Origin of the sequence: uncultured Aquimarina sp. (genome assembly GCF_947492965.1) — a bacterium.
Lineage (GTDB): Bacteria > Bacteroidota > Bacteroidia > Flavobacteriales > Flavobacteriaceae > Aquimarina.
Genome location: NZ_CANLOZ010000004.1, coordinates 57,672 through 288,357 on the forward strand (window position 1 = coordinate 57,672; position 230,686 = coordinate 288,357).

Here is a 230,686-nt window from a genome sequence, read left to right on the forward strand (position 1 = left end):
CGAATTCATTTGATGCAACCAAAGAATCTCCGATTGTTTTTATTTTTGATCCAGGAGCAGAAGGAAAAAGAGGTATTCAACCTTTTATTGAAGCTGCAGAAAACTATGGATATATCTTGGTTTGTTCTAATCATACCAGAAACGGCCCGTATGATAGAAATTTTGATATTACCAATCGTTTGTTTGATTTCATGTTTGCCAATTTTAAGATCAAACAAAATGAAATATACTTATCAGGATTTTCCGGAGGTTCCCGTTTGGCTTCTGCTATTGCTGTATTAACCAATCAAATTGCTGGCGTAGTGGGATGTGGTGCAGGGTTTTCATTAGAGTCTTCACATTTACCTAGTACTCAAAATTTTTCGTATGCCGGTGTTTGTGGAGATCGCGATATGAACTATCAGGAAATGATACGAGCAAAAGGATATTTATTACAGTTAAATTTCTCTAACACATTAATTACCTACGATGGGAATCATAGTTGGACCCCTTCAAAACAAATTCTCAGGGCTTTTGATTGGTTAGAAATTCAGGCACATTTAAAAGGAATAAAGAAAAAAGAAGCTCCCGAAATTTATAAAAGCTATCAAAAGATATACGGAGAGGCTCAGGAATTCGAAAAAAAAGGAGATTTATTATATGCTATTGAAAATTATGAACGAGCGCTGATTACCTTTAACTCATTTTACAATTTAGATAGCGTTTCGAACAAACTAAAAGCAATTCATAAAAGTAAAGCGTACAAAAATAAACTTAAATCAGTATCCAAAGCATTTAATAAGGAAACTACCTTAACGAAAAAGTTTACGACACGTCTTTTTGAGGATTATAAAAATCCAAATAACATAGAATTCTCTTGGTGGGAAAAAGAATTAGGGAAACTAAAAAAGTTAGATGAGGATGATGATCCCGAAATGAAAAAAATGTTGGAGAGATTGAGATTTCAGATTTTTGCAGTTGCGTATTCTATGAATAATCCAAATTTATACCAATCTAATACGAAGCAAAAGGAGTTAGCGGATAAAATCAGAGGATTGATTTATCCAAAAAAGTGAGGATTAGAAATTATAAAGTCATCATCCAATGATGCTGTAACTTTTTGAATTTCTTTACTTCTTTTCTTAAAAGTCGAACAAAGTCTTTTCCATTACTATGAGAACGTTCCAGTCGTTCACAGTTTTTGTATAGTTTGTTTGTTAGGTTTTCTAAAAGGTTAGCATGTTTTAGACGATCATCCTGGAAAACTTGATTTTCAACATCTATAATTCTAGGAACCAAAGAATCAGAATCTTTTACGATATCACCAGTAAAGTAAATAAACGGATTTTCATTACCGTTTTTTTCTAAGGGAGCTAAATCATAAGCCAAATATTTAGAAACACTTTTAGATAGTATAAGTATTTCCAAAGCTTTTTGGTATAGAATTATATTTTTGGGGCGTCTCTCCATTCTACTATCAAAATTAAGTGTATTTACAAGGATATTGCTTTTTAGTTTAAAGCATAATGGTTATTTTGCTTTAAAAATTAAAGTTTTTCATTTAGAAAATTTAAAATCATAATGGACGATACAAATTGGAAAATTCTACAGCTATTACAAGAGAATGCTAGATTGTCAAATGCAGAGATCGGAAGAAATGTAGGATTAAGTTCTCCTGCAGTTGCAGAGCGAATAAAAAAAATGGAAGACTTAGGAATTATAGAAGGATATACTACCAAAGTTTCCTATGCTAAAACTGGTTATCAATTAAAAGCAATTATAACAATCAGAGCCTTTATGGGACGCCTTAAACCTTTTTTGTCAAAGATATCAGAATTCAAAGAAGTCCTTAATTGTTATAGAATAACTGGTAATGAAAATATCATTATGGAAGTAGTGTTGGAAGATCAGGTTCATCTTCAAGGGTTTATTGATAGATTGATTACATATGGTGAAGCCAAAACACATATTATTCTATCAAATGTGGTTGAAAACAATCCTATTCTGAACAGAAAGGACGATAAATAGATTAAATCTTATCTTTAAGACGTTATGTATGTCACTTTAGAATATTATGTTACAGCCATTGTATGTTTGATTACAGCTTTTGTAATTCAAAGGATTTATCAAAAAGAAAAGTTCAAAAATCAATCTTCTATTTCCATCATTGGTATTAAATGGTTCGGTTTGGCAATATTCCTTTGGGGTTTTGGAGCCCTGATTAATATATCATTAATAGAAGTATCTCATATAAGTCCAACACATAAACTTGTCATTTATGTAGGAGTTCTAATTTCTTTGGCAAATTCATTAAGTATTCTACTTTCATTACCATCCATAGAGCATCACAAGAAACGCAATATAGTGGTTCGATTAGTTCAGCGTTTTTCCGAAAAAGAATTTGTCACTTTGTTTAGTGGAATATTAATAATGATTGCCTTTGTATTTATAGTAACCTCTTACAGTAATACAGAGATTAGTAATAATTTTATTTGGCTTATTGATATTCCTATTTCTTTAATTGTTGCTTTTGCATTGTTAAATGAGCTTAATAAAGCTTTCGCAAATCGTAATATGAAGTTTATGGTAGTACCGTGCTTTTTACTTTTCGTTTTGATCGTTATAGCGGTTACGCAAAGAATCATTCCTCAGGATAAAGCATTAGAACTTCTAGACCAGAAATTTTGGAGTTTGCTAGGAGTTATAACAGGATTGTCATTTAAGTTTCTATTTATATTGCTATTTTCTATTTTGTTATACAGTTGGAAGTTTCTTTCTGAAAAAGAATTAAAGCAAAATGAAGTAGAGTTACTTAATAAAGAAAAAGAGATTTTACTAAAAGAACAGCAGAAGTTGGTATTGGCTAATGAAAGTCATTTAGATACTATTGCAAGATTACAAGAACGTATAAAAGAGAGTGAACTTAAAATAAATTCTTTAAAGGAATCAACAAAAATTACGTTGTCCGATCGACAAAAAGAGGTTTTAGGAAACTTGGGTGTATGTGGTGAAAGTAAATCTTATACCGAAATTGCCGAAGCTATGAATATTAGTTTGGATGGTTTTCAAACCCATATTTATCAGATTAAAAAAGTACTTAAAATTAGTGGGGCAGATGGGAAAGAACAACTTATTGCTTTTGCTAAAGCAAACCAACTTTTACAATATGCCAGTTTAGATAATGATACTAGTGATTAAGTATGTGCTTAAGTACTTATAATAGCTAATTTGATCAATGCGTAATCTTTTCTCATAGATAGTTTTATTCAATCTTCGTCCGAAATCAAAAAATCGGTCAGATGAAAAAAATTATAACGGGATGTCTTTGTTTTCTAGGATACGTAAAGGGAACAGCGCAAGAAATACAGTCTTTTGATCAAAAGATTAATTCAGGATTTAAAAATATGACAGATTGGTTTGTGGATGCAATTTTTGCTGAAATTCCAATCACATCGCAGGTAGGTATTCCTTGGGTGTTAGTTGTACTTTTACTGGGTGCCTCATATTTTACCATTTACTTTAAGGGAATCAACTTTAGAAGTTTTTGGACTTCTATTCAAATCATAAGAGGAAAATATGATGCACTTGAAGATTCAGAAACATTACAAGTCTCGGAATCTGTTCAAACCACAAATGGAGATCAACCAGATACAGCAACGGTAGAAGGAGAAATTGGTGAGGTAAGTCATTTTCAGGCATTAACAGCTGCTTTATCAGCTACCGTAGGATTAGGTAATATTGCAGGTGTAGCTATTGCATTATCTATCGGTGGAGCAGGAGCTACTTTTTGGATGATATTAGTAGGTTTTTTAGGAATGGCATCCAAGTTTGTAGAATGTACGTTAGGAGTAGCTTATAGGGAAGTTACAGAAGACGGAACAGTTTATGGTGGTCCAATGTATTATCTAAGTAAAGGTCTTAGAGAAAAAGGATTTTCTAAATTAGGAAAGATACTAGCAGTAATATTTGCAATTATGTGCGTTGGTGGTTCTTTTGGTGGAGGAAATATGTTTCAAGCCAACCAAGCTTTTAAGTTGTTCGAACATGTAACTGGAGGAGAAAACAGTTTCTTTTATGGAAAAGGATGGCTTTTCGGTTTAATCATGGCAATTTTAGTAGCCATTGTAATTATAGGAGGAATTAAGAAAATTGCCAGAGTAACAGACAAGATTGTACCTGCAATGGTTGTAGTCTATGTACTCGCTGTTATTACAATAATAGTAATCAATTATCAGATAGTTCCAGAAGCTTTCATATCCATTATTGATGGTGCTTTTAGCGCAAAAGGGATAGCTGGTGGAATGGTTGGAGTTATGATACAAGGATTTAGACGAGCTGCTTTTTCTAATGAAGCAGGTATTGGATCCGCATCCATTGCTCATGCAGCGGTGAAAACAAAATATGCGGCAAGCGAAGGATTAGTAGCTTTACTAGAACCATTTATCGATACAGTCGTGATTTGTACAATGACTGCATTGGTTTTAATTATAACTGGTCAAATTAATGTTGGAGCCGAAATATCTGATGAGCAAGGTGTTCTACTAACAGCAAATGCGTTGGAAAGTGGTATTTCATGGTTTCCTTATTTGCTAAGTTTTGCAGTCATACTCTTCGCTTTTTCATCAATGATTTCTTGGTCGTATTATGGTTATCAAGCTTGGTCCTATTTATTTGGAAGAAAAAAATATGTGGCTTATATCTACAAAACTATATTTTGTATTTGTGTAATTATTGGTTCTGCGGCTAGTCTAACTGCTGTAACCGATTTTTCGGATGCCATGATTTTTTCGATGTTAGTACCTAATATAATAGGATTATTTATGCTAACTCCAAAAGTAGCAACTGAATTAAAGAAGTATAAAAATGCAATTGCTAATAGTAATTAATTAGGTCAATATTTTCTAAATTTTGGCACAAGGTTTGATGTATTATAAGTGTGTAAAATTTATCAAAATCTTGTGTGAGGACATTGGTTCTTAGAACCAAAGAGAGTACGGGAAAAGGATAGGAAAAACGCTCGAGCAAAACTCTGAGCGTTTTTTTATTTAATTTTTCTATTTTAGATATTTCAAAAACCTAACTATGGAAAAACTACAGGAATATTTTGAAATAGCAATTGATAAAGTTGTTTTTTTTGCTCCCAAAATTATTGCGGCTGCTTTAGTGTTTTGGATCGGTTTTAAACTTATTAAAAAACTACTTAAGTTATTAGACAAAACACTGGAGAAGACAGGAATTTCGGATACTATGCGTCCTTTTTTGTTGTCTATTATCTCGGTAATCTTAAAAATAGCTGTTGTTTTTGCTATTGTCACCATTTTAGGAGTAGATCTGTCAGGATTATTAGCGATTCTGGCTGCAGTTGGATTTGCAATCGGAATGTCTTTACAGGGTAGTTTAGGAAATTTTGCTTCCGGAATATTAATTATGTTCTTAAAACCTTATGAGGCGGGAGATTGGATACAGGTAGGAGATTCATTTGGAAAAGTGCAAGAAATAGGTATTTTTAGCACTATTGTAGTAACACCAGGAGATAAAGTTTTAATTATTCCAAATGCTAAAATAACAGACGATGTAGTTGCTAACTATTCTAAAAGGGGAGTTGTACGATTAGAAATTACTGTGACCATGCCTTATAACGAAGATTTTTCTAAGGTAAAAAGAGTAATAGAAAATGCAATTGATCCGATTGATAAAATTTTGGATACCCCTAAAACCGAAATAGGAATAGAAAACTTTGATTCTCATAATATTCTAATTGCTGTACGGCCTTATGTAAAGCCCGATGATTTCTGGGAGGTAACCTTTATTACGCATCAAGAAATTAAGAAGGCTTTTAGTGAACATGATATCCAAGTTGCTTACTCAGAAGGAGTGGAGTTAGGAAAGATTGGAGCATAAAGTGTTATTCTTTTGATAAAGACAAATATACATCAGGGAATGGCATTTTTTTTGTGGCCAATGTAATAGCATAAACTTTCTAACATGAAATGTATTTCTACCAAAATTTGGTCACTTTTTATATTTATTTGTATCGTAACATCTGCGTCCAGTCAGAATACCTTAAGACTTAAAAAGGGTGCGGTCACCGACTCATTATTAGTGCCTGAAACAGAAGGAGTTTATAGTATATATGTACCAAAATCTTTTGATCTTAAAAAATCATGGCCTATCCTATTTGGTTTTGATAGTACCGAAAATATGAGTAATCTAACGCATTTGTTTAAAAATGCAGCGGAAGAATTTGGATATGTAGTAGTAGTATCCAACTATGGTAACAAAGAAAGTGTAAGCGATAAATCGACTTATATGCCCTTACTTATAAAACATATTATTTCACTTTTTCCGATTAAAAATAAAAGAATGTATGTTTTTGGAGTAGGAAAAGATGCTCCTCTTAATACTTCGATACCTTTGTTTTATAAGCAGTTTAATGGTGTATTGGCTATTAATGACAGTTATGACTATGATCAAAAATTGCATAGGAATAAAAATTTCTCATATTTCGGAATAGTTAGTGATGAAAATTTTAGGTATCAGGATTTCTTGTATGCTGATCAGTATCTAAAGAGACGTGGACTTACTACTGTCTTATATGAGTACAGAGGAGATAGTAATTTACCTTCCGAAAATATAATTAATAAAGTTTTTCCCTTTTTTACATTAGACGCTATGGCCAAAGGAAATATTCCTAATGATTCATTGTGGATATCTTCTAATTATAAAAAAGATAAAGAGAACGTGCAGCTACTTAAGAAGAAAGGTAAATATTTGGATGCATATGATGAGTTAATCAAAATGCGAAAGTTATATAGCTCATTTTTGGATGTGGACGAATTGAAAAGAGAACAAAAAGAGCTTAAAAAAATAAGAGCATTTAAGAATGAAAGAAGGAAAAGAAATGAATATCGAAATAGAGAATTGCTTTTAAAACAGTCGTTCATAATATCTTTAAATGAAGATGCTGCCTCAAACCAATATGATAACCTTGGTTGGTGGCAATACAAAATGGAGGAATTAGAAAAACTTTCTAGTAACAATGAACCGTATGCCAAGGCAATGAAAGAGCGAATACAAAAATTTTTGATTCATGTAATAGCTAATTACAAAAATGAATTGTCAGACACTAAAAAGGAGATTGATAAAAAAATATTCTTAAATATATTAAGTACTATAATTAATAAAAAGGATTTTAAGTCTTACAAAAATATAATTTCTCTGAGCGCTAGAGATGAGGATAATCAAACTGCATTATTCTATTTAGAAAAAATGCTGGAACAGGGATATAAAGAAATGGACAGTTTATACGCTATAGAAGGAACTTTGACTCTTAGAATTTCTAAAGAGTACAATATGATTGTTAAAAAGTACTTAGGTTCCTCCAAATTCTATTCGTATTAGTGCTTAAAACATTGTAAAAAGTGCATTTCGTCGTACTTAATAAACATTTAATCGTATTTTTGTTAATAACTTTTTAGATAATTACGGTTTTGAAGTAGAAAAACGTTTATCTTTATAATACGTAAAATATTAAAGATGTGTATGATACAAATTAACATATCAAGAAATATGACGATATGGATTTGAAATATTAATTTGGAATACACATTGGGATGAATTAAGTGTGAGGACATTAGTCTAAAGACCCCAAATCTAAAAACTAAAGAGAGTACGTAATTTGACCCATAAGAGAAAGCGATCTATTTTAGATCGCTTTTGTTTTATAACTATATCTGTCTTCAGCAAAAAAAGGAAGTAAAAGAAGAAATATCCCTGTTTTAAATAAATGGGGAGATATTAAAAATCTATAAAACCATGTGTTTTTGTGTATTTCATCGAATTATTGTGTTTTTTGTCGTTAAAAATTTTGTATTAACAATTTTTTTACAATATATTTACATAAGCTTAAAAACATAACGGTGTATGGCCAGAATTAACATTTTTAAGCTGTATGACGATACAGGTTTGAAATATTAGTTTGGAATACATCAGGGCATATTAAGTGTGAGGACATTAGTCTGAAAGACCCCAAATCTTGAAGCTAAAGAGAGTACGTAATTAGCCCTAAAATTGATGAAAGCGTTTCCCGAGGGAAGCGCTTTTATATTTTCTATACACTTTTTAGCTTACTTAGAAATCACTAAATGTGGGATGTTTTTCAAATCCCAATCGATTACCAATCCTTTGGCTAATGATTTTGCTATTTCCGCACCATATAAATGTTCGGACAAATACAAGGCAGCCTCAAAACTTTTAGCACCACCAGCAGAAGTGATATACTTTCCATCATGTACGAATAGAATATCTTTTCTGATATCCAGATCAGGAAACATATTTTTCATTTTATCAATATCGCTTGGGAATGTAGTAGAAACTTTATCTGTTAATAATCCAGCTTTGGCTAGCACAAAAGCACCGTCACAGTGGGATGTCATATATAAAGCTGTTTTAGCTATTTTTCTTACAAAATTGATCATAGTAGTATCCTGTAGATCTGTATCGAGATGATGTTCTGCACTGGGAATTACTAATATATCAATCCTCGGAATAGAATCTTGCACATAATTGTAATCTGGGATAATCTTTACACCTTCAAAAGTGGTTATAGGTTTATCGGTATTAGCAACCGTAAACACATTCATTTGTTTGATGTTTTCTCGATACTGCGTATGCTGGAAAATATCAAAAGGAGCAGTAAATTCCGTGTTGTAGGTGCCATCCATAATTAAAAAACCTACATTATATCTGTTAGCTACTAATTTTGGAAATGTTTTTTGTTTTTGTGCAGTTTCCTTGGGTTCTTTCATATCCAATGTAGATTGTTCGGGCTTGTCCGTTTTACAACTGAATAATATGATAATTAACAAGATATGAATTAAGTACTTCATAGGAATAAATTATATTTTATTTTATGTATTCTTTAATGATATTGTGGTTTAAAAATATTGAATCTACTGGTTTTATTGGTAATTAAGTTTTTTCATGCAGTGCTGTTTTTTCTTTTCCAATTTTATATTTCACAATAAACAATAAAAACGTTCCTAAAGCGGCAATACTACCCATAAATAACCATGCATTATTATAACCAAAATTATTAATGAATTGCATTCCTGTATTATGTCCCAATATATGTGCTAAAGAAAATGACATGCTATAGAAGCCCATATAATCTCCTTGTTTTCCTTTTTTAGAACGGTCAAGAGCAAAAGCGTTACCAAAAGGAAATGAAATCATCTCACCGACAGTAGCTATGATCATACCTATAATAACAATCCCAGCCCAAGGAGTGATCACTAATAACAGGAAACTTATACCTGTTAGAATAAATCCATGAATTACATTTTTTATTTTGGATAATGAGGTAGATTCTAAATAAGCTATTAGGGGCATTTCGAAAATGAAAATTAGAATTCCATTCATGGCAAGTATCAGACCTATACTTTTTTCTGATAAAAAATGAACTTCTTTATAGTATAAAGGTATGGTAGAAAAGTATTGAACAAAAATAAATCCAAACAATGTTAAGGCTATTAGAAATAGCATATAAATTCCATCACTTGCTGCGGGAGTAGGGTTTTCTATGACAATTTCTTTATCAATTACTCTGGCTTTTTTAGGATGTAAAGTTTTGATCATAATAAGTCCTGCGATGATACAAGTAATTCCATCTACCCAAAACAATCCTGAATATCCTAAGGTAACTATTAAAAATCCTCCAAGAGCTGGAGCCATAGAAAATCCAAGGTTTATCGCAAGTCTTATAAATGTTAATGATCGAGTTTTGTTTTCTGGTTTACTATATGCACTAAGTGCTACGAAAAATGCTGGTCTTGCGGCATCTGCAACCGTAATTAAAATAAAAAAACTAATACAAATACTCAAAAAGCTTGAGAAATACTGCACAACGAAGAAAGAAATCCCGGTTAGCAATAGAGATCCTAAAATTACCTTGTAATAACCAATTCGATCACTTAATTTTCCTCCTATCCAAGCACCTAATAAAGAGCCTAAACCATAACAACTCATAACCCACCCAATTTCTTGTAGTGTAAAACATAAATCATCAGAAAGGTATAAAGACAAAAATGGGATGACCATAGCTCCCATTCTATTGATCAGTGTTATCAGTGCTAACCACCAGACTTCTTTGGATAATCCAGAGAAGGTATCTATATAGTTTAGAAACAGTTTTTTCACGATATGGTTAGTTGATTTGTTTAGAACCCGTAAAAGTAGCTTTTTGTCGAAAAATTGGATACAATTTTAGAGAATATTAACTTGTTTATTGTGAATGCTTTGTACTTTTGCAAAAAATAAGGGGACAGTGTATAGATTATCTTTTTTACTAATGCTATGCTTTAGCCATTTAGTGGCTCAAGATTCTACAGCAATAAAAAAAATATTAGCTTTTCAAGAAGGATTGAATAAGAAGTTCGCTTCAGAAGAAAAATCACCATTAACACCAAAGGACTTTAAAACATTTAAGGCATTAGAGTTCTTCAAAATTGATACAAACTACAGCATAAAAGCAAAGTTTGTAAGGACACCCTATGAAACTCCTTTTATTATGAAGACTACAACGAATAGAGAACCAATTTATGTGAAATATGGTGAAGCTCAATTTGTTTTAGAAGACAAAAAACAAAAACTTAATATTTATCAAAATCAAGGATTAAAAACACAACCTGAGTACGAAAATTATCTTTTTTTACCTTTTACAGATTTAACGAATGGTGATAGTTCGTATGATGGAGGACGTTTTATAGATCTTACTATTCCAGAAGGTGATACAATTATAATCGATTTTAACACTGCATATAATCCTTATTGCGCTTACAGCGCTAGATATTCTTGCCCTATTCCTCCAGAAGAAAATCATCTAGATTTAAAAATTCCAGTTGGAGTCAAAAAGTATAGTACCGTAGAAGAAAATAAGTAGGTTAATAAAAAGTTAAATTAAAAAAAGAGTAGTAACATAATTTTGTTTTAATGCACTTAATAAGGTATTTATTAACTTTAAAACCTAAATTATGAATAATAGTATTTTACTGTTTTTAGCAGTCTCACTTTTTTTAGTTAGTTGTAAAAATGATGACTCTTTAGATAATGACAAAACTATTTTTTTGAATGAAGATTACGTAGCGACTGAGTTTGCTTTTCCTAATCAATCGGGAAAGGTAATTTCTTATGATAGAGGAGATGGGACAACATTTTCATTTGAAAAAATAGAAGGAATTAATGTGTTTGAGGGAGATATTGTTCTTAACGACACTCAAATTAAACTTATGCAGAACATTAACAGTTCTGATTTTAGTTCTAAATCTGCTCCAGGAACTCTTGCAGGAAGATGGAATAACAGTCTAGTAAATTATACTATCGAAATACCAAATAGGAGAGCTGATATAGAATGGGCAATTGATCAAATTCAAAATAGAACCAATTTAGTTTTTAATGAGAGGAGAGAAGGTGATTATATAGCATTTGTTTTTGGAGAAGGATGTTCTTCTAAACTAGGAAAACAAGGGGGAAGACAAAACATAACATTATCAAATGGGTGTTCTAGAGGGAATATTATTCATGAAATATTACATGCCTTAGGGATATGGCATGAACAATCCCGACCGGATAGAGATAGCTCATTAAGACTAAATTATGGAAACATACAAAATGGTAGGAGAAGTCAATTTGATGTGAAACCGGCACTAAATTATGGAGCTTTTGATTTTAATTCTATAATGCTTTATGGTCCTTGTTTTTTTGCAAACGCTTGTTTTCCTAATGGAGATTGTAATTGCAACCCAAATGAAGCTACAATTACCAGGAGAGATGGAACTTTTTACAATATAAATAGGAATAATTTGTCTCAAACAGATATCGAGGTATTAAGGGATATGTATCCTGTTGCAATTAGATCAGTTGGTAATTCAGGTTCTTATGATGTGGGAGCAAATGATAGAGGTGATGTATGCTACGCAAGAAGAAATGGTAGGTTTTTAGAAATTTATAGGAACGGAGTTTTACAAAACAGATATAGAAATACTCTGAGACCTTCTGTAGATATTTCTCGAGATGGTGAAATTTTAACTACATTAGAATCATTTATTTTTGGAACTGGAAAATTCTCACGATATACAAAGTTGGATATTGCTGAAGGTGGAGGAAACGTTTATTGTATTGCAACTAATACTCGAACGACCTCAGTTTTTAGAAGAATAAGAAATAATGTTTGGGCTAAAGAACCTGTTTCAGGTTCAAGAATAAGTGTGGATAGTCAAGGTATTCCATGGATTATAAACTCCAATTCAATAGTTACTATTGTTAATGGGCAGTATACTGCAGTAGCTTCAATTGATAATGTGAATTTTAAGAAATTTGTAGATATTGGTTGTTCTGGAGACAATGTTTTTGTGTCAACTATAGCTAGAAATAATACTTTTAATCATGTTTTTAGATATAGTCGAACAGCTAATTTATTGGTTAAACAACCTGGCACTGGTGGTAATATTGACACAGATATGGATGGTGCAATTTTGAAACCTTAATGACTTAATATTTATTGAATAAAAAAGCACTCTGATATCAGAGTGCTTTTTGCATAAACAAACAATATATTAAACTATAATATATTAAAACTTATAGATTGCTCCGAGAACAAAAGAAGAAAGGCTTTTTGTTGCGTCTCCATCATTGTCAGTGAAGAAATCTTCAGATGTAGAATCTAATCTTAATTCAGGCTTAAGAGTTAGGTCTCCAATATCATAACTTCCTGTAAGCGTAGCAGCAATAACACTACCATCACCTTCTCCATCTAAACCTACTACATCAACTAAACCACCGTTAAATACTGAAAAATATTCACCTCTTAATCCAATGCTGAAATTATCAGTAGCTTTTACTTGTGGATATAAAGCAACTCCGTAGAATCCTGATGCATCAGCATCTCCTTGATCTTCCGTAGTTAAATAAGTGGTATTAACTCCTAAATAAAATTTCTCAGAAAGATCCCATCCTGTTGTTAGATCAACTTGAAAAGTAGGACCTACTAATCCTGGTTCGCCTTCGTTTCCATATCTAAAGTTAAGATATGCACTTCCGTTATCTACAGCATAACCTACTTGTGCTCCAAAAATGTATGTGTCAAAAGGATTATTTTCTGTAAAATCCGTAGGGTTCATAATGGCTACCATCGCAGACCACTTGTCGCTTAAAGCAAAATCGGCTTTTAACCCAGTGTGAGAGAATGGACCATAAGAGAACATGTAGGAAGTAGAGTAGTTGAAATTTCCAGTTGGAGAAATTACTTCATACCCAAGAAAAGTATTAAAGTTACCAAAAGTAAGTTTGAATTTTTCAGTTACGTTCCAGTATGCATATAATTGGTTAATAACGTTCGCAGTGGCATCCCCGACTCTGTTTCCACCAGCATCAAAAAAACCAGAGGCAAAAGTCGCATCTGTTCCTCTAGGACCAAAAACAAGATCTGCTACAAATCCTACTTTCTCACCTTCATAACCCACGATTAAATTAGCCATACCTAATGCAAATCCAGATTGATTAGCAAAAGAAGTAGCAGGTGCTGTAGAATTGTCGTTTTGTGCCCCAAAATTATATCTGAAATATCCATCTACAGATCCATTAACAGAAAAATTATCGAACCATTTTTTTTCTTCTTCCTGTGCGATTGCAGAAAAACTAATAAGCGCTAGAGAAAAAAGACATACTTTTTTAAAAAGTGTTGTTACGGTTTTTGTTTTCATAATAAACATTAATTGGTATTAATTTGTTTTTAATTGGAGCTGTAAAACTATGTTAAAACAAATTTATCCCAATAAAAAAAGGGGTATCCACCCCTATTTTTACGTTTTTACTATTTTATGCCCCTAAAAAATTAGACATTATCGTTTGTAGGTCGATTTTTTAAGAATTTGAAAGTGTAGTTTTTTGTAAAGATGTTAAATAAGTAAATAATCTTCACTAATTGTTAAATTAAGTTATATAAAAGTTAATGAGGATATAATAAAAAAAGAGCTTATCAAGTTCTGATAAGCTCTTTTTATTAGTCAGGATTTTCTTAATTCAAAGCTTGATTACCATGCTCGCCAGTTCGAATTCTATAGGTATTTTGTATTTCCGAAATGAATACCTTTCCATCTCCGATTTCTCCAGTTTTTGCAGCATCAATTATGGTTTGTATTGTCTTTTCTGCAAATTCATCTGAGACAACTACCGATAGATATCTTCTTTGGATATCAGAAGTACTATAGCTAATACCTCTGTATAAATGGCCTTTTTTTTCATTACCAACACCCGTAACATCCCAATAAGTAAAAAAGTTTACCTCTATATCATGCAAGGCATCTCTTACTTCTTTAAATCTTGATTTACGAATGATTGCTTCTATTTTTTTCATTGGTTATAATGGTGTTGGTTATTATTTAAAAATGATACTTTAAATTTATATTATTGATAGAATTGTAGTTGTTATTTTACGATCCACATACCTAAAAATACTAAAAGAAACCCTATCACAAAAGAACCAAGCGTATACACTGCGAAATTCACAAAGTCTCCGGATCGTAGAAGCATATGATTTTCATATGCAAAAGTGGAAAATGTTGTAAACCCTCCACAGAAACCAGTGGCAATTAATAGAACAGTATTTTGTGATAATACATTGTTCTTTAGAGCAAGCCCAAGTATAATACCGATTAGAAAACTACCTAGTATATTGGCTGTAAAAGTCCCATAGGGTATTCCGTTAGTTTCATTATTTAGGTATTTACTTATAAGAAACCTGGCTACGCTACCGGTACCTCCTCCTATAAACACGAGCAGTATCTGTTTCATTTATATAATATTAGACTTTTCCTTTACTGTTTTGTCAAAAGGGTTTATTGAACAGGAATATATATTTCCGTTATCCATTCCGCCGGATTAGGTTGTAAATCTGGACCTGATCTGTAAACTTCAAAAGCCGGAGATTCAGTTAATGGAACTAAACCGCTTTTCTGTACATATTGGTTGGCAGCTTCCCATGCTTCTTTTAAATTCTTATAATCTCCTTTTAAAGTAGCTTTTACAACTTTTTGGCGTGGGAGTGACCCACATAAGATATTACTATCAGCCGGCGTTATTACTTCTTCTCGTACCGGGACTCCTGAAGAATAAATAGCAGTTCCTAAGGCTTCATTATATTCATTAAAGACTGTAAGAGGCATTCCTGTTTGCGGTAGATTGTTCTGTCTTACATATGCTAAAACCGAAGATAACATCTGTGCTGATTTTTCTGGAATTTCAGCTATCGAAGATGCTGTTGCGTTATACATATAAAAACCGCCTCTGTGTTCTGTTATACCATCAACATTAATAGAATATTCTTCCATTTTTTTCTGAGTGTAGGTATCTAGTTTTTCTAAGCCTTTTTTATACATAGGTCTTAAACTTTCGGATACCGTACTATCTCTAGTCATCCAAAATAGCTTTTCCATAAAACCTTGTTCTCCTTTTATTCCCCAAGTTACTTTGGTTTTTTTGTTTTCCAATTTTTCAAATTTCCAATAAACATCATTGGTAATTTGATCAACCACAGGTAGTACCATTGTTAACTCTTGATCTATACTAGAAAAAGGAGCTGATTTTACAGTTTTCATCCCCCCATCTTCTTGCGATTCGCTTTTCCAGCTATAAGAAGCTCCTACACCGCTAGTTTGATTAGAATATTCAATAATTAGATTATCAGAATCAGTCATCCAAGGATTCCACTGTTCCCATGTCTTAAAGTCATTAACCGTGTCAAAAAGTAATTCATTAGGAGAATTAATTACTTTACTTTCTTCTAATTGAAATTTGCCATCTATCATTGCTACGTAAGCCCCACCACCAACAACAATAATAAGAAGAAGAAAAAATAAATATTTTATGATTTTCATGTTAGTTAGTTTAGAAAATTTGAGTAGCTAAGATAATCAATTTTTAAAATGGTTTTTAGTGTGTAGGTTTTCAGGGTGTTATGCTTTTTTATTGTCTAAATGAAGTATAGAAATGTTCTTTGTAGGTGACTTAAAAATGTGATTTTTTTTATTTCGTTACATTTGCTGGAAACAATAAACATAAACAAATGATAATTAAACGTATAATGTATTTTATGCTAATTAGCTTATTGCTAATTGGATGTAAAAATGATCCAAGCATTCAGGATCAGATCAATCAACAAGAAGCCGAACAAACTTCCGAGCAAGAAGCTGAAGAGGAGAAGTTCGATTATGTTGTTGAGCAATTTGCCGACCTTAAGATTTTAAGATATAAGATCCCTGGATGGGAGAATCTTACATTAAAGGAACAGAAATTAGTATACTATCTAACACAAGCAGGATTGAGTGGTAGAGATATTATGTGGGATCAAAACTATCGTCATAATCTAAAGATTCGTAAGGCACTTGAAAATGTATATACTTCTTATAATGGAGATAAAACTAGCAAAGATTGGATCTCTTTCGAAACCTATTTAAAAAGAGTTTGGTTTTCTAATGGTATCCACCATCACTATAGTAATGATAAAATAAAACCTGAGTTTAGTAAGGAGTATTTAACTACTCTTCTGGAAGCAACAAAAACAGAGTTGAGTGAGGATGCGCTTACAGTTATTTTTGATGATAGTGATGCTAAAAAAGTGAATCAGGCAAAAGGTATAGATAACGTAGCATTATCTGCTGTTAATTTTTATGGTCCAGGTGTTACTAATGAGGATGTTACTTCTTTTTATGGAAAAATGAAATCGCCTGATCCTAAAAAGCCTCTGTCTTATGGTTTAAATTCTCAATTGGTAAAAGAAAATGGAGAATTAAAAGAAAGGGTTTATAAATCTGGTGGTTTGTATGGTGCAGCAATTGATGAAATTATCAAGTGGTTAGAAAAAGCAAAAGAGGTAGCAGAAAATCAGGCACAAGGTGATGCGCTTGGATTACTAATCGAGTATTACAAAACTGGAGATTTACAAATCTGGGATGATTATAATGTTGCTTGGACAGCAGCTACTGAAGGAAATATCGACTACATCAATAGTTTTATAGAAGTGTATAATGATCCTCTTGGATATAGAGGGTCTTATGAAACTATTGTTCAGATAAAGGATTTTGATATGTCAAAAAAAATGGCAGTTTTATCTGAGAATGCACAATGGTTTGAGGATAATTCTCCATTGATGGATGAACATAAAAAAGACAGTGTTGTTGGTGTAACTTATAAGGTGGTTACAGTAGCAGGAGAAGCTGGAGATGCGTCACCAAGTACTCCAATTGGAGTGAATCTTCCGAATGCCAATTGGATTAGAGCTGCAGTTGGATCTAAATCTGTTTCCTTAGGAAATATAATTAATGCCTATAACAATGCTGGAGGGTCAGGACGTCTTAAAGAGTTTGTGCATGATGAGGAAGAATATGAGTTAGAAGAAAAATACGGACAATTAGCAGATAAATTACATACTGCTTTACATGAGGTGGTAGGGCATGCATCTGGTCAATTAAACCCTGGTGTTGGAGAAACTAAGGAAACTCTGAAAAACTACGCTTCAACTATGGAAGAAGGAAGAGCAGATTTAGTAGGACTATATTATCTAATGGATCCTAAACTACAAGAGCTGGGATTAGTCGAAGACTGGGAAAAAGTTGGAAAAGCAGCATATGATGGTTATATCCGTAATGGACTTATGACGCAATTAATACGTCTTAATTTGGGTGATGATGTAGAAGAAGCACATATGCGTAACCGTCAATGGGTAAGTGCTTGGGCTTATGAGCAAGGAACTAAGGACAATGTAATAGAAAAAGTAAGTAAAGAGGGGAAAACATATTATAATATTAATGATTATGCTAAGCTGCGTGAAATTTTTGGACGTTTGCTTCGTGAAACACAACGTATTAAGTCTGAGGGTGATTTCAAAGCTGCCGAGGAGTTAGTAGAAGGTTACGGAGTAAAAGTTGATCAAGCAATTCATGCAGAAGTTCTAAAAAGAAATGAGCAATTTACATCCGCTCCTTACAGTGGTTTTGTAAATCCTGTTTTAGTACCTGAAATGGATGAAAATGGAGAAATTACTAAAATAAATGTTACACAGCCCAAGGATTTTGTAACACAAATGTTAGAATATAGTAAGTCATTTGGATTCTTACCAGAAGTAAATTAGTAAAAAACATTTGGTATAAAATAAAACGCCTTCTGATCAGATTCAGAAGGCGTTTTTTAATGCTACATTTTAAGAAGCAATATCAAGTACTCCAATTTTAGATAATTGTTTTGTTACTAAAACTTTACTTTCATTATCAAGGTTACAGTCAATTTTATGAATAGGTAAAGGATGATCTTCGGCAATCAATCTATCCAGAAATGATTCACATTGGATAGGCATGGATAATTTGAGATCATAAAATTTTACATCAATTTTAGTATCTAGAGATGTTATTCTAAATTTATTTTTTTCACGGATTTTAATGGTTGAATTTTCATTAATCTGATCAATGTTTATCATTTGATTCAATTGTCCTTGCGCAATGGCTTTTTGTCTACTGTAGAAATCATCTAAAATCTCTTCGTCATGTTGCAGATTTTCTATTAGAGCTGTAACAACCTGTTTTATTTCTTCAAGCTCTTTACTTTTTTCTTTCTCATCTGTCAAATGAAATTTCGTGAATTTTCTTAACGGTAGGTTGTTTTTAGATTTTTCTATAAGAACCTCTGCCAGATGTTCTGCCCATGTTTTGCCAACAATTCCGGTAGTAATATGCCCAGAATTTTCATCGGTACAATAAGCATCGTGAACAATACCTCTTGGGATGTATAATACATCACCTTTTTCAAGAGTAAATTCATCGATTACTTTACCAGGAACAAACGTTTCCTTATCAAAAGGAGTTGTTTTATCTGCCAACGGAACTGGGTCATCATAAATACGCCAATGTTTAGAGCCTTCGAATTGAAAAATAAATACATCATGCGTATCATAATGAGTAGAAAAACCTTGTGACTTTTTTGGTGTTAGGTAAACATTGGTTTGAATACGATGTTTAAAAAAAGTTTCTAACTCATTGGTCAGTTTTCGCAAACTATAAATTTTGTTTTGTAATCCAGACATTACTAAGGTACTTCCATTTTCAAAAGCGTTAGAAAATTTTAGGGGATCTATAATATCGGATCCCTTAATTGTGTATTCTTTAGGATCTGGTTTTTCAGTTTTAGAATGATCAGCTAATCGGAAATCAGGATGATGATTAGTTAATGAAAATAATATAGTGTCAAGATCATTTACTGATAACAAATCATCAAAAAAGCGTTTGCTTCTATTCTTAATAATTAGATGTTTTTTTTCGTAATAATCTTTAAAGAAAACATCGGATGTAATAGGATATAATATTTCTTGTAAATTCATTGTATTGGCTTTTATGGATAAGTAATTAATTAGTGTTTAAATATTCATTGTAAAATGAAAAGAGCAGGAGTGAAGTGGAATCATACAAATGAGTAATAATATCTGAATTATTTTGATCGGCAATTTCCTACGCTTTCTATTTATCAATATAACTCTAGAGATTGTAGATTTTATCATAACATTGTGTTTAGTCTTATGATAAAATTACATTGGAATATAAAATGAAAAAATACCCAATTAAGGGTATTTTATAGTGGCATAACTCTAAGAGTTGAATGATTAAATTAATCAGAATCAACACAATTAACTCCTGCAGCAACTGCATCACCACTATTACTATCTGTACATACAGCACTGTCCGAGGTACAAGATGTTGCTACGGCGAGTGATGATACTACGAGAGCTGAGTAAAATGTCCTTCTAAAATTGTAGCTTTTAGAAGCATTTTCGATTTCGAAATCAGAAAGTTTCAATTTAGTCATAATAACATATTTTAAAGTTTGGGTTGAAATTAAAAACCACGAACTCATCAAAAAATACCCAGTTAAAGGTATTTTCTGGAGATGTTGGTTATAAATATCCCAACAAATCAGTTTTTAGTATAGCTTAGCGTATTGGAGTTTCCACTGCTGATGGTTCCATTAAATGTATTTACAGTACTACCATTGTCTCTAACCGTAATTGTATAAGAAGTAGTACTTCCGCTAAAAATATTTACGTAGAACTGATAAGTTCCAGAAGGACCGCCATTAGCCCAGGTAATGTTTTCTGAATTTCCACCAGCACAGTTTCCGGTGCAGTCTACATCTAAAGCTCCACCCGAATTTGATTGTGGATTGTTAAAAGATAATGTTTCGCCGTTAGGGTCTCTTACATAAAGATCTAGATCGGCACTCCCTGACCAGGTAAGATTAAATCTAGGACTTCCATCCTCACCAGCAAGTCCGCCGCAATCCGATGCATCTACCAAACCTTGACAAGATGGTTCATCGCAATTTCCGCAGAGCATAGCTACATCCCTAATATTTGCTCGAGAAATATTTCCGGACGATGTTTGGGCAAATTCATAACATTTGATATCATGACATACTTGCGAAAGATCGGCACAAATTCCTTGATTAATTAAAAAGTCAAAGTTTCCTGTACCTGCTGTAGCTCCATTAGTATTGATTGGAACAAAATAAATAGGACCCGTGGTTCCAAAGCGCATACCCACAGCATTGACATTGCCATTGGGAGCGTTAAAAGATATTGCATTTGTCATAGATTGCCCAGAAGCAATGGGAACGATATTAGAGGATCCAGTTCCTATGGTAATAGATTCATCAATTCCAACAGTGCTAGGATCAACGGTAAATGATCCGGCAGGTAATATCAAATTGTCATTCATTAGGTTAGCAATTTGAGCAGGATCAGAAATACCAGAATTTCCGGAATCTCCGTTGTCTTCGCTACAGCTGTAGCAAAATAGTATTCCAATAAGTGTAAGTGCATAAAAATTTTTCATTTGAAAAGGTGTTTTTTGTTTATACCAAAACTACCTTTCGAACAAGCACAAAAAAATACCCGTAATAGGGTATTTTGATGTTGTCGCTACTTCGTTTTTTATCGTTAATCATTCTTTGCGAAATTTATTTCGGCTTTATAACCAAACTGAATATTAAAAAAGTTAGCACTAGCATTCAGGTCTCTTCGACCTTCTTCGTATTTCATTCTTAAAAAAAATGCGTTATCACTTTGTGGTACAAAAAAGTACACTTCAGAATGAATACTAAAAGTATCGAAATTGACAATATTGTTTTCCACTATATTGTTATTCTGATATCTGTTGAAATATATAGAAGCGTTTATTCCAAAATTAGAAAACCGTTCAACTTGCAATTCTGTGCCGTATCCCAACCCTAAAGTGGTAGTGTTTTCTAAGTCTTCTGAGTTTTCTTCAGAAGTTTCAGTGAGTCTAAGACTTCCTTTCGCTTTCGCTAGAATTTTATAAGGAAATTTTTTACCTAACCGGACCTCATAAATATCTATTTCAGTTTCTGCAGTTAAAGATGATTTTTGTATAAGATCTAAGGAATTTATGACAGGAAGATTAACTTCTCTATCATCATTGTCGAATCTAGAATAGCTAACTCCTGCTTTAAATTTTTTAAATAAATAGTGAAAGCGTCCAAGATTAAATGGGTTGAGAAAAAATGTGCTATTGCCTTCGAAGCTTACAATACCATTAGACGATTCATCTATTAACCCTAAAAAATCTGTATAAACCCTAAAATCTATGATGGATTTTAAATTATTATTTATAAAAATTTTATGTTGTGTGGAGTCTTTGTGAGAAGAAAGATTGATTAATTCATTTTCTATGATGTATCGTTTGCCGTTTTGATAATCATAAGTGATAAAGTCTATGAGTTTGATGTATACGCCTTCCTTTTTATTACTCCAAAGTTTAGTTTTGTTTTTATAAGAATTAAAGCTATAGATATTAGTTGGGGATTTGTTATAAAAAAACAAAGTTTGATCGTTTGTAGGGAAAACTTTGATATTGAACATTTCACCATCTTTAATTTCGATAATGACTTTTTTAATATCTATAGTTTCTGAATTTATTTCAGATGTTACTGATACATCAGTTTGATATAATTCAATTCCTGTCGTATCTACTAATTTGAAAATTCCGAAGTACTCATTTTTCTCAATATTGTAATTGTTTTTTAATAGTTCTATGAATTCAGATGAACTTTTGTTTTGATCTGCTAGTTGTGATATTTCTTCTTCAGCGCTCTGTGCTATCGCAATGAAATTATGGCATAATATTGCGATGGTTACAATGTATTTTGTTCTCATGATTTGAAATAATTAGGAGTTAATGATTCCTAAAATTATTCCGAAATATCACGGGAAAAAATACCCATAAAAGGGTATTTTGTTCAGTTTTCAATAGGTCTTAGACCTTAGAAATCATATTTTTTCTCGATAGCATAGCGTAATAATTCTCCTTTTCCTTTGAGTCCAAGTTTACGGATGATATTTTTTCGGTGTGTTTCTACAGTGGATACAGAATTAAAACGAATAGCAGCGATTTCGGATGAGGTTTTTCCCTGTCCGATTAGTGTAAGGATTTCTCGTTCGCTTTTAGATAGTACTTGTTTTTTTACCTGTTGAGTAGTGTCTTCTGAGAAAAAAGAAGGGTCTATAGATGCATCATAATAGGTGTTTCCTTTAGTCACTTCATATATGGCAGTAAGTACTTCTTCTAGAGGGGAATTTTTTAATAAATATCCAGAAGCTCCTGCTGTTACCATTTGTCTTACAGCATCTTCTTGATCAAACATGGAGAAGGCTATAATTTTGGTGTGCGGTAATTCTTTTTTGATGATTTTAGTTGCGGCAATACCATCCACTTTCGGCATCCGAATATCCATTAGTACGACTTTAGGTTGTTTTCTTCTTACAATGGATAATAATTCTTCGCCATCATTAGCCATACCAACAATACTGATTCCTTCTTCATATTTTAATAATAAATCAATACCATCTATTAATGATTGGTGATCTTCTGCAATAGCTACTGTGATCATATGGGTATGTTTATGATGATGTTTGTTCCTTTTCCTATAGTGGAGTCAATTTCGAAAGTTCCTTCCAGATGTTCAATACGTTTCTCGATACTTTTTAATCCCATTCCATCTTTTTCTGGTAACACTTTGGCATTGAATCCTTTTCCGTTATCCTCTACGATAATATTTAATAAAGAATCATGGTTGGTAAGAGAAATATTAATTTCTGTGGCATTGGCATGCTTAATGGTATTGGTAATCAATTCCTGAATCATTCTAAAAATTGAAATTTCTAAGGCATTATCTAAGCGTTCCTCTAATCCATAATCTTGTACTTCTATTTGCAGCTGATCTCCATTGGAAGCTTTTGCGGCTAATTTTTTGATTGCTGGAAGCAATCCCTGATTTGCCATAACTCCACTATTTTTTTCATGAGCAATAGTTCGTACTTTTTGATATGCTTCGTCTAGCAAATTATTGGTTTTACTGTAAAGTTCTTCTACATTTTCTACATAAGGATTGTTTCTATTGTTTTTTAAATGATCGAAATGAAGTTTTACAGTCGCTAAGGTGCTACCTAAGTTATCATGTAGATCATTCGCTAAGCGTTGTCGTTCCTTTTCCTGTCCAGAAATCATGGCGTCGATAGCCGTTAGTTCTTGTTCTTTAAGTAGTTTTTCGGTTTTTTGAATTTCGATTTCTCGCTGTTGTTCAGCGATTCGTTGTTTGCGTTTGGTGTTACGATATACAAGAATTGCAATAATACTTCCCAAAAAAAGAGAACCGCCTAATCCAATTGCTATGTTTTGATTTCGTTTCTTTTTTTGCTGTTCGATTAGGATCTGTTTTTCTTTTTCAGCGGTTTGTAATTGTATTTCTAAACTTGAATTCTGTAAAGTATTTCTTCTATAGTCTAAATCATATTCAATTTCTAAGGATTTCTGTAGTGAACTATAAGCTTCTTCATATCTTTTTAGCTTTTCTAAGTTTTTGGATTGATATCTTAAAATATAAAAATTACTTTTCGCTAAATCAGATTTGTTCAGGAATTTTTTGGAGTATTCTATAGCATCGAGGGCTTTTTGATACTTCTTTTTTTTCGAGTATATTTCTGATAATCGAATTAGAGATTTAAATACTAAATGTTTATTGAAAGGTAGATCTTCATTGATTTTGATGATGTTTTTATAAATATAACTTGCTGAATCAGTTTGGTTAAGTACTTCAAATTTGTATGCTTTTTGGATATTAAACCTAGATAATAACTTAGAGTTTATTTTATTTTTTAGTTCTATTTTTTTTAATTCATTAATAAGTGTAAAGAACTTAGGGTCTAATTTTTTTGATTTAGTATGAAAAATTACTCCATATAGTTTGATCCAAAACCAGTCGATTGGTTGATCAGCGATATCTGAGTATTCTTCTATATACTTATCATAAAGAGTATTACTTTGTAGTATTTCTTGGCGATGAAATTCTAATATTGATAGAATGCAATATTTTTTTAACTCGATATAGTTTGTACTCTTAGCGTTTAGAAGTGCTTTTGAGAAATAATAGAAGGATTTAGAATTATTTGTATTGATATATAAGTCTCTATATCCTAATGCTAAAAAAGAAAGGGAATTTGTTAGATAATCAGAGATAGTATCTATTTTGATTTGGTTTTGTATTGGATAATTATCCCTAAAATATACAATATCTGAGATGTTGTTAAGAATGACTTTGGTTTTTTCTCTCTTAAACTGAGAGATTAAGTTATTTGAATTTTCAAAATTTAAGCTCTTTATTTCTTTGAAGAATAAATTTACCAAAGTGTCATTCTCTACAAAATCATTTCCGTAGAGAGTAACACTTTTTAGTGATAATATTAATATTATAATGAAGAGTCTGTCCAAACAATTTTATTATATCCAGGAATACAAGATCCCCAAGGTGCTTTAGGTATTTGAGTGCTGTCTGGTAAATTAATCCTTTGGTCAGAATTACTGTTGTTTTTACCTAATAATGCTTTTTGATTATAAAATACGCCACTTCTATTATATTTTTCTGTATCAAAAATAACATCAGAAAATGATGGTTGGTTTGATCCATCAATAAGCGGTGCGACTTTTCTATTTATTCTTATGTAAATCTCCTCTTTTGTGCTCAAAGTTATCGGTTTGTCAAATATTTTTGGTTCAGGTTTAAACCCTTTCTCCAGACCTTTTATTGTTATATCAAAATTTAAGCATTTTAATTCCGTAGGCATACCATCGTAAGCAGGGACTGAATATTCATCTAACTTTATATTATCAATCGATTTTATGCCTAAATTTATTTGACCAGAATAATTAACCAAAATAAATTCTGCGGCATCAACATTACATAATTTATTTTCATGATTAAGATTTGATGTTTCAAATCTTGCAAAAATTCCAAAAAAAGTATTGTAAAGCTGACTAGCATATACAAATTGATATCTGGATGATAATATGGTATCATCGCTATTCTTTTTGTTCAGGTCTTTAATAGAATTATTTTCTAGTAAGTTAACTGTGCCTGAAAGTTCAAAACTCATATTATTATGTTTTTAGGTTATTTAGTTACTCCAAATCTCTTTAAAACCCACAGTTATTCCCATACCCAATACCCGGTATTTTTCTAAAATTTTTTAGAAAAACACCAAAAAGGATTTACTAGTGATCCAATGATCCTAGATGATAAAAATTACTATTTAATTGAAAACTAGGGGTATAGTTTGTTATTCTGGTCTTAAATACGTTTTTAACGCAAAAAGCAGCAAAATAAAGATAATAAAACCGATGAGAATAAAAATACTGCCTTTGTAATATTTGCGATGTAGTTGTAAGTCTTTTCGATAGCTAATAATCATCAAAACAATAAAAGCAACTACAAAACATCCTGCAAAAATCAACTGACCAGTACTAAACATAAATTGTTATTTTTACCGCAAAGATAACTTATAGAAGAATCACTTGAAATACACCATAACAAAATTTTGACACAAAGCAGATGATTAATGGTAGGTTCTAAATAACTTCTAAAACAACAGTATAAATACATGAAAGATAAAATTGCCGCTGTACAAGAATTTCATACAGCATTTGAAATTGGATTTAAAAACGAACCTATTGCAGATTTAGGAGAAGCGAAAAATACGCTTCGTTTTAATTTAATGAAGGAAGAGAATGAAGAATATTTTGAGGCGGCTCAAAATAACGATTTGGTAGAAGTGGCAGATGCGTTGGGCGATATGTTGTATATTTTATGTGGTACGATTATAGAACACGGTATGCAGCACAAAATAGAAGAGGTCTTTGAGGAGATTCAACGTAGTAACATGAGTAAATTAGGAGAAGATGGGAAACCTATCTATCGAGAAGATGGTAAAGTACTCAAAGGGCCTAATTATTTTAAACCAAATATTAAAGAGATTTTAGATAGATAAAAACTAAATCAAAAAATGCCTTAGAAATTCATCTAAGGCATTTTCTTAATATCTAAATTCGTAATTCTTTAATTGTAATTTACTGATTACACCTTTGCTCTCCATCCAAATGGATCTTCAGCTTGGTTATACTGAATATCCATTAATGCTTTCTTGAAATAAGAAGCATATGAGTTTTCTTGTTTTTCTAGTTCGTAATGTTCTCCTTTATAACCAAAAGCTTTTACGGGGCTTACAACAGCAGCAGTACCAGCACCAAATATTTCTTTTAAGCTTCCATTTTTAAAAGCTTCTACGATTTCACTAACTTTTATAGGTCTTACATCTACATTATATCCTTGTTTTTCTGCTAATGCAATCAAACTTTTACGAGTAATCCCATCAAGAATTCTATCACTCGTTGGAGCTGTTAATAAGGTGTCGTTTATTCTAAAGAATACATTCATAGTACCTGCTTCTTCTACATATTCATGTGTATTAGAATCTGTCCAGATAATTTGCTGATATCCTTGTTCTTTAGCTAATTTAGTTGGGTAGAACTGTCCAGCATAATTTCCAGCTGCTTTGGCATATCCGAATCCTCCATTTGCAGAACGGCTAAATTTCTCAGCTACTAAAACACTTACATCTCCACTGTAATAAGATTGAGCTGGAGAACAAATGATCATAAATCGATATTCATCAGCTTCAGAAGCAGAAACACTAGGTTGTGTAGCAATCACAAACGGGCGAATATATAACGAGTTCCCAAAACCTGGTTGTATCCACTCGTTATCTAAACGTAATAAAGTATGTAATCCATCAAAAAAGTATTCCTCAGGAAATTCTGGCATTGCTAATCGTTCTGCAGACTTGTTAATTCTTTTAAAATTTTCATCTGGTCTAAACAAAAAAGTATCTCCATTATCGTCCTTATAAGCTTTCATTCCTTCGAAAACAGCTTGTCCGTAATGAAATACACGCGCAGAAGGATCTAGTGTTAGGGGTCCGTATGGGACTATTTTTGGTGTTTGCCACTCGCCGTTGACATAATCGCAAATAAACATGTGATCTGTAAAAACTTTACCAAAAGCTAAGTTTTTAAAATCTACTTGTCCAATTTTTGATTCTTGTACTTTGGTGATTTCAATCTCCTGCGGAACTGCATTTCTCATCCGATAATTATTTATAAGGTTGTGAAAGTTTGATAAAAAACTACTATTAGTATACATTATGATAAGTCCGAAACTTACGATGATTCTTACAGTAGTTCAAATTTTAAACAAAAATACCCTTTTCTTATAAATTAAGAATTTTAAAAATGTTTAATTTTGCTAAACATTATTAATAATAACACATTATGAAAAAAATCGCACTATTTTTTGCAGGATTATCATGTTTAGTAGCTTGTAATTCGGTTCAAAACGAAAAAGAATCTTTTGCAATGCAGGATATAAAAATAAGCGAGTACAACACTTTTGGAGGAGAAGTTTCTTCTAATACTGTTTTATATAAAAACGCAATAACCGAAAAATATGAGGAACTTAAAGAAGGTGATACTATTGATATTGCTTTCTCGAGTACTGTAAATGATGTGTGTAAAGCAAAAGGATGCTGGATGAAAGTAGCCCTAACCAATGATCAGGAAACTATGGTGAAGTTTAAAGACTATAGTTTTTTTGTACCGAAAGATATAGAAAATGATACCATCATTGTACAAGGAAGAGCATATGTTTCGGAAACTTCGGTAGAAGAATTAAAACATTTAGCATCCGATGCCGGAAAATCCGAAGCCGAAATTGCTGCAATAACTAGTCCTAAAAAGACCTATTCTTTTATGGCAGATGGCGTTTTGGTAAAACAATAATGGAGAAAAAACTCAAGAGAGAGATTATTAAAACTTCAGATGGCTCAACGACCATCCACTTTCCAGAATTGGATGAACACTATCATTCTAAACATGGTGCTATTAGTGAAGCAAAACATGTGTTTATAAAGAGTGGATTTGATCATCTTCTGGCTTCTAGGCAGTTTTCTGAATTGAAAATTCTGGAAATAGGTTTTGGAACTGGACTTAATACGTTTATTACATATTTAGAGGCATCAAAGAAAGGACAACAAATTCAGTATACAGGAGTGGAGGCGTATCCAATATTGGAAGAAGAAATACAACTCCTTAATTATGTGAATGAACTTAACGCTGAAGATTACCAGGCTATTTTTGATAGTTTGCATCAATCATCTTGGGAAAAGATGAACTCAATTTCTGATTCTTTTTTTCTAATGAAACGTCAACAGTTATTCGAAGATATTGAAGATAAAGATGCTTTTGACTTGATTTATTTTGATGCATTTGGGGCAAGAGTACAGCCTGATTTGTGGGATGTAACCATTTTCAAGAAAATGTATAAAGCCTTATTGCCTAATGGAGTACTAGTGACTTATGCTGCAAAAGGAAGTGTAAGAAGAGCAATGCAAGAAGTTGGTTTTACTGTAGAACGACTTCCAGGTCCTCCAGGTAAAAGAGAAATGCTAAGAGCTTCAAAAATTTTATAAACACCAAGTTTTTCATAGAAATAAGAAGGTTTTAACTACTTTGTTAAACCTATAATAAAGGGATAGGTTTTGTTAAAATCACATACTATTTTGCAGTTCATAATAGTAGTAATGAGTCTTTTTTTGAAGATATCTGTCTTGTGTCGTAAACGACATCTTTGATCTTATTGATTTCAAAGTGACTAAAATTAATATAATAAACATTAAGAAACTTAAAAATTACTTCGCCCTAGAGAATATTTAAAATTCTTAAAAAGAGAACAGATTGATAAGAGATGTTCTTCATTTTATAATGAATAGTTTATAAAATAATTACTAAAATTTAAACGTGTGAAAGTTTTAATTACGGGTGCTACTGGACTGGTTGGTCAGGAAATTGTAAAGTTATGTCATCAATCAAATATGGATGTACATTACCTAACAACAAGTAAAAGTAAACTTACATCTCAGCATAATTATAAAGGATATTATTGGAATCCGAGTGCAGGAGAAATAGATCTTGATTGTTTTAAAGATGTCGAGGTAATTATACATTTAGTTGGTGCTACAGTGGCTAAGCGCTGGACCAAAAGCTATAAGCAAGAAATACTAGATAGCCGTACCGTCACTACTTCTTTACTTATTGATTCTTTACAAAAGATAAAGCATTCTGTTCGTCAAATTGTATCGGCAAGTGCTATTGGCATCTATCCGGATTCTTTTCAGAATTATTATATGGAGGATTCTGAAGAAGTGGATACAGGTTTTTTAGGAGAGGTAGTACAAAAATGGGAATCTGCAGTTTTGGATTTTGAAACCTTAGATGTCGAAGTAACGTTGCTAAGAATCGGACTTGTGCTATCATCTAAAGGAGGTGCTTTTCCGAAGATAGTAAAACCAATTAAACAAGGAATAGGAGCTGTTTTCGGAAACGGAAAACAATGGCAAAGCTGGATACACGTGGAAGACTTAGCCCGATTGTTTCTATATGCTGTAGAAGAAGAAATATATGGATTGTACAATGCTGTGGCTCCGAATCCGGTTTCCAACCATAAGTTGACGCACACTATTGCCAATAGATTAGACAAGAAAATAGTATTACCAGGTATTCCACGTTTCGTAATGAAACTTGTTTTAGGAGAAATGCATGTATTGCTATTTGGAAGCCAGCGAGTATGCTGTGATAAAATAATGAAGACTGGTTTTAGTTTTACTTATGATAATATTACGCACGCCGTAGAAGATTTAATCTAAATATTAATTTCAAGAAGTCTTTTTACACGGCTTTCGACTTTTTTTATTTAAGGGAAATAGCAGATAAAAAATAAAGGCTAACATAAACTAAATGTTAGCCTTTATTTTATTATCATGTTGGAATGTCCAATATTAAGCTTTGTTTGCTTTTAAGCTTACTTTTAATTCTATATCATCTAAGATAAACTTGTCTCCTAGGTTTTCGAAAACAGATTTAGAACCGTAATTTACACCCCAATCAGTACGATTAATAGTAAATACTTCACTGTTTAAGGTCATTGTATCTCCTTCTACAGTGGTGGTTGCTGGAAAAGAAATATTTTTCTTAATACCTTTAATAGTTAAATTTCCTTCGATCATAGATTTACCATCTTTTTCAGTGATACCAGTAACTTCAAAAGAAGCATTAGGGAATTTAGCTACATTAAAAAAGTGATCTTCTTTTCCTTCACCTTCACCTTTAAGGTGACCTTCTAATCCAGCTTTTTGCTTTCCTTCTAAATCAGTTACATTGATAGAAGTCATATCGATTACGAAAGAACCACTTTGAATTTTTCCATCCTGTGTTTTTACTTTTCCTTTTGCGATACTAATGGTACCAGTATGATTTTCGGTAGGTTTTTTTCCCACCCAATCAATAGTACTAGCGGCGTTATCTACGACAAAAGTGATAGCTTCTGCTGGAGCTTCTTTTACTTCTTCAGCAGCAGTAGCTTCAGTTTCATTTTTTTTCTCTCCTTTACAAGACATTGCAGAAACAATAATTGCAGCAATTGCAAGTAGATTCACTAATTTAGTTTTCATAATAATGTTAGTTTATAGTTTTAAACATCAAAATTATTTTTTTCCAAAATGAATACTCTTAAATATATACTAAAATATTCCTGTGACATTATGACATTAATTCAAAAATGGCAGTACTTTTGCATCTTCAGAAAATAAACTTATAAAAGGTACTAGTTACATGAGTAAGAAAAATAAAAATACAGAAGAGGTAAAAGATCAGGTAGAAGAGGTACTTGACACAACAATAGAGGAAACTGAAGTGGAAGAAGTAGAAGAAAAAGATGTAGAAACTCAATTAAAAGAGGATCTTGAAAAAGAAAAAGATAAATTTTTAAGGCTTTTTGCTGAGTTTGAAAACTATAAAAAACGTACTTCAAAAGAGCGAGTAGAGTTATTTAAAACTGCTGGCCAGGATATTATGCAATCAATGTTGCCAGTACTTGATGATTTTGATCGTGCCATGAAGGAAATTGAAAAGTCTGAAGACAAAGATCTTTTAAAAGGTGTCGAGTTAATACATAATAAATTAAAGGAAACCTTAAAAGGTAAAGGACTAACAGAGGTAGAAGTAGGTGCTGGAGATGCTTTTAATGCGGATGATCATGAGGCAATTACACAAATTCCTGCTCCAAGTGATGAGCTCAAAGGAAAAATTGTAGATGTTATAGAAAAAGGATATAAGTTAGGAGATAAGGTAATTCGTTTTCCTAAGGTGGTAACCGGACAATAATAGAGAGATGAAAGAAGATTTTTATGATATTTTAGGTATTAGTAAGAATGCTACGGAAGCTGAGATAAAGAAGGCATACCGTAAAAAAGCTATAGAATATCATCCGGATAAAAACCCTGGAGATGCTACGGCAGAAGAAAAATTCAAGAAAGCTGCCGAGGCGTATGAAGTTTTAAGCGATCCTGATAAGAAAGCGCGTTATGATCAATTCGGACACCAAGCTTTTGAAGGCGGAGGTGGCTTCGGAGGTGGCGGAATGAATATGGATGATATATTCAGTCAGTTCGGTGATATTTTCGGTGGCGGAGGTTTTGGCGGCTTTGGTGGTTTCGGCGGCGGCGGCGGAAGACAACGCCGAGTAAAAGGAAGTAATCTTCGTATTAGAGTTAAACTTACTTTAGAAGAAATTGCCAATGGTGTAGAGAAAAAGATCAAGGTAAAACGAAAAATTCAAGCACCAGGAGTTACCTATAAAACTTGTTCTACTTGTAATGGTAGCGGTCAGGTTACAAGAATTACCAACACGATATTAGGTAGAATGCAAACTTCTACTACCTGTTCTACTTGTGGTGGATCTGGACAGATTATAGACCACAGGCCTGCAGATGCAGATGGTCAAGGTCTTAAAGTATCTGAAGAAACTGTGAGTATTAAAATTCCTGCTGGAGTGGAAGATGGAATGCAGCTTAAGGTGTCAGGTAAAGGAAATGAAGCTCCAGGAAATGGTATCGCTGGAGATTTATTGGTAGCAATCGAAGAACTGGAACATCCACAATTACAACGTGAAGGTGATAATCTTCACTACGATCTTTACATCAGTTTTTCAGAAGCTGCCCTAGGAGCGTCTAGAGAAATTGATACAGTTTCAGGAAAAGTTCGTATTAAAATCGAAGAAGGAGTGCAGAGTGGTAAAATATTACGTCTTAGAGGGAAAGGTATTCCAAGTATAAATGGCTATGGAAAAGGTGATCTCTTAGTACATGTAAATGTATGGACTCCTAAGACCCTTAATAAAGAACAAAGAGAGTTTTTCGAAAAAATGGCACAGGATGATCACTTTAAACCAAGTCCTGATAGTAAAGACAAGTCATTTTTCGAAAAAGTTAAAGATATGTTTTCTTAAAAAGGAAATTCAAAAAAATATGAGAAGAATCATTTCGATATGCTAATTTTTGTTTAATAAAAATTTGTATATTTGAGACATCACTAGCGCATTTAGTGATAATTTTTCTTTTTCATAGCAATTTTTTTCCCATCCTTAATACTTGTATTTAGGGTGGGTTTTGTTTTTAGATGAAAGAAGCATCATGATTTTACCTTTTATAAGCCATGATTAGATTGCATTAAACAATATGTAGGTGTATAATTGGTTTATGTAGGAGATTTATTTCATTTCATCAATATTTTGACTTAATTAGCATAGTTTTTTAATTCTTTTACACAAATCAAATTATTTATATGTCTAATCTTTTAGAGGTACAAGAAGCATCAAAACGATTTGGAGATTTTATAGCTCTTAATAACGTTTCTGTTACCGTACCTAAAGGAAGTATTTTTGGTTTGCTAGGACCTAATGGAGCTGGTAAAACCACACTTATTAGAATCATCAATCAAATAACACTTCCGGATACAGGAAAGGTGTTTTTAGATGGAGACCCTTTGCAATCTCATCATATTAAAGATATTGGGTATCTGCCAGAAGAACGAGGATTGTATAAATCAATGAAAGTTGGAGAGCAAGCACTATATCTTGCTCAATTAAAAGGATTAAGTAAAAAGGAAGCAAAAGAACGATTAAAGTATTGGTTCGATAAATTTGATATTTCTCATTGGTGGAATAAGAAAATACAGGAATTGTCTAAAGGAATGGCACAGAAAGTACAGTTTATAGTAACTGTCTTGCACAGACCAAAACTATTAATTTTTGACGAACCGTTTAGTGGATTTGATCCTATAAACGCAAACGTAATTAAAGATGAGATTCTTCAACTACGGGATGAAGGAGCAACGGTGATTTTTTCTACCCATAGAATGGAAAGTGTCGAAGAATTATGTGATCATATTGCTTTGATTCACAAGTCTAACAAAATATTAGAAGGTAAAGTTTCAGATATTAAGAAAGCGTATAAATCAAATACTTTTGAAGTTGGGTTGTTATCAGATAATATGTTGGAGTTAGAAAAAACTTTACAGAACAAGTTTAATACCGAACCTGCTAATTTCAAAGCTATAGATGAGCAATTAAAACTTAAAATTTCATTGGATAAACAAGTTGCACCGAATGAACTTTTAAGCTTTTTAACAGAAAGAGCACAAGTAGTTAGATTTAATGAGGTAATACCAAGCGTAAACGAAATATTCATTAAAACCATCACAGAAAATGAGTAGTAATTTACAGTTGATTATTAAAAGAGAATTTATATCTCGAGTTAGAAATAGAACCTTCGTGGTAATGACTTTTTTAAGCCCATTGATTGTTGTGGGGATGATCGGACTAATTGGATGGTTAACAACGTTAAATAGTGATGAAGTAAAAGAGGTTGTAGTAGTAGATGAAACCAAGTTGTTTATAGGTGATTTTGAAAATACAAAAGAGGTAGCCTATTTGGATTATAGCAGTTTTGATCTTGATGTTGCTAAAGATTCGGTGATATCTAAAAAACTGTATGGTCTGCTGTATATTCCAAACAAAACTTCTAATAATGATCTGGCTAAGTCTATTCAGTTTTATGCAGAAGAATCTCCTAATTTTTCTGTTTTAAATAAGATAGAAAGAATCATTTCTAATAAACTAACGGAACAAAATTATAAGAATGAAGGTCTTAATTTGGAGGTTATAGAGAGATCGAAAGCAAAAATAAATATACAGATAGAAAACTTTTCAGGAGAGAAGACTTCTAAAATATCTAATTATGTAAAAATGGGATTTGGAGGTTTAGCAGGGTATTTATTGATGATGTTCATTATCATTTATGGAAATATGGTAATGCGATCTGTGATAGAGGAGAAAACAAATAGGATTATAGAAATCATTATATCTTCTGTAAAGCCTATGCAATTAATGCTAGGTAAAATTTTAGGAACTTCTTTTGCTGGAATATTACAATTTTTGATTTGGGTATTTTTAGGAGGAATCATAATGATGATTGGTTACGGTATTTTCGGATCTAGTCTTGAGGCAAATACGCTGGAGGAAGCGACCAAATTATTAGAAGCAAATCATGAGGGTATGATGGCAAATATTGGAGAGTTCTTCCTTGAAGTTTCTAAACTTCCTATGTTAGAATTAGTCTTGTCATTCTTTATATACTTTGTAGGAGGGTATTTCCTATATAGTGCTATATATGCAGCAATCGGAGCAGCGGTAGATAGTGAGACTGATTCTCAGCAATTTATGTTGCCAATCATATTGCCGCTTATGTTGGGTATTTATGTCGGCTTTTTTGCGGTTATAGAAAATCCTCATGGAACAGTTTCAACGGTTTTTTCTATGATTCCATTAACTTCTCCGATAGTTATGTTAATGCGAATTCCTTTTGGAGTTCCTTGGTGGCAAATACTAGTGTCCATCTCGTTATTAATTGGAAGTATTATTTTTATGGTATGGTTTGCTGGTAAAATATATAGAATAGGTATTTTGATGTATGGTAAAAAACCAAGCTATAAGGAGTTATTTAAATGGTTGAAGTATTAGTATGATACAAGAGGAAATAACAGATCAAGTTAAAGAAGTAATTCAGGAAGATGTTTGGGGAAACATCAAGAAGTTTCTGGATTATGAAATCATTCATATTGGTCCAGATGACCATTCGATTATACTTACAGTAGGTCTGTTACTCTTTGTAATCTTGATCCTTGTTGTTACTACAGTATCATTAAGACTTATTCGGAAAATTGTCACCAGGAAACTGAGAAAAGAAGATAAATTAAAATTTGAATCGGTTTTTTCGTTTTCCAAGTATTTTATTTATGTCATTGTTATTCTGATCACTCTAGATAGTATTGGTTTAAACATTACGGCTATTTTTGCAGCTTCGGCAGCGTTACTAGTAGGAGTTGGTTTAGCATTGCAAACATTAATTCAGGATGTAATATCGGGTATTTTTATTCTGATTGATCAAACAGTTCACGTCGGTGATATTATTGAATTAGAAGGTAAAGTAGGAAGAGTAGAAGATATCAAACTACGAACTACAAGGGCAGTAACCATAGATAACAAGGTGCTGATTATTCCGAATCACAAGTATCTTACGTCTACATTATATAATTGGACACAAAATGGTAAAATCACTAGAGAATCGGTAGAGATTGGAGTGGCTTATGGAAGCGATGTCAATTTGGTAAAAGAATTACTGCTAAAAATCGCAGTCGAAAATGATAAGATTTTGCAATATCCAGAACCACTAGTTTTATTTACTAACTTCGGAGATAGCTCTTTAAATTTTAAGCTTATTTTTACAATGAATGATAGTTTTCAGGCTGCCGTTCCTAAAAGTGAAATAAGATTCGAAATTGATCGTTTGTTTAGAGAAAACAATATAAGTATTCCATTCCCACAACGAGAAGTAACGATCTTAAACCCTAGCAAAGAGTAATATAAAGTTTTATGAGGTAAAAAATGAATTATAAAAGACTACTTGTGCCCTTTATTTTGATCTGTTGTGCTATTCAAATAGTGCAATCACAAGATACAAATCTGGCTAGAGTAGAATATGCATACATACCTCAGTCCAAAAGTGATAATAGTTATAATAGTCTAAGGGTTTCAGGGAATTACCCTATTCAAATGAATGAAAAAGGTACGTACTTAGTACTGGCCTTTCAGTATCGATTGAATAATCTACAACTTAAGGATGATATTATTGTAGATACTCAAGGTCTACAGGAGTTTCATACATTTGGATTTGAACTAGGATATACCTTTAAAATGAAGAATGATTGGAGATTTGGAGCAAAATTAGGAACCCGACTTTCTTCTAATTTAGAAGCTTCGGGTGTGGATAGTGACGATTTTAGATATGTAGGTTCTGTCTATTTTGTGAAGAGCTATGGAGATAAAAAAGCAATAAATTCTTCTAGATTGGTGCTTGGTCTTAGGTACGCCTCTCCGGCGAGCATTAATTTTCCATTACCAATCATTAACTATTCAAAACGTTTTCATCCTAATTGGTCCTATTCGTTAGGTACGCCTAAGACAAGTATTAAATATTTTTTTAATGATAAGAATACGTTACAGGCATTTATAGGTTTGGATCGTTTTTATGGTAACATACAGAATAACAGAGCGTTTATAGATGAAAATGGAGATGCAAAACTTGCGGAAAATGCTTCGATGTTACTTATAAATAGTGCTTTGGGTTATGAGTATTATTTTACGGAACATTTATTGCTGTTTGCATATGGTGGATATACATTAAGTAACGAAATCCGCCTTAGAGATAAAAATCAAGAAAATGTATTAGTTCTCAATGATAGAAATACGTTCTATATGCGAGGAGGAATTAAATTAAAATTATAATGGCGAAAATATTAGTTATAGAAGACGAAGCTGCAATCAGAAGAGTACTTGTGAAAATATTATCTGAAGAGAATGATAAATATGAAGTTTTTGAGGCAGAAGATGGATTAGCAGGTATTGATATGATCAAAAGTGATGATTATGATTTGGTATTATGTGATATCAAAATGCCTAAAATGGATGGAGTAGAGGTATTGGAAGCTGCAAAAAAAATAAAACCAGAAGTACCAATGGTAATGATTTCTGGTCATGGAGATTTGGACACAGCGGTGAATACTATGCGTTTAGGAGCTTTCGATTATATTTCTAAACCGCCAGATTTAAATAGACTACTTAACACAGTTCGTAACGCATTGGATAGAAAAGAACTGGTTGTAGAAAATAAAATGCTTAAGAAAAAGGTGTCTAAGAATTATGAAATGATTGGAGAGTCTCCAGCTATTACAGACATCAAAAATATGATCGAAAAAGTCGCTGCTACCGATGCTAGAGTGTTGATTACAGGCCCAAATGGAACTGGTAAAGAACTCGTAGCACATTGGATACATCAAAAAAGTGATCGTTCTAAAGGACAAATGATCGAAGTTAACTGTGCGGCAATTCCTGGTGAACTTATCGAGAGTGAATTATTTGGTCATGTAAAAGGTGCATTTACTTCGGCTAATAAAGATAGAGCTGGTAAATTTGAAGCAGCAAATGGAGGTACCATCTTTTTAGATGAAATTGGAGACATGAGTCTTTCCGCGCAAGCAAAAGTATTAAGGGCTTTACAAGAAAATAAAATTCAGCGTGTAGGTAGTGATAAAGACATTAAAGTAGATGTAAGAGTAGTTGCTGCAACAAATAAGGACCTGAAAAAAGAAATTGCAGATAACAAGTTTAGAGAAGATCTCTACCATCGTTTGGCTGTTATCCTTGTGAAAGTGCCTGCACTAAATGATAGAAGAGAAGATATTCCACTTTTGGTAGATTATTTTACGAAGAAGATTGCAGGTGAACAAGGTTCTCCGGCAAAAACATTTTCGGATAAAGCTATTAAGCAATTACAACAATATGATTGGACTGGTAATATAAGGGAGCTAAGAAATGTTGTCGAACGCCTAATTATATTAGGAGGAAACGAAGTAAGCGAGGAAGATGTTAAACTTTTTGCTGCAAAGTAAGGAGAATCATTATCTTGCGACTTATCTCTAATATATTTGCCCCTAATGAAGAGAGTTCTTTTTATCATTTTACTATTTGCTAGCTTTTTATCAAATGCGCAATACGAACCCAGTGCCATTAATTATGGTTTGGTTGCTATCAAAAGTTTCGGTTCTGTAGAAGAGGTCGGATTGGGAGCCCGTTTGGAATATGCTCCTAATTGCTTTACCACTTATATGGGAGAATATAATAGATTGTTTTCTATTGGTGCTAGTGATGAGGTAGAAGGGTATAATGAATTGGCAATTGGGGTAAATCTGATTCTGTTTAATTGGTACCCAACCACAATAACAGCAGGTTTCGGCTATATTGGTAATGATTCTAGTATTTTCGAAGAAATTGAAGATGATGCGTTAATAGCATTTAGAAGTGGAGATTTTAATCATGGAGCTCAGATAAAGCTTAGAGCTTTGCACCAAATATCAATTCCGGTACATATTTTTGCAGAATTAAACATTAAAAGTCTCGGCAGAAGATACGATACATTTCTTATCGGATTTAGCTATGATTTCGATGCCAGATAACCTGCGTTTAGTTTGACGTTAAATTATCAATTGGAGGTACTTCTTATCTATCTATTCTAGTACTTACGACTTTTCTTTTTTCAACAATCCAAAACTTTAGTATCTTACAAAAGATAATACAAATCATACTATGAATACGATCAATCACGAAGATTTTAAAGTTTCTCAATCAATAGAATTGTCTAAAGTTCCTACTACATTTGATCTTGGAGCGGATAAAAAGAAAATAGAAAAAGAATTAGAAGAGGTTCGGGAAAAGTTAGGGGACTTTCAAGATACCATTTATGCACATGATAAATATGCCATCCTAATATGTTTACAAGGAATGGATACTGCTGGTAAAGACAGTCTTATTCGCGAAGTTTTTAAAGATTTTAATACCAGAGGTATTGTAGTTCATAGTTTTAAAGTCCCTACAGAACTGGAACTAGGTCATGATTATTTATGGAGGCATTATATAGCCTTGCCACAACGAGGTAAGTTTTCAGTCTTTAATAGGACGCACTACGAGAATGTATTGGTAACCCGAGTACATCCAGAATATATTATGAGTGAAAAACTTCCAAATGTTAACTCGGTAGATGATATTGATGATGCATTTTGGGAAAAGAGATTTGAGCAAATTAGAAACTTTGAAAAGCATATTGCCGAAAATGGCACCTTGATTTATAAATTTTATTTACACTTGTCAAAAGACGAACAAAAAAATAGATTACTTAGAAGGTTAGAAAAGAAGGAAAAGAACTGGAAGTTTTCTGCTGGAGATCTTAAAGAAAGAAAACTATGGGATCAATATCAGTCTTGCTATCAAGATGCAATTAATAAAACATCTCTTCCACATGCTCCTTGGTATATAATTCCTGCAGATGATAAACCAACTGCACGATATATTGTAGCAAAAACACTTTACGATACCCTTACGAAGTTTGAAGATATTAAAGAACCAGAATTGGACGATGAAACAAAATCCAATTTATCATTATATAAAGAACAGTTAGAAAACGAATAGTTGATCATTTAGAAAGATAAATAATTTATATAAAATACCTCAGTGAAAAAGATAGTCCTTATACTTTGCGCATTTTTTTTCTATACGTCCTACGGACAAGAGAAAGTTAATAAAGAAGATTCGATAACCATTAAAAATTTTTATAACTCATCATTATTAAAAGGTAAGAGTTATTCTTGGCTGGATTATTTGTCTAATCAAATTGGCCCAAGATTGTCGGGATCTTTAAATGCACAGAAAGCGGTGGAATGGACAGAAGCTGAACTAAAAGAAATAGGCTTAGATAAGGTATGGCTGCAGTCCGTAATGGTTCCAAAATGGACAAGAGGTGTTACCGAGTTTGCTTATATCGAAACACAACCAGGTCAGACTACCAATGTACCTATTTGTGCTCTGGGAGGTTCTGTACCAACTCCAATAGGAGGTGTGAAAGCAGAAATTGTGGAAGTACAAGGGTTAGAAGATCTTCGAAAATTAGGGACTGATAAAATAGAAGGAAAGATCGTTTTCTATAATCGTCCGATGCAGGCAGATTTAATCAATACTTTTGAAGCTTATGGAGGATGTGTTGATCAGAGATATTCTGGAGCTGCTGAAGCTGCTAAATTTGGAGCGGTCGGAGTAATTGTTCGTTCTCTGAATCTAAGATTAGATGATTTTCCTCATACAGGAACGATGAGTTACGGTAATTTAACGGACTTAGAAAAAATACCAGCTGCTGCTATAAGTACAAATGGTGCTGAGTTATTACATTCAATGTTAACACTAAATCCAAAAATCAAGTTTTTATTTAATATGAACTGTAGAACATGGAAGGATGTGGAATCTTTTAATGTAATTGGAGAAATTACAGGAAGTGAATTTCCAAATGAATATATGGTTGTAGGTGGTCATTTGGATTCATGGGATTTAGGAGATGGTTCACATGATGATGGTGCTGGTGTGGTGCAATCTATGGAAGTATTACGTTTATTCAAAGAAACAGGATATAAACCCAAGAGATCTATTAGAGTAGTTTTATTTATGAACGAAGAAAATGGATTACGAGGAGGTAAAAAATATGCTAAGGTAGCAGAGACTAAAGGAGAAAATCATGTTTTTGCGCTGGAAAGTGATGCTGGAGGTTTTACTCCCAGAGGTTTTTCATTTGATTGTAATATGGATAATTATACTCAGATTCAAAGTTGGAAACCACTTTTTGAACCTTATTTGATACATTATTTTGCAAAAGGCGGAAGTGGTGCAGATATTGGACCATTAAAGAAAGATGGAATTGTTTTAGCTGGCTTACGTCCAGATTCCCAAAGATACTTCGATTATCATCATGCTAAAAATGATACGTTTGATGCTATAAACAAAAGAGAATTAGAACTTGGAGCTGCTACCATGGCAAGTCTAGTTTATCTATTCGATAAATACGGAGTAAAATAAATAATAAATATTTTGGCTTAACTTACCTTTAATTCTCAGTGTTTTAAAGCGTAATTGACTTGTACTTTTTTATTCTTTAAAAAATAAGAGAAGATTTTAGTAATGTTACCGATTGGCTAGGGGATTCATTTCTAATAATATTCTAATTCATTTAAGTAGCATCCTATCTTTATGATCAACTTGCTATCATAATATTCCTGTAGCGTATAATTCTGTGTTAGTATGTTTTTGTTCAATAAAACACATGTAAAAAGGGGAATATTTCAATTAATTGGACATAATAATGTAAAAATCTTATGTTTTTGATCTAAATATTTTTTCAAAATTCCAATGTACTGTAAGTTGTTTCTTGTTTAAAAAATTAACGATTTTAAGAAGATTTTTATAGGAAAACATGTGTGAAATTGTTTTTTTGTTAAATAGGTTTATGGTTTTACCATTGAGATAGTTATTTTTTTTTATAAAAAATTGATTTTATAAAAATTATTTTTGCTTAAATTTCTTAGTATCTTCTTAACAAAGTGTTTTTTTTCTTTTTTTTTTTAGTTAAGAATCAAATAGTTCATATTTCTTTTTTCCCCTAAAACCGTATGCTATAGAACTGTCTATGAATACTGTCTATGTTTATATGAAGACGTGTTAAGAGGTAGTAAAGGTATCAATGCTCGTACTTTTACATCAGACTTGTTATAACTTTGAGTATCGTTATGATGGTAATCAGATGTTAATAATAAAAAAACGAAAACCAAATCTGATAAAATAAAACATCGATAAACGGAATGATTTAAAATAACACACATTGTGTCATATATTTTCCCTAAAAAATCAATGATATAATTTTAATGACATTGAACTTAAACTAAACTAACTATGCACAAACTCACAACCAAAGAGATACTATTATCTCAAGCGCTATTGTATCTAATAGGATACTTCTGATCTCAAAAACGAAGCGTACATTCTATAGCTGAATTCTCAGAATGATTTTAGACTAATCGGATATTAAGAACCTATAATATTCAGGTAGAATAATTTTAAATTTTAAAATTGGTTAACCAATTCTATCGAGTATTACATTAAAACCAACAAATTCTTTCTAAACCATATCAATTACTAATTAGTCCCAAAAGAAAATTGATTTCACAGCTAGTTTTGTCGTTTCGGTAATGGTAACAAAAAACTTAAAACCTAATCTAAAAACACAATTCTTAAAACTACACTTACAATGAAAAATTTAATTAAAATGGGCACAGTATTCCTATTGTGTTTATTTTGCACACACTTATCCGCACAATTTAATTATGGAGAAGCATTGCAAAAATCTTTGCTTTTTTATGAAACCCAACAATCTGGGGTCTTACCTGACTGGAATAGAATAAGTTGGAGGTCTGATTCTGGAATCAATGATGGAGCAGATGTAGGACTCGATCTAACTGGAGGATGGAATGATGCAGGAGATCATGTAAAATTTGGTTTCCCAATGGCATTTTCAGTCACTGCACTTAACTGGGGGTTTCTAGAATATAAAGATGGGTACGATGCTGCTAATCAAACTGAGCATTTCAAAAGAAACATTAAATGGGTTACAGATTACTTTATTAAATGTCATCCTTCTCCTAATGTATTTTATGCCCAAGTAGCGGATAGTAAATCACAGGACCATAATTTTTGGATGCCAGCCGAGATGGTTGATGTGCATCCTATGTATGGACAACGAAAATCATACGCATTAACAACGGCTAATCCAGGTACAGAAGTAGCTTGCGAGACTGCAGCAGCCTTGGCATCTGCAAGTATTATATTTAAGGATAGTGATCCAGCATATAGTGCGACCTTATTAAGTCATGCAATTGAGTTATATGAGTTTGGAGATACTTATAGAGGATTATATACTTCAGAAGGAAATATTCCAGCAGTAGGAACTTATACATCTGGAAACTTTCAGGATGAATTAACTTGGGGTGCACTTTGGTTATATAAAGCTACTGGAGACCAGAAATATCTGGATAAAGCAGAAGCAGAATATACACAGCCAGATTTTTTATGGAGTTTGGTTTGGGAAGACAAGTCATATGGTAATATGGTTTTATTATCTATTATTACTGGAAAAGACATTTATAAAACGGATGCCGAGCGTCATTTAGATTGGTGGCAAGAAGGTAATGGAGGAGTAAACTATTCTCCGGGAGGTCAGGCTCACTTAACACAGTGGGGATCTTTACGTCATGCTATGAATGCTTCGTTAACAGCATTAATATATAGTGATAATGTAAATACTCCAAAAAGCAATCAATACAAAAATTTTGCAATTAATCAGGTAAATTATGCATTGGGTGATAATCCTAATAATAGAAGTCTAGTAACAGGTTTCGGTGTAAATCCTCCAACAAAACCGCATCACAGAGGACAACATTCGAGCTGGTCAAGAAGTAGCGCTAATCCTGTTGAGTCTCGACATACAATGTACGGTGCATTAATGGGAGGACCTGCTAAACCAGATGACTTTTTCGAAGAAGATAGAGATGATTTTCAGGCTAATGAAGTAGCAACTGATTACAATGCTTGTTATCAGGGAGTTTTAGCAAGAATGGTTATGGAATTTGGTGGATCACCATTACCTAATTTTCCACAACCGGAAACTCCAGGATTAGAGTTTGCAAACGAAGTTAAACTCAATAATGATCAAGCAAAATTTACAGAGGTTGCAATCTGGCTTAACAACCGTTCTGGATGGCCAGCAAGAGTTCCGAATACTCTTAAAGCTCGCTACTTCGTAGATATTTCAGAAGGTATAGCAGCTGGATATGCTGCTAGTGATTATGAACTAACAGCTAGAGGAGCTGGAGGAACAACAATTAACGGTCTACAAGAATGGGATGCTGCAAGTAATATTTACTATGCAGAAATAGAGGTGGATCAAGATCAGATGCCATTCCCAGGAGGTCAAGGAGAGTATAGAAGCGAAATACAATTAAGAATTTCTCTTCCTACAAGTGCACCAGAAAGTGCATGGGATGCATCTAATGATTTTTCGTATCAAGGACTAAATAATACTTTAAAAATTTCTGATAACGTACCAATCTATGCAGATGGGGTATTGGTTGGAGGAAAAGAACCAAATGGTGGAGAAATACCAACTGCTTCTTTTACCGCTACTCCAGAATCTGGAACAGCACCGTTAGAAGTTTCGTTTGATGCTTCTACTTCTTCGGACCCTAACGGAGATGCGTTAACATACAACTGGGATTTTGGAAATGGACAGACTTCATCAGTAGTAGATCCACTTATTACTTATACGGCAATAGGTTCGTATTTAGTAACATTAACCGTTAGTGATGGACAAAATACATCTTCAGAATTTACTAGAACCATTACCGTATTAGATGGTAATATTGCTCCTGTTGCAGATTTTACGGCTACACCAACATCTGGTGTTGCTCCTGTATCTGTTAATTTTGATGCATCCGCATCTACAGATGAAAATGGAGATTCGCTAACCTATATATGGGATTTCGGAGATGGAGAATCAGGTGCTGGTGTAACCATAACGCATGAATATGCAGCCATTGGAGAGTATGAAGCAAAATTAACTGTTAGTGATGGAAGTAAAGAAGATAGTAAAACAATTACAATAACTGTTACAGACGGAAGTCCGATTGCTTCTTTTACAGTCAGTACAGATTCAGGAGTTGCTCCTTTGGATGTTACTTTTGATGCTTCAGGATCTGCAGACCCAACAGGTGGTAGTTTAGCATATAGTTGGGATTTAGGTAATGGACAGACCGCTTCTACAGTAAGCACGTCTACTACTTACACGCAAATAGGTCAGGTTACAGTGACGCTCACAGTAACAAATGCAGCAGGAGATACAGATGTTGCTACGCAAACTATTAATGTTACCGATGGAAGTACGAGCTGTGCTTTTGATACACCAATTGCAACACCGCTACAAAATATTAATGATAGATATAATAATGTATTTGTCTTAGGTGAAGGTGGTCCAAGTTTAAGTAATTTTAGGGAGTTCTCTATTAATTGGGACTTGCAAAATGATGGATTGTATGAATTCGCAATGAATACAACAGATGGACAACCAAATTGGTATATAGATCTTAGAGACAATCTTACCCAGACCTTTAACTCAGCTAGTCCTGATGCTGTTCTTGCAGGGACTGGAATCCCAGGTTTTGATGGTGCTTATTGGGTGACAATTGACGAAGGAAGTTTTGTTATGGTTTCTAAAACTGCAGGATTTACAATTTACTTTACAAACTCTGATGTAGAACCACAATGTGGTACTGTTACTCCAGTTGTAGTTGACGGAGGAACAATTGCAGGAGGACCATTTACATTTACTGTTGGAGATGGTGTTGCAGATAATGTATCTGGAATAAGTTTAACGGGAGCTGAAGGAACCAATAGTACTTGGGTAATCACTGATGATTTAAATAATATTTTAGGATTGCCACCAACCTTAACAGACGTAGAAGGCGTAGATTTTGATGGAGCTGGTACAGGAGTATGTCTGATATGGCATTTAAGTTTCGAAGACGGATTACAAGGAGCGGCTGTAGGTAATAATGCCGCGGATCTTATAGGAGATTTTGATCTTTCGAATTCAATAACCGTAACTAGAAATCCAGTGGCTACTCCTGTAGTTGATGGAGGAACAATTTCTGGTGGACCATTTACATTTACTGTTGGAGATGGTGTTGCGGATAACGTATCTGGAATAACTTTAGCTGGAGCCGAAGGAACGAATAGTACTTGGGTAATCACCGATGATCTAAACAATATTTTAGGATTACCAGCAACAATAGCAGATGTAGAAGGAGTAGACTTTGATGGAGCTGGTACAGGAGTTTGCTTAATTTGGCATTTAAGTTTCGAAGACGGATTACAAGGAGCAGCTGTAGGTAATAATGCAGCGGATCTTGTAGGTGATTTTGATCTTTCGAATTCAATTACTGTCACTAGAAATCCAGCTTCAAATGGAAATGATTGTTCTTTCGAAACACCAATTTCTACAGCTTTACCAAGTATTGATAACAGATATTCTCATGTTCATGTACTAGGAACAGGAGGTCCAAGCTTAAGCAATTTTAGAGAATTCTCAATTAATTGGGATTTACAAAATACAGGATTGTATGTATTTGCTATGAACACAAATGATGGGCAACCAAATTGGTATGTAGATCTTAGAGGTAATTTGACTTATAACTTTAGCGCTGCAAATCCTGAAGCAAGCTTAGCAGGAACAGGAATTGCTGGATTGGATGGAGACTATTGGGTTACTATTAATGAAACTGATTTTGTAATGGTTTCTAAAACGGGAGGATTTACGATATACTTTAGTAATTCTGCTATTGCGCCAGATTGTGACAATAGTGGAGGTAATACTGACCCTGTTGCAGATATTTCAGCAACTCCTATTTCGGGTGATGCACCATTGCTAGTAACTTTTGATGCTTCGGCTTCTTCTGATGCAGATGGAGATGCATTAAGCTATACATGGGATTTTGGTGATGGAAATACAGCCAATGGAGTAACAGTTGAAAATACATTTACTGCTATAGGAACGTATTCAGTAACCTTGGTAGTAGATGATGGAAATGGAGGAACGGACCAAGCTGTTATTACCATTAATGTTACGGATGGTGATATTATCATTACTCCTCCTTCAGATAATGCGTATATCAACAGATTTATAGAGTTACGAAATGAGTTCTATGATCCGGCTAACGGATACTTTAGTGCAGATGGTTCTCCACATCATTCTATAGAAACATTAATTGTGGAGGCACCAGATTATGGTCATGAATCTACAAGTGAATTGTATTCCTATTGGCTATGGTTAGAGGTTATGAACGGAAGAATAACAAAAGATTGGGCACCATTAAGTAACGTATGGGACAAGATAGAACAGTTTATTATTCCTACAACAGCCGACCAACCAACTAATGCAGCTTATAACCCTTCTTCTCCAGCAGCATTTGCAGCAGAATTCCCATTGCCAAGTGATTATCCAGCTCCGTTAGAGTTTAACGCGCCTGTAGGAGTTGATCCTGTTTCTGCAGATTTAACAGCAACCTATGGACCAGATGTATACCAAATGCATTGGTTATTGGATAATGATAATTTTTATGGATATGGTAATCGAGGAGATGGAGTAAGTACACCATCTTATATAAATACATTCCAAAGAGGAGAGCAAGAATCTGTATATGAAACAATACCACATCCGTCTTGGGAGTCATTCGATTGGGGTGGATCAGATGGTTTCTTACCATTATTTGTAGAAGATCAGAATTATGCGCAACAATGGAGATATACAAGTGCTCCAGATGCAGATGCTAGAGCAGTACAAGCAATGTTTTGGGCACAATTATATGCCAAAGAACAAGGAGCTAGTTTAGGAAGCTTAGATTTAGATAAAGCTACCAAAATGGGAGATTATTTGAGAATAGCCATGTTTGATAAATATTTTAAGCCCTTAGGAGTACAAAGTGCTTCTAGTGGAGCGGGGTCTGGATATGACAGTGCACATTACTTAATGTCGTGGTACATGTCTTGGGGTGGTTCGGCAGATCCTGCTTCGCAGTGGGCATTTAGAATAAGTTCTAGTCATTGCCATTTTGGATATCAAAATCCAATGGCTGCGTACGCATTGACGCAAGTGAATGAACTAAAACCTCAATCTCAAAATGGAGAAAGAGACTGGAATGAAAGTTTAACTAGACAAATGGAGTTCTATACTTGGTTACAGTCTAAAGAAGGAGCTATCGCTGGTGGTGCTACTAACAGCTGGAACGGTGATTATAGTGCGTATCCTTCAGGTAAATCTACATTCTACGGAATGGCGTACGACAAAGATCCGGTATATCATGATCCAGGAAGTGGAACTTGGTTCGGATGGCAAGCTTGGTCTATGGAAAGAGTAGCTGAGTATTACTATATTACCAATGATCCAATGGCCAAAAACTTAATGGATAAATGGGTAGCATGGGTAAAAAGCGAAGTAAAACTTATCGGTACGGATGATTTCGAAATTCCGGCTACACTAGAGTGGACTGGAGAGCCTGATACTTGGGACGCTGATAGTCCAGGAAGTAACAATAATTTAAGTGTTACCGTTACGGATTATGGAAAAGATCTGGGAGTTGCAGCTTCTATGGCTAAGGCATTAATTTATTATGCTGCAGCTACTCAGAAACATGCTACTTTTGACACAGACGCTAGAGACCTTGCTAAAGAAGTACTTGATAGAATGTGGAATACCTATAGAGATGATAAAGGAGTATCTTCTCCTGAAGATAGAGGTGATTTCGCAAGAATCTTCGAGCAAGAAGTATATGTTCCAAATGGTTTTACAGGAACGATGCCTAATGGCGATGTGATCGAACCAGGTGTTTCATTTTTGGATATAAGATCTGATTATAAAAATGATCCAGAATTTGATAGACTTCAAACAGCTTATAATGCTGGAGAAGAATATACACAACGTTACCATAGAAGTTGGGCTCAGATAGAAGTTGCTTTGGCTAATGCTGAGTTTGGATTCTTCTTTTCAGATCAAGAACCAGGAACTAAGGCTCCAGAAGAAGTACTTAAAGTAACAGCGACTCCAAATCCAGCCTCAGAGTTTATCAATATCACAACTAATTTTGATATGAAAAATACTAGAGTTAGAATAATTGATATTGCTGGAAATGTGGTAAGAACAGAATCGCTAGTGAATAAACAAAAGTCTACTAGACTTTCAGTAAATGAACTACCTACTGGAATGTATATCTTAGAAATTTATGATATAGTTTCAGGAGATAAATTCAGAGATAAAATTATTAAAAATTAAAGTCCAAAACGAGAGAGGTATTATGTGCCTCTCTCTACTTTTTTTGCCCTTTATAAAAGAAGAAGATGTAGTGATAAGTAGTTTTTTTAATCAATCTGATGAAGAAATTGGTTATCACTATATCTACACTTCTAAAATCTAAATACATAATCAATAAAGATATTTTAGAATATTAAAATTTACTGATAAAATCAGCCACTTAACTTTTATCAATAGTAAAATAGGATGCTAGTAAGTTGCACTATGTATTCTGAAAAACTCTAGATGATCAAGTTTCATCTTAGATCAAAAACAATAAAAAACTAACTACAAATGAGACAATTTATAAACTATACAGTAGCACTGCTATTGCTTTTGGGCAATGTATCAGGTGTCTATGCACAACAACAAAACTGGCTTTCGGTTTCTGGGAATAAATTATTTGATTCCACAGGAAAGGAAGTAAGACTTACTGGGGTGAATTGGTTCGGTTTTGAAACACAAACCTATTTTCCTCATGGAATTTGGAGTCGTGATATGAAAAGTGTACTCCAGCAAATCAAAGATTTAGGATTCAATACTATTAGAGTACCTTGGTCTAATGAAATGCTAAACCCAAGCTCAACAATTAGTATCAATTCTTATGGAACCGATGCCTACACTGGTATTTCGCCAATGAATGAAGAAGAGGGTAAGATCACTAAGCCTATTGAGTTGATGGATATTTTGGTGCAATGGTGTCAGGATAATGATATTAAAATTGTATTGGATAATCATTCCAGAGCAGCAGATGGATACTTAATAGAAGATCTTTGGTATACGAATGAATATTCAGAACAAAGATGGATCAATGATTGGCTATTCATGGCTGAACGTTATAAAAACTATTCGGCTGTGGTGGGTATGGATTTAAATAATGAGCCTCATGGATCTTCTTGGGGTAATAGCAATCCGGCTACTGATTGGAATAAAGCTGCAGAACGATGTGGAAATGCAATTTTAGAAGTAAATCCTAATGTGTTAATCATTGTAGAAGGCGTTGGTGAGTTTGAAGGAAATTCCTATTGGTGGGGAGGACAATTAATGGGAGCAAGACAATATCCTGTACAATTATCAAACCCTTCGAAATTGATGTATTCTGCTCATGAATATGGACCAGAAGTGGCACCTCAAGATTGGTTTGAAGCAGCTTCATTTCCTCAGAACATGCCACCAATATGGACAGAAAATTTTCATTATTTATACGAAGAAGAAACATCTCCATTATTTATTGGAGAGTTTGGAATTAAAGATCAAGATGCCTTCGGAGGAGTAGCTTTTACTTGGTTTACAGAATGGGTTGATTTTATGGGAAGTATATATTCCTGGACATTTTGGACGATGAATCCTAATTCAGGAGATACGGGTGGAATATTACAAGATGATTGGACTACTGTAAATGAATGGAAAATGGATGTACTTCGACCACACTTCGCACCATTTATTCCAAATGTTATTGGAGGTACAGGTAATTTACCACCTTCTGCTAGTTTTACAAATGATCTTAGTACTGGTAACGCACCATTAACAATACAATTTGATGCTTCTCAATCCTCAGACCCCGATGGTGATACACTATCGTATTCTTGGAATTTTGGAGATGGAACCACAGCTACTGGGGTTAGTATTTCACATGTTTTTGACACACCTGGCAGCTATCAGGTAAGTTTAACAGTTAGTGATGGTTCTTTGAATGATACAACTAGTAAAACCATAACTGTAAATGATGATACTACTCCAATAATTACAGCGAGTATTTCGGTAGATAGTAATTCTGGAATAGCACCTGCGACAATTAGTTTTGATGGATCAGGTTCTACATCATCAGATGGTAGTAGTTTATCTTACAACTGGGATTTTGGTGATGGTACTTCCGGTACTGGATCTAGTATAAATCATGAATATACAACAGCAGGAAGTTACGTTGCTATATTAACAGTAACAAACGCTGATGGAATTTCGGATACAGATCAGTTAACAATTACTATTACAGGATCAGGTAATGGAGACGATTGTACATTTGGTGCTCCATTAGCAAATCCGCTACCAACTATTGCTAATAATTCTTATTCTAATATTTACGTATTAGGATCAGGAGGTCCAGATTTAAGCAATGTAACTAATTTTACAATCAACTGGGATCTGCAAAATAATGGATTATGGCAATTCTCCATGAATACCAATAATGGAGTTCCAAGTTGGTGGAATGATCTTAAAAGCAATGTAACTAGTCAAAGTTTTAATTCAGCACAGCCAAGCATAACACTTTCTGGAACTGGATTTGCAAATCTTGATGGAGCGTACTACGCAACACAAGATGGTCAAAATTTTGCTCTTGTAGCTCAGGATAAAACCTACACCATCTATTTTAGTAATAGTGATACGGCACCTAATTGTACAGATCAATTAAGAAAGCCTGAAGAAGATACTACTATTGAAATCAAAGTTTATCCAAATCCTGTCTCTGATAATTTAATAATATCATCAAAGAGTATTCTTAAAACCAATCAGGTAGATATTGTTGATGTAACAGGGAAAGTACTGAAAAAGGTTTCTTTAAACAAAAACATGAATACTGACTTTATTGAAGTAGATCTGGTAGATTTAAAATCAGGGATTTACTTTTTGAAAATCAGAAACCAAAAAGAAACAATCACAAAACAGATTATAAAACAATAATAAAATCATCAAAGGAAAGAGATTATTACCTTCCTTAACTCTTTAGTCTCTTTCCTTTTTTATAGCATTCAAAAACAGCTTTTTTTAAATAAAAAGTACAACAAAACAATTCAAAAAACTCACAACTTATTATGGGACCAACACCAAAAAATAAGTGTGGATGGCTCGCGTATTTTAAAAATGTACGTAAAACGCTTTTTTACACAATAGGAGTTCTCATTTTATCTGGTCTGGTAGCACTATCTTCATTCAATATGATGTACGATGGTACTGCCGGTCCGGAAATGACAACACAAACCTGGCCTGCAGGAACTTTTCTGGCCAACTTTCCGGAAGGGGATAGAATTAATACCTACCACCGCAATTATTTAATGATTAATGGGCAAGCTGGAACAGGAGTTTGGGACATCTCTAATCCTACGGCTCCAAAAAGAGTTCAGTTTAGTGATGCAGCAAATAATGGACATCGGTGGTGGAAACTAGATGGCGATCTTTTTTATAGAGAATATTCTGTGCCAGAAGTGGAGGGTACAGGGTATAAATATCTGGATCTTTCTGATATGTTAGATCGTAAGCCTGTTACTTCTTCGGATATACTGTATACTGTTCAAGACGGACAGTCTAACTATGATAATTTAGAGACGTTTCCGCATACAATTAATGGTAGTAGAGTATTCGACATGCGATCAGGAGTGCAGGTAGATGATATACCTGTTTCGGTCTCACTACCAGATGTAGTAGTACGTGTAGGGAATTATGTCTTTTACGCTCCTCAAACTGGTGATATTAGTGTTTTCGATTTTGGAAACCCTGATGACATTAAGTTTTTAGGATCTTTTGGTGGAGATATTCCACATGAACAATATAGCACGGGAATTCAACTTTGGAGAAACTATCTAGTTTTTATGAGTGGGAACCAAGGTCCTGATGCATTAGTAGGTTTTGATATTAGTGATCCTACAAATGTAAAAAGAGGATTTAGTTTACATTCTGATCAGATTACTTTAGGTCGATACATGATCTTTCAGGATGAATATGGTTTTTCTGGAAGGTTTGATAGAGGGGTGAAGTTCAATTTTGAAACCATGGAAATTGAACAAGAATTTATACCTCCTTCTAGTGATGAGACGCTACAGTTCATAGACAATCAATGGATGCCAATCGGACATATTTTGGTAGCTAGTGGAGATGATAAGACATCAATTTTTGCACACCAAGATGGTTTAGATACTAAAGCTCCTTCTGTTGGACATCATTTCCCAGTAGCGGGAGCAATTAATCAGCCTATTACCACAACTATTGGTTTTGTAATTAACGAAACTCTAAATGATCTTACTCTTAATGATCAAACAATTCAGGTAAGTCCGTTAGGTGGTCAGCCGATTAAAGGGGATATAACAACTACCTCTTATCAAGTTATTAATTATGCCCCAAAAGAAAAGTTATTACCTAATACTACGTATGAAGTAAAGTTTGTAGAAGACGGAATAAAAGATGCTGTTGGTAATGGAATGGAAGAATACACATTTTATTTTACTACAGGAGGAGATTCTTCTAACCAATCTCCAGAAGTTACTAATATAGAATTGAATATTCCATCACCAATAATTGTGGGTACTAATTTAGAGTTTACCGTAAATGCCACAGATCCCGACGGTAATTCATTGAACTACCGATGGGATTTTGGTGATGGTTCTCCGAAAACAGATTGGATAGGGAATACTACAAATCACATTTTTACCGAAGCAGGAAACTACACTGTTCAGGTACAGGTTTCTGATAATAATGGGGGATTTGCAGTAGCATCGCAGTCAATAGTGGTGACCAATAATATAGCAGGTAGTGGACCAAAGCAATCAAGTCCAATTATAGTGGATGAGGATAATAGAATTGTATGGTCTGTCAATCCAGATAATAATTCAGTTACACTTATAAATGCTGATAATTTTTCCATTATCGACGAAGTTACTGTAGGAGAAGATCCAGTAAATATAGCATTGGACACTAATGATAATGCTTGGATCACCTGTAGAGATTCGGATGAACTCTATATTTTAAATAATCAAGGTATTCTTATAAAGAAAATAGCTTTAGATAGAGGATCTAGACCTTACGGTATTGTATTTACTCCAGATGGCACTCGTGGTTTTGTTTCTGCTTTTGGATCAGGAGAATTGATAGAGGTTAGTGCTGCCACAAATACTCTAACATCTTCAATAGCTATAGGAAATACGCCAAGAGCACTTGCTATAACAGGTGATGGCGAAAAACTATTAGTAACAAGATTTATATCACCAGATCAAGAAGGTCAAATATGGGAAGTAGATCTATCTACTTTTACTCTTCGAAATACCATTGGATTAGCATTGGATGACTTTACAGTGGATAATGGTAATGAAGGAAGAGGATTACCTAATTATATTGCTGGAATCAGTATTCATCCAGATAACAATACAGCTTGGTCTGTAGCAAAAAAAGATAATACATTACGAGGTTTGGCTAGAGATGGAAAAACATTAACTTTTGATAATGTGGTACGAACTGCAATATCACCTCTAAATCTAACAACCGGAACCGAGATCCTTCAGAATAGGCTAGATATTGATAATCATGGTCAGCCTTCTTCGGCATTGTTTAGTCCTACAGGAAATTATCTTTTTATCACGATGCAAGGTAATAACCGAATCGTAGTTATTGATCCTAAAACTGGTTTAGAACTAAATAAAAAAGATGTAGGTAAAGCACCTCAGGGAATGGTGTTTGATCAAGCTACGAATCGATTATTTGTGAAGAACTTTATGGATCGGACGGTTACTGTATTTGATGCAGATCAAATGGTTACACAAGGAACAACACTCTTAGAAGAAATAGCAACAATACATACGGTTACTCAAGAATTATTAAGTGCTGAGGTTCTTAAAGGAAAACAGATATTCTATGATGCCGCTGATATTAGAATGGGAACAGATGGTTATGTAAGTTGTGCTAGTTGTCATATTGATGGAACCCAAGATGGAAGAATCTGGGATTTTACAGATCGTGGAGAAGGGCTTCGTAACACTATTTCTTTAGTTGGTCGAGCAGGAACTGGTCATGGAAGAGTACATTGGAGTGCCAACTTTGATGAGATTCAAGATTTTGAGAATGATATTCGTTTTCATTTCAAAGGACAAGGATTTATCGATAATGCTACTTTTAATGAAGGTACTACAGCATTAACTTTAGGAAGTCCAAAAGCTGGTAAATCTCCTGATTTAGATGCTTTAGCAGCATATATTGAATCTTTAAATCAATTTGACCCAAGTCCATACCGAAATCAAGATGGTTCCTTGACCGCCGATGCAGTAGCTGGAAAATCAATTTTCGCAGATCTGCAATGTATGTCATGTCATGGTGGAGATAATTTTACAGATAGTCCATCCGGAAAATTACACGATGTAGGGACTATTATTGCTACAAGTGGGAATCGTTTAGAAAAATCATTGTTAGGGATTGACGTTCCAACGTTAAAAGATGTTTGGGCTACTGCGCCATATCTTCATGATGGATCTGCTCCAACAATTAGAGATGTACTAACGACCTATAATCCAAATGACGCACACGGAGCGGTATCTACATTGAGTGCTAGTGAAATTGATCAACTAGAAGCATATATCAAGCAGATAGATGGTTCAGAGTCCGCGATAGCAGGAACTCAACTATTAGAAATATCTTCTCCAGTTGATGGGGCTCAAATTGATACTTCGGATGCTGTAAGACTAGCTGTAAATACCAATATTACGGATGTTTCTAAAATCGAATATTATATAGATGATGATTTAATAGGAAGTGTAGCAACCTCGCCTTATGAAATGGATTGGAACCCTGTGATTTGGAAAACGTATAGAATAACAGCAAAGGTTTTCTATAATGCGGGCAAAACAGCTTCGATTACACCAGAAATTGAAGTAAACTACAAGAATACGATCAAAGTGATGTTTGTAGTAGGAGATAAGGATAATCTTTCTAATGAAGATCAACGTATAAAATCCAGATTAGAACAAAAGTTAGGATTTGCAATCACGTTATTCTCTGATGAAGAAGCTACCAGTCCTCAATCTGCTAATCCTTTTGATTTAGTATTAATTTCCTCTTCCGTAGATCCTAGGGAACTAGGGAATGATCTGGAAGGTGCACGTGTGCCATTAATGACATGGAATCCTTTCATGTATGGAAAACTAAGAATGACTTCAGGACCATTAAATTCTGGCTTCGGAATTACCTCTGAAGGGTTTTCTAAGGTTACCATTGCAGATACAGATCATCCAATGGCAGCTGGTGCTGATACACAAACCGCTTTATATGGAATCACTCAGAGTTTACCATTCGGGAACCCATCTGATGAAGCTATTATTGTGGCAAAAGCAGGAACGCAACCAATTTTGTTTGGATACGAAGCCAGCATTTCAATTCCATCCAGAAGAACAGCCTTTCCATTAAGAGATCAGTTTATGCATTTACTAACGGAGCAAGGGCTTAAAATGTTTGATGCTGCGGTTATCTGGACATTACATGGTGGTGATGCTACTACTCCAATTGGACCATTGCCAGATATCTTCTTTACATCTCCTGTGGATGGGCAAATGGTGAATGCTCCAATAACCATCAATTTTGAAACAGAAGGCTGGGAATTACCTTCACAGCAATATAAACTTCGATTTAAAATAGATGGTCAGGACAGAGGATTGATTGATGCCGAAGGTCCTCATGCAGATGGAACAGCTTTATCGGAGGGTCCTCATGAATTAACCTTACAAATGGAACGTAGTGATAACTCAGTTACAGATCTGGGAGAAACAATTACGGTAATTGTCACCAAAGATCAATTACCTCAAGACCCTACGGTTATGATACAATCTCCTTCTAATGGTGGATTGGTAGGTCCGGATTTTGAAATAGAGTTTACCACATTCTTATGGGATATTGCTCCTAATGGTCAGCATATTAAATATTTTATTGATAATGTAGAACAAGGTTCGGTGTATACGGTAGCACCAATTGCGGTTTCAAATCTTACTGAAGGAGAACATGCCATAAAACTAGTAAGAGCTGCTGCAGATGGAGAAATAGTTGGTGATCCTACGGAGATTACAATTACTGTAGATGAAAGATTTGGAGATTTACCAGATACAGATTTCAGTGTAGAATATCGTGATAATAGTTCAGGAGTTGCTACTGTAGAATTAAAACCAGTATTTCAGATTGTAAATGAATCTAATCAAAGTGTTTCGTTAGACGATTTCAAAATAAAATATTGGTTTACTCCAGAACATGATATTCCGATGAATTTTAATATTGACTATTCACAACCTACTGGTGTTAATGGTACTTTTGGAGTTCAGGATGGTGAGCATTATGTAGAAGTAGGTTTCTCTTCATCATCAGGTAATATCAATGCAAATGGTAAGTCTGGACAGATACAAACCAGATTACATCATGCAGGATTCCAAACACATAATCAGAGTAATGATTTTTCTTACGATGGATCTAAAACTTCGTTAAAACCACATGTACTCGTAACATTGTACTATCAAGGAGTATTAGTTTGGGGATTAGAACCAGTTTCGGGAGATAATACGAATAGAAGTCCTAATGCAGTGATAACGAACAATGTTAGTTCGGGAGAAGCTCCATTAGCTATTAGTTTTGATGCCAGTAACTCTAATGATCCAGATGGTGATGTGCTTACTTACAGTTGGGATTTCGGAAATGGAGATACAGCTTTAGGAGTAACTACTTCATATACATATCAACAAGTTGGAACCTATCAAGTGGTACTTACTGTAGATGACGGCAATGGAAAAACAGATACCGATACTCAGACAATAGAAGTACGAAATACCTTACCTGGATTGGAAGCTAATTTTACGGCTACGCCAGTTTCTGGAGATGTTCCGTTACTAGTTAGTTTTGATGCTTCAAGTTCGGTGTTCCCTTCAGGAGCTAGCATTGATTATTTATGGGATTTTGGAGATGGTACTACTAGTAATTTAGAAACCCCTTCGCATACCTATACTTTAGCTGGATCTTATGCTGCTACTTTAACCATTAGTGATGGAGTACAATCAGATACATCGATAGCAACGACAATTACTGTTTTGGAAGGAAATGTAGCTCCTGAGGCAAGTTTTGATACTTCTGTAACTACTGGAATAGCCCCATTGATCGTAGCTATGGATGCATCAGCATCTTCAGATGCAAATGGAGATGCTTTAGAATATGTATGGGATTTTGGCGATGGTACTACGGGAAATGGTGAAACTGTAAATCATACATATACTATAGAAGGAGTATATACAATTACATTGACGGTGAGTGATGGTTCTTTGTCAGATAGCGTAGCACAAACTATTACCATTACCCAACCATCATCTGGTAATGATTGTAGTTTTGGAGCACCAATGAGTACCGCATTACCAACCTTAGCTAATATTTCCTATGATAAAGTTTATGTGCTAGGTCAGAATGGTCCAGATTTGAGTAACGTAACCAATTTTACAGTCAATTGGGATTTACAAAATAATGGATTATGGCAACTTTCTATGAGCACAAATAATGGAAATCCAGGATGGTGGATAGATTTGAAAGCTGCTATTACCAGCCAAACATTTGGGCAAGTGGGGCCTGATATTGTTTTGTCTGGAACTGGAATATCAAATTTTGATGGTGCTTATCTGGTAACCATGGATGGAGATAATTTTGTTCTGGTCTCTAAAAGTGGAGAATATACCATTTATTTTACGAATCAGAGCGACATTCCCGACTGTCAAAATAAAGAAAATGATCCTTCATTGTCAGAACAATCTTTAAGTGTAACTGCTTTTCCAAATCCGGTAACAGATTATCTAATATTAGATAGTAATTACAGTTTTAAAGATGCCTTCATTCGTGTGGTTGATATTAGTGGAAAAACAATATCATCTAGATATATTCAAGACAATATAAAAGAAATGAAACTTGATATGACTTCAGTTCAGTCAGGTATGTATTTTATTCAGATTCAAGTAGACAGAAAAACAATAATTAAACAGATTGCCAAATAAATGTGAAACTGTTGGGTGTCAAATTCTTCATAGGCATCCAACAGTTATCTAAAACATCAAATTAAAAAAGTAAAAAGTGATCGTTGATCCAGGACTAAAAAGGGGAATGTCTTGTGATTAAGTGATGCTGTGTTGATAGTTGGAGTACAAAAGATACAATTCAAAAAACAACAAATTTAAAAACTCAACTAATCTATTTTAAGATGAAAACTAACATTAGCACAATAACATTTCTATGCTTACTATTTTTTGGTATGGAATCGTTTTCGCAAAGAATGCCATCATCAGACTTTGTCTACACGGATGGTGAGAAATTTATGCTAGACGGAAGACCCTATTATTTTTCTGGGGCCAATGTATATGACTTTTTTACTTATGGTTCTTCTAGCGGTGATATCGAAACGCAATTTATGGACAAAGATCGCATTGATGAACATATGCGAAGGTTATATGAAAATGGAGTGAGAGTAGTACGACTATGGGGTTTTAGCCACGAGGATTGGCATGGATTCGAACCTCAAAAAGGAGTCTACAGTGAAGGACAATTTTCACTATTTGATTATGTGATCAAATCTGCAGAAGCAAATGGTATTAAACTGATCGTGGCTTTAGAAAATTACTGGAATGATTACGGAGGCATCAAAGATCGACTCAAATGGGAAGGTATCGAGGTAGAAGGAGCTGGAACGCATGATCAAGGACAGTTCTTTACAAATGCTTCTGCTATTCAGGGATATAAAGATTATGTAGAATATTTTCTTACTCGTGTTAATCACTATGACGGTGTAGAATATAGAAATGATCCTACAATTCTCGCTTGGGAGTTAATGAATGAGCCAAGGTATCAAGGATTTGGAGATGATGTAACTTCTGATGTATTAAGAGCTTGGGTAGATGATATGGGAGCTTTTATCAAAGCAATTGATTCCAATCACTTATTGAGTACTGGTTTAGAAGCACATGGAACGCGTTATGGGTTTGGTGGAGATGAAGGAAATGATTTTATCAAAATTCATCAATCGCCTTATATAGATTTTGCTTCTGCACATCCCTATATTCGTGAGAGTTGGTCCAATTTCACATTAGAAGAAACCTTAAAACTAGTCTGTGATTGGGCTGATGAATCACATCAAATTCTAAAGAAACCTTTATACATAGGAGAATTTAATGTTGAAATTCAAGAGCGATACGAATGGTGGGAAGAAATGTATGGATTCATCGAACAAAAAAAGATTGGCGCTAGTGCGTTTTGGTGGTTTCCAGATAACAATACACCAAGGGATAAATTCGGAGTTTTTGAAGGAGATGTAGAAGTGGCTATATATAAAGAGCATTCCCTAAAAATGGAAGCAATGTCTGGAGGAGAAGCTATCTATTTGTCATTAATGTCTCCAAAATCTGGTGATAAATACGTTTCAGGAAGTACGGTTCATATAGAAGCAAACTTATTAAATGAAAGTAATAATGTTCTTAAGGTAGAATTTTTTAGTAATGGAGAATTAGTAGGTGAAGATACAACAGCACCTTATGAATTAGATGTAACTGGCTTGCCAGATGGAAATTATCAAATTACATCTGTAGCGACAGGAATCAATGGTGTAACCAAAACATCAACTCCAAGAAACATTCAAATTGGTGGAGATGGCATTCTAACATTGGAGTATAAGGATGCTTCAGAAGGAGCAGTTACCAATATTATCAAACCACATTTTAGAATTTTTAATAATTCTTCGGAAGATGTTGCATACGCTGATCTAAGTATTCGCTATTGGTTTGAAACAGAAACGGATTTACCGCTGAATTTCTTTGTGGATTATGCAATGATCGGTAGTAATAATGTAAAGGGACAAATCGTAAATACCGAAGGGAATAATCATTATTTGGAGATTACTTTTGATCCAGCAGCAGGTATGCTTGGAAGAAGTGATGGTTCTGGTAGAATGGAACCCAAAATAGCCAATAGTAATTGGTCGGATACGGATCAATCTAATGATTACTCTTACGATGGTACCAAAAAAGAGTTTGCGCCTTGGGATCAAGTAGCATTATATCTCAATGGAAAGTTAGTAAGTGGTATCGAACCAGGCGGAAGTAATGCTCCCTTAGCAAGAGTAACTGCAACACCAGTTTCAGGCTTTGCACCATTGTTAGTAGATTTTGATGCTTCAGCTTCTAGTGATCCTAATGGTGACACACTATCGTATGCTTGGGATTTTGGAAATGGAGATACCGCAGTTGGAGTGACTACATCTTATGAATTTACACAAATAGGAGATCAATTAGTAACACTTACCGTAACTGATCCTGATGGAAACACTAATAGTACTACAATAACAATAGAAGTACTAGATGCTAATCAAGCTCCGATAGCTCAATTTACATCAGATGTTGATCTTGGAATTGCCCCATTATTGGTAAGCTTTGATGCGTCTGGGTCTTCCGATCCTGATAATGATGTATTAACGTATTCATGGGATTTTGGAAATGGTGATACAGCTACTGGAATTACTACCGATTATGAATTTATAAATCCAGGAGTCTATGAAGTCAAGCTTACAGTAAGTGATGGGAAATTAGAGGATATGATTACTAAATCAATAACCGTTTCCGATGGAAGCCTTATTGTTGACTTTACAGCAGATAATCAATCAGGGATTACTCCTTTGGTTGTAAATTTTGATGCATCAGCATCTTCTGACCCATTAGGAAATTCACTTTCGTACACTTGGGATTTTGGAGACGGTACTACCGGAAATGGAGTTAGTATTGCGCATACATTTGATAGCATTGGAACATATCTAGTTTCATTAACGATCGATAATGGTGTTGGACAAACAGCTACAAAATCACTAGAAATTTCTGTTACCGATACACCTAGTGGTGATTTAGTACTAGAATATATTGATGGAGGGCGAGGAAATGCAACGGATAATATGATCAATCCACATCTCAGAATAGTAAATAATGGAGGCCAATCGGTATCTTTTGAAGAGCTAAGCATTAGATATTGGTTTACTTCAGAAGATAATAATGATCTTAATTTTTGGTGTGATTGGGCACAACTAGGAACTAATCTTGTGAATGGTACTTTTGGTCAGGATAGAGGTATGGATTATTTAGAAATTACTTTTGATATCGGTGCTGGAGTATTAGATCCTTCTCAAAATTCCGGACCTATTCAAACTCGTTTTGCCAAAGCAAACTGGAGTGCCTTTAATGAATCAGATGATTATTCATATCAATCTGCTGGAATAGCGTACGAATCAAATCAAAATATAACCCTATATAGCAATAATAACTTGGTTTGGGGTGTAGAACCATCCTCTTCTTTGGTGGCATCAAGAATTTTTGATGAGATTAAGGTGTTTCCAAATCCAACAAAGGATTTTGTCAACCTTTCAGGTATTGAATCTCTAAAAAATCCAGAATATAAGCTGACTGATTTTGTTGGAAACGTCATCAAAACAGAAAAACTAAAAGAGCAACAAAAGCAAGTGTCTATCTCATTTCAAGGATTGCATCAAGGAATTTATGTTCTTGAAATAAAAGATACAGAAAGCAATCAAACCATTCTAAAGAAAATTTTTGTAAACAGATAACTCAGATATCAGGTATTTCAGGAAAAATTATGAAGAATAGGAACAATTAAAAGCTTCCTAAGATTGTCTTCTCTTGTCATAATTTTTTCTGGAATACTTAACGAATTCTTCAATAAACAATACGATTACTAAAACTATAACGTCGGAAAGCTATAGTAGAACTAACTTTCGGGCAACTAAACTCAACTAACAGTCATGAAAAATTTTAAAACTCTCTTAAGGAGGTATGTTTTGGTGTTTTTAATCGCCATCGTATCTTCTGTAAATGCTAAAAACATTTACGTATCGAAAAACGGGAATGATTCTAATCCCGGAACACAAGCCAAACCTTACAAAACTATTTCAAAAGCATCTTCAGTTGCGCAACCAGGCGATGTTATTGTTATTGGAGGAGGTACCTATGAAGAAGTCATTAGACCAGCTAGGTCGGGGCAAGCTGGTCAACCGATTACATATACTTCAAAACAAGGAGAAAAGGTGATCATCAGTGCGATGCAGGCGCTTAGCGGTTGGCAAAAAGACAATGGAGCTATTTACAAAACCAAAATAAATTGGGATTTAGGACAAGAAAACTTTGTTTTAAATGGAAATACAGCGATGGATTTAGCTAGATGGCCTAATAATACAGATGGAGATCCTTTTACATTAAATTCTCGTAGAAATGATGGAGGTAGTGGAAGCAATGTCGTTAACGGAGCTTTTTTAACCTCTTCACAAATACCTAATATTAATTGGTCAGGAGGATCCGTTTTCTTTTATGGTGATAAACCTGGATCAGGGTGGATTGCCTGGAAAGCATTTATTAATAGTAGTTCTTCAGGAAGGGTGAATTTTACACTTGATAAAAATCCTGCATGGATTAGAACGTTTCATGCTCCAGCTGATAAAGGAGATTTTTATTTAGAAGGAGTAAAAGGGGCTCTAGATTATCAAAATGAATGGTGGTTTAATAAGCAAACAAAGGAACTATTTGTGCAAATGCCAGGTGGGCAGGCACCAGTTAATGGGGTTGTGCAAATGAGAAGAAGAACAACAACTGTAGATCTAAGTGGAAGAAGTTTTATTCATATCAGAAACCTCGCTGTTTTTGGAGGATCGATTAATATGCCTAGAAATTCAAACAATAATGTGATTTATGGTGTTTCTTCTTTCTATGGGAATCATACACAAGGAGTTCAAAAAGGTTTTTCCGCCAATAAACAAAGCGTTTTAATGGAAGGGAATAATAATACTATAGAGCGTTGTGAGATAGCTTTTGGAGCTGCTAATGGTATCAAAGTAAGTGGAGATAAAAATAGAATCCTTAATTCTAGAATTCATGATTTTAATTATATCGGATCTTATGATGCGCCTATAAATGCTAGAGGTGGAAAAAATACACTTTTCAAAGGAAACACAATTTTTAGAGCCGGAAGAGATGGTATTCAATTCTTTAATAATAGAAGTGAGTTTGCTTATAACGATGTATACAGGTCAAACTTAATTAATGATGATTGTGCCTTGCTGTACACGGTAGGTGGACCGCATTATGGAGAGATTCATCATAATTGGTTTCATGATAGTGAAGGTAGAGGAAAATTAAGAAAAGCTGCAGCCATATATTTGGATAATGATGCAGAAGCATTTTCGGTACATCATAATGTAGTATGGAATGTAGAGTGGACTGGAGTCCAGATTAATTGGAATGGTAAAGACATTGATATTTTTAATAATACTTTAGTTAAGACAGAAGGAGGAGCAATGGGAGCTTGGCATAAGCCAGGAACAGCATTTTCAAATGTAAAAGTTTGGAATAATATTGCCGATGTTAGAACTGAAGATGACCCTTCTACACAGGAAGACGAAGGTACTTTTGAAAGAGATGCAGATAAACAAAATAATGTAATTACTAAATTAGGATATACGAACTACAACGGAAATGATTTTACGTTAAGGTCAAACTCCCCAGCCGTAAATGCTGGTAGAAGAATATCAGGTATAACCGATGGTTTTGTAGGATCTGCACCAGATGCCGGGGCATATGAATATGGAGGAACAAAATGGGTTCCTGGAATCAACTGGAATGCAGATTTAGGTCCTACAGGAAATGGATGCTATGGACTACCAGGAGAAGATTGTAATGTTAGTACTACTCCTGATGAGGTTACTTTTGTAAATCCAGCAACGACTATTCAACCACAAACTTCCTACGATTTTAAAGTGAATTATAGTGCTTCCACGAATAGAGAAATTGTGGTAGAATTTTGGTCATCAACTGGCTGGTTAGGTCAGCAGATGGTTACCGTGAATGCAGGAACAGGAACAGCAAATGTTACCGTTGATTTAGCATCTGCACCAACTCCAGGTACTGGATATATCTACAAAGCACATATAAGACCAGTAGGAACTACTTGGCAAGAAGCTATCGATAGAGATCAGGTAGAAAATGTAACTGTTGCGAACCAAACATTTGCAGATAAGGTTTTCTTTAGCAATGCACCAACTACTATTGTACAAGCTACTTCATATTCATTTGATATTAATTATGAAGCTTCTACTACCAGAGATATCATCGTAGAGTTCTGGTCATCTACAGGTTGGATTGCACAACAAAATGAGCAAGTTGCCAAAGGTTCAGGTACAAAAACAATTACTGTTAATCTACCTAGTTTACCTGCAGCAGGAAGCGGATATGTTTATAAAGTTCATATCAGGCCATTAAATTCATCTTGGCAAGATGCTATCGCTAGAGATCAGGTAAATAATGTTACGGTAAATGCTCGTTTTACTCAGTTAATTTCAAATGGTATTTATCATATAGAATCTCCTCAGAATAATGAAAGATTATTAGCTCGTGCCTTAGAAAGCCATAGTGCCAGAATGCATAAGCCAGCAAATTTTGATGATCAGAAATGGGATATTAAGCATGTGAGTGATAATTCATATACCATTAGAAACGTGGGGACTAATAGATATTTAGAAGTTCCTTATGCTCGTTGCGAAAATGGAACCAATGTGGCTACTTGGACCGATGATGTAGATTCACATAAAAAATGGAAAATCGTTACGAATGGCAACGGTATTTATGGGATAAAACCAATGCATTGTTTATCGAGAGGTTTGGACAGAGCAGGAGGAGCAGTTGGAGCAAACGCTATTATCTGGAATTATAGTAGTACCAATGCAAATCAAAAGTGGAAGATTTTATCTGTTGGAAACAGACAGGATCCTACATCAGATGATTCATTATTAGCAGTATATCCAAATCCATCCAAAGAATCGATTGCTATTTTAGGAGTTGAGGTTAATGATATTGTTACCATTTATGATATCACTGGAAAAACAATTAAGAAAGCGAAACTTACTTCTGTAGATGAATTGATATCAATTTCAGACATGGAATCTGGAGTTTATATCTTATCTGTCTTCGGAAAGAGTAAAACACAATTTGTAAAAGAGTAAATCAGCTAATTAGATTAATTTATAATAATCAAACCATGAAAATTAAATTTTTAATTGGCTTTCTCTGGGTAGTTTTTACCCAGAGTTTACTTGCCAAAGACTATTATGTCGCAACTAACGGGAATGATAGTAATAATGGTTCTTTAGGTAGTCCTTTCAAAACTTTTGCTAAAGCAGTTTCAGTAATGAAAGCTGGTGACGTATGTATTATCAAAGGAGGAGTGTATACAGAGCCTTTAATAATTAATAAAAAAGGAACTCCGAATAGTTATATCACCTTTAAAGCAGCAAATGGAGAAAATGTAAAAATCAAGGCAACAAAGTTTATAAATGGATGGCAATTACATGCAGGTAATATTTATAAAGCTTCTGTTAATATGACCATTGAAGAAAGGTTCCGGAATGTGTACCATAATCAGCAATATATGGATTTGGCGCGATGGCCAAATAATGTTGATAATAATAGATTTACGGTAGATTGTAAGTTTGTTGATAATGGGGGTAGTAATTATTTCAGTGTTTCAGGGGTACCAAACTTCGATTGGACAGGCGGATTAGTGTATTATATAGGAGGACATTCTGGTACAAGTTGGACGAGAAGAATTACTCGTAGTACCGGAAATAGAATTGAACATGCAGGAGTGAATATTAATAAATGGCCATTCAATCCTCATAACCCGACAATTGTAAGAAATGGACATAGAGGACAATTGTATCTGTTTAATAAGTTAGAAGCCTTAGATTATGCCAGAGAATGGTATTATGATACTTCTACTAAAACGCTTTATTTTCAGCCAGCTAATGGTAAAAAACCTGCTAATAATACTGTAGAGTATGCTACTCGTAAATTTATTGCTGAAATAAAAGGAGATTATGTGAAAATTCAGGGTATTGAGTTTTTTGGAGGAAGTGTAAAGATCAATGGACGTTCTAATATCTTTGAGAGTAATAAAGTAATCCATGGTAGCGAAGGTTTTGATAATATAAATAGTACGAGTGCAGGTGTAGGTGAATCCTCAATTGAAGTTTTAGGACCAAATACCATTATAAGAAATTGTACTGTTAATCATAGTTCTGCAAATGGAATTTCGGTTCAGAGTTGGGCAAATGCTCATAATTCTATTATCGAGAAAAATACTATTTCTAATATCGATTATTTAGGAATTCATGCAACACCAATTAGAACGAGAGCCAATAATGTAAAAGTCCTAAAGAATAAAATAATCAACTCAGGACGAGATGGAATGTACGTTAGTGGAGATAACTGCGAAGTTGCTTATAATGATGTATCGAGAGCGCAGTTAATTAATGCTGATTCAGGAGTTTTTTATACGGTTGGTGACGATAGACGAAAAGGAACAGAAATCCATCATAATTGGTTTCATGATTCAAAACCACCTTCATATGCTGGAAATAAAGCGGCTGGGATATACCTAGATAATAATAGTAAAGGATATGTTGTCCATCATAATGTAGTTTGGAATGTATCCTGGACCGGTTATCAGGTAAACTGGAATAATGAACATTTAGACTTTTTTCATAACACTATCTGGAATGCAGGAGAAGCAATGGGTTCATGGGTAAATGGTTATCCACAAAGTAATAATAGAGTTTATAATAATTATTCGAATAAAGAGGGATGGCATGAAGCTCCAGGATTTGATTACAAGAATAATATTATAAGTGCTACTTCTCCATTTGAGAATGCAAATGGTCTAAATTTTATGCCAAAATCTAATGGATCTGTAGTAAATAGTGGAAGAGTAATTGCAGGATTCGAAAAAGCTTATAAAGGTTCTGCACCAGATATTGGAGCTTACGAACGAGGAGGAACGAGATGGACCGCAGGAATTGATGCAATAGAAGATACAGGAGAAGGAGATGTAGCTAATGATCAAATAGCATTTATCAATCCTTCCACTACAATTGCTTCTCAAACTTCCTATGATTTTGAAGTACAATACAGTGCAGATTCCAATAGAGATATTGTGGTACAGTTTTGGTCAGCTACCGAATGGTTAGGTCAAAAGAGAATTACTGTTGGAAGTGGTTCTGATACAGCTAGAATCACCGTAGAATTGCCTACTGTGCCTAATCCAGGGACTGGCTATGTTTATAAAGCAGATATTAGACCTGTAGGAACTAGTTGGCAAGAGGCAATTGATACAGATCAGATTAATAATGTAACTGTGCAAGGCCAAATATTTGAAGATAAAATATCTTTTAGTAATTCTCCGAATAGTATGGTACAAGCCACTTCTTATACTTTAGATGTAAACTATGCGGCTTCTTCTAATAGAGAAATTGTAATGTCTTTTTGGTCAGCTACAGGATGGATTGCAGCGCAAGAGGAAGTAGTAGCAGCTGGAAATGGATCTAAAGCAATTACAATCGATCTTCCGAATATGCCACAACCTGGCCCAGGATATTTATTTAAGGTTCATATTAGACCTGTAGGAACCGGTTGGCAAGATGCATTAGCTGCTGACCAGACAAATGATATTACGATTACTAAGCTTTTTACGCAGTTAATCCCAAATGGTATTTACCATATTGAATCTCCTCAGAATAATGAAAGATTATTAGCTCGTGCCTTAGAAAGTCATAGTGCTAGAATGTATAAACCAGCAAATTTTGATGATCAGAAATGGGAGATTAAGCATGTAAGCGATAATTCATATACCATTAAGAATGTTGGGACTAACAGATATTTAGAAGTTCCTTATGCTCGTTGTGAAAATGGAAGTAATGTGGGTACTTGGATCAATGATGTAGATTCTCATAAGAAATGGAAAATCGTTAAGAATGGGAACGATATTTATGGAATAAAACCAATGCATTGTCTATCGAGAGGTTTGGACAGAGCAGGAGGAGAAGTTGGAGCAAATGCTATTATTTGGAATTACAGTAGTACCAATGCAAATCAAAAATGGAAGATTTTATCTGTTGGAAACAGACAGGATCCTACATCAGATAATTCATTAGTAGCTGTATACCCAAACCCTTCCAAAGAATCTATTACTATTCTAGGAGTTGAGGCTAATGATATTATCACCATTTATGATATCACCGGAAAAACAATTAAGAAATCCAAACTAATTTCGGTAGATGAATTGATATCAATTTCAGATATGGAATCTGGAGTTTATATCTTGTCTGTCTTCGGAAAGAGTAAAACACAATTTGTAAAAGAGTAACATACTCTGAGAACTATTCAATTCAAAGAAAACATTCCTTATGCGGTTATCAAGAATATGGTAAGCGCGTAAGGTGATGTTAGCGAACTAAACCGATTGATATTTTAGATCAAAATTTTTAGGGAAATTATCTTTATCCAGAGCAAAAAAAATCTTGATATAGTCCTAAATTATATAATGGTCTCAAAATATCCAACGAATTCTTTTTGAATCCTAGCGATTAATAAAATAGAAAAACAACTTTTAAATGTAGTTTATACATTTAAAAACCAAAAACTACTCAAAAACCATGAAAACTAACCAAAAACTTCAATTCATATTGCAAAAATATGTTTTGATATTATTCTTAACGCTAGCGTCATCGTTATGTGCTAAGAATATTTATGTTTCCAAGAACGGGAACGATAATAATCCCGGAACCCAAACTAAACCATATAAGACGATTGCAAAAGCTTCTTCGGTTGCTCAAGCAGGAGATGTGGTGATCATTGGAGGAGGAACGTATGAAGAATTGTTACAACCTGCACGGTCTGGAACAGCAGGAAATCCAATAATATACAGATCCAAGACAGGAGAAAAGGTAATCATAACAGCAATGCAAGCTGTTAACAATTGGACGAAAGACCAAGGAAAGATCTATAAAGCACAAGTGTCTTGGGATTTAGGACAAGATAACATGGCACTACATAAGGATCAACTGATGGATCTTGCTAGATGGCCCAACAATGTAACCCAAAACCTATTCGAGCGTGATTATTTACCTGCTTGTAATCGAGGTGCCGCAGGTGGTGGAAAAACTTGGTTAAATTATAATGGAAGTCAATCCAATGGGCATGCGACAAGTATTCCTCATGCTGGTAAATGGGAAAATGGAGGTTCGATTCACTTTTATGGTGGAGCAGGATTTTTAGCCTGGACAGATTATGTAACCAATTCCTCTTCAAATAGAGTAGACTTCAAATTGCAAAGAGCACAAAACTGGATTCAATTAAGACATAATCCTGGATATACTGGACACGGTATCAAAAAAGGAGAGTTTTTTCTTCAAGGGATAAAAGAGGCTTTGGATTATAAAAATGAGTGGTTTTATGATAAAAAAAATAAAACACTTTATGTTCAAATTGAAGGTGGAGGAGCACCAGCAAACAATTCTATTCGTTTTAGAAGAAGAACACAAACTATAAATCTAAATAAAAATTACATTCACATTGAAGGAATAGCTGTTTTTGGCGGTTCCATTGATATTAGTGGTAATAATAATAAGTTGTACGCGGTTTCAAGTTTTTATGGTAATCATACTTTAGGTGTTATCAATGGGTTTGACTCAAGACGACAAAGTGTTCTGATCACTGGTAATAGAAACCTTATCGAAAAATGCGAAATTGCTTGGGGAGCAGGAAACGGAGTTTATGATAAAGGGGATGATAATAGATTGTTGAATTCTTATGTTCATGATTTTAATTATTTAGGAAACTATGATTGTGTGCTAAATACTCGTGGAGCAAAACGAGGAAAATATAGAAACAATACCCTAACTAGAGCTGGTAAAGATGTAATTCAAGCATATGTTGATGGTGGAGAGTTTGCATATAATGATATCAGTCATAATAACTTTATCGCCGATGATGGAGGACTACTTTATACGACTAATGCAAGAGCTGCTAAATCATCTATTCATCATAATACTTTTCATGACTCTAAAGCTCGAACTGGTAGATTTAAAGGAGCAGGAATTTATTTAGATAACGATTCTAAAAATTGGGATGTCCACCATAATGTTGTATGGAACACTAAATGGACCAACATACAGATTAATTGGGATGGCACAAACCTCAATATTTTCAATAACACCTTTGCTAAAGGTTCTGCAACCATGGGAGCATGGCACAAACCAGGTACTCAATTCAGTAATGTAAAAGTTTGGAATAACATTACAGATAAAGAAGCTACAGATCAAGATGGAAATCAAGAAACTGAAAGTACTTGGGAGCCACAGTCCGATAAGCAGAATAACTTAGTAAGCAGCAATTCTTTTAAAAACTATAATAATAATGATTATACCCTAAAATCAGGAGCTCAAGCAATTGATTACGGAAGAGTGATTAGTGGATATACAGATGGTTATCAAGGAAACAAGCCTGATGTAGGAGCTTATGAATTTGGTGTACCACCATTTAGAACAGGAATCAACTGGAATGCAGATTTAGGTCCTACAGGAAATGGATGCTATGGACTACCAGGAGAAGATTGTAATGTTGGTACTACTCCTGATGAGGTTACTTTTGTAAATCCAGCAACGACTATTCAACCACAAACTTCCTACGATTTTAAAGTGAATTATAGTGCTTCCACGAATAGAGAAATTGTGGTAGAATTTTGGTCATCAACTGGCTGGTTAGGTCAGCAGATGGTTACCGTGAATGCAGGAACAGGAACAGCAAATGTTACCGTTGATTTAGCATCTGCACCAACTCCAGGTACTGGATATATCTACAAAGCACATATAAGACCAGTAGGAACTACTTGGCAAGAAGCTATCGATAGAGATCAGGTAGAAAATGTAACTGTTGCGAACCAAACATTTGCAGATAAGGTTTCCTTTAGCAATGCACCAACTACTATTGTACAAGCTACTTCATATTCATTTGATATTAATTATGAAGCTTCGACCACCAGAGATATCATCGTAGAGTTTTGGTCATCTACAGGTTGGATTGCACAACAAAATGAGCAAGTTGCTAAAGGTTCAGGTACAAAAACAATTACTGTTAACCTACCTAGTTTGCCTGCAGCAGGAAGCGGATACGTTTATAAAGTTCATATTAGACCATTAAATTCCTCTTGGCAAGATGCTATTACTAGAGATCAGGTAAATAATGTGACAGTAAATGCTCGTTTTACTCAGTTGATTCCAAATGGTATTTATCATATAGAATCTCCTCAGAATAATGAAAGATTATTAGCTCGTGCCTTAGAAAGCCATAGTGCCAGAATGCATAAGCCAGCAAATTTTGATGATCAGAAATGGGAGATCAAGCATGTGAGTGATAATTCATATACCATTAGAAACGTGGGGACTAATAGATATTTAGAAGTTCCTTATGCTCGTTGCGAAAATGGAACCAATGTTGCCACATGGACCGATGATGTAGATTCACATAAGAAATGGAAAATCGTTACGAATGGCAACGGTATTTATGGGATAAAACCAATGCATTGTCTATCGAGAGGTTTGGACAGAGCAGGAGGAGCAGTTGGAGCAAATGCTATTATCTGGAATTATAGTAGTACCAATGCAAATCAAAAGTGGAAGATTTTATCTGATGGAAACAGACAAGATCCGACAACAGATAATTCATTATTAGCGGTATATCCAAATCCATCCAAAGAATCGATCGCTATTCTAGGAGTAGAGGCTAATGATATTGTTACCATTTATGATATCACTGGTAAGACAATTAAGAGAGCGAAGCTAACTTCTGTAGATGAATCGATATCTATTTCAGATATGGAATCAGGAGTCTATATCTTATCTGTTTTCGGAAAGAGTAAAACACAATTTGTAAAAGAGTAAATCAACTAAAATAATTTCAGAACCTATAACAATGGGGAGATGAATCCTTCTCAATACCTCTTTTTCGATTCTTAAAATATTTTGTAAACAATAAACAAATAAGTTAAATAAAAGTTAAAAAATTAAATCAATTTAGTAGGATTATGATACTCAAGGATTCATTTTAAGTAAAAATAGAATAGAATAACATAATGGTTAACTATCGAATTCTAGATAAAAGTTAACGAATTCTATTCGCGAAATATCGTTTAATAAATTCTTAAAAAAAACAGAAATTTTTGGCCCTTTAACTCAAGAACTTTTTAAAACGTTTAATACGTGTTAAAAGCTGTTAACTGGATGGTTATGTGGATTTTAGCATTGGAATTTAACGCAATAAAATCCGTTCTTTGAGGTCTTACATAAACTCATACATATTTAAAAACTACACACGCAAAAAACAATTTAAAATTATGAAATTAACCAAGTTTAATGCTTTCTTAGCATTGTTATTCTTAGGATTTTTAGTCCAAGGACAAACCCCAGAAGGAGAATTAAAACGGTGGCATAAAGTCACCTTGACATTTAACGGACCTAATACGTCCGAAACAGCAAGTCCCAATCCATTTTCAGATTATCGTTTGGATGTAACATTTACACATCAAGGCAGTAATGCCAGTTATACAGTACCAGGATATTTTGCAGCTTGTGGTAATGCAGAAAATAATGGTTGTAATTCAGGAAATAAGTGGAGAGTACATTTTGCTCCTGATAGAACAGGTACATGGAATTGGTCAGCTTCCTTTAAATCTGGTTCTAATGTAGCTATTAATGGAGGAGGTTCTAATGCAGGATTTATGAATGGAGATACTGGATCTTTTAATGTAGCAGAATCAAACAAGTCTGGAAGAGACTTTAGAAGTAAAGATCTTGGAAGACTAAAATACATTGGAGAACATTACTTAAAGCATGTTGGATCAAATCCAGGTAGCCCTAACGGACCTTGGTTCGTAAAGGCAGGAGCAGATTCACCGGAAAATGCGTTCAATTATGTTGATTTTGATGCTACACCAAGTTATAACAACAACCTTAATAAAATAGGAAATAAAACTTGGCAACCACACCAAAGAGATTATGTAGCCGCTGATGCTTCTGCATATACTTGGGGAAATGGTAAAGGAACCGAAATCTTAGGTATGATCAATTACCTTTCTAGCGAAGGAGCTAATGTTGTTTCTTTCCTAACCTGGAATACTTCAGGTGATGGTGGAGCAGTTTTTCCTCATGTACTAAAAGTTTCTGAGCAAGAGTACGGAAATACTTCCAGAGCACAGCAGTGGAATAAAGTACACCACGATAGATTTGATGTATCTAAAATGGCTCAGTGGGAAAAAGTGATGGAGTATGCCGATAAAAAAGGAGTATATCTGCACTTTAAAACCATGGAGACAGAAAATGATAATAAAATGGATGGTGATAATTTCGGTAGAGAAAGAAAATTATACTATCGAGAATTAATTGCTAGATTTAGCCATCATTTGGCATTAAACTGGAACTTAACAGAAGAAACAACGTTAAAAGATCAAGTTGCAAAAGCGACTGCTACCTATATCAAGAATATTGATCCATATGATCACAATATTGTGATTCATACATATCCAAATCAGCAAGATCAACGATATAATCCATTATTAGGAAACAACTCTGATTTAACAGGAGCTTCTATTCAGACAGGGAAGAACAATGTTCATAATGACGTAAGAAGATGGCTAGAAAAATCCAGAAACTCCGGTAAGAAATGGGTGGTTGCCAATGATGAGCAAGGACCAGCATCTACAGGAGTTAGAATTTCTGACAAAGAAGTAAGACATAGAATCCTTTGGGCTACTTTAATGGCAGGAGGAACAGGAGTAGAATATTATAGCGGTTATACCAATGATGATGGTGATATTAATGGTAATGACCATAGAAAAAGAGGTAATAAATATAAAGAAGGAGGTTACGCTCTTAATTTCTTCAATCGTTACTTACAATCTAATATGGTAAATATGGTAAGTTCTGATGGAGTCACATCAGATAGTAATGATTACGTATTTGCTAAGGCAGGAAGTGTATATGCGGTTTATAGACCTGATGGTGGATCTACAGGATTAAATTTACCAGGAGGTAATAATAAATATGATGTACAATGGTACAACCCACGTTCTGGTGGGAATTTATCCGCGAAACAAACACTAGGAAACAATTTAGTTGCTCCAGATAATAATGACTGGGTAGCATTAGTAACCAGTAAAGATGGTGATAATAATGGAGGAGGAAATTGTGGTACAATTTCTATGCAAGCAATTACAGATTTCCCTACACTTTCGGTTGCTGGTTTTTCACCTGCTTATAAAGATAATGCCCGAAATGCCTTAGCAATTAATGCTGCACAATACAAAGATAAGTTTGCTGCTGCAGAAGCAACTTTTAATGGAGAATCAGGGACTTATGATATCAATTTAGCTACGCTCACAGAAATTGATGGTGAATCAACATATAGAGTTTCTGTTAATGGAACACGCATTGGTGAGTTTGTAAACCCAACAACCAGCACGGATTATACTGCATCAGGTACAACTTTTACAGGTATTCAGGTTACTAAAGGAGATAAAATTAGAGTAGAATTTAACTCTCATACCAATGGTACCATACCAGAAGGTAATAGTACTGCATATTCTAGAGGAAGATGGACAGCTTTAAACTTCACTTGTACCGACAACGGAGGTGATGGAGGCGACGGCGGAGACGGCGGTGGCGATGGAGATAACTGTATCCCAACGGAACAAAATGGAATCGTAGCCGTAGAAGCAGAGAAGTTTGAAAGCCAAACTAAAGTAGCTGATAGAAAATGGTATGTATTAGATGGTAGTGGGGCTTCAACTCCTACACCAGACCCAGATCCAGATCACTCTAATGGAGCTAGTGGAGGAGGATACTTAGAAATCTTACCAGATACGCGAGTAACTCATAGTGATCCATTAGTAAATGGAGTAAGTTTTTCTAATACTCCTGGACAAGTAGCGATCATCGATTACAAAGTTAAGTTTACGAGTGCAGGAAGATATTTTGTATGGGTTAGAGCACATTCTACTGGATCCGAAGATAATGGAATTCATGTAGGATTAAATGGAAACTGGCCATCATCAGGTGCCAGAATGCAATGGTGTGCTGGTAAAAACCAATGGACTTGGGAAAGCAAGCAAAGAACCAATGCAAATCACTGTGGAGAAGCACAAAAGATCTATTTAGACATTCCTTCTGCAGGAGTGCATACAATCTCTTTCTCTATGAGAGAAGATGGTTTCGAAATGGATAAATTTGTGTTATCAAAAGCATATAATAAGCCATCAGGTGCAGGACCTGAGGTATTCTATACAGATTGTCAGGATCAAAATACAGCTCCTCAAGTTTCTGTCACGTCTCCTGCCAATGGAGCAAGCTACGATATAGGTCAAACAATTCCATTAGTGGCAAATGCTTCTGATAGTGATGGATCTATTGCAAAAGTTGAGTTTTATATCAATAACAACTTAACAGCTACAGAGCAAGTTGCGCCTTATGAAACATCAACAACCATCAATAGTGCTGGTAGTTATACAATTACTGCAAAAGCTACTGATAATGATGGAGCAACAAAGACGTCTTCTCCAGTAACTATTACTGTTAAAGATGATTCTACTCCACCAACTGATGCAATCGATATTCCTGGTTCTTTTGAAGCAGAAGATTTCGAATTAAAATCAGGAAGTGTACGAATAGAAAATACTCCAAATAGTACTGGTAAAAACCTAGGGTTTATTAATAATGGAGATTTCGTATCATACAACGTGAATGTGGATACAACTAGCGAATACACTCTTGATTTCTATGCTTCTAGTAAAGGAACAGGTGGTACTGTGGATATTCTTGAAGCAGGAACAGTTGTAGGATCTGTATCAATACCAGTTAATGGGCAATGGCACGATTACAAGAAGTATTCTACTTCAGTGTCTCTTTCTTCGGGAGAAAAAGAATTGAGATTCGTATTCAAAGGAGGAGCAGGATATCTCTATAATGTAGATAAAGTGGTTGCGACAAAAATACAGCCAGTAGAGCAAACCGTAACGCTTACTCCAATACATGATGCATACATGCAAGGATCAACAAGATTCAATAACGATATGGTTCGTGTAGAATCAAATAAGAGAACAGGATATTTAATGTTTGACCTTTCTTCTATCAACGGAACCATTACCAAAGCAGATCTTAAGTTCACTGTATATTCTGATCCTGGAAATGGAAACATTAGTATAACTAAAGGAAACAGTAATAACTGGACAGAAGGTAATTTGTCAAATTCAAACAAGCCTGGAAAAGGAACTCAGTTAGGATCTCTAAATGCTAATTTTCCAGAAGGTAGCACAAAGACGATTCCACTAAAAACTGGACAGATATCAGGAAATAGACTTTCATTGATTATTGATGCGCTTTCAGGAAATGATTTTGCTTTTGCATCTAAAGAAAATGGATCTGTATCGAAACCTCAGTTAGTAATTACATATACTACAAATAGAGATGATGGACAGGTAGAAGATGATATTACATTATATCCAAATCCAGTTGTAGATATAATCAATATTTCTGGTTCTACTGCAGGAAAGACAATCAAAGTATTTAATACCGTAGGTGTTCTTGTAAAAGAAGTAGCATTAACGGATGGTCAAAATACTGTTGATATGAGCAACTTGTCATCTGGATATTACATTATAAATATCTTAGAAGCAGGTAAAACGAATAAGGTTCTTTCTGCTAAGAAAGTATTAAAACGTTAATCAAATTCTTTCATCTTTTATTAGATCAAAATAGAATTAAAGAGAATAATAGGAAAATAGGCGGTCATTTTGGGACCGCCTTTTCCTCTAATGTATTATCAGTATAAATGGTAAAAGGTTTTAAATTTTTTACCTCAAAACATTTAGATATTCTCTTGTTATGCAATCTGCACAAGATTGAGTTTTGATCTAAAAATAAAACGATTTTAATCATGAAAAAAAATAACAAATCAATCATATTCTTATTGTTATGTATGCTAACAGTAAGTGTTTTTGCGCAACCAACACCTCCAAATGGAAAGAAATGGGAAAAAATAGACATCATGTCTGATGAATTTAATGGTTCTTCATTAAATACTAATAAATGGGCAATAAATAGTCCTCAATGGGAAGGTAGAAAACCGGCCAGATTTGAAATATCTTCAGTTTCTGTTGGTAGCGGAAACCTTAAGATTTCTGCTTCTAAAAAGACCAATCCATTCAACGGTTGGACTCATAACGGAGGTCTTGTTAGATCCTTAACAAAAAATACATACGGATATTACGAAACCCGAATGAAAGGTAATAAAACCTTTATGTCATCTACCTTTTGGCTTATTAATCAACGAAATGAAGGTAGTGGATGTAATCTTCGTGTAACAGAGTTAGATATTACAGAGACGGTTGGTGTTAATTCTAATGGAGCAAATTGGGTGAATAATATGATCACCAATATGAATTCTAATACACATAGTAGAAATACCAATTGTAATAATACACCTGTTGGACAGCAGGGAAACAAAGCTCCATTAGGAGAAGCTTCTTGGAAGAATTATCATACTTATGGAGTTTGGTGGAAAAGTAAAAGTGAGATTTTATTTTATCTAGATGGTCAGTTTGTTGGACAAATAAAGCCACCAGCAGATTTTAATCTTCCAATGTATTTACGCATGGTGGTCGAGACTTATGATTGGAATCCACCAAAAAATGGTCAGGATGGAATGAATGATTCTCTAGAAAATCGTACTACCTACTATGATTGGGTACGTTCTTATCGATTAGTGGATGATACAAATCCTAATACTCCTCCAACAGTTAATGTTACTGCACCTGCAAATGGAGCAAGTTATCAGGTGGGTCAAACGATACCTCTAAAAGCGAATGCGTCCGATAGTGATGGATCTATCTCCAAAGTGGAATTTTTTATAAATAATGGTTTAACAGCGACAGAGCAGGTTGCTCCCTATGAAACAACAACGGTTATTAATACAGCAGGAAGTTACACTATAACAGCAAAAGCCACGGATAATGATGGCGCTACAAAAACTTCTCAGCCAATTACGATTACTGTTAAAGATGATTCCACTCCACCAACTGATGCAATTGCGATACCAGGTTCTTTTGAAGTGGAAGATTTTGAAGCTAAATCAGGTAGCGTAAGAATAGAAAATACTCCAGGTACCAATTCTGGTAAAAATTTAGGATATATAAGGAATAATGATTTTACGACCTATAAAGTAAAAGTAAATGGAACTAGCCAATATACTGTAGATGTTTATGCTTCAAGTCAAGGAGCTGGTGGTAAAGTTGATATTTTAGAATCGGGGAATTTAGTAGGTTCGGTAAATATCCCGGTTAATGGACAATGGCATGACTATAAGAAATACTCCACAACAGTTTCTCTTTCTTCAGGTGAAAAAACTTTAAGATTATCGTTTAAGGGAGGTGCTGGTTATTTGTATAATATCGATAAAGTTGTAACTACAAAAATTCAACCTGTTGAGCAAACGATAACACTAAGTCCGATACATGATGCGTATATGCAAGGATCTACTCGATATAATAATAGTATGGTTCGTATAGAATCAAATAAGAGAACCGGATTCCTAATGTTTGATCTTTCTTCCATTAACGGAACAATTACAAAGGCTGACCTAAAATTCACCATATTTTCTGACCCAGGAAATGGTAACATTGCAATCAATAAAGGAAATAGTAATAACTGGACTGAAGCTAATTTATCCAATTCAAATAAGCCAGGAAAAGGAACACAATTAGGTTCATTAAACGCTAATTTCCAAATTGGAGCTACGAAAACAGTACCTCTAAAGACTGCTCAAATTTCAGGGAATAGACTTTCGTTAATCGTGAGTGCACTTTCAGGAAATGATTTTGCATTTGCTTCCAAAGAGAATGGATCTGTTAGCAAACCACAATTAGTAATTACATATACTGTCAACCGTGATAATAATGATGCAAATGAAATTGTATCACTATATCCAAATCCAGTAATCAATAGCATTAATTTTTCTCAAGAAATGACAGGAAAGACGATTAAGGTCTTTAATGTTCAAGGATTATTAGTAAAAGAGAAATTGATGAAAGAAGGAGAGGATTTTATGGACGTGAGTAGTTTGTCATCTGGATATTATATCGTTAATATTTTAGAAGCAGGAAAGACAAATAAGAATATCAAGTCTATAAAAATAATCAAACAATAGTTTAGGTAACCAAAAACAAATATTGAATAACTATCAATAGAGTTCTAACACAAACTCAGTCAGGAGAAACTGTCTTTTTCATTAAAGGCAGTTTCTCTTCTTAATTTTAGAATAACATAAAAAATGTTCTTGTAGGATTTTTTTTCAAAAACTAAAAAAGATCTTATCACTCTCTTAACAAATCAAAAAAAATATAATATAAAGGCTAAAAAAGGAGTTAATAATGACTTATCAAACCACACAAATTATATAAACACAAATCATTCAAAACATGAAAAAAAACTTACTAAGCTTATTGGTAATCTTTTTGGGATTACAAGGAACACAAGTCGTCGCGCAATTTAATTATGGAGAAGCATTACAGAAATCAATTTTATTTTATGAATCCCAACAGTCTGGAGTATTGCCGGATTGGAATAGAGTAAGTTGGAGAAGTGATGCTGGAGTAAATGATGGTCAAGATGTAGGATTGGATCTTACTGGCGGATGGTTCGATGCTGGAGATCATATAAAATTTGGATTTCCTATGGCATTTTCAGTTACCGCATTAAACTGGGGATTTTTAGAATACAAAGATGGATATGACGCGGTAAATCAAACAGAACATTTTAAAAGAAATATTAAGTGGGTAACCGATTACTTTATTAAATGTCACCCAACAAAATTTGAGTTTTATGCTCAGGTTTCTAAAAAAGGACAGGATCATAGTTTCTGGATGCCAGCAGAAATGATAGATGTTCATCCACAATATGGACAAAGAGAATCCTTTAAACTAGATACGAGTCATCCAGGAACGGAAGTAGTTTGTGAAACAGCTGCTGCATTAGCTTCTGCCAGTATAATTTTTAAAGACAGTGATCCAACCTACAGTGCTACATTGTTACAGCACGCCAAAGATTTATATGAATTCGGTGAAACGTATAAAGGTAAATATACCGAAGAAGGTGGTATTCCTGCTGTAGGAACCTATTCTTCTGGTGGATACGAAGATGAATTAACTTGGGGAGCACTTTGGTTGTATAAAGCAACAGGAGATAATACATACCTGCAAAAAGCAGAAGCTACCTATGGAGAACCTGATTATCTATGGAGTCTTGTATGGGACGATAAAAGATATGGTAATATGGTATTGTTAGCAGAACTTACGGGTAAGCAACAATATATTGATAACACAGAAAGACATTTGCAATTTTGGATAGATAATGGTAATGGAATCACGTATTCTCCAGGAGGTCAGGCCCATTTAACGCAATGGGGATCACTACGTCACTCGATGAATGCAGCATTAACAGCTTTGATTTTTGTGAATAATGTAAGTACTCCTAATAATCAAGACTATTATGACTTTGCTGTAAGTCAGGTAAAGTATGCTTTGGGAGATAATCCAAACAACCGAAGTTTAGTAACTGGATTTGGAGTAAATCCACCAACCAAGCCACACCATAGAGGTCAACATTCTAGTTGGACCCGAAGTGAGTCTATCCCAGAAGAATCTAGACACACTTTGTGGGGTGCATTAATGGGAGGACCTGGAAACCCTGATGATGTATTTGTTGAGAATCGTTCAGATTTTCAGGCAAATGAGGTAGCTTGTGATTACAATGCTTGTTACCAGGGTGTATTAGCAAAAATGGTCATGGATTTCGGAGGATCAGAATTACCAAATTTCCCAACAGAAGAAGACTCTGGAGTAGAGTTTTTAAATGAAACTAAAATCAATAGCGAATCTGGGAGGTTTACAGAATTAGCAATTTGGTTAAATAATAGATCGGCTTGGCCAGCTCGAGTTCCAGGAAGTCTAACAGCTAGATATTTTATCGATATCACGGAAGGAATTAATGCGGGATACGCTCCAGAGGATTATGAAATCACAGGAAGAGGAAATGGTGGAGCAACAGGTGGATTGCAAGCTTGGGATCCAGATAACAATATTTATTATGTAGAGGTTGCGATCGATAGTGACCAAATGCCTTTCCCAGGTGGTCAAGGAGAACATAGAAAAGAAATTCAGGTAAGAGTATCAGTACCTAATAATGCTGCGGAAAGTTCTTGGGATCCTACCAACGATTTTTCTTATGATGGTCTAAGTAGTACACTAATAGAATCTGAGAGAGTACCAATTTATGCAGATGGAGTTTTGGCTTGGGGTATCGAACCGTCGAGATCATTATCCGTAGATGAACTTGAAACATTAGGATTTCAATTATATCCTAATCCAGTAAAGAATGAGCTGTATCTTTCTGGAGATTTATCTAAAATTCAAAATTCGACAATTGTTATTTCTGGAATTACTGGTGCCACAGTAAAGTCTGTGAAAGTGTCTGATGTTACTGCAAATCAAATTTCAATACCAACATTGGATTTGTCTTCGGGAATGTACTTTATCAGTTTAACAAGCACTAACGGAAGTACAGTCACTTCTAAATTTATGAAGAACTAATTTATAAAACTACAATAGTTTGATAAAGAAAAAGGTGCTTGAGAAAGCACCTTTTTTTTGTGCTTAAAGTTGCGTTAATCATACAATATTCCAAAAAGGAATCTCCTTATCTTTGACAACTTTAAATTGTATTCATGTTGCAACAATACACAAAAGAGTTTAACTATAACCTTCGGTTAGCAGCTCCAGTTATGCTAGGTATGCTTGGACATACTTTTGTGGGATTGATAGATAATATCATGGTAGGTCAATTAGGTACTGCTGAATTGGCAGCGGTATCTTTAGGGAATAGTTTTATGTTTATAGCAATGTCTCTTGGAATAGGATTTTCCACTGCTATTACTCCGTTAATTGCCGAGGCTGATGGTGAGAACAATTTTGCAAGTGGAAAGCTCGCCTTTAAGCATGGACTATTTTTATGTACTACTCTTGGAATTATCCTGTTTTTAGGAATTCTTGTTGCCAAACCCTTAATGTATTACATGGAACAACCTGTAGAGGTTGTAGAATTGGCGATTCCCTATTTAGATTTAGTAGCAGTTTCATTAATACCCTTAATTATTTTTCAGGCATTCAAACAATTTTCTGATGGATTATCCATGACCAAGTATCCGATGTATGCTACATTAATCGCCAATATTGTAAATGTATTTTTAAACTACTTATTAATATTTGGAAAATTTGGTTTACCGCAAATGGGTATCGTGGGTGCAGCGATAGGGACTTTGGTCTCCAGATTGGTAATGGTTGTTTTTTTATGGTTCTTTTTAAAAAGAAGAGAAAAATCTAAAGCTTATGTTACTAATATTAAGCTCTTTGTTCTTCAAAGTAATATGCTCAAAAAGATACTTACGTTAGGGTTTCCTTCTGCGTTACAGATGTTTTTTGAAGTGGGAATTTTTACATCCGCGATTTGGATTTCTGGGATATTAGGTAAAAATCCACAAGCAGCAAATCAGATAGCGCTAAACCTGTCTGCTATGACTTTTATGGTCGCTATGGGACTAAGTGTCGCAGCTATGGTACGAGTAGGTAACCAAAAAGGACTGCAACAATATAGAGAGTTAAGAAGAATTGCTTTTTCGATCTTTCTACTCACATTTTTTATCGAGATTATTTTTGCCTTGTGTTTTATTATTTTTAATAATATGCTACCAGAAATTTACTTGGATGTAGATGATATGGAAAACCTTGTGGATAATACAGAAGTAATGACTATTGCCGCAAAGCTTTTATTGATTGCTGCTTTGTTTCAAATATCTGATGGAATCCAAGTGGCAGTACTAGGAGCATTGAGAGGATTACAAGATGTAACAATACCAACAGCTATTACATTTTTTGCTTATTGGGTGATTGGTTTTCCAGTTAGTTTTTATCTTGGGTTGTATACAGAATATAAAAGTGTAGGAATTTGGATTGGCCTATTGGCAGGTCTAACAACATCGGCTTTATTACTTTATGCTCGTTTTCATTATTTGAGTAAAGATTTGGTAATTAAAAAGGATAATTCATAACAGTTTTGGAATCTTTTTTGTCACTTACAATATAGATAGTTTTGGTTCGTTTCTTTTTTTGGACTAGTTTTTGTTACTTGTCAAAGTATATTTCATATTAAGAAATATTTAACTATATTTCGAATATATCTAAACCTGAAAAGAAAAGAGATGAACAGCCCAAAATCTAACCTTTACCTTTTATTGATTACCATTGCTATGATTAGTGTTACTTCTAATGCAATAGCCCAAAATTTAATTCCTAATCCAAGTTTTGAAGAAACCAATCCTTCAGTAAAAAAGATGAAGCATGCCATGAGAAACTTTGGTATTCTTTCAGATTGGAAAACCTTAACAAATACACCAGATGCGCATCATCCGGCAGTTAGCGAAATGAAATTTACTCACAAAGCTCCTGGTTTTCTTGATCAGTTTGGTCCTCAGGAGCCAAGATCAGGTGAGGCTAAAGTAGGTTTATATATAACTAGTAATAATACTAAAGAATCTATAGTAACTAAATTAAAAAGTCCTTTAAAAGCTGGTAAATATTATTATTTTCATATGTATGTTTCCTTGGGAGAAGGTGATATCACTAATTCTTGTACATCTTCTATTGGATCGTATTTTACTGCTAGAATGCCAAGATTTACTGAAACATCAGAATATAAGCTACATATAGAGTCTTCGGAGATGATTTGTGATACGAAAAATTGGACAAAGGTATGTGGAGTGTATAAAGCAAAAGGAACTGAAAAATATATCTCAATTGGATATTTTTCCGACAATCCAAATGGGAAATCATTAAGATCTGGAAGTACATTCAGTGATGCATATTATTATATTGATGATGTGGAGCTAAGAGAGATGCAAGATGTACGAGGAGTTAATGTAGATGCTATTTGTGATATGGCATTAGATTTCTCCGATATCGAATATCTAATCGGAGAGAGTGAAGTATATGAAGAAATCAAAGCTGCTTTAGATTCGTACTTACAGTATTTAAAAGTATTCAAGTTTAATAGCATAAAAATTGTAGGTCATGCCAATGATTCGGAAATTGAATTCGAAAATGAGATCCTATCATCTGCTCGTGCAGGTTTTGTAAAAGACTATTTAATAGCCAATGGCATCGATGAGACTTTAATAACCTATGAAGGTGTAAGTAATTCCCAGCCTAGAGAAGAAGAAGGAGTCGATAATAATGAGTTGGGATCCAATGCTAGAGTACAAATTATTATAGAATAATAGGCGTTAGAAAGATATTTAAAAAGAGGTAAATTCTAATTTATAGATTTACCTCTTTTTGTTTTTGTTACTTTATCTGTAAACTTTGTAGCTTTGCTGAATATAATTTAAGTGTATATGAGTCTTCCAAAATTCTTATTAGGTGATAATACCGATTATCCTGATGCCATCTTTGTAATCCATACGGAGTTTCCAAGATTTGTGATCAATTTAGAAAACGATGAGGTCGAATGGTTCGAAGAATTTGATAAAAGCGATGAGAAAGAACTTGAGAGCGAAGCTGAGAATTTATTCCAGGCTGCTAATGATTTTTATGATCGTGAGATCGAACGATACGAAGAATAGGATTATAAAATCATATATTTATCAAATAAATAACCAAGTGCTCTTATGGATGAAATCATACAACTAGATAAAGATCTTTTTTTATATCTGAACAACTTAGGCACGCCGCTTTGGGATGGATTTTGGTTATTTATGACCGAAAAGCTTTATCAAATTCCATTGTACGTATTACTCTTGTATTTTTTCTATAAATATTTTGGAATAAAAGGAACCATAATTACACTCGTAATTGTGGCTGCATTGATTACAGCATCGGACCAATTATCTAACTTGTTTAAAAATGTATTATTTATGAGACCAAGACCTTGTAGAGCGGAAGGTGTTGGAGAGTTTACAAGATTTATTGCAGAAAGATGCGGAAGACACGGTTATTTTTCGGCGCATGCAGCAAGTTCTATGGCATTGGCATTTTTTACAGGCTTGGCGTTACAAAAAAGGCTTAAATATATCTTCCCATTTATGGTTGTTTGGTCGATTGTTGTAAGCTACAGCAGAATTTATGTTGGAGTACACTATCCCGGTGATATCATAACAGGAATGGCTATAGGTATTCTACTGGGACTTGGAGCATATAAACTACATACATTTTTAGTGGCAAAATACGGCACCCAATAACACGCCTATTTTATAATTATTTTTTGAGGCTTTTTATTTTCGATAGACAAAAAGTATAAGCCAGATTGTAATGAAGAAGTGTTTATAGAATTAGCGTTTCCTTCTTTTATTTTTTTACCATTACTATCAGAAAGTACCCAAGGTCTAGAATTATTAGCGAAATATAATATTTCAGAAGCAGGATTTGGATAAAAAGAAAGTTTGGTTGTCTCAAGGTCATCTACAGATAGTGCTTCTGTACATTCTGATGGGGTAGAAAATTGTTTTCCAGTATTATAATCTACGTTTAAGTCCATCGGAATATTTTCAAAAGTTAATTCTTCTCCCAAAACAGAGGTGATTCTTAAATTCATAGGAGAAGCAATACCATCCGTTTCAATAAAGAAATTGAATAACTCACGGTTTACCGATTTCCAGGTATTATCAGGTAATTGATATTCCATTTTGGTTATTGCATGTCTAATATCTCTAAATTGTATTGCTGTCCAGTATATGCTGGAACCTTCTTTAAAATTAATTTTTATAGATTCGTTATTCGCAATATTGCAAGGCACAAATTTCCACGATATTTGTACTCTTCCATCTACAATGTCTGCTATCATACCAAAAGCCTGTTCTGTCATGTCCACATCGCCTTCAGCACATTCTGGGCATCGGTCTACAACTTTTAGTTGTACGCTGCCTTTTGCTCCAGTTACTTCGATGCAAGCTCCACATGCATTACTGCTGTCGTAGTCAATTGTATTTAGTGCGCAATGCATATAATCTCCTGTTGCTACAGGCAAAGAACAATTTCCAAAAATACCTCCATCAACACCATCGTAGTAAGTACCTTCTCCTGTATGAACTGTATCATTACAGTTTTGTGCATTTAAGTTGAACATACAGATAAATGCAAGGCTATGCATAAGTGATATGTAGGTTTTCATAAGTAAAGTTTTAAGTTGGTTTATTCATGTATGTATCAATACGCAGAAAAACAGGTATTAGTATATTTCACCACAATTTTTACCGATTAAATAATATCACATATGAATTTTAGTCGATTTTAGACTTTCTAAAATCTATAAAGAACAATAGGATCATTATAACCATTAATAACGAAAAAGGGAGCGAAGTAATAATTAGTAGCTTTTGCATTGCGGTCAAGACGTTAATGTCTTCTTTTGCATTTCCTAATAGTATGATGCCAATAGCAAATATAGTAAGTACAATACTCCATAATAAACGATGTTTTTTAGAAGGATTTTGTTTGCCCTGATCAGTAAACATACTGAGTACAAAGACTGCTGAGTCTAAGGATGTAACTAAAAAACTAATAAGTAGCAGTATAACAGTGGTATTGATAAATCCTTGAAAAGGATAATTTTCAAAAAAAACAAAAATAGAACTAAAGACATTGTCAAATTCTCCCTGATAGAAATCAAGATTGTCTACTATTTGAAATGCAGATTCACCAAATACGGTAAACCAGAAAAAAGTTCCTAATGACGGTACAAGCAAAACACCTATGATTAATTCTCGTAGTGTTCTTCCTCTAGAAATTCTGGCAATAAAAATACCAGTAAAAGGAGCCCAAGCAAGCCAAAAGGCCCAATAATAATAGGTCCAATCTGTTAGGAAGCTTTCTCCAGGATCGTAAACCCCATATGCGATACTTAAGGGAATGAAATCAACTATATAATGGAAAAGCGAATAACAGAATTGAGAGAGAATCGATACGATATCGCTCTGAGTAAAAACAAAAACCAACAAAGCAAAAGTAATATAGATATTCCAAGTGGAAATCACTTTTATTCCTCTGTTTACGCCCTTAAAAACCGATATGAATGCCAAACCAGAAATTAGGATTAGTAAGAGGATTGTAATTTTAGAATCAAAATTTGTCTGTAATAAATGATCAAGTCCTCCTTTTATTTGAGTGGTTCCTAATCCAATCGCCGCTACTAGTCCAAATACGGTCGTTAATATTGCAAGAATATCAATCCCCTTAAACACCAAGTTTTGAGTGTTTTTGGAAACGATGATGCTTTCTAATGAACTAAAAGCGCTACTAGACAGTACTTTTTTGGATCTCACAAAAAGATAATATCCAATAACAATAGCAAAAACTGCATAAAACGCCCATGCAGTAAAACCCCATTGATAAAAGGTGTACTCTAACGCTATGGTTTCTAACGTATTGTTAGTGTAAATAGGAGCATAGCATCTCATAAATACAGGTTCTTGAACCGCTCTTAATAATATCCCAGATCCCATTCCCGCACTATATAACATGGATATCCAAGCAAGTCTAGAAAATTGTGGCCTGTCTTGATCCTGCCCTAAACGACGTTTGCCCCATCGTGAGACTGCTAATACTAGTAAGAGTAAAACTGTTCCTAGCCCTAACCATAAATAAAAACCACCAAACCATTTTCTTATGAAAATCGAAGTAGCTTCAATTTGTGTATAGACTTCCTCAGTGAATAGGTAAAGAAAGAAGGAAAAAAATAAAAGAATGCCTAATGAGATTTTTAATAAACTACTCGAAGTATACTTAGACATTAGAAGTAATATTAGTGTTACTTTTTTAAATTATTTTTCTAAATGTACAGGTTTTAATTTTTATAAATTGAAAGTTTGAGGAAAACACCCCATTTTTTTGAAGATTATTTGCAAAGATTTTAATTTTTTTATTTTAACTTGTAATAGTCATTTACACATTAATATAGTGAGAGAAATTCATGTGAAATACTTAGCTGACAGTTGTTTAAGTTTTTGATATGAAATAGGATAAGATATTCAGTAGTACCATAACCAACTAATTCTTATAGACTATGAAAAGAGTAATTGTTGACTACAAAAAGCTTAATAAAGATATTGTAAATCTTTTAGTAGAAAAGTTTCCGGATGGCTATTCAGATAAAGATATAATATCTTTCAAAAACCATCATAATGATACCATAGAAGCGGTAGAAGTAAAAACCATTGACACTATTTATTTAGTGAAAATTAGTGAGCGCTTAGCAGGAGTTATGCAAGATTATGAAGAAAATACTTCCGATTCTGAAATTCCAACATCAGTGACAAAAGAACAAGTAGGAGAGGTAGATCTTGATGATTAACTTATCTAGTTTTAAGGATTTTATGAGTATTAGGAGTTTTTATGCTTGTCTAATAAATATTTGGCCGCTGTAAAAGGAGTAATCTGGTGCTTTTGTATAGCATCCAACTGATCAGATAAAGCCTTTTTAATTTCTGGGTGATTATAAAAAGAACTTTTTAGTTGCTCTTCAATAGTTTGCAGTAGCCAAAACTTATTTTGTTCGGTTCGATTTTTTTCGAAATATCCATTACTAGCAGAAATTTCTAAATAGTTTAGAACTAACTCCCAAACTTCTTCTATACCGTTTTTTGTTAATGCACTACAAGTAAGTACTTGAGGAGTCCAGGCATTTTCTCCAATGGGATAGAGGTGTAAAGCTTTTTTAAATTGATTTTTGGCCTCTCTGGCGCGTTTTACATTATCTCCATCAGCCTTGTTAATAACAATAGCATCAGCCATTTCGATAATACCCCGTTTGATGCCTTGTAATTCATCCCCAGCTCCTGCAAGTTTTAATAATAAAAAGAAATCAACCATACTATGCACAGCTGTTTCGCTCTGCCCAACCCCAACCGTCTCAATAATAATCACATCATATCCAGCAGCTTCGCATAAAATAATGGATTCTCGTGTTTTCTGAGCTACACCACCTAATGAATTTCCAGAAGGAGAGGGTCTTATAAACGCTTCTTTGGATCTGACCAAAGATTCCATTCTTGTTTTATCTCCTAAAATACTGCCGCCAGAAATAGTACTACTTGGATCCACAGCTAATACAGCTACTTTCTTACCTTTTTCAATAAGAACATTCCCTAATGCTTCTATAAATGTACTTTTTCCAACTCCTGGAACTCCTGTAATACCAATTCTAATTGATTTATTGGCATGTGGAAGACATTTTTCAATCAGTTCTTGCGTTTTTGCACTATGCTTTTGTTGGGTGCTTTCTACTAAGGTAATACCTTTACTAAGAGCAGCGGTGTTTTGTGTAATGATCCCTTCAAAAATATCGGAAATTGAAATCTCTTTTTGTTGTAGTTTTCTAAATCGATCAATGGCACTTTTATTAGTGCTATGGGGTAGTTTCGAAGACTTATCACGATGTTCCATTTGATCTCAATTAAAAAGCGGCAAAGTAACAAATGTATGAATTCATTTCAGTTAATTGTAGTATTTCTAAAGTAATCTAAAGATATGCAATTACTCAGATTTTATAGGTATAGCAATACTAGTTTGATCCCAAGCTAGAAACATTATAGTAAAGTTGTTTGCTTCCTGAAAATAAATAGAAAATTGCTCTACTATATTTAGCAAATGTTGTACTGGTACCTCGATAGTCAATATATCTTCTTCTGGATTTCTTGCTGGTTCTCCATTAATTAGATCCACTCCCCATTTGTATTGATCTTTATTAAAAATCACTTTCCAAGATTCTTTTCCCGGTATTGTCCACAGCGTATAGGTGCCTGCTTCTAATTTAGAACCATCTACTAGTATGTTTTTATCCGTAGTAAAAGTAGTGGCTTCATTCGCGCCCGTTCTCCAAACTTGATCAAATGGTACTAGATCTCCAAAAATTACCCTTCCTTTTTTGAAGGGGCGGTTATAGAATACAGTAAAAGTATTATCCTTACTAATGTGTGTGATGGTATCTTCTGGACTGTGCTTTTTGGTATTGAGTTTAAGAATAAACACAATGATTACAGAGAGACTGATAATTCCAATTAATAAAATGAATGATCTTTTCTGAAATATAGACATACACTTTTTTAATTTTAAAGATACCTCTTTTTATATATGCAAATACATATATTTCTTACTTTTGATTCCTTACTTCATATATATGGTAGAAAAATCCTATAAAAAATTTACTGAAGATATTGAGTTTACCAATGATACTTATGTAATTGTTGGTTCTGGTGTTGGTGGATTAACAACTGCAGTTTTTTTGGCAAAAGCAGGTAAGAAAGTTGTGGTATTAGAACAGCATTATACACCAGGTGGTTTTACTCATACCTTCAAAAGAAGAAAAGGATTAGTTTGGGATGTAGGTGTTCACTATGTTGGGAATATGGAAGAAAATTCTGGATTGCGTAGGATATTTAATTATTTATCCGACAACAAACTGGAATGGGATGCCATGGGAGATCCGTATGATGTTGCATATATAGGAGATCGTAAGTTTGAATTTGTTGCTGGGAAGGAAAATTTCAGGAAAAGATTTCATGAATATTTTCCAAATGATAAGTCGGCAATTGATAAATATTTGGAATTGTTAGAGAATTCTACTAAAAAAAATCTTTTATATTTTGCGCAAAAAGCTTTCCCTAGTCTATTAAGTATTAGTCTAGGTCCTTTGTTTAGAAGAATTCAACGTCCGATTTCTAGTAAAACTACCTATGAAGTATTGAGTAGTATCACAGATAATCAAGAATTAATTGCGGCCTTATGTGCACAATGTGGTAACTATGGATTGTCGCCAAAGGAAAGTAGTTTTGCTTCGCATTGTATTGTAATAAATCATTTTATGGAAGGTGGTTATTATCCAAGAGGAGGTGCTAATAGAATTCATGAGACCATCATAGAAAATTTAGAATCTTTAGGCGTTCCAGTATATATTAAAGCCAATGTAGAAAGGATCATTACAAAAGGAAAAGCAGTAAAAGGACTATTGATTAATGGAAAAGAGTATCCTTGTAAAAAAGTAATAAGTAACGCAGGTGCTAGAAATACTTTTTTACATTTATTAGATCCATCAGTAATTAATAAAAAGCACATCCATTTTAAAAACGTACAATCTTCTACTTGTCATTTATGTTTATATATAGGATTGAACAAAAGTGATGTTGATCTGAAGCTTCCTAAATATAACATCTGGTGGTATGAAAATAAGGATACTGATCAGATTCTAAATGATAAAAATAATCTTTCTAACGATAAGTTATCCTTTGCTTATATCTCTTTCCCTTCTGCAAAAGATAGCGCTTGGTCAAAAGAGCATCCAGATCAAGCTACTATTCAGTTGATTGGACGTGCATGGTATCCAGATTTTAAGAGCTATGAGGATAAGCCTTGGCTAAATCGTGGTGATGCATATGATCAGATTAAAGAAGATTTTAAACAGAAAGGATTAGAATTATTATTTCAGTTATTTCCACAATTAGAGCAACATATTATTCATGCAGAGGTTTCGACTCCAGTTTCAACCCGAAAGTTTAGTAACTATAAAGAAGGAGAGATTTATGGAGTTACACATGCTCCAGAACGGTATAAGACAAAAGTTTTAAGACCTCGAACTCATATTAAAGGATTGTATCTAACTGGGCAAGATATCACATTGGTAGGTGTAGGTGGTGCAATGGGAAGTGGAATTCTAACGTCTACTACTATCATAAAGTGGAATATGAGTAAACAATTTAAAGAGATAGCGGCGAAGTACTAGATACTATATTCCTTTCATTACTTTCATAAAATTCATAGCGTTTACTGCATATGCATTTCTTTGACTAACCAAAAGATCTAGAACTGACTTCGGAAGCGGTTTTGATTCTAAAAAATTATCAATCTGCTTAATTATTGCATTGGTATGATCAACATTACTCTTCATAAGATTCATCACACTTTCTAATTCATTTGAGTTTGTGTAGTTGTAATTAATTGAGTTATACATTTGTTTGATAATTTGTGATTAAAATGATGTTGTTGTTAGAGTAGTCTTTGATTTCTTTAAAAACTTACTAGCATTTTATTTTTTTATTAATGTTTTGAAAATCAGTCCTTTTGATTTTTTTCGTTTTTTTATCTTTAATTTTGCAACATATTAATCAGTGATCTCGTCTTTAGAAGAGAATAGTAATTAGAACAGTTTTAAAGAAGTAATCACTAACCAAAATTCAAGTAAGTTTGTTACAGAGCGAGCTAATAGAACAGTGTAGAGCTAACGACCGTAAAGCGCAGATGAAGCTTTATAATAAATACTGTGATGGTATGTATTATGTTGCTTTGCGATTTCTTAAAGATCCTTTCGAGGCTGAAGAAGCTATGCAGGAGTCTTTTATAAAAGCCTTTATGAAATTACATCAGTTTACAGGTGATGTAACCTTTGGCGCGTGGCTAAAAAGAATAGTGATTAACAAAAGTATTGATATGCTGAAGGCGAAAAAAATGAATATGGTTGCTATCAATGAACAAGTGATGTCTACGGTAGAAGAACAGGATGATTGGTCTGTTTCTGATGGAACTACTGTAGAGGAAGTGAAAAACGCAATTGAAAGATTGCCAGAAAAGTATAAGTATGCCGTAATGCTATTTTTAATAGAGGGATACGATCATAAAGAGATAAGTGAGATATTAGATATTACCCCAGTTGCTTCTAGAACTTTAGTGCATAGAGGAAAGAAGCAACTTCAGGATCAACTAAAACATTTAAGAGATGGGACAGGATATTAGAGAATTGCTTAAGCAAGATAATCGGATTCCTTCTGAACGTTTAGCAGAAGGTCATCAGGATCGTTTTTTAGCTAGATTAGAAGAAGAACTTCCTAAAAGAGCAAGAAAGTTTAACTATGGTTGGTTAAGGATTGCCGCGAGCGTAGTTGTGATCTTGTCGGTTTCAATGTTAGCGTTCAATGAGTTTGGAAAAAATGGAGGTAATAATACTCAGATTGTAAATGCTGATAATTCAGAAGTAAAAAATGCTACCGTGGTTTTGAGCAAGCAGACATCGTCACTAGCCGAGATGTTTCCTGAGTATGAAAAAACAGAGAATTATTTACTAACAGGAATAAAATTTCAATTATCTCAAATTAATGTAGATGATACTAATAGAGACTTAGTAGAAAGTTTTATGAAACGATTAGAAAAATTAAATACGGAGTATCTGGATCTTAATAAGGAATTGATAGAAGTAGGTCCTAACGTACAAAGTGCCGAGGCAATGATAGAAAATTTGACACTTAGATTATCTCTCTTAAATAGACTAAAAGACAAACTAAAAGAATTAGAAAAAATTGAGAATGAAAATTACATTGATATACAAGCTTAATCTTTTTGCACTTAGCGTAACATGTTTTTCTGGTGTGTTTGCTCAGGAAAGACTACAAAAGCTTAGTGAAAAGTTTGTAGTAAATGAGGATGTTACTATTCAATTAAATACTAGCCATACAGAAATTGTTTTCGAAGGCTGGAATAAAAACTCTGTTGAAGTCGAGGCATACATTGAAGGAGATGATATTAATGATACTAATAAAGAACGTTTTCTTCAAAACTGGAAGATAGAAGCTTTAGGTAATAGTAGAGAGATTAAGATTAATTCATTGACAGGGAACTTCTGGTCAGGAAATATATCTTCCAATAATAACACTGCAGACCAACCAGAGTTTAGTAGGTTGGAACCAGTAATTTCAGATATGTTAAAACCTATTCTGAAAAACATAGAAAACAATCCAATGCCTAGCGCTCTTTCTGAAAACTTAGCAAGTATGAATTTCGATACGAACAAGTTTAAAGAAAATGAAGAGAAATATATTCAGCAATGGGGAGATCAAATAAAAGAAAAGTTTGGAGATAATTATGAGAGTGTTGTCAAAGATTGGACAAATGAACTAAACAAAAACGCACAACAGATTCAACCGAATTCTAACTTGAATTCTCAAGATTGGGCAGGAGAAGAGTTTGCTAGAAGAATGCAAGCATGGGCTTCTCAATTCTCTGGAGATTTAGAAATTACACAACGTAATGGCTCAAATGTAACTGTGTATAGATATAGTTCTAGAATGAATAATTCTTCGGGGACAGTACATAGAATAGTAAAGGTTAAAATGCCCAAAGCAGCATTATTGAAACTGAATATCAGACATGGAAATGTGCAATTGGCTGAAAAGACAACGAACATGATAGCTTCATTATCTCATACCAGTTTACAAGGAGATATAATAGATGGAGATCGTACCTTTATTAGAACATCTTATTCTCCTATAGCTATCAAACAATGGAATAATGGAAGATTAGCGGTAAACTATGTGAAGAATTGTAGAATTCAAAAAGCCAAAAATCTTAGAGTTAATGCAGATTCGAGTAATTTGTTTATTCAGGAGTTAGAAGATAACGCTGCCATATCTGGTAGTTTTGGAGCAATTACAATTGCGAATCTTTCAGAATCTTTTTCAACTTTGGATCTAGCAGTTGAGAACAGTGACTTTAAATTAAAATTACCTGAAGCTGCCTTTAATATTGCATATAGCGGAGTGCAAAGTAGAATTTCATTGCCCAAAACAATGGAAGTAAATGCGCGAAGAAATTTTGGGAATGTATTTGTAAATGGGTTTAATAAGACGAGAGATACTGATAAAGTAATCACTATTAATTCTAAATATAGCGATATCATACTACAATAATTTTATTATAATGTGTTAATTGTTTAAAAGCTCTGCTAATATAAATTGGCAGGGCTTTTTTAATTAGTTATAAATTATCAACCATAAAAACTATAGGAATCTGTTGTTTGATAATTTTTAAAGGGAAGAAATCTGTTAATAAACGATAATAAACAAGCGTTGATCGTTAAAAAATAGTATAATCTGTTCGATTATTCTAAATAATTGGTTATCAAAATACAGCAATTCAGTATATGTAAATTTACTTAATGTAATGTTAAATTAATTTACATTAAGATTGAATTATTAATAATTTTTTAAGAAATCTATAACAATAAAGATATGTGTAATCGTCTTTTTAACTATATAATATGTATTTAATCTATGATTCTTACAAATTAAAAATATTTAAACAACTGAAAATCAATTATTTAAATATTAAAACTTACATAAAAATGCAGTTTTGTGTCATTGATCGAAAATCGAAATCATTTGATCTAAAAGTTGCTCAAATTTTTCGATTAACGGTAATTAAACGATATTATTGTATGGTAATCACGTAAAAAGTTTACCGTTAAATTTCCAGACAATGAGGGCTTTTGTAATTATTTTATCATTCTTTTTCTTTAGTAATGTAAACGCGTCTAACGAAGATAGTTTACAAATTACTAAGGATGGATTTATTGTAGTTGTAGTAGATTTTAAAGAAGGAGATAAAATAAAGTTGTTTGAAGTTGAAACTGGAGATCATATTTTGTCTAAAACAAGAGGTCAGGTTGATTTAAGTTTATTGCCTTTAGGAAAGTACTTATTAGAAAATAATGAAGGAAAATCTGTTGTAATTGAAAGAACAGACGAAGAAATTGTTATAGAAGAACTTGGTACTGAATATATGGTTGAAAGAGATAGTGAACGAATGGCTGCAACCGAAATTACAGTAGAGGAGGAATTAGAAGATATCTACTATCGCTCTGAAGTAAATCCTTTAGCAGTTTCACGAGAAGGTGATGTGTTTACTGTTTTGGATTTTGTAGAAGGAGATACCATCAAATTATTTGAGATGGTTGATAAAATTCATGTATTAACAAAAACAACTAAAAAGGTTGATTTAACTCAATTATCAGTTGGAAAATATATTTTAGAAAACGATAGAGGTCAGTCTATCATCATTGAGAAATATGATATGGAGATGGAGTATACCGATATCGTAGCTTATAATTAAGATTTACTTTATTTATATAGAATAAGTAGAATTTGGGGAAGACCTATCAGAAATGATAGGTCTTTATAATTTATGATTATTTTAATTTTCTTTTTTATCAAGGTTTTTTGTCATCGTAAAACCAGTGAACAATCCTACACCTGCCATAAAGAATATCGTACCAGGATATGCAACTTCTCCATGAACTCCCAAAGCGTAATGTAAAATACCAGCAATAAAGATTCCTGACCCTATACCCATTAATAATAATGAAAAATTAAGAATAAAGACTTTCCAAACAGGAGTTACTCTTTTTTCTTTACTGCTATAGAAAATAGAAGCATCGGCTCCTTTTTCGATTAATGACATGCGTTCTTTGTTTCTAGCGGCTATAAACAAATAGAAAATACCAAAAATACATCCAAATATAGATAGTGGTATTAGTGCTTCAATAAAACTCATAATTTTTAGATTTAATAAATTTAACTTAACTGTTCGTTTTTCATTATGACGGTACTTCCTAAACTATGGTTACAAAAAAATAAGAAAAAAATATTTTGTATATTTTTTGTAACCGAAAAAGATTCTTATTCGTCTTATGAATAAATGAACCATCAATCAGATCAATATTATATCAAACAAGTATTAGAAGGAGATGCAAATTCCTATGGAATACTGGTGCAGCGTTATCAAAGTTTGGTATATACAGTGGTGTATAGAATGGTTAAGAATAAAGAAGAGGCAGAAGAAATAGCGCAAGATACTTTCGTGAAAGCTTACAAATCATTGGTTAATTACCGTGGAGAATCAAAGTTTTCTACTTGGCTTTATACTATAGCATATCGAAAAAGCCTTGATGCGATTAAGGTAAAAAAACGGTTTGTATCCACAGAGTTAATCGAAGAGATTAGCGAAGGAGAAATAGGAATGGTAAATGACGCATTAAATTATTTGCAAACCAAAGAAAAGAAGAAAATAATAGCTGATAGCATTCTTAAACTACCAGAAGAGGAGGCTGCAATTGTAACGTTATACTATTTTGAAGAAAAAAGTGTAAAAGAAATAAAAGCAATTGTAGGCTTAACCGAAGAAAATATTAAAATAAAACTGTATCGAAGTAGAAAAAAGTTATATTCGATACTTAGATATTATGTTTCACCAGAAATGAATACTAGGAATGGAAGAGCAATATAATGACATAGGAAGATTAGTAAAGGAAGCCGGAAACGAATCTCCATCCATGGATTTTTTGCAAAATGTAATGCAAGAAGTAAAAACTATTCCAGTACATGAACCTTTGGTGTATCAACCGCTAATTTCCAAAAAAGCTTGGATGTACATCGGCATAATAGTATTCAGTATGTTGGCAATTCTTCTATATTTTTCTGAAGGAAATTCTCTTTTGAATAATATAAATGGGTCTTTAATAAGTTTACCTAAAATAGAAAATCCATTTTCAGGCTTTAAATTCCATAACACTACAATGTACGGAATCATTTTCTTAGCTATTTTATTGGCTATACAAATCACCGTAATCAAAAGAAGAATGGATAAATCGTATTCTGTTTAGGATTTTTTAGTGTTGCAAACCAAAAATATTTTTTAAAAATCAATACATTCTTTATTTTACCTACGCTTTAGTTAGCTTAAAGTATGAAAAGAAGAATATGTATTATTGGTGCAGGTCCTAGCGGAATAACAGCGCTAAAAAATTTAAAGGACAAAGATCTTGAGGTTGTAGTATATGATCGCAATCTGGATGTGGGTGGTAATTGGATCTTTTCTGAGAATATAAGTCATTCTAGTGTTTTCGAGACTACTCATATCATTAGCTCTAAGACCTTATCACAATACGAAGATTTTACTTTTGATGATTTTGATGCCACAGTAGCGGATTATCCCTCACATGATGAATTAAGAAGATATTTTCAGGCGTATGCCAAACGTTTTAATTTGTATCCTTTTATAGAATTTGAAACTGAAGTAAAGCATTGTAAAAGAATAAATGAAACGCAATGGAATATTTCGATTGTTCAAAACGGAAAAGAGCGATTAGAAAAATTCACTGATTTAGTAGTTTGCAATGGGCATCATTCTGTTCCTAGAATTCCAGATTATCCAGGAAAGTTTTCTGGTGATTTTATCCACTCTCATGCCTACAAAAAGGCTGCTCCTTTTACAAACAAAAGAGTTCTTGTTATTGGTGGAGGTAATTCGGCCTGCGATGTAGCAGTAGAGACAAGTAGAGTTAGTAAAACTACTGCTATTAGCTGGCGAAGAGGTTATCGTATTATTCCTAAGTTCTTTTTTGGGTTGCCTTCAGACGTTGTGGGAGCAAGGTCAGCTTGGCTTCCAGTTAGGATCAGAATTTGGTTTAATGATATCTTGCTCAAAATAATGCTTGGTAGTAATAAATTGTATGGGCTACAAGAAGTTAAAACTAAATTCGGAGAAACACATCCAACAATTAATGATGAGCTTTTATATAAATTAAGACATGGAAAAGTGCATCCAAAAGTAGATATTGATAGGGTAGATGGGCAAACAGTATCTTTTAAAGATGGAACTAAAGAGGATTTTGATACTATTATTGCATGTACAGGATATATATTAAAGCATCCGTTTTTTGATTCTTCATTTATTGATTATAGTTCAGGAGCTGTTCCCTTGTATCTAAAGATGTTTCATGAAACGTATCATAATTTGTTTTTTGTAGGAATGTTTCAACCTTTAGGGTGTATCTGGCCTGGATCAGAATTACAAAGTAAATTACTAGCTAACTATTTAACAGGAACATGGAAAATGCCTTCGGATATCAGTAAGCTATGTAAAAAAGAAATTACACATCCACATTATAGACAAATTGATACTCCCAGGCATACCATAACAGTCGATTATCACAAGTTTAGGAAAGCATTGCTAAAGCAATTACCTAAAAATTGGATTCATAAAACACCAAAAACACAAAAAGCTAATCATGATTGAAACTTCATTTTCTAAATTTATAAACACACTTTCTCAAAATTTCATTCCAGTAGTTAATGCGCAGTTTTCTAAAGAACACTATGCTCCCATAGATTTATCATTAGATAATCCATCTCTAAAGGTAATAGATGTTTCTTCTTCTGCTGCCTTCGAGATATTTATAAATGAATATTTAAAGACACACAGAGCATTAGTTGCTTTTGGGGGGTATAATGAAAAAAGAGGAATTTATAACAGGAGCGAACATTTTAATCAACAAGATCCTGAAACCGAAAGAAATATTCATTTGGGATTAGACGTTTGGTGTGATGCTGGAACAGATGTGTTAGCTCCTTTAGAAGGAAAGGTTCATAGTTTTAAGAATAATCAAAACTTTGGTGACTATGGTCCAACGATTATTTTAGAGCATACGATTCAAACTATTACCTTTTATACGTTGTATGGTCACTTAAGTGAAAAATCGATAGAAGAGCTCACTATCGGTCAAAGTTTTAAACAAGGAGAAGTGATTGGACAATTGGGATCTGCAGAAGTTAATGGTGACTATGCCCCTCATTTACATTTTCAAATTATAAAAGATATTCAGGATAAGAAGGGTGATTATCCAGGTGTATCTAATAAAATAGATCTAGACTTCTATCTAGAGAATTGTCCTGACCCTAATTTGTTATTAAAGATCTAAGACTTCTAGATAAAGATAATTCACAGTTTTGAGTTCGATTTGGCCAATAAACTACCTGAAAAGTATGTAAATGCTTTGTTAATTATTTTTTCAATTTTTTAAATCTATGATGATTTGTATGAAGAAATTTGTGTTTTTAAACGATTAAACAATGTCGTTAAACAGCTTTATTTTGTTTTTTTATTTTTAAAATATTGATAATCAGTTATTTATATTTTTTTTAACAATATTTTTGTATTTGAACGAAAATTCGAGCTATTTGATCTAAAAGTCTGATTTCTAGTTGGTGGCACAGATATTTTGAACTATACTTGTATGGTAAAGCCGTAATAACTTAACTTTAAAGCCCCCAAATAAAATGAAAGTTACAGCCCTAATATTCAGTCTATTTTTATCACTAACGATTTTTGCAAACGAAGATAATAAGCTTACTGTTCAGCAGGATGGTATGACGATCGAAGTTCTTAATTTCGAAGACGGAGACAAGCTTAAATTATTTGAATTAGAGTCTGGTGATCATATTTTATCTAAATCATACTCTTTTATTGATTTAAGTCAATTACCAATAGGATCTTATTTGTTAGAGAATAACGAAGGAAAGTCTGTAATCATTGACCGTCAGGAAGAAGAACTTATTATAGATGGAGCTGTTGTTTCTATAGAAGAAGATTTTGTAGTGGAGGCTGATAGTGAATTAGTGGCTGAAGAGAATGTAAATGTAGAAAAGGAATTTATCAATACATATGTAAATAAGAATGACAACTTATTAGCTATTGAAAGAAATGGTGATGTTATTGAAGTGATAGATTTTGAAGATGGGGATAAATTAAAGTTATTCGAAGTAAAAGATACGGTACACGTATTGTCAAAAACTACTAACGTAATCGATTTAAGTCAATTACCTGTAGGATTATATGTTTTAGAAAATAGTAAAGGAGCTTCTGTAATCGTTGAAAAGTTTACAGAAAGTCAAAATACACTTACAGATTTGTAAAAATCTGTAAAAGTGGGGGGAAACAGGATCTAGGATCCATTAATTAAAGCGGATTGATTTTCAGTCCGCTTTGATTTTTAATAACGGTTTTTAGCTTGTTATTCGTTTATTATTTCTTTTAAGATGTAGGAGTCTTCTTCTCCATGTGTAAACACCCCGGTTATTTGTTCTTGATTGTTAATATGGTTTAATAACTCTGAACATAAATCCCCGCAGTTTATTGAAATATTGGAGTTGGTTAAATAAAAGTTGTTTTCCTGATCTACTTCTACCCAATTGAAAAAAGTATCTATATTAGAATTAAGAGTCATTTGAATTTTAAATTCTGTTTCGATAGAAGCAGGTGTTTTAGACAAAACCTTAAGTAAGTCCATTCGTATACTAGAACCATCCTGAGGAGGATCTGATATATGTGTTTTACTGACCATTAATTCGTATGTGAAGCCTAATTCATACTCAAAGCCTCTAATTCCTTGATAGCTGTTTTGAAATTCTTCTTTTCCTATCTGATCTCCTTCTTGAATTAAGTTAATCACCCCAAGATCTCCAAAAAAGGTAAAAAAACCAGTATCCATATAATGATGTACCTTAATCTTGGTGATTTCAATATACTCATCGTCATTATTGCAAGAAATTGTAATTACTGATAGTACAAGTAAGGAAAATAATTTTTTCATGATTGATTGTTTGTTATAAGATTCAAAATTGCCCAGATGGTTGCGGGGATGATCTGCTATAAATATTTCCAAAATAAAAAAGAAATACATAGAATTATGATGTATTGTTTTTTTATGTATATTTGAACTATGTATTCAAAAGAACTTTTAAAAGGAACATTATCGGTAATCATTCTTAATCTTTTATCAGAAAAAGGAAGAATGTACGGGTATGAGATTTTTCAACAGGTAAAGGAAAGGTCTGATGGTAAAATATTGTTGAAAGATGGGTCTTTGTATCCAGCACTTCAAAAAATGCGAAAAGATGGTCTATTGTCTTGTGAGGAAGAATATGTGGGTAAAAGAGTACGAAAATATTACCTATTAACCACTAAAGGCGAAGAGGAAAAAGTAAACTATCTCCAAGAACTAAAGGATTTTATGGAAACCTTGAATAAGGTGATTTTTCCAAAACTAGATGTCGTATGAGATTAGATGAAGAGCAGGAAAAAAGAATCGAAGAATTTGTAGACAAGCAAGACTTTAGGTTGGTATCTCTGAGAGATGATATTCTTGATCATCTATGCTGTGTAGTAGAGAGTGATCTTAGAGCAGGAAAAACATTCGATCAGTCATTAAAGGATGCAGTGTTTGATCTGGCACCGAATGGATTGATTGATTTAGAAAAGAAAACATTTTTTTTATTAAACTCAAAACGAATTATTATGATGAAAAAACTGATGTATTTAATTGGATTTATTGGATCACTGACGTTAACAACAGGGATCGTATTTAAACTACTTTGGTACCCAGGTGCTAACATGTTATTGATGACAGGTTTTTTAGTATTGTTATTAATTTTTGTTCCTATGGTAACTATAGATAAGTATAAAGTAACGATCGCAAAAAATCTATCAGAACGATTAAAAATCATTCTTGGTTGCGTTTCAGCCGTTGTCGTTGGTTTGGCGGGTCTATTTAAAGTAATGCATTGGATGGGAGCAGAGGTGTTATTGCTGGCAGGAGGACTTATTTTTGCAGTGGGATACCTTCCATTTTTATTTTTTACGATGTATAAAAAATCTTTGGCTTAGAAATTAGCTTCAAAAAAAACTCCCTTAGATATCATTTCTAAGGGAGTTTTTTTCTTTATTGTTTAATACTTACTTATTCATTCACAAGTACCCATTCTCCTTTTTCGATTAATGGGATTGCTTGTTTGTATTTTACGGTCTTATTTTCTCCACTCATCACGTGTTTGATAGTAACTTTATCATTACGTCCTATTTTTGGTTGGTCGCGAGTGATAGTTTCTGTTACTTGTGGACGTTGTTGAGTTTGTCCTGCTGCTCTATTTTGCGCAGCACGTTCATCCATATTAGGAATTTCTTCTTTAGAAGTTTCTAATTTTTCCTTTTTACGTACCTGTCGAGCTTCAGAAATATCTTGTGTATTACCAGTTGGTAATTCTCCTTTGAATAAGAATGAAATCACATCCTTATTTACATCTTCAATCATCGCCTTAAACAACTCAAAAGCTTCGAACTTGTAGATTAACAAAGGATCTTTTTGTTCGTGTACAGCCAACTGAACACTTTGCTTTAATTCATCCATTTTGCGAAGATGTGTTTTCCAAGCATCATCGATAATGGCTAAAGTAATATTCTTTTCAAAGTCTGTTATTAGTTGTTTTCCTTCACTTTTATATGCTTTTTCTAGATTAGTAGCAACGTTTAGACTTTTAACGCCATCTGTAAAAGGAACTAAAATACGTTCATAATTGCTTGATGGGTCTTCATATACTTGTTTGATCACTGGATAAGCTGCTTCCGCATTACGCTTCATCTTATCCTGATAGTGTTCATAAGCTGCTTTGTAAACTTCTCCAGCAATCTTCTGGGTATCCATTTTTTCAAATTCGTTAGCACTTATAGGGCTACTCATAGAAAAATAACGTATCAGTTCAAATTCAAAGTTCTTATAATCCTGAGCATTCTTGTTAGATTCTGTAATCACCTCTGCAGTATCATAAATCATATTGGCAAGATCTACTTTTAAGCGCTCTCCAAATAAGGCGTGGTAACGTCGTTTGTATACTACTTCACGCTGAGCGTTCATTACATCATCATATTCTAATAATCTCTTACGTACACCAAAGTTATTTTCCTCTACTTTTTTCTGTGCTCTCTCAATAGATTTAGAAATCATAGAATGTTGGATTACTTCACCTTCTTTTAATCCCATTCTATCCATCATCTTTGCGATACGTTCAGAACCGAATAAACGCATTAGATTGTCTTCTAGAGATACATAAAACTGAGAGCTTCCTGGATCTCCCTGACGCCCAGCACGACCACGTAACTGTCTGTCTACTCGTCTAGAGTCATGGCGTTCCGTACCAATAATTGCTAAACCTCCAGCAGCTTTTACATCGTCGGTTAATTTAATATCCGTTCCACGACCAGCCATATTTGTTGCAATAGTAACTACTCCAGGATTTCCTGCTTCTGCTACAATGTCAGCTTCTTTTTTGTGAAGTTTCGCATTTAATACATTGTGGGGTACTTTACGAATTGTAAGCATTCTACCTAGTAATTCAGAAATTTCTACAGAAGTAGTACCAATTAACACTGGTCTTCCTGCTCTTGCTAACTCAGTAACTTCATCAATCACTGCGTTATATTTCTCACGCTTTGTTTTATATACTAAGTCTTCTTTGTCTTTTCTTGCAATTGGTCGGTTTGTTGGAATTTCTACTACATCAAGTTTGTAGATTTCCCAAAGTTCTCCTGCTTCTGTAACAGCCGTTCCCGTCATACCAGATAGCTTACCATACATTCTAAAGTAGTTCTGTAAAGTAACTGTAGCAAAAGTTTGTGTAGCATCTTCAATTTTTACATTTTCTTTGGCTTCTATTGCTTGATGTAATCCATCGCTATATCGACGGCCATCCATGATACGACCAGTTTGCTCATCTACGATTTTTACTTTGTTATCCATAACCACATATTCTACATCTTTTTCGAATAATGAATATGCTTTTAATAATTGTCGTAAAGTATGAATGCGTTCGCTTTTTACGCTGTAGTCTCTAAATAGGTCTTCTTTCTTTTCAGCTTCTTCTTCTTTAGAAAGACCAAGGTTTTCTATTTTAGCGATTTCCATTCCGATCTGCGGAAGTACGAAGAAATCTGGATCATCCTTACCAGAAAGATATTCAACACCTTTATCGGTAAGATCTATTTGGTTATTTTTTTCCTCAATCACGTAGTATAAATCCGCATCAATTTTGTGCATCTCGCGATTGTTGTCTTGCATATAGAAATTCTCAGTTTTTTGAAGTAGCATTTTTACTCCTTCTTCACTTAAGAACTTAATCAAAGCTTTATTCTTAGGAATCCCTCTATAAACTTGTAAAAGTTTAAAACCACCATCTTTAGTGTTACCTTCCTTAATTAACTTTTTAGCTTCGGCTAGAACAGACGTTAAATATTTTTGTTGTACAGAAACAATATCTGCAATTTTTGGTTTTAGCTCATTGAATTCGTGAATATCTCCTTTCGGAATAGGTCCAGAAATAATTAAAGGAGTACGAGCATCATCGATTAATACAGAATCTACCTCATCAATAATAGCATAATTATGTGGTCTTTGTACTAAATCTTCCGGTGCGTGAGACATGTTATCTCTTAGGTAATCAAAACCAAACTCATTATTTGTTCCGTAAGTAATATCAGCATTGTAAGCAGCTCTTCGTTCTGCAGAATTTGGTCTGTGATTATCAATACAGTCTACCGTTAATCCATGGAATTGAAAAATCGGTGCCATCCATTCACTATCACGTCGTGCTAGGTAATCATTTACCGTTACTAAGTGTACACCATTACCAGACAATGCATTTAAGTATACTGGTAAGGTAGCTACTAACGTTTTACCTTCTCCAGTTTGCATTTCTGCTACTTTTCCTTCATGTAAAGCGATACCACCAATTAACTGCACATCATAGTGAATCATATCCCACTTTACTTCTTTACCAGCAGCATCCCAACTAGTAGACCAGATAGCTTGATCTCCGTCTAAGGTGATATGGTCTCTGGTTCCGGAAAGTTCTCTGTCGTATGCAGTTGCTTCTACGGTTATCGTTTCATTTTCAGCAAATCTTTTAGCCGTTTCTTTAACCACAGCAAAAGCCTCTGGCAAAATGGTATTCAATGCTTTTTCAGTAGCTTCGTAAGCATCTTTCTTTAGTTTATCAATCTCTCCATAAATATCTTCTTTTCTATCGATATCTTCTGTAGCATCCGCTTCTTCTTTTAGAGAGTCTATTTTAGCATTGATATCCGCACGTGCATCGTTAATAAACTTTTTGAACTCTACCGTTTTTTCGCGTAGTTCATTGTCGGAAAGATCAGCTATGCCTGCTGCTGCTTTTTTTATTAATTCAACTTTTGGTTGAATTTCTTTTATATCTTTTTTGGATTTATCTCCAACGAATACTTTTAATACAGAATCTAAAACTCCCATGATTGATTTATGGTTATGTGTTTATTTTGAGATATACAATAAGATTCAATTTGTTACATCATCTAATAGTATTTTAACTACTATTTCGGTTTGTTGAATTTGTGGTAATCTCTGTGCCTTACAGGCAATATTATACAATGCTTCACTGGGCTTTGGTAAGCCTAGAGAAGGGCGTAATTTACGCAAAAAAAAAGCCTCTTGCGAGACTTTTAGTACTATTTAAATATTTTTTTAATATTCATCCTCATTCCAAAGATAATCTTCGTCGGTAGGATAATCTGGCCATATCTCTTCTATAGAATCATACGAATCTCCTTCATCTTCAATCGATTGTAGGTTTTCCACAACCTCCAGCGGTGCTCCCGTACGAATTGCATAGTCAATTAACTCATCTTTGGTTGCTGGCCAAGGTGCATCACTTAAATAAGATGCTAATTCTAAAGTCCAATACATATGCTGCTGGTATTAATTTTTTTGCAAAAATAATTTTTTAGTTTAAAAAGTCAAGTAAAAAATTAATTATTTAAACAATAATTATAAGAACGTGATTTTTTGGGTATTACCCTTAATTTATTTTTAAAGCTGTAGAGCATTTAAGAATCTTTTTGAGGAATCCATTTTATCTCTTCTGCTTGTAAATCGTGTGACAACTTTCGTGCCAGTACAAACAGATAGTCAGATAGTCGGTTTAAGTATTGTAAAGTAGTCTCTTCAAAAGGTGATATTTCATATAAAGCAGTTGCTAAACGCTCAGCTCTTCTACATACACAGCGTGCAATGTGACAGAATGACACGGTTTGGTGTCCTCCAGGTAAAACAAAATGTGTCATTGGCGGTAAAGATTCATTCATACGATCCATTTCTGTTTCTAAAAGCGTAATGTCTTCAGAAGAAATAGTAGGGATATTTAGTCTTTTCTTTCCGCTCTTTAAAATAGCTTTTTCGGGATCTGTAGCTAAAACAGCTCCTACGGTAAATAACCTATCCTGAATTTTTACCAATATATTTTTACTGAGTTCGTCAATTTTCTGATCTCTGATAAGTCCTATATGAGAATTTAGTTCATCTACAGTACCATAACTGTCAATACGAATATGATGTTTTGGAACTCTAGTACCACCAAAAAGCGCTGTAGTACCTTTATCTCCTGTCTTTGTGTATATTTTCATTTGTTTTTTCTTGATTTTCCTTTTTATGATTCGAAATATCTTGCTTAGCTTTTTTAATATTCAGGTAAACAAATATTGCTCCAATACCTACTGCGATCCAAAACCATGGAAAACTCATTTCTTTTTCTTCTTAAAATAATTTTTCCTAAAATCTCTACCGTCTCGTTGATATAATTTTCTTTTGTTTCTGGCAGAATTCCAGCGAACAATGAAAAATAATACTGCAATTCCAATAACAAGCAATACCAATTGGGTTTCTTCAGAAAGTGATTCAAGCATGGTTCGATGTTTTGTGGTAAAAGTAGTAAAATAGTAGTGAGTTTTCTAGTAGTAGAGTAAGTGAGTATTGTAGTGATTAATTAACGGTTTATTTTGATGATTTTTTTATAGAATTAACCTGCTAAACTCTAAGTCTCAAAAACTAACCAACTCACATACTATTTTAGTACATTTGTATCGCTATGGAATTCTCATCAAAATTATTGGAAAATGCGGTGTATGAAATGTCTCAATTGCCAGGTATAGGTAAACGAACTGCACTGAGATTGGTATTACATCTATTACGTCAACCAGAAACCCAAACTCAACATTTAGTTAAAGCTTTAGGAACGTTAAGAGAAGATGTAAAGTTCTGTAAAAAATGTCATAGCATTAGCGACGTAGAAATATGTGATATTTGCAGTAACCCAAATAGAATTCAAGACATTGTATGTGTTGTAGAGGATATTCGGGATGTTATGGCAATAGAAAGTACTGGGCAGTATAGAGGATTGTATCATGTTTTAGGAGGAAAAATTAGTCCAATGGATGGGATCGGTCCTCAGGATCTTAAAATTCATACTTTAATCGAAAAGGTGAAATCCGGACAGGTCAACGAATTAATTTTTGCGCTTAGTGCTACTATGGAAGGTGATACTACCAATTTTTATATTTATAAGCAATTAGAAGGTGTAGAAGTTAAAATTGCTACCATTGCTCGAGGAATTGGAGTAAATGATGAGCTAGAATACGCAGATGAAGTTACATTGGGGCGAAGTATCATAAATCGAATTCCTTTCGAAAATGCTTTAAAAAGTTCTTAATAATTTACCTAATTAAAAAAATATCTCCTGGAACTATCAGTTATCATTCTTAATTACAACGTACGTTATTTTTTAGAGCTCTGTGTTCTTAGTGTTCAGGAGGCTACCAAAGATCTAGATGCAGAAATTATTGTTATCGATAATAATTCTCCTGATAATAGTTGTGAAGTAATAAAAGAGCGCTTTCCCAATGTTATACTTGTAGAGAATAAAGAAAACGTAGGCTTTGCCAAAGCAAACAATCAAGGCGCTGCGCTAGCAAAGGGAGAATATATATGCATTCTTAATCCGGACACGGTAGTTGCTGAAGATACATTTTCTAATATTCTGTCGAGTTCAAAGAAACTGTTTCATATGGGAATGGTGGGACCTAGATTAATTGATGGAACGGGTAGTTTTTTGCCAGAGAGTAAACGTAATGTACCTTCTCCTTTAACATCGTTTAGACGTCTTTTTGGAATAAAGTTAGGTAAGGTTAAAAATTATTATGCTGATCATATATCCGAAACTGATATTGGTGATGTAGATATACTCGTAGGAGCTTTTATCTTGGTTAAAAAAACTGTCTATGAATCTGTGTCCGGCTTTGATGAGGATTATTTTATGTATGGAGAGGATATTGATCTTTCTTATAAAATCAAGAGAAAGGGGTTGGAGAACTATTATATAGGTTCGATCCCTGTGATTCATTACAAAGGAGAAAGTACAGACCGAAATGCTGAGTATATAAAGCGTTTTTACGGAGCAATGCGATTATTTTATCGAAAACACTTTAAAAGTAATTGGTTTTTAGATACAATAGTTTCAGTAGGGATTAGACTTACTTCCATAGTGCAGTCTTTCAAAAATTACAGTAAAGAAAAGGAGATAACTGAAAGTTATTATTTGGTATCTGAAAATGAGGAGATAAGGGAGCGACTCATAAACGCTTTACAAAAAGAAGTGCAATTTACTTCTTTGGAATCTGCTCGTAATTTGGGATATAGTAATAACGAACTTATCTTTGACAATGATTTTGTAAGCTTTGGAGAGATTATTGAAGAAATGCAACAATTAAAGAATTTGAATATAACCTTTAAGATCATTCCCAAGGGATGTGATTTTATGTTAGGAAGCGATTTTAGTGATGGAAAAGGAGAGGTAATCACTTTTTAAATAAACTTTAATAAAGAAAAAATAATCTAAGAGCTTTAATTTTATTAATTTCGCAAAAAATATAACTAATAAATACCTTTGATTAAGAATATGGCAAAATTTGAGCTTAAACTTCCGAAGATGGGTGAAAGTGTTGCAGAAGCAACAATAACAACTTGGTTAAAAGAGGTTGGAGATACTATCGAAATGGACGATGCAGTATTGGAAATTGCAACGGATAAAGTGGATAGTGAAGTACCTTGTGAAGTAGAAGGAGTATTGGTTGAAAAACTTTTTGAAGTTGATGATGTCGTAAAAGTTGGTCAAACAATTGCCATAATAGAAACAGAAGGAGAAGGTAGTGTTGATGTGTCTTCAGCAGAAACTCCTAAAGAAGTTGCTGCTCCAGCAGCAGCAGCGGTTATAGAAAATGATATTGCAGCGGTGAAAGAAGCGGTTACTGCAAATGCAACTGCTGACTATTCTGAAAGTTCTAAGTTTTATTCGCCATTAGTAAAAAATATAGCTTCTGCAGAAGGTATTTCGGTGGCAGAATTAGAAAGTATTTCGGGAACTGGTAAAGATGGTAGGGTAACGAAGAATGATATTTTACAATATGTTGAAGATCGAAAAGCTGGAAAAACAACTCCTGTAGTTGCAGCACCTAAAACTGAAGTTACCAAAGAAGTTGCTCCAGCTCCAAAGAAAGAAACTCCAAAAGCAACTCCAGTGGTGGCTAGTGGAGATGATGAAATTATCGAGATGACCAGAATGGGTAAATTGATTTCTCATCATATGGTAGCATCTGTACAAACTTCAGCACATGTACAGTCGTTTATAGAAGCTGATGTTACAAATATTTGGAATTGGAGAAATAAAGTAAAAGGTGACTTTATGAAGAGGGAAGGAGAAAAACTAACGTTTACTCCTATATTTATGGAAGCTGTTGCTAAGGCAATTCGAGATTTCCCATTAATTAATATTTCAGTTTCAGGAGATTCTATTATCAAAAAGAAGAATATTAATTTAGGAATGGCGGCCGCATTACCAGATGGAAACCTTATCGTACCAGTTATTAAGAATGCAGATCAGTTGAATCTGGTAGGGATGACCAAAGCTGTAAACGACTTAGCAAATCGTGCAAGAAACAATGCTTTAAAGCCAGATGATATTCAGGATGGGACTTATACGGTAACCAACGTGGGTACTTTTGGTAGTATTATGGGAACTCCAATTATTAATCAACCTCAAGTAGCTATTTTAGCTTTAGGAGCAATTCGCAAAGTACCTGCAGTAATTGAAACACCTGATGGAGATTTTATTGGAATCCGTTATAAAATGTTTTTGTCTCACTCATACGATCATAGAGTAGTAAACGGAGCATTAGGAGGACAGTTTGTACAAAGAGTGAAAGACTATTTAGAAGCTTTTGATGCAAATAGAGAGTTTTAGAGTAGAAGCATTTCTAGAAGAATATAAAAAAACCACATCATTTATAGATGTGGTTTTTTATTGTTAATAATTCATAATCTCTTTTATATTTGCCATAAATTATCAAAAAACGATAAATAATGAAACGTACTATTTTATTTACATTTATTCTCATAGTAAACATATTAAAAGCCCAAACGGTATATACAGATGTGTACGATGGTGATTTTCCAATATCGATAGTGTTGGTAGGTAATATGTTATATGTGGGAGAATTTAATACAGGAGAGGTTTCGAGAATAGATCTAACCGATAGCGATCCTGTTCCAGAAACAGTAGCTACTGGTTGGACAGTAGCACAAGGTCCGTGGAAAATGATATATGATGAACAGAATAATGATATTTATGCTGGTAGTTTTTCCGAAGTCAGAAAAATAGATCTTGATGCATCAATACCAATGGTATCGGAAGCGTTTTCTGCTACTGGTATTTCGGATGGCTTAACATTAAGTAATAATATACTATACAAAGCCACCAATGGATCTCTTCATACTATCGACTTAAACGTGGGACCAACTAGTTATACTTCTATTTACACAGATGAAACCAGTAATATGGGAGATCTAACGTTTTATAATAACGAGTTATATTATGCTAGTGATACAGATGGTTCTGGAGTGAGAAATGCTATATACAAAATAGATTTATCCGCCTCTAATTTGAGTCAGGAATTAGTAGTGGATACTGGTTTTTCTGGCGGGACAATTCAGAAGATGCATGTGGTTGATGATTTTATGTATGCTTCTGTAGAAGCTGCAGGAGGTCATTTGCTTATAAGATTGAATTTAAAAGATGCAGTGCTTCCTATTTCTAATTTTACTACAGTTTTATCAGGTTATCCAGCCGCTATGTTAGGGATCGTTAATTTAGATGATACATTTTATGGGACTTTAGGAAATCAAAGAATTGTTACTTTTCAGGATCAAACTCTAAGTATAACTGATTTTTCAGTTCAAAACTCTGTGCAGATATATCCAAATCCAGTAAAAGATAATTTGTATGTAGATAACTTGTATTCCAAAAATCAAAAGATTGAAATATATGATGTGCAAGGAAAAAGAATATTGAATACGTCTTATTTAGTTTCGGAAGGTGTTAATGTAAGTTCTATTCCAAAAGGGCTGTATTTTGCGAAAATAAAATCTAATGCAAAAGAAGAAACAGTAAAATTTATTAAAAATTAACCTTATTGTAATTGTAGAAATTATTTTGGTTTAATTAAAGAGTTGACTAATCCTGAAAAGCCATGCTGAAAGAAGTGTGGTTTTTTTTTATTTCACTGAAAACGGTGTGGTACTACAATTGGATTTTGTTCAAATTTGTTTTCCTAATAGTAGAGATAATAATCGTTATGAGAAACGGCATTCTGAGGAAAGTAAATCAATTCATGTTTTTGGTATTAACACTTATGCTCAGTGCTAATATGCTTTTGGGGCAAGAGACGTTGCTTATAGAAGGTAAAGATATCTGGGTTCGTGAGAAGCCTAAAACAGGCAAAGTTGTCATGAAACTAAATGAAGGAGATGTTTGTATGGTTCTACAAAAATCAGATGCACAAGTAATCAGAGGTAGGAGAGATTTTTGGTATTATATAGATTTTAACGGTAAAAAAGGATGGGTTTTCGGTTCGCAAACCTCGATAAAACAAAAAGCTTCTTTACACAATTTTCAGCCTTTTTTAAAATACTTTTTAGAGATCTCTTTTTTTAACAAGGATATAAATATTCTTATTAGAGATAAATCACCTAAAGTGACTCAGTTTGTAAAAAAAGAAATAGGTGTACATCGACTTTTTAATCCAGGTTCAACCTGCGTATTGGATAGCTTTGAATCTTATATACCTGTATTTCTTCCGATAGATCCTCTTACATTATTTAAAAATCAATCGCCTAAAGATGGTTTTTGTGATGATAGTAAAGATGCAGATGGAGTGTATTACAGTAAAATAGATGAATTCCCTTACTTTTACGATATGGAAAAAGATACTACTGGACAAATTGATATTCCTGAAAAATATCATGAAAGTGAAAAAATTAAGGTAGATATTTTAAAATACAAAAACATTATCAAAACTATGTATTTTATGACTGCAGATGATAAATGGAGTCTTGTTTTAATTGATGATTGCGATTGTTCGGCTTAGGGTTGTTTTTCTATATCATATGCAGATAAGATAATTATTTTCCAGAATAGATAGGTGTTGTTATGTTATTTAATGAGTAATGTGTAACAAAAATGCTATAAAATGCACTAATTATTTAGAAAGTAGTTTTTAACGCTAAATTTTTATAGTATGGATATTAATGAAGCAGTGAGGTTTTTTAAGAATCTTATAACTGAAACAGAAGATACATCTGAAGTGAAAATATATAAGAAGTTTGTAAATGTATTGTTGCAATTAGCATCTAGAGATCTTTCTGATGAACAATTAAATGGCATATACAATGCCCTAGAAGATATAGTTGTTGAAGTTAAAAGAGAAGAAAGAAAACAATATTTTAAAAAGAAACTTTCTGAGTTTATCAAATATGTTAAAGAACAACTCTCATTGATTTCCAGTGAACATTATATGACGATTTGTATGAGTATAGGAATGTCATTGGGAATGAGTTTGGGGATGGTTTTTGGACTCGTTTTTGGATCTGATAAATCAAACGGTTTGATTTTTGGGATGAGCTTTGGTATGCCACTAGGAATGTCTATTGGTTTAGCAATAGGTGCTGCTATGGATCAAAAAGCAAAAAAAGAGGGCAAAGTGCTGAGTGTTAAGTGTGATTAAAAAGTTTGCCTATATAACTGATGTGCACTTAGGTGAGCAGTTTCCTAAAACTGTGGCTGTAGATGCCAGAAAAAACTGGGAAAAAGTCCTTAAGGATATATCCAAAAGAGGCATTACACAAATTGTCATAGGTGGAGATATAGGAGAAAGGGATTCTTTGTCTTGGTTTTTTAAATCCTTAGAGCCATATGATTGGTTCATTTCATTAGGAAATCATGATAGCTTTTCTACGATATTCCCTTATTGGAAAGAACAACAAGTTGTTGGGATTGACACTCCTTTTTATAGTATAGAAACAGATTTCTTTAAATGCATATTCTTAGATTCGAGTAAAGAAATAGTAGATGACGATCAGCTAGATTGGTTTCGAAAAGAATCAATTACCTCAAAAAAGATCTTATTATTTGTTCATCATCCTATTCTATCTGTTCCTACATTTACGGATAAAAAATTTTTTCTCGAAGGAAGAGAAAACATTCTATCGGTATTGCATCAAATTCCTAATGAAGTTTTTATCTTTTCAGGTCACTATCATATGGAAGATGATCGTTTCGACAAAAATGTTCGTCAATATATCACACCATCAGTATCTTATCAGGTAGAAAAAGATCCTGATAGTGTAAAAATTCATAATAATTCATTTGGGTATAGAATCATTGAATTGCAAAAGGATCAATTATTTACTGAATTAGTTTTATTTAAGATAAATATGTAAAGGTCGGAAATCTTCATCAATCACTATATCTGAGAGTATGTTTCCATTAAAATCGAATAAAAAGACACCTACTTTATTGATAAGATTATTACCGTTAATTTGGGTGAAATTTGTAGAAACTAATAAGGTGTTGTTTTCAAAATTAACAATACTGTTTATTAATGAAATATTATCAATATCATCATCGTTCATGGCATAATTAAATAAAGCAGGTAAAATATCAATAGTGTTGGTTACATTTGTTTCAATATTATAAACAGATGGTAAAAAAGGTATAGCACTAGGTTGCGGAAAGGGTTGTAGGTAAAACAAGTTGTTATTCTGAAATAAACCATTACTTATTCCCGTGAAAAATGAACTAGATGTATATTCTGCTGATAATTCCATAGAATTTAATTTATAAACTTTTAGTTCTGAAGAAGTAGAAGAAGAACTGAAAGATCCTAACATTAGATTTCCTGAAGTATCGGTAGTTATAAATTTAACTCCAGCATCAAACTCAAGTGTTTTTACAATTGAATTATCAATGGTATTGAGTACTGTGACGTAATACAATGTTTGTAGATTTTCTCTTACTAAATATGCTACCACTAAGCGATTCTGAGAATATAATAACCCGTTTACTAGATCTGCTTTTCCAATAGGAATATCTACTTCTGAAGCATCAAAAATATTTTTTGATCGTATATACATATCATTTGATCCTACCATTTTTTGATATGCCGAGAATATATGGGAACTGGAATATGTATGTGAAAAAGCCAACTCTCCATTGGAGTTATTAAAGATAAGATCTACCGTAGTTATTTCATTAGTTCTTATATTTTTGAATGATGTAGATTGAGGAGCAACAAAACATAGCACATCTTCTTTAAAATCTACAGAATTATAATTAGCTGGGATTTGCTGTTCTCCTAAGTTGATAAGTTCGCCAGATTGAGATTCTCTATTATAATCATATTGGAAGGCATTGTCATTATCTTTTTTTCCAATAACAATGAAACTAGGTATTGCTTGTTCATTATTATTATTATCGTCATCAGAACTACAAGAAGATATATTAAATAGGGTTAAGCTAATTAAGAGGCCGAGTAAAATGTTGCGAATCATGTGGTAAATGTTGCTTTTTGGCAAATATATTATTCTGGAGCTTGCTACCATATTTTTTAACTATAAAACATTTTCAAAAGAAACTTAAATCCTTTTTTATAAAGTTATTCTTAGTCTGTGGGTAAGTCTCATAAAAATAAATAGCTAATAATGGTCTTTGGCAAGATTTAATTCGATTTTTGCTTTTTTCGCTTCGCAGAAATGTTTTCTAATTCTTCATTCACAATAAGATCATAGGTATATGATGATTCTTGATCTGTAAAAGGAATTAGAATAAGCATTTGTACTTTACTATTTGCAGGAACATTTTTAATTATAGGTCTTTGCGCACTTCTTCTATAACCAATTGGGTCAATTTTTAAAAATACACTTTTGTCAGAATCTGTGTTATTCTGTACATATATAATTGTACGTTTTTTTTGCACATCTTCTACTAAATATACAGGCTTTTCTTGTTCTAAAATAGTAGTAAAGAATAAGGTATTCAGGAAAATAAATATGCTAATATATGTTTTAAGAGAGATCATTATAAATCTTTTGCCTAAAAGTAATAAGATTTATTAGGTAATTTGTTAAATGTCTTATGTTTAACGGGGAATGATTATCCTCGGAATAAGAAAAATCGATCTTTCATTTTTTCGATCTCCGAATTCTTATTTGTGATAATATAATCAATAGCTTCTTTCGTAAAATGTTGGCCTTTTTCTGTTAAAGAAACAATGTCATTTTTAATCGTAATCATATTGTTTTTTAGCGCTAAATCTAAAACTGATTTTGATCGTACTTTTTGCCAGTTAATATGATCATTAAGATGTTTCACATGTCTTTCGTTTTCATCGTCAACATGGTTGCCTAGATGTAACAGAAAGGTTAGTAAAGAGACCTCAATTCGTTGTTGTCGCTGCCGATATAGAACAGAGAAATATCCTCGATTTGGAGCGAATAGGTAAACGATTAGGAATATGATACCGAGTATAGTAGTCATAGAACCAGATATAGAAGCATCTAAGCCATGTGCTAACCAATACCCAGAAATTGCTGCGGTTATACCAAAAATACAGGCTAGCAATATCATTTTTTTTAAGTCATTTGTAAGTAGGTATGCCGTTGCGGCAGGAGCAATCATAAAAGCGATTACTAAAATAGCTCCGACAGCATCAAAAGCTCCAACTGTAGTTATGGATGCTACAGTCATTAATCCATAATGCATAACCACTGGAGATAATCCCAAAGCAGCGGCTAGTCCAGCATCAAATGTGCTCACTTTTAATTCTTTGAAAAAAGCAAAAAGTAAGAGGATAGTGCTGAAAAGGATGGTGCCAATAATCCAAAGAGATTTAGGACCCATATCCATTCCCTGAATAATTAGTCTATCAAAAGGGGCAAAGGCAAGTTCACCCAAAAGAACAGCATCTATATCTAAATGCACGTCGTTTGCATTTTGTGCTATCATGATCACTCCGATACTAAACAACGCCGGAAAAACTAAGCCAATGGCTGTGTCTTCTTTAACTAAACCTGTCTTTTGAATAAATTCCACTAAAACTACTGTGAGAACGCCACTTAATGCAGCCAAAAATATTAGTAAAGGAGAAGATAAATCGTGAGTGATAAAAAAACCGATAACAATACCAGGTAATATAGAATGGCTTATTGCATCTGTAATCAATGCCATTTTACGTAAAACTAAAAATGTGCCAGGAATTGCACAGGCAATAGCAACCAAACAAGCAATTAACTGTATTTCGATCTGGGCGCTACTCATCGTTCATTGGTGTTATTTGGTTATAAAGATTAGCAGCAGTTTCATACCCAGAGGTTGTTAGAGACCACATATTTCCTTCAATTTTTACAAGGTTTTTGTTCTCAAGTTTTTGTAATGATCTTTTAGTAAATCCCTGAAAGTTATTCAATATTTTAATCGCATGAGGATGTGATATGTCTTCATGGTCTTTTGCAATATTATACATGAAAGATAAGGTTTTGTGTAATTCCAGATCATTTCTGTTCTTCCTAAATCGAATTTCTCTAAATAAAAGACCCCTTCCAGGAGAAAATATAAAAGAAACTAATACAAATACTGCAGCCACAAGCACTATTACAGGTCCTGTGGATAAGTTATTATGACTAGCGCTTATTGCTGTCCCGATTATACCTGATGAGGCTCCAAAAATGGCGGCAAGAATTACCATAATCGAGAGGCTATTGGTCCATTGTCTGGCGGCGGCGGCTGGAGCTAGAATCATTGCACTCATGAGTACTACACCTACGGTTTGTAATCCTAAAACAATTGCAACTACGATAAAGGTGGTAATTAAAATATCCAGAAATTTAATGTCAAAACCTAATGTTTTGGTATAATCTGGATCAAAAAGAGATAATTTAAGTTCTTTCCAGAAAAGCAATAGTACAACAAGACAAATTCCTGTAATTAAAGACATTATCCATACATCACTTGCTAACAATGTAGCAGCTTGACCAAAAAGATAGTTTTCTAATCCTGCTTGATTCGCATTTGGTAACTTTTGTATAAAAGTAAGTAACAACATTCCAAAACCGAAAAAGAGAGAAAGAATTAATCCCAAGGCAGTGTCGGATTTTAGATGTGTTTTTTTGATAATACCTCGAATCCAAAAACTACCAATTAATCCACTGATTAAGGCGCCTATCAAAAATGCATTACTATTTTTAGTTCCTACAATTAAGAATGCTAAAGCTATACCTGGTAAAGCAGCATGTGAAATGGCATCTCCTAATAAGCTTTGTTTTCGCAACACAGCAAAACTTCCAAGCATTCCGCAAATTGCTCCTAAAACTGCAGTGCCTAAAGTAATCGTTCTTAAGGTGTAGTCTGTAAAAACAAGTTCTATATATTCTAAAATATCCATTTTATGTATGCATTTCTTAATACAAATTAGGTGTTACTGCTGTACGCTAACCTTGTAATTAATTCCGTAGGTTTTAGTGAGGTTATCGTCATTAAAAATATCTTTGACAGGTCCAGTAGCTATTTTCTTTACATTTAAGAAGGTCACCCAGTCAAAATATTCTGGAACGGTTTGTAAATCGTGATGAACTACAATTACTGTTTTTCCTGCTTTTCTTAGTTCTTTAAGGATGTTTATAATTGCTTTTTCTGTTGTGGCGTCAACCCCTTGAAAAGGTTCATCCATAAAATAAATAGAGGCATTCTGAACAAGTGCTCTGGCTAAAAATATGCGTTGTTGTTGTCCTCCAGAAAGTTGGCTAATTTGTCTGCTTTTAAAAGCTAGCATTCCTACTTTTTCCAGTGCTTCTAGAGCTGCTTTTTTTTGTTTCTGCCCAGGTCTTTTTATCCATCCTAAACTTCCATAGGTACCCATCATTACTACATCTAAAGCTGTTGTGGGAAAATCCCAATCAACACTTCCTTTTTGCGGGACATATGCAACTAAGGATCGTTGTTTTTGATAGGGTTTGTCGTATATTTTTACACTTCCTGCAATAGGTTTTATAATATCTAAAACAGATTTTATTAATGTGGATTTTCCTGCACCGTTGGGGCCTACAATAGCCATAAGAACTCCTTCAGGTATTGCCAAGTCAATATCCCATAAAACAGGTTTATAATTATAGGCTACTGTTAGGTCATCTATTTGTACGGCAATTTTTTCTTCCATTATTTCAAGGCATTTACAATGGTATTTACATTGTGTTCAAACATTCCTATATAGGTTCCTTCTTTCGTGCCGGCTGTTCCTAAGGCATCGGAGTATAAGGTTCCGCCAATAGATACTTCATGATCTTTGGATGTTACCGCTGCTTGTAATGCTTCAATAGTTCTCTTAGGAACAGAGCTTTCAACAAAAATAGCTTTCACTTTATTCTCAATGATAAAATTTGCTAATCTTTGGACATCCTGAACTCCTGCTTCTGTAGCTGTAGATAAGCCTTGTAATCCTACTACATTAAATTTATACTCCTTTCCGAAATAACTAAAAGCATCATGCGCTGTAACCAGTATCCTTTTTTCTTCTGGTAAAGAATCAACGGTGTTTTTGATATTCTTAGCTAATTGATCTAGTTGTTTTAAATAAGCCTTTCCGTTAGTCTCAAAAGTTTCAGAGTTTTTTGGATCTAATTCTTTCAATTTTTGAATAGCAAAAGAAGTAACTTGTTTCCAGTGATCTATACTAAACCAAATATGCGGATCATAGTTGGACGCAAAATAATCAGACCCTATCAAAGTGTTTTTATCTAAAACTTCTCCTAAGGCAATAGTTTTGGTGTTTTGATTTCCCATTTTTTCAAATACCTCTACTAGTTTTCCTTCAAGATGTAAACCATTGTAAAATATAGCATCAGCATTAACTAATTTATTTACATCACCTTCGCTCGCTTTATACAAGTGTGGATCTACTCCAGATCCCATAAGTCCTTCTACAGAGATTACATCTTTTCCAATATTTTTTACTAGATCCGTAATCATGGTTGTTGTAGTCACTACTTGTAGTTTTGAATTGTTTTTTTTATTCTCTTTTTTACAAGAAAAAGCAGTGAATATTAGGATAAGAAGAACTGCAATATGTTTTGTCATTTTTCTAATTTTGAGTTGTTATCAATGCAAGACATTTGATAGCTAATAAATACTAAGTTTAAAAAGAAAAAACTTTCCTATCAAGAAAAGGAATGGGCTAGTAGCTCCTTTAATTGTATTAGGTTTAGTATTTTTGTTTAATTATATACGCAAAACTAAAAAAGTTAGTCATGACTAACAAAGCAAATTTGAATAATTTAACAAAAAGCGAAGAGGATTACTTAAAAGCTCTTTTTCAGTTGTTAATAGAAGATAATTCAGAAAAGGTAGGTAATAATCAATTAGCAGAATATCTTAAGGTTTCACCTGCTTCTACTAATAATATGATCAAAAAGTTAAAAACTAAGAATTATGTTGTTAGTGAAAAATATGGAAAACTAGAGCTTACTGATGAAGGGCGCGCAATCGCAGTTAGGTTAATACGAAAGCATAGACTATGGGAAACCTTTTTGTATAATTATCTTAATTTTAGTTGGGATGAGGTGCATGAAGTGGCTGAGCAATTAGAGCATATCAAATCATACAAGCTAATTGACGAGCTCGATCGTTTTATGGATTTCCCAGAGAAAGATCCTCATGGAGAATTAATTCCTAATGCAAAAGGGGAGTATAAGGTTATTCCAAAAATAACCTTATCATCATTAGTAGAAGGAGATGTTTGCAAGCTTGTGGCTGTAAATGATGGTTCGGTAAATTTCTTGCGATTTGTTTCAGAAATTGGATTAGCGCTAAGTAGCGAAATAAAAGTTCTTGAAGTACGAGAATTCGATAAATCTATTCGTATTCAGTTTAATGATACAGTAGAAACGGTAACACGTAAATTTGCGGATAATGTTTTTGTAAAGGTTGTCTAATACAATAATAAATGTTAAAAAAACAAGACTGCTATAGATTATAATTTATACCTATTATCTTTGAAGTACACAATCAATTTATGGAGCTTAAATTAAAGAAACCGATCTGTTTTTTTGATCTGGAAACGACCGGTATAAACATATCTAAAGATCGAATTGTCGAAATTTCTATCCTCAAAGTTTTTCCTAATGGTAATAAGGAGAGTAAAACTTGGTTAGTGAATCCTGAAATGCCAATTCCTCCTGAAACTACAGAAGTTCATGGAATTACAGACGAGAAAGTAGCTAATGAGCCTACCTTTAAACAGTTAGCGAGTAAGGTTAGTGATATGATAAAAGGGTGCGACCTTGGAGGTTTTAACTCTAATCGTTTTGATATTCCTCTGTTGGCGGAAGAGCTATTGCGAGCAGATGTAGATTTTGATATGAAAAATACTGTAGCTGTCGATGTACAAACTATTTTTCATAAAATGGAGAAAAGAACTTTAGAAGCAGCTTATAAGTTTTACTGTGATAAGGAGTTAAAGGATGCACACTCTGCTGAAGCTGATACGAATGCTACTTATGAGGTTTTAAAAGCGCAATTAGATAGGTATCCCGAATTAGAAAATGATACAAAGTTTTTAGCAGAATTCAGTGCTAGAAAGCAATTTGCAGATTTTGCAGGTTTTATCGCATACGACAAAGAAGGACGAGAAATATTCTCTTTTGGAAAGCACAAAGGTAAATTGGTAGAAAAAGTAATGGAAGATGAGCCTGGTTATTTTGGATGGTTGCAAAATGCTGATTTTCCGTTGTATACGAAGAAAGTGCTTACCGCTGTACGACTACGTAAACTAAATAATAGTCTTAAATTATAATAACCAAATCAATTTATGAAGCTTATTTGTATAGGTCGTAATTATACAGACCATATTGAGGAGTTGGAAAATGAAAAACCAACAGATCCTGTAGTTTTTTTGAAACCAGACACTTCTATTCTTTTAAAAAAACAACCTTTTTTTATTCCAGATTTCTCAAATGATATTCATCATGAAGTAGAAGTCCTTGTAAAGATTAAGAAGTTAGGAAAGTATATCGACAAGAAGTTTGCGCATAAATATTATGATGAAATTAGTCTGGGAATCGATTTTACTGCCAGAGATTTGCAAAGTCAACTAAAGGCGAAAGGATTGCCTTGGGAAAAAGCAAAAGCTTTTGATGGGGCAGCAGTTATTGGGCAATGGGTATCTAAAGAAAATTTTTCTGATGTAGACAATATTAATTTCCGTCTAGAGAAAAATGATACAATTGTTCAAGATGGTAATACTAAATTAATGCTTTGGAAAATTGATGAGTTGATAGCATATGTATCTCAATTTTTTACTTTGAAGATTGGCGATATCATTTTTACAGGTACTCCAGCAGGAGTGGGATCAGTAAAAAACAATGATAATTTAACTGGTTATATTGAAGATCAAGAAATGTTTTCTATAAAAGTGAAGTAATTTCAGAATTACTTATAACTTACAATGCAGATTGTAATTTTTTAGGACTTAGATACTCAAAATATCGCTTTCGTATCTTAAACGTTTCATCTAAAAATATAATAGCGGGTAGGGAAAAAGAAGTATTTTTTCTAGAAGCTAAAAGAGTAGGGATTTCATGGATGGCATTTCTCTGTGTTAAACTGTTTTTATTTGTAAATGTAGCTCCGTCAAATGCAATAGTGTCTGTGCTTTCTGCATTCATTTTCACGGCATAATATTCTTCATTTATTTTCTGAATTATTTCAGGTTTTGTAAATGAAACTCTATCCATTTTTTTGCAGTATGAACACCAATCCGCATAGAAGTTGATGAGCACTTTTTTAGGTCTTGTATTTAAAGAATCATCTAATTGTTCAAAGGTAATCCAATTAATTGTTTCTTTTTCTTGAGCTACTGTTTCATAGTTCATTATGATCGTTAATAAAAAAGTAAGTACTACACTATGTCTCATAATTAGTCAAGTTTTCCAAATTTAATTCCGATAAAAAATGTTCTAGGGTTTCCTGGGCCGTAGATATAATCTGAATCCCTTAATGGTCCGATGTCAAAATCATCTTGATAGCTGTTGAATATATTTTTTACTCCTCCACTAAAAGTCAACTGAAAATTTTCAGAAACGTCAGTATGATACTCAGCTTTTAAGTTCATATCTAAAAATGAATCTGTATCAACCAAGTTTAAAAATCCAGATTCACTAACAACTCTAGGTACAGTCATTTTCCCGGTATACGTTCCAGTTATATCCATGTTAAATTTTTTACTCGGAATCCAAGAAGCATTAAGATAACCATAGGAATTGGGGTTTCTTACAAATTCATCTACCACTACATCTGTTTCGCCTGTAACCAAACCATCTGTTTCAAAAAGAATTTGGTCTTCATCATATGCGGATTTCTGAATGGTTCCTCCGAATTGAAATTGCCATTTTTTCGATGGAGATATTCCTATTTCAAAATTTGTTCCAAATACTTTTGCTCCAGATCCATTTCTTACTTCTTCTAGTATAGATCCGTTTTCTAATACAGCACCAGTACTTACTAATGTAAAAGGGTCTCTTAGATCTGTGAAAAACCCTTCCAGTAGAAAATCGGTTTGGATTTTATTAAAGTTCTTAGAGTAGTTTAAAGAAGCAGTAAAAGCATTTGAAAATTCTGTATCCAAATCTTCTGATAGTATCACGAACTGTGGTTCTCCTCCAACAGATGAAATGTGTAGGTCTTCATTAAAAGCCTGAGGAGCTCTAAATCCGCGAGCATAACCGCCTCTAAATTTTAAAGAATTAAAAATATTATAAGATATGGTTATACGAGGGCTAAGCACAGTTCTATCGATAGACACGTTTCTAGAAATTCCACCGATATTATAATTACCATCCACATCTACATGATCTAATCTTGTGCCGATCAAAGCGGTTAACTTGTCGTTAGGTTTCCATTCGTATTGAGCGTAAGAACCTATCGTATGAACCTGTTGATCGATCAATCGGTTATATCCGGTAATGATATCTTCAGTATCGCTTATGTTGTATTCTACACCTGCTGTAATAATATCATTGTTTTTCAAATTTTGAGTAAACTGAACACCAGTAAGTAAGGCAATATCTTTTGTTGTTCCATACGAGTTCAATGCAAGAATACTGTCCTGCCTTGTTCGAGAGCCTCCTAATCCACCGTAGTAACTGTCTCTTTCTGTGTATTGCCCAGAACTGTAAATAGAAAAGTTGTTCGTTTCTTTTTTGTTTTTTACCTCATAAGTGATCCCTCCAATAAATGTATTGTGATCTAGTTCTTCTGTGATATCTGTAAAATGAGGCGCAAGATCAAGCCGATCACCACCACGTCTATATTCTTGAATAGTTGTTAGATCTAGTGAAATCTTACTTCTTTCATTTGTTTTTAGAAATGTTTTTAAGCCAAATGTGGTGTTTTGAAGCATGGTTAATTCTGTAAAATCATCTCCATTTGCATCAAATTCTTCTCGATCTCTATAGAGTCCGAAAACCGTAATCCCAGACATTAAATCATCGCTTACTAGAGAAGAGTTAAAATTTAGAGTACGATCTGGAGTATCACCGTTTATTAGCCCTAAATAGGTTCCAACTTCCCAAGTGTTTAGTATAGGGTCTTTGGTGATGATATTAATAGTTCCGGCAATGGCATTTGAGCCATATAATGCGGATCCTCCGCTTCTAATTACTTCAATACGATCGACAATATTGGTTGGTATTTGTTCTAGTCCATAAACACTATTTAATGCGCTAAATACAGCTCTACTGTTAATAAGTACTTGTGTGTAGCTACCATCTAAACCATTTAGTCTTACTTGAGTAAAACCACAGTTTTGACAATTGTTTTCTACACGTACACCTGGAGAGAAATTTAATCCTTCTGATATAGATATAGATTGAGTGGCTTCTAGAAGTTTTGGACTCAATACATTCACAACTACAGGAGCTTTCTGTTTATTAACTCGATTCCTAGTAGCGCTTACTACGACTTGATCAAGATTTAATCGATCTTCGATAAGTGAGATTGTTTTGGATTGATTAGAGGAGTCTATAGTGATAGTTTCTGACGACGTTTGGAATCCAAGTAAGCTAGTGGTTATAGAATAATTTCCAAAAGGTATTTGTTTTATTTCGAAAAGACCATTCTCATCAGAATAAACTACGGTATTAAATGAAGAACCAGATATTTCAACTGTAGCATATGGAATAGGAGTTTTGTCATTAACAACTACTCCTTTTAAGCTTCCTGTTTGACTTAGGATTAATGAGATTTTTAGTAGGATTAAAAGAAATAAAAAGGGTTTCATTTTTTTGATTAATGCAATTTTTATTAGATTTAGCAAATATATAAAGTTAGCTATGGCTAACAAATTATTTTAACGAATTATAAAGATTGTTTTAGTTTAGGGTAAAATGTTGTTTTTCATATCTAGAAAAAGTATATTATTTGGGTGTAAAGGGTAAATGATTCTTTATGGTTTGTGATTTGATTTCAGAATAATCAATGAAATATTTTACTTTAAAGAATGGAGATATTATCTTTACAAGAACACGAGTTGATTTTAAAGGGCAACAAAGCTATATATGATTAACTGATTTTAAGAAAACACGATAATTATAATCAATAAGATTTAAATACATGAGCAAAGGTTACAGCTTAGAAAGTGTAAATGAGTTATCTGGTGGAGATGATGAATTTATAACAGTATTAGTGCAAACATTTTTAGAGGAAATACCACCAGATTTGGAAGGTATGGGACAAGCAGTTAAAGATAATGATCCGAAAACTGCATATCAATTTGCACATAAGATGAAACCTAACCTTCAATTATTCGGGATTGATCTTCTAAAAGAAATAAAACAGGTAGAGGCTTGGTCTAAGTCTGGTATGGAAAAATCTGAAATTGAGACTATTTTAAATCATATCGTCACTACGGTGAATAATGCGATTAATGATCTGAAAGCTGATTTTCAATAACTATGCTTGCAGAAATAATAACTATTGGCGATGAAATCCTCATAGGCCAAGTAATAGATTCCAATTCAGCTTTTATTGGTAAAGAATTAAATAAAATTGGAATTGATGTATATCAAATTACTTCAATTCAAGATGATAAGCAACATATTCTTAATGCTTTTGAAGCTGCTAAAAATAGAGTAGATGTTGTTTTAATTACAGGTGGTTTAGGGCCTACCAAAGATGATATCACAAAACATACTATTTGCGAGTACTTTGGTGATAAGCTAGTTCAAGATGATAAAGTGCTTCTTCATATTGAAGAGCTTTTTGCTAAGTATATCAATACTCCGGTAACTGATATTAATAGAATGCAAGCACTTGTTCCGAGTACTTCAACTGTACTGATGAATAGTTATGGAACGGCGCCAGGAATGTGGTTGGAAAAGGATGATACAGTATTTGTATCCATGCCAGGAGTTCCTTTTGAGATGAAAAATCTTATGAAGGATCATGTGTTGCCTAAACTTCAGGAGAAATTCGATAGGCCTTTTATTCTGCATAAAACAGTCCTTACTTATGGTATGGGTGAAAGTGCTATAGCAAAAAAGATAGAGCAATGGGAGGATGATTTACCTTCTTTTATAAAGTTAGCATACCTTCCTAATCTAGGCAGAGTACGACTACGTCTTTCTGCTCGTGGGGTTGATGAACAAGTTTTATCAAATGCTATAGAAGAGAATATTAAGAGCTTACATAAGTTAATCGGTGATATTATTGTAGGGTATGAAAGTGAAGATTCTATTGAAAGTCTGATTGGTAAAAAATTGGTTGCAAAAGGTAAATACCTTGCGGTAGCAGAAAGTTGTACGGGTGGTAGAATTGCTCAATCGTTAACAGCTGGTGCTGGTGCTTCGGCTTTTTTTAAAGGCGCAGCCGTAACGTACGCTACACATTCGAAATCTGATATTTTGGGAGTTAGTGAGACCTTAATCGATAAGTATACTGTTACTAGTAATCAAGTTGCTGAAGCAATGGCAATAGGTGTTAAAAATAAATTTAAAGCTGATTATAGTATTGCCACAACCGGAAATGCTGGTCCTGCCAAAGGAGATGGTGATGTCGAAGTTGGTACTGTTTTTATTGCTATTTCTACGCCAGATAAAACTTTTTCAGAAAAATTTGTATTCAGTAATCTAAGAGAACGAACGATTGGCAAAGCTGTAAATAAGGCTTTGGAATTAATGCTGAAGGAATTAGATTAGAGTTATCTATTCAAAACTTCTTTTTTACTCCAGAGTATTGCATCCTCTAGATTTCGGAAATTGTAAAAAGGTTTTTTTGCAAAATGCTTCTCGATTTCTGTAGATATTTCATTCACCTCGTTGTAGATTACTACACCATATCCTCTAAAATTTTCCATGTAGGTAAACGGGCAATCTAAATAATCAGTAGGGATAATAGAGTGCGAATGAATTCTGTTAGAGATATAGGTAAACCGTTTCCCATCGCCATAATGCTTTTGTATAATAGGCATTAAATCCTGAAGCTTACTTAGGGTAATAGTAACCCCTTCGTTAATTTCCGCAATGATGTATTCTTCATAAAAGTAATATGTTCCTAATGTGTGGTTGAATTTTTCTATTAAAAGATCTTTGGATTGAGTTCTCATGACTTTATTTTCTTGTTAGTCATACATCTGTCGAAAGATTTTGTATTTAATTACTTGTTAGTCAGTATTTTGTGATGTTTTTAAGGATTTCAAACCTTATAGTTGTTTTACATTGTGATAACTTTAAGGAGGATGATCAGATGGTATTCTTGCCTACATATAGCAAAAGAAAATACTTTAGTATTGCTTAATTACTATCAATTAATGGTTGGATGAGTGTTTCTTTCCATTGCAATGCATCATTTAGGTTGTCAAAGATGGCTGTCTCATTATCAAGGAAAGATTGCTCTAATGTTGCTATTTTGGTGTTGATGGAATTATATGTTACGACACCGTACCCAATAAAATTAGGAAAGAGTTTGGAAGATTTAAAATGACCAGTAGGCACAAAGGAAAAAGAATTCTTTCTATTAGATATGTATACAAAAGGAATCGTAGTTCCGTAATAGGATTGTAATAGATCAAATAGAGCTGAACAATTTTCAAAAGTTAGTGTTACTCCTTCTTTTATTTCTGAAATGATATGGTTTTTATAAAAATAAAATATACCAATATCAAGTTCATGCTTATGAATAAGCTTTCTGTTAAAATCGTAAGTCATGTTCTAGGGTGTAGTTTCCAATTACACAAGAAAGATACTTTATTGTTAATAAATATGCAATTTATTTAAAGAATTAATAATTTTAGATGGTCCTTAATGCAGATCTACTAAACAAGAAAGTGCTGGGGAAAAATTATTTTTTAGCTATAAGTTGATCGCTCCAATGTACCGCATCTTCTAAATTGTCAAAAACTTTAGTGGGCACCTCAAGAAAGGATTGTTCTAGAGTTGCAATTTTTGTGTTAATAGCGTCGTAGGTTACTACCGCATATCCTTTTACATATGGTAGATGTTTTTTAGCTTCAAAATGAACTGTGGGTTGCAGAGAGTATGAATGTATTCTATTAGCGATATAGACAAAAGGATTATCGAATGAGTAATATTTTTTTGTGAATTCATCAGATATCTTTAAAACAATATCTAATTCAATTTTAGCGCCTTGATCAATTTCTGATACCATAAAGTTATCGTAGTAGTAAAATACTCCAACTCCGTTGACTATGTGTTTTTGTAGCAGTCTATCTTTTAGTGAGTCGTGCATGATGATTTAAATCATATTAATGACTAAAGATACAATACAAGATGATAAAAACTTATTTTTAATTGATTGTGTTTTGTATTTCTAATCATGAAACAAAAAAAAGCGGATCCTAAGATCCGCTTGTTTACTACTCAATTACCCCATATCAAGTAGTTAGTTACAGTTATGAAAACTAACTGGTGTAAAAGTAATAGCTATTGGCGATTTACTATATACGTAAAAACCCCCGTTTTTAATTTTGAGTATTGAAGGTGATACAAATCAAAAGGTGATGAACTCTAAAAATAGTATTAAATTTGAGCTCTTTTTAAGAGTTTATGGAGCGATGAGAATGAAATTTAAAAAAAGAGAAAAAAAACATAATAGTATTATTGGTGGTTCGGTAAATAATTCGTTAATTTGCACCCTGTTTTGAAATAATACCAAAATTACGAAGAGATGTCAAGAGTTTGCGAGCTTACAGGTAAAAAAGCAATGGTGGGAAATAACGTTTCTCACGCTATGAATAAAACAAAACGTAAATTCAACGCGAATTTAATTAAAAAGCGTTTTTATATTCCTGAAGAAGATAGATGGGTAACACTTAAAGTGTCTACTTCAGCTTTGAAAAATATAAATAAGAACGGTATTGCTGCTGTTTTAAAAGAAGCAAGAGCTAAAGGTTTCTTAACAAAATAAATCAGCTTTTAAAAAAATATTACAATGGCAAAGAAAGGTAATAGAGTTCAGGTAATCTTAGAATGTACAGAGCATAAAGCTTCTGGTCAGCCAGGTACTTCAAGGTATATTACAACAAAAAATAAAAAGAACACTCCTGATAGAATGGAAATAAAGAAATTTAATCCAATTCTTAAGAGAATGACTGTTCATAAAGAAATAAAATAATAACATGGCAAAGAAATCAGTAGCATCGTTACAGACAGGATCTAAGAGATTAACCAAAGCTATTAAGATGGTTAAATCTCCAAAAACAGGAGCTTATACTTTTGTAGAGTCAATTATGGCACCTGATGCAGTAAATGACTTTTTCAAGAAAAAGTAATTTGTAAGAAAATATTTTAAAAAGAAGCCGTTTCAATTTTATTGGAATGGCTCTTTCTTTTTATATTTATAGAAGTTTGTGGTATAGTTATATTTTTAAATTTATAGTATTCTGAATACAACACATGAGTTTGTTTAAAAAAATATTCTCTTCAGAGAAAAAAGAAACCCTAGATAAAGGGTTAGAAAAATCTAAAACTAGTTTTTTTTCTAAATTAAGTAAAGCTGTAGCTGGGAAGTCTAAAGTAGATGATGATGTCTTAGATAATTTGGAAGAAGTTTTGGTTACTAGTGATGTTGGTGTAAAAACGACTATTAAAGTAATCGAAAGAATTGAAAACAGAGTTGCTAAGGATAAATATTTAGGAACAGAAGAATTAAATAAAATTCTTAGAGAAGAAATTGCAGGCTTACTTTCCGAAACTAATTCGGGAGAAGCATCGGATTTTGAAATCCCAGAAGTAAAAAAGCCATATGTGTTAATGGTGGTAGGAGTTAATGGTGTGGGAAAAACCACTACCATTGGTAAACTTGCGTATCAGTTTAATAAAAAAGGATTAAAAGTGGTTTTAGGTGCTGCGGATACCTTTAGAGCTGCGGCTATCGATCAGTTACAGGTATGGGCGGATCGAGTAAATGTTCCAATTGTAAAGCAAGATATGGGAAGTGATCCTGCGTCTGTTGCATTTGATACATTGCATTCTGGAGTAAATCAGGATGCAGATGTTATTATTATTGATACAGCAGGGCGATTGCATAATAAAATAAACCTGATGAATGAGCTGACCAAAGTAAAGCGTGTGATGCAAAAGGTGGTTGGTGATGCACCGCATGACGTATTACTGGTTTTAGATGGTTCAACAGGGCAAAATGCTTTTGAACAGGCAAAACAGTTTACCGCTGCAACCGAAGTTACTTCATTGGCTGTTACTAAACTAGATGGCACTGCTAAAGGCGGTGTAGTGATCGGTATTAGTGATCAGTTTCAAATCCCTGTAAAATATATTGGAGTAGGAGAAGGAATGGAAGATCTACAAGTATTTAATAAATATGAATTTGTAGATTCCTTCTTTAAGTAATATTTTAAAAAACTAGTAGAGCTAGCTTTTTAAAACATCCATTATAATTAGGGTGTTTAATTGGCGAAAATTTGGATATATATCAGGTTTATAAAAAAAGGAGTATTCTTTCGAAAAACTCCTTTTTTACCAAAATAAAGATATAATTAACCTCTACTATAATAGATTTTATGTGTTCCTACGTATGAAAAAAATGTTCTATTCGTAGAGGTTTCTTTTTAATTGAAAATACAATCTGTATATTCAAGATTTACTTTTTTTAATACATCTCTTATAAAACTTGATTATATAGCCAGTTTAGATGAGATGATTACTAATACTATGCAATAAGCAATGATAAAACCTCCACAGATGAGTATTTTATGCTTTTCTATTAATTTTAATTTAGACATAGATATTGGATTTATAATACGGTTTTAATTAGTTAAGAGTATGGTATAGAGGCTTTGGACATTATAGTTTTTTATTCATCGCCATTGTCAGTCTCGATACAAAACTCGGTATACATTGCCCAGCTGTTTCCTGGGAAATTGTTTCCTTCTGCCCATGCAGTTTCTTCTCCACAATAGTTATCGTCGTCATCAGAATCTGATGATTTTGATTCGTTGTTAATGATAGTATCTTCATTATCATTATCGTCCTCATCATTGTCGTCGCACTCGCCACAGTCAACTTCGGCATGTGCCGCTAAACAAAAACATTCTCCAATGTCTGATAACGGTATTGTGTAAGTAAACTCATTTACACCTTCTCCATGTTCTGTCTTGTATGGGAACTTTCCGATTTTTGGATTACCTTTATTTGTTGTTGGTAGGTCTTCGCAGTTCCCTACATATAGATGAGTTGCTTTTAATGTCCAACTACCTTGACTATTCTTAGAAACGTTGCTAGTAATACTTTCTTCCTCAGTTTCTTCTTCATTATCATCGTTTCCACAGTTGGTACTGTAGGTGACAAATACGTTTACCCCATCTGATGTAACAGAAACTGTTCCTGCTACATGATGTTGTCCAGCCATTAAATTAGTCGTAAAAGGAAGTATTTCGCCATCATTGGATACTGTAAGCATTTTAATATTGTCACCTGTTGTGATCTGGTTTGTATCCGCAGAAGTAAAACTTTCATTTTCACAACTTGCTGCTGCTAGTGTAAGTATTACAAAAGAACTTATAGGTAATATTGAGTTAAGTAAAATTTTTAGTGAGTTTTTCATGATCGGATTAATTATTTTAGGGTTTAAGTTTTTTTAGATTTGTTGAAAGAATAATTCGTCTTTGCTAATTCCTTCGCCTTCGCGCTCATCAAGCATTATTCTTTTTTCCTGGATTTTTTTAACGTTCCAACTGTTATTGAGTTTGTTTAATGGGGCTTCCGTACCAAAATCTAAGGTAGTATTAAGTCCTCCATCCACTCTAGTTCGCACTGACCAAGTACCTTCTGTGGTTACATTGTTTGTGTCATCTCCGTCGTTATCTTCTAAGGTTACCAGTACAGTACCATCATCAGAAAAATCAAAAATGTAATCACGGTAATTATTTGTTTCATTACTTTGATTATCCTTATATTTTTGAACTTCTAAAAGTTCGCTGGTAATTACGTCAATAAACCTTTCCTCTCCTAAATCATTTTCATCACAGTCATCAATAGCTTCTTCAATTGCTTCTTCTAACTCGTCTAGATTGTTTATTGTTATTTCTGTGTTATCAGAAAGAATCACAGTAATAGGAAAGCTAATATTTACGATGTCATCCTCATCTAGGTCTTTAATGAAATCATGTAATTCCTCATCATTAGTAAAGGTAATTGTTTCCAATACCTCACTATTTTCGTTAAAAACAGATACGGATAAAGGATACTGAAAATCTATACATTCGATATCATCATCATCTTCTTCTTGGTCTTCTTCACAAGCTTCTATTAGTGCATCTAACTGATCTTGATTTTCTACAATAGTTTCAGAAAAGTCACTAGCAATAAGAGTGATAGGAAATATGAATTCTAAGGTATCCATGTCATCAGAAGATTGATCAAAAATTGCTTCAATTTCTTCAAAGTCATCTTCAGTATTCAGTGTCAATTCAGTTCCGTTAACAACTACTGTTACTGGTAATGAGATATCAAAACAACTAGAGCCGTCCAGGATGTTATCTCCAGAGCCGTCGTTCATTGCCGTTTTTAGGATTAGGTCTGCAATTTTAGAGTTCGCAGTTAATGTTTGCTCCTGTGGAGCACCAATTTCTTCATTAAGTTCTGTTCTACAAGATGTAGTGATAAAAAATACAGAAGTTGTGAGTGAAAGTAATAAAAGTCTGATTTGTGTTTTCATGTTAGTTTGGGTTTAAAGAATTACTCCCTTTATATTCTAGAACAACTAACTTTTAAAAACTCCTTTATTTTTTTTGTTTTTTTTACTTTTACTTCCAAATCATCTTTAAAAATGCCACAAAAACTAAATGAAGATGTCTGTGATGAAAAGATGTTTTCTATGATTTATAGGAAATACAAGCAAGACATATATAATTTTCTTTATTATAGATATGGTGAGAGTTTAGGTCCTAAAGATACTATGCAAGAAGTGTTCGTTAAGTTATTGTCTCATTGTAAGGAAGTAACTCCAGAAAAAGCTCGAGGCTTTTTGTTTAAAGTGGCAAAAAATATGATGTTAAATGCAATAAAGCATCAGAAAGTGGTTTTAAAACATCAGGAGGTGAAACCTAAAGACTATACTAATGAATCCCCAGAATTTATTTTAGAACAGCAACAATTCCTAAAAAGATACCAAAATGCTCTAAGTAGATTAACCGAAGATCAGCGAACCGCTTTTTTATTAAATAAGGTAGAAGGAAAAAAACACGCTGAGATTGCAGAGATGTTGGGGATTACAAGAAAGGCAGCAGAAAATAGGATTTATGCGGCTTACAACAAATTGAGAAGCGAATTAGAGGGGTTTAAATAAAAAAAAATAGATTTTTAAAAAGGAGTTTTTAAAAGTTAGTTGTTATCTATATGTAAGAAGATATGAAAACAAATAAAGAACATTTAGTACGAAAGTGGTTAGCAGACGAACTTACGGAAGCTGAACTGGAGACCTTCAAAAAAATGGATGATTACGCAATGCATTCCAAAATAATTGAAGGGGCACAGTATTTTAAAGCACCTGATGTTTCTAAAGAAGCTAATATGGAGGAATTGTATTCTAGTAAGGGAAACAATGAGAATACTACTTCTAGAAAATCTTTTGATTACAAAATGTTGTTTAAAATCGCAGCAACAATTACGATAGTGTTGGGTGTTTCTTACTTTTTCTTTCTTAACAATGATCAAACTTTTTCCACATTAGCCAGTGAAAAGCATTCGCTAGAACTTCCGGATAATTCTGAAGTAGTCCTGAATGCTAAATCGGAAATTGTTTTTAACAAAAATGAATGGAAAGATAAAAGAGAAGTGCATTTAAAAGGAGAAGCTTTTTTCAAAGTAAAGAAAGGTTCTGCTTTTGATGTAGTAACGGAAAAAGGCAAGATTACTGTTCTGGGAACCCAGTTTAGTGTAAAAAACAGAGCTAACTTTTTTGAAGTGATCTGTTATGAAGGTCTTGTGAATGTAAAACATGCAAAAGACTCCCGAAACCTACCAGCGGGGAGTACTTTGCGTATTGTAGATGGAATAACAACTTTTGAAACTGTTGATTTTAATCGTCCCCAATGGTTAAACAATGTTAGCAGTTTTAAAAGTGTTCCATTCTACCAGGTAATTAAAGAGTTTGAGAGGCAGTATGATGTTACTGTCAATGCTGAAAATATTGATACAAAACGCTTTTTTACTGGAGGTTTTGTTCATAATAATATGCAAGATGGTTTAAAATCTATAACTTTACCTTTAGATTTGAACTATACTATTGATACCAACAAGAACATCACTTTACGTAAAAAAGAAGAGTAGTATTGTATTACTTTTATTAGTATGCAGTATTTTATTTTTGGTTCCAGCAAATGCTCAAAATGAGCAAAAAAACAATCAAAAACCTTTATTAGAAGTTTTAGAAAAACTAGAAACACAGTTTTCTTACCAGTTTACTTATGCCGACGATACGATAAAGGATATCTTTGTCAATGATACCCCAGAAAACCTTTCGTTAGAGGAAATATTAGCGTCGTTGCAACAACAAACCAGATTAACTTTTACGGTGATTAATGACAATTTTATTGTGATTAATAAAAGAACGGAAAGTTTATTCGTCTGTGGGTATATAAAAGATTATATGACTAAAGAACCTTTGGTTGGAGCTACAGTAAGAACAGAAAAGTTAGGAGTTGTTACCGAACAAAATGGATTTTTTAGGTTAGAAGTTGGAAGCGAAGAAGAAGTTGTAATCGAGCACCTAGGATTTCAGACAATTAATAAAGTTTTTAATCTTGAAAAAAATGAAGAATGCGCTACGGTATTTTTGATTCCTAAAACCGAAACGCTAGGTGAAATTACAATAAAAAATTATTTGGTTAAAGGTATTGATAAAACGGATCAAGGTGTTTTTCGTATTGATTACGATAAGTTTGGTATTCTGCCGGGTTTGATAGAAACGGATGTGCTACAGACCATTCAGGCGTTACCCGGAATTCAAAGCACTGATGAAACGGTATCTAATATCAATATTAGAGGAGGAACTAATGATCAAAACCTTATTCTTTGGGATGGAATTAAAATGTATCAATCAGGTCATTTTTTTGGAATGATCTCAATTTTTAATCCTTCTATTACCAATAACGCGACAGTTATTAAAAATGGAAGTGCAGCAACATTGCAAGATGGTGTATCTGGAACTATTTTAATCAATACAGATGATACAATCAACAAAGAATTTAAAACTACAATAGGTTTAAATCTTATCAACGCTGATATTTTTACGGATATTCCAATAGGTAAAAAGTCGTCACTACAACTCTCCGCCAGAAAAGCATTAAACGATTTTATTGAAACTCCTACCTATGAAAAATATTTTGAAAGGATTTCGCAAGATAGTGAGATAGGTAGAGTTAATGAAACCGATATCGGATTTGATTTTTATGATGTAAATCTGAGGTGGAATTGGCAAATATCAAAGAAAGATAAAATTAGATTAAATTTTTTGGGAATTTCTAATGAGTTAGTTTTTACAGAAAATGATGTCCTTAATGAAGTAGATATTTCGAGACAAAGTAGTTTGATACAGAATAGTTTCGCAGGAGGACTTTGGTATCAAAGAAATTGGAATCCGAACTTTGATACTACCCTCCAAGTTTATGAAACGGATTATCAATTAGAAGCAGTGAATGTAAACATTCCTAACCAGCAAAGATTTTTACAAGAGAATATAGTCTCAGAAACAGGTGCCAAAATAATCGCCAATTACAGGTTTAGAAATAATATTAAATGGCAAAATGGATATCAATTTATAGAAACAGGTGTTTCTAATCTAAATGATGTAGATGATCCTATATTCAGGCGAAATCAAATCAGAGTTATCCGTAATCATAGTGTTTTCTCACAAGCTGAATATCAGGGATCCGAACTTAAAAACTCTTTGATGCTAGGAGTTAGGTATACGTATAATGAAAAATTTAAGAAACATTTTATTGAGCCTAGAATTAGCTATAATCAAAGATTTTTTGATTATTTCAATTTAGAGATTCTGGGAGAATTTAAACATCAAAATACTTCTCAGATTATTAATTTTCAGAATGATTTTTTAGGAATTGAAAAAAGACGTTGGATTCTGTCAAATGATGATGACATTCCTGTCGTTACTAGTAAACAGGCATCGTTAGGTGTAAGCTATAACCAAAAAGGGTGGTTAGTGAGTTCAGAAGCTTACTATAAGCTGGTAGAAGGAATCACAGCTAGAAGTCAAGGATTTCAGAATCAATACGAGTTTACTCAAGCAACAGGCGATTATACGGTAACTGGCTTAGATATTTTAGTCAATAAAAGATTTCACAATCTAAGTTCTTGGTTAGGTTACTCGTTCGTTGATAATAATTACACTTTTCCAGATTTTCAAGAAAATAAATTTCCTAATAATATTGATATAACTCATTCCATAACTTTTGGAGTAGCTTATACGTATAAAGATCTTAAAATATCATCAGGCCTTAATTGGCATTCAGGTTTGCCAACTACAATACCTGTTTTGGCAAATGAAATAGTGGATGATGAAATTAATTATAATCCAGCAAATAGTGATAGATTACCAGCATATATGCGATTTGATATATCTGCTACCTATGACTTTAAATTATCACAAAAAGTAGATTGTCATGCTGGTATTTCCGTTTGGAATTTCTCCGACATTAATAATACTATCAGTTCTTATTATACTATTAATGAAGGGAATGTTCAGGAGGTTATGAACTCAGCACTAGGAATCACGCCCAATGCTACTTTTAGAGCATCTTTCTAAAGTTCTGTTACAAAATAGTTAAAAGGGACATTGTTATAGATTACAATGTCCCTTTTTGTTATTTTGAGAGGATATTTCCGTAAACACACAAACTCATGATGTATAGAATAATAAGTCTTCTTATCACAATTTCTCTTTTTTCTTCTTGTAAAAAAGAAACTAATCTAGAAGTAATTACTAAACAACCTAGGGTAACATGGCAACCTTATGATGAATCTGAAGATATAAAGGCAACGCTTGATTTAGAACAGTCACGTATGCATCTAAAACTGGTTAACTCCAAAGTTTTAGATAAAAACCAGATTTGGAGGCCGTTAGAATCGGAATTGGATTATTTTTCTGAAGAAGATTATAATGCTTTAAAACCTCTTATTTTAGAGAAGGATATTCCTTCTTTACAAACAAGTATAAAACAAGGAAAGCTTACTTATGAGAAATTAGTATTTTTTTACTTGTATCGAATTAGAAAATATGAAAGTGATAATCAGCTTTCTCTCAATGGTATTATTGCACTTAATCCTTTGGTCGTTGAGCAAGCAAGAGAATTAGATAAAATGGATACATCTAATATAGATATTCACTCTGTTTATGGTATGCCAATTTTGCTTAAAGATAATATCAATGCCAAAGGTATGCCTACAACAGCAGGTGCTGTTGCTTTACAAAACAATAATGCTGAAAACGCTTTTATTGCTACTCGTTTGTTAGAAAAAAAAGCTTTGTTACTGGGGAAGGCAAATCTAAGTGAGTGGGCGTATTTTTTCTGTTCTGGATGTCCAGTAGGATATAGTGCAATTGGCGGACAGACAATGAATCCATATGGAAGAATGGTTTTCGAATCTGGAGGTTCTAGTTCGGGAAGTGGAGTCACGGTTGCGGCTAATTTTTGTGTAGCAGCTATTGGAACAGAGACTAGTGGTTCTATATTATCGCCATCGAGTCAAAACTCGGTAGTAGGATTAAAGCCTACGATTGGAGTTTTTAGTAGAAGTGGAATTGTGCCTATTTCCAGTACATTAGATACTCCAGGTCCAATGACAAAATCAGTGATTGATAATGTGATTTTATACAATGCACTCGTAGGTAAGGATACTACAGATAGTGCTTCTATTAAGGCAAAAACAGTTTCCTTGCCAAAAATTACAAATACCAACTTAGCAGGAAAAAAGTTTGGTGTTTTGAAATCCTATCTTACAGATTCCCTCTATACTAGAGCAGTAGAAAAAATTAAAAATTCAGGAGCAGAAATAGTGGAGTTAGAACCTGAGAACACACCACTTCCTGGTTTCTTGACGATTTTAAATATAGACATGAAACATGATCTACCACAATATATAGCTAAGTATGCAAGCGATAATATTGGGACGAAAACTATCGAAGATATTATTGCATTTAATTTACAAGACTCATTGATAAGAATGCCATATGGTCAAGCATTGTTAGAGGGAATTGTGAGTGATAGTACTACAACGAAAGAGTTGAAAACGATCAAGGAGAATTTACAAAGTGTTTCTAGAAGTTATTTCGATACACATATAGATACTCATAATTTGGATGCGATTTTATCTATAAATAATTATCATGCAGGATATGCTGCTGTGGCCAAATATCCTGCTATAACGGTTCCGATGGGATATACTGATAAAGGAGAACCTAAGAGTTTAACTTTTATTGCAAAGTCATTTTCTGAACATAAACTGTTAGCATTGGCATTTGCGTATGAACAAATTGCAAAAGAACGTCGAGCACCAATAAAGTATAATTAATTCATTAGTTTATTAATTTTAATCCATAAATCATTATCAAAACTAGAAGGGCCTAGTAGAGCTTCTCCTGTATCATCTCCCATACGAACAATTACAAGATTCTGACTAGGTACTACATATAGCTTTTGATCGTCTTTTCCTAAACCAGCAAAAAGATCATCTGGAGCATCTGGCATAAGCTCTCCCGGAAATTCGGTTTCGAATGAAGGTGCACGAAAACTGGATTTTCCGTTGAGCCACCATAGGTATCCGTACGAAGGGTTAAGATTTTGTGAGCTATTTGTCATTTCCGTAAAATAAGATAGATCTGTAAGAATAGGAGTGTTTTCCCAAGTTCCTTTATTTAAGTTTAATAAGCCAAAACGAGCCATGCTTCTGGCTGTGCTGTAATAAACATTAGCATACCCAAGACTCAGCCATGTGCCATTCATTCCTATATTGTTTTTGATTTTAGTATCAAAATAGTCCGTGTATTCCATTCCTGTAGCGCCTGTAATAATATCCGATAATAGCGTATAAGCAGCATTATGATAGTACCAAAAGGATCCAGCTTCATTTAGATATGTTAAACAGTTAGGATCGGTACAATTTTGATTGGCTACATTATAGTCTAAACCAGTAGTCATGGTCAGGTGGTTCTTTACACTGATATTATTTTCTTGATCAGATGTAATTGTTGCCCATTGATCACCCAAGTAGGTATTAGACGATTGTTCTATGTTTAATAATCCTTCTTGCTGTGCTAATCCTATCATAAATGATGTCAGGGTTTTTCCAGCTGAGTACCAAGGGTTATTATCTGTAGCTGTGGCACCATTAAAATACTGTTCTATTACTATCTTACCATCTTTTAGAATAATAAAAGCCTTTGTGTTTTTTTCTTCAAGGAAATTGTAAAGATCTGTTTCAGCATCGGAATTCCAGCCAAGATCTGATATGGATACCGTTTCCCATTCTTCAGAATCAATAGGTGGGAAATATAAAGAAACTTGATCTGGATTAGGATCTGGATTTTCAATGGACATTTCTTCTGAATCACTTGAACAAGAAAAAATACAAGAAAATACCAGAAAAAGGATAGGGGATATCTTTTTCTTCATAGCGTATTTTGATTATATATGTAGATTTAGACGCTACAATATACAAAAGGTTTAAATTATTTATTGTTTTTCAGAAGAGAGTTGTTGCAATTATATACTAAACTTTAGTTATTCATTGTATCTTTGCACACCTTTAATAGAACCGGTTAGATTGATTCAAACGATATGAGAACAAAGACTTTAAAGAAGAATAAGATCAATGTAGTGACATTAGGTTGTAGTAAGAATGTGTATGATAGCGAAGTTCTTATGGGACAACTTAAGGCAAACAACAAAGAAGTTGTTCATGAAGAAGAAGGAAATGTAGTAGTCATCAATACATGTGGTTTTATTGCTAATGCAAAAGAAGAATCTGTAAACACTATTTTAGAGTATGTACAGAAAAAAGATCAGGGTATCGTTGATAAAGTTTTTGTTACCGGTTGTTTATCAGAAAGATATAAGCCTGATTTAGAAGAAGAGATTCCTGATGTAGATCAATATTTTGGCACTACTGAACTTCCTGGCTTATTAAAAGCCTTGGGAGCAGATTATAAGCATGAATTAATTGGAGAGAGATTAACAACAACGCCTAAAAATTATGCTTATTTAAAAATAGCAGAAGGATGTGATCGTCCTTGTTCTTTTTGTGCAATTCCTTTAATGAGAGGTAAGCACAAATCCACTCCTATAGAGGAATTAGTAACCGAAGCAGAAAAACTTGCGGCCGATGGTGTAAAAGAACTAGTTCTAATAGCGCAAGATCTAACATATTATGGGTTGGATCTTTATAAAGAAAGGAAGTTAGCAGATTTACTACGGGCTTTAGTCAACGTAGATGGTATAGAATGGATTCGTTTACATTATGCATTTCCTACAGGTTTTCCAATGGAAGTTTTGGAAGTAATGAGAGAAGAACCTAAAATATGTAATTATATTGATATTCCGCTACAGCATATTGCAGATCCAATTCTGAAATCTATGCGAAGAGGTACTACCAAAGCGAAAACAACTAAATTACTTAAAGAGTTTAGAGCAGCGGTACCTGATATGGCTATCAGAACGACTTTAATTGTAGGATATCCAGGAGAGACACAAGAAGATTTCGAAACGTTGCGAGATTGGGTAAAAGAAATGCGTTTTGAACGACTAGGTTGTTTTACGTATTCTCATGAAGAAAATACACATGCATATAACTTGGAAGATGATGTTCCTGAAGAGGTGAAAATGGATCGTGCTAATGAAATTATGGAGATTCAATCTCAAATTTCTTGGGAGCTTAATCAGGAAAAAATAGGACAAGAGTTTAAAGTAGTTATCGATAGAAAAGAAGGGAAGTATTTTGTTGGTAGAACAGAATTTGATTCTCCAGATGTAGATAACGAAGTATTAATAGATGCTTCTAAGTTTTATTTAAAAACAGGGGAATATACGACTGTTAAGATATATGATGCTGAGGATTTTGATTTGTATGGAGAAGTTGTAGTTTAATTATCTACTATTGGTTTGTAGTCTCCATCAAATATAACTTTCCACGTCTTACCTTTATCTTTACTTTGACTCCATATTTGTCGAACCGTTTTGTCTTCATTTTGTTGCCAAGTTATTTTATTAGATAGGGTGTTATTTTTTTGTAAGTTGATTGTGTTTTCTAAAATCATCTTACCATTGTTTAGATTTCCAGTAATATGAAGTGTTAGCCCAGAATTATCTACCCAAAATTGTTCCCATTGATCTGTTCTAGGGTTATATTTATTTAAACTGGTTCCCTTAAACTTGGATGTTGTAGCATGATAGGTTTCTTTGATAACCTTATTATCAATAATTGCTTCTATTTTACTTTTTCCAACTATTGTGTCAGTATTATGCTTGTATACATTCCATTCTCCAATCCAAAAATTGAACTCAGCATACTTATGATCAATACTCTTCTGAGAAGAAATTAGCGAAAATGATAATAGGAAGAATATAGAAACTATTTGTTTTAACATTTCCAAGAGCTTTTGAAGAGTGTAACTTAAAGATAAAAAAAATCGAGGATAATTTCTATCCTCGATTTTGTTGCGTAAATGCTCTTTAATATTTTCTTGGCTAATTCAAATCTAAAGAGAACTTTATGTCTTTATTTTATTAAGGGACAAAGTTTTATAGTAAACGCTTTATTTTTAATTTAATTTTATTTCGAGCGCAAAAGTATTTAAAAAAGAAACATAAATTGTTGAATTTCAGCTTAGAGGAAGAGTTTCAGTGTTCGTAACAAAAAATTAAAGTCGATTTTTTGCAATCTATTGATTATCAGTGGTGAGATATCTGCAATAAAGTGTTGAAAATGTTGATATTGGTGTATTGTTTTTGGTTTTTTGTTAGAATAAGTTCAATACAGCTTTTACTTTAAAAAAATGCATAATTAACAATTTGATAATATTCGAACCTCATTTTTATATGATCATTATTTCTTTTCTATTTCCATGTTGAATTTATCATTTGCTTAAAATAGCTTAGCTAAGAATAGAACCCCTTTGTCTCACAAACAAAAACGAGGCTTACAACTAAGTGTAAACCTCGTTTTGAATTAATTTATAATCATCATAAGATTATATAGTTTCGAATAGTTCTTGTATTGGTTTTCGAACTTTCTTACTATGTTGAGTCATATCTTCTTCAGAACGATATCCTATGGTGGCAATTACGGCAGCAGATAACCCTTTCTCCGATAGATTTAGAATGCTATCATATCCTTCTGGACTAAAACCTTCCATAGGACAAGCGTCAATTTTTAACTCTGCACATGCTGCTAGCAGATTTCCAAGACCTATATAAGTTTGCTTAGCTGTCCAAGCTTTCATTATCTCATCAGGTAATTCGGTGATTTTCGATTTCATAAAGTCTCCATAACCTTTTAGATCCTCGAGATTTAAATTCTGGATGTCTGCTTTTAACTTTAAATAATCATCGATTACTTGGTTATCTACATTTGTATAATTACAAAAAACAATAAGTTGAGAAGCGTCTACAATTTGTGATTGCCCCCAAGATTCTGGTTGTAATTTTTTTCGAATTTCTGGATCTTCAATGATCAATACCTTATAAGCTTGTAGTCCGTAGGAGGAGGCAGCTAAAGAAATTGCTTTTTTGATATTTTCTAAGTCTGATTTTGAAACTTTTTTTTCGGGATCAAACTTTCTGGTGGCATATCGCCATTCTAGATTTTGTATTAGTTGCATAACTTTATAATTTAGTGTGTGATTGGCACTTCCATTACTAATATTTTAGAAGCACTTTTAGATTCAATTTTAATTTCATTTGTATCCCATATACCTAATCCATCTCTTTGTTCTAACTCCTGTTTTTCTACGGTAATATTACCTTCAAGAACAAAAATATAAACTCCATTTTTGTTATTTTTCAATGTGTAATTTTCGATATGCTGTTCTTTAAATTGACCAATATGGAACCAAGCATTTTGATGTATCCATACACCATCATCATCATCGTTAGGAGACAAAATTTGGTATAAATTGTCTTTTAAATCCTCATCATTTAGGGTAATTTGGTCGTATCTCGGAGTTACATTTCTTTGGTTAGGGGTAATCCAAATTTGTAAAAATTTCACTTCTTTATCGGAGTTCTTATTGTACTCACTATGAAATACTCCTGTTCCGGCACTCATGACTTGTATGTCTCCTTTTTTGATAACGGTAGTATTTCCCATGCTGTCTTTATGCTCTAAAGCTCCTTCTAAAGGAATAGATATGATCTCCATATTATCGTGTGGATGTTTTCCAAACCCCATTCCGGCAGATACAATATCATCATTAAGAACTCTTAAAGCTCCAAAGTTCATCCTTTCTGGATTGTAGTAGTTTCCAAAACTAAAAGAATGATGAGAGTTTAACCATCCTAAATTAGCTGTTCCTCTTGTTTCTGATTTATGCATGATCGTTTTCATAATATATCCTTTCATTTTATATTCTATACAAATTTCATCTTTTAAGGATGTAGTTAGAATATGAGAATACGTAAGAACCTTGTAAAAATCCGATCTTATCTATTCTTCCTAAAAGTTGTAGGAGAATGACCTGTGCACTTTTTAAAGAAATTACTAAAATTAGCGGGTTCGGTGAATCCCAATCCATAACCGATTTCCTTTGCGGAGTTTTCTGAAAAAGTCAAAAGCCGTTTTGCCTCAATAATAATTCTAGATTGTAAATATTCTTTGGCGGTTTTTCCGATTAGTGATTTTATAGTTCTGTTAAGATGATCTGGAGTTACGTGTAATGCTTCTGCGTATTGCTGTACTTTATGCCACGAAGCAAACTGTTTTTCTACTAATTCTTTATACGATGTTAAAATTAGTGATCCTGTTTGTAATTGCTGTGGGTCTTTTGGATGGGTACTACAAATATTGTTGCTATAGATTAAGAATAACTTTATCCATGCACCGATTGCAGCTAACCTAAATTTAGACTCAGAATTAAAGGTTTCAAAAATTTCTTGAGTATACCGGTTTAACTGTTCAAATTGGATTTTATTTAATGAAAGGGGCGGAGTGTATCCATAATCCTGGAATAAATTAATGTCTTCTATGAATCGATAATCAATATTATTTTTTATCATGAATTGCCTCGAAAAAGTAATCACCCAGCCAAATGATTTTTCAAGCTCAATCATTTGATGAACTTGTCCCGGACTCAAGAAAAATGCTTGATTATTTTCTAACAAAAATTCATTAAAATCAATAACATGGGTTCCTTTTGCTTTAAAAACTAATAGGATAATATAAAAATCATGTCTGTGGGGAGCATCAACTAAACCATTTTTATGATCATAAATATCCTCCATTTTCTTTATGTCAAAGGTTATTTGATCATTTTGGGTGTCGTTTAGCTGGTATGTTTTAATTGAATTCAATTTTTCATATAGAAATTGCTGTTTAATATACAGGTTTTACTTTTCTTTTTGTTTAGGTTTATGTGTTATTTAAGATAATTATTCTTTCTAAGAATTCTTTTATTTGATATCTATAAAATAAAAAAGGGAAAGCTATAATGCTTTCCCTGTCGAAGTAATTGTACTTCTATATTTTGGTTAATTCTATTGTAAAAGAGAACCTTATTTATTATTGGTTTCCAACAGTAATTTCTTCTCCGTCTTGCTCTCCGTCAGTTGTTTCTTCTGTGTCAGTTGTAGTATCTTCGTTAAATACTGCGTCTTCGAATGATTCGTTTTCACAAGCAACAAAAATTGAAGCTAATACTAATAAAAATGCGATTTTTTTCATGTCTGTTTTGTTTAAATTTATTTTGAGGATATTTTATTTTAGTTTCCTAAACCGTATGTATTGTCTTCATGAACATCGATGATCTCGACATCTTCATCTTCAGATACTTCTATTTCAGTATCTACATTGAATACTTCGTCTTCTACGGATGAGCTTTCACATGATGTTATTGCTAAAGCTATCATAACTAGAAATGGGAATTTTTTAATCATTTTAATAAAAGTTTTTTATGTTTTGTGATATGTTGTTATCTGCTTTTTTAAAAACCGGGGCAAATGTATTCAAAAATCTAATCCGAAATCATAAAATTATCTTAACAGCCCTTTATTCATGGGGATTTCGGTAAAATTCCAGTGTCTAGTTTCTAATAAAAATGAATATAATTTTAAAATTCATCATCAGTTTGAAACGAAATGGTGAATTATGTTCAGTTTTTTGATGTTTCTATTAAGAATCAGGTAAAAATGAAAAATCCCTGTAATTAACAATTTGATAATATAGAACCCTTAAAATACGTTAATTTTGAATAATTATTATTAAAATAGGTTAATAGGTGATAATTGTTTAAAATATATGAATTTTTCCAGAACTCTACTTAGATAATTTATTCCCTTATTATCGAGTCGTTAATTAAGAGTTTGATAAAATACTTTAATAGTAGATAGGAATAGTGGATTTTATATCTTATTCATTCATGAAAACGTCAATCATTAAACTTTTTTACCTAAAAATTGACTTTTAGCACATTGATTTGACCAGGTAGAAAGAGTAATATTAACTTAAGAATCAGATTGAAGTTTTATTTTAACGCTTACATGGCCTTTTCTAAAATAATAATCATTTCGTCTGCAATACCTGCATTAAATGGATGAATACTAGATTTTAATAAACTTAAGGTATCGTAGTAGCCACCATAAACTTTCATCTTAGCGTTTACATTAGCGCCTTTGTTTATTAAAAAGTCAGTAATCATCGGGAGGTTTTTTGGTGCTTTCTGCCTCCACATTTCTACACCGTTACTAGCGGTATAGTGTAGCAAAGTTGCCTGATGTCCATAATTAGATCTTTTAGATATTATATGTGGATGAGCATGTATTGTGCGCTTTAAAGCATCAAAATCTCCATTGATGAGTTGGTTTACTGCTTTTTCAAAAACTACATCGTAACGGATATTTGATTGTGAAACTGTTTTCCAGTTTTGAAAACCATATTCATTAGCAATGGTTGATCTACAATCATCAATGGTGTAATTGATTGTTTTTAATTCTTCTATTGATATGCCTAAATATTTAGGATGATAATTGTTTACTTCTTTATAAATAATATTTTCCTGAGCTATAATACCTTCTAACATTCGTTCTGCCATTTTGGACAAATGCCTTTTGATCAGTGAATATTTATTGAATTCTAAAAGAAGCGTACCATAAAAAGATTCAATATTCATTATTTATATAATTATACTATAGTTATCTCATTAAGATATTTTATTTAAGCTCTTACTGTACTATCTGATTTTGTTGGTACTTTACCTTTTTTGGTTATTATCTTAATCTTTTACTTTTTTATTTTTTTCATTCAACAGTATAGGCGTTCCATATCCAAGTTCTTCTAATTTCTTTAGCTGTGTTTTTGCATCACCAACAACTAAGTATATCATTTTATTAGGATCAAGATATTGATTAGCTAATGACTTAATCTGATCTACTGTCATCTCATTTACGATAGATTCTCGTTTAGTTATATAGTCTTTAGCATATCCTAAAGTACTTATATTAGTAAGCATATTTAATTTGGCACCTAGGGTTTCGAATGCTCTTGCATTACTTTTTATAAGTGAGCTTTTTGTTATTTCCAGATCATTTTCGTTGTAATCTTTACCATAGTTTTCTAAAATCTCTTTTACCAAACTACTAGATTCATAGGTAACATTAGAACGTACACCACTAGAAATTGAAAAAGATCCGGGAATTGTAGTTCCAGAAAATCTAGATCCTATTCCATAGGTATACCCTTTTCCTTCTCTTAATTGTTGTGTAAGTTGAGACGCGAATCCACCGCCACCAAGTCGGTAGTTCATAATTGTAGCAGGATAAAAATCTTTATCTGTGGCAGCCATTGCCGGATATCCAAAACGTATCATGGATTGTTTAGCTCCTGGCACATCATAAAAGTAAACGCGAGACCTTTCTGGAGCAGTTGGAGTATTTAGCTCTGGAAATACCACTTCTTTAACATCCCAGTTTTTATTCAATTCTGATAACGAAGCGCTTACTTGATCTTTAGAAATATCTCCCGCTAGATGAATTTTTGTAACCGATGGAGAAATATTGGAATTGTAATAACTTTTTAGATCTTCTACTGTAATTTCTTTTATGGTCTTTTCTGATCCTAAATTATTATAGGAGAGAATATGATCTTTACCATAGATTAGTTTCGCAAATTCATTAGTAGCGATACTTCTCGGACTTGCTTTTTGCTGTTGCAATTGGCTGCTGATGTCTTGTTTTATGAGTTCAAATTCTTTTTCATCCCATCTAGGTTCGAGAATAATCTCTTGAACTAATTTTATGGTTTTATCGTAGTTTTTAGATAAAGTACTACCACTAATACTAATATTTTGATCAGTAGCATACATATTTATTATCGCTCCAAGACTTTCTATTTCATTTTCTAATTGTTCAGTGGTTTTGTTTTTAGTTCCTTTCATCATTAATCGAGCAAGCATGTTCGAAATACCTACTTTATCTGCTTGTTCTAGTAGTAAACCACCTTTAATATCTATTCTAAACTGAACCAAAGGAACTTCATCGTTTTGAATTCCATATACTTTGAGTCCAGAGGTCAAATTATCTTCCCAAACTTCAGGAATTGTTACTTTAGGTGTTTCTCCATAAGGTGGTTCCTGAGATCGATCAAAACTAGACGGAGTCTTTTCGTAAGTAGCTGCTATGCTAGGATCAAAATTTTCTTCTGCTCCTTCTACTATTTTTTCTTCCACTATTTCTGCAACTGTAGAGTTTGTAAGAATTAGATCAGTTTGTCCAATAGGAACAAAACTTGTTGCTACAAAGTGTTTTCCTTTTATATATTGGTTATATACTCGCATTACATCATCCGTAGTAACAGCAAGTATGTTTTTTACATCCTGATTTATAAATCCAGGATCTCCTGCAAAAATTTCATATTGTGCTAGTTGAAACCCTTTTCCTAACACACTAGATAAACCATTGTAAAAGTTGGTCTCTTGTCCAGCTTTAATTCGATCTAAATCTTTCTGTGAGATTCCTTCTGCTTCAAATTTTGTGAAAGCTTCTTGTACAGCCTTGTCGATATCATTTAAGTTTACTTTTTCGAACCCTCGGATTTGTAATCTAAATTCACCAGCCAATTCCGAACCAAAATGAAACATAGTGACATTCGGAGCCAACTGCTTGTTATCGATTATTATCTCATTAAAAGGTGCTTTCTTTCCTTCGGATAAATAGCTTGATAACACTTGTAATGCATAAGAATCTGGATGATATTGATGCACTGCAGGCCAGGTCATTGTTAATTGAGGAAGTCTAGCAAAATTATCCTCGTAATATAGTTTTTTAGTTTCTGAAAGCGTTACAGGTTGTTTTTTTAAGGGAGTAATGTCTTCTCCACGTTTAATCTCATCAAAATATTTGTGAACCCATTCTTTTGCTTGGGCTGTATCAAAATCTCCAGCTATAGTAAGGGTTACATTATTAGGGACATACCACTTGTTATAGAAGTCTTTCACATCTTGTAAAGTTGCATTTTGAAGATCTTCTAACGAACCAATTACTTGCCAGTTATATGGATGCCCTTTTGGGAAAAGGTTTTTACCTATAACATAGGAAACATGTCCGTAAGGACGATTGTCAATGCTTTGTCGTTTTTCATTTTTTACAACTTGTTTTTCTTTGGCTAGCACAGGATCAGTAACGGTATTAATAAAGAACCCTAATTTATCTGCTTCTGCCCAGATCATTTTTTCTAGCGCATCTTTCGGAACTGTTTGGAAATAATTTGTTCTGTCCCTACTGGTAGATCCATTAGCTCCAGAACCTCCAATTCTTGCACTCATTTTGTCCAATCCTCCTTTTCCAAGGTTTTCTGATTCTAGAAATAACAAGTGTTCAAACAAGTGTGCGAAACCTGTTCTTCCTTCTATTTCTCTAGCTGAACCAACGTGTGCTGTTAACGCTACTGCAACTACGGGATCAGAACGATCAACATGAAAGATAACCTGTAATCCATTATCCAAAGTGAATTTCTCGAAATCTACTTTAAATTCTTTTGTTTCTTTAGCAACCTTATCTTCGGTAACAGGAGTGTCTTTTTTGCAAGAAACGATAAGGGTAGTACATATAAAAACCCATAATAAAGATTTAGTTGTTTTCATAATTGATGAATTTACGCTTGTTTATTTTTTTTTGGAGTTGAATCATTTAAAATAATAAGCTTTTGCCATATTTTTCTACTCAATCCAGTCGTTAAAATTTCTATTTCATTTGCAGCATGTACTACTGTTTCTTCTGGAAGACTCTGTGAGTACAAAGCTGCTACTTTTCCTACTAATGCTGTCGCTTCTGAGCAATAGTCTAAATACCTCTGTAGCTCAAACCTTGTTAAAGTCCTTTTTGGAGAATTTTCAGTAGATGTATTATTACTATCAGTTAGGTTAGGATCTTTAGTGAGTTGATGCATATCGATAACATGAGCAATTCCTCTTAATTCATTGAGTGCTTTTAATGCTCTTTTGGTTTTTAACTTAGATTCTAAGGAAATAAGAAAGAAAATTGCCGCTCCTATCAAAATAATATCATTAAATATAGCTTCAGATAAGGAAACAATATTACCTAAAGTTGTATTTTCAATTTCCCAATTAATATAGGTAACACTATATACCAATCCACCTAATCCTACAAGAATAACCAGATATGCAAAAATTCTTAAGGATATATTTGGTTTAGAGATCCATTCTATATTCTGTTTACTATCTAGTGCTACGTGTAAAAAGTTGCGGCATACTTTTTCTAAACCTGAATTAGGAAATCTATCATGAATACGTTTTTCTAATAATGAAATCGTATTGATTATTTTTTCAGGTTGTAATTGCACATTTTTTTCCATTTATTTAATTAGGTAGGAAGCCTTTTTATAATAAACTTTATCTGTCCTCTATGATTAGATTCATGTTCACATACATGAAACCATTTTGCATAATTATTAGTTGGTTGATTACTAAAAAAAGGTTCGGATTTCATGATCCATGTATCATCTCTTTTTGCAAATTCTTTTTTGGTGACCTCTCTTATTTCTTTAAGCGTTTGGAGATAATAATTAATAGGATTTCCTTTAATTATTTCTCTTCCTTTTTTGCCTAAACCACTTGCGATATCCCATTCTTTTTTAATGTCCTCATCCCATTTACCCCAAGGAATTTCATCAAAAGTATTAAGTTGATAGTATCTTTCTGTAGCTGCTAGATGTAATAACATAGCACCAATAGAATTAGATTGTTCATCTATTTGAAAATCTAATTGTTCTATGGTAAGATCTTTTACGGTTCTGATAACCCAAGCTCTCATCATGGTCATAGTAGATAATAGAGTGCCAATCTGAGGAGAGTACCCTTTCTGAGGACCAACTAAGTAGATGTTATCCGTGGTGTCTGGAAGAACTGCTTCATTTGTAAAACTCATCAATGGAGTAGTAGCAATACCTGCTGCCAATATTGATGATCCTTTAATGAACTTTCTTCTAGTTGTAATCTTTGATTCTTTCATCATCTTTCAGTTTTTTATGAGTCTCAATTAAAAATACTAATTTTAATTTCCGCTGACTGGAAATCCACGATCCCTCATTAACGCTTCTATGTTAGCTTCTCTACCACGAAATAGCTTATAAGCTTCTGCAGGATCCATAGCGTTACGAGGAGCAAAAAGATATTTTACCAGTTTAGCTGCCAGATCTTTATCATAAAAGCCATCAGGAGCTTCTGCAAATGCCTCAGCGGCATCGGCTGTGAGAACATCTGCCCACATATATCCATAATAGGCTGTAGCATATCCTTCTCCAGAAAATACATGTCCAAAATGAGGAGTACGATGACGCATTACCAGCTCTTTAGGCATTTTTAGTTCGGATAAAGTCTCTTTTTCGAACGCATCTACATCAATATTAGTTGGGTCAGCTAAGTGAAATTTCATATCCATCAAAGCGGAAGCTAGATATTCGGTGGTGGCAAAACCTTGATTAAAGGTAGCTGCTTTTTTAACTTTTTCAACCAGTTCTTTTGGCATAGGTTCGCCGGTCTTAAAGTGCACTAAATATGTATTGATAACTTTATCTGTAGCTAACCAACGCTCTAATAATTGTGATTGAAATTCTGTGTAATCACGTACACCACCGTTTAATGTAGGATATCTCACTTCAGAAGAGAAAAAGTGTAGCGCATGACCGAACTCATGAAAAAATGTTTCTGCATCGTCCCAAGAAACTAAGACAGGTTCTCCAGGAGCAGGTTTAACAAAATTAGAGTTATTAGAGGCTAAAACAGTTTTTTTACCATCAAAGGTAGTATGACTTCTATAAGTTGTAGCCCAAGCTCCAGAACGTTTTCCTGTTCTTGCAAAAGGATCTAAATACCACAGACCAATATGCTCTCCAGAGGATTTATCGTTTACCTCCCAAACATGTACATCTTCATGGAAAACAGGAACGCTTCCTTCAGCAACTGGAGTGAACTTGTAATTGAATAATTCTCCTGCCACAAAGAACATCGCTTCCCTGAGTTTGTCTAATTGTAGATATTGTTTTACTTCATCAGAATCAAGATCATATTTTTGCTTTCTTACTTTTTCTGCATAATATCTATAGTCCCAAGGTTCTATGGTAATATCATCTTTATTGTTATTAGCAATGGCTTGCATGTCTGATACTTCTTCTTTTACGCGTGCAATGGCAGCCGGCCATACCTCGTTCATTAGCTTCATTGCATTTTCGGGGTTTTTTGCCATACGGTTTTGTAATCTCCAATCTGCATAGTTATCATACCCTAACAATCCAACACGCTCTTTTCGAAGCTGTAATATTTTTGCAATATTATTATTGTTATCTTTTTCATCTCCATTATCACCGCGAGAATAATAATTCTTCCAAACCTGCTCTCGTAACTTTCTTTCTGTAGAATATTTTAGAAAAGGATCCATTGAAGATCTAGTATTCGTAACCGCATACAAGTTTTGTTTCCCTCTATCGTTAGCAGCTTTTTCATAAGCTTTAATTAAAGGATCTGATAATCCCCCTAATTGATCTTTGGATAAGTAAGTTACATACCCTTCTTCGTCTGCTAAAATGTTATTAGAAAAGTTGGTGTATAACTCCGATAATTCTTTGTTAATAGCAGCGTACCTTTTCTTTTTTTCTTCATCCAATTCAGCTCCATTCATAGCAAATTGCTCATAAATTAATTGTACTACTCTTTGTTGATCGTCTTCTAATGGTTCCTTTTGTGAATTATCGTATACTGATTTTATTCGTTGGAATAATATCTTGTTTTGTGAGATTTTAGATCGAAAATCTGATAATTTTGGAGCCATTTCCTTCTGAATTTCTCTAAATTCAGGAGAGGATAGATTACTACTTAAAATACCATAGTAAGTAAAAACTCTATTAAGTTCTTTGCCAGACTTTTCGAATGGTACGATTGTATTCTCAAAAGTTGGACTTTCTTGGTTTGCAGTAATAGCATCAATATCTGACAGATTTAGTTTTATTCCTTTTTCTAAAGCTGGTTTGATATCTGAAATTTTCATTTTGTCAAAGGCGGGAACTCCTCCATAAGGTCCTGTCCATTCTTTTAATAAAGTATTTTCTGTATCAGTAGTTTCAGGTTGTAAATTTTCCACACTTTCTTTCTTTTTATTACAACTAGTTGTTATGATCAGGGAACAGATCAATAACTTAAATATTTTTGAGATGTGTTGAGCATTCATAAATTGAATATATTGAGTAAGTCGTTTATGCTAAATTCTAAACTTATTATTGTTGGTTAGGAATATAGCATTTACAAAAAATAGTTTTCCATTTTGCCAAAAGGATCTAAACAAAGGATTGTCTACTAAATAAACAATACTTCCGCTTCCCATTCTAGCCTCTCCAAAAACTAATGAATTTTTAAGTCCTTTTAATGCATCTTTTCCAGAAAACCCAGAAACACTTGTAGGCTCTTGCATATAGGCAACATTATATCCGTTTTGGAGAAATTTATAAGAACTACTTCCTAATTTAAGACTGAAATAAGTGTCGCTATATCCAAATGCTAATGGGTGCGATGGATCAACTTTGGTTTTATAGATACTTCCTGTTATAAAGTTTTTTACGCTTTCTCGCTCACGTTTATCATAAGGAATTAGATTTCCTAAAGAATCTTTTTTCTTTTCTTTTGGTTTATTGTGCTTAAGATCAAATCCGTCTTTATTGGCAAAAGCACTCACTGCATTGGCAATTGCAATTACTTTTCCTCCACTTCTAATCCAACTTTTTAGTTTGTTTAGAGCGCTTTGATCTAAATAACCACCGTAATAACCATTAGGTAGTATTAGCACATCATATTTGCTTAAATCTACTCTTTTAAAATAATCAGTATCAATAGAGGTAATGGGATATTGAAGCTGTTTTTCAAAGAAATGCCAAATCTCACCATAACTTAATGATGAGGTGTAATTTCCTTTTAATACAGCTATACGTTGATTGTTAATTAGTTTTACATCTGGTGATCCAAAGTCTACTCCATTATTAGCAAAGCTGGTTGCTGCAGCGTGTAACTTTCTATTATGTTTGCTAGCAATATTAATCACCGTTTTGTCATAATCTTTTGTTTTACGATTATCACTTTTAGTAATGATAAGACTTCCTTTTTTAAATTGTACACCATTATTAGTGAAATCTTTCTCACTGAATCTAACTTTTATCTTATTTCTTAATAGTTCTGCTAGGAAAGCAGCATCGTCCATACTATTCCATTTAGAAATATATCCAGCACCAGAGGTATTAGCAGTATTATTAGCCTTAACAGAAGATTTTGTTGCATTTGCTGGTATTAATGAAGTAGAAGCGATAGCTTCTAAACCATAAGCATGCGGGATGCTCCAAGCGGTAATATCATAAGTAAGAGGATCATTTAACTTTGCATCTGGCTCAAATAATACTTTTACCATTTTACCTTTTGGTTGATCCGTACTTACGACCAAAGCACCTTTTGCATCTATACTACCTTGTTTATTTTCCCTAAAATTAAAACCAGATATTTTTGCACTATTTGTATACCCATATTTGATCTCATGTTTGTCCAATAACTCAGTTAAAGCATTGATCTTATCGGCAGTTCCATTCAATACATAACTTTTATATTTAAGTGCGGCATTATTAAAGAATTTTTTAAATTCAGTGTTTAATTTCTCCGCATTTTTGGAAGATATTTCTACCGTAGATAATCCAGTAGTAGTATGATGTAGTGCACGATCTTTTAAAGTAAGAACATATCCTTCATCGGTTTGGATCCCTAAACCGGCACGACCGTGCCCAGCTTGCTCGTAAGTCATTCCTATTGCTCCCATAAAAGTAGGATAGGTATCACCATAACTAGGATATAATAGGTCAAAACGTTCTCTTGTAAAAAACAACCAACCTTCTGCATCAAAATACTTTGCATGATTTTTTCCTATCTGAGTCTGGAAATCACGCTGCCATGGAGTTATGATCTCATGGAACGGTTCTGCTGCTGGAGCAAAATAATAAGGTTCATTAATTCCTTGTTCATGGAAATCTACATGAACATGAGGCATCCATTTGTTATAAGCAGTTAGTCTACTGTAAGATTCTACCTGTGTAGCCCATGCCCAATCTCTATTCAAATCAAAAAGATAGTGATTTGGTCTTCCGCCTGGCCAAGGTTCATTATGTTCAGTAGCATTTTGATCCGTATTATATGGTGTTGCTTTTACTTGATTGTACCAATTAGCATATCGATCTCTACCATCTGGATTTACACAAGGATCTATAATAACCACTGTATTTTGTAGCCAATCTTTTTTTGTGGTTATTAATTCATAAATAGTTGTCATAGCAGCTTCTGTGCTTGAAGCTTCATTTCCATGTACATTATAACTCAACCAAACTATCGCAACTTTTGGCGTACTATTACCACTAACAATTCCAGTATTTTTAAGATGGTCTAATCTTATGTTTTCTATGTTTGATTGATTCTCTTTGCTAGTTACGATAGCATAGGTTAGAGGTCTTCTCTCATTAGTCTTTCCATACTTATGATAAGTAACCAAATCAGAGTTGTCAGCAACATGCTTGAAATAATTAATAACCTTTGCATGACGTGTAAATTGACTTCCAATTTCATAACCAAGAAATTGCGCTGGCGATTGAAGTGTATTTTGAGCATATGCCCAAGAAGAAACAATAAATAGTAGTGTGAAGAGTGTTTTTTTCATTGATGAGTTTTTAATTTTGGTAAAATACCGCCTTAAATTTAGGATATATATTGTATTAACTAAAATTTAGTATTTAAGATATCCTTATTCTTAATATTTCTGTTTTCAAAAGTAATGTGTTCTGGTAAATTCTGCTTTTACTATTAAAAAAAATATAAAATAATCCATGCAATAACAATCTCTTGTATATTTATCGATCAAAAAAGAACACCCTATGCCAAGTGACTGTATTCCGTTTAGAAAAACAAATTACTTTTCTTCATTTATTTGTGATTACTTAGACGAAAAAGCCGAGCTAAAAGATTTTTATCATAGATTTCCTAAATTAGAAAGTTTCGAGGCGCAGATTTTAGAAAAACAACAGTCATTTTCTGATCAAAATCGTTCTGTTTTACAACAATCTTTAATTGCTCAATATGAAGACTTTAAAGTGTCTGCGAGTACTAAAGAGAATTTAGATAAGCTATCTAATAACAATACATTTACAGTTACTACTGGGCATCAATTAAACCTGTTTACAGGTCCTTTATATTTCTTATATAAAATAGTTTCTACAATTAATCTATCAATTACTTTAAAAGAAAGATATCCTAATTATGATTTTGTGCCTGTATATTGGATGGCCACTGAAGATCATGATTTTGACGAGATTAATTATTTTAATTTCAAAGGAAAAAAGATTCAATGGAATCGACCAGACGGAGGAGCTGTTGGAGTTTTTGAAACTGAAGGTTTGGATAAAGTTTTTGAAATATTTTCGGCCGAATTAGGATCTGGCCGGAATGCAGAAAAGTTGAGGTCTTTATTTCAGGAAGCATATTTAAATCATCATAATTTGGCGGATGCAACTAGATATTTGGCAAATGAATTATTTGGAGAATATGGATTAGTTATTGTAGATGGAGATGATAAAGAATTGAAACGATTGTTTATTCCTTTTGTGCAAAAAGAACTAGAAGAACAAGTTTCTTACAAAAATGTTTTACCAAAAGCTGAAAAGTTAGCTGCAAAAGGATATAAAATACAGGTAAACCCACGCGAAATTAATTTGTTTTACCTCTCTGAAGGTATTCGAGAAAGAGTTATTGAAAAGGAAGGGAGTTATTATGTAAATGATACTGATATCGTTTGGAGTAAGAACGAAATATTACAAAAGCTTCAGGATACTCCAGAACAGTTTAGTCCCAACGTGATGATGCGACCACTGTATCAAGAAGTTATTTTACCAAACCTTTGTTATATCGGTGGTGGAGGAGAACTAGCATATTGGTTAGAGCTCAAGGATTATTTTGATAATGTTCAGATTCCATTCCCGATGTTATTGTTGCGTAATTCTGTATTAATGCAAACAGCAAAACAATCTGCGAAAATTGAAAAATTAGCTGTAACCACCACAGAATTATTTTTAAAACAACATGAGCTTATTAATAGAAAAGTACGACAAATATCTAATATAGATATCAATTTTGATCCGCAACGTAATCATTTAAAAGAGCAGTTTAAAGCAATGTATGAGTTAGCCGAGCAAACGGATGTTACCTTCAAGAATGCGGTAAAAGCGCAAGAAGTGAAACAACTTAAGGGATTAGATATGTTAGAAAAGAGATTGCTAAAAGCTCAGCGATTAAAGCTAAAAGATCATGTAGGTAGATTAACTAATATTCAAAATGAATTATTTCCTAACCAGAGTTTGCAAGAACGTACTACAAATTTTTCTGAAATGTATTTAGAATATGGAGAGGAACTAATTCCAATGTTATTGAAATATTTAGATCCTTTAAAAGGAGAGTTTGCAGTGATAACAAATTAGGTTGCTTATCATCTTCTTATTTAAAATGGGGAACTACAATTTCTCCTAGCTCTTCTATTACATCACTCGCAGGTCTGGACCCGTATTTTAGATTAATAATTACATGATTAACTCCAGAGGATTCTAAAGTTTTTAGATGTTCTATAGCGTAAGATATTCCTGATTGGAATCCCAAATGAATTCCCTTTGGAGTTGCTTCAGGATCTTCTAATAAATCAATGTATAGAGATTGCATATAAGGTTTCCAAGGTTGTTCGTTTTTTTCTAAAGCGTTTAACCAATCAGACATAGTACGTTGTAAGAAAGCAAAATCTCTTGGGTAATATAACCAGCCATCTGCATTTTTTGCAATCCAATCTAGAGACTGTCCAGAATGACCAGTTACTAGCATTGGAGTCGTATACTCTGATTTTGGAAGTAAGTCAATTCTGCCATCCATTATACCATAATATCTAGATTGATGTGCTGGAAAATCATTTTGTAATGCTTTTATATATTGAAAACTATCACGAAACAGTTCGCTCTTTTCATGTAGTTTATAGTTGAATGCTGGATATTCTATAGGACGATCTCCTGATGCGGCACCAATAATAATTCTTCCTTTAGATAGGTGTTGTAAACTTTGGATGGATTTTGCTGTATGAATTGGATGTCGCAAGGGAAGAATTATACTTCCTGTAGCGAGCATAATATCTTTAGTTTGATTCATCATGTGAGTCATATAGATCCAAGGATCATATAATTGTCCTGCATCACCAAAAGAAGGATCATGAAATGGAACATCACGGAACCATAGCGCTTTAAAACCAAGTTCTTCAGCTCTTTTTGCAAGTTTTTCTTGGTTTTCCATTTTTGCTATTGCTCCCTGATACGATTCTAGTGGAAATACGAGTCCTAAACTTAACTTATTTTTGGAAGCTATTTTTTGTAATGACTTCATATTTCTATGATAAAATTGAATTGGTAATTGCTATTAATTCTCTGATTTTATTGGAGTCATATGCATCAGGATGCGCTTGCGAGAAAATACCTTTATCATTATCAAAATATTTACCAGAACTATTGCTGTGCTCATCAGAAATAGCTAGACTACATAAGATATTTACACCTTTTTCTGGAGGAGCCCAATGGGTTCCATATGCTTCCTGAACCATACGAGTATTAAGTAATGAACCTGGATTTACCGCAATGATATTAATATCGCTATGTTCCTCGGCAAGATAGAAACTCCACATAGTCAATGCAAGCTTGCTTTCTGCATAAGCTTCTTGTTCCGATAATGCTATAGAACTGGATAGCGCTTCAAGTTGAACGGATGATTGCGCGGCAGAACTAAGATTGATGATTCTTGGCGAAGTACCTTTTTGTAAAAGAGGAATTAGTTTTTTTGTAAGGAGAAAAGGAGCAAGGTAATTTACTACAAATCTAATGTCTATGCCATTTTCATTATGTGATATTTTACTTTTAAAAATCCCAGCATTATTTATCAATACATCAATATGTGATACTTCTTTCTCAATTTCAAGCACCATTTTTTCTACACTATCCAAATCGGAAAGATCTGCTAAAAACCCATTTGTATTTTTATTACCTGTACTTTCTTGAATTTCTAGAATTGTATTTTCTAGTTTTTGTTTGTTTCTGCCATGTACAAAAACGCTATGTCCTTGTTTGGCTAGTTCGATAGCTGTTAATTTTCCAATTCCGTCTGTACTACCTGTGATAAATATGGTTTTCATAAGAATGATTTATTTTGAAATTTGCTTTGCAAGACCTTCTTTGTGTTTTACATATATGTTAGACTCCTATAACTTTAATACTTCCATTCGTTTTTATATAAAGAAGTGCCTCTTGGTTGTTTTTATTGTTAACAGTATGAATGGCTTTATCTGTTGATCCAAAGTAACTTCCAGTGTCTAAAACTTTTGTTTCATTACTGCCAGGCATTACGTAATTCAGTTCTCCCTTAATAAGTACCGAATGCAAAACAGAACCATTACTTTCTATTTGTCCATTAAAGTTTTCGGGTAGTTTTATAAAAATACCTCTCATATGATCTTCGGATTTACGATCCCATAAAAAGCTGATTTTTGCATTACTAGAAGAAGATATCCAGTCAGATTGATGATGATCTAACCAAACTATATTCGTAATGTCAATATTTACAGGCCGTTCACCACTTTCAAAGGCTTCTTCTATTGGTTTTACAAGGTAAGGTCCCTTATCAATTTCTACCAAAGCGATATTCTCAGTTCCTTTTGCAGAAGTAATATGAGCTTCTCCTTTGGGTTGTGTCCAAAAACTACCAGGTTTCATCCACATATTTTCTGCCTTAGGGTCGTCGTTATGGATACTCCCTTTAATAACTACTGCTTTATACGTAGCGTTATGAATATGCGGAGGAGAAGAAAAACCATCTACGAATTTAGCAAGAAATCCAGTAGGTACTTCCTCTTTTCGATCGCCCCAAATAGTTCCTGCCTGTGGACTTTTATCACCACGAGCTGGATTTAACTTTTCCCAGACAATTTCTGAACTTAAAAGAACTTTATTAGTATGTTTGGTAATATTCTTAGGCTTTGATTCAATCTTTGTAGTCTCCTCCATGGAATTATTTTCCTGCTTACAGGATACCGATAATAATATTATTGAGGAAATAAAAAATAAAATTGATTTCTTATGAAACTTCCGAAAAAAGAAATGTGAATAGATCATTTTAATATGAATTTAAATTATTATTTCTTGGAAAAAGCTATGAGTTTACTAGATGAAAAAAAGAAGTTTAAAAAAACCTTGTTTTTATGAGTATAAAACACATACCTTCTATTTCTTAAAGATAAAACCAGGTACTTTTTTATCAGTGTGGTTATGTAAAAAACATTAACTCTATTGCTTTTATCAAGCTTGTTTTCAGGAAAATACTTCTTAAGTATAGCATGTATTATCTAATTAAAGTCATTTCATGTAGGGTAAAGTCTTCTACCGCTCCATCAGTGGCTTCCATATATGAAGCTAGATGAGAATTATTCATATGTTGCTGCCATAATTCTCTGTTTTCCCAGTTCTCATAAAACAGAAATAAGTTTTCATTTTCATTATCCTGATGTAAGTCGTAGTTGATACAACCTTTTTCTGCTCGGGTAATATCTATAAGTTTTAGTAATTCAGTTTTTACTAAATCTCTTTTCTCTTCCTTTGCAAGAATTTTTGCAACAATGGTAAGTTTTTGTGTTGTCATCTTTTTTTATTTAAATCTTTTTTATACTAAGCTAAATCATCTTTTGCTTCTATAAGAAAATGATGGCTTATAGCACCAGATGTTCTGGCTTCTAGATGAGGAGCATACTCAGGATCCTTCATAAAGTTAGTAGCTGCTTCTTTAGAAGGCCATTCTAAAATGATCCTAAGTGCTGCATTTTGTGCTTGTCCCTCTATTTGTTCGTGGGAAGTTGTTCTTGCTAAATATTTTCCACCATGTTTTTTTACAATATCTCCAGACACGGAAACATAATCAGAAACCCATTCATTATTGGTTGGTGTTACATCTAATACAGAATAATATGCCATGATTTTATTTTTTATGTTAGTTTAATAGGGTGATGATTTCCTCTTCTGGTAATCTAGATTTTGGAGTTTTGTTCGGAATGTTAAAGTCTGACTCATCGCGATAACCTAAAGCTACCACTGCTACAGAAGTAAACCCTTTTTTACGTAAATCGAATTCTTCGTCCAATGCTTTTAGGTCTACACCTTCCATAGGAAGAGCATCTATACCTAGCGTTGCTGCTCCAAGTAAAAAATTACCGATATTTAGATATACTTGTTTTTCTAGCCAATGCTGAAAATCTTTCACATCGTAGCGATGAATATCAGCAAAAATATTTCTAGCGTTGTATACATTTTGTTTAATCTCATCATTCGGAAATCGTTTATCTTGATCTTCTTGCTTCAATAGGTGCTGCATATATTCTTCATCAGCACTAGTTTTAGAACAAAATAGAACAACGTGGGAAGCCTTTAAGATTTTTGGTTCATTAAAATGAAAAAAGCCTTGTGCTCCTTTAGCAATTCTACTTTTTCCTTCTTCCGTATTGGCAATTACAAAATGCCAAGGTTGAATATTGGTACTAGATGGACTATATCTTAGTAGCGCTTTTAATTGTTCAAAATTATCATCAGAAATTTTTTTGTTTGGGTCAAAACTCTTAGTTGAGTACCTCCAATTAAGTATTTTCTTTATATCCATTTTATTACTATAAAAATTATAGTAGCAAAACTAACTATAGTTTAATACCTTTGCAATAACGGTCAAAAATGATAGTATAAGAAAATGAAAGAATCTGCACCAAAAATGTTAAAATTTAAGGGTAAAGAGTATCCTTGTTGTGCCAGCTTAACTATGGGGATCATAGGAGGAAAGTGGAAAACAGTAATATTGTTTCATTTGCTCGATGGTACGCTTAGATATAGTGAGTTACGAAAGGAGATGCCAACAGTTACGGAGCGTACTTTAAGTCTTCAGTTAAAAGCACTAGAAGAAGACGGGTTAATTCATAGAAAAGTATATACTTCTAAACCTCCATTGAAGGTAGAATATTCCTTAACAGATTTTGGTAAAACTTTAACACCATTAATTCAATCGATAGCTAATTGGGGAGATTTCGTTTTAGAAAATTATGCTGATTAGAAACTTTTATCTAAGAACTTAGATCTTTTGAGAAATATATTCGTCTGTGTCCTTCGGGAAAGTTATTAATTTCTCCTATTGGCTGGTACCCATTTTTTAGGTAAAAACCTTCTGCTTGGAAGTCAAAAGTGTCCACCATAGCGGTTTTTACACCTTTTGTTTTAGCGAGATGTTCTACATGGCCTAGTAAACGAGATCCAATTCCATTTTTTCTATAAGATTCTTTTACCCACAGTATCTTAATTTCTAATCCGTTCCAGTATCCAATACCTCCTAAAATTCCACCTATTTCTTCTCCGTCTGATTTTGTAGCTACAAACTCCAAAGGAGTCCACATCTCTGAAAGAGCAGCTACTTTGCTAAGGTTATAAGAATTAAGTCCATCAACTATGGTTTTTATATTTTCTTTATTACAGGGGTTGATGGTAAATTCTGGTATCATTTGCTTTTTTCTAAGAAATCGTGCGCAATGTAATAAGTTTTAATAGATAAACTTTAATTTACTATTATAAGTTTAGAATCATGTCAATTAGAACATTATTGCTTGGAATTTCCAGTTTTTTACGTAATCGATACCGTGCTTTTCGAACACCTTCTTGCGTTATATTTAGAATGGTGGCAATTTCTTTAGAGGATAGGTTCATTTTAAGCAGGGCCATAAGACGTAATTCATTGGTGGTAACATTAGGGTACTGGTTTTTAATTTTGCTGTAGAAATCTTTATGAATTTGTTCAAAATGTTTTTTGAAGTGATCCCAGTGATGATCATCTTTAAAATCGAAGTTTATAATCTGAAGTACTTTTTGATAATTGTATTGTGCATTTTGATCTTCAGCAAATCTCATTACTTCTATCTCTTCTTTTAAGTGTTCTAAAACTTTATTCTTTTTTACAAGACGAAGAGAGTTGGTGGTTAGCTCCTTGTTCTTAGTATCTAATTCTTTGCTTAATAATGCTTTTTCGAGACAACTAAGTTTAAATTTTTTTCTAAAAAAGAATACGAAAATTCCAAGTGTCAAGACTCCAATTCCAAAACTCAAGGTCAATAATAGATTTTGGGATTTTGCATATTCATTTTCTTTCTCTAATTCATGAATTTTAAGTTCCTTTTTGTTTGTTTGAAATTGAGTTTCTAGTACTCTAGCTTGCGCCTTTTTTTCTATGGAATCTAACGAGTCCTTAATTTTTGATAAGTTTTTGTAGTATTGATAAGCAGCTACACTATTGTTCGATTTTTCTGCTAATAATGCTAGCGTTTTATTTGCTTCTTTTTCAGCGTTGAGGTCTAAAGCGCTCTTTGCAGATCGTAGTGATTTTTCTGCATAATAATTGGCAGAGTCTAGTTGATTTAGTTCTAATAATGATTTCGCAATATAATTTTGAGTGCTTGCTTTTTGAATATGATCCCCTTTACTACTGAAGTTTTGTAATGCTCGTTTTAGGTGTAGAAGTCCTTTGTTGTAACGTTTCATATGGTAATAAGTGTTACCAATATCCGATTCTATTAACGCAATCGTTTTTGGACTTTCTATTCTAAATGATAAAGATTTTTGGAGGTAACTTAATGCTTTAGTATGATTACCCAAGCCATTATAACTAATTCCTATATTTCTTAGAGTTGCACTTAAATGGGTTTTGTTTCCAGTTTCTCTTATAACAGGTAGTGATTCCTCTAAGTATTTCAATGCTTTATCGTACTCTTCTTGTTTTATTAATATATTGCTAATCTTAAAGTAGGTACGGGCGACACCTGACTTATTTTTTAATTTTTCATATAGTTGATTTGCTTTTATATAATATTCTAACGCTTTCTTTTGGTATTTCATGAGACTGTATGAAACCCCTGTATTTTCAATAGATTTTATATAAGAGATAGAATCATTTAATGATATGAATATGTTGCTAGCTGCGTTGAAGCTTTTAATAGCATCATAGTATTGGTTTAAATGATTATGAACTACACCAATTTGATGAAATGCAGAAGCTTGCCCCCAAGAATGACCTATTTCTTGGTTGATTTTCAAGGCTTTATCAAAATGAACTAATGCAGAATCATATTCTTTTTGATAATAATATACTACCCCAAGACAGTTGTAAGAACCGGCCATCCCTCGCGGTTTGTTAATATTTTGGGCGATTTTTAAAGCTGCTCTAATTTGTTTTTTAGCTAATAATGAATTCGAAGTAGCGTATTGTATTCCAATATCATTAAAGGCTTTGATTAAAGTGGTGTCGGGAGTGTTTTTATTCTTTGTTATTCGATATAGGCTATCTACTATTTTTTGATTTTGTGCTGAAGCATTAGTATAAACTAATATCACTAAACAGAGTATGCTTCTTGCACCAAAAAACTTCATTATCTAGGGTATGGAGGTTAAAAGAGGGGCAAAAATAATTTATTGTTCAAAAACTTGATGGTCGTTAACACATAGGTAATGTAATCTTAAAATTAAGATTCTTATTGAACACAGCTGTTGGCTTTTAGCTTAATTTGATATGATTAAAAAAGTAGATAGAAAAGAGTGCCTGGTAAATAGAATACTAGTGTTGTGCATAACAGTTTTTAATAGTGGTTTGTTTTGAGGTCTTATTTTTTAATACATATGTGTTATATCATTTATAAACGCAAAACCTTAATTAGATTAGGGGTAATATTACGGATTAAATAATTTTAATTAGATAATAACGTTATGATAACAAACTCCAATCGTCATGAAATTATATACTCTTTTTACAGCCTTATTGTTGATATTAACTATGAACCTTTTTGCTCAGGAAAAGGTATTAGTGTTTACTAAAACTAATGGTTTTACACATCCCTCAATTGGTGCTGGAATTACAATGATTCGAGATCTAGGAAATGATAATGGTTTGTGGACAACTGATGATACTGATAATGCAAATGCTTTTACAGATGCTAATCTGTCTCAATATGCAGCCGTTATTTGGTGCAATACGAGTGGTAATAATTTATTGAATGCTTCTCAACGGGAAGCTTTTGAAAATTTTATAGCCTCCGGTGGTGGTTTCCTAGGGATTCACGCGGCTACTGATACATACAGAGATCGAAGCTGGCCTTTTTATAATGAGCTCGTTGGTGGTATTGTACAATCCGGCCCTAATCATACCAGTAATAATTTTAATGCAGATATGACTATTGTAAATTCCCATCCATCTGTAGATTTTATTGGAAACGCTGGTGATATTTGGAATAAATCGGAGGAATATTATTACTGGAAGAATAATGGAGGGCAGCTGTTTAATGGTAATATAGATGTATTAATGGTTGAATCTACAGGTTCTAATGATTATGATGAGGCGAGACCCATTTCCTGGTATAAAGAATATGCAGGAGGAAGGTCTTTTTATACAGCTTTAGGGCACAATTCGAGTGATTATACAAACAATACAAATTTTATAAAGCATGTAGAGGAAGGTATTAAATATGTTATTGGCAATACGTTAAGTGTTGGTAATCCAGAGCAAAAAATACCCCTTCAGATTGCCCCAAACCCAGTTCAAGACGTTATGCGACTTTCTACTTCAGGAATGCTTAGTTCTAAATCATTAATGATTTATAATGTAAATGGAAAGCTTGTTTATAAAAGTGAAATTCCTGCAGAAGTTTTATATACAGATATTAACCTCGAAAAATTAGCTAGCGGTTTATATATAGGAAGTCTCATATCTAATAATGAACAAAGCACTTTTAAATTTGTAAAAAGGAATTAGAATATCATCTAAATAAATTAATTCCAGACCTCATTCTGTAACCATGGAATACTGGTTTTCAGGATGTCTTTGTATTCACAGGCTTTGATGTGAGTATTCCCTTCTGCCTCTACAAAGGTGATATTACACCCAAGTGCCTTTGCCTCTGTTATTCTTTTTCGAACTTTTTTGATAGGGAAGAATTTATCCTCAGTTCCTTGAATTACATATATAGGAATCTCTAATTTCTCTTCTACTTTGCAGTTCGATCCCATTAAAATCATTGCCGAAAAGATATCTTTGTAATCGTTGGCATACTGCCAGCCAGCGATGGCACCATTACTATATCCTACCAGTACTATTTTGTTTGGATCAATAGGCCAATTTTCTTTAGCTAAATCTATAAAATCTAAGATTCTTTTTTCCAGGTAATCCAATGTCCAGGTACGCCAAGCACCAGAAGGACTAAAAACAAAACCTCCTGCATCTTGCAAACCAGGAGTTACAAGGCAATTACTAAATTTTGTGTAGTTTTTACTGCCTACACCTCCATGGAGAACAATAAATAAAGGTACTTTTTCTCCTTCTTGAATTTCTGGAATTGTTAAATCATATTTCCATTCGGATTCTTTGTCGTTTACTTTTATAGTGCTAATAAGATTACCGGGTGATAAAGGGATTGCTTTAAAGGAAGTTGCATCGATACTACTAACGTAATTTGCTTTTCCTCTAGTATCCAGCCCACTTTTGCATGATGTGCAGTTAATAAAAACAATACAACAAAAAATGCAGTATAAGATTGAAGATTTCATAGTTTTTCTATAAATATACTAACTATGTCGTTATTTTTTTAATCAATTAACGAGGTCTTTATAAAATAATACAGGAAGTTGAAAATTATATCAAATAGGATTTCGGAGGTTGTAATTTAATTTTATTTTTGCCTATGCAAAATAACGTACTCATTTTAGATTTCGGATCACAGTATACTCAACTAATTGCTAGAAGAGTTAGAGAACTAAATATTTATTGTGAAATCCACCCGTATAATAAATTACCAGAAAATTTATCAGATTTTAAAGCAGTAGTCCTTTCAGGATCTCCCTTTTCGGTAAGAGGAGAAGATGCTCCACATCCCGATTTATCGGAGATAAGAGGAAAGAAACCTTTATTAGCAGTGTGCTATGGAGCTCAGTACTTAGCTCATTTTAGTGGAGGAGAAGTAGCACCTTCTAATACACGAGAATATGGAAGAGCTAACTTGTCATTCATTAAGGATGGAGAGGAATTTTTTAACGGAATTTCAGTAGGGTCGCAAGTATGGATGAGTCATAGTGATACTATAAAATCATTACCTACAGGGGCTGTTTTGTTAGCGAGTACAGGAGATGTAGCTAATGCGGCTTATAAAATTGAAAATGAAGAAACTTATGCTATTCAGTTCCATCCAGAAGTATATCATTCCACTGATGGTAAACAGTTATTAGATAATTTTCTGATAGGGATTGCAAAAATTCAACCAGATTGGACACCCAACTCGTTCGTAGATACAACAGTAAACGAATTAAAAGAGAAATTAGGGGATGATAAGGTAGTTCTCGGATTAAGTGGTGGAGTAGACTCTACGGTTGCTGCTGTATTATTGCATAAAGCTATCGGAAGTAATCTTCACTGTATTTTTGTAAATAACGGTCTACTTCGTAAAAATGAGTTTGCGTCTGTATTGCAACAATACGAAGGAATGGGGCTAAATGTTAAAGGAGTAGATGCTTCGGCACGTTTTTTGGAAGCTCTAGCAGGTGAAAGTGATCCAGAAGGAAAACGAAAAATAATAGGAAGAGTTTTTATTGAAGTATTTGATGATGAAGCAAACCAGATAGAAGATGCTAAGTGGTTGGCACAAGGGACGATTTACCCAGATGTTATAGAGTCTGTATCTGTTAATGGAGGACCATCAGCAACGATTAAATCTCATCATAATGTTGGAGGATTGCCAGATTTTATGAAACTAAAAGTTGTAGAGCCTCTAAAAATGTTGTTTAAAGATGAAGTAAGAAGAGTGGGAGGTTCTATGGGACTTGATCCAGAACTCCTAGGACGACATCCATTTCCTGGACCTGGATTAGCAATTAGAATATTAGGAGACATAACTCCAGAAAAAGTTAGTATTTTGCAAGAAGTTGATGCTATTTTTATAAATGGTTTAAAAGAAAACGGACTTTATGATAAAGTTTGGCAAGCTGGAGCAATTTTATTGCCAGTACAGAGTGTTGGAGTAATGGGAGATGAAAGAACATATGAAAAATGTGTGGCACTTAGAGCCGTAGAAAGTACAGATGGTATGACTGCAGATTGGGTTAATTTGCCCTATGAGTTTTTGCAAAAAACCTCAAATGAGATAATAAATAAGGTAAAAGGCGTTAATAGAGTAGTATATGATATTAGCTCTAAACCGCCAGCGACTATCGAGTGGGAGTAATATAATAGATCCTTTGGGGATTAGGTTCATTAAAAATAAATCGAATGAAAAAAGTATTGTTGTTCTTTTTTATGATTTTTATAACCACTGTTGGTTTTTCTCAACAGTATAAAAGTCACAAAGTTGTTCAAGGAGAAAATGTATATAGAATTGCAAAAAGATATAATACAACTCCAGAAGCAATTTATAAGATAAACCCAACTGCAAAAGAGGGTATTAAAGAAGGACAAATTCTAGCAATTCCAGTTGTTGACGATCAGGAATATCAGATTCATATTGTTGGTGAAGGAGATACAGTATTTAATTTATCCCAAAAATATAACACAACTCAAGAAGCTATTTATAATTTGAATCCAGATGCAGTAAACGGGATTAATCTAGGTCAAATTCTAAGAGTTGCTGTTTTAAAGAAAAAAGAGGATACAGAAACTTCAACTGAAGTAAGTGATCCTGTTTTAGATAGCATACAACCTTTAGAAGAGATAAAACAAATAATTAGATTTAAAACTCATAAGGTTAGAAGAAAAGAAACCTTATTTGGTATTGCTCAGAAATACGATATTACTATAGATGATATTAAAAAGCATAATAAGCGATTGTATTCAGAGCAAATTCGTAAAAGAGATAAACTAAGAATTCCTGTGTTTGCAGAACAAACTACGGTTTCTAGAGAAATTCCAAAAGATAGTTTAGGTTCTAGAGTTTCTACGACTACTAAATATATTGTTAAGCCCAAAGATACACGATATAGTATAGCAAGAAGACATGGTATTACTGTTGGTGAGCTAAATCAGCTAAATCCCGAAATGGATCCAAATTTTCCTATTGGAATGGAAATTTTAGTTCCTACTACGATATTTGTACCTTTAGGAGAGGTTATTGACGAGGATAAATTTGAATTGTATGAAGTAAAGCCTAAAGAAGGATTTTATAGTGTTCTAAGACGAGCACAAATTTCTTCGGATTCTCTGTTTAGTTTAAATCCTTATGCAAGGGATGGTCTAAAAATAGGAATGGTTTTAACATTACCTAAAAAAGATACTGCAGATTCATTAGCGATAGATTTTCCAGAGAAAAAAATTGTTCCATTGGAGAATATGTTGTCTAACTTTAAGGCTAAAAAGATTGCTATAATGCTACCTTTTGGACTGGATACCTTAGATCTGGAAGCAAGACAACAGACGGAGGATTTCTTGAAAACCAGAGATGCTAGAGGAACCAGAGTTGCCTTGGACTTTTATAAAGGGGTACAAATGGCCATAGATTCTGCTAAAACGAAAGGTCTAAGTATTGATGCAACAGTGTATGATACGCAAAGAAATAAGAATACTGTGCATATCAAACGATTGATTGATCAAAATAACTTCGATGAATTAGATGTTGTAATAGGACCATTATATCAAGCAAATGTAGAAGCGGTAGCTGCTGAGTTAAAAAAGTATGAAACACCTGTTATCTCTCCTATTTCCAATAGAGAATCAAAATTATACAGTAATTTCTTTCAAACTATTCCGACAGATGTAATGCTTCAGGATAAAATGATAAATTATGTAGCCAAAGATTCTACTGATAAGAATATTGTTATTATCGTGCAGCAAGGAAAGAAGAAAGGAGAATCAATGAAGCCTAAGCATCAAGAAATCAAGGACAAATTAGTAGCCAAGTTTCCAGATGCAAAAATAGCTAGAATAGAGGAAGGTAATTATGTGTATGAAGTGCATCTAAATAAAGCATTAGCCAAAAATAAACCAAATTGGGTTTTTATTGAATCTGATGATGTAGCTATGATTAGTAATGTTACAACTTTATTAAATGCAAAAGTAGAAAGTCATAAGGTTACATTATTCACAACAGATAAAAATAATGCTTTTGATGATGATAGTGTAAAGAATGAATATTTATCAAATTTACATTTACATTATCCTTCTATTGATAAGGAATATGATAATTACGATGAGACATCAATGACTCCTTTCGTAGCTAGGTATAAGAAAGAATTCGGAACTATTCCTAGTAAATATACCGTACGCGGTTTTGATATTACGTATGATATTTTGATGCGATTGGGATCTGCGGATGATTTATATCACGCAGCTACTTTTGAAGGAACTACGGAGTATGTTGAAAATAAATTTAATTATGCGAAAAAGCTTTTAGGAGGTTATTATAATAAGGCTTCTTACATCATTAAATTTGATGATGAATTAAAATTAACGGTTATCGAATAAAAATTATTTGATCAATAATTAATTTTCTAGAGGTTTTTAGAATCATTTTTTTTATTTTTAGATGCTATTTACAAAGTATTGTTAAAACGTAGATGATACTTTGCACCTAAACTTTGATTAAACTTACAGTTAATTTTAGTCGTGGTACGGAAATTGATATAGTGATTATGGCAATTTTGATAAATCAAAGTTTACACAAAATTTAGATAAATTGTTTCAATTGGGATAGATATAAGATTTTATATCTGAAAACAAATAAGAATCTATTTAAACATACATATGCAATACTTAGCCCCGTATTGTATTTTTGGGTGTTTTTGTGGAAAAATAACAACTTTAGCCGGGCATAATTATTGCAATTATGGGTAAATTTTTTACTATTCTCTTAGTTTTATTTTTTGCTAGTCATGGATATGTAGAGCGTTTTTCTTATGCGGAAAAAAGTAAGTTGGAATGGTCGGATTTTAGGGGAGAACCTAAAATGAACAGTAGTTTTGATGCTAGTGTAAATACCGGAATAACTTATCAATGGTCTATAAGTAAGGATTATGGGAAGATTGAATTAAAATATGAAGTGGACAGTTTCTGTTATCCATCATTATCATGGGTAAAGAGAGGGCAGTTAACTAAATACTTACTAGAGCATGAACAACTGCATTTTGATATTTCGGAGTTGCATGCCAGAATTATGCGCAAAAAATTAAAGGAATATAAGCCTGGAAAGAATGTTCGTAAAGATTTAAATAAAATGTACAAAAGAGTCGAGCGTATGAGGATTAATATGCAAGAACTCTATGATATCGAAACCGAACATTCTAAAAATAAAGTGAATCAAGAAAAATGGGAAAAGAAGGTTAAAAACCTAATGTGGTATTATAGAGCTTATTCTAAATAAATATCCGATGTTATCTCTTTAATGAATTCTCAAACTCAAAAAGACTTTTTAATTAAACTGGCGCATACCAAAATGCCTTTTGGTAAATATAAAGATCGATATCTCATTGATTTGCCAGAATACTACATCGTTTGGTATCATAATAAAGGATTCCCTAAAGGAACACTGGGAGCGCAAATGCAAACAGTTTATGAATTGAAGCTAAATGGACTCGAATACCTAGTCAGAAACATTCAAAAAATGTGATTTTTGAAATTACAATAAGACATAATAACTTAATTGGTTGCAAAAAAAGGGACATATTTCTAAAAATACGTCCCTTCCTTTTTGTTCTATAAAAAAAATCTAAGTTTATGAAGCAGGTTCTGTTACCTTTTCAAAAATATCAACATCAACTTGGTTTCTAGTTAAATCTTCAAAAGTCTCTCGCTTACGAATCAAATGTGCTTTGTTATTATGCCAAAGTACTTCTGCAGGTCTAAAACGAGAATTATAATTACTAGCCATAGAGAAGCAATAAGCTCCTGCGTTTTTAAAGGCAATAACATCTCCTTCGGTAATTTCTGGAATTCTCCTATTTGTTGCAAAAGTATCTGTCTCACAGATGTAACCTACTACAGAGTAAAAACGCTCCTTTCCATCAGGGTTAGAGATATTTATGATTTCGTGATAAGAGTTATAAAACATCGGTCTGATTAAGTGATTAAAACCACTATCAATACCTGCAAAAACTGTTGAGGTTGTCTGCTTTACAACATTTACTTCAGCAAGAAAATAACCGGACTCACTTACCAGGAATTTACCAGGCTCAAAACCTAGTATTAATTCTTTTCCATACTCCTTACAGAAAGAATTAAAACGTTTGGTTAGTTTCTTACCAAACTCTTCTATATTAGTTTCGATATCACCTTCTTTGTAAGGTACTTTAAAACCACTTCCAAAATCTAAAAAATCCAGATTTTTAAAGTGCTTAGCAGTTTCAAATAAGATCTCGCTAGCATAAAGAAAAACGTCAATATCTAAAATATCACTACCCGTATGCATGTGGATACCGTTAATATTCATGCCAGTATTCTCTACAATTCTTAGGATATGAGGAATTTGATGTATTGAAATTCCAAATTTACTATCGATATGACCAACAGAAATTTTACTATTCCCACCTGCCATTACATGCGGATTAATACGAATGCAAACAGGTACATCTGGATGTTTCGTTCCGAATTGTTCTAAAATGGATAAGTTATCGATGTTAATCTGAACTCCCATCGAAGAAACTTGTTCAATTTCCTCTAAAGACACTCCGTTTGGAGTAAATATGATGTTAGCAGGAGCTACACCAGCTGCAAGCCCAAGTTTTACTTCTTGAATTGATACTGTGTCTAATCCAGCGCCTAACGAATTCATTAACTTTAGTATCGCAATATTAGATAACGCTTTGACTGCATAGTTAAGTTTCAAATGTTTCACCTGTTTAAAAGCATTAGTAAGACGCTCATACTGTGAAACAATTTTTTCGGAGTCATACACATATACTGGACTCCCAAACTCTTTTGCGATTGCTAATAAATTTGTGTTTTCCATTTTACTTTAATTTGGCTTACGAAATTACCATTTTTACTAGAGATTATCTCTAGGCGGCGCGTAATTAGTATAAAATTATGTAAACCTAAAAAAAAACGATGCTAAATAACGAATTTTCGATTTTTGAACAGATATTATACACAAGCTAGTTGTTTATTTAGTATTTTTAAAAGAAAAAATGCTAGCACTCTTTCCTTTACAATTAGTCGTATATCCAGGAGAGCGTTTACCACTTCATATCTTCGAACAACGATATCAACAATTGATTGCAGATTGCGAAGAAGATGGAATTTCTTTTGGTGTACCCACTTTTATAGATAAAAAACTAGAATATGGTACTGAAGTAACATTACAAAAGGTAGAAAAAAGATATCCGAATGGAGCAAGTGATGTTGTTTGTACTGGTACAAGAGTTTTTAGGATTAAAAGTTTTTACCCTCAATTACCGGGTAAGTTATATGCTGGTGGTGAGGTAGAGTATATGGAGGATAATGAAAACGGAGTAGAAGAGTTACAAGAAGAATTATTAAAGAATATTGCGATTTTATATATTGAACTTACCATAGAAAAACCTCCAATTTTTAATATTCCATTTGTAAGTTATCAAGTAGCTCATAAAGTCGGTTTGGCGCTACATCAAGAATATCATTTATTAAAGCTCAGAAGCGAATTTGAACGCCTTAATTATTTAATAGGACATCTTAAAGTTACAATTCCTGTTGTTAGAGAAATGAATAGAGCTAAAGAAGTCATTAAAATGAATGGGCATTTTAAGAATTTTGATCCATTGGATTTTGATGATTTTAAACTTTAAAGAAATCTAAATTCATTTTCGAAGAATTTTCGAGGCTATTTTTTGGGATAGCATAATACCAGTTTCTATATAACTTTTTTTACTAGAAAAGATTGGCACAGTATCTTCACTTTTCCTATTTTTGGGACTCCTATAGAAAAGGTAAAAAATAAGACTATGAACTTACACGAATATCAGGGTAAAGAGATATTAAGTAGCTTTGGAGTGCGTATCCAGCGTGGTATTGTTGCACAAAATGCTAAAGAAGCAGTAGCTGCTGCAAAACAATTAACTGCTGAAACAGGTACTGGTTGGCACGTAATAAAAGCTCAAGTACACGCTGGAGGTAGAGGAAAAGGTGGAGGTGTAAAACTTGCTAAAAATCTTCAGGAAGTAGAAGAAATAGCAGGTCAAATCATCGGAATGAACTTAATTACACCGCAAACTTCTGCAGAAGGAAAAAAAGTACATCAAGTATTGATTGCAGAAGATGTGTATTATCCAGGTGATAGTGAACCAGATGAGTTTTACATGTCTGTATTACTAAATCGTACTACAGGAAGAAATATGATTATGTATTCTACAGAAGGGGGAATGGATATCGAAACTGTTGCAGAAGAAACTCCTCATTTAATATTTACAGAAGAAATAGATCCTGCTGTTGGATTATTGCCATTTCAGGCTAGACGTGTAGCTTTTAATCTTGGATTAAGTGGTGCTGCGTTTAAGGAAATGACAAAATTTGTGATGGCTTTGTATACTGCTTATGTAAAATCAGATTCTTCATTATTCGAAATTAATCCAGTATTAAAGACGAGTGATGATAAAATCATGGCGGTAGACGCAAAAGTAACTATCGATGATAATGCTTTATATCGTCACAAGAACTACGTAGACATGCGTGACATCCGCGAAGAGAATCCAATAGAAGTAGAAGCTAACGAAGTTGGTCTAAACTACGTGGATCTAGACGGTAATGTAGGTTGTATGGTAAATGGTGCAGGACTTGCAATGGCTACTATGGATTTGATCAAGCAAGCTGGTGGAGAACCTGCTAATTTCTTAGACGTTGGAGGTACAGCAGATGCCAAGCGTGTAGAAGAAGCTTTTAGAATTATTCTTAAAGATCCTAATGTAAAAGCAATATTGATCAATATCTTTGGAGGAATTGTTCGTTGTGATAGAGTAGCGCAAGGTGTAGTAGACGCTTATAAAAATATGGGTGACGCAATCAACGTTCCAATTATTGTTCGTTTACAAGGAACCAATGCAGATATCGCAAAAGAATTAATAGATAATAGTGGATTGGATGTACAGAGTGCTGTATTATTCCAAGAAGCAGCTGATAAAGTTCAGGCTGTATTAGCATAAATATTATACTAAATAGCTTAAATAAAAAGAAGCGATCCAATGCATTGGATCGCTTCTTTTTACTTTACAAAAACCTATGAATGATGACATAAGAAATATTGTAGCTAAACTAGATATGAAACCTCATCCTGAAGGAGGATTTTATAAAGAAACATATCGTAGTGATGGAGTAATTCCAAAAAATGCTTTGGAAGATAAATTTTCTGGAGCTCGTAACTATTGTACAGGGATTTATTTCTTATTAACATCAGAGAATTTTTCCGCTTTTCACCGTATACAACAAGATGAAATGTGGCATTTTTATGGAGGTAGTTCTCTATACGTACATGTTATTGATGCTAACGGATTATATACATGTCATGCTGTGGGAATGAATCTTGATGAAGGAGAGGCACCTCAGTTAGTAGTTCCAGCAGGTTGTTGGTTTGCGTCTAGTGTAAAAGAAAAGAATCATTATTCTTTTGTGGGTTGTACGGTTTCACCAGGATTTGATTTTGAAGATTTTGAATTAGCCGAAAGAAACAAATTAATACAAGAATTTCCAGCTCATAAAGAAACTATTATCAGATATACTAGAGCTTAAACTTTGTCCTATCAATTTACTTAAATTAATGGTAAAGGAATGTAAAAACTATTGAAAGGCATTTTAATTATGTACTTTTAATAATTAATTTAAAAACAAAATAGACTTTTAATACTTGTATGATTATAGAAAACCATATGTTAGGTGTTTTAAAGTCTTAAAAATATCAGAATAAAAGATATGATACCAGAAATAGAGAAATCATTAAATGATCAAGTGCGTTATGAGGCTACCGCTTCTGCTCAATATCTGTCTATGGCATGTTGGGCAGATGTAAATGGATATAATGGCATTGCGGACTTCTTTTATACGCAATCAGAAGAAGAGCGAGTACATATGACAAAATTGGTAAAGTTTATTAATGAGAGAAATGGACAAGCTGTAATTCCCGCTATAGAAAAACCAAGAGATGATTTTAAATCATTAAGAGAGTTATTCGAAATTTTTCTTGAAAGTGAAGAGTTTGTGACCGCGCAAATTAATAATGTTATCTTTCAATGTTTAGAGCATAAGGACTATAACGTACATAATTTTATGCAATGGTATGTGGCAGAACAATTAGAGGAAGAAGCTGTAGCAAGAACTCTTCTAGATAAATTAAAAATTATAGGAGAAGATAAGTCTGGACATTATTTGTTCGATAGAGATATCAATACTTTTCAAATTGGTGATAAGCAAGAAGAGTAGTAATATTACTGATTGTTAATAACTTAATAAACAAAAATTAAAGATTCTTTTCCTAAGAGTCTTTTTTTTATATTTTTGTACTTTATTTAGATTCAATAAAAATTAGTAAGTAGTGCAAAGTTCAGGAATTCCATCTTTATATTCGCCATGTGCCTCAATGAATTGTGAAGTAAGTTGTGGTGGTAAGAAGAAAAAATGTTGTAAGAAATATAAGAAGAAGGGAAAGACAAATTGTAAAAGGTGTCCTAAGCTATAACAGATAGTAATACGGAACAATAATCGCTACAAATACAAAAACACATTAGTATTAATAAGCACGCTATTTGCGTGTTTTTTTGTATTATGAATTTTAAAAAGAAAGTTGTTCTTTTCATTATTTCTAGGAGGCGTATTTCTTTAATCTTTAAGAATCGTTAAAAATTGAATTTAAAGGAATAGTTTTTAGTAATCTTTTTTAGATTTGTATAGCTCCCAATCTATAGAACTTAATACTATATTTAATAAAGATATTCATGATCAAGTATTTAGTTTTATTAGGTTTGTTTTTTTCGATATCAATAAACGGACAAGAAAGTCAGTTTAGTAAATTGATCGAAAGTTTTTCAGAACCTCAAAAGAATATTCCCCAAGATTTAGCTTTACAATATTTCGATTTCAAACCTACAGAGAGAGCAAGTAATCTCTTAACTGGAAATGTGGTTGTACGCACAAAATCATATATTATTGTATCTACAGTTTTAAAATGTAATATAGGAACCAATTGTGAACAATCATCTTTAACATCATTTACTCCAGAAGGAAAGCGTATAGCTACCATTGCTTATGAAAGAGCTGTTGCTGACTGTTCTTTCAATGACGCTAGAATTTCTGTTTTTGTATCAGATGACTTATTAGTATTTAAAGAAACAAGAGAAAAGTTGGATTGTATCGGAGATGGAAAACAAGTTGGTCTCAAAGAGTGGTTAGAGTTTCAACCTATAAAAAAAGATGGTAGCTTTTCAAAGCCTTATACAGACATTAAGGCAATTGAAAGAGAGAATTACATATTTTCGCATCGCATATTTAAAAAAGAAGAGCTTGATTTTAAAACAGAAGAAGAATTAGCGATTATTAAAAACGAGATTTTTGCATCTCATGGATACATGTTTACCAAGAAGAAATGGCAAGACTATTTTGAGTCTAAATCTTGGTATATGCCTACAAATAAAGACGCAGCTGATAAACTTACCGACATAGAAAAAAGTAATGTAGCACTTATTTTAAGTATTAAACAATGAGGATTACAAGTATTATTGTATGCTTATTAATGTCTGTTATATGTTATGGTCAGACCAAAACCATTCATGTATTTGTAGCTTTGTGTGATAATGCTAATCAGGGTATTGTGCCAGTTCCAGAACGTATAGGAAATGGACAGGACCCTAAAAATAATTTATATTGGGGAGCGGGTTATGGTGTTAAGACTTTTTTTAAAGTAAAAACCAAGGATTGGACATTAATTAGAAAAATAACAGCTAAGGATGCTAATATTTTAGAAAGATTATTATTCAAGCATGCTACAAAAGATGTCTATTTATTAGCGGATGCCTATGATGGTGCGAAAATAAAAACTACTATAGAAGATTTTCTAAAATCATCAAACGGCCAATTGCCATTAGAAATAGAAGAGAATAGTCGTACCTTACATTTTGGAGGAAATGCTGATCTTTTAGCATATGTCGGTCACGATGGCTTAATGGATTTTGATGTTTCAATCAATTATGAAAATTCATCTAGTAGTAGTAAAAAAGATGTAATCATCCTTGCCTGTTTTAGCAAGCCTTATTTTTCTCCTGAGATTAAAAAGGCAAAAGCAAATCCTATTTTGTGGACTACTCATTTAATGGCTCCCGAAGCATATACTCTAAAAGCTGCTATCGATGGATGGATTCTCAATGAATCTGGTAAGCAAATAGATGAACGAGCAGCGCAATCCTATCATAAATATCAGAAATGTGGTATACGAGGAGCGAGAAATTTGTTTACCACTGGTTTTTGATTTTGTATTCCACTAGAAACCATTTTTTTAGATTCCCTTTTTTCAGGGAGTAATTGGATCCTATTTTACTATATTTTTGATTAAAACCTAATAGTAGATGGATCATGTTTTTATGATTCCTCTTTTTTTTACCTATATTTCTATAATGAATATTGTTATTCAATACTCATTTTATATCTAAACAACAATGGCTGATAATCAAAAGTATATAAATGAATTGCTTCAGAAGCTAGCGATACTGTCCAGAAAGCAGGAAGAATTTCGAAGAGAAATACTGAATCTTAAACAGGAAATTCTAGATCTTAAAAATGCTGAAGACCAAGCAAAACAAATAGTTACATCCGATAGCAAAAACTTAAGTCAAGTACAACCGTTAGAAAGTCGACCTCAAAATATTTCTGAAAGTATAAAGGAAAAAAAGCCAGTACCTTTATCAGCACCACAACCTAAAAGTGTACTAAATCCGATTAGTAAACCTAAAGAAAAATCAAATTGGGAAAAATTTGTGGGAGAAAATCTCATTAGTAAGATCGGAGTTATTATTCTTATCATAGGTGTGGCTATAGGAGGCAAATATTCTATAGAGAATGATCTTATCAGTCCGCTTACACGAATTATATTAGGGTATTGTACAGGTATAGCTTTGATCGCTATTGGAATGAAACTCAAAAGAAAGTATGAAAACTTTAGTGCTGTTTTAGTAAGTGGTGCTATGACAATACTGTATTTCATAACGTTTTTGGCTTATAGTCTATATGATCTTATTCCACAATTGTTTGCGTTTGCCCTAATGGTATTATTCACAATTTTTACAGTATTCGCAGCTATACAATATAACAGACAAGTAATCGCCCATATTGGTTTGGTTGGTGCCTATGCAGTACCTTTTTTGCTAAGTGATGGATCAGGAAGGGTTGCCATTCTATTTAGTTATGTGACTATTATCAATATTGGAATCTTAATACTTTCTTTTAAAAAATATTGGAAGTCCCTTTATTATTCTTCCTTTTTACTTACTTGGTTGATATATTTTAGCTGGTATGCAGTGAAGTATGAAACCAGCATTCATTTCGCATTAGCGTTTACATTCTTATTCGTATTTTTTATCATCTTCTATCTCATATTCCTTTTGTATAAATTGAATAGAAAAGAAAAATTCGGTACTACAGATGTATTACTACAATTGGCTAACGCCTTTATTTTTTATGGAATAGGTTGTTCCATACTGAGTGATCATGAGGTTGGTAAAGAGTTATTAGGATTGTTTACGATTGGAAATGCGCTTATACATTTTGTAGTGAGTGTGATGATCTACAGATTAAAATTAGCAGATCGAAATCTGTTTTATTTTGTTTCTGGTTTAGTATTGGTTTTCATTAGTATCGCTTTTCCTGTACAGTTAGATGGAAATTGGGTGACTTTATTATGGGCAACTGAAGCGGTATTGCTTTTCTGGATAGGTAGAACTAAAAAAGTGCCGGTTTATGAAAAATTAGCATATCCTGTTATTGCTCTTACTTTTTTTAGTTTGTTACAAGATTGGTGGAGGTATTATGCAGAATATTCATACTATAATACTGAAATTATAACTACACCTATTTTTAATATTTCTGTACTTACATCTTTATTGTGTGCAGCTTCTTTTGGGTACATACTTTTTCTGCATCGTAATGATTCATATCCTTTTCCATGGTTAAAATATAAAACTTGGTATCAGTTGATTTCTCTATGGGTTTCTGCAATGTTTTTATTTGTTGTGTATATGACATTTTTCCTAGAGATTATAGATTATTACGAGACTTTAGCATACGATAAACAAGATTTCATGGGAGTTTGGCTTATAAACTATACGCTAGCTTTTCTTTCTATCATATCATTTCTAAATATCACAAAGCTTAAAAACATGATCTTTGGTTACATTAATATTGCGCTTAACTTGTTTGCACTATTAATGTTTCTTACTTCTGGATTATACCTGCTTAGTGAACTAAGGGATGTTTATCTGGATCCATCATTGCTGGAATCTGGAGAAGCGAGTTCGTTTAATATAGGAATTCGTTATATCTCATTAGTTTTCTGTGCCATACTAATGTGGGCTTTATATACATACGCTAGACAACGGTTCTTAAATACGTCATTGATAGTTTTGATAGATGTTGTTCTACAAATCACGATCATTTGGATTTTGAGTAGCGAACTAATTCATTGGTTAGATATAGCTGGATATACATCTTCTGATAAGTTAGGATTAAGTATACTTTGGGGGATATACTCTTTATTCCTTATAGTTATGGGGTTCTGGAAGAAAATAAAGCATATGCGTGTAATGGCATTTATATTATTCGGAATCACTCTTGTTAAACTATTCTTATACGATATCGCACATCTAAATACGATTTCTAAAACGATTGTCTTTGTATCCTTAGGGATTCTGTTGTTGATCATTTCTTTCTTATACAATAAATACAAACATATAATTACTGATGAGGTTAAAGATTAGTTTAGTTCTAGGTATATTGGTTTTCTCCTGTGTTCAACTTTATGCGCAGATAGGTAAGTATAACTATAAACGAGAGTTGTTAGGAGTTTCTGAGGATTGGCATTCCGTTATGATACAAGATGAAATGTATGCTAATCTTTCTTCGAACCTTTCTGATATTAGAATTTATGGTATTACCGCTTCAAAAGATACTATTGAAGCTCCTTATATCTTGAAGAAGAATGAACCTAAAACTATTCATAAGAAAGTTGATTTTGAAATATTAAATACGGCTAGAACTGTCAATGGAACTTTTGTTACTTATAAAGTGCCAATAGATCAGATGATTAACCAGATACGTTTAGATTTTGATCAAACTAATTTTGATACAAGATTATCGGTTGAAGGAAGTCAAGATTTAAAGTCGTGGTTTACTATAACAGATGATTATCGTGTTTTATCAATAAACAATGAATTAACTTCTTATAGTTTTACCACTGTAAAGTTCTCGAATTCAAAATACCAATACTATAGGATATTGGTTAAAGGAGATGATGTTCCTAAAATTGCCGGTGCTCAGATAAATTTTAAAGAAACAAAGACGGGTGATTACAATGTGTACAGAAATAAGTCTTTAGAAATAAAAGAGGAGAAAGAAAATAAAACAACGGTAATTGATATTGCGCTAGACACTCCAGTACCTGTAAATAAGGTGAAAATAAAAGTGAATAATACTTTTGACTACTACAGACCTGTTAGACTGGAATATATTTCTGATAGCACAAAAATTGAAAATGGTTGGAGATATCGTTACGGCAAGTTAACTTCTGGAGTAATTAACTCCATAGAAGAAAACGAATTTGATTTTAGAAGTGAGATTGGACAGCGATTACGAATTACAATCAGTAATTATGATAATCAACCTTTGGATATTCAAGCTGTCGAGATATTGGGAGTAAGTCATGAATTAATTGCTAGATTTACTACTCCAGCAACATACTATCTTACTTATGGAAATAAATCTTCCAATATACCATCCTATGATCTCAAGTATATGACCGAAAAAATTCCTATTGATTTAAAAAGTTTAGGCTTAGGTGAAGAAAAAAGTATTCCAAAAATATCTGAAAAGAAGGTGGAGCCTCTCTTTACAAATAAGGCTTGGCTTTGGGGAATTATGTTGGTAATTATTCTCATATTAGGTAGTTTCACACTAATGATGATGAAAAAGAAGTAAAGGATTTTAGTAGCGGTTAAGGGAAGTTTTCAAAAAAATATATTTTTTTTTGAAAAAAATGTCCAAATACTTCTAATCATTTCGTCATAGCACCATATAAACCATAAATAAATAAAATTATGAAACAATTTGTGTTCCTTTTTAAAGGTGGAGATGAAGTTTGGGATTCCAAAACTGAAGAAGAACAAAATGCCCATATGGGCGAATGGATGGAGTGGATCGGAAAAATTTCTGAACAAGAAAAATATGCTGGAGGAGAGCGTTTATATCCTGCAGTAAAAACCATTCATCCAGGAGGTACTAAAGTAACTGATAGATTTCTTGTGGAAGCCAAAGAAATAATAGGAGGTTATATTGTAGTAAAGGCTGAATCGATGGAAGAAGCAACCGAAATGGCAAAAGGTTGTCCTGGGTTACAATGGGAATCCTCGGTAGAAGTAAGAGAAGTTTGGCCAGACGAAGCTTAAAAGAGATCAGATATGAAATGAGCCATAGCATTTTGGGAACACCCAGTAAAATCAACATTGGCGAATTCCAATAGACAATTGAAGAAAAATAAAACAAGAACAGATGAAAGAGTTTTTAATGCTTATAAGAGGAGGTCAGGAAGGATATCAATCTGCATCACCTAATGAGATGCAAAAAAATATGGAGCACTGGCAAAAATGGATGGCTGGACTTGCTAGAGAAGAAAGATTAGTAGGTGGGCAACCTTTAGTCAGCGAAGGAAATACTTTAACAGGTAGTAAAAAAGCATTTACTGATCGCCCATTTGCCGAAGGAAAGGAATTGGTAGGTGGATATCTATTAATTAAAGCCGAATCCCTTGCGGAAGCTACAGAAATCGCAAAAGGATGTCCAAGTTTTGAGTATGATTGTAGTGTCGAAGTGCGCGAAATAGCTCCAGTTGGATAATATTCGTTGTTTTTTGAAATCGAGAGAAAACATACATGATACTTTAAACCATCTTTTCAGACAGGAATCTGGAAAGATGGTTGCTGTTTTAGTAAAGGTTTTTGGTATAGAGAATTTGGAAATTGCAGAAGATGTAGTGCAAGATGCCTTGGTAAGTGCTCTAGAGACTTGGAAGTTTAGAGGAGTGCCAGACAATCCAAAAGCTTGGTTATATAGGACTGCCCGGAATAAGGCTATTGATATAATTAGAAGAAAAAAGCATAGTAAAACTATTGATTTTTCTGACCCAGAAAGAAAGCTGCTAACCTCGGAATATACTCTAAGTAGTACGATGGATAATTTTTGGAAAGAGGAATATATAAAAGATGATTTCTTAGCAATGATGTATGCTTGTTGTCACCCAGATATTTCTCCAGAAAATCAAATTACTTTTATATTAAAATCTCTTTGCGGATTTAGTACTAAAGAAGTTGCAAAATCTTTTCTTACATCAGAAGATACCATTTCTAAGAGAATATATCGCACAAAAGAGCATTTTAGGAAACATCAAATACGTCCTGAGATTCCTTCATCCGAAGAGATTACCTCTAAAACCACAGTGGTGTTAAGTACGATTTATCTAATATTTAATGAGGGGTATAATTCTACGCATCATGATCAATTAATCAGAAAAGATATCATCTCTCAGGCCCTATGGTTATGTAAGTCTTTGCTGGATACTGAACTCACACAATTACCCGAAGTTTATGCTTTAATGGCATTAATGCTTTTTCATACAGCACGATTAGATAGCCGACTTAGTGATCAAGGAGAATTGATTTTACTTTCTGATCAAGATAGAACCATATGGAATGAAGAGTTAATTGCACAAGGAAGCCGATATTTAAATCAATCTGCTTTTGGGGAGTCTTTATCCACCTATCATTTAGAAGCTGCAATTGCTTATAAGCATTGTATTGCTAAGAGTTATGAGACTACAGATTGGAAAGAAATATTAAAATATTATGATCTTTTATTAAAGATTAAGAGCGACCCAATTGTTTCTCTTAATAGATGCTTGGTTATTTTAGAATTATATGGAGCAGAAGAAGCACTAAATGCCATAAAATCCATTAAAGATCAGAAATTATTGAAAAAATATTACCTCTACCATGCAACTCTAGGAGATATTTATCAACAGTTGATACAACCAAATATCGCAGTCAAATATTATCAAAATGCAATGAAACTCACCCAATCTGCACCAGAAAAACAACTATTGAAGCACAAAATAGGTGAAATATTGAACTAAATATTTCTATGAAAAATTATTGGCAATCTTTCATAGATTCATAATAACTTCTATATTCTTCATAGGTAATTTTTTTTCTTCCTTTTTCTAGAGTAATTGTATTTTGATTCGAAAAGTCAGAGTAGGGTAGTACTTTTTTCGGAAATCCGTCAATTACTATTTCAAAATAGCTGTTGTCCGAAATTTTACTAGTATTTATTTCTATAGTAAACTTTCCATCGTAATCAGTAAATGCGTAGGCGCAAGAAGAGTCTGATATTTGTAGTTTTACCACGGCAATGGGTACAATAGATCCATCAGGTTTCTGAATCGTTCCTTCAATTTTTTGAAGTCCTCCAGAAACAGTAGGAGTGTCAGGAGCTTGCGACAAAACTTGTGGTTGTTCTTCTGTTCTCGTGTTAGCCGCAAGATCTTCAATTGTCCAATTATCTAATTTTTTACCTTTCTTATATTCTCCTTTTACAATAACACCAGAAGCATCCTGTCTCCAATAATCTCCATGTTTTTTGCCGTTTTTATAATTGATCTTCTCTTTAGATCCTCCTTTTGAGACATTCCATAAACCTTCTTTTAAGCCTTTTTCGTAATATCCTTCTTCTGTAAAAGTGAAACCATTATCAGAATTATAATAATATCCATTTCTTACATTATCCTCATAATTTTCTATAGTAGACAGATCTAAAGTTCCTTTTTTTCTAAATATTAAAAAATGAACCCATTCTCCATGTTTCTTTCCTTTTTGATATTCGATTTTATGGATACCTATTAGTTTTTTGTCTTTAAATTCTCTTACGTAATATTTACCGTGAAGTTCGTTTTCCTCTTCAGGGTTTAATAAGTCATCATATTCTTTTTTTGTTAACTCGATATATCCACCTTCTACAGGTGTTTGAGCATTCATACCAGAATGAAATATTCCTGATAGTATGAGTAAGATTAGAATTTTTTTCATGATTAGTGCGTTCAATTATGTGATTTTCCCTTGATCACTAAAGTTAATTTTTTTTGTTGTTATTTCAAATAACCCTTTACATAAAGAAGGACTCATTTTACTTAAAATCAAAAACAATACCAATTTGTTACCTTTTATGCATAAAAAAGCCTATCATACTAGATAGGCTTTTTAAATAATTATGCAATTTTTCCAATTTGTTTGCTTTCCCTTATTTCTATATGAGATAAGAAATGTTATCTTCTTATGGCATAGCCACAAGAGGAAGGCAATTCTTTAATAAAATTCATCATAATTTTAAAACTAAATCTAAAGTGCGTGTGTAAAAATCTCATAGTCCTTTCTTTTATTATTAAACGCTCGATCATCTAGATACCCTACCTTTTCTTAAATTAAATATGGATATAAATAGCATTACAGAGATGCGGATTATATAGAAGCTATGACTATTAGATTTAATAGGAGATACCTGTTTAAGAGGATTTCAAGGTTTTTTTTATTAGTACTGATATTTTTTTCGGACTAGGTGTAACAATTAGAAGAGAATTGCATCAAAGAGAAAATTAAAAAAGAAAATCATGAGAAATTTTAAAATCACTTTAGTTCTATGTATGTTAGTTCATATCACATTTAGTCAGGTTCCAGCAATAACGGTTCAAGTATCTGGTTCAGGAGCACCTGTATTGTATTTACCAGGTTTTACAAATCCTGGATCTGTTTGGAAGGAAACAGTATCTAATCTAAAAGGCACTCATGAACATCATTTGATATCTTACGCAGGGTTTGATGGAAACGCTCCTATAGAGATGCCTTGGTACCTTACTATTAAGAAAGAGTTAGTTGATTACATAGAGAAAAAACAGTTAAAAAATGTAATTATTATAGGTCATAGTATGGGAGGTAATTTGGCAATTGATATCGCCGCGGCTATTCCAAATGATATAAAAAGTTTAATCCTGGTGGATTCTATTCCTTGTATGAGAGAATTGATGATGCCAGGCGTTTCAGTGGATCAAATCCAATATGATAGTCCGTATAATAACCAAATGCTAAACATGAATGAAGATCAGTTTAAGCAAACTGCTACGATGATGGCCCAGAATATGACCAATAAAAAAGATAAAGTTGATGTTTTATTAAATTGGATACTGAAAGCCGACCGAAAAACATACGTATATGGATATACTGATCTTTTAAAACTGGATTTACGAACGGTGCTAGATAAGGTAACTGCTGAAACATTGATTATTGGGGCAGCTTTCCCAACAATTGAAGTAGCAGAGTCGAACTACAACAAGCAATACGCTACTTTGTCTAATAAAAAAATAGAAATGATAGCAGATAGTAAACACTTTATTATGTTTGATCAGCCAGAAGTATTCTATCAAAAGGTAAATGCATTTTTAGGTAATGAGTAAAAAGCAGCAACTTTTCGAAGATATATACAAAGATTCTTATCCTATGATCTTGCAAATGTGTTTAGGGTACATGAAAGGGGATATGGATTTGGCTAAGGATCTTTCGCAAGAAGTATGTATCAATATTTGGAACTCTTTAGATGATTTTAGAGGAAAGTCTTCCTATAGAACCTGGATATATCGAATTACAGTAAATACCTGTTTACAGCATATACGAAAAGAAAAGAAGTCTAAGAAAGTGGCAATTGATCAAATGTTACAAGCAATTCCTGCAGAGCCTCATGAAATTGAAACAACCAAAAGCAAGAGTTTATATATAGCTATTGGAAAATTAATAGAAATAGATCGTTTACTAATTATGATGGTACTGGATGGTCAGGATTATGATAGTATATCAGAAATAATGGGAATCCAACCAACAAATGTTCGAGTAAAGATCCATAGAATTAAAAAAAGATTGAAAAAAATATTAGAACATGGAGAATGAATTTGAAGCCTTGCAGAATCAATGGCAAAAAGATAAAAATAGTATCGAAAATGATGCTAAGGAAAATAGTATAGAAGAAGTATTATCAATAATTCGAAAAAAGAAGACTTGGAGTACAAAATTTCATTACGGGAATATTGTGGTACTTTCCATTGTATTGTTAGGGATTACAGCATTTTTCTATTTTGTAGCTCCTGTAGAAAAGGTGCTTAGTAGAATAGGGGTAAGTTTGATGATAGGAGGACTATTGATAAGAATAATTATTGAATTTATCAGTGTATCCAAATCCAAAAAAATAAACATGTTAGATCATGCATTACATGCTACAGAGGATACTATAGCGTTTTATAAGTTTAGGAGACAAATTCATGGACCTGTAACGATAGTTATCGTAGCGTTGTATACGATTGGTTTTTATATGATTAGTCCAGAGTTTAGTTTGTACTTCGAAAAATGGCAAATGATTTTGATCGACGGTTCATATATAGTTGGAGCTGTTATTTTGATAATTACAATCCGAAAAAACATTAAAAAAGAGATAAGGATATTATCAGAGATCGTTGGTTTAAAAAAGAAAATGCTAGATGGAGCTGCTACATCATAAATATTGTTAATTAAGAATGTAAATTAAGCGACCATCCATGTGATCAGCAACTTTTCCATAGGCGATTAAAGATGCTCCCAAGGTCCAACGTTTGGATTTTCCAATACTGTACCAAAAGGAGTATCGCTGATATAGCCAGTTGCCTTGTATGTTTTTTGGACGTGTCAAGTAAAAACCAAAAGATTGTAAAAAGTAAAAGCTACCAATAGAAAATTGATGTCCTGCAGTAATGGCAGAAGAAAAAGCAGAATCAGCAATTCCTCTTTGTTTAGCGATTTCTCGATCAGAAAGGTCATACCAAAGCTCCACTCCAGCATTAAGCCCGTTAATGCCTGATAAAGGTTTTAGAATTCCGCCAGTTAATCCGATTAAAAGATGATTAGAAGCCTCAGCTTCTCTATCGGAAGATCTAAGACTTACAAACGAACCTATATAGTAATCTAAGGAGGTTTCATAAGATCGCAATGATTCGGGTTTTCTTTTTAAAGGAGTGTCATTAATAATTCTATCAATTCCAATAGAAAAGGTTGGGAAATTCATTCCTTTATTAGGTTGTTTTTGCCCTCCATTAGAAATATGATTATAATTAGCTGATAGGTTGATCGCGTACTTATTATTAAGATGATAATTAAGGTTAAGTGATAAAGCAAGAAAAAAACTCAAGTTTGTACTAAATAGTACATTTTCAGGATTCGTTTCTTCATCAAAAATGGTATCAAGATAGGTAGCTCCAACCGCCCCTCTTAACGAAAAACGTAAAGGTCCTTTATAGGTGAAATAGGGTTCTACAAAGTAAATAAGGTTGTAAGAACTGCCAAGAATATCCGGATTGTTATAATTAAAATAAGCAAAAGAAAAACCAGATCTGCCATAACAAAAGCAAGTTTTCCATGCTTTGTCACTAGTCTTTAACCAACTATATTCTAATTGAATTCCATATGGGTTGGTTTGTGAAATTGGTTTTAATTCAGGAGAGTGTGCAATGATAAAACCATAATGCGATTTTAAACCATAAAAAGTAGGATTAGTCTGTGCATTCATAAAACCATAAATACATAAAATAACTATGGTTGTTATTATCTTTTTCATGGTGAGTCAACTAGCTATTAAATTTACTGAAAATTACACGGTATTAAAATCGAATTCTTAAATTTATTGAAATGTTCATATACCTATAGAACAATATTAATCTAGGAAAATCTTGAAACCAATACATACTATCGAAGATGTTATCATCAATTTAGATGATATTATAGCAATATCAAAGACAAAAAATGACCCTTTAGGGTATTTTGCAGCATTGTATAGAAGAGTTACTATTAGAGTGAAAGAAGGAATTGAAACTGGTTTTTTTGATGATGGAGCGAGAATGGAATTATTAGATGTAGTCTTTGCCAAAAGATATATTGATGCTTATTTCTCTTATCTGAGGTTAGAGGAGGTAACCGATTCCTGGGAAATAGCTTTTGAAGTATCCCAAGATTATTGGCCTATTGTAATACAACACTTGCTAGTCGGTATTAATGCGCATATAAATTTGGATTTGGGTATCGCTGCTGCCGAAATTTCTAAGGGGAAAAATATTAATGATCTTAAAGGGGATTTTGATAAAATAAACGAGATCCTATCGTCATTAGTTATAGAAGTTGAAAAAGACCTATCAGAAATATGGCCAACGTTTAGAAAAATACTTAAGCTCTTTGGCAATATAGATAATTTTCTAATTGATTTTAGTATGGAGTTGGCTAGAGACGGTGCATGGGAATTTGCTAAGGAATTAGCAATGACTTCTGAAGAAACTTTCGATCAGAGAATTATTTACAGAGACCAAAAAATAAAAGAGAAAGCATTTATTATTACCAATCCAGGTTGGACTGTTCGAGTGATTTTGGGTATCATGAGAATTGCAGAAAGCGGATCAGTTGCAGATAAAATTCAAAAGTTGATAGCCTGATATAACGAAAATTTTCGTTAGAATCTGTGTGATTTATCTTTCAAAATTATATGACAGAATACTAATTGTTATTTTATACAAGTATAAATATTCAAATTATAAAATTATTTCCCTCAAATCATCTTAAAAGCTTCTTAAGTTTTAATTTTTCATTACCATTTTAGTCAAATAATCAACGAAAACGTTTGCGTTTTAAATTTTACTGTGATCCCTTGTGGAATCTAATATGAAGCGAATGTAATACTTTTTTATATTAACAAAAAATAAACAATTTATTTGATGATTTAATATTGTTTAATTTGTTTTGTTAAGGTATTCGTAATTATGTTTCTAATTTAGTTGCATTCTTTTTAACTAAATATCATATTATGAGAACACAAATCAACTTTCTAAACTTTTTGCTCTTACTATTATTTGCGTTTGGTTGTGAGACTGAAGATGAGTTAATAGAAGAAGCTGTAAATATCACAGATGCTACAGAGAATGCAATTGAAGGAAAAGCTGGACCTTGGGTAAGACAGTTTACAGATAACTTCAATAGTAATGGAAATTTAAATAAGTGGCAAAGAACACATAATCGAACGGATTATAATTCTAGTATCTGTCATTATAGGAATTGGAATTCCGAAATTGCAAGCCTAGATGGTAGAAGTTGTCTTCGTCTACAAGCCTATCGAGTAAATAGTAATCGTTATGAGTCTGGACACGTAAAGTCTTATTTCGATTTTCATCCAGGAAATAATCAAGAATATCGATTACGAGCTAGTATTAAGCTCATTGCTAGAGAAGGTAATAATTATAAAGGGTTTGCCGATACTTATGGTGTATGGCCCGCATTTTGGACAGTGAATGAAACCAATTGGCCTACACGCGGAGAAATAGATATTATGGAAGGGTATTCCTTTGGTAATCGTGCAGATTTTGGTAGTAATTTGTTTTATGGTAGCAATGTTGGTCAGAACCAACTTGGAACCAATGCTACAAGAGAATATAGTGTAAGCGAAGGGTGGCATACTTACGAACAACGGTGGATTAATAAAAATGGAAACATTACTGTGAAAATCTATGTAGACGGAAGTCTTAAAGCAAACTATACCAATAGTGTGGATAATGATCTTAGATTACAGAATTTTAGAGATCACAATATTATCCTTAATCTAAATATCGGATCAGATGCAAGATTTGGAATTTTTAATAATTCTCAAATTAATGTTTTCTGGAATACCTACATGTTCGTGGATTATGTAAGATTGGATAGAAGAACAATTTAGCAGTTGTAAAGACTATATATTTTGATGCTTACATGAGCTGTCTCAGATGTATTTTGAGACAGCTTTTATGTATTGGTCCTTGAGATAGTAGGTTCTGATGTAAGAAAAGCCTAAAAAAGATATACTATTAAATTTTGGATACTTCCACTAATGTTAGATTTGTACACAATTACATTTTTTTTCTTACTCTCTATTCTAACTGGCCCCATATCCAAAAGAGAGTTTTATATATACCATTTTTAGGCTTTTCGCTATATTTTGATTTTGGCTAATTCAAAAAAATAGAACTCTTACCATATGTATCAAAAGTAGTAACTAATAAAATCTGTAAAAAGAGGAAAAAAGCTAATTTTAAAGGGGTATCTTACCCTTTTTTAAAATTCAATTTGTTTCAGGACTATCTATAGAACCCAATATACAAGAGCTTTTTTATGAGTGGATTGTAAATGGAAAGAGAATACAGGTTTTAAAATATTTCCTATACATTAGGCAGGTAATTTTTTACAAAAAAAGCATGTAGCAGAATAGATTCATTGATGAAGTAATTGGTTAATTTTACAAAGCATACAAACAAATAAATATTTACTAATCATTATGTCTAAGTATCAATTAATCATTGACGAGTTATATAGAAATCAACAGGTTTTTGAAGCATTTCTTAAAAAGGTTTCTAGGGAAGCATATTTGTGGAAAGATAGACCAAATCGCTGGTGTTTATTAGAAATTGTATGCCATTTATATGATGAAGAACGAGAGGATTTCAGAGCAAGAACCCAACATATATTAGAAACTCCAGAAAATGAATTTGTTCCGATTGATCCAGAAGGATGGGTGCAACAAAGAGATTATATTAATAAAGAATATGATGCTGTATTAAGTGATTTTTTACGGGAACGAAGTATTTCCATTAATTGGCTAAGTACTTTACAAAATCCAAAGTGGGATAATATAACAATTCATCCTGAGTTCGGTGAGATGACAGCTTATCAATTTTTAGCAAATTGGCTAGCACATGATTATTTACATCTTAGGCAGATTACAAATCTAAAGCTAGACTACCTTAAGGTAAATACAGAAGAAAATTTTGCCTATGCGGAAGGGATTTAATCTTTTTAAAAAGATTTTGAAAAATAAACCCCAACACCATCACCTGTAAATTGTGGTACCAGAGCCATATCATCTGTTTTCTTAAAAGGATTCCAAGAAAATAAATGTTCATAATGATATACTAATCTAGTGGTTAAAATTCCTATACCCGCACCGACTAATACATCAGATAAATAGTGTTTATTATTCATCATTCGTAAACTACCGGTAGTAACAGCAAAAAGGTAACCACTATAAGCTAATAATGGACTAGAATCTATGAATTCCTCATATAAAACCGCAGCAGATACAAAAGCCATAGAGGTATGTCCTGATGGAAATGAGTTTAATTGCGAAGGATCTCCAGGTCTTGCCTTGTCAACTTCTTTTTTTAGAATGGTGGTAGCAGCACTCGTAACTAAGGTAGAAATTAATAAATTTTTTGTTTGATCAAACCAATGATTTCTAGCTTCTACACCAAAAATATCTGCAGCATACATCTGAACTATGGGAGCATACCTGGTATAATCGTCTATATTCAAATAAAAGTCATCTCCGGTATATCCTCTGATGTCCCTTTGTAATGATTCTTCAAAATCACTTGTCGTTAATAAAAGTCCTGAAGCAATTAAGGTAAAAGGGATGATCCTTTTGGTAAATAAATTTCTTTTTGGTTTATTCTGTTCTACTTGATCGTTAGTAATAGTAAGATCAGCAAGGTCTGCTATAGGTAATTCCGTAAACTGCGCTTTTGCCGTATGTATACATAGGCATATCAATAGTAGGTATATACTAATTTTCATAGGCTTTTTTTTGGGGTTAGGTAGCTTTGGGGAAAGCTTTTCTAAATATACTATTTAAATATTAAAATAATGTTAAATAACGACTCTTATACAAACGTTTTTTTTCAAAATTATTGTTTTTACGAAGTGTTAAAATATTTAAATCCAGTGTTTAAGCTGGTTTTGCAGATTTTTAGAGATATTTAGGTAAATCATTTAGATTGATAAAAAACAACCATGATGCTCAAAGAAATATTTTACATTACCAGTTTTATAGGATTCCTTTAAAAAAGGCTTATATTTGCACGCAATTAAATCTTAATTGCTATGACAGCACACGAATCCAAAATCGTTGGCGAAGGACTTACATATGACGATGTACTTTTAGTCCCTGCCTTTTCGGAAATACTGCCCCGAGAAGTAAATATTCAAACAAAGTTTACTAGAAATATTACGATCAATATTCCAATAGTTTCTGCTGCTATGGATACAGTAACTGAAAGCCGAATGGCCATTGCCATGGCTCAAGAAGGTGGAATTGGAGTGCTTCATAAGAATATGACTATTCAGGAGCAAGCCATGAAAGTTCGTAAGGTGAAAAGAGCAGAAAGTGGAATGATTATAGATCCCGTTACTTTGCCTTTGGATGCTAAAGTTATCGACGCTAAAAATAACATGCGCGAGCATAGTATTGGCGGTATTCCTATTGTCGATGCTGATAATAAGTTATTAGGAATCGTGACCAACAGGGATTTACGTTTTGAAAAAAATGATGAAAGGCCTATTTCTGAGGTAATGACCAGTAAAAACTTGGTTACGGTAGGAGAAGGAACTTCTCTTCAGGAAGCTGAGGTTATCTTGCAGGACAATAAGATAGAAAAATTACCTGTAGTTAATGATGATAATACCTTAGTAGGATTAATCACTTTTAGAGATATTACTAAATTAACATTAAAGCCTATTGCAAATAAAGATGGTTTTGGACGTCTTAGAGTTGCGGCAGCAATTGGAGTAACAGGTGATGCTGTAGAACGAGCGGAAGCATTAGTAAAAGCAGGTGTAGATGCTGTAGTAATAGATACTGCTCATGGCCATACCAAAGGCGTGGTGTCTGTTTTGAAAGATGTAAAAAAGAATTTTCCTGATTTAGATGTAATTGTTGGTAATATAGCTACTGGCGAGGCAGCAAAATATTTAGTAGAAGCTGGTGCTGATGCAGTAAAGGTAGGGATTGGACCAGGGTCAATTTGTACTACTCGAGTGGTTGCAGGTGTTGGATTTCCACAATTTTCTGCTGTGTTAGAAGTGGCTGCAGCAATAAAAGGATCTGGAGTTCCTGTTATAGCAGATGGAGGAATAAGATATACAGGTGATATTCCAAAAGCAATTGCAGCAGGAGCCGATACCGTAATGTTAGGTTCTTTGTTAGCAGGTACTAAAGAATCTCCTGGAGAAACTATTATCTACGAAGGAAGAAAATTCAAATCGTACCGAGGAATGGGATCTGTAGAAGCGATGAAAAAAGGATCAAAAGATCGTTATTTCCAAGATGTTGAAGATGATATCAAAAAATTAGTTCCAGAAGGAATTGTAGGAAGAGTTGCATATAAAGGGGAACTTTTCGAAAGTATTCACCAGTTTGTAGGAGGACTACGCGCTGGTATGGGATATTGCGGATCTAAGGATATTGAAACGCTGCAGAATACAGGACGTTTTGTGAAAATTACCGCAAGCGGAATTCATGAGAGTCATCCACATGATGTAACGATTACTAAAGAAGCTCCAAATTATAGTAGATAAACTTCTTAGAAAAATAATGATAAAAAAAAAGGCTTCGATCAAAATCGAAGCCTTTTTTATAGATTTTCAATACACTATTGAATCGGAATACCTAATTTAGTCATTACTGTTTTCGTAAGATCAAACTTTGGATCTACATATGCTAATCCACTACTAGTGATTGTTAATACTTGAGTGTATCCTTCTGCTTTAGCAACTTCTTCCAAAGCCTTACCTATTTTTGTGTACAAAGGTTGTAACAATTTGTTTTGTTCTAATTGAACAAGTTGTGCTCCATTTTGACGAAATTTAGCAATATCATTTTCTAAAGTGATAATTTCTTCTTGCTTTGTCTTCTTCATAGGTTCGGTCATAGAAGCGACACCTTCCTGGTATGCCTTTACTTTTGCTTGATACTCATCGGCTTTTACCTTAAGGTCTGCTTCTAATTTAGCATTATATGCCTTTAAATCTTCCTGTACTTTAGTAAGCTCAGGCATTTTAGAAAGAATAAAATCACTATCAATAGTACCTACTTTTGATTGAGCGAATGCCTGAATACTTATAAATAATAAAAGGACTGGAAATAATATGTTTTTCATTGTGATATTTTTAATTCTTGTTTTTTAAAGTTTTGCAAATATATAAGGTCTAAGGCAATATACGTGCCAAGACAAATATTTTTTAAAAATCTACTCCTGATAAAGCTGTCCACGATGAGGTTTTAGTGCATCTCTGACTTGTTTCATTTCAGAATCAGTAACAACCATGAAAGCGATACTATGAAATTCGTTAATCTCCTGAAAACCTGTGACATTAAGAGAGAGTTTTTCTATTGAAATATATTCTTTTAAATGGATGACATGGTGCTCCGCGGTCTTTTGAGCACTAGGACCTCTAAAATCCCATATAAGTTTTAATTTTCTTTCCAAAAGATAAAAGTTATTGTTTGCTAGTAGATAATTCCGTTACATTTTGTTGCGAAGATACTACATGAATATGAAAATAATTACACTAGATTAGATGAAGTTTCTAGATGGATAAACCATAAGTTTTAGATAAAGAATGAATCAGTTTGGATGTGTATTTTTTGATCGTTATTTTAGTATAATAGTTGAAAGCTACCATGGATATCAGGAATTATTAATTTTTTGAATGGTTTTCATACGATATAAGCATCATATACGTTACTACAAATAGCTTGTAAAACACGTTAATATTGTTATTTTTGTCCGATTGGGGACTTTATTTTTAAGAACTATGCACAAAAAATCTATCATACTTTTTTTAGGAGTAATTTTCAGTACGTTACTATATGGCCAAGAGAAAGATCAAGTACTTCTAACAATTAATAACTCACCAGTCTACAGATCAGAGTTTAAAAGAGTATATCTAAAGAATATCGATTTAGTAAAAGATGAATCCCAAAAAGATGTTGATGAATACTTGGAGTTATTTATCAATTATAAGCTAAAGCTAGAGGAAGCAAGATCCCAAGGTCTTGATAAAAAAGAATCTTATGTCAAAGAATTAGCAGGGTATAAAAAACAGCTCTCAGCAAGTTATTTAACAGATACCAAAGTATCCGATGCGCTGGTAAAAGAAGCTTATGATCGTTTACAACAAAGAGTAAATGCTAGTCATATTCTGGTACAGGTTAGACCAGACGCACTTCCAAAAGATACGTTAACAGCTTATGAAAAAATAACTGAAGCTAGAAATAAGATTATAAAAGGTGAAGATTTTAAGAAAGTAGCAGTTGCCTATAGTCAAGATCCTTCGGTTAAGAAAAATGGAGGCGATTTAGGATGGTTTTCTGCATTCCGAATGGTTTATCCTTTTGAAGATGCTGCGTTTACAACAGAAGTAGGAAAGGTATCTGAGCCTTTTAGAACTCGTTTTGGTTACCATATCGTTAAAGTAAATAATAAGGAAAAATCATTAGGAGAAGTAACGGTTGCTCATATTATGGTCGCATTTAATAAAGATAAAACCGAAGAACAAGCGGCAAAAAGAATTAAAGAAATACAAGCGCAACTAAAAGAAAAAGCGTCTTTTGAATCTTTGGCAAAACAATATAGTGATGATCGTAATACTGCAATAAATGGAGGTAAGATTAATAGATTTGGGCAAGGAGCGCTAAATTCAGAGAGTTTCGAAAAGGTTGCTTTTGGTTTAAAAGAAAAAGGAGAATTATCAGAACCTGTAAAAACAAAATATGGTTGGCATATTGTTAAGTTAATAGAAAAACATCCACCTAAGACATTCGAAGAGCTAAAAGGAGAACTTGCACAAAGAGTTAAAAAAGATAGCCGATCTAAACTAATTACAGAATCATTTATCAATTCGCTTAAAGAAAAATATGGTTTAGAGAAAAACGAGAAAGCATTAAGCTATTTTAAAAAAATAGTTCCATCCACTATTTTTAATGAAAAATGGAATTTCTCAGAAGATGATGCTAACCTAAAAAAGAACTTGTTTAAAATAGGAGATCAAAATTTTACCTATCTGGATTTTGCGAAGTTTATACAAAATAAAGGTACCCGTAAGTCGAATACGAAAGAAGTAGCTGTTTTAATAGACAGAATATACGAAGATTATGAATCTGCTATGTTACTTCAATACTATGAAGAGAATTTAGAGCAAGATAATCAGGATTTTGCTAATGTGATTTCTGAATATAGAGATGGGTTATTGTTATTTGACTTAATGGAAACTAAAATATGGAATGCTGCTAAAACCGATTCTATTGGCTTACAGAAGTACTATGATTCGAGAAAGAACAACTATATCCAGAATGAGAGTTATAAAATAATGAAAGCTTCTTCCGCTAATAAAGAACTCATTACTAAAGTAGAAAAACTCTTGAAGAAAGGAAAAGATGTAAATGCTATCAAAAAAGAAGTAAATACTTCAGAAACCAATAAGGTCTTGTTTACCGAACAAATAGTAGAAAAAGATGTAGATGATTTAGCAGGTAAATTTTCTGGAAAGTCTGGAGAAATAATAAGTACAACAGAGGATAATTACATTACCCTAATTAAAGTTATGGAAGTTATACCATCCAGAATTAAGACTTTCGAAGAAACAAAAGGAAAAGTAATTAATGATTTTCAGGAAGATTTAGAAAAGCAGTGGTTAAATGAATTAAGAGGAAAATATTCAGTAGAGCTAAATGAGAAAACTCTTAAGAAAATTAAAAAAGAACTGTCAATCTAAAATGCGATATCCTTCGATCATCATAATACTTCTAGCCTTTGTGTGTTGTGGTAAAATAGACCACTCCACAAACAGAGAAGTGGTGGCCCGAGTTAATGAAACCTACCTTTATAAAGATGATATAAAAGATCTTGTTCCCAAGGATACTTCAAAAGAAGATAGTACCAATATTATAAATAATTATATCAATATTTGGGCTACAAGACAGTTATTCATAGATCAGTCCAAAAGAAATTTAACAGAGAGTGAATTACAAGAATTCGATAATCTTGTAGAGGACTATAAGAGTACATTATATATTAACGCTTACAAAGATGCTGTCATCAATAAATCTATTAATATGGAGGTTACAGATGATGATATGGCGTCTTATTATTCAGAAAATATAGAAAATTTTGTGCTCAATGAAGAGTTAGTAAAATTACGTTACTTACATTTGCCACCTGATTATAATAATATTGTTGCAACGCAAACACGTTTTAATCGTTTTAATGATGAAGATCGAGATGAATTGCTAGATAAAAAGTTAGAGTTTGTTACATCTTCATTTAATGATTCTATTTGGGTTCAGTTTGATCAGGTATTGAATAAAATACCGGTTCTTAAAAATCAGGATAGGAATAAGATTTTAAAAAACGGTAAATATGTGCAATTGCGCGACTCGTTGGGAGTATATATGATCAAAATGAAAGAAGTGCTTACCAAAAAAGAAACAGCACCTTTAGAATATATAAAACCAACAATACGACAGATTATACTCAATAAAAGAAAGAGGGAGTTGATAAAAAAATTAGAAAAGGACATTACGAAAGATGCTATTAAAAACAAACAATTTGAAATCTATAATTAAAAACGTTATTTGTCTATCAGTACTACTGATGTCAAGTACAAGCATAAAGATTTATTCGCAGGAGATTATTGAAGACGAGAAAAAAGAAGAAATAGCTCAAGAAGATACATCTGATAAGTCTTTTCAGAAAATTAAAATCGATGGTGTGGCTGCCGTTATTGGTGAGTATGTAATATTAGAAAGTGATATCACCATTGCATATCAGCAACTACTAAGTGAAGGAGTATCTGCTGCAGATGTAAGTCGCTGTGAATTAGCCGGAAGTTTATTCGAGAATAAATTGTATGCGCATCATGCAGTGCAAGACAGTGTTATTGTAACTGATGCAGAGGTGAATTCCATGGTAGATCAGCAGTTAAATTATATGACAAGAGAATTAGGTACTCTCGATAAAGTATTGAAGTTCTATAAAAAAGAAAGCGAAGCCGATTTTAGAAAAGAACTTTTTGAAATTAATAAAGGAAATAGATTGGCAGAGCAAATGCGATCTAAGATCGTGGAAGGTATTGAGATTACTCCAGAAGAAGTAAGAGAGTTTTTTGATGAAATTCCAGAAGAAGAAAGACCTTTATTCGGTACAGAATTAGAGCTTGCGCAGATCGTAATAGAACCACAAATTCCTGATGAAGAAGAACAGAAGGTAATCGACAGATTAAAACAATTTAGAACTGATATTGTGGAAAACGGAAGTAGTTTTGCTACAAAAGCGGTATTATATTCACAAGATCCTGGGTCAAAATCTAAAGGAGGGAAATATACTTTAAATAGACAGACTCCTTTCGCAAAAGAATTTAAGGATGTTGCATTTAGTTTACAAGTAGGCGAAGTGAGTGAACCTTTTAAAACTGATTTTGGTTGGCATATTATCCAGTTAGATAAGATTAGAGGTGAAGAGATTGATGTTAGACATATTTTATTAATACCAGATGTAACCAGAGAAAGTGTAGAAGTAGCTCAGAAATTAGTAGACTCTGTTAGAACAGCAGTAGTATCTGGATCAATTGGCTTTAAAGAAGCTGCAAGAAAATTTAGTGGTGAAAAAGAAACGAAAGAAGATGGAGGACAATTATTAAATCCAACAACAGGAGATACTCGTTTTGAACTTACCAAAATTGATCCTATATTGTACGATCAAGTATCAAAACTAAAAACTAATGAGGTTTCATTGGTGATTCCTGATCAAGATCGTCAAGGTCGTAAAAAGTTTAAATTAATAACGGTTTTAAATCGTTATGATGAACATATAGCAGATTATGCTAAGGATTATCTTAAGATTCAAGAATTAGCACTAAGAAAAAAGCAAATTGAAGCCATACGAGAATGGCAGGATGAAAAAATTAATGATACCTACATAAAAATTAATGGCGATTACAGAGACTGTGAGTTTAGCGGTAACTGGTTAAAAAAAGAAAAATAATATGTCTGACGTTGCAGCAGTAGAAAAACTGGTAAGCAAACATACCGAACTCAAAAAAGAAATTGCAAAAGTTATTATTGGTCAAGAAGAAGTAATCGATCAGATTCTTATTTCGATATTTTCTGGAGGTCACGCCCTTTTAATAGGAGTGCCAGGACTGGCAAAAACTTTGATGGTTAATACTATCTCAAAAGCTCTAGGATTAGATTTTAAGAGAATTCAGTTTACCCCAGATCTTATGCCAAGTGATATCTTGGGAAGTGAAATTTTGGATGAGTCTAGGCATTTTAAATTTATTAAAGGACCAGTATTCTCTAATATTATACTTGCTGATGAGATCAATAGAACACCACCAAAAACGCAAGCCGCTCTTCTAGAGGCAATGCAGGAAAGAGCGGTAACCGTGGCAGGACATCATTATAAATTAGATTTACCATATTTTGTGTTAGCAACACAGAATCCAATAGAGCAAGAAGGGACTTATCCGCTTCCAGAAGCGCAATTGGATAGATTTATGTTCGCGATAGAATTAAAATATCCAAGTTTTCAGGAAGAAGTAGAGGTTGTTAAAAGTACAACGAGTGACGCCAAGGTAACTATTAACCCTTTATTTACTTCGCAAGAGATTATAGATTTCCAACAGTTAATCAGACGTATACCTGTAGCTGATAATGTAGTAGAGTATGCGGTAAAAATGGTTTCAAAAACAAGACCAAAAGAAGATACCGCAACTGATTTAGTAAAAAGCTATATTGATTGGGGCGCAGGACCGAGAGCTTCTCAGAATCTTATATTAGCAGCAAAAGCAAATGCAGCAGTTAGAGGGAAATTTTCTCCAGATATGGAAGATGTGCAAGCGGTAGCTATGGGGATATTGCGACATCGTATGATTAAGAACTACAAGGCAGAAGCCGAGGGAGTAAGTATTGAAGATATTATAAGAAGTTTATTTTAGATCGTTAACTACAAATTGTTCGGCCAATAAATAAAATAACTCCGTTATCATTATTATTATCGATTCGTGTCTATGCTCAACAATATTGCAATGAGACGAATTGCAAATTGTATGGAGATGTTCTCTCTAAAAGTAGAGCATATAAAAATATTTGAGAAGGTAAGTCCACAATGTTAATTACAGGACCCACTACTGAAAATAAAGAGGGTAGTGTACATCTCTAAAACCTTTCAGAACTTTTCCAATAGAATTGATAGTGTTTTAGTGGATAGTTTCTTAATAGATGAATTGAAACAAAATTTCAGAATTCTTTCAAGTACAACTGAAAAAAAATATCATTTTTAGGTTTAAATAAATTAGTGGTTGTTTTCTGCCAAAATATATTATTCAAGATAGTATAGTAAATTATGATAGGGTGGTGAAGGATTTTTTAACTAGGAAATACGGTAATTCCCGTAGAAAAAACGAATTTGATTTCAAGTTTTAGTTATTCACTTCAATCTAATTTTATAAAGATATCATTAGAAGATATTAAAAAGCCCGTTAAGCAGGTAACGGGCTTTTGCTATTATGAACAATTGAATTTTACGGGAATGGATACTTGGGGAAAAACCATTTCCTAATTTTTTCAATTTGAAGGTGCGAAAATAAAAGGTATAGGGGAATATTCCCTTTTTTTAACTTTTTTTTAATTCAATTTAAGTCTTTGTATAGAAACATGCTCGTGTTTTGCTAAAAAGTAAAGAGAAAATAAAGATATATCTTCTATTTAGAAAGCATAGACTTTTACTATACATAAAGAATTTACTTACAAATCGAAATTTCTAAAATATTTTTTAAACCTTTTCTTATATAAATAGTCTAAGTAGTGAACGTTCGAAATAATTTAGTTTAATAAAAAAATAGATAGATGAAGAATATTGTAACCTGCATGATTTTGTTTTTGGGAATTTTTGTAGCCAAAGCACAATCAGAAGAAGTAACAGATAGAAGAGAAGGTCATAGACAACATAGAGAATTGAGAAAAGAATTCCATGAAAGTTTATCAGAGGATCAGAAGATGCAATTAGAACAGCAGAAAGAAATGCATATAGGACATAGAAAAGCTATGAGAGCAACCTATAACGAAGAGCAAATAGCAATTGTAGAGAATGAAGATCTTTCTAGAAAAGGAAAGCATAAAGCTTTGACCCCTACTTTAACGGACAAGCAAAAAGCATTAAAAGAGTCTCAGAAGAAAGAAATGAAAGAAGCTAAAAGTAAGTTTGAAGCGACATTAAATAAAGAGCAGTTAGAGACCTACAAGAAAATGAAAAAGAAGAGAGGAAAAAGAGGAAGAAAAGGTCGCCATGGAAAGGAACATAAAAATAATGATCAATAGTCGATAAAGTGCAAGAGTAAAAAAGTGAAGTTGGTATAACTTCACTTTTTTTGTGTTTTTAAGACAAAATTGATGGTTTTAGGGGCGATTATTTGTCAACTAACTATAACGTTTTCGTAATTCTATAAAATGACGCGTAAAATATTAGATATTTTTTTAGTTGATTACTATTTTAACCCCAGTATAATTAATGATTTACATAAATAGATGCTATATTTTTTTTAATAATGTAAAAAAATATCATTGGAGCTTTTCATTTCATAAAAATCCTTTAAAATTTGTATTTTCGTCGGACTTGTCATTACATAAATTTTAGCGATTTAAGATTTAGTTTCGCGAGTACGAAAAGTATAATGAAAAATCTACAGCAAAGGGTTTTCTTTATATACTAGTAGCATTCGTTTTTAATGAATCGATATAAATTTTTGTGTTTAGCTTTTATAGTTAAAAACAGATGATAAAGTAAACATAAAATGTAAGGATCGTATCTATTTCTCTGCGGAGTATACAGTTTTTAAAGATGCTATCAAAGAATCAAAATTGTGATACTTTTTAGCAGTAACAAGAGAATTTTATTTATATCCTTAGCATTTTAGATTAAACCAGGAAAGAATTCTATTTTAAATTGTATGAACACTTATAATGATTACATCAAAGAGATTGAAGAAAGAAAATCTCAAGGTTTACATCCAAAACCAATTGATGGAGCTGAGTTATTAAGCGAGATTATTTCGCAAATCAAGGATAAAGATAATTCTCATCGAGAAGATTCTCTAAAGTTTTTTATTTATAACACATTACCAGGTACTACAAGTGCCGCTGGTGTAAAAGCAAAATTTCTTAAAGAAATTATTCTGGGCGAAACGGTGGTTGAAGAAATTTCACCTGCTTTTGCCTTTGAGCAATTATCTCATATGAAAGGAGGTCCTTCTGTAGAAGTTCTTTTAGATTTAGCATTAGGATCTGATGCATCAATTGCAGATGAAGCGGCTAAAGTTCTAAAAACTCAAGTATTCTTGTACGAAGCTGATACAGAGCGTTTAGAGGAGGCCATGAAATTAGGAAGCGCAATTGCTAAAGACATTATAGAAAGTTATGCAAAAGCAGAATTCTTTACAAAATTACCTGAAGTAGAGGAGAAAATAGAAGTTGTAACATATATAGCTGGAGTTGGAGATATTTCTACGGATTTACTATCTCCTGGTGCAGATGCGCATTCTAGATCGGATCGTGAATTACACGGACAATCTATGTTCGAGCACAATAAAGATATGCAAAATGAACTATTAGCATTACAAAAGCAACATCCAGATAAGCGTGTCATGTTAATTGCCGAAAAAGGAACGATGGGAGTTGGATCTTCTCGTATGTCAGGTGTAAATAACGTGGCATTATGGACAGGTATTCCTTCAAGTCCATATGTACCATTTATTAATATCGCTCCGGTAATTGCAGGAACCAATGGTATTGCTCCAATTTTCTTAACTACTGTTGGTGTAACAGGAGGTATTGGTATCGATCTTAAAAACTGGGTAAAGCAAAAAGATGAAAATGGAAACACCATTGTAGATGAAGAGGGTGATCCAATCTTAAAAGAAGTATATTCTGTTAAAACAGGTACAGTTTTAACCATCAATACAAAAGAAAAGAAATTATATAACGGAGGTACAGAATTAAAAGATATTTCTACTGCGTTAACTCCTCAGAAAATGGAGTTTATCAAAGCAGGAGGTTCTTATGCTGTTGTTTTTGGTAAAAAATTACAAACTTTTGCATGTAAAGCTTTGGGTATTGAGGTGCCTCAAGTATATGCGCCTTCTAAAGAGATTTCTATAGAAGGACAAGGGTTAACCGCTGTAGAAAAGATTTTCAATAGAAATGCTGTAGGAAATACTCCAAGAGTTACGTTACATGCTGGATCTAATACTCGTGTAGAAGTAAATATTGTTGGATCTCAGGATACTACTGGTTTAATGACTTCTCAAGAGTTAGAAATGATGGCTGCTACTGTCATTTCACCTATTGTAGATGCTGGATATCAATCAGGATGTCATACAGCTTCTGTATGGGATGATAAGTCAAAGGCTAATATTCCAAGATTAATGAAGTTTATGAATGACTTTGGTCTCATTACAGGGCGTGATCCAAAAGGAGTATATCATGCAATGACCGATGTGATACATAAGGTATTAAATGATATCGCTGTAGATGATTGGGATGTAATCATTGGTGGTGATTCTCATACAAGAATGGCAAAAGGAGTTGCTTTTGGAGCGGATTCGGGAACAGTGGCCTTAGCATTAGCAACAGGAGAGGCTACCATGCCGATTCCTGAGTCGGTGAAAGTGACATTTAAAGGAGATATGGTTCCTTATATGGATTTCCGTGATGTAGTACACGCTACGCAACAACAAATGTTGGATCAATTTGAAGGTGAAAATGTTTTCCAGGGAAGAATTATCGAGGTACATATTGGTACACTTACATCTGATCAAGCCTTCACATTTACAGATTGGACAGCTGAAATGAAAGCGAAAGCATCTATCTGTATTTCTGAAGATGAAACGTTAATCGAATCATTAGTAATCTCTAGAGATCGTATTCAAATTATGATTGACAAGGGAATGGATAATGAGAAGCAAGTATTACAAGGTTTAGTGGACAAGGCGAACAATCGTATTGCAGAAATTGAATCAGGAAATAGACCAGCCTTAAGACCAGATGCTGATGCTAAATATTATGCAGAAGTAGTTATTGACTTAGATAAGATCGTTGAACCAATGATTGCAGATCCAGATGTTAATAATGAAGATGTTTCTAAGCGTTATACACATGATAATATCCAGCCGCTATCGTTTTATGGTGGAACAAAGAAGGTTGATTTAGGCTTTGTAGGATCTTGTATGATTCACAAAGGTGATATGAAGATTTTAGCACAAATGCTAAAAAATATAGAAGCACAACAAGGTGAAGTTAAATTTAACGCTCCATTAGTAGTTGCACCTCCAACCTACAATATCGTAGATGAGTTAAAAGCAGAAGGAGATTGGGATGTGTTAGCTAAATATTCTGGCTTTGTATTTGATGATGCTGCGCCGAAAGCTGCAGCACGTACCAAATATGAAAATGTATTGTATTTAGAGCGTCCAGGATGTAACTTGTGTATGGGTAATCAGGAGAAAGCAGAACCAGGAGATACGGTAATGGCAACATCAACACGTTTGTTCCAAGGTCGTGTTGTTAGAGATTCAAAAGAGAAAAAAGGAGAGTCTTTATTATCATCAACACCAGTAGTAGTGTTATCTTCAATTTTAGGAAGAACTCCAACATTAGAAGAATATCAAGCAGCTGTTAAAGGGATTGTATTAACGAAGTTCAAACCTTCTCAAAAACAATTAGTGGTTTAATAGCTATTCGTGAATATAACAAAAGCCTTATTATGAAAATAGTAAGGCTTTTTTTATGACAAATGATTTGCTGTTATGGTATCATTAAGTTAATTTTTTAACTAGAATTCTTCAGTAGATTAAATACTCTTTTTATAATCATTCTATTTTCATAATACCATTTCGTAGTCCTGCTATATTTCGTATCTTTCAATACCTAATTTAAAATTAACGGAAATATATATTAGTCTTATGGCATTCGATATTAATATGATTAAAAAGGTGTATGCTCAAGTTGCTGAAAGAGTAGACGCTGCCCGTGAGGTAACGGGTAAACCATTAACATTAGCAGAGAAAATTTTGTATTCGCATCTTTGGGATGGTAAAGCTAAAAGTGCTTTTACCAGAGGTAAAGATTATGTGGATTTTGCACCGGACCGTATAGCATGTCAGGACGCAACTGCACAGATGGCATTATTACAGTTCATGCAAGCTGGAAAGAAAAAGGTGGCTGTGCCAACTACGGTACATTGTGATCATTTGATTCAGGCAAAAGTAGGAGCTACAGTAGATTTACAAACCGCTTTAAATAATAGTAACGAGGTTTTTAACTTTTTAGAGTCTGTATCTAATAAATATGGTATCGGTTTTTGGAAACCAGGAGCAGGAATTATTCATCAGGTAGTATTAGAAAATTATGCGTTTCCTGGGGGAATGATGATTGGTACAGATTCGCATACGGTAAATGCAGGAGGATTAGGAATGGTAGCCATAGGTGTTGGAGGGGCAGATGCTGTAGATGTAATGGCAGGAATGCCTTGGGAACTTAAATTTCCAAAGCTAATCGGAGTACGCTTAACAGGTAAATTATCAGGATGGACAGCTCCCAAAGATGTAATTCTAAAAGTAGCAGAAATTCTTACTGTAAAAGGAGGAACAGGAGCTATTGTAGAATATTTCGGACCTGGTGCAACGGCAATGTCTTGTACAGGTAAAGGAACTATCTGTAATATGGGTGCAGAGATAGGTGCTACCACTTCTACCTTTGGATACGATGAGTCTATGGAACGCTACTTAAGAGCTACCGATAGAGCAGATGTTGCTGATGCTGCCAATGAAGTGAAAGAATACCTTACTGCAGATCCAGAAGTATATGCTAACCCAGAACAATATTTTGATCAGGTGATAGATATCAATCTTTCTGAATTAGGCCCATTGCTTAATGGACCTTTTACACCAGACTTATCTACCGAAGTAGGTTCTTCAATGACAGAGAAAGCAACAGCCAATGATTGGCCGCTAAAAGTAGAATGGGGATTGATTGGTTCTTGTACAAACTCTTCTTACGAAGATTTATCAAGAGCATCTTCCATTGCACAGCAAGCATTAGATAAAGGATTAAAAACAAAAGCAGAATTTGGAATTAATCCAGGTTCTGAACAAGTTCGTTTTACTGCCGAAAGAGATGGGATTCTTAGTGTTTTTGAAAAATTGGATGCTAAGATTTTTACGAATGCTTGTGGACCTTGTATTGGGCAATGGGGGAGATATGAAGATCCAAAGAACGCTCCTAAAAATAGTATTGTCCATTCTTTCAATAGAAATTTTGCAAAGCGTGCTGATGGAAATCCGAATACACACGCTTTTGTAGCTTCTCCAGAGCTGACGGCAGCTATTGCAATTGCAGGTCGCTTAGACTTTAATCCTCTCACCGATAAGCTAATCAATGAAAATGGAGAAGAAGTTATGTTAGATGAACCTACAGGATGGGAATTACCACCAAAAGGGTTCGAAGTAGAAGAAAATGGATATCTAGAACCAGTTGCTGATGGTAGTGGAGTAGAAGTGGTTGTGGATCCAAATTCAGAACGTTTAGAATTGCTAACTCCTTTTGAACCTATTGGCGATCAAATCAAAGGAGCTAAACTATTGATCAAGGCCTTTGGGAAGTGTACTACTGATCATATTTCAATGGCTGGACCTTGGTTACGCTATAGAGGACATTTAGATAACATATCTAATAACTGTTTGATTGGAGCTGTAAACGCTTATAATAAAAAGACAAACTTTGTAAAAAACCAATTAACAGGAGAGTATGATGGAGTGCCTACGGTACAAAGAGCCTATAAAGCAGCAGGTGTTCCAACGATTGTGGTTGGAGATCATAACTATGGAGAAGGTTCTTCACGTGAGCATGCAGCAATGGAGCCAAGACATTTAGGTGTAGTAGCTGTTATTGTAAAATCATTTGCTCGTATTCACGAAACCAACCTAAAAAAGCAAGGAATGTTAGGACTTACTTTTGTAAATGAAAGTGATTATGATAAAATCCAAGAAGATGATACCATTAACTTCTTAGATTTACATGAGTTTGCACCAGAAAAGACATTAAGTCTAGAGTTTGTACATACAGATGGGTCCAAAGATATAATCGAAGTAAACCATACGTATAATAATGCTCAAATCGAATGGTTTAAAGAAGGATCAGCGTTGAATTTGATTAAGAAGCAGAACGCTTAAACATATAATCAAATAGGATTAAATAATACTCCTGAAGATGATTCTTCGGGAGTTTTTATTTTATAAAGGGTAGTAATTTTATAAATTTGCGTATATGATACGCCAAAATATTAAAGTAGCGGTAGATGCAGTAGTCTTTGGATATAAAGACAAAACATTACATGTGTTATTAATAAAAAGAAATATAGAACCTTTTAAAGATTCGTGGGCGTTGCCGGGTGGTTTGGTTCTTGAAAATGAAAGCTTAGAAGAAGCAGTAGAACGAGAATTAAAAGAAGAAACCAATGCTACCGTAGACTATTTGGAGCAATTATATTCTTTTGGAAAACCAGGTAGAGACCCTAGAAATAGAGTGGTCAGCGTAACTTACTTTGGGTTAGTGAAACCAGAACATCATACGATCAAGGCGGATACAGATGCTAGTGATGTTGCTTGGTTTGATATCAATGAACTACCTGAATTGGCTTTTGATCATGCTACTATCCTTAATATGGCTAAAAAGCGATTACAAAATAAACTTACCTATGAACCCATAGGTTTTGATTTGCTGGCGGATAAATTTTTGTTTTCGGATCTTGAAAAACTCTACATGACCATCTTGGATAAACAAATCGATCGTAGAAACTTTCGCAAAAAGATTTTAAGTTTTGGAATCTTAGAAGAATTAGCCGAAAAAGTATCAGAAGGAAGAGGAAGACCTGCAAACCTCTTTAAATTCAATCAAAAACAATACTTCAAACTAAAAGAAGAAGGCTTTCTTTTTGATATAAAATAATCCAACAGTTTTTAATTATTATATATGTTCCTTCCCTTTGAAGGGAAGGTGTTTTTTCTAAAGTAAATTTACTTTAGAAAAATGGAAGGGTTGATAATTGGTATAATTTAAAATGCATCAAAAACCCTTTTTATTGTAATTTTTACGCAAAATATTTTGTAGATATATTTTTCTATTCTAAATTTGCGTAAAAATAACACAATTATGAAGTTTTTACATTTAGATCCATCGTTTACACCTTTTGGAAAGTCAATTGAGTTTAATGCATTTGTTTTTAATGGAGGAGAACCACATATCAAAATCTCAGAAAACAATGTTGGTAATGAAGTAATGATTACCCATCGATTAAACTCATTTAATGATGTGGGGTTGTTATTAGTAGCTACAGATGTATTACGAAGAATGGGTGTGAAAGAGATTAAGGTGTTGATTCCTTACTTCCCAGCAGCTAGACAAGATCGAGTGATGGTTTCTGGTGAAGCATTAAGCGTAAAGGTATATGCAGATATTATAAATGCTCAGAATTACAGTGAAGTAATGGTGTTTGACCCACATTCAGAAGTGACATCAGCATTATTGGATAATGTAAATGTGATTCAGAATTATGAGTTTGTAAAACAGTGTTTGAATCATATTGATGAAGAGGTGTTATTGATTTCGCCAGATGGAGGTGCTTTAAAAAAGATCTATAAAGTATCTGAGTATTTAGGAGGCATAGAAGTGATAGAATGTTCAAAGAAGAGAGATGTAAAAACAGGAAAGTTATCTGGATTTAGAGTATATGAGGAAGATTTAAAAGGAAAGCATTGTGTAATTGTCGACGATATCTGTGATGGAGGAGGAACATTTTTAGGATTGGCAACTGCTTTAAAAGAAAAGAATGCAGGAAAATTAGGTTTGATTGTAAGTCATGGGATTTTTAGTAGAGGTTTTGAAGAACTAAAGAAATCTTTTGATATGGTTTTTACCACCAATTCTTTTAAAGATGTTCATGAAGATGGAGTAGTTCAGTTTCCAATGGTTAAATAATTGAAGCTAATATCAAACAGTCATCCTGAGCTTGTCGAAGGGTTTGACAATGAAAAAAAGAATAAAGTAAAATATAATATAATATAACCATGAACCTAATCACAGCACCATCTACAATAGAACTTGATAAAAACTTCAGCGTTTTTTTAGCAGGAAGTATCGAAGTTGGTGTTGCCAAAAGATGGCAAGACATAGTGATTCAAGAATTGTCTAATGAAAAAGTAACCTTACTCAACCCAAGAAGGGATAGTTGGGATCAAAGTTGGAAACAGACTATCGATGATCCAGTATTTAATAAACAGGTAAACTGGGAGTTAGAAGCATTAGAAAAATCGGATATGATCACTATGTACTTTGATAAAAATACAAAGTCTCCTATTACCTTATTGGAATTAGGATTGTTTGCCAAAAGCGGAAAGTTAATCGTTTGTTGTCCTGATGGATTTTGGAGAAAAGGAAATGTAGATATCGTTTGTGAACGATATGGAATACAACAAGTAATGAGTTTAAACGAATTGGTTCGTGAAATAAAAGAAAGAATACAATGAAGTATACGATACAAAATATACAAGAACAATTTAATAAAGGAAAAAGCCTGAAGTATCTATTCTTTTGGGGACATACTCCTAATAAAGATGGTAGTATCGGTAAAAGCTGTTTTAGTCAGTGGTGGAATAATGCTTTTGAGGTAGAAGGAGTACGCTATAAAACAGCAGAACATTGGATGATGGCTAAGAAAGCCATTTTGTTTAATGATGAGACGATGTTGCAAAAAATCATTGACTGTAATCATCCTATGGAAGCTAAACAATTTGGTAGAAAGGTAAAAAACTTTGATCCTGAGATTTGGAATCAGCATAAATATGAGATTGTGAAAGAAGGAAATTTTCATAAGTTTTCGCAGAATGAAGAAATGAAACAATTTTTACTGGATACAAAGAACAGAATCATTATTGAAGCAAGTCCAAGAGATCGTATATGGGGAATAGGCATGGGGCAAGCAAATGAAAAGGCACAAAACCCCAATTTATGGAGAGGACAAAACCTACTAGGTTTTGCACTGATGGAGGTAAGAGATGAATTAAATAAAGAAAGTTAAAGTAGAATAATAATTCGTCCTATTGAAATTTCAACGTAAAAAACGAAGTGAACGCAGCGTAAAATTAAATTTTTGTGGCATCAGAATATAAATTTAAAAACTTGTTTTCCTATGAAAACTTAAAGTTCAAGTAACTCAAAAAGGTTTTAATTTAGTTTAGAGAAGAGAACGATGTTTTTAGTTGAAATTTCATAAGACTAGACTTTTTTGTTTCTTTTTTCGGTAATGGAAAAAGAAAATAATAATAGATAAAATGAAACTTGAATTAAAAAAATATAGAGAACAAGAACCATACTGGCCACAAGAAGGATATCATATCATGGCGCAGTATGATGATGAGAAAATTATAGTGTATCAATCCTATAGACCAGAAATTGGAAATTTTGCAGTACAAAATCAATTCTTTGGAGGTGCTTTCAGTCTGGAAAGAATGACATGGATAAAACCTAATTTTCTTTGGATGATGTATCGAAATGGTTGGGGAACTAAAGAAGGGCAGGAAGTAGTCTTAGCGATTCATTTAAAAAGAACAGCTTTTGAGAAGTATTTAGAGAATGCTGTGTATTCATCTTTTAAACCTGATTTATACGAATCGTTTGAATTATGGCAAACAGATGTAGCCAAATCCAATGTTCGATTGCAATGGGATCCTGATCATAATCCGTATGGAGCTAAATTAGAAAGGAGAGCCATTCAAATAGGATTAAGAAAGGAATTTATAAGATCCTTTGCTAAAGATGATATTCTAGAGATCGAGGATATCTCGGGTTTTGTTAACGAACAATATGAGTTTGTAAAATCAGGAGATTTAGAACAATTAGTGACGCCTTTGGAAAAACCAATGCTTTTTGAGAATGAGGAATTAAACAAGTATTTGAAATTGAAATAAAGAATTGAAGATGGGAAGAGTTCAGGAAATACGAGCAAACTATGATAGAGAAATAATTACAGTGTATCAGGCATATAGTAAAGCTATTGCCTTACCTGCAATTCAGCATAATAAGTTCGAAGCTCCATTTTCTTTTCATAGAATGACTTGGATAAAACCTTCCTATTTATGGTTAATGGCTAGAAGTAATTGGGGAACAAAATCCAATCAGGAATATATCCTTGCCATAAAAATAACAAGAACAGGTTGGGAGAAAGCATTGTCATTAGGGGTGTTGACGGATCCGGATAAAACTATTTATAAAAGTGGATCGGTATGGAAACAAGCGTTTGAAAATGCAAAAGTGCATATTCAATGGGATCCCGAAAGAACGCTGAAAGGAGCCAAAATGGACATACGATCCATACAAGTTGGAATTGGTAGCGATCTGATCAAAGAGTATAATGAGGAATGGATCCAGGAAATAGTGGATTTGACTCCCTTGACACGAAAAATAAAAGATCTGATTAAAAAAGGAAAATATAAAGAAGCGAAAAGACTAGTTCCGGATGAGAAAGTGTATGCGGTATCTGAAAGTATACAACAAAACATTGGAATTAGGTAAAAAGAATGGTAGAAATGAAAACAATGTTAGAACATATAAAAGGAGGAATATTTGGAATAGCTGTTGGTGATGCGCTGGGAGTACCTTATGAGTTTCTGGATCGTGATCAAATGGATAAGAGACCTGCTCGAGATATGATTGGTTATGGTACTCATAACCAACCGCCAGGAACTTGGTCAGATGATAGCTCACTAACATTTTGTCTAATGGATAGTTTATGTAATGGATATGATTTAGAGGATATTGCATCTAAGTATGCGGCTTGGTTTTATGAGAATTTATGGACGCCTAGAGGTTTTGTATTTGATATTGGTATAACAACTAAAAACGCGATTTATCAATACAAAAGAGGAATGAGACCTGATTTATGTGGTGGATTAGATGAATACTCCAACGGTAATGGGTCTTTAATGCGAATTTTACCATTAGCTTATTATTTGAAGAGTGAAGAAGATATTGAAATTAGGTATGATGTGATTAAAAGAGTGTCTTCTATTACACATGGACATTTGCGCTCGGTTTTTTCATGTTTTATCTATGTTGAATATGTCTTATTACTTCTAAACGGATTGGATAAGTTTGAAGCATATGAAAATATAAAGCAACCCATTCTAGATTTTGCTGGGCAAAATGATTTTAATCCAAAAGAGATTTCCCTTTTCTCAAGAATATTGGAAGAGGATATTTCAAAACAAGATCGATTTAATATCAAAGGTACAGGATACGTGTTGAGATCCCTTGAGGCAAGTTTTTGGTGTCTACTTACTTCAAATTCGTTTGAAGAAGCAGTTTTGAAAGGAATCAATTTAGGAGAAGATACTGATACTACTGCTGCTATTACAGGTGGTTTAGCGGGAATATACTTTGGATATGATGCAATACCAGAAACTTGGAAATTTCAATTAGCTAGATTTGAAGATATAGAGGATTTAATAGAAAGGTTTAATAAAAATTTAAACTAATAAAGCTATGTATACTTTAGATAAAATACCTTTTTTTCAGGAAATAGAAGGAAGTAATAATATTCTTTTAGCAGGAATGGGAGGTGGTTTTGATATTTACGCAGCAATACCACTGTACTTTAGTCTAATAAAACAAAGGAAAAAAGTAACCATTGCGAATTATTCATTCACCAGATTAAATGATACCACGTCCGAATCAGTATTTCCATTTTGTTACAAGATAAGTCCAGGAGATCAGATTTACGCTTTTCCAAGATATTTTCCAGAGAAATATTTAAAGTTATGGTTTCATCTACAGGGAATTTTGGTAGATATCTATGCGTTTGAAAGAACTGCTGTACAACCCTTAAAAGATGCTTATCAGTTTTTAGTAGATAAACATGAAATAGATACTGTAATTCTGGTAGATGGAGGCACTGATTGTTTAATGTTTGGAGATGAAGAAGGATTAGGAACTCCTCAAGAAGATATTTGTTCTATGGCTGCAGTATTTCAGACCAAAGTGGATAAGAAATTATTATTGAGTGTAGGATTTGGTGTGGATCATTATCATGGAGTTTCACATTATAGATTTCTAGAAAATCTGGCAGAATTAGATAGAGAACAGGCTTATTTGGGGTCTTTTCAGGTATTGAATTCTATGACCGAAGGTCAAAAATATAAAGAGGCTATTGATTTTGTAGATACTAAAATGAAAGGAATGGAAAGCATTGTTTCCAATTCAATTATAAGTGCCTTAGAAGGAAATTATGGAGATTATCACAGAACATCAAGAACCAAAGGAAGCGAATTATGGATCAATCCATTAATGACTATTTACTGGAGTTTTAAGTTAGAAAATGTGATGAAGAAGAACACCTATTATGAGTATATAAAAAACACAAATACCGTAGGAGAGTTTAGCGCTAGATTAGCCGATTATAGAAGAACGTTAGTGGATTATAGAGAAAAACGACAGATACCTATTTAGAAATGAAACTAAAAGTACTACAAGCGGATATTACAACTTTTGAAGTAGATGCAATTGTCAACGCAGCCAATACCTCTTTATTAGGAGGTGGTGGTGTAGACGGAGCTATACATAGAAAAGGAGGAGTTGAGATTTTAGAAGCTTGTAGAAAAATCAGAGCAACACAAGGAAAATGTAATCCAGGAGAAGCAGTTATTACTACTGCCGGTAATCTTACTGCGAAGTATGTTATTCATACTGTTGGACCAGTTTGGAATAATGGAGGAAAAGATAAAGAGGAGACTTTATCTAAATGTTATAGCAATTCACTAAGACTAGCAGTGGAGAATGATTGTAAAACAATTGCTTTTCCAAATATCAGTACAGGAATTTATAAGTTTCCAAAAGAATTGGCCGCCAATATAGCTATTCATACGGTAACAAATGACCCGAATCTGACACATATGAAAGAAGTACTATTCGTGTGCTACGATGAGGTGAATTTTAAAATATATCGGAAGATTATTAAAGAAAATAAATATTAATATAAAATGTCCTATTGAAATTTCAACGTAAAAAATGAAGTGAGCGAAACGTAAAATTAAATTTTTGTAAGACCTGAATGAAAATGTAAAAATCGGTTTTTCTATGAAAACTGTAAGTCCCAATACTTCAAAATGGTTTTAATTTAATTTAGTGGAGAGAAAGATATTTTTAGTTAAAAATTCATAAGACTAGACTTTTTTGTTAGTCATTTTGAGCTCGTCGAAGGGTTCGGCAATGGAAAAAAGAAAAATAAGGACAACAGAAAAATGAAAACAAAAACTTTATACAGACCCGTTGGATTAAAAGAATTAGAGCTAATTCATCATAGTAACTGGAAGCAGTTTCCACCAAGATTGAATTGGCAACCTATCTTTTATCCTGTGATGAACGAAGCGTATGCTATAGAAATCGCTACTAAATGGAATTTGGATGATGAAGGTTCTGGATATTCAGGTTTTGTAACAGCATTTGATATGAATGCGGAATTTATTTCAAAATATAAGATTGAAAATGTAGGAGGACCGATTCATAACGAATTATGGGTTCCCGCAGAAGAATTACAGGAATTTAATAACCATATAGTAGGAGAAATCAGGATAACGAAAGCATATTTTGGAAAGAAATATGTCCATCCTGAAAATGAAGAATTAAAAGGAATGATTAGAACACATGAAAACAAATAATAAACAAATAAGTAAGTTTTTAAGCCTTATCCTTAGGCATAATCCTAGAAAAATAGGATTAGTACTAGATGAAAATGGATGGGCAGATGTAAATGAGTTACTGGAAAAAGCGAATAAAGATCATCATCAACTTACTCCAGAAATATTAAAAGAAGTTGTTGAAACAAATGATAAAAAACGATTTGCTTTTAATGATGATGAAACCAAAATCAGAGCGAATCAGGGGCATTCGATTAGGGTTGATTTAGAGTATACTCCCATAGAACCACCAGAGTTCTTATATCATGGAACGGTAGGTAAATTTAGAGAAGCCATTAAGAAACAAGGCTTACTAAAAATGAGTAGACATCATGTTCATTTGAGTGAAGAAAGAGAAACTGCTACAAGTGTAGGAGCAAGAAGAGGTGTTCCTATCATATTATCCATACGATCAGGAGAAATGTATAGAAATGGAATCGAATTCTATCAATCAGATAATGGAGTTTGGTTAACGGATACCGTACCTCCAGAATATATTGAGTTTAAGACTTGAAAGTAATGAGACCTATCAGGTTTTCCAAACCTCATAGGTCTTAAAATCGAAATAAATGATTAAAGAAGTACTACATCCAGAAATATATTTAATTAAAGAATTTTTAAGCAAAGAAAAATGTGATCATTTTATAGAGAAAGGAGAACAGGTTTCTTTTGAAGAAGCAAAAGTAGCTATAGATGGTAGGCAAGTTAAAATAAAAGGAATTCGTAATAATCAACGAATCTTATTCAAAGATCAGTTATTGGCGGATCAATTATGGAAAAAGATGGAGTCTCAAGTGGTTTCAACTTTAGGGAAGTACAAGGCATGTGGACTTAATGAAATGTTTCGTATCTATAAATATGAAGAAGGGCAACGTTTTAAAATGCACAGAGACGGTAGTTATAGACGTAATGAGAAAGAATGTAGCTTCTTTTCATTTTTGATATATCTTAATCAGGATTTCGAAGGAGGAGAAACTCATTTTGAAAATGGTATTACCATCCACCCTGAGATCGGAGATGCGTTATTGTTTCATCATCCTTTACGACATGAAGGAAAACCAATTCTATCCGGAGAGAAATATGTACTTAGAACCGATATAATGTATAAGTTAGAAGAATGAGAACACTTGTAATTGGAGATATACACGGAGGTTATAAAGCATTGCTTCAAGTTTTAGAACGTGCCAACGTAACAAAAGAAGATACATTGATTTTTTTAGGAGATTATGTAGATGGTTGGAGTCAATCTGCAGAAACGATTCATAAACTGATAGAATTATCTAATACTAATGAATGTATATTCATAAGAGGGAATCATGATCTTTGGTGTGGTTTGTGGTTGCAGAAAGGTGCAACAAATCCTGTTTGGCTTGCTAATGGGGGAGAAGAAACCATACAGAGTTATATCAGATCTGGCCACTTAGCGAATTTTGAACATAAAAACTTCTTTTTAAAAGCCCTAAAGAATTATCATATTGATGATCAAAATAGATTGTTCCTACATGCAGGTTTTACCTCAATGCATGGGGTAGATAGAGAAGAATATGAATCCAATTATTATTGGGATAGAACGTTGTGGGAAGCAGCATTGTTGGCTGATAAAGTCGACGAAAAGACATTAGATGATGTGTTAACAAGTCCAAAACGATTCAATCACTATAAAGAAATTTATATCGGACATACGCCCACAACAGATTATAAAAGAGATACTCCGATTAAAGCATATAATCTATGGAATATAGATACAGGAGCAGCATTTACTGGAAAACTTACCATTTTGGATATCGATACCAAAGAATTCTGGCAGAGCGATTCATTACCAACCCTATACCCAGACGAAAAAGGACGCAATTAGCTCATTATCTTCTTAAGGTAAAATGACTTCTATAGGTTTCAGATCCATCTTTCATTTCAGCTACGAACCAATAATCGGTTCCTGGCATAGGTATGCCATTGTATATTCCATCCCATCCTTGTCCATTAGGGTCTATTTGAGCAAGCAATCTTCCATATCGATCAAAAATAAATAAATCCATATCCGGTACGGTATTATCAGAAATAACATTCCAGAAATCATTAAAACCGTCATTGTTTGGAGTAAAAAAAGCTGGAAAACCTATAACCAGAATAGTAGCTGTAAGTTCGCCACATCCATCTGTATTTCTAACAGTTACTGTGTGAGTACCCAAAGAAACATTAGAAAAAAGGTTGCTGTCCTGATAAAATCCATTATCCAAAGAGAATTCATAAGGACCACTACCACCTGTTACCGTTGCAAGAATACCGTTTTCACTAGAAAAAAGGCCATTGGTAAGACTAAGAGATAACGACTCAGGTCCTTCAGTAAAATTAACCGTTACAGAAGCTTCTCCAGCGCAAGTACCACCGGTATTACTCGTGTATTCAACTAAATATTCTCCGGGATTTTCTGCAATGAATGAAGAACCGGCAGCACCAAGAATAATTATTCCATCTAAGCTCCAAACAAAGGAAAAAAGAGAAGGATCCAGATTTGTTTCTAAAACTGGAAACGATTCCCCATCAACTGGCTGTCCAGTCTCATCAATACATATCGGTGAAGGAGTATCGAATACTACTTGCGGACAAAAACAGTCTGGTGACATCACAGTTTCTGTAATCGAACAAGTACTTACAATTGAGGAGGTAATAGTGATAACAACCTCTGTATCAAATGGGATATCGAAAATGATATTATTCGTCATATCTACGGTTCCTGCAGAGGCAGTAACCGAAATATTAGCTCCTGTTTGATAGGTAATTTCATAAGTGCCATTACTACATTGCGTAGTAACTGCAGAGATGGTAGGTAAGGGGACAGCTTGCACGGTAACTGTTGCACTGTCATTACCACATCCATTTCCAGAATCGATGGTATAGGTATAAATTCCATCAGGGTCCGTTCCAGGAGTAAATATACCGGTACCACTACTAAGTGTTGGAGACCAAGTTCCTCCGGTATCTGGTGTTCCTCCAAGAATAGTAAAGAGATCAATGGGAGCATCTGTTTCGCATATATCTAATGTTTCAGACTCTCCTGCATTCGGCGCACTAATTAATGTTACAGTTACATTGGCTGAATCATCAGGGCAGTTCGTTCCGGTAACGGTATATGTATAGATACCAGGAGGATCTACAGAAGGATCAAAAACTCCAGTTCCACTTGCCAATGGCGGTGTCCAAGTACCACCAATGGTAGGAGTAATTCCAGTAAGTTGCGTATATAAATCCATTGGTGGACTAGTTGGGCAAATATCTAAAGATCCATCCTCGCCAGCATTCGGAGAATCGGTTCCGGTAACGGTCACATCATCTGTTAAAGTTATTTGCTCACCATCACAATTGGTATATACAATCTCAGCAGTATAGGTAGTATCCGTGTTTGGACAAACACTGATAGTAGAGGTATCACCAATTTCCATTCCTGAAGAATCAAACCAAGAAATTTCATAATTAGGATCCCCATTTGGAGTAAATCTCCACGCTTCGTTACTAATGTCAAAAGGACCATCGGAGGTATTTCTACCTGGAGGAACAAATGCCACAGTTCCTGGATTATTTTGTATTCCAATGACTGCATTTCCACTATTCCATGATGTACAAAAAGGTTTATCCTCTACATATACTTCGATAACATTGGTAGTTTCATAAAGTACCATCTGAAAAGTAGAGGTTAAGCTATTACAACTAGGGCTAAAATGAGCTACGGAAGAGTAGGAAACAACTAAAGTTCTACAAGGAGAAGTTCCTAATAATTCCCATCCAATTTCGGGAGAAGTACTGGTAATAGAGGGATCAATATCATGAGCTACTCCAAAAATATTAGCTTCGCCCAGAGTTGGATTCAAGTTTTCGGGTAAATCCTCATTAAATTGCCATTCATTACTTTGGTCTAAAGCATCCACTTCAAGTCGTATCACACCATTTGAACCAACTTGAATCTGATTATAAGTATCTCCAAAAAAACAAAAATTAAAAGGTAAATCGATAACACCTGACCAAATATCATCTACACCAAGACTTATAGGATTGGCAAGTCCTGTAAAAGGAAATGGAGGCGCATAAGGAACCGATGATACTTCGTAGCTAGTGGTAAGTCCGGTTTCTAAAAAATTCGCTGAAAGCTCTACACAAAGATTTGTGCAATCTGTGCTTTGATCTGGCCCAGCATCTAAATTAGGACATCCAGGAGCTTGACTATATATAGAAGAAAAACAAAGTAAAAAGCTAATAGTAATAGCTAACTTTAGGGTAAAGGTTTTCATGAATAGGAGTGGTTTTAAGATGATGTTGAGTTTTGTCGGTGAAAACTTCAATCAATCGGAGCTGAAATAAAGAGATATCATTGGTTTAAGTTTGTTTTATGAGTAATTAAGTATTTGCCTCTTTTGAAAAGGGTAAATACCATGTTCTAGTCAAAAAATCATGTATGCTGCATATCCAACGACAGTAAATCCAGTTCTAAATCTGAGATATTCACCAAAATAGGCACATTGGTAAATCAGATTTCTAAAACAAGAATATGTAGAATAAAAGGTACGTATTCCATCATATTCTCTTATGCATATTTAAAAACGTTCGTAGGAAAGATTTTAGTGTGTAAGTTGTTTCTGTTACGAATTGTAAGGTTTTTCTAAGTCTTGATGTGTTTCTAATGTGAAGTGTTTTTTGATACTAAAAAAAGTGCTATTTATCTGATTTTTATGGTTTATTTGAAGGAATTGTAGAATATGAACTTTTTCTATTTAAGTCTAAATTAACTTTTTTAACACGAAATTAATGGTTGACCAATAAGTGTAAGAAATTCTTCAAAAGTAGGGCGGTTGTAAAAAAGTTAACATAGTTTCAAAATCTATTTAGTAGTCACTTCTTGTGGTTATTAGCTTATGAAAAATATAAGTTTAACTGAAAACAGGGTAGTTCTAAATTAAAATAATAAAGACTTTTATCCTTTCAAAAAAATAGAATATATGATAATCATGAAGGGCTTAGTAAATACCGCAGATAAAAAGGCTATAAAGGGTACTTTGGTATGGTTTCTAAGTATTATTATATCTAATAGTATAAATGCACAACATATGGAAGATTTCATAGAATATGATTCCTTTATAATCGTTGATAAACCTCAGGATAAGTATAAAGGTATTTACAAGGATGGAATACCGTACGAAGGATATTTTTCCAAAGGGGATTCAGAGTTTCCAAGGGTGGATTATTACGAAAAAGGAAAACCCAAATTTCAATATTCATTAGATATTTATCAAATGGCATTAAATGAGGAATCTGAAGAAATGGAAGCTACTGAAGAAATGACTGAGGAAGCATACAATATGTATCTTAAAAATCGGTATAAACCAAAACTAAATATAAAATCAACCTATGAAAATGAAAAAATAGTTGATGGGTATCGTTATGAAGAAATAAAGTCAGGTTTATTGACAAGAAAAATAAAAAATGCTAAAACCATTGCTTTATTTGTGGATGTTTTTGCAATGCACTTTTATCAAAGAATTCATATCATTTTAGATGATGATCGGATATATATAAAGTCACCAACTATGGAAATGTCAGGAGAAAATCTGGAACTACAGTTGTACAGAGAAGATAATACCTGGATAACCAAACAAGAACTAAACCAAGAAACAATAGGATTATATTATTTTGTCATCGGAGAACCACAAAAACTGCTTTCTGATACTACGTTTTTTATATACGATCAGGAAGGGAATACCTATGGTTACGGCTATAAAGAATTTGAAAACATAGGAAATGGGATGAATCTAATGGATATAAATAGTATGTATTTTAGTAATCCTAAAATGTTTCTTACAAAGAATATAGAAACATTTTTTGAAGATTTTATAGACTTATATGCTGTTCAAATGGCAAAGGAAGAGGTAAGGCGAGAAGAACCAGAAATATACAAAGGTTATATACATACTGATGAAAACGCTGAAGTTATAAAGGGAATTCGATTTTTTGAGAATAAAGGAGATACGTATTACGAAAAATACGGAAAGGGTGATATATTAGAGCATAAAAAAGTAAGCTTACTTCATTTTCAACATATATTCAAAACTTATCTAGAAAATAATCGTTAACTACATGATTTGTCACTTGATATTTATAAAAATATCACTAAATATTTCGGTGTTTTAAAATTAAAAACTATATTTGCGTATAATTAACGCAAAATAAATAAAATATGAATCCACTATTATTGACAGACGGTTATAAATTAGGTCACAAAGAACAATATCCAGCAGGAACTACTTTAGTGTATTCTAATTGGACTCCAAGAAAAAGTAGAATTGAAGGGATTGATCATGTCGTTTTTTTCGGACTACAATATTTTATAAAAGAATATCTTATTAAACGATTTAATGAGAATTTTTTCGATTTACCTAAGGAAGATGTTGTTTCAGAATATAAAAAATATGTAGATAATTATTTAGGTGTTGACTACGATGTTTCGCACATCGGTGAGCTTCACGATTTAGGATATTTACCAATAGAAATAAAAGCATTGCCAGAAGGTACTGAAGTACCAATTCGCGTTCCTATGTTTACCTTGGTAAATACCAAACCTGAATTTTTTTGGTTAACGAATTATTTGGAAACATTACTTTCTAGCATTATTTGGCAACCTTGTACGTCTGCGACTATAGCAAAGCAATATCAAAAGATTCTTAGCAAGTATGCTACAGAAACCGATAAAGAAAATTTAGAGTTTATAACGTGGCAAGGACACGATTTTTCAATGCGTGGAATGTCTGGTACTGAATCTGCTATTATCAGTGGGATGGGGCATGCTCTTTCCTTTTCAGGAAGTGATACCTTACCAGTCGCTAAAGCTTATGAATTATATTACAATACAGATGTAACAAAAGAATTAGTTATAGGTAGTGTAAATGCAACTGAACATAGTGTAATGTGCGCTGGAAGTAAAGACGATGAAATCGGAACTTTTAGAAGACTTTTAAAAACATATGCTACAGGAATATTATCAGTAGTTTCAGATACATGGGATTTATGGAAAGTTCTCACAGAATATCTACCTGAGCTAAAAGACGAGATATTAAATCGAGATGGTAAACTAGTTATTCGTCCTGATTCTGGAGATCCTGTAGATATTATTTGCGGATGCGAACATGAAAATGAAGTTGTTGCGAAAGGAGTTGTCGAGTTGCTATGGGATGAGTTTGGAGGTACCATTAATGCACAAGGGTATAAGGTATTGAATCCTAAAATAGGAGCGATTTATGGAGATAGTATTACAATAGATAGGGCTACCCAGATTTGTGAACGTCTTAAAGAAAAAGGGTTTGCTTCTACTAATGTAGTTCTCGGGATTGGAAGTTTTACGTATCAATATAATACTAGAGATACTTTTGGTTTTGCCATGAAAGCAACCTATGTAGAAGTAAACGGAGAGGGAAGAGAAATTTTTAAAGATCCTATTACTGATGACGGTACTAAAAAATCTGCAAAAGGCTTGGTGCAGTTGTATGAGTCTGAAGGTCGAATTCATCTAAAAGATCAATGTTCTTTAGAAGACGAAAAACAAGGATTACTAAAAACTGTTTTTAAAGATGGTAAGTTGATTATGGATGATAACCTTTCTACGATAAGAGAGCGAATAAAGCAGTAAAAATAGATTTCAACTAATAAACTCCCAAAAAATATATTGGGAGTTTTTTTATGGATAAGTTTAGGGTTTTATTCCAAAGAGCTGTTATATTATTAAGGAGAACAGACATTTTTAGCACGATATATTTTGTTAATTTTTTGTAAGGATTGATTTTGGATTACGACGTCTATTTTAATATCAATGCTTTGATACGTAACTAACTTATAAAAACACAACATCATGAGTGCAATTTGGTTTTTTGAGGATGCCAATCTCTTTAAGGTATTATGTCCTCATAAATTTAAAAATTACAAGAAAGATCACGATTTCGACGCCTACAAAAAAAGTGATTATATCTATTTTGAAGAAGACTCTGCTAACAAAGTGTATCTAATTGAAAAAGGGAAAGTAAAAATCGGATACTACTCCGAAGATGGAAATGAAGTCGTAAAAGCAATTTTGACTCGAGGAGAGCTTTTTGGGGAAAAAGCTATTTTAGGAGAAGATCGAAGAACGGAATTTGCTCAATCCATAGATAATACTACTTCTATTTGTCCTATTGGTGTGCAAACAATGCATGATTTAATGCGAGACAATCAAACATTTAGTTTGAAAATATATAAGTTTATCGGATTGCGATTTAAACGTTTAGAAAGACGTTTGCAGCTTCTTCTATTTAAGGATACCAAAACAAGGTTATTAGAGTTCTTAAATGAGCTTAAGGAAGATTTTGGTTATTGTTGTCCTGATACAGGAGATACTGTTATTCATCATCCTTATACACAAAGAGATATAGCTAATCTTATAGGTACTTCTAGGCCCACTTTAAACATTCTTATGAATGAATTAAAAGAATCTAATAGAATTGATTTTAATAGAAAGGAAATCCGTTTAAAAATTGTTGCTTAATGTTAGCTACCTAACATTTTAAAATGTTTTATGAATTTACTTTTACAGTAATAATAATTATAAAACAAAAGCAATGTTTAAAAAACTGATAATAGGTATGCTAGCGGTTGGATTGATCGCAGTTTCCTGTAATGAGGATGATGACACTATACAAGTAGCAAACGCTGGAGAAATTTCTGGGGGACCGTTTGAATTTGATGTAGATGGAGAACCAGATATGGTTTCCGGAATCACCTTAGATGATACAAACGCCTTTGGAACAGGAAGTACTTGGATCGTTACAGATGATCAAGGACTTATTCTAGGTTTACCGCCTACATTAACAGCTGTAGAAGGAGTGAATTTTGATAGTGCTGGTGCTGGAACATGTTTGATATGGTATGCTAGGTACAATGGCGAAATTTCTGGATTAGAAATGGGAATGAATGCCAATGACGTTACTGGAGATTTTGATCTTTCAAACTCTATTACCGTAATCCGTAATCAAGTAGCAAATGCAGGATCTATAGAAGGTGGTCCATTTGAATTTGACGTGGATGGAGAAGCGGATATGGTATCTGGAATAACTTTAGATGACACTAATGCTTTCGGATCAGGAAGTACTTGGATTATTACGGATGATCTTGGAAATATTCTTGGGTTACCACCAACATTAACTGCTGTAGAAGGAGTGGATTTTGATGGTGCAGGCGCTGGAACTTGCTTGATCTGGTATGCAAGATACGAAGGAGATATTTCTGGATTGGAAATGGGAATGAATGCTAACGATGTAACAGGTGATTTTGACCTCTCTAATGCGATCACAGTTGTTCGTAACCAGGTGGTAAATGCAGGAACACTTTCTGGAGGACCTTACGAATTTGATGTAGATGGAGAACCAGATATGGTATCCGGAATTACCTTAGATGATTCTAATGCTTTTGGAGATAATAGTACTTGGATTATTACAGATGACCAAGGAAATATTTTAGGATTACCACCAACATTAATGGCAGTAGAAGGAGTGGATTTTGACGAAGCAGGAGCTGGTACTTGTTTAATTTGGTATGCAAGATATAATGGTACAGTAACAGGATTAGAAATGGGAATGAATGCTAATGACGTAACAGGAGATTTTGATCTTTCTAACGCAATTACAGTAGTTCGTAACCAAGTAGTAAATGCAGGAACACTTTCTGGTGGTCCATATGAATTTGATGTGGACGGAGAACCAGATATGGTCTCTGGAATTACCCTAGATGCTTCTAATGCTTTCGGTGACAATGGTACATGGATTATTACTGATGATCAAGGAAATATTTTAGGATTACCACCAACATTAATGGCGGTAGAAGGAGTAGATTTTGATGAAGCAGGAGCTGGTACTTGTTTGATTTGGTACGCAAGATATAATGGCACAGTAACGGGATTAGAAATGGGAATGAATGCCAATGATGTTATGGGTGATTTTGATCTTTCTAATGCGATCACAGTGGTACGTAATCAGGTAGTCAATGCGGGATCTATTTCAGGAGGACCTTACACATTTACTGTGGATGGAATGCCAGATACAGTATCTGGAATTACGTTAGATGATACGAATGCTTTTGGAGATAATAGTACTTGGATTATCACAGATGATCAAGGAAATATATTAGGACTCCCATCAACATTAGCACAAGTAGAAGGAGTAGATTTTGATGCAGCAGGAGTTGGAGTATGTTTAATCTGGTACGCAAGATATAATGGAACAGTAACTGGATTAGAGATGGGAATGAATGCAGCTAACGTTATGGGAGACTTTGATTTATCAAACTCAATAACGGTAACAAGAAACTAAAGGTATTCAGAAAAAGAAAAATAAAGTATCGAAGATAATGTGAACTTAACGTTGCATCTCTTCTCTTAAGAAGCGTAACACAATAGTTCATTGTTGTTTTTTTGTTAGTTTTAAAGCGCGGTCTCTGGCTGCGCTTTATTAATTTATATACTTTTGTAAGGAAACGGTTTATCTAAGACCAATCCTAAAAAATAGCACACATTATATCTTATGAAATTTGATAAAAAGAAAATATCCAACTTAATTTTTGTAGTCATATTATTACTGTTTTTTATTCCTAATACGAGAGGAATGATGCAAATTTTTCTTACCAGAATATTTTCTTTTAGTCCTAGTTTAGTTGCGGTAGAGGATCGCGCACAAGTAGCATCTTTTGATTGGAAATTACATGGTGTAAATACTGAATCTATGAACTTTAATAGTGCAGAAGGAAAAGTGATATTATTAAATTACTGGGCAACATGGTGTCCTCCTTGTATCGCGGAGATGCCTTCTCTTCAAAAGCTATATAACGATTATAAAGATAAAGTGGTTTTTGTTTTTCTTACCGAAGATGATGATCCCGAATTGAATAAATTTATGAGTGATAAGGATTATAATTATCCGATTTACCGATCGTTATCCGCGCATCCGGAGCCTTTTGTACATAAGCCAATACCAGGGACATACCTTATTGATAAAAAGGGAAATATTATTATTCACAAGGTTGGGGCTGCAGATTGGAATACTGAAAAAGTTAGAGCAACGATTGATCAACTTTTATCGGAATAATTATTTTTTAAAATATTTAAAGGGCACAAATAACATTCCAAAGCATTCTCCTTTGTCTTTTCCTAAGTGTTTGTGATGTATTTTATGGGCTCTTCGTACGCCTCTCGCGTACCAATGGTTAGCATTACGAAACATTTTGAATCGTTGATGAATAAAAATATCGTGTACGAAAAAATATGCAATACCATAGGCTAAAATACCAAAACCAATGGGTTTTCCCATCCAAAAAGTAACTGGGTCGTGCAACATAATACATGACATGCTAATAACAGCATAAAAAACAAAGAACAAATCATTACGTTCCCACCAGCTATTATGATCTTTATGGTGGTGATCTTTGTGTAGGGACCATAAAAATCCATGCATAACGTATTTATGAGTAAACCAGGCCATAAATTCCATTGCGCAAAACGTACTAACAAAAATTAATATCCAGATTAGAATATTCATTACAAATTATAAATAGGTTTGATCAAAAATACTATTAAATTAGGTTCATTCTATAATCAAAGTAAGATTTAGCTAATAATCCAAATTTTTGATAATTAGGAACTCTTATTCGAGTATTTTTTATTTCTACCGATGGAGTAGATTCTAATTTGTTTAGTAGTTTTTTATAGTAGATGTAAGCTGTGTATACACCAAATTTAGCCTCTACAGGTAATTTCATAATACCTTCAAAACCTTTGTCAAAGTCCTCTTGGATTTCTTCGATGATTCTGGATTTCGAAATTTCATCTAATCTTGTTAAATCTGTGTTTGGGAAGTATGTACGACTTAATTCTTCAAAATCTGCTTTTAAGTCTCTTAAAAAGTTTACTTTCTGGAAGGCTGAACCTAGGTGCATCGCACTTTTTTTAAGTTCATCGTATTTTTGTTGATCTCCTTTTACGAAAACTTTTAAGCACATAAGTCCAACTACATCGGCAGAACCGTAAATATATTCTTCGTACTCAGAAGTTGTTAAATAATCTGTTTTATGTAAGTCTAAACGCATACTCTTCATAAAGGCTTCATATAATTCCGGTTCGATATTGTATTCGTGAACAGTTTTCTGGAATGAATTAAGAATAGGATTTAAGCTTATTTTGTTTTGGATAGCTTTATACATTTCCTTTTCAAAATCGTTAAATAAAGTCTCTTTATCATAATCATGAAAACTATCTACAATTTCATCGGCAAATCTTACAAAGCCATAGATGTTATAGATATCCTGTCGGATGGAGTCTGATAACATTTTAGAAGCTAAAGAGAAAGATGTGCTGTAAGAGTTCGTAACTAGCTTACTGCAACTGTAAGAAATGGAGTCAAATAAAGCTTTCATAGAAGGTAGTTTTAGTTTAATTTTTAGATAAGAAAAAATTAATGTTAGGTCTATTCATAATGATAAGATGAAGTGCGAAATGTGGTTATCATACAACCTGTAATTTGGGTTGTCTGGAAACTTTACATTGTGATTCTATCAATCCTGCTACTAGTTTACCAGAAATTAGTGATGGCGGTACTCCTGGTCCGGGAACAGTTAGTTGTCCTGTAAAAAATAAATTCTGAACTTTTTTACTTTTCAACTTAGGTCTAAGAAATGCGGTCTGCAATAGGGTGTTTGCCATACCATAAGCATTTCCTTTGAATGAATTATATTCTTTTATAAAGTCCTTTACACAAAAGGACTCTTTAAAGATAATATTATTTTGAACACTTTGTTTCGTTAAATTTTCAAAACGTGTTATAATTTTATTAAAGTATTTTTCTCTTAAAGCTTCCGTATCTTCTATTCCTGGTGCTAATGGAATTAAGAAAAAACCATTTTCCATTCCTTCTGGAGCTGTACCACTGTCAGATACCGAAGTGAAGTTCGCATAAAATAACGGGTTTTCTGGCCATTTAGGATCATCATAAATATCTTTGGCATGAACATCAAAATCAGTATCAAAAAACAAATTATGATGCTCGATATTATTTAGTTTTTTGTCAAACCCTACATAAAAGAGTAGAGAAGAAGGTGCAAAAGTCTTTCGCTCCCAGTACTTTTCTGAATACTGTCTATATTTTTCATCAAGAAGTGTTTCTCCATGATGGTAATCTGCTCCACATAGAATTATATCTGCTTCGATGGTCGAAGCATTAACAACTACACCAGTAGTCTTACCATTTTCTACTAATATTTTGCTTACTGGAGTGTTTGTATGAATAGTAACACCTAGTGATTCGGCTAGTTTTTTCATTCCCAATATAACCTGGTACATTCCGCCTTTTGGATGCCAAGTTCCTAATCCAAAATCAGCATAGTTCATAAAACTATAAAAAGCAGGAGTGTCACTAGGTTTTGCACCTAGAAATAAAACTGGAAATTCTAAAATTTGAATTAGTTTCTTATTAGTAAATTCTTTTCTTACTTCCTTAGAAATAGTACTAAAAAACTGACCTACTTTCTTAATTGTTTCT

At 33.3% G+C, this 230,686-nt stretch carries 195 protein-coding genes (2 of these 195 only partly in view); 121 read left to right on the forward strand and 74 right to left on the reverse strand.

Annotated elements, in window-relative coordinates:
• On the forward strand, positions 1-1,055 hold the 3' portion of the coding sequence (locus Q1B37_RS11505) for a hypothetical protein (protein WP_299898786.1). Its footprint begins 136 nt before the window's first position; only the last 1,055 of its 1,191 coding nucleotides appear in the window; the start codon falls outside the window, past its left edge; it ends in the stop codon at positions 1,053-1,055.
• A 10-nt stretch (positions 1,056-1,065) separates the two neighbouring features.
• On the opposite strand, the gene Q1B37_RS11510 is transcribed toward Q1B37_RS11505, so the two are convergent.
• Positions 1,066-1,407 carry a hypothetical protein gene (locus Q1B37_RS11510; protein ID WP_299606507.1) on the reverse strand — a complete coding sequence of 114 codons (342 nt, stop codon included), beginning with the start codon at positions 1,405-1,407 and terminating at the stop codon, positions 1,066-1,068.
• Between the two features lie 147 nt (positions 1,408-1,554).
• Between Q1B37_RS11510 and Q1B37_RS11515 the strand changes: the two genes are divergently transcribed.
• The 5 genes from Q1B37_RS11515 (at position 1,555) to Q1B37_RS11535 (ending at position 7,380) form a co-directional block, all read left to right on the forward strand.
• Positions 1,555-2,007 carry an Lrp/AsnC family transcriptional regulator gene (locus Q1B37_RS11515; protein WP_299899323.1) on the forward strand — a complete coding sequence of 151 codons (453 nt, stop codon included), beginning with the start codon at positions 1,555-1,557 and terminating at the stop codon, positions 2,005-2,007.
• 24 nt (positions 2,008-2,031) lie between these two features.
• Positions 2,032-3,177: a hypothetical protein gene (locus Q1B37_RS11520; RefSeq protein WP_299898788.1), complete on the forward strand. Its 1,146-nt coding sequence runs from the start codon at positions 2,032-2,034 to the stop codon at positions 3,175-3,177.
• A 206-nt stretch (positions 3,178-3,383) separates the two neighbouring features.
• Positions 3,384-4,865 (forward strand): sodium:alanine symporter family protein, encoded by a 1,482-nt coding sequence (locus tag Q1B37_RS11525; RefSeq protein WP_299899325.1) that lies wholly within the window; start codon positions 3,384-3,386, stop codon positions 4,863-4,865.
• 196 nt (positions 4,866-5,061) lie between these two features.
• Complete coding sequence (locus tag Q1B37_RS11530; protein WP_299898790.1) at positions 5,062-5,880, forward strand: mechanosensitive ion channel family protein; 819 nt, start codon at positions 5,062-5,064, stop codon at positions 5,878-5,880.
• A gap of 84 nt (positions 5,881-5,964) precedes the next feature.
• Positions 5,965-7,380, forward strand: coding sequence for a hypothetical protein (locus Q1B37_RS11535; RefSeq protein ID WP_299898792.1), 1,416 nt, complete (start codon positions 5,965-5,967; stop codon positions 7,378-7,380).
• A gap of 725 nt (positions 7,381-8,105) precedes the next feature.
• On the opposite strand, the gene Q1B37_RS11540 is transcribed toward Q1B37_RS11535, so the two are convergent.
• Positions 8,106-8,867, reverse strand: a complete 762-nt coding sequence (locus Q1B37_RS11540) for a DJ-1/PfpI family protein (protein WP_299898793.1) — start codon at positions 8,865-8,867, stop codon at positions 8,106-8,108.
• 82 nt (positions 8,868-8,949) lie between these two features.
• Positions 8,950-10,176, reverse strand: a complete 1,227-nt coding sequence (locus Q1B37_RS11545) for an MFS transporter (RefSeq protein ID WP_299898794.1) — start codon at positions 10,174-10,176, stop codon at positions 8,950-8,952.
• A 127-nt stretch (positions 10,177-10,303) separates the two neighbouring features.
• Here Q1B37_RS11545 and Q1B37_RS11550 point away from each other — a divergent pair, with 127 nt between their 5' ends.
• Together Q1B37_RS11550 and Q1B37_RS11555 are read left to right on the forward strand one after the other, a co-directional pair.
• Complete coding sequence (locus Q1B37_RS11550) at positions 10,304-10,918, forward strand: DUF1684 domain-containing protein (protein WP_299898795.1); 615 nt, start codon at positions 10,304-10,306, stop codon at positions 10,916-10,918.
• 91 nt (positions 10,919-11,009) lie between these two features.
• Positions 11,010-12,521: a M12 family metallopeptidase gene (locus Q1B37_RS11555; protein ID WP_299898796.1), complete on the forward strand. Its 1,512-nt coding sequence runs from the start codon at positions 11,010-11,012 to the stop codon at positions 12,519-12,521.
• A gap of 84 nt (positions 12,522-12,605) precedes the next feature.
• On the opposite strand, the gene Q1B37_RS11560 is transcribed toward Q1B37_RS11555, so the two are convergent.
• The 4 genes from Q1B37_RS11560 to Q1B37_RS11575 all read right to left on the reverse strand — a co-directional run bounded on the left by Q1B37_RS11560 (position 12,606) and on the right by Q1B37_RS11575 (position 15,908).
• Positions 12,606-13,736 (reverse strand): porin, encoded by a 1,131-nt coding sequence (locus Q1B37_RS11560; protein WP_299898798.1) that lies wholly within the window; start codon positions 13,734-13,736, stop codon positions 12,606-12,608.
• A gap of 314 nt (positions 13,737-14,050) precedes the next feature.
• A complete protein-coding gene (locus Q1B37_RS11565) occupies positions 14,051-14,389 on the reverse strand; it encodes a P-II family nitrogen regulator (protein WP_299606531.1) in 339 nt (112 codons plus the stop codon).
• 71 nt (positions 14,390-14,460) lie between these two features.
• Positions 14,461-14,826: a fluoride efflux transporter CrcB gene (gene crcB / locus Q1B37_RS11570; RefSeq protein ID WP_299606534.1), complete on the reverse strand. Its 366-nt coding sequence runs from the start codon at positions 14,824-14,826 to the stop codon at positions 14,461-14,463.
• A gap of 44 nt (positions 14,827-14,870) precedes the next feature.
• On the reverse strand, positions 14,871-15,908 hold the full coding sequence (locus Q1B37_RS11575) for a GyrI-like domain-containing protein (protein ID WP_299898800.1): 1,038 nt from the start codon (positions 15,906-15,908) through the stop codon (positions 14,871-14,873).
• 215 nt (positions 15,909-16,123) lie between these two features.
• Here Q1B37_RS11575 and Q1B37_RS11580 point away from each other — a divergent pair, with 215 nt between their 5' ends.
• Positions 16,124-18,160: a dihydrofolate reductase gene (locus Q1B37_RS11580; protein WP_299898802.1), complete on the forward strand. Its 2,037-nt coding sequence runs from the start codon at positions 16,124-16,126 to the stop codon at positions 18,158-18,160.
• A 69-nt stretch (positions 18,161-18,229) separates the two neighbouring features.
• Here the strand turns inward: Q1B37_RS11580 and Q1B37_RS11585 are convergent, their stop codons facing one another.
• From Q1B37_RS11585 to Q1B37_RS11620, 8 genes are all read right to left on the reverse strand, one after another.
• Positions 18,230-19,399: a cupin domain-containing protein gene (locus Q1B37_RS11585; protein WP_299898804.1), complete on the reverse strand. Its 1,170-nt coding sequence runs from the start codon at positions 19,397-19,399 to the stop codon at positions 18,230-18,232.
• A 284-nt stretch (positions 19,400-19,683) separates the two neighbouring features.
• Positions 19,684-19,881 carry a hypothetical protein gene (locus tag Q1B37_RS11590; RefSeq protein WP_299606546.1) on the reverse strand — a complete coding sequence of 66 codons (198 nt, stop codon included), beginning with the start codon at positions 19,879-19,881 and terminating at the stop codon, positions 19,684-19,686.
• Between the two features lie 107 nt (positions 19,882-19,988).
• Positions 19,989-20,906, reverse strand: coding sequence for a hypothetical protein (locus tag Q1B37_RS11595; protein ID WP_299898806.1), 918 nt, complete (start codon positions 20,904-20,906; stop codon positions 19,989-19,991).
• Positions 20,907-21,010: 104 nt separating this feature from the next.
• On the reverse strand, positions 21,011-22,246 hold the full coding sequence (locus tag Q1B37_RS11600; protein WP_299898808.1) for a hypothetical protein: 1,236 nt from the start codon (positions 22,244-22,246) through the stop codon (positions 21,011-21,013).
• Between the two features lie 107 nt (positions 22,247-22,353).
• Entirely contained in the window at positions 22,354-22,980 is a 627-nt protein-coding gene (locus Q1B37_RS11605) for a response regulator transcription factor (protein WP_299606555.1), read from the reverse strand.
• Positions 22,977-24,857 carry a sensor histidine kinase gene (locus tag Q1B37_RS11610; protein WP_299898810.1) on the reverse strand — a complete coding sequence of 627 codons (1,881 nt, stop codon included), beginning with the start codon at positions 24,855-24,857 and terminating at the stop codon, positions 22,977-22,979. The genes Q1B37_RS11605 and Q1B37_RS11610 overlap by 4 nt, the downstream gene beginning before the upstream one ends.
• A complete protein-coding gene (locus Q1B37_RS11615; RefSeq protein WP_299898811.1) occupies positions 24,836-25,519 on the reverse strand; it encodes a hypothetical protein in 684 nt (227 codons plus the stop codon). Before Q1B37_RS11615 ends, Q1B37_RS11610 begins: the two co-directional genes overlap by 22 nt.
• 183 nt (positions 25,520-25,702) lie before the next feature.
• On the reverse strand, positions 25,703-25,894 hold the full coding sequence (locus Q1B37_RS11620) for a hypothetical protein (RefSeq protein ID WP_299606567.1): 192 nt from the start codon (positions 25,892-25,894) through the stop codon (positions 25,703-25,705).
• A 129-nt stretch (positions 25,895-26,023) separates the two neighbouring features.
• Between Q1B37_RS11620 and Q1B37_RS11625 the strand changes: the two genes are divergently transcribed.
• A complete protein-coding gene (locus Q1B37_RS11625; RefSeq protein ID WP_299898813.1) occupies positions 26,024-26,410 on the forward strand; it encodes a nucleoside triphosphate pyrophosphohydrolase family protein in 387 nt (128 codons plus the stop codon).
• An 86-nt stretch (positions 26,411-26,496) separates the two neighbouring features.
• Here the strand turns inward: Q1B37_RS11625 and Q1B37_RS11630 are convergent, their stop codons facing one another.
• Complete coding sequence (locus Q1B37_RS11630) at positions 26,497-27,564, reverse strand: branched-chain amino acid aminotransferase (protein ID WP_299606573.1); 1,068 nt, start codon at positions 27,562-27,564, stop codon at positions 26,497-26,499.
• Between the two features lie 185 nt (positions 27,565-27,749).
• Between Q1B37_RS11630 and Q1B37_RS11635 the strand changes: the two genes are divergently transcribed.
• From Q1B37_RS11635 to Q1B37_RS11645, 3 genes are all read left to right on the forward strand, one after another.
• Entirely contained in the window at positions 27,750-28,256 is a 507-nt protein-coding gene (locus Q1B37_RS11635) for a DUF4920 domain-containing protein (protein ID WP_299898815.1), read from the forward strand.
• Positions 28,256-28,945, forward strand: coding sequence for a tRNA (5-methylaminomethyl-2-thiouridine)(34)-methyltransferase MnmD (gene mnmD / locus Q1B37_RS11640; protein ID WP_299898817.1), 690 nt, complete (start codon positions 28,256-28,258; stop codon positions 28,943-28,945). The genes Q1B37_RS11635 and mnmD overlap by 1 nt, the downstream gene beginning before the upstream one ends.
• A gap of 330 nt (positions 28,946-29,275) precedes the next feature.
• A complete protein-coding gene (locus Q1B37_RS11645; RefSeq protein WP_299606580.1) occupies positions 29,276-30,178 on the forward strand; it encodes a TIGR01777 family oxidoreductase in 903 nt (300 codons plus the stop codon).
• 132 nt (positions 30,179-30,310) lie between these two features.
• Here Q1B37_RS11645 and Q1B37_RS11650 read toward each other — a convergent pair whose 3' ends face one another.
• Positions 30,311-30,982: a YceI family protein gene (locus Q1B37_RS11650; RefSeq protein WP_299606583.1), complete on the reverse strand. Its 672-nt coding sequence runs from the start codon at positions 30,980-30,982 to the stop codon at positions 30,311-30,313.
• A 160-nt stretch (positions 30,983-31,142) separates the two neighbouring features.
• Here Q1B37_RS11650 and Q1B37_RS11655 point away from each other — a divergent pair, with 160 nt between their 5' ends.
• The 24 genes from Q1B37_RS11655 (at position 31,143) to Q1B37_RS11770 (ending at position 86,271) form a co-directional block, all read left to right on the forward strand.
• Positions 31,143-31,694 carry a nucleotide exchange factor GrpE gene (locus Q1B37_RS11655; RefSeq protein WP_299898819.1) on the forward strand — a complete coding sequence of 184 codons (552 nt, stop codon included), beginning with the start codon at positions 31,143-31,145 and terminating at the stop codon, positions 31,692-31,694.
• A 7-nt stretch (positions 31,695-31,701) separates the two neighbouring features.
• On the forward strand, positions 31,702-32,817 hold the full coding sequence (dnaJ, locus tag Q1B37_RS11660; RefSeq protein WP_299606587.1) for a molecular chaperone DnaJ: 1,116 nt from the start codon (positions 31,702-31,704) through the stop codon (positions 32,815-32,817).
• Between the two features lie 335 nt (positions 32,818-33,152).
• Positions 33,153-34,082: an ABC transporter ATP-binding protein gene (locus tag Q1B37_RS11665; protein ID WP_299898821.1), complete on the forward strand. Its 930-nt coding sequence runs from the start codon at positions 33,153-33,155 to the stop codon at positions 34,080-34,082.
• The gene (locus tag Q1B37_RS11670) at positions 34,075-35,388 is read left to right on the forward strand and encodes an ABC transporter permease (RefSeq protein WP_299898823.1); all 1,314 of its coding nucleotides are present in this window, start codon (positions 34,075-34,077) and stop codon (positions 35,386-35,388) included. Before Q1B37_RS11665 ends, Q1B37_RS11670 begins: the two co-directional genes overlap by 8 nt.
• A 1-nt stretch (position 35,389) precedes the next feature.
• Positions 35,390-36,289: a mechanosensitive ion channel domain-containing protein gene (locus tag Q1B37_RS11675; protein ID WP_299898825.1), complete on the forward strand. Its 900-nt coding sequence runs from the start codon at positions 35,390-35,392 to the stop codon at positions 36,287-36,289.
• Between the two features lie 23 nt (positions 36,290-36,312).
• Positions 36,313-37,212, forward strand: a complete 900-nt coding sequence (locus tag Q1B37_RS11680) for a DUF6268 family outer membrane beta-barrel protein (protein WP_299898826.1) — start codon at positions 36,313-36,315, stop codon at positions 37,210-37,212.
• Positions 37,212-38,375, forward strand: coding sequence for a sigma-54 dependent transcriptional regulator (locus Q1B37_RS11685; protein WP_299898828.1), 1,164 nt, complete (start codon positions 37,212-37,214; stop codon positions 38,373-38,375). Before Q1B37_RS11680 ends, Q1B37_RS11685 begins: the two co-directional genes overlap by 1 nt.
• A 45-nt stretch (positions 38,376-38,420) precedes the next feature.
• Positions 38,421-38,939 carry a hypothetical protein gene (locus Q1B37_RS11690; RefSeq protein WP_299606602.1) on the forward strand — a complete coding sequence of 173 codons (519 nt, stop codon included), beginning with the start codon at positions 38,421-38,423 and terminating at the stop codon, positions 38,937-38,939.
• Between the two features lie 130 nt (positions 38,940-39,069).
• Entirely contained in the window at positions 39,070-39,948 is an 879-nt protein-coding gene (locus Q1B37_RS11695) for a PPK2 family polyphosphate kinase (protein ID WP_299898831.1), read from the forward strand.
• A 51-nt stretch (positions 39,949-39,999) separates the two neighbouring features.
• Entirely contained in the window at positions 40,000-41,379 is a 1,380-nt protein-coding gene (locus Q1B37_RS11700) for a M20/M25/M40 family metallo-hydrolase (RefSeq protein ID WP_299899327.1), read from the forward strand.
• Between the two features lie 1,225 nt (positions 41,380-42,604).
• Positions 42,605-49,231 carry a glycoside hydrolase family 48 protein gene (locus Q1B37_RS11705; protein ID WP_299898833.1) on the forward strand — a complete coding sequence of 2,209 codons (6,627 nt, stop codon included), beginning with the start codon at positions 42,605-42,607 and terminating at the stop codon, positions 49,229-49,231.
• Positions 49,232-49,543: 312 nt separating this feature from the next.
• Positions 49,544-51,928, forward strand: coding sequence for a cellulase family glycosylhydrolase (locus Q1B37_RS11710; RefSeq protein WP_299898834.1), 2,385 nt, complete (start codon positions 49,544-49,546; stop codon positions 51,926-51,928).
• A gap of 131 nt (positions 51,929-52,059) precedes the next feature.
• A complete protein-coding gene (locus Q1B37_RS11715) occupies positions 52,060-59,010 on the forward strand; it encodes a PKD domain-containing protein (protein ID WP_299898836.1) in 6,951 nt (2,316 codons plus the stop codon).
• A 203-nt stretch (positions 59,011-59,213) separates the two neighbouring features.
• Positions 59,214-62,609, forward strand: coding sequence for a PKD domain-containing protein (locus tag Q1B37_RS11720; protein ID WP_299898838.1), 3,396 nt, complete (start codon positions 59,214-59,216; stop codon positions 62,607-62,609).
• A gap of 195 nt (positions 62,610-62,804) precedes the next feature.
• Positions 62,805-66,050 carry an RICIN domain-containing protein gene (locus Q1B37_RS11725; protein ID WP_299898840.1) on the forward strand — a complete coding sequence of 1,082 codons (3,246 nt, stop codon included), beginning with the start codon at positions 62,805-62,807 and terminating at the stop codon, positions 66,048-66,050.
• A 35-nt stretch (positions 66,051-66,085) separates the two neighbouring features.
• A complete protein-coding gene (locus Q1B37_RS11730) occupies positions 66,086-69,247 on the forward strand; it encodes an RICIN domain-containing protein (protein ID WP_299898842.1) in 3,162 nt (1,053 codons plus the stop codon).
• Positions 69,248-69,536: 289 nt separating this feature from the next.
• Positions 69,537-72,821, forward strand: a complete 3,285-nt coding sequence (locus tag Q1B37_RS11735; protein WP_299898844.1) for an RICIN domain-containing protein — start codon at positions 69,537-69,539, stop codon at positions 72,819-72,821.
• A 452-nt stretch (positions 72,822-73,273) separates the two neighbouring features.
• Positions 73,274-77,653, forward strand: a complete 4,380-nt coding sequence (locus Q1B37_RS11740) for a carbohydrate-binding protein (RefSeq protein WP_299898846.1) — start codon at positions 73,274-73,276, stop codon at positions 77,651-77,653.
• Between the two features lie 212 nt (positions 77,654-77,865).
• The gene (locus Q1B37_RS11745) at positions 77,866-80,133 is read left to right on the forward strand and encodes a carbohydrate-binding protein (protein WP_299898848.1); all 2,268 of its coding nucleotides are present in this window, start codon (positions 77,866-77,868) and stop codon (positions 80,131-80,133) included.
• 271 nt (positions 80,134-80,404) lie between these two features.
• Entirely contained in the window at positions 80,405-82,573 is a 2,169-nt protein-coding gene (locus tag Q1B37_RS11750; RefSeq protein WP_299606626.1) for a glycoside hydrolase family 9 protein, read from the forward strand.
• A gap of 134 nt (positions 82,574-82,707) precedes the next feature.
• Positions 82,708-84,087 carry an MATE family efflux transporter gene (locus Q1B37_RS11755; protein WP_299898850.1) on the forward strand — a complete coding sequence of 460 codons (1,380 nt, stop codon included), beginning with the start codon at positions 82,708-82,710 and terminating at the stop codon, positions 84,085-84,087.
• Between the two features lie 150 nt (positions 84,088-84,237).
• A complete protein-coding gene (locus tag Q1B37_RS11760) occupies positions 84,238-85,311 on the forward strand; it encodes an OmpA family protein (RefSeq protein WP_299898852.1) in 1,074 nt (357 codons plus the stop codon).
• Positions 85,312-85,428: 117 nt separating this feature from the next.
• A complete protein-coding gene (locus Q1B37_RS11765) occupies positions 85,429-85,656 on the forward strand; it encodes a hypothetical protein (RefSeq protein ID WP_299606632.1) in 228 nt (75 codons plus the stop codon).
• 45 nt (positions 85,657-85,701) lie between these two features.
• Positions 85,702-86,271, forward strand: coding sequence for a phosphatase PAP2 family protein (locus Q1B37_RS11770; RefSeq protein ID WP_299898854.1), 570 nt, complete (start codon positions 85,702-85,704; stop codon positions 86,269-86,271).
• A 5-nt stretch (positions 86,272-86,276) separates the two neighbouring features.
• On the opposite strand, the gene Q1B37_RS11775 is transcribed toward Q1B37_RS11770, so the two are convergent.
• Positions 86,277-87,200: an expansin EXLX1 family cellulose-binding protein gene (locus Q1B37_RS11775; RefSeq protein ID WP_299898855.1), complete on the reverse strand. Its 924-nt coding sequence runs from the start codon at positions 87,198-87,200 to the stop codon at positions 86,277-86,279.
• 109 nt (positions 87,201-87,309) lie between these two features.
• Positions 87,310-88,818: a BCCT family transporter gene (locus tag Q1B37_RS11780; RefSeq protein ID WP_299898856.1), complete on the reverse strand. Its 1,509-nt coding sequence runs from the start codon at positions 88,816-88,818 to the stop codon at positions 87,310-87,312.
• 272 nt (positions 88,819-89,090) lie between these two features.
• Between Q1B37_RS11780 and Q1B37_RS11785 the strand changes: the two genes are divergently transcribed.
• Positions 89,091-89,378, forward strand: a complete 288-nt coding sequence (locus Q1B37_RS11785) for a hypothetical protein (RefSeq protein ID WP_299606640.1) — start codon at positions 89,091-89,093, stop codon at positions 89,376-89,378.
• 29 nt (positions 89,379-89,407) lie between these two features.
• On the opposite strand, the gene meaB is transcribed toward Q1B37_RS11785, so the two are convergent.
• The gene (gene meaB / locus Q1B37_RS11790; protein WP_299898858.1) at positions 89,408-90,469 is read right to left on the reverse strand and encodes a methylmalonyl Co-A mutase-associated GTPase MeaB; all 1,062 of its coding nucleotides are present in this window, start codon (positions 90,467-90,469) and stop codon (positions 89,408-89,410) included.
• 90 nt (positions 90,470-90,559) lie between these two features.
• The gene (locus tag Q1B37_RS11795; protein ID WP_299898860.1) at positions 90,560-91,120 is read right to left on the reverse strand and encodes a DUF2911 domain-containing protein; all 561 of its coding nucleotides are present in this window, start codon (positions 91,118-91,120) and stop codon (positions 90,560-90,562) included.
• An 82-nt stretch (positions 91,121-91,202) separates the two neighbouring features.
• Between Q1B37_RS11795 and Q1B37_RS11800 the strand changes: the two genes are divergently transcribed.
• Entirely contained in the window at positions 91,203-92,801 is a 1,599-nt protein-coding gene (locus Q1B37_RS11800; RefSeq protein ID WP_299898862.1) for an NAD(P)/FAD-dependent oxidoreductase, read from the forward strand.
• Between the two features lie 3 nt (positions 92,802-92,804).
• On the opposite strand, the gene Q1B37_RS11805 is transcribed toward Q1B37_RS11800, so the two are convergent.
• Positions 92,805-93,029 (reverse strand): hypothetical protein, encoded by a 225-nt coding sequence (locus tag Q1B37_RS11805; RefSeq protein WP_299606649.1) that lies wholly within the window; start codon positions 93,027-93,029, stop codon positions 92,805-92,807.
• A gap of 233 nt (positions 93,030-93,262) precedes the next feature.
• Between Q1B37_RS11805 and Q1B37_RS11810 the strand changes: the two genes are divergently transcribed.
• The 4 genes from Q1B37_RS11810 (at position 93,263) to Q1B37_RS11825 (ending at position 96,955) form a co-directional block, all read left to right on the forward strand.
• Complete coding sequence (locus tag Q1B37_RS11810; protein WP_299898864.1) at positions 93,263-93,808, forward strand: sigma-70 family RNA polymerase sigma factor; 546 nt, start codon at positions 93,263-93,265, stop codon at positions 93,806-93,808.
• Entirely contained in the window at positions 93,792-94,403 is a 612-nt protein-coding gene (locus Q1B37_RS11815) for a hypothetical protein (protein ID WP_299898866.1), read from the forward strand. The genes Q1B37_RS11810 and Q1B37_RS11815 overlap by 17 nt, the downstream gene beginning before the upstream one ends.
• The gene (locus tag Q1B37_RS11820; RefSeq protein WP_299898868.1) at positions 94,375-95,754 is read left to right on the forward strand and encodes a hypothetical protein; all 1,380 of its coding nucleotides are present in this window, start codon (positions 94,375-94,377) and stop codon (positions 95,752-95,754) included. The genes Q1B37_RS11815 and Q1B37_RS11820 overlap by 29 nt, the downstream gene beginning before the upstream one ends.
• Before the next feature lie 568 nt (positions 95,755-96,322).
• The gene (locus Q1B37_RS11825) at positions 96,323-96,955 is read left to right on the forward strand and encodes a hypothetical protein (RefSeq protein WP_299898870.1); all 633 of its coding nucleotides are present in this window, start codon (positions 96,323-96,325) and stop codon (positions 96,953-96,955) included.
• Positions 96,956-97,036: 81 nt separating this feature from the next.
• Here the strand turns inward: Q1B37_RS11825 and Q1B37_RS11830 are convergent, their stop codons facing one another.
• Positions 97,037-97,396 carry a DUF6249 domain-containing protein gene (locus Q1B37_RS11830; RefSeq protein WP_299606661.1) on the reverse strand — a complete coding sequence of 120 codons (360 nt, stop codon included), beginning with the start codon at positions 97,394-97,396 and terminating at the stop codon, positions 97,037-97,039.
• Positions 97,397-97,540: 144 nt separating this feature from the next.
• On the opposite strand from Q1B37_RS11830, the gene Q1B37_RS11835 reads away from it, so the two are divergent.
• The 5 genes from Q1B37_RS11835 (at position 97,541) to Q1B37_RS11855 (ending at position 101,595) form a co-directional block, all read left to right on the forward strand.
• Positions 97,541-98,128, forward strand: coding sequence for an RNA polymerase sigma factor (locus Q1B37_RS11835; protein WP_299898871.1), 588 nt, complete (start codon positions 97,541-97,543; stop codon positions 98,126-98,128).
• A complete protein-coding gene (locus tag Q1B37_RS11840; protein ID WP_299898872.1) occupies positions 98,112-98,504 on the forward strand; it encodes a hypothetical protein in 393 nt (130 codons plus the stop codon). Before Q1B37_RS11835 ends, Q1B37_RS11840 begins: the two co-directional genes overlap by 17 nt.
• Before the next feature lie 83 nt (positions 98,505-98,587).
• A complete protein-coding gene (locus Q1B37_RS11845; RefSeq protein ID WP_299898874.1) occupies positions 98,588-99,919 on the forward strand; it encodes an NAD(P)-binding domain-containing protein in 1,332 nt (443 codons plus the stop codon).
• Positions 99,912-100,601 carry a peptidoglycan DD-metalloendopeptidase family protein gene (locus Q1B37_RS11850; RefSeq protein ID WP_299898876.1) on the forward strand — a complete coding sequence of 230 codons (690 nt, stop codon included), beginning with the start codon at positions 99,912-99,914 and terminating at the stop codon, positions 100,599-100,601. Before Q1B37_RS11845 ends, Q1B37_RS11850 begins: the two co-directional genes overlap by 8 nt.
• 358 nt (positions 100,602-100,959) lie before the next feature.
• Complete coding sequence (locus tag Q1B37_RS11855) at positions 100,960-101,595, forward strand: hypothetical protein (protein ID WP_299898878.1); 636 nt, start codon at positions 100,960-100,962, stop codon at positions 101,593-101,595.
• 98 nt (positions 101,596-101,693) lie between these two features.
• On the opposite strand, the gene Q1B37_RS11860 is transcribed toward Q1B37_RS11855, so the two are convergent.
• Positions 101,694-102,272: a DUF4377 domain-containing protein gene (locus Q1B37_RS11860; protein ID WP_299898880.1), complete on the reverse strand. Its 579-nt coding sequence runs from the start codon at positions 102,270-102,272 to the stop codon at positions 101,694-101,696.
• A gap of 129 nt (positions 102,273-102,401) precedes the next feature.
• Here Q1B37_RS11860 and Q1B37_RS11865 point away from each other — a divergent pair, with 129 nt between their 5' ends.
• Entirely contained in the window at positions 102,402-102,740 is a 339-nt protein-coding gene (locus Q1B37_RS11865) for a PadR family transcriptional regulator (RefSeq protein ID WP_299898882.1), read from the forward strand.
• Positions 102,737-103,345 carry a hypothetical protein gene (locus Q1B37_RS11870; RefSeq protein ID WP_299898883.1) on the forward strand — a complete coding sequence of 203 codons (609 nt, stop codon included), beginning with the start codon at positions 102,737-102,739 and terminating at the stop codon, positions 103,343-103,345. The genes Q1B37_RS11865 and Q1B37_RS11870 overlap by 4 nt, the downstream gene beginning before the upstream one ends.
• Positions 103,346-103,418: 73 nt before the next feature.
• On the opposite strand, the gene secA is transcribed toward Q1B37_RS11870, so the two are convergent.
• From secA to Q1B37_RS11895, 5 genes are all read right to left on the reverse strand, one after another.
• Positions 103,419-106,775: a preprotein translocase subunit SecA gene (gene secA / locus Q1B37_RS11875; RefSeq protein ID WP_299898884.1), complete on the reverse strand. Its 3,357-nt coding sequence runs from the start codon at positions 106,773-106,775 to the stop codon at positions 103,419-103,421.
• 231 nt (positions 106,776-107,006) lie between these two features.
• On the reverse strand, positions 107,007-107,228 hold the full coding sequence (locus Q1B37_RS11880; protein WP_006989959.1) for a DUF2795 domain-containing protein: 222 nt from the start codon (positions 107,226-107,228) through the stop codon (positions 107,007-107,009).
• 140 nt (positions 107,229-107,368) lie between these two features.
• Positions 107,369-107,944, reverse strand: a complete 576-nt coding sequence (locus Q1B37_RS11885) for a cob(I)yrinic acid a,c-diamide adenosyltransferase (protein ID WP_299606689.1) — start codon at positions 107,942-107,944, stop codon at positions 107,369-107,371.
• Positions 107,916-108,062, reverse strand: coding sequence for a hypothetical protein (locus tag Q1B37_RS11890; protein ID WP_299898885.1), 147 nt, complete (start codon positions 108,060-108,062; stop codon positions 107,916-107,918). Before Q1B37_RS11890 ends, Q1B37_RS11885 begins: the two co-directional genes overlap by 29 nt.
• The gene (locus Q1B37_RS11895) at positions 108,059-108,223 is read right to left on the reverse strand and encodes a hypothetical protein (RefSeq protein ID WP_299898887.1); all 165 of its coding nucleotides are present in this window, start codon (positions 108,221-108,223) and stop codon (positions 108,059-108,061) included. Before Q1B37_RS11895 ends, Q1B37_RS11890 begins: the two co-directional genes overlap by 4 nt.
• 182 nt (positions 108,224-108,405) lie before the next feature.
• Between Q1B37_RS11895 and recR the strand changes: the two genes are divergently transcribed.
• From recR to Q1B37_RS11930, 7 genes are all read left to right on the forward strand, one after another.
• The gene (gene recR / locus Q1B37_RS11900; RefSeq protein ID WP_299898889.1) at positions 108,406-109,026 is read left to right on the forward strand and encodes a recombination mediator RecR; all 621 of its coding nucleotides are present in this window, start codon (positions 108,406-108,408) and stop codon (positions 109,024-109,026) included.
• A 45-nt stretch (positions 109,027-109,071) separates the two neighbouring features.
• Positions 109,072-110,181 carry a glycosyltransferase family 2 protein gene (locus tag Q1B37_RS11905; RefSeq protein ID WP_366944324.1) on the forward strand — a complete coding sequence of 370 codons (1,110 nt, stop codon included), beginning with the start codon at positions 109,072-109,074 and terminating at the stop codon, positions 110,179-110,181.
• Positions 110,182-110,271: 90 nt separating this feature from the next.
• Entirely contained in the window at positions 110,272-111,612 is a 1,341-nt protein-coding gene (locus Q1B37_RS11910; RefSeq protein ID WP_299898891.1) for a dihydrolipoamide acetyltransferase family protein, read from the forward strand.
• A 119-nt stretch (positions 111,613-111,731) separates the two neighbouring features.
• Positions 111,732-112,835, forward strand: coding sequence for a T9SS type A sorting domain-containing protein (locus Q1B37_RS11915; protein ID WP_299898893.1), 1,104 nt, complete (start codon positions 111,732-111,734; stop codon positions 112,833-112,835).
• Positions 112,836-113,002: 167 nt separating this feature from the next.
• Complete coding sequence (locus Q1B37_RS11920; RefSeq protein ID WP_299898895.1) at positions 113,003-113,794, forward strand: SH3 domain-containing protein; 792 nt, start codon at positions 113,003-113,005, stop codon at positions 113,792-113,794.
• A 150-nt stretch (positions 113,795-113,944) separates the two neighbouring features.
• A complete protein-coding gene (locus Q1B37_RS11925) occupies positions 113,945-114,430 on the forward strand; it encodes a hypothetical protein (RefSeq protein WP_299898897.1) in 486 nt (161 codons plus the stop codon).
• On the forward strand, positions 114,423-115,145 hold the full coding sequence (locus Q1B37_RS11930; RefSeq protein ID WP_299898899.1) for a metallophosphoesterase: 723 nt from the start codon (positions 114,423-114,425) through the stop codon (positions 115,143-115,145). The genes Q1B37_RS11925 and Q1B37_RS11930 overlap by 8 nt, the downstream gene beginning before the upstream one ends.
• On the opposite strand, the gene Q1B37_RS11935 is transcribed toward Q1B37_RS11930, so the two are convergent.
• The 6 genes from Q1B37_RS11935 to Q1B37_RS11960 all read right to left on the reverse strand — a co-directional run bounded on the left by Q1B37_RS11935 (position 115,125) and on the right by Q1B37_RS11960 (position 120,831).
• Positions 115,125-116,255: a hypothetical protein gene (locus Q1B37_RS11935; RefSeq protein WP_299898900.1), complete on the reverse strand. Its 1,131-nt coding sequence runs from the start codon at positions 116,253-116,255 to the stop codon at positions 115,125-115,127. The two genes, Q1B37_RS11930 and Q1B37_RS11935, sit on opposite strands and share 21 nt — an antisense overlap.
• A gap of 167 nt (positions 116,256-116,422) precedes the next feature.
• On the reverse strand, positions 116,423-116,782 hold the full coding sequence (locus tag Q1B37_RS11940) for a hypothetical protein (RefSeq protein ID WP_299898902.1): 360 nt from the start codon (positions 116,780-116,782) through the stop codon (positions 116,423-116,425).
• Between the two features lie 74 nt (positions 116,783-116,856).
• Entirely contained in the window at positions 116,857-118,020 is a 1,164-nt protein-coding gene (locus Q1B37_RS11945; protein ID WP_299898904.1) for an iron chelate uptake ABC transporter family permease subunit, read from the reverse strand.
• Positions 118,013-119,143 carry a metal ABC transporter permease gene (locus Q1B37_RS11950; protein ID WP_299898906.1) on the reverse strand — a complete coding sequence of 377 codons (1,131 nt, stop codon included), beginning with the start codon at positions 119,141-119,143 and terminating at the stop codon, positions 118,013-118,015. The genes Q1B37_RS11945 and Q1B37_RS11950 overlap by 8 nt, the downstream gene beginning before the upstream one ends.
• Positions 119,144-119,176: 33 nt before the next feature.
• The gene (locus tag Q1B37_RS11955; protein ID WP_299606714.1) at positions 119,177-119,914 is read right to left on the reverse strand and encodes a metal ABC transporter ATP-binding protein; all 738 of its coding nucleotides are present in this window, start codon (positions 119,912-119,914) and stop codon (positions 119,177-119,179) included.
• Positions 119,914-120,831 carry a zinc ABC transporter substrate-binding protein gene (locus Q1B37_RS11960; RefSeq protein WP_299898908.1) on the reverse strand — a complete coding sequence of 306 codons (918 nt, stop codon included), beginning with the start codon at positions 120,829-120,831 and terminating at the stop codon, positions 119,914-119,916. Before Q1B37_RS11960 ends, Q1B37_RS11955 begins: the two co-directional genes overlap by 1 nt.
• A 170-nt stretch (positions 120,832-121,001) precedes the next feature.
• On the opposite strand from Q1B37_RS11960, the gene Q1B37_RS11965 reads away from it, so the two are divergent.
• The 3 genes from Q1B37_RS11965 (at position 121,002) to Q1B37_RS11975 (ending at position 123,172) form a co-directional block, all read left to right on the forward strand.
• Positions 121,002-121,685, forward strand: coding sequence for a metal-dependent transcriptional regulator (locus Q1B37_RS11965; protein WP_299898910.1), 684 nt, complete (start codon positions 121,002-121,004; stop codon positions 121,683-121,685).
• Positions 121,686-121,765: 80 nt separating this feature from the next.
• Positions 121,766-122,545 carry a 3'-5' exonuclease gene (locus Q1B37_RS11970; protein ID WP_299606722.1) on the forward strand — a complete coding sequence of 260 codons (780 nt, stop codon included), beginning with the start codon at positions 121,766-121,768 and terminating at the stop codon, positions 122,543-122,545.
• Positions 122,546-122,560: 15 nt separating this feature from the next.
• A complete protein-coding gene (locus tag Q1B37_RS11975; protein ID WP_299898912.1) occupies positions 122,561-123,172 on the forward strand; it encodes a fumarylacetoacetate hydrolase family protein in 612 nt (203 codons plus the stop codon).
• Between the two features lie 19 nt (positions 123,173-123,191).
• Here Q1B37_RS11975 and Q1B37_RS11980 read toward each other — a convergent pair whose 3' ends face one another.
• Together Q1B37_RS11980 and Q1B37_RS11985 are read right to left on the reverse strand one after the other, a co-directional pair.
• The gene (locus tag Q1B37_RS11980; RefSeq protein ID WP_299898914.1) at positions 123,192-123,665 is read right to left on the reverse strand and encodes a thioredoxin fold domain-containing protein; all 474 of its coding nucleotides are present in this window, start codon (positions 123,663-123,665) and stop codon (positions 123,192-123,194) included.
• A gap of 2 nt (positions 123,666-123,667) precedes the next feature.
• Positions 123,668-126,028 (reverse strand): TonB-dependent receptor, encoded by a 2,361-nt coding sequence (locus Q1B37_RS11985; protein WP_299898916.1) that lies wholly within the window; start codon positions 126,026-126,028, stop codon positions 123,668-123,670.
• A gap of 332 nt (positions 126,029-126,360) precedes the next feature.
• Between Q1B37_RS11985 and Q1B37_RS11990 the strand changes: the two genes are divergently transcribed.
• Together Q1B37_RS11990 and Q1B37_RS11995 are read left to right on the forward strand one after the other, a co-directional pair.
• The gene (locus tag Q1B37_RS11990; protein WP_299606732.1) at positions 126,361-126,699 is read left to right on the forward strand and encodes an Hpt domain-containing protein; all 339 of its coding nucleotides are present in this window, start codon (positions 126,361-126,363) and stop codon (positions 126,697-126,699) included.
• 2 nt (positions 126,700-126,701) lie between these two features.
• Positions 126,702-127,943: a CinA family nicotinamide mononucleotide deamidase-related protein gene (locus tag Q1B37_RS11995; RefSeq protein ID WP_299898918.1), complete on the forward strand. Its 1,242-nt coding sequence runs from the start codon at positions 126,702-126,704 to the stop codon at positions 127,941-127,943.
• Between the two features lie 2 nt (positions 127,944-127,945).
• Here the strand turns inward: Q1B37_RS11995 and Q1B37_RS12000 are convergent, their stop codons facing one another.
• The 3 genes from Q1B37_RS12000 to Q1B37_RS12010 form a co-directional block, all read right to left on the reverse strand.
• Positions 127,946-128,350 (reverse strand): hypothetical protein, encoded by a 405-nt coding sequence (locus tag Q1B37_RS12000; protein ID WP_299898920.1) that lies wholly within the window; start codon positions 128,348-128,350, stop codon positions 127,946-127,948.
• A gap of 187 nt (positions 128,351-128,537) precedes the next feature.
• Positions 128,538-128,951 carry a hypothetical protein gene (locus Q1B37_RS12005; RefSeq protein WP_299606738.1) on the reverse strand — a complete coding sequence of 138 codons (414 nt, stop codon included), beginning with the start codon at positions 128,949-128,951 and terminating at the stop codon, positions 128,538-128,540.
• A 133-nt stretch (positions 128,952-129,084) separates the two neighbouring features.
• Positions 129,085-129,492: an STAS/SEC14 domain-containing protein gene (locus Q1B37_RS12010; protein WP_299898921.1), complete on the reverse strand. Its 408-nt coding sequence runs from the start codon at positions 129,490-129,492 to the stop codon at positions 129,085-129,087.
• 438 nt (positions 129,493-129,930) lie between these two features.
• On the opposite strand from Q1B37_RS12010, the gene rpmB reads away from it, so the two are divergent.
• The 4 genes from rpmB (at position 129,931) to ftsY (ending at position 131,612) form a co-directional block, all read left to right on the forward strand.
• Positions 129,931-130,170, forward strand: coding sequence for a 50S ribosomal protein L28 (gene rpmB, locus Q1B37_RS12015; RefSeq protein WP_149623903.1), 240 nt, complete (start codon positions 129,931-129,933; stop codon positions 130,168-130,170).
• A 24-nt stretch (positions 130,171-130,194) separates the two neighbouring features.
• On the forward strand, positions 130,195-130,377 hold the full coding sequence (rpmG, locus tag Q1B37_RS12020; RefSeq protein ID WP_069675060.1) for a 50S ribosomal protein L33: 183 nt from the start codon (positions 130,195-130,197) through the stop codon (positions 130,375-130,377).
• Positions 130,378-130,381: 4 nt separating this feature from the next.
• On the forward strand, positions 130,382-130,534 hold the full coding sequence (locus Q1B37_RS12025; protein WP_219007908.1) for a DUF4295 domain-containing protein: 153 nt from the start codon (positions 130,382-130,384) through the stop codon (positions 130,532-130,534).
• Positions 130,535-130,658: 124 nt separating this feature from the next.
• The gene (gene ftsY, locus Q1B37_RS12030) at positions 130,659-131,612 is read left to right on the forward strand and encodes a signal recognition particle-docking protein FtsY (protein ID WP_299898923.1); all 954 of its coding nucleotides are present in this window, start codon (positions 130,659-130,661) and stop codon (positions 131,610-131,612) included.
• Positions 131,613-132,075: 463 nt separating this feature from the next.
• Here ftsY and Q1B37_RS12035 read toward each other — a convergent pair whose 3' ends face one another.
• Both Q1B37_RS12035 and Q1B37_RS12040 read right to left on the reverse strand, forming a co-directional pair.
• Positions 132,076-132,825, reverse strand: coding sequence for a hypothetical protein (locus tag Q1B37_RS12035; protein WP_299898925.1), 750 nt, complete (start codon positions 132,823-132,825; stop codon positions 132,076-132,078).
• Between the two features lie 33 nt (positions 132,826-132,858).
• Complete coding sequence (locus tag Q1B37_RS12040) at positions 132,859-133,938, reverse strand: hypothetical protein (RefSeq protein WP_299898927.1); 1,080 nt, start codon at positions 133,936-133,938, stop codon at positions 132,859-132,861.
• A gap of 111 nt (positions 133,939-134,049) precedes the next feature.
• On the opposite strand from Q1B37_RS12040, the gene Q1B37_RS12045 reads away from it, so the two are divergent.
• From Q1B37_RS12045 to Q1B37_RS12060, 4 genes are all read left to right on the forward strand, one after another.
• Complete coding sequence (locus Q1B37_RS12045; protein ID WP_299898929.1) at positions 134,050-134,568, forward strand: sigma-70 family RNA polymerase sigma factor; 519 nt, start codon at positions 134,050-134,052, stop codon at positions 134,566-134,568.
• 62 nt (positions 134,569-134,630) lie between these two features.
• Complete coding sequence (locus tag Q1B37_RS12050) at positions 134,631-135,551, forward strand: FecR family protein (RefSeq protein ID WP_299898931.1); 921 nt, start codon at positions 134,631-134,633, stop codon at positions 135,549-135,551.
• Complete coding sequence (locus Q1B37_RS12055) at positions 135,508-138,045, forward strand: carboxypeptidase-like regulatory domain-containing protein (protein WP_299898933.1); 2,538 nt, start codon at positions 135,508-135,510, stop codon at positions 138,043-138,045. The genes Q1B37_RS12050 and Q1B37_RS12055 overlap by 44 nt, the downstream gene beginning before the upstream one ends.
• A gap of 95 nt (positions 138,046-138,140) precedes the next feature.
• On the forward strand, positions 138,141-139,811 hold the full coding sequence (locus tag Q1B37_RS12060; RefSeq protein WP_366944320.1) for an amidase family protein: 1,671 nt from the start codon (positions 138,141-138,143) through the stop codon (positions 139,809-139,811).
• Here Q1B37_RS12060 and Q1B37_RS12065 read toward each other — a convergent pair.
• Positions 139,808-140,911 carry a serine hydrolase gene (locus Q1B37_RS12065; RefSeq protein WP_299898935.1) on the reverse strand — a complete coding sequence of 368 codons (1,104 nt, stop codon included), beginning with the start codon at positions 140,909-140,911 and terminating at the stop codon, positions 139,808-139,810. The two genes, Q1B37_RS12060 and Q1B37_RS12065, sit on opposite strands and share 4 nt — an antisense overlap.
• Positions 140,912-141,076: 165 nt before the next feature.
• Here Q1B37_RS12065 and rimO point away from each other — a divergent pair, with 165 nt between their 5' ends.
• Positions 141,077-142,381, forward strand: a complete 1,305-nt coding sequence (rimO, locus tag Q1B37_RS12070) for a 30S ribosomal protein S12 methylthiotransferase RimO (RefSeq protein ID WP_299606767.1) — start codon at positions 141,077-141,079, stop codon at positions 142,379-142,381.
• Here the strand turns inward: rimO and Q1B37_RS12075 are convergent.
• From Q1B37_RS12075 to Q1B37_RS12130, 12 genes are all read right to left on the reverse strand, one after another.
• Positions 142,378-142,881 (reverse strand): hypothetical protein, encoded by a 504-nt coding sequence (locus Q1B37_RS12075; protein WP_299898937.1) that lies wholly within the window; start codon positions 142,879-142,881, stop codon positions 142,378-142,380. The genes rimO and Q1B37_RS12075 overlap by 4 nt on opposite strands.
• Before the next feature lie 603 nt (positions 142,882-143,484).
• Positions 143,485-144,114, reverse strand: coding sequence for an NAD(P)H-dependent oxidoreductase (locus tag Q1B37_RS12080; protein ID WP_299898939.1), 630 nt, complete (start codon positions 144,112-144,114; stop codon positions 143,485-143,487).
• An 11-nt stretch (positions 144,115-144,125) separates the two neighbouring features.
• Complete coding sequence (locus Q1B37_RS12085; RefSeq protein WP_299898941.1) at positions 144,126-144,839, reverse strand: pirin family protein; 714 nt, start codon at positions 144,837-144,839, stop codon at positions 144,126-144,128.
• A 95-nt stretch (positions 144,840-144,934) separates the two neighbouring features.
• Positions 144,935-145,801: an AraC family transcriptional regulator gene (locus Q1B37_RS12090; RefSeq protein ID WP_299606775.1), complete on the reverse strand. Its 867-nt coding sequence runs from the start codon at positions 145,799-145,801 to the stop codon at positions 144,935-144,937.
• A gap of 208 nt (positions 145,802-146,009) precedes the next feature.
• On the reverse strand, positions 146,010-146,171 hold the full coding sequence (locus tag Q1B37_RS12095) for a hypothetical protein (protein WP_299606777.1): 162 nt from the start codon (positions 146,169-146,171) through the stop codon (positions 146,010-146,012).
• A 38-nt stretch (positions 146,172-146,209) separates the two neighbouring features.
• Entirely contained in the window at positions 146,210-146,356 is a 147-nt protein-coding gene (locus tag Q1B37_RS12100) for a hypothetical protein (RefSeq protein WP_299606779.1), read from the reverse strand.
• Positions 146,357-146,982: 626 nt separating this feature from the next.
• On the reverse strand, positions 146,983-147,615 hold the full coding sequence (locus Q1B37_RS12105) for a hypothetical protein (protein WP_299898943.1): 633 nt from the start codon (positions 147,613-147,615) through the stop codon (positions 146,983-146,985).
• 102 nt (positions 147,616-147,717) lie between these two features.
• A complete protein-coding gene (locus Q1B37_RS12110) occupies positions 147,718-150,582 on the reverse strand; it encodes a pitrilysin family protein (RefSeq protein ID WP_299898945.1) in 2,865 nt (954 codons plus the stop codon).
• Positions 150,583-150,593: 11 nt separating this feature from the next.
• Positions 150,594-151,313, reverse strand: coding sequence for a hypothetical protein (locus Q1B37_RS12115; RefSeq protein ID WP_299898946.1), 720 nt, complete (start codon positions 151,311-151,313; stop codon positions 150,594-150,596).
• 8 nt (positions 151,314-151,321) lie between these two features.
• The gene (locus Q1B37_RS12120; protein ID WP_299898947.1) at positions 151,322-151,972 is read right to left on the reverse strand and encodes a DinB family protein; all 651 of its coding nucleotides are present in this window, start codon (positions 151,970-151,972) and stop codon (positions 151,322-151,324) included.
• A 39-nt stretch (positions 151,973-152,011) separates the two neighbouring features.
• Positions 152,012-154,180, reverse strand: a complete 2,169-nt coding sequence (locus Q1B37_RS12125; protein WP_299898948.1) for a M3 family metallopeptidase — start codon at positions 154,178-154,180, stop codon at positions 152,012-152,014.
• Positions 154,181-154,210: 30 nt separating this feature from the next.
• Entirely contained in the window at positions 154,211-156,691 is a 2,481-nt protein-coding gene (locus Q1B37_RS12130; RefSeq protein ID WP_299898949.1) for a M14 family metallopeptidase, read from the reverse strand.
• Positions 156,692-156,905: 214 nt separating this feature from the next.
• Here Q1B37_RS12130 and bshC point away from each other — a divergent pair, with 214 nt between their 5' ends.
• Positions 156,906-158,501 (forward strand): bacillithiol biosynthesis cysteine-adding enzyme BshC, encoded by a 1,596-nt coding sequence (gene bshC / locus Q1B37_RS12135; RefSeq protein ID WP_299898951.1) that lies wholly within the window; start codon positions 156,906-156,908, stop codon positions 158,499-158,501.
• A gap of 16 nt (positions 158,502-158,517) precedes the next feature.
• Here bshC and Q1B37_RS12140 read toward each other — a convergent pair whose 3' ends face one another.
• The 6 genes from Q1B37_RS12140 to nfsB form a co-directional block, all read right to left on the reverse strand.
• The gene (locus tag Q1B37_RS12140) at positions 158,518-159,441 is read right to left on the reverse strand and encodes an LLM class oxidoreductase (RefSeq protein ID WP_299898953.1); all 924 of its coding nucleotides are present in this window, start codon (positions 159,439-159,441) and stop codon (positions 158,518-158,520) included.
• Between the two features lie 4 nt (positions 159,442-159,445).
• Positions 159,446-160,240 (reverse strand): SDR family NAD(P)-dependent oxidoreductase, encoded by a 795-nt coding sequence (locus Q1B37_RS12145; protein ID WP_299898955.1) that lies wholly within the window; start codon positions 160,238-160,240, stop codon positions 159,446-159,448.
• A 58-nt stretch (positions 160,241-160,298) separates the two neighbouring features.
• Complete coding sequence (locus Q1B37_RS12150) at positions 160,299-161,108, reverse strand: DUF4437 domain-containing protein (protein ID WP_299898956.1); 810 nt, start codon at positions 161,106-161,108, stop codon at positions 160,299-160,301.
• A gap of 334 nt (positions 161,109-161,442) precedes the next feature.
• Positions 161,443-161,739 (reverse strand): putative quinol monooxygenase, encoded by a 297-nt coding sequence (locus tag Q1B37_RS12155; protein WP_299898958.1) that lies wholly within the window; start codon positions 161,737-161,739, stop codon positions 161,443-161,445.
• Positions 161,740-161,765: 26 nt separating this feature from the next.
• Entirely contained in the window at positions 161,766-162,068 is a 303-nt protein-coding gene (locus Q1B37_RS12160; RefSeq protein WP_299606800.1) for a DUF1330 domain-containing protein, read from the reverse strand.
• A 16-nt stretch (positions 162,069-162,084) separates the two neighbouring features.
• Positions 162,085-162,747 carry an oxygen-insensitive NAD(P)H nitroreductase gene (gene nfsB / locus Q1B37_RS12165; RefSeq protein ID WP_299898960.1) on the reverse strand — a complete coding sequence of 221 codons (663 nt, stop codon included), beginning with the start codon at positions 162,745-162,747 and terminating at the stop codon, positions 162,085-162,087.
• Positions 162,748-162,852: 105 nt separating this feature from the next.
• Here nfsB and Q1B37_RS12170 point away from each other — a divergent pair, with 105 nt between their 5' ends.
• Entirely contained in the window at positions 162,853-163,188 is a 336-nt protein-coding gene (locus Q1B37_RS12170) for a helix-turn-helix domain-containing protein (protein ID WP_299607231.1), read from the forward strand.
• A 10-nt stretch (positions 163,189-163,198) separates the two neighbouring features.
• Here Q1B37_RS12170 and Q1B37_RS12175 read toward each other — a convergent pair whose 3' ends face one another.
• Together Q1B37_RS12175 and Q1B37_RS12180 are read right to left on the reverse strand one after the other, a co-directional pair.
• Complete coding sequence (locus Q1B37_RS12175) at positions 163,199-163,630, reverse strand: GNAT family N-acetyltransferase (RefSeq protein WP_299898962.1); 432 nt, start codon at positions 163,628-163,630, stop codon at positions 163,199-163,201.
• 64 nt (positions 163,631-163,694) lie between these two features.
• Positions 163,695-165,545, reverse strand: a complete 1,851-nt coding sequence (locus tag Q1B37_RS12180; protein WP_299898964.1) for a tetratricopeptide repeat protein — start codon at positions 165,543-165,545, stop codon at positions 163,695-163,697.
• Between the two features lie 355 nt (positions 165,546-165,900).
• On the opposite strand from Q1B37_RS12180, the gene Q1B37_RS12185 reads away from it, so the two are divergent.
• Positions 165,901-166,920, forward strand: a complete 1,020-nt coding sequence (locus Q1B37_RS12185; RefSeq protein ID WP_299898965.1) for a ThuA domain-containing protein — start codon at positions 165,901-165,903, stop codon at positions 166,918-166,920.
• Positions 166,921-166,937: 17 nt separating this feature from the next.
• On the opposite strand, the gene Q1B37_RS12190 is transcribed toward Q1B37_RS12185, so the two are convergent.
• The gene (locus tag Q1B37_RS12190; protein ID WP_299606809.1) at positions 166,938-167,711 is read right to left on the reverse strand and encodes a dienelactone hydrolase family protein; all 774 of its coding nucleotides are present in this window, start codon (positions 167,709-167,711) and stop codon (positions 166,938-166,940) included.
• A 134-nt stretch (positions 167,712-167,845) separates the two neighbouring features.
• Between Q1B37_RS12190 and guaA the strand changes: the two genes are divergently transcribed.
• From guaA to Q1B37_RS12210, 4 genes are all read left to right on the forward strand, one after another.
• On the forward strand, positions 167,846-169,378 hold the full coding sequence (gene guaA, locus Q1B37_RS12195) for a glutamine-hydrolyzing GMP synthase (RefSeq protein WP_299606810.1): 1,533 nt from the start codon (positions 167,846-167,848) through the stop codon (positions 169,376-169,378).
• Positions 169,379-169,422: 44 nt separating this feature from the next.
• Entirely contained in the window at positions 169,423-171,606 is a 2,184-nt protein-coding gene (locus tag Q1B37_RS12200; RefSeq protein WP_299898968.1) for a LysM peptidoglycan-binding domain-containing protein, read from the forward strand.
• Between the two features lie 361 nt (positions 171,607-171,967).
• Positions 171,968-172,501: a hypothetical protein gene (locus Q1B37_RS12205; protein ID WP_299606814.1), complete on the forward strand. Its 534-nt coding sequence runs from the start codon at positions 171,968-171,970 to the stop codon at positions 172,499-172,501.
• A 21-nt stretch (positions 172,502-172,522) separates the two neighbouring features.
• The gene (locus Q1B37_RS12210) at positions 172,523-172,747 is read left to right on the forward strand and encodes a DUF3820 family protein (protein WP_299606815.1); all 225 of its coding nucleotides are present in this window, start codon (positions 172,523-172,525) and stop codon (positions 172,745-172,747) included.
• A 105-nt stretch (positions 172,748-172,852) separates the two neighbouring features.
• Here the strand turns inward: Q1B37_RS12210 and lysA are convergent, their stop codons facing one another.
• Complete coding sequence (gene lysA, locus Q1B37_RS12215; RefSeq protein WP_299898969.1) at positions 172,853-174,085, reverse strand: diaminopimelate decarboxylase; 1,233 nt, start codon at positions 174,083-174,085, stop codon at positions 172,853-172,855.
• 178 nt (positions 174,086-174,263) lie between these two features.
• On the opposite strand from lysA, the gene Q1B37_RS12220 reads away from it, so the two are divergent.
• The 11 genes from Q1B37_RS12220 (at position 174,264) to Q1B37_RS12270 (ending at position 185,479) form a co-directional block, all read left to right on the forward strand.
• A complete protein-coding gene (locus Q1B37_RS12220; protein ID WP_299606818.1) occupies positions 174,264-174,899 on the forward strand; it encodes an LON peptidase substrate-binding domain-containing protein in 636 nt (211 codons plus the stop codon).
• Between the two features lie 156 nt (positions 174,900-175,055).
• Entirely contained in the window at positions 175,056-176,249 is a 1,194-nt protein-coding gene (gene sucC, locus Q1B37_RS12225) for an ADP-forming succinate--CoA ligase subunit beta (RefSeq protein ID WP_299898970.1), read from the forward strand.
• Positions 176,250-176,325: 76 nt separating this feature from the next.
• A complete protein-coding gene (locus Q1B37_RS12230) occupies positions 176,326-176,832 on the forward strand; it encodes a cupin domain-containing protein (protein WP_299898971.1) in 507 nt (168 codons plus the stop codon).
• A 180-nt stretch (positions 176,833-177,012) separates the two neighbouring features.
• Positions 177,013-177,519: a ferritin gene (locus Q1B37_RS12235; RefSeq protein ID WP_299898973.1), complete on the forward strand. Its 507-nt coding sequence runs from the start codon at positions 177,013-177,015 to the stop codon at positions 177,517-177,519.
• Positions 177,520-178,031: 512 nt separating this feature from the next.
• Positions 178,032-178,796, forward strand: coding sequence for a YARHG domain-containing protein (locus Q1B37_RS12240; protein WP_299898975.1), 765 nt, complete (start codon positions 178,032-178,034; stop codon positions 178,794-178,796).
• A complete protein-coding gene (locus tag Q1B37_RS12245; RefSeq protein WP_299898977.1) occupies positions 178,793-179,557 on the forward strand; it encodes a hypothetical protein in 765 nt (254 codons plus the stop codon). The genes Q1B37_RS12240 and Q1B37_RS12245 overlap by 4 nt, the downstream gene beginning before the upstream one ends.
• A 187-nt stretch (positions 179,558-179,744) precedes the next feature.
• Positions 179,745-182,057 carry a DUF2339 domain-containing protein gene (locus tag Q1B37_RS12250; RefSeq protein WP_299898978.1) on the forward strand — a complete coding sequence of 771 codons (2,313 nt, stop codon included), beginning with the start codon at positions 179,745-179,747 and terminating at the stop codon, positions 182,055-182,057.
• On the forward strand, positions 182,041-183,273 hold the full coding sequence (locus Q1B37_RS12255) for a DUF3999 family protein (protein ID WP_299898980.1): 1,233 nt from the start codon (positions 182,041-182,043) through the stop codon (positions 183,271-183,273). The genes Q1B37_RS12250 and Q1B37_RS12255 overlap by 17 nt, the downstream gene beginning before the upstream one ends.
• Before the next feature lie 119 nt (positions 183,274-183,392).
• Positions 183,393-183,740, forward strand: a complete 348-nt coding sequence (locus tag Q1B37_RS12260; protein WP_299898981.1) for a YciI family protein — start codon at positions 183,393-183,395, stop codon at positions 183,738-183,740.
• 103 nt (positions 183,741-183,843) lie between these two features.
• Positions 183,844-184,188 (forward strand): YciI family protein, encoded by a 345-nt coding sequence (locus Q1B37_RS12265; protein WP_299898983.1) that lies wholly within the window; start codon positions 183,844-183,846, stop codon positions 184,186-184,188.
• Positions 184,189-184,201: 13 nt separating this feature from the next.
• Entirely contained in the window at positions 184,202-185,479 is a 1,278-nt protein-coding gene (locus Q1B37_RS12270; protein ID WP_299898985.1) for a sigma-70 family RNA polymerase sigma factor, read from the forward strand.
• A gap of 16 nt (positions 185,480-185,495) precedes the next feature.
• Here Q1B37_RS12270 and Q1B37_RS12275 read toward each other — a convergent pair whose 3' ends face one another.
• The gene (locus tag Q1B37_RS12275) at positions 185,496-186,431 is read right to left on the reverse strand and encodes a hypothetical protein (RefSeq protein ID WP_299898987.1); all 936 of its coding nucleotides are present in this window, start codon (positions 186,429-186,431) and stop codon (positions 185,496-185,498) included.
• A 578-nt stretch (positions 186,432-187,009) separates the two neighbouring features.
• Here Q1B37_RS12275 and Q1B37_RS12280 point away from each other — a divergent pair.
• The 3 genes from Q1B37_RS12280 to Q1B37_RS12290 are packed head-to-tail and all read left to right on the forward strand — an operon-like array spanning position 187,010 to position 188,940.
• Positions 187,010-187,849, forward strand: coding sequence for an alpha/beta hydrolase (locus tag Q1B37_RS12280; RefSeq protein ID WP_299898989.1), 840 nt, complete (start codon positions 187,010-187,012; stop codon positions 187,847-187,849).
• Complete coding sequence (locus tag Q1B37_RS12285; RefSeq protein ID WP_299898991.1) at positions 187,842-188,336, forward strand: RNA polymerase sigma factor; 495 nt, start codon at positions 187,842-187,844, stop codon at positions 188,334-188,336. The genes Q1B37_RS12280 and Q1B37_RS12285 overlap by 8 nt, the downstream gene beginning before the upstream one ends.
• Complete coding sequence (locus Q1B37_RS12290; RefSeq protein ID WP_299898993.1) at positions 188,326-188,940, forward strand: hypothetical protein; 615 nt, start codon at positions 188,326-188,328, stop codon at positions 188,938-188,940. Before Q1B37_RS12285 ends, Q1B37_RS12290 begins: the two co-directional genes overlap by 11 nt.
• A 6-nt stretch (positions 188,941-188,946) precedes the next feature.
• Here Q1B37_RS12290 and Q1B37_RS12295 read toward each other — a convergent pair whose 3' ends face one another.
• Positions 188,947-190,029 carry an acyloxyacyl hydrolase gene (locus tag Q1B37_RS12295; protein WP_299898996.1) on the reverse strand — a complete coding sequence of 361 codons (1,083 nt, stop codon included), beginning with the start codon at positions 190,027-190,029 and terminating at the stop codon, positions 188,947-188,949.
• Positions 190,030-190,141: 112 nt separating this feature from the next.
• Between Q1B37_RS12295 and Q1B37_RS12300 the strand changes: the two genes are divergently transcribed.
• From Q1B37_RS12300 to Q1B37_RS12310, 3 genes are all read left to right on the forward strand, one after another.
• Positions 190,142-190,894, forward strand: a complete 753-nt coding sequence (locus Q1B37_RS12300; protein ID WP_299606847.1) for a DUF5995 family protein — start codon at positions 190,142-190,144, stop codon at positions 190,892-190,894.
• Between the two features lie 368 nt (positions 190,895-191,262).
• A complete protein-coding gene (locus tag Q1B37_RS12305) occupies positions 191,263-192,165 on the forward strand; it encodes a family 16 glycosylhydrolase (RefSeq protein WP_299898998.1) in 903 nt (300 codons plus the stop codon).
• A gap of 594 nt (positions 192,166-192,759) precedes the next feature.
• Positions 192,760-193,272: a DinB family protein gene (locus Q1B37_RS12310; RefSeq protein ID WP_299899000.1), complete on the forward strand. Its 513-nt coding sequence runs from the start codon at positions 192,760-192,762 to the stop codon at positions 193,270-193,272.
• 5 nt (positions 193,273-193,277) lie between these two features.
• Here Q1B37_RS12310 and Q1B37_RS12315 read toward each other — a convergent pair whose 3' ends face one another.
• On the reverse strand, positions 193,278-194,054 hold the full coding sequence (locus Q1B37_RS12315; protein ID WP_299899002.1) for a phosphatase PAP2 family protein: 777 nt from the start codon (positions 194,052-194,054) through the stop codon (positions 193,278-193,280).
• Between the two features lie 306 nt (positions 194,055-194,360).
• On the opposite strand from Q1B37_RS12315, the gene guaB reads away from it, so the two are divergent.
• A complete protein-coding gene (guaB, locus tag Q1B37_RS12320) occupies positions 194,361-195,833 on the forward strand; it encodes an IMP dehydrogenase (protein ID WP_299899004.1) in 1,473 nt (490 codons plus the stop codon).
• Positions 195,834-195,907: 74 nt separating this feature from the next.
• On the opposite strand, the gene Q1B37_RS12325 is transcribed toward guaB, so the two are convergent.
• Together Q1B37_RS12325 and Q1B37_RS12330 are read right to left on the reverse strand one after the other, a co-directional pair.
• Positions 195,908-196,414, reverse strand: a complete 507-nt coding sequence (locus tag Q1B37_RS12325) for an OmpH family outer membrane protein (protein WP_299899005.1) — start codon at positions 196,412-196,414, stop codon at positions 195,908-195,910.
• A 90-nt stretch (positions 196,415-196,504) separates the two neighbouring features.
• Positions 196,505-196,744: a hypothetical protein gene (locus tag Q1B37_RS12330; protein WP_299899007.1), complete on the reverse strand. Its 240-nt coding sequence runs from the start codon at positions 196,742-196,744 to the stop codon at positions 196,505-196,507.
• Positions 196,745-197,072: 328 nt separating this feature from the next.
• On the opposite strand from Q1B37_RS12330, the gene Q1B37_RS12335 reads away from it, so the two are divergent.
• From Q1B37_RS12335 to Q1B37_RS12430, 20 genes are all read left to right on the forward strand, one after another.
• Positions 197,073-199,031, forward strand: coding sequence for a peptidylprolyl isomerase (locus Q1B37_RS12335; RefSeq protein ID WP_299899009.1), 1,959 nt, complete (start codon positions 197,073-197,075; stop codon positions 199,029-199,031).
• Positions 198,988-199,881: a peptidyl-prolyl cis-trans isomerase gene (locus Q1B37_RS12340; RefSeq protein WP_299606861.1), complete on the forward strand. Its 894-nt coding sequence runs from the start codon at positions 198,988-198,990 to the stop codon at positions 199,879-199,881. The genes Q1B37_RS12335 and Q1B37_RS12340 overlap by 44 nt, the downstream gene beginning before the upstream one ends.
• Before the next feature lie 28 nt (positions 199,882-199,909).
• The gene (locus tag Q1B37_RS12345) at positions 199,910-201,298 is read left to right on the forward strand and encodes a peptidylprolyl isomerase (protein WP_366944321.1); all 1,389 of its coding nucleotides are present in this window, start codon (positions 199,910-199,912) and stop codon (positions 201,296-201,298) included.
• 1 nt (position 201,299) lies between these two features.
• Complete coding sequence (locus Q1B37_RS12350; protein ID WP_299899011.1) at positions 201,300-202,253, forward strand: MoxR family ATPase; 954 nt, start codon at positions 201,300-201,302, stop codon at positions 202,251-202,253.
• A gap of 910 nt (positions 202,254-203,163) precedes the next feature.
• Positions 203,164-203,634 (forward strand): hypothetical protein, encoded by a 471-nt coding sequence (locus tag Q1B37_RS12355; protein ID WP_299899013.1) that lies wholly within the window; start codon positions 203,164-203,166, stop codon positions 203,632-203,634.
• Between the two features lie 629 nt (positions 203,635-204,263).
• Positions 204,264-207,041, forward strand: a complete 2,778-nt coding sequence (locus Q1B37_RS12360; protein ID WP_299899015.1) for a bifunctional aconitate hydratase 2/2-methylisocitrate dehydratase — start codon at positions 204,264-204,266, stop codon at positions 207,039-207,041.
• A 231-nt stretch (positions 207,042-207,272) separates the two neighbouring features.
• On the forward strand, positions 207,273-209,540 hold the full coding sequence (locus Q1B37_RS12365) for an aconitate hydratase (protein ID WP_299899017.1): 2,268 nt from the start codon (positions 207,273-207,275) through the stop codon (positions 209,538-209,540).
• 94 nt (positions 209,541-209,634) lie between these two features.
• Positions 209,635-210,315, forward strand: a complete 681-nt coding sequence (locus Q1B37_RS12370; RefSeq protein WP_299606872.1) for an NUDIX domain-containing protein — start codon at positions 209,635-209,637, stop codon at positions 210,313-210,315.
• A 204-nt stretch (positions 210,316-210,519) separates the two neighbouring features.
• A complete protein-coding gene (gene prs / locus Q1B37_RS12375) occupies positions 210,520-211,344 on the forward strand; it encodes a ribose-phosphate diphosphokinase (protein WP_299899019.1) in 825 nt (274 codons plus the stop codon).
• Between the two features lie 89 nt (positions 211,345-211,433).
• Positions 211,434-211,892, forward strand: coding sequence for a nucleoside 2-deoxyribosyltransferase domain-containing protein (locus Q1B37_RS12380; protein WP_299899021.1), 459 nt, complete (start codon positions 211,434-211,436; stop codon positions 211,890-211,892).
• Entirely contained in the window at positions 211,889-212,443 is a 555-nt protein-coding gene (locus Q1B37_RS12385; protein ID WP_299606876.1) for an NADAR family protein, read from the forward strand. Before Q1B37_RS12380 ends, Q1B37_RS12385 begins: the two co-directional genes overlap by 4 nt.
• Positions 212,444-212,696: 253 nt before the next feature.
• Positions 212,697-213,332 carry a DUF4291 domain-containing protein gene (locus tag Q1B37_RS12390; protein WP_299899023.1) on the forward strand — a complete coding sequence of 212 codons (636 nt, stop codon included), beginning with the start codon at positions 212,697-212,699 and terminating at the stop codon, positions 213,330-213,332.
• 10 nt (positions 213,333-213,342) lie between these two features.
• Positions 213,343-213,936 carry a DUF4291 domain-containing protein gene (locus tag Q1B37_RS12395; RefSeq protein ID WP_299899024.1) on the forward strand — a complete coding sequence of 198 codons (594 nt, stop codon included), beginning with the start codon at positions 213,343-213,345 and terminating at the stop codon, positions 213,934-213,936.
• A 14-nt stretch (positions 213,937-213,950) separates the two neighbouring features.
• Complete coding sequence (locus Q1B37_RS12400; protein WP_366944322.1) at positions 213,951-214,898, forward strand: ADP-ribosylglycohydrolase family protein; 948 nt, start codon at positions 213,951-213,953, stop codon at positions 214,896-214,898.
• A gap of 7 nt (positions 214,899-214,905) precedes the next feature.
• Entirely contained in the window at positions 214,906-215,868 is a 963-nt protein-coding gene (locus Q1B37_RS12405; RefSeq protein WP_299899025.1) for a DUF1152 domain-containing protein, read from the forward strand.
• A gap of 2 nt (positions 215,869-215,870) precedes the next feature.
• Complete coding sequence (locus Q1B37_RS12410) at positions 215,871-216,392, forward strand: O-acetyl-ADP-ribose deacetylase (RefSeq protein WP_299899026.1); 522 nt, start codon at positions 215,871-215,873, stop codon at positions 216,390-216,392.
• 267 nt (positions 216,393-216,659) lie between these two features.
• On the forward strand, positions 216,660-217,076 hold the full coding sequence (locus Q1B37_RS12415) for an ADP-ribosylation/crystallin J1 (RefSeq protein WP_299606883.1): 417 nt from the start codon (positions 216,660-216,662) through the stop codon (positions 217,074-217,076).
• Entirely contained in the window at positions 217,063-217,608 is a 546-nt protein-coding gene (locus tag Q1B37_RS12420; RefSeq protein ID WP_299899027.1) for an RNA 2'-phosphotransferase, read from the forward strand. The genes Q1B37_RS12415 and Q1B37_RS12420 overlap by 14 nt, the downstream gene beginning before the upstream one ends.
• A gap of 55 nt (positions 217,609-217,663) precedes the next feature.
• Positions 217,664-218,215 carry a 2OG-Fe(II) oxygenase gene (locus Q1B37_RS12425; RefSeq protein ID WP_299899028.1) on the forward strand — a complete coding sequence of 184 codons (552 nt, stop codon included), beginning with the start codon at positions 217,664-217,666 and terminating at the stop codon, positions 218,213-218,215.
• Positions 218,212-218,949 (forward strand): metallophosphoesterase family protein, encoded by a 738-nt coding sequence (locus tag Q1B37_RS12430; protein WP_299899029.1) that lies wholly within the window; start codon positions 218,212-218,214, stop codon positions 218,947-218,949. Before Q1B37_RS12425 ends, Q1B37_RS12430 begins: the two co-directional genes overlap by 4 nt.
• A gap of 4 nt (positions 218,950-218,953) precedes the next feature.
• Here Q1B37_RS12430 and Q1B37_RS12435 read toward each other — a convergent pair whose 3' ends face one another.
• Positions 218,954-221,377: a T9SS type B sorting domain-containing protein gene (locus Q1B37_RS12435; protein ID WP_299899030.1), complete on the reverse strand. Its 2,424-nt coding sequence runs from the start codon at positions 221,375-221,377 to the stop codon at positions 218,954-218,956.
• A gap of 714 nt (positions 221,378-222,091) precedes the next feature.
• Between Q1B37_RS12435 and Q1B37_RS12440 the strand changes: the two genes are divergently transcribed.
• The 5 genes from Q1B37_RS12440 to Q1B37_RS12460 all read left to right on the forward strand — a co-directional run bounded on the left by Q1B37_RS12440 (position 222,092) and on the right by Q1B37_RS12460 (position 228,241).
• Positions 222,092-223,213: a hypothetical protein gene (locus tag Q1B37_RS12440; protein WP_299899031.1), complete on the forward strand. Its 1,122-nt coding sequence runs from the start codon at positions 222,092-222,094 to the stop codon at positions 223,211-223,213.
• Between the two features lie 104 nt (positions 223,214-223,317).
• Positions 223,318-224,763 (forward strand): nicotinate phosphoribosyltransferase, encoded by a 1,446-nt coding sequence (locus Q1B37_RS12445; protein ID WP_299899033.1) that lies wholly within the window; start codon positions 223,318-223,320, stop codon positions 224,761-224,763.
• Positions 224,764-224,982: 219 nt separating this feature from the next.
• Complete coding sequence (locus Q1B37_RS12450) at positions 224,983-225,651, forward strand: Crp/Fnr family transcriptional regulator (protein WP_299606895.1); 669 nt, start codon at positions 224,983-224,985, stop codon at positions 225,649-225,651.
• Between the two features lie 73 nt (positions 225,652-225,724).
• The gene (locus tag Q1B37_RS12455) at positions 225,725-227,470 is read left to right on the forward strand and encodes a hypothetical protein (RefSeq protein WP_299899035.1); all 1,746 of its coding nucleotides are present in this window, start codon (positions 225,725-225,727) and stop codon (positions 227,468-227,470) included.
• Positions 227,471-227,680: 210 nt separating this feature from the next.
• Complete coding sequence (locus tag Q1B37_RS12460; protein WP_299899037.1) at positions 227,681-228,241, forward strand: redoxin family protein; 561 nt, start codon at positions 227,681-227,683, stop codon at positions 228,239-228,241.
• Here the strand turns inward: Q1B37_RS12460 and Q1B37_RS12465 are convergent, their stop codons facing one another.
• The 3 genes from Q1B37_RS12465 to crtI form a co-directional block, all read right to left on the reverse strand.
• On the reverse strand, positions 228,242-228,691 hold the full coding sequence (locus tag Q1B37_RS12465; RefSeq protein WP_299606899.1) for a beta-carotene hydroxylase: 450 nt from the start codon (positions 228,689-228,691) through the stop codon (positions 228,242-228,244).
• A 34-nt stretch (positions 228,692-228,725) separates the two neighbouring features.
• Entirely contained in the window at positions 228,726-229,565 is an 840-nt protein-coding gene (locus tag Q1B37_RS12470) for a phytoene/squalene synthase family protein (RefSeq protein ID WP_299899039.1), read from the reverse strand.
• An 88-nt stretch (positions 229,566-229,653) separates the two neighbouring features.
• Positions 229,654-230,686: the 3' portion of an NAD(P)/FAD-dependent oxidoreductase gene (gene crtI, locus Q1B37_RS12475; RefSeq protein WP_299899041.1), read on the reverse strand. The gene runs 461 nt beyond the window's last position; only the last 1,033 of its 1,494 coding nucleotides appear in the window; its start codon lies off the right edge, out of view — the gene reads right to left on this strand; the stop codon is at positions 229,654-229,656.

Bases quoted from the DNA above. Each gene is read 5' to 3' on its own strand.
- Q1B37_RS12170 (WP_299607231.1), top strand. From the start codon at position 162,853: ATGTTAAAATTTAAGGGTAAAGAGTATCCTTGTTGTGCCAGCTTAACT.
- Q1B37_RS12115 (WP_299898946.1), bottom strand. From the start codon at position 151,313: ATGGAAAAAAATGTGCAATTACAACCTGAAAAAATAATCAATACGATT.
- guaA (WP_299606810.1), top strand. From the start codon at position 167,846: ATGCAAAATAACGTACTCATTTTAGATTTCGGATCACAGTATACTCAA.
- Q1B37_RS12250 (WP_299898978.1), top strand. From the start codon at position 179,745: ATGGCTGATAATCAAAAGTATATAAATGAATTGCTTCAGAAGCTAGCG.
- Q1B37_RS11950 (WP_299898906.1), bottom strand. From the start codon at position 119,143: ATGGATATTTTAGAATATATAGAACTTGTTTTTACAGACTACACCTTA.
- Q1B37_RS12150 (WP_299898956.1), bottom strand. From the start codon at position 161,108: ATGGAGGAGACTACAAAGATTGAATCAAAGCCTAAGAATATTACCAAA.
- Q1B37_RS11745 (WP_299898848.1), top strand. From the start codon at position 77,866: ATGAAAAAAAATAACAAATCAATCATATTCTTATTGTTATGTATGCTA.
- Q1B37_RS11795 (WP_299898860.1), bottom strand. From the start codon at position 91,120: ATGTCTATATTTCAGAAAAGATCATTCATTTTATTAATTGGAATTATC.
- Q1B37_RS11520 (WP_299898788.1), top strand. From the start codon at position 2,032: ATGTATGTCACTTTAGAATATTATGTTACAGCCATTGTATGTTTGATT.
- Q1B37_RS11685 (WP_299898828.1), top strand. From the start codon at position 37,212: ATGGCGAAAATATTAGTTATAGAAGACGAAGCTGCAATCAGAAGAGTA.
- Q1B37_RS11675 (WP_299898825.1), top strand. From the start codon at position 35,390: ATGATACAAGAGGAAATAACAGATCAAGTTAAAGAAGTAATTCAGGAA.
- ftsY (WP_299898923.1), top strand. From the start codon at position 130,659: ATGAGTTTGTTTAAAAAAATATTCTCTTCAGAGAAAAAAGAAACCCTA.
- Q1B37_RS11925 (WP_299898897.1), top strand. From the start codon at position 113,945: ATGGATATTAATGAAGCAGTGAGGTTTTTTAAGAATCTTATAACTGAA.
- guaB (WP_299899004.1), top strand. From the start codon at position 194,361: ATGACAGCACACGAATCCAAAATCGTTGGCGAAGGACTTACATATGAC.
- Q1B37_RS12095 (WP_299606777.1), bottom strand. From the start codon at position 146,171: ATGAAAAAAATCGCATTTTTATTAGTATTAGCTTCAATTTTTGTTGCT.
- Q1B37_RS12220 (WP_299606818.1), top strand. From the start codon at position 174,264: ATGCTAGCACTCTTTCCTTTACAATTAGTCGTATATCCAGGAGAGCGT.
- Q1B37_RS11820 (WP_299898868.1), top strand. From the start codon at position 94,375: ATGAAAATTACATTGATATACAAGCTTAATCTTTTTGCACTTAGCGTA.
- Q1B37_RS12050 (WP_299898931.1), top strand. From the start codon at position 134,631: ATGAAAACAAATAAAGAACATTTAGTACGAAAGTGGTTAGCAGACGAA.
- Q1B37_RS12285 (WP_299898991.1), top strand. From the start codon at position 187,842: ATGAGTAAAAAGCAGCAACTTTTCGAAGATATATACAAAGATTCTTAT.
- mnmD (WP_299898817.1), top strand. From the start codon at position 28,256: ATGGAGAAAAAACTCAAGAGAGAGATTATTAAAACTTCAGATGGCTCA.
- Q1B37_RS11800 (WP_299898862.1), top strand. From the start codon at position 91,203: ATGGTAGAAAAATCCTATAAAAAATTTACTGAAGATATTGAGTTTACC.
- Q1B37_RS12075 (WP_299898937.1), bottom strand. From the start codon at position 142,881: ATGTTAAAACAAATAGTTTCTATATTCTTCCTATTATCATTTTCGCTA.
- Q1B37_RS12400 (WP_366944322.1), top strand. From the start codon at position 213,951: ATGAAAACAATGTTAGAACATATAAAAGGAGGAATATTTGGAATAGCT.
- Q1B37_RS11655 (WP_299898819.1), top strand. From the start codon at position 31,143: ATGAGTAAGAAAAATAAAAATACAGAAGAGGTAAAAGATCAGGTAGAA.
- Q1B37_RS11975 (WP_299898912.1), top strand. From the start codon at position 122,561: ATGAAGCTTATTTGTATAGGTCGTAATTATACAGACCATATTGAGGAG.
- Q1B37_RS12230 (WP_299898971.1), top strand. From the start codon at position 176,326: ATGAATGATGACATAAGAAATATTGTAGCTAAACTAGATATGAAACCT.
- Q1B37_RS11625 (WP_299898813.1), top strand. From the start codon at position 26,024: ATGAAAGATAAAATTGCCGCTGTACAAGAATTTCATACAGCATTTGAA.
- Q1B37_RS11600 (WP_299898808.1), bottom strand. From the start codon at position 22,246: ATGAGAACAAAATACATTGTAACCATCGCAATATTATGCCATAATTTC.
- Q1B37_RS11580 (WP_299898802.1), top strand. From the start codon at position 16,124: ATGCTAATTAGCTTATTGCTAATTGGATGTAAAAATGATCCAAGCATT.
- Q1B37_RS11765 (WP_299606632.1), top strand. From the start codon at position 85,429: ATGAGTCTTCCAAAATTCTTATTAGGTGATAATACCGATTATCCTGAT.
- Q1B37_RS11630 (WP_299606573.1), bottom strand. From the start codon at position 27,564: ATGAGAAATGCAGTTCCGCAGGAGATTGAAATCACCAAAGTACAAGAA.
- Q1B37_RS12190 (WP_299606809.1), bottom strand. From the start codon at position 167,711: ATGAAATCTTCAATCTTATACTGCATTTTTTGTTGTATTGTTTTTATT.
- Q1B37_RS12120 (WP_299898947.1), bottom strand. From the start codon at position 151,972: ATGATGAAAGAATCAAAGATTACAACTAGAAGAAAGTTCATTAAAGGA.
- Q1B37_RS11575 (WP_299898800.1), bottom strand. From the start codon at position 15,908: ATGAAAATCATAAAATATTTATTTTTTCTTCTTCTTATTATTGTTGTT.
- Q1B37_RS11760 (WP_299898852.1), top strand. From the start codon at position 84,238: ATGAACAGCCCAAAATCTAACCTTTACCTTTTATTGATTACCATTGCT.
- Q1B37_RS11815 (WP_299898866.1), top strand. From the start codon at position 93,792: ATGGGACAGGATATTAGAGAATTGCTTAAGCAAGATAATCGGATTCCT.
- lysA (WP_299898969.1), bottom strand. From the start codon at position 174,085: ATGGAAAACACAAATTTATTAGCAATCGCAAAAGAGTTTGGGAGTCCA.
- Q1B37_RS11970 (WP_299606722.1), top strand. From the start codon at position 121,766: ATGGAGCTTAAATTAAAGAAACCGATCTGTTTTTTTGATCTGGAAACG.
- Q1B37_RS12085 (WP_299898941.1), bottom strand. From the start codon at position 144,839: ATGAAAACGATCATGCATAAATCAGAAACAAGAGGAACAGCTAATTTA.
- Q1B37_RS11835 (WP_299898871.1), top strand. From the start codon at position 97,541: ATGAACCATCAATCAGATCAATATTATATCAAACAAGTATTAGAAGGA.
- Q1B37_RS12390 (WP_299899023.1), top strand. From the start codon at position 212,697: ATGAAACTTGAATTAAAAAAATATAGAGAACAAGAACCATACTGGCCA.
- Q1B37_RS11805 (WP_299606649.1), bottom strand. From the start codon at position 93,029: ATGTATAACTCAATTAATTACAACTACACAAACTCAAATGAATTAGAA.
- Q1B37_RS11780 (WP_299898856.1), bottom strand. From the start codon at position 88,818: ATGTCTAAGTATACTTCGAGTAGTTTATTAAAAATCTCATTAGGCATT.
- Q1B37_RS12260 (WP_299898981.1), top strand. From the start codon at position 183,393: ATGAAACAATTTGTGTTCCTTTTTAAAGGTGGAGATGAAGTTTGGGAT.
- Q1B37_RS11985 (WP_299898916.1), bottom strand. From the start codon at position 126,028: ATGAAACCCTTTTTATTTCTTTTAATCCTACTAAAAATCTCATTAATC.
- Q1B37_RS12340 (WP_299606861.1), top strand. From the start codon at position 198,988: ATGAGAAAACTCTTAAGAAAATTAAAAAAGAACTGTCAATCTAAAATG.
- Q1B37_RS12350 (WP_299899011.1), top strand. From the start codon at position 201,300: ATGTCTGACGTTGCAGCAGTAGAAAAACTGGTAAGCAAACATACCGAA.
- Q1B37_RS12100 (WP_299606779.1), bottom strand. From the start codon at position 146,356: ATGATAGCTTTAGCAATAACATCATGTGAAAGCTCATCCGTAGAAGAC.
- Q1B37_RS12210 (WP_299606815.1), top strand. From the start codon at position 172,523: ATGAATTCTCAAACTCAAAAAGACTTTTTAATTAAACTGGCGCATACC.
- Q1B37_RS12420 (WP_299899027.1), top strand. From the start codon at position 217,063: ATGAAAACAAATAATAAACAAATAAGTAAGTTTTTAAGCCTTATCCTT.
- Q1B37_RS11890 (WP_299898885.1), bottom strand. From the start codon at position 108,062: ATGAGTTTTCCATGGTTTTGGATCGCAGTAGGTATTGGAGCAATATTT.
- Q1B37_RS11695 (WP_299898831.1), top strand. From the start codon at position 39,070: ATGAATACGATCAATCACGAAGATTTTAAAGTTTCTCAATCAATAGAA.
- Q1B37_RS11940 (WP_299898902.1), bottom strand. From the start codon at position 116,782: ATGATCTCTCTTAAAACATATATTAGCATATTTATTTTCCTGAATACC.
- Q1B37_RS12155 (WP_299898958.1), bottom strand. From the start codon at position 161,739: ATGACAACACAAAAACTTACCATTGTTGCAAAAATTCTTGCAAAGGAA.
- nfsB (WP_299898960.1), bottom strand. From the start codon at position 162,747: ATGGATATAAAGAAAATACTTAATTGGAGGTACTCAACTAAGAGTTTT.
- Q1B37_RS12245 (WP_299898977.1), top strand. From the start codon at position 178,793: ATGAGGATTACAAGTATTATTGTATGCTTATTAATGTCTGTTATATGT.
- Q1B37_RS12360 (WP_299899015.1), top strand. From the start codon at position 204,264: ATGAACACTTATAATGATTACATCAAAGAGATTGAAGAAAGAAAATCT.
- Q1B37_RS12425 (WP_299899028.1), top strand. From the start codon at position 217,664: ATGATTAAAGAAGTACTACATCCAGAAATATATTTAATTAAAGAATTT.
- Q1B37_RS12275 (WP_299898987.1), bottom strand. From the start codon at position 186,431: ATGAAAAAAATTCTAATCTTACTCATACTATCAGGAATATTTCATTCT.
- Q1B37_RS12445 (WP_299899033.1), top strand. From the start codon at position 223,318: ATGAATCCACTATTATTGACAGACGGTTATAAATTAGGTCACAAAGAA.
- Q1B37_RS12395 (WP_299899024.1), top strand. From the start codon at position 213,343: ATGGGAAGAGTTCAGGAAATACGAGCAAACTATGATAGAGAAATAATT.
- Q1B37_RS12005 (WP_299606738.1), bottom strand. From the start codon at position 128,951: ATGACTTACGATTTTAACAGAAAGCTTATTCATAAGCATGAACTTGAT.
- bshC (WP_299898951.1), top strand. From the start codon at position 156,906: ATGCCAAGTGACTGTATTCCGTTTAGAAAAACAAATTACTTTTCTTCA.
- Q1B37_RS12265 (WP_299898983.1), top strand. From the start codon at position 183,844: ATGAAAGAGTTTTTAATGCTTATAAGAGGAGGTCAGGAAGGATATCAA.
- Q1B37_RS12240 (WP_299898975.1), top strand. From the start codon at position 178,032: ATGATCAAGTATTTAGTTTTATTAGGTTTGTTTTTTTCGATATCAATA.
- Q1B37_RS12290 (WP_299898993.1), top strand. From the start codon at position 188,326: ATGGAGAATGAATTTGAAGCCTTGCAGAATCAATGGCAAAAAGATAAA.
- Q1B37_RS12140 (WP_299898953.1), bottom strand. From the start codon at position 159,441: ATGAAGTCATTACAAAAAATAGCTTCCAAAAATAAGTTAAGTTTAGGA.
- Q1B37_RS12380 (WP_299899021.1), top strand. From the start codon at position 211,434: ATGAACCTAATCACAGCACCATCTACAATAGAACTTGATAAAAACTTC.
- Q1B37_RS11885 (WP_299606689.1), bottom strand. From the start codon at position 107,944: ATGAAAATATACACAAAGACAGGAGATAAAGGTACTACAGCGCTTTTT.
- Q1B37_RS12035 (WP_299898925.1), bottom strand. From the start codon at position 132,825: ATGAAAAACTCACTAAAAATTTTACTTAACTCAATATTACCTATAAGT.
- Q1B37_RS11755 (WP_299898850.1), top strand. From the start codon at position 82,708: ATGTTGCAACAATACACAAAAGAGTTTAACTATAACCTTCGGTTAGCA.
- Q1B37_RS11680 (WP_299898826.1), top strand. From the start codon at position 36,313: ATGAATTATAAAAGACTACTTGTGCCCTTTATTTTGATCTGTTGTGCT.
- Q1B37_RS12025 (WP_219007908.1), top strand. From the start codon at position 130,382: ATGGCAAAGAAATCAGTAGCATCGTTACAGACAGGATCTAAGAGATTA.
- Q1B37_RS12000 (WP_299898920.1), bottom strand. From the start codon at position 128,350: ATGAGAACTCAATCCAAAGATCTTTTAATAGAAAAATTCAACCACACA.
- Q1B37_RS12065 (WP_299898935.1), bottom strand. From the start codon at position 140,911: ATGAAGAAAAAGATATCCCCTATCCTTTTTCTGGTATTTTCTTGTATT.
- Q1B37_RS11860 (WP_299898880.1), bottom strand. From the start codon at position 102,272: ATGAAAAAATTATTTTCCTTACTTGTACTATCAGTAATTACAATTTCT.
- Q1B37_RS11955 (WP_299606714.1), bottom strand. From the start codon at position 119,914: ATGGAAGAAAAAATTGCCGTACAAATAGATGACCTAACAGTAGCCTAT.
- Q1B37_RS11825 (WP_299898870.1), top strand. From the start codon at position 96,323: ATGAGGGCTTTTGTAATTATTTTATCATTCTTTTTCTTTAGTAATGTA.
- Q1B37_RS11850 (WP_299898876.1), top strand. From the start codon at position 99,912: ATGATTGAAACTTCATTTTCTAAATTTATAAACACACTTTCTCAAAAT.
- Q1B37_RS11725 (WP_299898840.1), top strand. From the start codon at position 62,805: ATGAAAAATTTTAAAACTCTCTTAAGGAGGTATGTTTTGGTGTTTTTA.
- Q1B37_RS12045 (WP_299898929.1), top strand. From the start codon at position 134,050: ATGCCACAAAAACTAAATGAAGATGTCTGTGATGAAAAGATGTTTTCT.
- Q1B37_RS11775 (WP_299898855.1), bottom strand. From the start codon at position 87,200: ATGAAAACCTACATATCACTTATGCATAGCCTTGCATTTATCTGTATG.
- Q1B37_RS12305 (WP_299898998.1), top strand. From the start codon at position 191,263: ATGAGAACACAAATCAACTTTCTAAACTTTTTGCTCTTACTATTATTT.
- Q1B37_RS12105 (WP_299898943.1), bottom strand. From the start codon at position 147,615: ATGAATATTGAATCTTTTTATGGTACGCTTCTTTTAGAATTCAATAAA.
- Q1B37_RS12410 (WP_299899026.1), top strand. From the start codon at position 215,871: ATGAAACTAAAAGTACTACAAGCGGATATTACAACTTTTGAAGTAGAT.
- Q1B37_RS12435 (WP_299899030.1), bottom strand. From the start codon at position 221,377: ATGAAAACCTTTACCCTAAAGTTAGCTATTACTATTAGCTTTTTACTT.
- Q1B37_RS11995 (WP_299898918.1), top strand. From the start codon at position 126,702: ATGCTTGCAGAAATAATAACTATTGGCGATGAAATCCTCATAGGCCAA.
- Q1B37_RS12415 (WP_299606883.1), top strand. From the start codon at position 216,660: ATGAAAACAAAAACTTTATACAGACCCGTTGGATTAAAAGAATTAGAG.
- Q1B37_RS12385 (WP_299606876.1), top strand. From the start codon at position 211,889: ATGAAGTATACGATACAAAATATACAAGAACAATTTAATAAAGGAAAA.
- Q1B37_RS11895 (WP_299898887.1), bottom strand. From the start codon at position 108,223: ATGCTTGAATCACTTTCTGAAGAAACCCAATTGGTATTGCTTGTTATT.
- Q1B37_RS11980 (WP_299898914.1), bottom strand. From the start codon at position 123,665: ATGAGACATAGTGTAGTACTTACTTTTTTATTAACGATCATAATGAAC.
- Q1B37_RS11665 (WP_299898821.1), top strand. From the start codon at position 33,153: ATGTCTAATCTTTTAGAGGTACAAGAAGCATCAAAACGATTTGGAGAT.
- dnaJ (WP_299606587.1), top strand. From the start codon at position 31,702: ATGAAAGAAGATTTTTATGATATTTTAGGTATTAGTAAGAATGCTACG.
- Q1B37_RS12405 (WP_299899025.1), top strand. From the start codon at position 214,906: ATGTATACTTTAGATAAAATACCTTTTTTTCAGGAAATAGAAGGAAGT.
- Q1B37_RS12185 (WP_299898965.1), top strand. From the start codon at position 165,901: ATGAAATTATATACTCTTTTTACAGCCTTATTGTTGATATTAACTATG.
- Q1B37_RS12345 (WP_366944321.1), top strand. From the start codon at position 199,910: ATGTCAAGTACAAGCATAAAGATTTATTCGCAGGAGATTATTGAAGAC.
- Q1B37_RS11525 (WP_299899325.1), top strand. From the start codon at position 3,384: ATGACAGATTGGTTTGTGGATGCAATTTTTGCTGAAATTCCAATCACA.
- meaB (WP_299898858.1), bottom strand. From the start codon at position 90,469: ATGGAACATCGTGATAAGTCTTCGAAACTACCCCATAGCACTAATAAA.
- Q1B37_RS11670 (WP_299898823.1), top strand. From the start codon at position 34,075: ATGAGTAGTAATTTACAGTTGATTATTAAAAGAGAATTTATATCTCGA.
- Q1B37_RS11595 (WP_299898806.1), bottom strand. From the start codon at position 20,906: ATGAAAAATTTTTATGCACTTACACTTATTGGAATACTATTTTGCTAC.
- Q1B37_RS11750 (WP_299606626.1), top strand. From the start codon at position 80,405: ATGAAAAAAAACTTACTAAGCTTATTGGTAATCTTTTTGGGATTACAA.
- Q1B37_RS11945 (WP_299898904.1), bottom strand. From the start codon at position 118,020: ATGAGTAGCGCCCAGATCGAAATACAGTTAATTGCTTGTTTGGTTGCT.
- rimO (WP_299606767.1), top strand. From the start codon at position 141,077: ATGAGAACAAAGACTTTAAAGAAGAATAAGATCAATGTAGTGACATTA.
- Q1B37_RS12125 (WP_299898948.1), bottom strand. From the start codon at position 154,180: ATGAATGCTCAACACATCTCAAAAATATTTAAGTTATTGATCTGTTCC.
- Q1B37_RS11920 (WP_299898895.1), top strand. From the start codon at position 113,003: ATGAGAAACGGCATTCTGAGGAAAGTAAATCAATTCATGTTTTTGGTA.
- Q1B37_RS12180 (WP_299898964.1), bottom strand. From the start codon at position 165,545: ATGAAGTTTTTTGGTGCAAGAAGCATACTCTGTTTAGTGATATTAGTT.
- Q1B37_RS11990 (WP_299606732.1), top strand. From the start codon at position 126,361: ATGAGCAAAGGTTACAGCTTAGAAAGTGTAAATGAGTTATCTGGTGGA.
- Q1B37_RS12205 (WP_299606814.1), top strand. From the start codon at position 171,968: ATGGGTAAATTTTTTACTATTCTCTTAGTTTTATTTTTTGCTAGTCAT.
- Q1B37_RS12255 (WP_299898980.1), top strand. From the start codon at position 182,041: ATGAGGTTAAAGATTAGTTTAGTTCTAGGTATATTGGTTTTCTCCTGT.
- Q1B37_RS12430 (WP_299899029.1), top strand. From the start codon at position 218,212: ATGAGAACACTTGTAATTGGAGATATACACGGAGGTTATAAAGCATTG.
- Q1B37_RS11965 (WP_299898910.1), top strand. From the start codon at position 121,002: ATGACTAACAAAGCAAATTTGAATAATTTAACAAAAAGCGAAGAGGAT.
- Q1B37_RS12325 (WP_299899005.1), bottom strand. From the start codon at position 196,414: ATGAAAAACATATTATTTCCAGTCCTTTTATTATTTATAAGTATTCAG.
- Q1B37_RS12175 (WP_299898962.1), bottom strand. From the start codon at position 163,630: ATGATACCAGAATTTACCATCAACCCCTGTAATAAAGAAAATATAAAA.
- Q1B37_RS11635 (WP_299898815.1), top strand. From the start codon at position 27,750: ATGAAAAAAATCGCACTATTTTTTGCAGGATTATCATGTTTAGTAGCT.
- sucC (WP_299898970.1), top strand. From the start codon at position 175,056: ATGAACTTACACGAATATCAGGGTAAAGAGATATTAAGTAGCTTTGGA.
- Q1B37_RS11605 (WP_299606555.1), bottom strand. From the start codon at position 22,980: ATGATCACAGTAGCTATTGCAGAAGATCACCAATCATTAATAGATGGT.
- Q1B37_RS12465 (WP_299606899.1), bottom strand. From the start codon at position 228,691: ATGAATATTCTAATCTGGATATTAATTTTTGTTAGTACGTTTTGCGCA.
- Q1B37_RS11615 (WP_299898811.1), bottom strand. From the start codon at position 25,519: ATGAGTTTTGAACTTTCAGGCACAGTTAACTTACTAGAAAATAATTCT.
- crcB (WP_299606534.1), bottom strand. From the start codon at position 14,826: ATGAAACAGATACTGCTCGTGTTTATAGGAGGAGGTACCGGTAGCGTA.
- Q1B37_RS12160 (WP_299606800.1), bottom strand. From the start codon at position 162,068: ATGGCATATTATTCTGTATTAGATGTAACACCAACCAATAATGAATGG.
- Q1B37_RS11590 (WP_299606546.1), bottom strand. From the start codon at position 19,881: ATGACTAAATTGAAACTTTCTGATTTCGAAATCGAAAATGCTTCTAAA.
- Q1B37_RS11830 (WP_299606661.1), bottom strand. From the start codon at position 97,396: ATGAGTTTTATTGAAGCACTAATACCACTATCTATATTTGGATGTATT.
- Q1B37_RS11865 (WP_299898882.1), top strand. From the start codon at position 102,402: ATGTATTCAAAAGAACTTTTAAAAGGAACATTATCGGTAATCATTCTT.
- Q1B37_RS11870 (WP_299898883.1), top strand. From the start codon at position 102,737: ATGAGATTAGATGAAGAGCAGGAAAAAAGAATCGAAGAATTTGTAGAC.
- Q1B37_RS11880 (WP_006989959.1), bottom strand. From the start codon at position 107,228: ATGTATTGGACTTTAGAATTAGCATCTTATTTAAGTGATGCACCTTGG.
- Q1B37_RS12040 (WP_299898927.1), bottom strand. From the start codon at position 133,938: ATGAAAACACAAATCAGACTTTTATTACTTTCACTCACAACTTCTGTA.
- Q1B37_RS11855 (WP_299898878.1), top strand. From the start codon at position 100,960: ATGAAAGTTACAGCCCTAATATTCAGTCTATTTTTATCACTAACGATT.
- Q1B37_RS11555 (WP_299898796.1), top strand. From the start codon at position 11,010: ATGAATAATAGTATTTTACTGTTTTTAGCAGTCTCACTTTTTTTAGTT.
- Q1B37_RS12280 (WP_299898989.1), top strand. From the start codon at position 187,010: ATGAGAAATTTTAAAATCACTTTAGTTCTATGTATGTTAGTTCATATC.
- Q1B37_RS12060 (WP_366944320.1), top strand. From the start codon at position 138,141: ATGATGTATAGAATAATAAGTCTTCTTATCACAATTTCTCTTTTTTCT.
- Q1B37_RS12335 (WP_299899009.1), top strand. From the start codon at position 197,073: ATGCACAAAAAATCTATCATACTTTTTTTAGGAGTAATTTTCAGTACG.
- rpmG (WP_069675060.1), top strand. From the start codon at position 130,195: ATGGCAAAGAAAGGTAATAGAGTTCAGGTAATCTTAGAATGTACAGAG.
- Q1B37_RS12365 (WP_299899017.1), top strand. From the start codon at position 207,273: ATGGCATTCGATATTAATATGATTAAAAAGGTGTATGCTCAAGTTGCT.
- rpmB (WP_149623903.1), top strand. From the start codon at position 129,931: ATGTCAAGAGTTTGCGAGCTTACAGGTAAAAAAGCAATGGTGGGAAAT.
- Q1B37_RS12295 (WP_299898996.1), bottom strand. From the start codon at position 190,029: ATGAAAAAGATAATAACAACCATAGTTATTTTATGTATTTATGGTTTT.
- Q1B37_RS11735 (WP_299898844.1), top strand. From the start codon at position 69,537: ATGAAAACTAACCAAAAACTTCAATTCATATTGCAAAAATATGTTTTG.
- Q1B37_RS12355 (WP_299899013.1), top strand. From the start codon at position 203,164: ATGAAGAATATTGTAACCTGCATGATTTTGTTTTTGGGAATTTTTGTA.
- Q1B37_RS11650 (WP_299606583.1), bottom strand. From the start codon at position 30,982: ATGAAAACTAAATTAGTGAATCTACTTGCAATTGCTGCAATTATTGTT.
- Q1B37_RS12315 (WP_299899002.1), bottom strand. From the start codon at position 194,054: ATGAAAATTAGTATATACCTACTATTGATATGCCTATGTATACATACG.
- Q1B37_RS12310 (WP_299899000.1), top strand. From the start codon at position 192,760: ATGTCTAAGTATCAATTAATCATTGACGAGTTATATAGAAATCAACAG.
- Q1B37_RS11910 (WP_299898891.1), top strand. From the start codon at position 110,272: ATGGCAAAATTTGAGCTTAAACTTCCGAAGATGGGTGAAAGTGTTGCA.
- Q1B37_RS12450 (WP_299606895.1), top strand. From the start codon at position 224,983: ATGAGTGCAATTTGGTTTTTTGAGGATGCCAATCTCTTTAAGGTATTA.
- Q1B37_RS12370 (WP_299606872.1), top strand. From the start codon at position 209,635: ATGATACGCCAAAATATTAAAGTAGCGGTAGATGCAGTAGTCTTTGGA.
- Q1B37_RS11715 (WP_299898836.1), top strand. From the start codon at position 52,060: ATGGGACCAACACCAAAAAATAAGTGTGGATGGCTCGCGTATTTTAAA.
- Q1B37_RS12200 (WP_299898968.1), top strand. From the start codon at position 169,423: ATGAAAAAAGTATTGTTGTTCTTTTTTATGATTTTTATAACCACTGTT.
- Q1B37_RS11705 (WP_299898833.1), top strand. From the start codon at position 42,605: ATGAAAAATTTAATTAAAATGGGCACAGTATTCCTATTGTGTTTATTT.
- prs (WP_299899019.1), top strand. From the start codon at position 210,520: ATGAAGTTTTTACATTTAGATCCATCGTTTACACCTTTTGGAAAGTCA.
- Q1B37_RS11710 (WP_299898834.1), top strand. From the start codon at position 49,544: ATGAGACAATTTATAAACTATACAGTAGCACTGCTATTGCTTTTGGGC.
- Q1B37_RS11565 (WP_299606531.1), bottom strand. From the start codon at position 14,389: ATGAAAAAAATAGAAGCAATCATTCGTAAATCAAGATTTAAAGAAGTA.
- Q1B37_RS11770 (WP_299898854.1), top strand. From the start codon at position 85,702: ATGGATGAAATCATACAACTAGATAAAGATCTTTTTTTATATCTGAAC.
- Q1B37_RS11720 (WP_299898838.1), top strand. From the start codon at position 59,214: ATGAAAACTAACATTAGCACAATAACATTTCTATGCTTACTATTTTTT.
- Q1B37_RS11620 (WP_299606567.1), bottom strand. From the start codon at position 25,894: ATGTTTAGTACTGGTCAGTTGATTTTTGCAGGATGTTTTGTAGTTGCT.
- Q1B37_RS12235 (WP_299898973.1), top strand. From the start codon at position 177,013: ATGATACCAGAAATAGAGAAATCATTAAATGATCAAGTGCGTTATGAG.
- Q1B37_RS11690 (WP_299606602.1), top strand. From the start codon at position 38,421: ATGAAGAGAGTTCTTTTTATCATTTTACTATTTGCTAGCTTTTTATCA.
- Q1B37_RS11535 (WP_299898792.1), top strand. From the start codon at position 5,965: ATGAAATGTATTTCTACCAAAATTTGGTCACTTTTTATATTTATTTGT.
- Q1B37_RS11845 (WP_299898874.1), top strand. From the start codon at position 98,588: ATGAAAAGAAGAATATGTATTATTGGTGCAGGTCCTAGCGGAATAACA.
- Q1B37_RS11730 (WP_299898842.1), top strand. From the start codon at position 66,086: ATGAAAATTAAATTTTTAATTGGCTTTCTCTGGGTAGTTTTTACCCAG.
- Q1B37_RS12130 (WP_299898949.1), bottom strand. From the start codon at position 156,691: ATGAAAAAAACACTCTTCACACTACTATTTATTGTTTCTTCTTGGGCA.
- Q1B37_RS12110 (WP_299898945.1), bottom strand. From the start codon at position 150,582: ATGAAAACAACTAAATCTTTATTATGGGTTTTTATATGTACTACCCTT.
- Q1B37_RS11840 (WP_299898872.1), top strand. From the start codon at position 98,112: ATGGAAGAGCAATATAATGACATAGGAAGATTAGTAAAGGAAGCCGGA.
- Q1B37_RS11785 (WP_299606640.1), top strand. From the start codon at position 89,091: ATGAAAAGAGTAATTGTTGACTACAAAAAGCTTAATAAAGATATTGTA.
- Q1B37_RS12455 (WP_299899035.1), top strand. From the start codon at position 225,725: ATGTTTAAAAAACTGATAATAGGTATGCTAGCGGTTGGATTGATCGCA.
- Q1B37_RS12145 (WP_299898955.1), bottom strand. From the start codon at position 160,240: ATGAAAACCATATTTATCACAGGTAGTACAGACGGAATTGGAAAATTA.
- Q1B37_RS11540 (WP_299898793.1), bottom strand. From the start codon at position 8,867: ATGAAGTACTTAATTCATATCTTGTTAATTATCATATTATTCAGTTGT.
- secA (WP_299898884.1), bottom strand. From the start codon at position 106,775: ATGGGAGTTTTAGATTCTGTATTAAAAGTATTCGTTGGAGATAAATCC.
- Q1B37_RS12010 (WP_299898921.1), bottom strand. From the start codon at position 129,492: ATGCACGACTCACTAAAAGATAGACTGCTACAAAAACACATAGTCAAC.
- Q1B37_RS11960 (WP_299898908.1), bottom strand. From the start codon at position 120,831: ATGACAAAACATATTGCAGTTCTTCTTATCCTAATATTCACTGCTTTT.
- Q1B37_RS11585 (WP_299898804.1), bottom strand. From the start codon at position 19,399: ATGAATTTACAAGAAATATTATATCCTATTACATCCGATGTTTTCTTT.
- Q1B37_RS11915 (WP_299898893.1), top strand. From the start codon at position 111,732: ATGAAACGTACTATTTTATTTACATTTATTCTCATAGTAAACATATTA.
- Q1B37_RS12080 (WP_299898939.1), bottom strand. From the start codon at position 144,114: ATGCAACTAATACAAAATCTAGAATGGCGATATGCCACCAGAAAGTTT.
- Q1B37_RS11560 (WP_299898798.1), bottom strand. From the start codon at position 13,736: ATGAAAACAAAAACCGTAACAACACTTTTTAAAAAAGTATGTCTTTTT.
- recR (WP_299898889.1), top strand. From the start codon at position 108,406: ATGGAATTCTCATCAAAATTATTGGAAAATGCGGTGTATGAAATGTCT.
- Q1B37_RS11740 (WP_299898846.1), top strand. From the start codon at position 73,274: ATGAAATTAACCAAGTTTAATGCTTTCTTAGCATTGTTATTCTTAGGA.
- Q1B37_RS12470 (WP_299899039.1), bottom strand. From the start codon at position 229,565: ATGAAAGCTTTATTTGACTCCATTTCTTACAGTTGCAGTAAGCTAGTT.
- Q1B37_RS11530 (WP_299898790.1), top strand. From the start codon at position 5,062: ATGGAAAAACTACAGGAATATTTTGAAATAGCAATTGATAAAGTTGTT.
- Q1B37_RS11935 (WP_299898900.1), bottom strand. From the start codon at position 116,255: ATGATTCGCAACATTTTACTCGGCCTCTTAATTAGCTTAACCCTATTT.
- Q1B37_RS12440 (WP_299899031.1), top strand. From the start codon at position 222,092: ATGAAGGGCTTAGTAAATACCGCAGATAAAAAGGCTATAAAGGGTACT.
- Q1B37_RS12460 (WP_299899037.1), top strand. From the start codon at position 227,681: ATGAAATTTGATAAAAAGAAAATATCCAACTTAATTTTTGTAGTCATA.